This is a genomic window from Arthrobacter sp. TmtSoilC79 (genome assembly GCF_059739405.1).
The window spans coordinates 2,272,131-2,502,816 of record NZ_AP046051.1; the positions used below are offsets into that span (position 1 = coordinate 2,272,131).

The 230,686-nt window shown below is 62.7% G+C and carries 202 protein-coding genes (1 of these 202 running past the window's edge); 82 read left to right on the top strand and 120 right to left on the bottom strand.

Going from position 1 to position 230,686, the window contains the following annotated elements; genetic code table 11:
• Window positions 1–112: 112 nt before the first annotated feature.
• Genes AC6JA3_RS10550 through AC6JA3_RS10560 form a run of 3 tightly spaced genes read right to left on the bottom strand, consistent with a single transcriptional unit; the run spans window position 113 to window position 3,738 of the window.
• Window positions 113–1,039 carry a MaoC family dehydratase gene (locus AC6JA3_RS10550; protein ID WP_347783366.1) on the bottom strand — a complete coding sequence of 309 codons (927 nt, stop codon included), beginning with the start codon at window positions 1,037–1,039 and terminating at the stop codon, window positions 113–115.
• Window positions 1,036–2,376 carry a 3-oxoacyl-ACP reductase gene (locus AC6JA3_RS10555; protein ID WP_091551810.1) on the bottom strand — a complete coding sequence of 447 codons (1,341 nt, stop codon included), beginning with the start codon at window positions 2,374–2,376 and terminating at the stop codon, window positions 1,036–1,038. Before AC6JA3_RS10555 ends, AC6JA3_RS10550 begins: the two co-directional genes overlap by 4 nt.
• A 9-nt stretch (window positions 2,377–2,385) precedes the next feature.
• Entirely contained in the window at window positions 2,386–3,738 is a 1,353-nt protein-coding gene (locus AC6JA3_RS10560; protein ID WP_026546804.1) for an acetyl-CoA C-acetyltransferase, read from the bottom strand.
• Between AC6JA3_RS10560 and AC6JA3_RS10565 the strand changes: the two genes are divergently transcribed.
• Entirely contained in the window at window positions 3,737–4,492 is a 756-nt protein-coding gene (locus AC6JA3_RS10565) for a TetR/AcrR family transcriptional regulator (protein ID WP_026546803.1), read from the top strand. The genes AC6JA3_RS10560 and AC6JA3_RS10565 overlap by 2 nt on opposite strands.
• 46 nt (window positions 4,493–4,538) lie before the next feature.
• The gene (locus tag AC6JA3_RS10570; RefSeq protein ID WP_026540673.1) at window positions 4,539–6,641 is read left to right on the top strand and encodes an acyl-CoA dehydrogenase family protein; all 2,103 of its coding nucleotides are present in this window, start codon (window positions 4,539–4,541) and stop codon (window positions 6,639–6,641) included.
• Window positions 6,642–6,754: 113 nt separating this feature from the next.
• On the opposite strand, the gene glgA is transcribed toward AC6JA3_RS10570, so the two are convergent.
• Entirely contained in the window at window positions 6,755–7,951 is a 1,197-nt protein-coding gene (gene glgA / locus AC6JA3_RS10575; RefSeq protein WP_035760663.1) for a glycogen synthase, read from the bottom strand.
• Between the two features lie 93 nt (window positions 7,952–8,044).
• On the opposite strand from glgA, the gene glgC reads away from it, so the two are divergent.
• Entirely contained in the window at window positions 8,045–9,457 is a 1,413-nt protein-coding gene (glgC, locus tag AC6JA3_RS10580) for a glucose-1-phosphate adenylyltransferase (RefSeq protein ID WP_347783367.1), read from the top strand.
• A gap of 73 nt (window positions 9,458–9,530) precedes the next feature.
• On the top strand, window positions 9,531–10,982 hold the full coding sequence (locus AC6JA3_RS10585; RefSeq protein ID WP_026540670.1) for an SDR family NAD(P)-dependent oxidoreductase: 1,452 nt from the start codon (window positions 9,531–9,533) through the stop codon (window positions 10,980–10,982).
• Window positions 10,983–11,070: 88 nt separating this feature from the next.
• On the opposite strand, the gene AC6JA3_RS10590 is transcribed toward AC6JA3_RS10585, so the two are convergent.
• The 3 genes from AC6JA3_RS10590 to AC6JA3_RS10600 are packed head-to-tail and all read right to left on the bottom strand — an operon-like array spanning window position 11,071 to window position 14,457.
• Entirely contained in the window at window positions 11,071–11,922 is an 852-nt protein-coding gene (locus AC6JA3_RS10590; RefSeq protein WP_026540669.1) for a transglutaminase family protein, read from the bottom strand.
• Window positions 11,919–12,845, bottom strand: a complete 927-nt coding sequence (locus AC6JA3_RS10595) for an alpha-E domain-containing protein (RefSeq protein ID WP_026540668.1) — start codon at window positions 12,843–12,845, stop codon at window positions 11,919–11,921. The genes AC6JA3_RS10590 and AC6JA3_RS10595 overlap by 4 nt, the downstream gene beginning before the upstream one ends.
• A 55-nt stretch (window positions 12,846–12,900) precedes the next feature.
• Window positions 12,901–14,457, bottom strand: a complete 1,557-nt coding sequence (locus AC6JA3_RS10600) for a circularly permuted type 2 ATP-grasp protein (RefSeq protein WP_223943135.1) — start codon at window positions 14,455–14,457, stop codon at window positions 12,901–12,903.
• Window positions 14,458–14,568: 111 nt separating this feature from the next.
• On the opposite strand from AC6JA3_RS10600, the gene AC6JA3_RS10605 reads away from it, so the two are divergent.
• Together AC6JA3_RS10605 and pepN are read left to right on the top strand one after the other, a co-directional pair.
• Window positions 14,569–15,618: a YeiH family protein gene (locus tag AC6JA3_RS10605; protein WP_347783368.1), complete on the top strand. Its 1,050-nt coding sequence runs from the start codon at window positions 14,569–14,571 to the stop codon at window positions 15,616–15,618.
• A 4-nt stretch (window positions 15,619–15,622) separates the two neighbouring features.
• Entirely contained in the window at window positions 15,623–18,229 is a 2,607-nt protein-coding gene (gene pepN, locus AC6JA3_RS10610; protein WP_347783369.1) for an aminopeptidase N, read from the top strand.
• A gap of 12 nt (window positions 18,230–18,241) precedes the next feature.
• Here pepN and lplAB read toward each other — a convergent pair whose 3' ends face one another.
• The 5 genes from lplAB to AC6JA3_RS10635 form a co-directional block, all read right to left on the bottom strand.
• Window positions 18,242–19,351 (bottom strand): lipoate-protein ligase LplAB, encoded by a 1,110-nt coding sequence (lplAB, locus tag AC6JA3_RS10615; protein ID WP_026540664.1) that lies wholly within the window; start codon window positions 19,349–19,351, stop codon window positions 18,242–18,244.
• 78 nt (window positions 19,352–19,429) lie between these two features.
• A complete protein-coding gene (locus tag AC6JA3_RS10620; RefSeq protein ID WP_017200906.1) occupies window positions 19,430–19,687 on the bottom strand; it encodes a type B 50S ribosomal protein L31 in 258 nt (85 codons plus the stop codon).
• A 142-nt stretch (window positions 19,688–19,829) separates the two neighbouring features.
• Window positions 19,830–20,639 carry a TrmH family RNA methyltransferase gene (locus tag AC6JA3_RS10625; RefSeq protein ID WP_091551801.1) on the bottom strand — a complete coding sequence of 270 codons (810 nt, stop codon included), beginning with the start codon at window positions 20,637–20,639 and terminating at the stop codon, window positions 19,830–19,832.
• Window positions 20,640–20,646: 7 nt separating this feature from the next.
• On the bottom strand, window positions 20,647–21,432 hold the full coding sequence (locus tag AC6JA3_RS10630; protein ID WP_347783370.1) for a sulfite exporter TauE/SafE family protein: 786 nt from the start codon (window positions 21,430–21,432) through the stop codon (window positions 20,647–20,649).
• 6 nt (window positions 21,433–21,438) lie between these two features.
• A complete protein-coding gene (locus tag AC6JA3_RS10635) occupies window positions 21,439–22,236 on the bottom strand; it encodes an ABC transporter ATP-binding protein (protein ID WP_026540661.1) in 798 nt (265 codons plus the stop codon).
• A gap of 110 nt (window positions 22,237–22,346) precedes the next feature.
• Between AC6JA3_RS10635 and serB the strand changes: the two genes are divergently transcribed.
• Entirely contained in the window at window positions 22,347–23,240 is an 894-nt protein-coding gene (serB, locus tag AC6JA3_RS10640; RefSeq protein ID WP_026546795.1) for a phosphoserine phosphatase SerB, read from the top strand.
• Window positions 23,241–23,539: 299 nt separating this feature from the next.
• Window positions 23,540–24,136: a hypothetical protein gene (locus tag AC6JA3_RS10645; protein WP_245232860.1), complete on the top strand. Its 597-nt coding sequence runs from the start codon at window positions 23,540–23,542 to the stop codon at window positions 24,134–24,136.
• A gap of 73 nt (window positions 24,137–24,209) precedes the next feature.
• Here the strand turns inward: AC6JA3_RS10645 and AC6JA3_RS10650 are convergent, their stop codons facing one another.
• The 3 genes from AC6JA3_RS10650 to AC6JA3_RS10660 all read right to left on the bottom strand — a co-directional run bounded on the left by AC6JA3_RS10650 (window position 24,210) and on the right by AC6JA3_RS10660 (window position 27,575).
• Window positions 24,210–25,712 carry a sugar ABC transporter ATP-binding protein gene (locus AC6JA3_RS10650; protein WP_026540658.1) on the bottom strand — a complete coding sequence of 501 codons (1,503 nt, stop codon included), beginning with the start codon at window positions 25,710–25,712 and terminating at the stop codon, window positions 24,210–24,212.
• Between the two features lie 268 nt (window positions 25,713–25,980).
• Complete coding sequence (locus AC6JA3_RS10655) at window positions 25,981–26,733, bottom strand: SDR family oxidoreductase (protein WP_026540657.1); 753 nt, start codon at window positions 26,731–26,733, stop codon at window positions 25,981–25,983.
• 116 nt (window positions 26,734–26,849) lie between these two features.
• On the bottom strand, window positions 26,850–27,575 hold the full coding sequence (locus AC6JA3_RS10660) for a beta-ketoacyl-ACP reductase (RefSeq protein WP_026540656.1): 726 nt from the start codon (window positions 27,573–27,575) through the stop codon (window positions 26,850–26,852).
• Between the two features lie 153 nt (window positions 27,576–27,728).
• Between AC6JA3_RS10660 and AC6JA3_RS10665 the strand changes: the two genes are divergently transcribed.
• From AC6JA3_RS10665 to AC6JA3_RS10680, 4 genes are read left to right on the top strand one after another with little or no spacing between them, the layout of a single operon-like run.
• Complete coding sequence (locus AC6JA3_RS10665; protein WP_026546792.1) at window positions 27,729–28,226, top strand: DUF3099 domain-containing protein; 498 nt, start codon at window positions 27,729–27,731, stop codon at window positions 28,224–28,226.
• Window positions 28,223–28,498 carry a hypothetical protein gene (locus tag AC6JA3_RS10670; RefSeq protein WP_347783371.1) on the top strand — a complete coding sequence of 92 codons (276 nt, stop codon included), beginning with the start codon at window positions 28,223–28,225 and terminating at the stop codon, window positions 28,496–28,498. The genes AC6JA3_RS10665 and AC6JA3_RS10670 overlap by 4 nt, the downstream gene beginning before the upstream one ends.
• Window positions 28,499–29,365 carry an SURF1 family cytochrome oxidase biogenesis protein gene (locus AC6JA3_RS10675; RefSeq protein WP_026540653.1) on the top strand — a complete coding sequence of 289 codons (867 nt, stop codon included), beginning with the start codon at window positions 28,499–28,501 and terminating at the stop codon, window positions 29,363–29,365.
• Window positions 29,349–29,834 (top strand): YbaK/EbsC family protein, encoded by a 486-nt coding sequence (locus AC6JA3_RS10680; RefSeq protein WP_347783372.1) that lies wholly within the window; start codon window positions 29,349–29,351, stop codon window positions 29,832–29,834. Before AC6JA3_RS10675 ends, AC6JA3_RS10680 begins: the two co-directional genes overlap by 17 nt.
• Window positions 29,835–29,991: 157 nt before the next feature.
• On the opposite strand, the gene AC6JA3_RS10685 is transcribed toward AC6JA3_RS10680, so the two are convergent.
• A complete protein-coding gene (locus AC6JA3_RS10685) occupies window positions 29,992–31,590 on the bottom strand; it encodes an ABC-F family ATP-binding cassette domain-containing protein (protein WP_026540651.1) in 1,599 nt (532 codons plus the stop codon).
• A 277-nt stretch (window positions 31,591–31,867) separates the two neighbouring features.
• On the opposite strand from AC6JA3_RS10685, the gene AC6JA3_RS10690 reads away from it, so the two are divergent.
• Genes AC6JA3_RS10690 through AC6JA3_RS10700 form a run of 3 tightly spaced genes read left to right on the top strand, consistent with a single transcriptional unit; the run spans window position 31,868 to window position 33,860 of the window.
• The gene (locus AC6JA3_RS10690) at window positions 31,868–32,485 is read left to right on the top strand and encodes a biotin transporter BioY (protein WP_026540650.1); all 618 of its coding nucleotides are present in this window, start codon (window positions 31,868–31,870) and stop codon (window positions 32,483–32,485) included.
• 14 nt (window positions 32,486–32,499) lie between these two features.
• Window positions 32,500–33,237 carry an energy-coupling factor ABC transporter ATP-binding protein gene (locus AC6JA3_RS10695; protein WP_026540649.1) on the top strand — a complete coding sequence of 246 codons (738 nt, stop codon included), beginning with the start codon at window positions 32,500–32,502 and terminating at the stop codon, window positions 33,235–33,237.
• On the top strand, window positions 33,234–33,860 hold the full coding sequence (locus AC6JA3_RS10700) for an energy-coupling factor transporter transmembrane component T family protein (protein WP_223943128.1): 627 nt from the start codon (window positions 33,234–33,236) through the stop codon (window positions 33,858–33,860). Before AC6JA3_RS10695 ends, AC6JA3_RS10700 begins: the two co-directional genes overlap by 4 nt.
• A gap of 9 nt (window positions 33,861–33,869) precedes the next feature.
• Here the strand turns inward: AC6JA3_RS10700 and AC6JA3_RS10705 are convergent, their stop codons facing one another.
• Window positions 33,870–35,093, bottom strand: coding sequence for a thiolase family protein (locus AC6JA3_RS10705; protein ID WP_497920124.1), 1,224 nt, complete (start codon window positions 35,091–35,093; stop codon window positions 33,870–33,872).
• Window positions 35,065–36,456: a class I adenylate-forming enzyme family protein gene (locus AC6JA3_RS10710; RefSeq protein WP_091551796.1), complete on the bottom strand. Its 1,392-nt coding sequence runs from the start codon at window positions 36,454–36,456 to the stop codon at window positions 35,065–35,067. The genes AC6JA3_RS10705 and AC6JA3_RS10710 overlap by 29 nt, the downstream gene beginning before the upstream one ends.
• Before the next feature lie 61 nt (window positions 36,457–36,517).
• Between AC6JA3_RS10710 and ypfJ the strand changes: the two genes are divergently transcribed.
• Complete coding sequence (gene ypfJ / locus AC6JA3_RS10715) at window positions 36,518–37,423, top strand: KPN_02809 family neutral zinc metallopeptidase (protein WP_497920125.1); 906 nt, start codon at window positions 36,518–36,520, stop codon at window positions 37,421–37,423.
• A 105-nt stretch (window positions 37,424–37,528) separates the two neighbouring features.
• On the opposite strand, the gene AC6JA3_RS10720 is transcribed toward ypfJ, so the two are convergent.
• From AC6JA3_RS10720 to AC6JA3_RS10745, 6 genes are read right to left on the bottom strand one after another with little or no spacing between them, the layout of a single operon-like run.
• Window positions 37,529–37,861: a metal-sulfur cluster assembly factor gene (locus AC6JA3_RS10720; protein WP_011774796.1), complete on the bottom strand. Its 333-nt coding sequence runs from the start codon at window positions 37,859–37,861 to the stop codon at window positions 37,529–37,531.
• A 13-nt stretch (window positions 37,862–37,874) separates the two neighbouring features.
• Window positions 37,875–38,660 carry a Fe-S cluster assembly ATPase SufC gene (gene sufC / locus AC6JA3_RS10725; RefSeq protein ID WP_026540644.1) on the bottom strand — a complete coding sequence of 262 codons (786 nt, stop codon included), beginning with the start codon at window positions 38,658–38,660 and terminating at the stop codon, window positions 37,875–37,877.
• Between the two features lie 43 nt (window positions 38,661–38,703).
• Window positions 38,704–39,060, bottom strand: coding sequence for a non-heme iron oxygenase ferredoxin subunit (locus tag AC6JA3_RS10730; protein WP_497920126.1), 357 nt, complete (start codon window positions 39,058–39,060; stop codon window positions 38,704–38,706).
• Between the two features lie 21 nt (window positions 39,061–39,081).
• A complete protein-coding gene (gene sufD / locus AC6JA3_RS10735) occupies window positions 39,082–40,395 on the bottom strand; it encodes a Fe-S cluster assembly protein SufD (RefSeq protein ID WP_026540642.1) in 1,314 nt (437 codons plus the stop codon).
• A gap of 2 nt (window positions 40,396–40,397) precedes the next feature.
• Window positions 40,398–41,861 carry a Fe-S cluster assembly protein SufB gene (gene sufB / locus AC6JA3_RS10740; protein WP_026540641.1) on the bottom strand — a complete coding sequence of 488 codons (1,464 nt, stop codon included), beginning with the start codon at window positions 41,859–41,861 and terminating at the stop codon, window positions 40,398–40,400.
• Complete coding sequence (locus AC6JA3_RS10745; RefSeq protein WP_035760756.1) at window positions 41,861–42,682, bottom strand: helix-turn-helix transcriptional regulator; 822 nt, start codon at window positions 42,680–42,682, stop codon at window positions 41,861–41,863. The genes sufB and AC6JA3_RS10745 overlap by 1 nt, the downstream gene beginning before the upstream one ends.
• Before the next feature lie 109 nt (window positions 42,683–42,791).
• On the opposite strand from AC6JA3_RS10745, the gene AC6JA3_RS10750 reads away from it, so the two are divergent.
• Genes AC6JA3_RS10750 through AC6JA3_RS10760 form a run of 3 tightly spaced genes read left to right on the top strand, consistent with a single transcriptional unit; the run spans window position 42,792 to window position 45,522 of the window.
• A complete protein-coding gene (locus AC6JA3_RS10750; RefSeq protein ID WP_026540639.1) occupies window positions 42,792–43,757 on the top strand; it encodes an ABC transporter ATP-binding protein in 966 nt (321 codons plus the stop codon).
• The gene (locus tag AC6JA3_RS10755) at window positions 43,754–44,518 is read left to right on the top strand and encodes an ABC transporter permease (RefSeq protein ID WP_026546784.1); all 765 of its coding nucleotides are present in this window, start codon (window positions 43,754–43,756) and stop codon (window positions 44,516–44,518) included. Before AC6JA3_RS10750 ends, AC6JA3_RS10755 begins: the two co-directional genes overlap by 4 nt.
• A gap of 47 nt (window positions 44,519–44,565) precedes the next feature.
• On the top strand, window positions 44,566–45,522 hold the full coding sequence (locus AC6JA3_RS10760; protein WP_347783376.1) for a COX15/CtaA family protein: 957 nt from the start codon (window positions 44,566–44,568) through the stop codon (window positions 45,520–45,522).
• On the opposite strand, the gene AC6JA3_RS10765 is transcribed toward AC6JA3_RS10760, so the two are convergent.
• Genes AC6JA3_RS10765 through AC6JA3_RS10780 form a run of 4 tightly spaced genes read right to left on the bottom strand, consistent with a single transcriptional unit; the run spans window position 45,519 to window position 49,930 of the window.
• Complete coding sequence (locus AC6JA3_RS10765) at window positions 45,519–47,501, bottom strand: ATP-binding cassette domain-containing protein (protein ID WP_026546782.1); 1,983 nt, start codon at window positions 47,499–47,501, stop codon at window positions 45,519–45,521. The genes AC6JA3_RS10760 and AC6JA3_RS10765 overlap by 4 nt on opposite strands.
• Window positions 47,498–48,655 (bottom strand): efflux RND transporter periplasmic adaptor subunit, encoded by a 1,158-nt coding sequence (locus AC6JA3_RS10770; RefSeq protein WP_026540635.1) that lies wholly within the window; start codon window positions 48,653–48,655, stop codon window positions 47,498–47,500. The genes AC6JA3_RS10765 and AC6JA3_RS10770 overlap by 4 nt, the downstream gene beginning before the upstream one ends.
• Window positions 48,642–49,547 (bottom strand): hypothetical protein, encoded by a 906-nt coding sequence (locus AC6JA3_RS10775; protein WP_347783378.1) that lies wholly within the window; start codon window positions 49,545–49,547, stop codon window positions 48,642–48,644. The genes AC6JA3_RS10770 and AC6JA3_RS10775 overlap by 14 nt, the downstream gene beginning before the upstream one ends.
• 2 nt (window positions 49,548–49,549) lie before the next feature.
• On the bottom strand, window positions 49,550–49,930 hold the full coding sequence (locus tag AC6JA3_RS10780; protein ID WP_026540633.1) for a peptidase inhibitor family I36 protein: 381 nt from the start codon (window positions 49,928–49,930) through the stop codon (window positions 49,550–49,552).
• Between the two features lie 162 nt (window positions 49,931–50,092).
• On the opposite strand from AC6JA3_RS10780, the gene AC6JA3_RS10785 reads away from it, so the two are divergent.
• Window positions 50,093–50,695, top strand: coding sequence for a TOPRIM nucleotidyl transferase/hydrolase domain-containing protein (locus AC6JA3_RS10785; RefSeq protein ID WP_347783379.1), 603 nt, complete (start codon window positions 50,093–50,095; stop codon window positions 50,693–50,695).
• Between the two features lie 296 nt (window positions 50,696–50,991).
• Here the strand turns inward: AC6JA3_RS10785 and AC6JA3_RS10790 are convergent, their stop codons facing one another.
• The gene (locus AC6JA3_RS10790) at window positions 50,992–51,954 is read right to left on the bottom strand and encodes a heme o synthase (RefSeq protein WP_026540631.1); all 963 of its coding nucleotides are present in this window, start codon (window positions 51,952–51,954) and stop codon (window positions 50,992–50,994) included.
• 427 nt (window positions 51,955–52,381) lie between these two features.
• Between AC6JA3_RS10790 and tkt the strand changes: the two genes are divergently transcribed.
• Genes tkt through pgl form a run of 6 tightly spaced genes read left to right on the top strand, consistent with a single transcriptional unit; the run spans window position 52,382 to window position 60,614 of the window.
• On the top strand, window positions 52,382–54,508 hold the full coding sequence (tkt, locus tag AC6JA3_RS10795; protein WP_245232859.1) for a transketolase: 2,127 nt from the start codon (window positions 52,382–52,384) through the stop codon (window positions 54,506–54,508).
• A 31-nt stretch (window positions 54,509–54,539) separates the two neighbouring features.
• The gene (gene tal, locus AC6JA3_RS10800; RefSeq protein ID WP_026540629.1) at window positions 54,540–55,658 is read left to right on the top strand and encodes a transaldolase; all 1,119 of its coding nucleotides are present in this window, start codon (window positions 54,540–54,542) and stop codon (window positions 55,656–55,658) included.
• Window positions 55,659–55,664: 6 nt separating this feature from the next.
• On the top strand, window positions 55,665–57,296 hold the full coding sequence (locus tag AC6JA3_RS10805; protein ID WP_026540628.1) for a glucose-6-phosphate isomerase: 1,632 nt from the start codon (window positions 55,665–55,667) through the stop codon (window positions 57,294–57,296).
• Between the two features lie 15 nt (window positions 57,297–57,311).
• Window positions 57,312–58,868, top strand: a complete 1,557-nt coding sequence (zwf, locus tag AC6JA3_RS10810) for a glucose-6-phosphate dehydrogenase (RefSeq protein ID WP_026546777.1) — start codon at window positions 57,312–57,314, stop codon at window positions 58,866–58,868.
• Window positions 58,865–59,806 (top strand): glucose-6-phosphate dehydrogenase assembly protein OpcA, encoded by a 942-nt coding sequence (locus AC6JA3_RS10815; protein WP_026540626.1) that lies wholly within the window; start codon window positions 58,865–58,867, stop codon window positions 59,804–59,806. The genes zwf and AC6JA3_RS10815 overlap by 4 nt, the downstream gene beginning before the upstream one ends.
• A complete protein-coding gene (gene pgl / locus AC6JA3_RS10820) occupies window positions 59,796–60,614 on the top strand; it encodes a 6-phosphogluconolactonase (protein WP_043432177.1) in 819 nt (272 codons plus the stop codon). Before AC6JA3_RS10815 ends, pgl begins: the two co-directional genes overlap by 11 nt.
• Here the strand turns inward: pgl and AC6JA3_RS10825 are convergent.
• The 15 genes from AC6JA3_RS10825 to AC6JA3_RS10895 all read right to left on the bottom strand — a co-directional run bounded on the left by AC6JA3_RS10825 (window position 60,567) and on the right by AC6JA3_RS10895 (window position 76,599).
• Window positions 60,567–60,965: an RNA polymerase-binding protein RbpA gene (locus AC6JA3_RS10825; protein ID WP_347783380.1), complete on the bottom strand. Its 399-nt coding sequence runs from the start codon at window positions 60,963–60,965 to the stop codon at window positions 60,567–60,569. The genes pgl and AC6JA3_RS10825 overlap by 48 nt on opposite strands.
• 179 nt (window positions 60,966–61,144) lie before the next feature.
• Window positions 61,145–61,402 (bottom strand): preprotein translocase subunit SecG, encoded by a 258-nt coding sequence (gene secG, locus AC6JA3_RS10830; protein WP_017198454.1) that lies wholly within the window; start codon window positions 61,400–61,402, stop codon window positions 61,145–61,147.
• Between the two features lie 36 nt (window positions 61,403–61,438).
• Window positions 61,439–62,254 (bottom strand): triose-phosphate isomerase, encoded by an 816-nt coding sequence (tpiA, locus tag AC6JA3_RS10835; protein WP_347783381.1) that lies wholly within the window; start codon window positions 62,252–62,254, stop codon window positions 61,439–61,441.
• Window positions 62,255–62,327: 73 nt separating this feature from the next.
• On the bottom strand, window positions 62,328–63,554 hold the full coding sequence (locus AC6JA3_RS10840; RefSeq protein WP_347783382.1) for a phosphoglycerate kinase: 1,227 nt from the start codon (window positions 63,552–63,554) through the stop codon (window positions 62,328–62,330).
• A gap of 9 nt (window positions 63,555–63,563) precedes the next feature.
• Window positions 63,564–64,574 carry a type I glyceraldehyde-3-phosphate dehydrogenase gene (gap, locus tag AC6JA3_RS10845; protein ID WP_024821016.1) on the bottom strand — a complete coding sequence of 337 codons (1,011 nt, stop codon included), beginning with the start codon at window positions 64,572–64,574 and terminating at the stop codon, window positions 63,564–63,566.
• Window positions 64,575–64,845: 271 nt separating this feature from the next.
• Window positions 64,846–65,469 carry a superoxide dismutase gene (locus AC6JA3_RS10850; RefSeq protein WP_026540622.1) on the bottom strand — a complete coding sequence of 208 codons (624 nt, stop codon included), beginning with the start codon at window positions 65,467–65,469 and terminating at the stop codon, window positions 64,846–64,848.
• A 175-nt stretch (window positions 65,470–65,644) separates the two neighbouring features.
• The gene (whiA, locus tag AC6JA3_RS10855) at window positions 65,645–66,625 is read right to left on the bottom strand and encodes a DNA-binding protein WhiA (protein ID WP_018777554.1); all 981 of its coding nucleotides are present in this window, start codon (window positions 66,623–66,625) and stop codon (window positions 65,645–65,647) included.
• A 9-nt stretch (window positions 66,626–66,634) separates the two neighbouring features.
• Window positions 66,635–67,651, bottom strand: a complete 1,017-nt coding sequence (locus AC6JA3_RS10860; protein WP_026546773.1) for a gluconeogenesis factor YvcK family protein — start codon at window positions 67,649–67,651, stop codon at window positions 66,635–66,637.
• Entirely contained in the window at window positions 67,651–68,574 is a 924-nt protein-coding gene (gene rapZ, locus AC6JA3_RS10865) for an RNase adapter RapZ (RefSeq protein WP_026540620.1), read from the bottom strand. Before rapZ ends, AC6JA3_RS10860 begins: the two co-directional genes overlap by 1 nt.
• Window positions 68,575–68,695: 121 nt before the next feature.
• The gene (gene uvrC, locus AC6JA3_RS10870; RefSeq protein ID WP_347783383.1) at window positions 68,696–70,711 is read right to left on the bottom strand and encodes an excinuclease ABC subunit UvrC; all 2,016 of its coding nucleotides are present in this window, start codon (window positions 70,709–70,711) and stop codon (window positions 68,696–68,698) included.
• Between the two features lie 83 nt (window positions 70,712–70,794).
• Complete coding sequence (locus AC6JA3_RS10875; RefSeq protein ID WP_026546771.1) at window positions 70,795–71,463, bottom strand: lysophospholipid acyltransferase family protein; 669 nt, start codon at window positions 71,461–71,463, stop codon at window positions 70,795–70,797.
• On the bottom strand, window positions 71,450–72,166 hold the full coding sequence (locus AC6JA3_RS10880) for an HAD hydrolase-like protein (RefSeq protein WP_497920127.1): 717 nt from the start codon (window positions 72,164–72,166) through the stop codon (window positions 71,450–71,452). The genes AC6JA3_RS10875 and AC6JA3_RS10880 overlap by 14 nt, the downstream gene beginning before the upstream one ends.
• Before the next feature lie 68 nt (window positions 72,167–72,234).
• The gene (gene uvrA / locus AC6JA3_RS10885) at window positions 72,235–75,162 is read right to left on the bottom strand and encodes an excinuclease ABC subunit UvrA (protein ID WP_026546769.1); all 2,928 of its coding nucleotides are present in this window, start codon (window positions 75,160–75,162) and stop codon (window positions 72,235–72,237) included.
• A gap of 65 nt (window positions 75,163–75,227) precedes the next feature.
• Window positions 75,228–75,608 (bottom strand): GntR family transcriptional regulator, encoded by a 381-nt coding sequence (locus AC6JA3_RS10890; protein ID WP_026540615.1) that lies wholly within the window; start codon window positions 75,606–75,608, stop codon window positions 75,228–75,230.
• Window positions 75,609–75,819: 211 nt separating this feature from the next.
• Window positions 75,820–76,599, bottom strand: coding sequence for a trans-aconitate 2-methyltransferase (locus AC6JA3_RS10895; RefSeq protein ID WP_347783385.1), 780 nt, complete (start codon window positions 76,597–76,599; stop codon window positions 75,820–75,822).
• Between the two features lie 70 nt (window positions 76,600–76,669).
• Between AC6JA3_RS10895 and AC6JA3_RS10900 the strand changes: the two genes are divergently transcribed.
• From AC6JA3_RS10900 to AC6JA3_RS10915, 4 genes are read left to right on the top strand one after another with little or no spacing between them, the layout of a single operon-like run.
• Window positions 76,670–79,204: a DEAD/DEAH box helicase gene (locus AC6JA3_RS10900; RefSeq protein WP_347783386.1), complete on the top strand. Its 2,535-nt coding sequence runs from the start codon at window positions 76,670–76,672 to the stop codon at window positions 79,202–79,204.
• 10 nt (window positions 79,205–79,214) lie between these two features.
• On the top strand, window positions 79,215–80,585 hold the full coding sequence (locus AC6JA3_RS10905; RefSeq protein WP_347783387.1) for a CoA transferase: 1,371 nt from the start codon (window positions 79,215–79,217) through the stop codon (window positions 80,583–80,585).
• Window positions 80,586–80,633: 48 nt separating this feature from the next.
• Entirely contained in the window at window positions 80,634–81,146 is a 513-nt protein-coding gene (locus tag AC6JA3_RS10910) for a GNAT family N-acetyltransferase (RefSeq protein ID WP_026546765.1), read from the top strand.
• Between the two features lie 40 nt (window positions 81,147–81,186).
• Window positions 81,187–82,497 (top strand): alpha/beta fold hydrolase, encoded by a 1,311-nt coding sequence (locus tag AC6JA3_RS10915; RefSeq protein WP_347783657.1) that lies wholly within the window; start codon window positions 81,187–81,189, stop codon window positions 82,495–82,497.
• On the opposite strand, the gene AC6JA3_RS10920 is transcribed toward AC6JA3_RS10915, so the two are convergent.
• The 4 genes from AC6JA3_RS10920 to coaE all read right to left on the bottom strand — a co-directional run bounded on the left by AC6JA3_RS10920 (window position 82,494) and on the right by coaE (window position 88,425).
• Complete coding sequence (locus AC6JA3_RS10920) at window positions 82,494–83,831, bottom strand: MFS transporter (protein ID WP_347783388.1); 1,338 nt, start codon at window positions 83,829–83,831, stop codon at window positions 82,494–82,496. The genes AC6JA3_RS10915 and AC6JA3_RS10920 overlap by 4 nt on opposite strands.
• A 29-nt stretch (window positions 83,832–83,860) precedes the next feature.
• A complete protein-coding gene (locus AC6JA3_RS10925) occupies window positions 83,861–84,889 on the bottom strand; it encodes a TerC family protein (protein WP_026546762.1) in 1,029 nt (342 codons plus the stop codon).
• A gap of 168 nt (window positions 84,890–85,057) precedes the next feature.
• Complete coding sequence (gene uvrB / locus AC6JA3_RS10930) at window positions 85,058–87,157, bottom strand: excinuclease ABC subunit UvrB (protein WP_026540607.1); 2,100 nt, start codon at window positions 87,155–87,157, stop codon at window positions 85,058–85,060.
• Between the two features lie 29 nt (window positions 87,158–87,186).
• Window positions 87,187–88,425, bottom strand: a complete 1,239-nt coding sequence (gene coaE, locus AC6JA3_RS10935; RefSeq protein ID WP_223943109.1) for a dephospho-CoA kinase — start codon at window positions 88,423–88,425, stop codon at window positions 87,187–87,189.
• A 22-nt stretch (window positions 88,426–88,447) separates the two neighbouring features.
• On the opposite strand from coaE, the gene AC6JA3_RS10940 reads away from it, so the two are divergent.
• Window positions 88,448–89,137: an IMPACT family protein gene (locus tag AC6JA3_RS10940; protein WP_223943108.1), complete on the top strand. Its 690-nt coding sequence runs from the start codon at window positions 88,448–88,450 to the stop codon at window positions 89,135–89,137.
• A gap of 92 nt (window positions 89,138–89,229) precedes the next feature.
• Here the strand turns inward: AC6JA3_RS10940 and rpsA are convergent, their stop codons facing one another.
• The 4 genes from rpsA to polA all read right to left on the bottom strand — a co-directional run bounded on the left by rpsA (window position 89,230) and on the right by polA (window position 95,995).
• Complete coding sequence (gene rpsA / locus AC6JA3_RS10945; protein WP_026540604.1) at window positions 89,230–90,711, bottom strand: 30S ribosomal protein S1; 1,482 nt, start codon at window positions 90,709–90,711, stop codon at window positions 89,230–89,232.
• A 200-nt stretch (window positions 90,712–90,911) separates the two neighbouring features.
• Window positions 90,912–91,889: a polysaccharide deacetylase family protein gene (locus AC6JA3_RS10950; protein WP_347783389.1), complete on the bottom strand. Its 978-nt coding sequence runs from the start codon at window positions 91,887–91,889 to the stop codon at window positions 90,912–90,914.
• A 62-nt stretch (window positions 91,890–91,951) separates the two neighbouring features.
• The gene (locus tag AC6JA3_RS10955) at window positions 91,952–93,268 is read right to left on the bottom strand and encodes a GNAT family N-acetyltransferase (RefSeq protein ID WP_347783390.1); all 1,317 of its coding nucleotides are present in this window, start codon (window positions 93,266–93,268) and stop codon (window positions 91,952–91,954) included.
• Between the two features lie 84 nt (window positions 93,269–93,352).
• A complete protein-coding gene (polA, locus tag AC6JA3_RS10960; RefSeq protein WP_026540601.1) occupies window positions 93,353–95,995 on the bottom strand; it encodes a DNA polymerase I in 2,643 nt (880 codons plus the stop codon).
• Between the two features lie 160 nt (window positions 95,996–96,155).
• Here polA and AC6JA3_RS10965 point away from each other — a divergent pair, with 160 nt between their 5' ends.
• Window positions 96,156–96,620: a hotdog fold thioesterase gene (locus AC6JA3_RS10965; RefSeq protein ID WP_026540600.1), complete on the top strand. Its 465-nt coding sequence runs from the start codon at window positions 96,156–96,158 to the stop codon at window positions 96,618–96,620.
• Between the two features lie 4 nt (window positions 96,621–96,624).
• Here the strand turns inward: AC6JA3_RS10965 and AC6JA3_RS10970 are convergent, their stop codons facing one another.
• The 6 genes from AC6JA3_RS10970 to AC6JA3_RS10995 form a co-directional block, all read right to left on the bottom strand.
• Window positions 96,625–97,176: a dihydrofolate reductase family protein gene (locus AC6JA3_RS10970; protein WP_026540599.1), complete on the bottom strand. Its 552-nt coding sequence runs from the start codon at window positions 97,174–97,176 to the stop codon at window positions 96,625–96,627.
• Between the two features lie 13 nt (window positions 97,177–97,189).
• Entirely contained in the window at window positions 97,190–98,083 is an 894-nt protein-coding gene (locus AC6JA3_RS10975; RefSeq protein ID WP_238324871.1) for a hypothetical protein, read from the bottom strand.
• The gene (locus AC6JA3_RS10980; RefSeq protein WP_497920128.1) at window positions 98,080–98,859 is read right to left on the bottom strand and encodes a hypothetical protein; all 780 of its coding nucleotides are present in this window, start codon (window positions 98,857–98,859) and stop codon (window positions 98,080–98,082) included. Before AC6JA3_RS10980 ends, AC6JA3_RS10975 begins: the two co-directional genes overlap by 4 nt.
• Window positions 98,860–99,243: 384 nt before the next feature.
• Window positions 99,244–99,465, bottom strand: coding sequence for a hypothetical protein (locus AC6JA3_RS10985; protein ID WP_026540597.1), 222 nt, complete (start codon window positions 99,463–99,465; stop codon window positions 99,244–99,246).
• Window positions 99,462–100,667 (bottom strand): inorganic phosphate transporter, encoded by a 1,206-nt coding sequence (locus AC6JA3_RS10990; protein WP_026540596.1) that lies wholly within the window; start codon window positions 100,665–100,667, stop codon window positions 99,462–99,464. The genes AC6JA3_RS10985 and AC6JA3_RS10990 overlap by 4 nt, the downstream gene beginning before the upstream one ends.
• A 181-nt stretch (window positions 100,668–100,848) precedes the next feature.
• Window positions 100,849–101,367, bottom strand: coding sequence for an HAD domain-containing protein (locus AC6JA3_RS10995; protein ID WP_091551754.1), 519 nt, complete (start codon window positions 101,365–101,367; stop codon window positions 100,849–100,851).
• A 109-nt stretch (window positions 101,368–101,476) separates the two neighbouring features.
• On the opposite strand from AC6JA3_RS10995, the gene kynA reads away from it, so the two are divergent.
• From kynA to AC6JA3_RS11010, 3 genes are read left to right on the top strand one after another with little or no spacing between them, the layout of a single operon-like run.
• A complete protein-coding gene (gene kynA / locus AC6JA3_RS11000; protein WP_026546752.1) occupies window positions 101,477–102,346 on the top strand; it encodes a tryptophan 2,3-dioxygenase in 870 nt (289 codons plus the stop codon).
• Between the two features lie 56 nt (window positions 102,347–102,402).
• Window positions 102,403–103,641 (top strand): kynureninase, encoded by a 1,239-nt coding sequence (gene kynU / locus AC6JA3_RS11005; RefSeq protein ID WP_347783391.1) that lies wholly within the window; start codon window positions 102,403–102,405, stop codon window positions 103,639–103,641.
• 6 nt (window positions 103,642–103,647) lie between these two features.
• The gene (locus AC6JA3_RS11010) at window positions 103,648–104,505 is read left to right on the top strand and encodes a PaaX family transcriptional regulator (RefSeq protein ID WP_347783392.1); all 858 of its coding nucleotides are present in this window, start codon (window positions 103,648–103,650) and stop codon (window positions 104,503–104,505) included.
• A 95-nt stretch (window positions 104,506–104,600) separates the two neighbouring features.
• On the opposite strand, the gene AC6JA3_RS11015 is transcribed toward AC6JA3_RS11010, so the two are convergent.
• From AC6JA3_RS11015 to AC6JA3_RS11035, 5 genes are all read right to left on the bottom strand, one after another.
• The gene (locus AC6JA3_RS11015) at window positions 104,601–104,891 is read right to left on the bottom strand and encodes a Dabb family protein (RefSeq protein WP_347783393.1); all 291 of its coding nucleotides are present in this window, start codon (window positions 104,889–104,891) and stop codon (window positions 104,601–104,603) included.
• Window positions 104,888–106,558, bottom strand: coding sequence for a 4-oxocyclohexanecarboxylate 2-dehydrogenase (chcC1, locus tag AC6JA3_RS11020; protein ID WP_347783394.1), 1,671 nt, complete (start codon window positions 106,556–106,558; stop codon window positions 104,888–104,890). The genes AC6JA3_RS11015 and chcC1 overlap by 4 nt, the downstream gene beginning before the upstream one ends.
• 37 nt (window positions 106,559–106,595) lie before the next feature.
• Window positions 106,596–107,381, bottom strand: a complete 786-nt coding sequence (locus tag AC6JA3_RS11025) for an SDR family NAD(P)-dependent oxidoreductase (protein ID WP_091551749.1) — start codon at window positions 107,379–107,381, stop codon at window positions 106,596–106,598.
• A gap of 173 nt (window positions 107,382–107,554) precedes the next feature.
• Complete coding sequence (locus AC6JA3_RS11030; protein ID WP_091551748.1) at window positions 107,555–108,349, bottom strand: IclR family transcriptional regulator; 795 nt, start codon at window positions 108,347–108,349, stop codon at window positions 107,555–107,557.
• A 1-nt stretch (window position 108,350) separates the two neighbouring features.
• Entirely contained in the window at window positions 108,351–109,082 is a 732-nt protein-coding gene (locus AC6JA3_RS11035; protein WP_051420788.1) for a GntR family transcriptional regulator, read from the bottom strand.
• A gap of 94 nt (window positions 109,083–109,176) precedes the next feature.
• On the opposite strand from AC6JA3_RS11035, the gene AC6JA3_RS11040 reads away from it, so the two are divergent.
• From AC6JA3_RS11040 to AC6JA3_RS11060, 5 genes are all read left to right on the top strand, one after another.
• Entirely contained in the window at window positions 109,177–110,178 is a 1,002-nt protein-coding gene (locus AC6JA3_RS11040; protein WP_254779368.1) for an N-acetylglucosamine kinase, read from the top strand.
• Window positions 110,179–110,250: 72 nt separating this feature from the next.
• The gene (locus tag AC6JA3_RS11045) at window positions 110,251–111,339 is read left to right on the top strand and encodes a LolA family protein (protein WP_309803379.1); all 1,089 of its coding nucleotides are present in this window, start codon (window positions 110,251–110,253) and stop codon (window positions 111,337–111,339) included.
• The gene (locus AC6JA3_RS11050; RefSeq protein ID WP_347783395.1) at window positions 111,336–112,307 is read left to right on the top strand and encodes an ABC transporter ATP-binding protein; all 972 of its coding nucleotides are present in this window, start codon (window positions 111,336–111,338) and stop codon (window positions 112,305–112,307) included. The genes AC6JA3_RS11045 and AC6JA3_RS11050 overlap by 4 nt, the downstream gene beginning before the upstream one ends.
• A 103-nt stretch (window positions 112,308–112,410) precedes the next feature.
• Window positions 112,411–113,163 carry an ABC transporter permease gene (locus AC6JA3_RS11055; protein WP_431768481.1) on the top strand — a complete coding sequence of 251 codons (753 nt, stop codon included), beginning with the start codon at window positions 112,411–112,413 and terminating at the stop codon, window positions 113,161–113,163.
• A gap of 20 nt (window positions 113,164–113,183) precedes the next feature.
• Entirely contained in the window at window positions 113,184–113,804 is a 621-nt protein-coding gene (locus AC6JA3_RS11060; RefSeq protein WP_026540583.1) for an L-threonylcarbamoyladenylate synthase, read from the top strand.
• A 39-nt stretch (window positions 113,805–113,843) separates the two neighbouring features.
• Here the strand turns inward: AC6JA3_RS11060 and ligD (AC6JA3_RS11065) are convergent, their stop codons facing one another.
• The gene (ligD, locus tag AC6JA3_RS11065; RefSeq protein ID WP_347783397.1) at window positions 113,844–114,869 is read right to left on the bottom strand and encodes a non-homologous end-joining DNA ligase; all 1,026 of its coding nucleotides are present in this window, start codon (window positions 114,867–114,869) and stop codon (window positions 113,844–113,846) included.
• Window positions 114,870–114,945: 76 nt separating this feature from the next.
• On the opposite strand from ligD (AC6JA3_RS11065), the gene AC6JA3_RS11070 reads away from it, so the two are divergent.
• A complete protein-coding gene (locus AC6JA3_RS11070) occupies window positions 114,946–115,608 on the top strand; it encodes an alpha/beta hydrolase family protein (RefSeq protein ID WP_026540581.1) in 663 nt (220 codons plus the stop codon).
• A gap of 34 nt (window positions 115,609–115,642) precedes the next feature.
• On the opposite strand, the gene AC6JA3_RS11075 is transcribed toward AC6JA3_RS11070, so the two are convergent.
• The 3 genes from AC6JA3_RS11075 to AC6JA3_RS11085 form a co-directional block, all read right to left on the bottom strand.
• A complete protein-coding gene (locus AC6JA3_RS11075) occupies window positions 115,643–117,748 on the bottom strand; it encodes an elongation factor G-like protein EF-G2 (protein ID WP_347783398.1) in 2,106 nt (701 codons plus the stop codon).
• A gap of 169 nt (window positions 117,749–117,917) precedes the next feature.
• Complete coding sequence (locus tag AC6JA3_RS11080) at window positions 117,918–118,652, bottom strand: M50 family metallopeptidase (RefSeq protein WP_026540579.1); 735 nt, start codon at window positions 118,650–118,652, stop codon at window positions 117,918–117,920.
• Between the two features lie 31 nt (window positions 118,653–118,683).
• Complete coding sequence (locus AC6JA3_RS11085; protein WP_026540578.1) at window positions 118,684–119,301, bottom strand: TetR/AcrR family transcriptional regulator C-terminal domain-containing protein; 618 nt, start codon at window positions 119,299–119,301, stop codon at window positions 118,684–118,686.
• 157 nt (window positions 119,302–119,458) lie between these two features.
• Between AC6JA3_RS11085 and AC6JA3_RS11090 the strand changes: the two genes are divergently transcribed.
• Both AC6JA3_RS11090 and AC6JA3_RS11095 read left to right on the top strand, forming a co-directional pair.
• Window positions 119,459–120,916: an APC family permease gene (locus AC6JA3_RS11090; RefSeq protein ID WP_347783399.1), complete on the top strand. Its 1,458-nt coding sequence runs from the start codon at window positions 119,459–119,461 to the stop codon at window positions 120,914–120,916.
• Window positions 120,906–122,537 (top strand): amidohydrolase, encoded by a 1,632-nt coding sequence (locus AC6JA3_RS11095; RefSeq protein WP_347783400.1) that lies wholly within the window; start codon window positions 120,906–120,908, stop codon window positions 122,535–122,537. Before AC6JA3_RS11090 ends, AC6JA3_RS11095 begins: the two co-directional genes overlap by 11 nt.
• Here the strand turns inward: AC6JA3_RS11095 and hrpB are convergent.
• Window positions 122,534–125,221: an ATP-dependent helicase HrpB gene (gene hrpB, locus AC6JA3_RS11100; protein WP_347783401.1), complete on the bottom strand. Its 2,688-nt coding sequence runs from the start codon at window positions 125,219–125,221 to the stop codon at window positions 122,534–122,536. The genes AC6JA3_RS11095 and hrpB overlap by 4 nt on opposite strands.
• Window positions 125,222–125,338: 117 nt before the next feature.
• Complete coding sequence (locus AC6JA3_RS11105; RefSeq protein WP_347783402.1) at window positions 125,339–126,382, bottom strand: NAD(P)-dependent alcohol dehydrogenase; 1,044 nt, start codon at window positions 126,380–126,382, stop codon at window positions 125,339–125,341.
• A gap of 128 nt (window positions 126,383–126,510) precedes the next feature.
• Here AC6JA3_RS11105 and AC6JA3_RS11110 point away from each other — a divergent pair, with 128 nt between their 5' ends.
• On the top strand, window positions 126,511–127,401 hold the full coding sequence (locus tag AC6JA3_RS11110) for a helix-turn-helix transcriptional regulator (protein WP_347783403.1): 891 nt from the start codon (window positions 126,511–126,513) through the stop codon (window positions 127,399–127,401).
• Between the two features lie 156 nt (window positions 127,402–127,557).
• Entirely contained in the window at window positions 127,558–129,309 is a 1,752-nt protein-coding gene (locus AC6JA3_RS11115; protein ID WP_347783404.1) for an acyltransferase, read from the top strand.
• Between the two features lie 62 nt (window positions 129,310–129,371).
• Here AC6JA3_RS11115 and AC6JA3_RS11120 read toward each other — a convergent pair whose 3' ends face one another.
• Window positions 129,372–129,932 (bottom strand): Clp protease N-terminal domain-containing protein, encoded by a 561-nt coding sequence (locus AC6JA3_RS11120; protein ID WP_347783405.1) that lies wholly within the window; start codon window positions 129,930–129,932, stop codon window positions 129,372–129,374.
• 151 nt (window positions 129,933–130,083) lie between these two features.
• Window positions 130,084–131,034, bottom strand: coding sequence for a 5'-3' exonuclease (locus AC6JA3_RS11125; RefSeq protein ID WP_347783406.1), 951 nt, complete (start codon window positions 131,032–131,034; stop codon window positions 130,084–130,086).
• 169 nt (window positions 131,035–131,203) lie between these two features.
• Between AC6JA3_RS11125 and AC6JA3_RS11130 the strand changes: the two genes are divergently transcribed.
• Both AC6JA3_RS11130 and AC6JA3_RS11135 read left to right on the top strand, forming a co-directional pair.
• Window positions 131,204–133,114, top strand: a complete 1,911-nt coding sequence (locus AC6JA3_RS11130) for an FAD-binding monooxygenase (protein ID WP_223943085.1) — start codon at window positions 131,204–131,206, stop codon at window positions 133,112–133,114.
• A gap of 189 nt (window positions 133,115–133,303) precedes the next feature.
• Window positions 133,304–134,575, top strand: a complete 1,272-nt coding sequence (locus AC6JA3_RS11135; protein WP_347783658.1) for an MFS transporter — start codon at window positions 133,304–133,306, stop codon at window positions 134,573–134,575.
• 19 nt (window positions 134,576–134,594) lie between these two features.
• Here AC6JA3_RS11135 and AC6JA3_RS11140 read toward each other — a convergent pair whose 3' ends face one another.
• Window positions 134,595–135,551 (bottom strand): LysR family transcriptional regulator, encoded by a 957-nt coding sequence (locus tag AC6JA3_RS11140; protein WP_347783407.1) that lies wholly within the window; start codon window positions 135,549–135,551, stop codon window positions 134,595–134,597.
• Window positions 135,552–135,588: 37 nt separating this feature from the next.
• The gene (locus AC6JA3_RS11145) at window positions 135,589–136,806 is read right to left on the bottom strand and encodes an MFS transporter (RefSeq protein WP_347783408.1); all 1,218 of its coding nucleotides are present in this window, start codon (window positions 136,804–136,806) and stop codon (window positions 135,589–135,591) included.
• Window positions 136,807–137,075: 269 nt separating this feature from the next.
• Here AC6JA3_RS11145 and AC6JA3_RS11150 point away from each other — a divergent pair, with 269 nt between their 5' ends.
• From AC6JA3_RS11150 to AC6JA3_RS11180, 7 genes are all read left to right on the top strand, one after another.
• Window positions 137,076–138,095 carry a VOC family protein gene (locus tag AC6JA3_RS11150; RefSeq protein WP_026546732.1) on the top strand — a complete coding sequence of 340 codons (1,020 nt, stop codon included), beginning with the start codon at window positions 137,076–137,078 and terminating at the stop codon, window positions 138,093–138,095.
• Window positions 138,095–139,036, top strand: a complete 942-nt coding sequence (locus AC6JA3_RS11155; protein WP_347783409.1) for a fumarylacetoacetate hydrolase family protein — start codon at window positions 138,095–138,097, stop codon at window positions 139,034–139,036. The genes AC6JA3_RS11150 and AC6JA3_RS11155 overlap by 1 nt, the downstream gene beginning before the upstream one ends.
• A gap of 44 nt (window positions 139,037–139,080) precedes the next feature.
• Window positions 139,081–140,040 (top strand): cyclase family protein, encoded by a 960-nt coding sequence (locus tag AC6JA3_RS11160; RefSeq protein WP_347783659.1) that lies wholly within the window; start codon window positions 139,081–139,083, stop codon window positions 140,038–140,040.
• Window positions 140,041–140,105: 65 nt separating this feature from the next.
• On the top strand, window positions 140,106–141,230 hold the full coding sequence (locus AC6JA3_RS11165; protein WP_347783410.1) for an FAD-dependent monooxygenase: 1,125 nt from the start codon (window positions 140,106–140,108) through the stop codon (window positions 141,228–141,230).
• Window positions 141,227–142,303 carry an amidohydrolase family protein gene (locus tag AC6JA3_RS11170; RefSeq protein WP_347783411.1) on the top strand — a complete coding sequence of 359 codons (1,077 nt, stop codon included), beginning with the start codon at window positions 141,227–141,229 and terminating at the stop codon, window positions 142,301–142,303. The genes AC6JA3_RS11165 and AC6JA3_RS11170 overlap by 4 nt, the downstream gene beginning before the upstream one ends.
• Before the next feature lie 10 nt (window positions 142,304–142,313).
• The gene (locus AC6JA3_RS11175) at window positions 142,314–143,327 is read left to right on the top strand and encodes a fumarylacetoacetate hydrolase family protein (RefSeq protein ID WP_347783412.1); all 1,014 of its coding nucleotides are present in this window, start codon (window positions 142,314–142,316) and stop codon (window positions 143,325–143,327) included.
• A gap of 18 nt (window positions 143,328–143,345) precedes the next feature.
• Window positions 143,346–143,606: a hypothetical protein gene (locus AC6JA3_RS11180; RefSeq protein WP_026540560.1), complete on the top strand. Its 261-nt coding sequence runs from the start codon at window positions 143,346–143,348 to the stop codon at window positions 143,604–143,606.
• A 31-nt stretch (window positions 143,607–143,637) separates the two neighbouring features.
• Here the strand turns inward: AC6JA3_RS11180 and AC6JA3_RS11185 are convergent, their stop codons facing one another.
• The 5 genes from AC6JA3_RS11185 to AC6JA3_RS11205 all read right to left on the bottom strand — a co-directional run bounded on the left by AC6JA3_RS11185 (window position 143,638) and on the right by AC6JA3_RS11205 (window position 146,384).
• Complete coding sequence (locus AC6JA3_RS11185) at window positions 143,638–143,994, bottom strand: TraR/DksA family transcriptional regulator (protein WP_347783413.1); 357 nt, start codon at window positions 143,992–143,994, stop codon at window positions 143,638–143,640.
• A 3-nt stretch (window positions 143,995–143,997) separates the two neighbouring features.
• Window positions 143,998–144,480: a pyridoxamine 5'-phosphate oxidase family protein gene (locus AC6JA3_RS11190; RefSeq protein ID WP_026546725.1), complete on the bottom strand. Its 483-nt coding sequence runs from the start codon at window positions 144,478–144,480 to the stop codon at window positions 143,998–144,000.
• Between the two features lie 159 nt (window positions 144,481–144,639).
• Entirely contained in the window at window positions 144,640–145,284 is a 645-nt protein-coding gene (locus tag AC6JA3_RS11195) for an MBL fold metallo-hydrolase (protein ID WP_347783414.1), read from the bottom strand.
• Window positions 145,281–145,916 (bottom strand): dihydrofolate reductase family protein, encoded by a 636-nt coding sequence (locus tag AC6JA3_RS11200; RefSeq protein WP_347783415.1) that lies wholly within the window; start codon window positions 145,914–145,916, stop codon window positions 145,281–145,283. Before AC6JA3_RS11200 ends, AC6JA3_RS11195 begins: the two co-directional genes overlap by 4 nt.
• Window positions 145,917–145,988: 72 nt before the next feature.
• Window positions 145,989–146,384 carry a hypothetical protein gene (locus AC6JA3_RS11205; protein WP_347783416.1) on the bottom strand — a complete coding sequence of 132 codons (396 nt, stop codon included), beginning with the start codon at window positions 146,382–146,384 and terminating at the stop codon, window positions 145,989–145,991.
• A 158-nt stretch (window positions 146,385–146,542) separates the two neighbouring features.
• On the opposite strand from AC6JA3_RS11205, the gene arfB reads away from it, so the two are divergent.
• Both arfB and uvrA (AC6JA3_RS11215) read left to right on the top strand, forming a co-directional pair.
• Window positions 146,543–146,962: an alternative ribosome rescue aminoacyl-tRNA hydrolase ArfB gene (gene arfB, locus AC6JA3_RS11210; protein WP_347783417.1), complete on the top strand. Its 420-nt coding sequence runs from the start codon at window positions 146,543–146,545 to the stop codon at window positions 146,960–146,962.
• A 49-nt stretch (window positions 146,963–147,011) separates the two neighbouring features.
• Window positions 147,012–149,525: an excinuclease ABC subunit UvrA gene (uvrA, locus tag AC6JA3_RS11215; RefSeq protein WP_347783418.1), complete on the top strand. Its 2,514-nt coding sequence runs from the start codon at window positions 147,012–147,014 to the stop codon at window positions 149,523–149,525.
• Window position 149,526: 1 nt separating this feature from the next.
• Here uvrA (AC6JA3_RS11215) and AC6JA3_RS11220 read toward each other — a convergent pair whose 3' ends face one another.
• Together AC6JA3_RS11220 and AC6JA3_RS11225 are read right to left on the bottom strand one after the other, a co-directional pair.
• Window positions 149,527–151,275 (bottom strand): pyruvate dehydrogenase, encoded by a 1,749-nt coding sequence (locus AC6JA3_RS11220; RefSeq protein WP_347783419.1) that lies wholly within the window; start codon window positions 151,273–151,275, stop codon window positions 149,527–149,529.
• Window positions 151,276–151,356: 81 nt separating this feature from the next.
• The gene (locus AC6JA3_RS11225) at window positions 151,357–151,707 is read right to left on the bottom strand and encodes a DUF3846 domain-containing protein (RefSeq protein ID WP_347783420.1); all 351 of its coding nucleotides are present in this window, start codon (window positions 151,705–151,707) and stop codon (window positions 151,357–151,359) included.
• A 407-nt stretch (window positions 151,708–152,114) separates the two neighbouring features.
• Between AC6JA3_RS11225 and ligD (AC6JA3_RS11230) the strand changes: the two genes are divergently transcribed.
• From ligD (AC6JA3_RS11230) to AC6JA3_RS11240, 3 genes are all read left to right on the top strand, one after another.
• Entirely contained in the window at window positions 152,115–153,359 is a 1,245-nt protein-coding gene (ligD, locus tag AC6JA3_RS11230; protein ID WP_347783421.1) for a non-homologous end-joining DNA ligase, read from the top strand.
• A 1-nt stretch (window position 153,360) separates the two neighbouring features.
• Window positions 153,361–154,629, top strand: a complete 1,269-nt coding sequence (locus AC6JA3_RS11235) for a cation:proton antiporter (protein ID WP_347783422.1) — start codon at window positions 153,361–153,363, stop codon at window positions 154,627–154,629.
• A 139-nt stretch (window positions 154,630–154,768) separates the two neighbouring features.
• On the top strand, window positions 154,769–155,662 hold the full coding sequence (locus tag AC6JA3_RS11240) for a glucose 1-dehydrogenase (protein WP_347783423.1): 894 nt from the start codon (window positions 154,769–154,771) through the stop codon (window positions 155,660–155,662).
• A gap of 37 nt (window positions 155,663–155,699) precedes the next feature.
• Here the strand turns inward: AC6JA3_RS11240 and AC6JA3_RS11245 are convergent, their stop codons facing one another.
• The 7 genes from AC6JA3_RS11245 to AC6JA3_RS11275 form a co-directional block, all read right to left on the bottom strand.
• A complete protein-coding gene (locus tag AC6JA3_RS11245) occupies window positions 155,700–156,932 on the bottom strand; it encodes an NAD(P)/FAD-dependent oxidoreductase (protein ID WP_347783424.1) in 1,233 nt (410 codons plus the stop codon).
• A 3-nt stretch (window positions 156,933–156,935) separates the two neighbouring features.
• On the bottom strand, window positions 156,936–157,142 hold the full coding sequence (locus AC6JA3_RS11250) for a hypervirulence associated TUDOR domain-containing protein (protein ID WP_026540547.1): 207 nt from the start codon (window positions 157,140–157,142) through the stop codon (window positions 156,936–156,938).
• A 92-nt stretch (window positions 157,143–157,234) separates the two neighbouring features.
• On the bottom strand, window positions 157,235–158,851 hold the full coding sequence (locus tag AC6JA3_RS11255) for an ATP-binding cassette domain-containing protein (protein ID WP_497920130.1): 1,617 nt from the start codon (window positions 158,849–158,851) through the stop codon (window positions 157,235–157,237).
• The gene (locus AC6JA3_RS11260; protein WP_223945382.1) at window positions 158,844–159,689 is read right to left on the bottom strand and encodes an ABC transporter permease; all 846 of its coding nucleotides are present in this window, start codon (window positions 159,687–159,689) and stop codon (window positions 158,844–158,846) included. Before AC6JA3_RS11260 ends, AC6JA3_RS11255 begins: the two co-directional genes overlap by 8 nt.
• The gene (locus tag AC6JA3_RS11265; RefSeq protein WP_026540545.1) at window positions 159,673–160,614 is read right to left on the bottom strand and encodes an ABC transporter permease; all 942 of its coding nucleotides are present in this window, start codon (window positions 160,612–160,614) and stop codon (window positions 159,673–159,675) included. The genes AC6JA3_RS11260 and AC6JA3_RS11265 overlap by 17 nt, the downstream gene beginning before the upstream one ends.
• 27 nt (window positions 160,615–160,641) lie before the next feature.
• Window positions 160,642–162,231, bottom strand: coding sequence for an ABC transporter substrate-binding protein (locus tag AC6JA3_RS11270; protein ID WP_347783426.1), 1,590 nt, complete (start codon window positions 162,229–162,231; stop codon window positions 160,642–160,644).
• A 177-nt stretch (window positions 162,232–162,408) separates the two neighbouring features.
• Window positions 162,409–162,834, bottom strand: a complete 426-nt coding sequence (locus AC6JA3_RS11275; RefSeq protein ID WP_347783427.1) for a ChaB family protein — start codon at window positions 162,832–162,834, stop codon at window positions 162,409–162,411.
• A 180-nt stretch (window positions 162,835–163,014) separates the two neighbouring features.
• Between AC6JA3_RS11275 and AC6JA3_RS11280 the strand changes: the two genes are divergently transcribed.
• Window positions 163,015–163,794, top strand: coding sequence for a type 1 glutamine amidotransferase domain-containing protein (locus AC6JA3_RS11280; protein ID WP_026546712.1), 780 nt, complete (start codon window positions 163,015–163,017; stop codon window positions 163,792–163,794).
• Here the strand turns inward: AC6JA3_RS11280 and AC6JA3_RS11285 are convergent, their stop codons facing one another.
• Window positions 163,795–164,733: a LysR family transcriptional regulator gene (locus tag AC6JA3_RS11285; RefSeq protein WP_347783429.1), complete on the bottom strand. Its 939-nt coding sequence runs from the start codon at window positions 164,731–164,733 to the stop codon at window positions 163,795–163,797. It lies immediately after the preceding gene.
• A gap of 228 nt (window positions 164,734–164,961) precedes the next feature.
• Here AC6JA3_RS11285 and AC6JA3_RS11290 point away from each other — a divergent pair, with 228 nt between their 5' ends.
• Together AC6JA3_RS11290 and AC6JA3_RS11295 are read left to right on the top strand one after the other, a co-directional pair.
• Window positions 164,962–166,080 carry a PrpF domain-containing protein gene (locus AC6JA3_RS11290; RefSeq protein WP_347783430.1) on the top strand — a complete coding sequence of 373 codons (1,119 nt, stop codon included), beginning with the start codon at window positions 164,962–164,964 and terminating at the stop codon, window positions 166,078–166,080.
• Between the two features lie 12 nt (window positions 166,081–166,092).
• A complete protein-coding gene (locus AC6JA3_RS11295; protein ID WP_347783431.1) occupies window positions 166,093–167,538 on the top strand; it encodes an SLC13 family permease in 1,446 nt (481 codons plus the stop codon).
• 192 nt (window positions 167,539–167,730) lie between these two features.
• Here the strand turns inward: AC6JA3_RS11295 and AC6JA3_RS11300 are convergent, their stop codons facing one another.
• The 9 genes from AC6JA3_RS11300 to AC6JA3_RS11340 form a co-directional block, all read right to left on the bottom strand.
• Window positions 167,731–169,311: a glycoside hydrolase family 32 protein gene (locus AC6JA3_RS11300; RefSeq protein ID WP_431768466.1), complete on the bottom strand. Its 1,581-nt coding sequence runs from the start codon at window positions 169,309–169,311 to the stop codon at window positions 167,731–167,733.
• 5 nt (window positions 169,312–169,316) lie between these two features.
• Entirely contained in the window at window positions 169,317–170,867 is a 1,551-nt protein-coding gene (locus AC6JA3_RS11305; protein WP_497920131.1) for a glycoside hydrolase family 32 protein, read from the bottom strand.
• Window positions 170,864–171,958 (bottom strand): ABC transporter ATP-binding protein, encoded by a 1,095-nt coding sequence (locus tag AC6JA3_RS11310; protein WP_431768467.1) that lies wholly within the window; start codon window positions 171,956–171,958, stop codon window positions 170,864–170,866. Before AC6JA3_RS11310 ends, AC6JA3_RS11305 begins: the two co-directional genes overlap by 4 nt.
• Entirely contained in the window at window positions 171,955–172,917 is a 963-nt protein-coding gene (locus AC6JA3_RS11315) for an ABC transporter ATP-binding protein (protein WP_026540535.1), read from the bottom strand. Before AC6JA3_RS11315 ends, AC6JA3_RS11310 begins: the two co-directional genes overlap by 4 nt.
• On the bottom strand, window positions 172,914–173,852 hold the full coding sequence (locus AC6JA3_RS11320; RefSeq protein WP_223945375.1) for an ABC transporter permease: 939 nt from the start codon (window positions 173,850–173,852) through the stop codon (window positions 172,914–172,916). The genes AC6JA3_RS11315 and AC6JA3_RS11320 overlap by 4 nt, the downstream gene beginning before the upstream one ends.
• Window positions 173,853–173,862: 10 nt before the next feature.
• Window positions 173,863–174,840: an ABC transporter permease gene (locus AC6JA3_RS11325; RefSeq protein WP_026540533.1), complete on the bottom strand. Its 978-nt coding sequence runs from the start codon at window positions 174,838–174,840 to the stop codon at window positions 173,863–173,865.
• Window positions 174,841–175,082: 242 nt separating this feature from the next.
• Window positions 175,083–176,756: an ABC transporter substrate-binding protein gene (locus AC6JA3_RS11330; RefSeq protein ID WP_026540532.1), complete on the bottom strand. Its 1,674-nt coding sequence runs from the start codon at window positions 176,754–176,756 to the stop codon at window positions 175,083–175,085.
• A gap of 80 nt (window positions 176,757–176,836) precedes the next feature.
• Entirely contained in the window at window positions 176,837–177,907 is a 1,071-nt protein-coding gene (locus AC6JA3_RS11335; RefSeq protein ID WP_026540531.1) for a LacI family DNA-binding transcriptional regulator, read from the bottom strand.
• A gap of 166 nt (window positions 177,908–178,073) precedes the next feature.
• Complete coding sequence (locus AC6JA3_RS11340; RefSeq protein ID WP_263422089.1) at window positions 178,074–178,202, bottom strand: hypothetical protein; 129 nt, start codon at window positions 178,200–178,202, stop codon at window positions 178,074–178,076.
• Window positions 178,203–178,409: 207 nt separating this feature from the next.
• On the opposite strand from AC6JA3_RS11340, the gene AC6JA3_RS11345 reads away from it, so the two are divergent.
• Window positions 178,410–179,438, top strand: coding sequence for a DUF808 domain-containing protein (locus tag AC6JA3_RS11345; protein WP_026540530.1), 1,029 nt, complete (start codon window positions 178,410–178,412; stop codon window positions 179,436–179,438).
• Window positions 179,439–179,444: 6 nt separating this feature from the next.
• Here the strand turns inward: AC6JA3_RS11345 and AC6JA3_RS11350 are convergent, their stop codons facing one another.
• Both AC6JA3_RS11350 and AC6JA3_RS11355 read right to left on the bottom strand, forming a co-directional pair.
• Window positions 179,445–180,479, bottom strand: a complete 1,035-nt coding sequence (locus AC6JA3_RS11350; RefSeq protein WP_026540529.1) for an AAA family ATPase — start codon at window positions 180,477–180,479, stop codon at window positions 179,445–179,447.
• A 98-nt stretch (window positions 180,480–180,577) separates the two neighbouring features.
• The gene (locus tag AC6JA3_RS11355; protein WP_081733282.1) at window positions 180,578–181,354 is read right to left on the bottom strand and encodes an ANTAR domain-containing protein; all 777 of its coding nucleotides are present in this window, start codon (window positions 181,352–181,354) and stop codon (window positions 180,578–180,580) included.
• A gap of 286 nt (window positions 181,355–181,640) precedes the next feature.
• Between AC6JA3_RS11355 and AC6JA3_RS11360 the strand changes: the two genes are divergently transcribed.
• The 3 genes from AC6JA3_RS11360 to AC6JA3_RS11370 are packed head-to-tail and all read left to right on the top strand — an operon-like array spanning window position 181,641 to window position 185,522.
• Window positions 181,641–182,687: a homoserine dehydrogenase gene (locus AC6JA3_RS11360; RefSeq protein WP_026540527.1), complete on the top strand. Its 1,047-nt coding sequence runs from the start codon at window positions 181,641–181,643 to the stop codon at window positions 182,685–182,687.
• On the top strand, window positions 182,680–184,107 hold the full coding sequence (locus tag AC6JA3_RS11365) for an aldehyde dehydrogenase family protein (RefSeq protein ID WP_081733281.1): 1,428 nt from the start codon (window positions 182,680–182,682) through the stop codon (window positions 184,105–184,107). Before AC6JA3_RS11360 ends, AC6JA3_RS11365 begins: the two co-directional genes overlap by 8 nt.
• Before the next feature lie 38 nt (window positions 184,108–184,145).
• The gene (locus AC6JA3_RS11370) at window positions 184,146–185,522 is read left to right on the top strand and encodes an aspartate ammonia-lyase (protein ID WP_238324869.1); all 1,377 of its coding nucleotides are present in this window, start codon (window positions 184,146–184,148) and stop codon (window positions 185,520–185,522) included.
• Window positions 185,523–185,546: 24 nt separating this feature from the next.
• Here the strand turns inward: AC6JA3_RS11370 and AC6JA3_RS11375 are convergent, their stop codons facing one another.
• Both AC6JA3_RS11375 and AC6JA3_RS11380 read right to left on the bottom strand, forming a co-directional pair.
• Window positions 185,547–186,764 carry an MFS transporter gene (locus tag AC6JA3_RS11375; RefSeq protein ID WP_051421521.1) on the bottom strand — a complete coding sequence of 406 codons (1,218 nt, stop codon included), beginning with the start codon at window positions 186,762–186,764 and terminating at the stop codon, window positions 185,547–185,549.
• 60 nt (window positions 186,765–186,824) lie between these two features.
• On the bottom strand, window positions 186,825–187,712 hold the full coding sequence (locus tag AC6JA3_RS11380) for a dihydrodipicolinate synthase family protein (protein WP_026540524.1): 888 nt from the start codon (window positions 187,710–187,712) through the stop codon (window positions 186,825–186,827).
• 114 nt (window positions 187,713–187,826) lie between these two features.
• Here AC6JA3_RS11380 and pdxR point away from each other — a divergent pair, with 114 nt between their 5' ends.
• The 4 genes from pdxR (at window position 187,827) to AC6JA3_RS11400 (ending at window position 191,341) form a co-directional block, all read left to right on the top strand.
• Entirely contained in the window at window positions 187,827–189,236 is a 1,410-nt protein-coding gene (gene pdxR / locus AC6JA3_RS11385) for a MocR-like pyridoxine biosynthesis transcription factor PdxR (protein WP_026540523.1), read from the top strand.
• A gap of 66 nt (window positions 189,237–189,302) precedes the next feature.
• Complete coding sequence (locus AC6JA3_RS11390) at window positions 189,303–190,001, top strand: histidine phosphatase family protein (protein ID WP_026540522.1); 699 nt, start codon at window positions 189,303–189,305, stop codon at window positions 189,999–190,001.
• A gap of 18 nt (window positions 190,002–190,019) precedes the next feature.
• Window positions 190,020–190,574 (top strand): DUF3090 domain-containing protein, encoded by a 555-nt coding sequence (locus tag AC6JA3_RS11395; protein WP_026540521.1) that lies wholly within the window; start codon window positions 190,020–190,022, stop codon window positions 190,572–190,574.
• Window positions 190,574–191,341: an SCO1664 family protein gene (locus AC6JA3_RS11400; RefSeq protein WP_026540520.1), complete on the top strand. Its 768-nt coding sequence runs from the start codon at window positions 190,574–190,576 to the stop codon at window positions 191,339–191,341. Before AC6JA3_RS11395 ends, AC6JA3_RS11400 begins: the two co-directional genes overlap by 1 nt.
• Before the next feature lie 174 nt (window positions 191,342–191,515).
• Here the strand turns inward: AC6JA3_RS11400 and AC6JA3_RS11405 are convergent, their stop codons facing one another.
• Window positions 191,516–192,397 (bottom strand): helix-turn-helix transcriptional regulator, encoded by an 882-nt coding sequence (locus tag AC6JA3_RS11405; protein ID WP_026540519.1) that lies wholly within the window; start codon window positions 192,395–192,397, stop codon window positions 191,516–191,518.
• A 166-nt stretch (window positions 192,398–192,563) separates the two neighbouring features.
• On the opposite strand from AC6JA3_RS11405, the gene AC6JA3_RS11410 reads away from it, so the two are divergent.
• The 4 genes from AC6JA3_RS11410 to AC6JA3_RS11425 all read left to right on the top strand — a co-directional run bounded on the left by AC6JA3_RS11410 (window position 192,564) and on the right by AC6JA3_RS11425 (window position 199,686).
• A complete protein-coding gene (locus tag AC6JA3_RS11410) occupies window positions 192,564–193,448 on the top strand; it encodes an aldo/keto reductase (RefSeq protein WP_026540518.1) in 885 nt (294 codons plus the stop codon).
• Window positions 193,449–193,607: 159 nt separating this feature from the next.
• On the top strand, window positions 193,608–195,824 hold the full coding sequence (locus AC6JA3_RS11415) for a catalase (RefSeq protein ID WP_026540517.1): 2,217 nt from the start codon (window positions 193,608–193,610) through the stop codon (window positions 195,822–195,824).
• A gap of 601 nt (window positions 195,825–196,425) precedes the next feature.
• A complete protein-coding gene (locus tag AC6JA3_RS11420; RefSeq protein WP_026540516.1) occupies window positions 196,426–197,835 on the top strand; it encodes an MFS transporter in 1,410 nt (469 codons plus the stop codon).
• A gap of 453 nt (window positions 197,836–198,288) precedes the next feature.
• Entirely contained in the window at window positions 198,289–199,686 is a 1,398-nt protein-coding gene (locus tag AC6JA3_RS11425; protein ID WP_035760652.1) for a TrkH family potassium uptake protein, read from the top strand.
• A 50-nt stretch (window positions 199,687–199,736) separates the two neighbouring features.
• Here AC6JA3_RS11425 and AC6JA3_RS11430 read toward each other — a convergent pair whose 3' ends face one another.
• Window positions 199,737–201,008 (bottom strand): amidohydrolase family protein, encoded by a 1,272-nt coding sequence (locus AC6JA3_RS11430; protein WP_026540514.1) that lies wholly within the window; start codon window positions 201,006–201,008, stop codon window positions 199,737–199,739.
• Between the two features lie 106 nt (window positions 201,009–201,114).
• Here AC6JA3_RS11430 and AC6JA3_RS11435 point away from each other — a divergent pair, with 106 nt between their 5' ends.
• Window positions 201,115–201,603 carry a MarR family winged helix-turn-helix transcriptional regulator gene (locus tag AC6JA3_RS11435; protein ID WP_026540513.1) on the top strand — a complete coding sequence of 163 codons (489 nt, stop codon included), beginning with the start codon at window positions 201,115–201,117 and terminating at the stop codon, window positions 201,601–201,603.
• 494 nt (window positions 201,604–202,097) lie between these two features.
• Here AC6JA3_RS11435 and AC6JA3_RS11440 read toward each other — a convergent pair whose 3' ends face one another.
• From AC6JA3_RS11440 to AC6JA3_RS11455, 4 genes are all read right to left on the bottom strand, one after another.
• Complete coding sequence (locus AC6JA3_RS11440) at window positions 202,098–203,258, bottom strand: fatty acid desaturase family protein (RefSeq protein WP_026540512.1); 1,161 nt, start codon at window positions 203,256–203,258, stop codon at window positions 202,098–202,100.
• 13 nt (window positions 203,259–203,271) lie between these two features.
• Window positions 203,272–204,372, bottom strand: coding sequence for a ferredoxin reductase (locus tag AC6JA3_RS11445; protein ID WP_347783435.1), 1,101 nt, complete (start codon window positions 204,370–204,372; stop codon window positions 203,272–203,274).
• 399 nt (window positions 204,373–204,771) lie between these two features.
• A complete protein-coding gene (locus AC6JA3_RS11450; RefSeq protein WP_026540510.1) occupies window positions 204,772–205,635 on the bottom strand; it encodes a nucleoside hydrolase in 864 nt (287 codons plus the stop codon).
• Window positions 205,636–205,696: 61 nt separating this feature from the next.
• A complete protein-coding gene (locus AC6JA3_RS11455) occupies window positions 205,697–206,305 on the bottom strand; it encodes a TetR/AcrR family transcriptional regulator (protein ID WP_026540509.1) in 609 nt (202 codons plus the stop codon).
• Between the two features lie 188 nt (window positions 206,306–206,493).
• Between AC6JA3_RS11455 and AC6JA3_RS11460 the strand changes: the two genes are divergently transcribed.
• The 4 genes from AC6JA3_RS11460 to AC6JA3_RS11475 all read left to right on the top strand — a co-directional run bounded on the left by AC6JA3_RS11460 (window position 206,494) and on the right by AC6JA3_RS11475 (window position 212,601).
• A complete protein-coding gene (locus AC6JA3_RS11460; protein WP_026540508.1) occupies window positions 206,494–207,813 on the top strand; it encodes an MFS transporter in 1,320 nt (439 codons plus the stop codon).
• A 39-nt stretch (window positions 207,814–207,852) separates the two neighbouring features.
• The gene (locus tag AC6JA3_RS11465) at window positions 207,853–209,124 is read left to right on the top strand and encodes a glycoside hydrolase family 1 protein (RefSeq protein WP_026540507.1); all 1,272 of its coding nucleotides are present in this window, start codon (window positions 207,853–207,855) and stop codon (window positions 209,122–209,124) included.
• Window positions 209,125–209,171: 47 nt separating this feature from the next.
• Complete coding sequence (locus AC6JA3_RS11470) at window positions 209,172–211,451, top strand: family 78 glycoside hydrolase catalytic domain (RefSeq protein ID WP_026540506.1); 2,280 nt, start codon at window positions 209,172–209,174, stop codon at window positions 211,449–211,451.
• An 82-nt stretch (window positions 211,452–211,533) separates the two neighbouring features.
• A complete protein-coding gene (locus AC6JA3_RS11475) occupies window positions 211,534–212,601 on the top strand; it encodes a quercetin 2,3-dioxygenase (protein ID WP_026540505.1) in 1,068 nt (355 codons plus the stop codon).
• 62 nt (window positions 212,602–212,663) lie between these two features.
• On the opposite strand, the gene AC6JA3_RS11480 is transcribed toward AC6JA3_RS11475, so the two are convergent.
• The 10 genes from AC6JA3_RS11480 to AC6JA3_RS11525 form a co-directional block, all read right to left on the bottom strand.
• Complete coding sequence (locus AC6JA3_RS11480) at window positions 212,664–213,917, bottom strand: DUF3500 domain-containing protein (protein ID WP_026540504.1); 1,254 nt, start codon at window positions 213,915–213,917, stop codon at window positions 212,664–212,666.
• On the bottom strand, window positions 213,895–215,616 hold the full coding sequence (locus AC6JA3_RS11485; RefSeq protein ID WP_026540503.1) for an FAD-dependent monooxygenase: 1,722 nt from the start codon (window positions 215,614–215,616) through the stop codon (window positions 213,895–213,897). Before AC6JA3_RS11485 ends, AC6JA3_RS11480 begins: the two co-directional genes overlap by 23 nt.
• Window positions 215,616–216,473, bottom strand: a complete 858-nt coding sequence (locus AC6JA3_RS11490) for a fumarylacetoacetate hydrolase family protein (RefSeq protein ID WP_026540502.1) — start codon at window positions 216,471–216,473, stop codon at window positions 215,616–215,618. The genes AC6JA3_RS11485 and AC6JA3_RS11490 overlap by 1 nt, the downstream gene beginning before the upstream one ends.
• 99 nt (window positions 216,474–216,572) lie before the next feature.
• Complete coding sequence (locus AC6JA3_RS11495) at window positions 216,573–217,430, bottom strand: alpha/beta hydrolase (RefSeq protein ID WP_026540501.1); 858 nt, start codon at window positions 217,428–217,430, stop codon at window positions 216,573–216,575.
• Window positions 217,431–217,524: 94 nt separating this feature from the next.
• Window positions 217,525–218,532, bottom strand: a complete 1,008-nt coding sequence (locus tag AC6JA3_RS11500) for an alpha/beta hydrolase (protein WP_026540500.1) — start codon at window positions 218,530–218,532, stop codon at window positions 217,525–217,527.
• Window positions 218,529–219,407 carry an alpha/beta hydrolase gene (locus AC6JA3_RS11505; protein WP_238324868.1) on the bottom strand — a complete coding sequence of 293 codons (879 nt, stop codon included), beginning with the start codon at window positions 219,405–219,407 and terminating at the stop codon, window positions 218,529–218,531. Before AC6JA3_RS11505 ends, AC6JA3_RS11500 begins: the two co-directional genes overlap by 4 nt.
• Before the next feature lie 137 nt (window positions 219,408–219,544).
• Complete coding sequence (locus tag AC6JA3_RS11510) at window positions 219,545–220,552, bottom strand: oligopeptide/dipeptide ABC transporter ATP-binding protein (protein ID WP_051421503.1); 1,008 nt, start codon at window positions 220,550–220,552, stop codon at window positions 219,545–219,547.
• Entirely contained in the window at window positions 220,549–222,600 is a 2,052-nt protein-coding gene (locus tag AC6JA3_RS11515) for a dipeptide/oligopeptide/nickel ABC transporter permease/ATP-binding protein (RefSeq protein ID WP_026540497.1), read from the bottom strand. The genes AC6JA3_RS11510 and AC6JA3_RS11515 overlap by 4 nt, the downstream gene beginning before the upstream one ends.
• On the bottom strand, window positions 222,597–223,550 hold the full coding sequence (locus AC6JA3_RS11520) for an ABC transporter permease (RefSeq protein ID WP_026540496.1): 954 nt from the start codon (window positions 223,548–223,550) through the stop codon (window positions 222,597–222,599). The genes AC6JA3_RS11515 and AC6JA3_RS11520 overlap by 4 nt, the downstream gene beginning before the upstream one ends.
• Before the next feature lie 51 nt (window positions 223,551–223,601).
• Window positions 223,602–225,158 carry an ABC transporter substrate-binding protein gene (locus AC6JA3_RS11525; protein WP_026540495.1) on the bottom strand — a complete coding sequence of 519 codons (1,557 nt, stop codon included), beginning with the start codon at window positions 225,156–225,158 and terminating at the stop codon, window positions 223,602–223,604.
• A 230-nt stretch (window positions 225,159–225,388) separates the two neighbouring features.
• Here AC6JA3_RS11525 and AC6JA3_RS11530 point away from each other — a divergent pair, with 230 nt between their 5' ends.
• On the top strand, window positions 225,389–226,219 hold the full coding sequence (locus AC6JA3_RS11530) for an IclR family transcriptional regulator (protein WP_081733280.1): 831 nt from the start codon (window positions 225,389–225,391) through the stop codon (window positions 226,217–226,219).
• Here AC6JA3_RS11530 and AC6JA3_RS11535 read toward each other — a convergent pair.
• Window positions 226,216–226,863, bottom strand: coding sequence for a TetR/AcrR family transcriptional regulator (locus AC6JA3_RS11535; protein ID WP_051420777.1), 648 nt, complete (start codon window positions 226,861–226,863; stop codon window positions 226,216–226,218). The genes AC6JA3_RS11530 and AC6JA3_RS11535 overlap by 4 nt on opposite strands.
• Before the next feature lie 109 nt (window positions 226,864–226,972).
• Here AC6JA3_RS11535 and AC6JA3_RS11540 point away from each other — a divergent pair, with 109 nt between their 5' ends.
• Entirely contained in the window at window positions 226,973–229,366 is a 2,394-nt protein-coding gene (locus tag AC6JA3_RS11540; protein ID WP_347783436.1) for an alpha-L-rhamnosidase, read from the top strand.
• Between the two features lie 41 nt (window positions 229,367–229,407).
• On the opposite strand, the gene AC6JA3_RS11545 is transcribed toward AC6JA3_RS11540, so the two are convergent.
• Both AC6JA3_RS11545 and AC6JA3_RS11550 read right to left on the bottom strand, forming a co-directional pair.
• Window positions 229,408–230,037: a TetR/AcrR family transcriptional regulator gene (locus tag AC6JA3_RS11545; protein WP_081733531.1), complete on the bottom strand. Its 630-nt coding sequence runs from the start codon at window positions 230,035–230,037 to the stop codon at window positions 229,408–229,410.
• Between the two features lie 9 nt (window positions 230,038–230,046).
• Window positions 230,047–230,469 carry an FAD-dependent oxidoreductase gene (locus AC6JA3_RS11550; RefSeq protein WP_026540491.1) on the bottom strand — a complete coding sequence of 141 codons (423 nt, stop codon included), beginning with the start codon at window positions 230,467–230,469 and terminating at the stop codon, window positions 230,047–230,049.
• A 175-nt stretch (window positions 230,470–230,644) separates the two neighbouring features.
• Here AC6JA3_RS11550 and AC6JA3_RS11555 point away from each other — a divergent pair, with 175 nt between their 5' ends.
• A protein-coding gene (locus tag AC6JA3_RS11555; protein ID WP_035760651.1) for an ABC transporter ATP-binding protein crosses the window boundary here: on the top strand, window positions 230,645–230,686 show its 5' portion. The gene runs 858 nt beyond the window's last position; 42 of the gene's 900 nt are visible here — the first part of the coding sequence; it begins with the start codon at window positions 230,645–230,647; the stop codon falls past the right edge of the window.

The window sequence follows — 230,686 nt, forward strand, 5'->3', positions numbered from 1 at the left end:
GTCAGCCCGGATATTCACTGTCGAGGGCTTCAACTGAGGATTAACGACGACGGCGGTCACCGGATGGTGACCGCCGCCGTTCACTTCCACCAGGGTGGCGTTAGTATCCCGCTCAACCCAGGGCAGCAACAGCGCCGGTGAAGTGGCGACGACCGCTTCGGGCATTCCACGCTACATACTCCGATCGCTCCCAGCCTCCAGATTCGGACTGGACCGTTGAGATATCCACGGCTACCCGTGCAGGGAGGAACACTGGGGCTTCGAAGGCAACGTCCCAGGTAAAGGAATCGGCTTTCACGGACCCGACGTCGGCCAGGGCCCGGGAGGCAAGGTACATGCCGTGGGCAATCGACCCGCGCAGGCCCAGCGCTTTGGCGGAAAGGACACTGAGATGGATGGGGTTGAAGTCACCGGAGACCGTGGCGTAATTCCGCCCGGTATCGAGCCCGAGTTGCCATAGGGCGGTGGGATTCGGGGGCGAAAAGCCGGCGGCCGCTGATGCTCCGTTTGCGCTGCCGGGTTTGTCAATGCCCGGCAGGAATACTCCCTTGGCCAAATAAGTGGAGACGCCACGCCACAGCACTTCCTTGCTGGAAGCCGAACGGACTTCCGCCACAACATCTACCTTGGTTCCGGCTTTGTGGCCTGCGAGGTTCTCAGCCCAGGACCGGATGTCCAGAGCCTCGGCGAAGTTAATGGGAAACCGTTGCTCCACATGGTTTTGCAGATGGATCATTCCCAGGAGCGGCAACGGGAAATCATCCCGGTTCAGGACGCTTAAGGACACCGGGAAAGCCAGGGCGTGGACATATCCGGCCGGCAAGGTGTCACTGGCCGTCTCCCCCACCAGGTGTTGGTATGCGGTGAGGTTTCCTACATCCGCCTTGACGTTCCTGACTTCGTGGCTGACCGATGGCAGGGTGTGCTGGTGGGCCGCTGCCCCCAACACCCTGCGGCGGGCGGCGGTGGCTGCTGCGTTGACGTAGAGCTTGGACAGCGAGGGAAGCTCGCCAAGGACCACCGGCTGGGAATTGGTCATGCTCCCACCAGTTGTTGGCCACACACCCGGAGGACCTGGCCGGAGATTCCGCCGGCGGCGTCACTGGCCAGGAAAGAGATGGTCTCGGCAACGTCCTGGGGTTGCCCTCCCTGTTTGAGGGAGTTGAGCCTGCGGGCAGCCTCACGGATGGCAAAGGGCATCCGTGCGGTCATTTCGGTTTCAATGAACCCGGGCGCCACTGCGTTGATGGTTCCATCGAAGGATTCCATCAGCGGGGCCGTGGACCTCACCATGCCAATGACGCCGCCTTTGGAGGCGCCGTAATTGGTTTGTCCCCTGTTCCCGGCAATGCCACTGGTGGAAGCCACCGACACGATGCGGGGGGCGTCCTTAAAATGCTCGGACGCGAGAAGAACCGCATTGATGCTCAGTTGGGCCGCAATATTGACAGCGATGACAGACTGCCAGCGGCTCTCGTCCATATTGGCGAGCAGCCTGTCGCGGGTGATTCCTGCGTTGTGGACCACGATGTCGAGCCGGCCGTGGCGTTCCACTGCGTGTTCGATGATCCGGTGTCCGGCATCCTCGCGACTGATATCGAGTTGAAGCGCTGTGCCCCGCACCTCGTTGGCCACCGTTGCCAAGTGGTCGCCGGCAGCCGGGATGTCCACCGCAACGATTGTGGCGCCGTCGCGGTGCAGTGTCCGGGCGATGGCAGCTCCGATGCCCCGGGCGGCTCCGGTGACTACGGCAACCTTTCCGGCCAAGGGCTTGTCCGGGTCACCGGACATGGTCCCCGACGTCGAGCCGACGGTGAGGAACTGTCCGTCCACGTAGGCAGAACGGCCCGAGAGGAAGAACTTGAGCGCGCCCAAAGCGGAAGGGCTTGTGGTCGCGAGGTCGTTCTCCAGCAGTATTCCATTGGCGGTGGCCCCGGCGCGGAGTTCCTTGGCGAGGGATCGCACCAGCCCGTCAATTCCCTGGCGCGCAGCAGCCACGGCAGGTGTTTGGGCTGACTGCGGGGTCCGGGAGATGGTGACCACCCGTGCGTTGGTACCAAGGTCCCGCAGTGATGTGCCCGCGGTCAACACGGGTTTGGCAAGGTCTTCAGGGTGCTGCACGGCATCGAGGACCACGACTATTGCGCCCAGCTTCTCCTTGGGCAACGCATTCCGCCGGACATCAAGACCCCATCCGAGCAGCGCGGTGGCGATGTCGTCAGCACCGGCGCTGTCTCCGTTGACCAGGACCGGGCCAGTGACCAGGGGGCTGCCGGGCTGGTAGCGGCGAAGTTCCACTGGCTGGGGCAGTCCGAGTCGTTTGGCGACATCCTTGCCCAATCCGTGACTGACCAGTTGTGTGTATTTATCCGTCATTGGGCTCCCCTATGCTGCTTCCAGAAGGGCAACGACGCCCTGGCCACCTGCTGCGCACACCGATATCAAACCACGGGCCGGACGTCCATCCACGGAGCCCTTCTCATGGAGCATTTTGGCAAGGGAGGCCACAATCCTGCCGCCCGTAGCAGCGAAGGGGTGCCCGGCGGCAAGGGAGGATCCGTTGACGTTGAGTTTGGCCCGGTCCACCTTGCCGAGCGCTCCATCGAGTCCGAGCCGCGTGCGGCCGAAGTCCTCGTCCTCCCAGGCGGCCAATGTGCTCAGGACCGTGCCTGCGAATGCCTCGTGGATTTCAAAGAAATCAATGTCCTCGAACGTCAACCCGTGGCGGGCGAGCAGGCGCGGCACTGCGAAAACCGGTGCCATGAGGAGGCCGTCCTTGCCGTGCACAAAGTCCACGGCTGCGGCTTCACCGTCCAGGACCGTCGCCAGCTTGGGCAGGCCATGGGCGTCAGCCCATTCCTCCGTGCCGAGCAGGACTGTGGATGCACCGTCGGTGAGTGGTGTCGAGTTGCCCGCCGTCATGGTTGCTTCCGCGCCGAGGTTCCTGCCGAACACGGGCTTGAGCGATCCGAGCTTTTCGATCGAGGTATCGGCGCGCAAGTTGGAGTCGCGGTTCAGGCCGCGGTAGGGCGTGATGAGGTCATCGAAGAAACCACGGTCATAGGCCGCCGCCAGATTGCGGTGGCTGTTGAAGGCGAGCTCGTCCTGGGCCTCACGGGTGATCTTCCACTGGGCCGTGGTGAGTGCCTGGTGCTCCCCCATGGACAAGCCGGTGCGCGGCTCACCGGTATTCGGTGCATCCGGCGCCAGGTCTTTGGGGCGGATGCGGCCGATGATCTTCAGTTTCTGCACAGGGGTTTTGGCGCGGTTGAGGTCCAACAGGATCTCCCGCAATCCCTCGCTGACTGCAATGGGGGCATCCGATGCCGAGTCCACGCCGCCGGCAATGGCCGACTCGATCTGCCCGAGCTTGATCTTGTTGGACAAGCCGATCACGGTCTCCAGCCCGGTTGCGCAGGCCTGCTGCAGATCATAGGCGGGGGTTTCCGGTGACAGGGCTGAGCCAAGGACGGCTTCCCTTGTGAGGTTGAAGTCCCTTGAGTGCTTGAGGACCGCTCCGGCAGCTACCTCGCCGATGCGTTCGTCCTGCAATCCGAAGCGGGCGATCAGGCCTTCCAGTGCTGCGGTGAGCATGTCCTGGTTGGAGGACTTGACGTAGGCGCCTCCTGTGCGGGCAAACGGAATCCGGTTGCCGCCCACGATGACCGCCTTGCGGAGTGATTGGGGGGCGGAAGCGGATTCGCGTGTCCCGCCCGTGGTGACGTCTGCTGCAGCCATGCTGGTCTCCTTCGATCATTGCCAGTTACTGATACCCAGCGTACCTGATACGCTGGGTATCGTGAACAGTCGCCAGGAAGAATTCGCCAGTGCCGCAGCGGAGGCGCAAGGTGCCGCCGTCGATGGCCGCACAGCCCGTTGGCAGTCGCACCGCGAGGAGCGCCGTGGCGAACTCATCAGGCAAGCACGCAAGGCCGTTCATCGGCTCGGAAGCGACGCCTCCATGGAGGACATTGCAGGCGCTGCAGGCACGTCGAAGTCTGTCTTTTACCGCTATTTCGGTGATAAAGCCGGACTCCAGCAGGCTATGGGCGAGGTAGTGCTGGGCCAGATGCAGCGCCGCATGCAGGAGGCCGCCCAGTCCGCGCAAACTCCCCGCGAGGGGCTCTTCGCCATGGTCTCCGCCTACCTGCAGATGGCCGAATCGAGCCCCAATGTCTATGCGTTCATTACCCGGCTCACGCCAGGTGAAGCCTCAGCGCAGGACGCCATCGCCGCTTCCGGGGCGCTGGGCAACTTCTTCGAGCAAATCACGGACATGATCGCCACTCCCATGCGGGAATACCTGGGTGAAGAGAAGGAAGCGGTGATCGTGTATTGGCCCACCGCAGCCATAGGACTGGTCAGGAACGCCGGGGAGATGTGGCTGGGAAGCCCGGCCGGCAATGCCAAGCCGGACCAGGAAACCATGGCCGCGCAGATCACTGACTGGTTGTGCCTCGGCATCGCTCCAGCACTCAAGACATCCACCTGACACCAGCAATGACTCATCAGTTGTCGGAACCAAAGAAGGAAGCAACATGACTGAAGTAGTGGACCGGAACGCATCCGTCCAGCACACCGCGGGCAGCAAGGGTGCCGCCGCCGCTGGCCCTGAGCCCGTGGTGGACGTCGCCGCGCTTGGAGAACAGCTCCTTGGCAAGTGGGCGCATATCCGCCACGAGGCCCGCAAGGTTGCAGGCAATCCGGTGGTGCAGAAGATTGAAGGCCTGCACCACACCGAGCACCGCGCCCGTGTGTTCGAGCAACTGAAGTTCCTGGTGGACAACAACACCGTCCACCGTGCATTTCCCACGCGGTTGGGCGGTTCCGACGATCACGGTGGAAACATTGCCGGATTCGAAGAAATCGTTACCGCCGATCCCTCCCTCCAGATCAAGGCCGGGGTCCAGTGGGGCCTGTTCGGTTCTGCCGTGATGCACCTTGGAACTGTGGAGCACCAGGACAAGTGGCTCCCCGGCATCATGAGCCTTGAGATCCCGGGATGTTTCGCCATGACCGAAACCGGCCACGGCTCGGACGTCGCCAGCATCGCCACGACGGCTACTTACGACGACGCCAGCCAGGAATTCGTCATCAACACTCCGTTCCGTGCTGCTTGGAAGGACTACATCGGCAATGCAGCCAATGACGGCCTCGCCGCGGTGGTGTTTGCCCAGCTGATTACCAGGAACGTGAACCATGGCGTCCACGCGTTCTACGTCGAACTCAGGGACCCGGCCACCAAGGAATTCCTTCCGGGGATCGGCGGCGAGGATGACGGCATCAAGGGCGGACTTAACGGCATCGACAACGGCCGCCTGCATTTCACCAATGTCCGCATCCCCCGCACCAACCTGCTCAACCGCTACGGCGACGTAGCCGTGGACGGCACCTACTCCTCGCCCATCGAGAGCCCCGGCCGGCGCTTCTTCACCATGCTGGGCACCCTGGTCCAGGGGCGGGTTTCCCTGGACGGAGCAGCCGTAGCTGCCAGCAAGTTGGCCTTGAAGACCGCCATCCAGTACGCCACCGAGCGGCGACAGTTCAACGCTTCCTCGGCAACCGATGAGGAAGTCCTGCTGGACTACCAGCGTCACCAGCGCCGGTTGTTCTCCAGGCTGGCTACCACCTACGCGGCCAGCTTTGCCCATGAGCAACTTCTTCAGAAGTTCGACGACGTCTTCTCAGGCGCCCACGACACCGACGCCGACCGCCAGGACCTCGAAACGTTGGCCGCAGCCCTGAAGCCATTGAGCACCTGGCATGCCCTGGACACGCTGCAGGAATGCCGGGAAGCCTGCGGCGGCGCCGGTTTCCTGATCGAGAACCGCTTTGCTTCCCTGCGCGCGGACCTTGATGTCTATGTCACGTTCGAAGGTGACAACACCGTCCTGCTGCAGTTGGTGGCCAAGAGGCTCCTTGCCGATTACGCCAAGGAATTCCGCAGCGCCGATTTTGGTGTCCTTGCACGCTACGTGGTGGACCAGGCAGCCGGTGTGGCCCTTCACCGCACAGGCCTTCGCCAAGTGGCGCAGTTCGTGGCCGATACCGGTTCCGTGCAGAAGGCCGCTTTGGCGTTGCGGGACGAGGAAGGCCAGCGGACGCTGCTGGCGGACCGTGTGCAGTCCATGGTTGCCGAGGTAGGTGCAGCCCTGAAGGGCGCCAACAAGCTTCCCCAGCACCAGGCCGCGGCACTGTTCAACCAGCACCAGCACGAACTCATCGAAGCAGCCCAGGCACACGCCGAACTGCTGCAGTGGGAAGCCTTCACGGAGGGCCTGAACCAGGTCACGGACGAGGGAACCAAACGCGTGCTGACCTGGCTGCGCGATCTGTTCGGCCTGTCCCTGATTGAAAAGCATCTCTCCTGGTACCTGATGAATGGCCGGCTCTCCATGCAGCGCGGCCGGACCGTGGGCACGTACATCAACCGGCTCCTGGTCAAGATCCGCCCTCATGCCGTGGACCTTGTGGACGCCTTCGGCTATGGTCCCGAGCACTTGAGGGCCTCCATCGCAACCGGTGCAGAGGCTGAGCGGCAGGATGCTGCACGCAAGCACTTCCGTGAGCAGCGTGCCAGCGGCAGCGCTCCGGCTGATGAGAAGACGCTCCTGGCCCTCAAGGCCTCCAAAGCCCGTTAGCAGCAGCCTGTTGCCTTGCGGTGAACAGTTGCGGAACTGTTGAAAAACGACGACGGCGCCGTCCCCACCAAAGGGGGCGGCGCCGTCGTCGTTGGACTGCTGGAGCGGGAGGATCAGCGCAGCACGGAGCGGTAAACCTCCAGTGTTGTTTCCGTGATGGATTCCCAGGAGAAGTGTTCCTCCGCGCGGCGGCGACCGGCAATGCCCATTTCGCGGGCGCGTGCGGGATCAGCCACCACCTCATTCAAGGCCGCGGCGAAGTCGCTGACGAACTTCTCCGGATCCAACGGTGTGCCCGTTCCGTCGGTGACCTGCTCAAGTTCGACCAGGAGCCCGGTTTCCCCGTGCTGGACCACCTCGGGAATTCCGCCCGTGGCACTGGCCACCACGGCTGCGCCGCAGGCCATGGCTTCGAGGTTCACGATGCCCAGGGGTTCGTAAATGGACGGGCAGGCGAAAGCCGTGGCGTGGCTGAGCACCTGGATCAGTTCCTTGCGCGGGAGCATCCGCTCAATGAGGACCACACCCTGGCGCTTGGACTGAAGTTCCTCGATGAGGCGGGCAGTTTCGGCTGCAAGCTCGGGCGTGTCGGCCGCTCCGAGGCACAGGACCAGCTGGACGTCCTCCGGCAGGCTTGAGGCGGCACGAAGCAGATACGGCACACCCTTCTGCCGGGTGTTGCGTCCAACAAAGACCACGCTCGGCTTGGCGGGGTCGATGCCCAGCGCACGGATGGCGTCATCTTCTTCATCGCGTTCCCAGAGGGAAACATCGATCCCGTTATGGACCACGCGGACTTTATCGGGATCAACATCGGGGTAACTGCGCAGGATGTCCTGGCGCATGCCGTCTGAAACGGCAATGATCGCCGCTGCTGCCTCATAGGCTGTTTTCTCCACCCAGGAGGACAGGGCATAGCCTCCCCCAAGCTGCTCGGCCTTCCACGGCCGGAGAGGTTCAAGGCTGTGGGCGCTGAGCACGTGGGGAATTCCGTGCAGCAGCGAGGCGAGATGGCCGGCCATGTTCGCGTACCAGGTGTGCGAGTGGACCAGGTCCGCCCCCGCAATGTCCGGAACGATCCGCAGGTCCACGCCCAGGGTTTGGAGGGCGGCGTTGGCATCGCCGAGGTCTTCAGGGGTGGCATAGGATGCCACCGAAGCCCCATGGTAGTCGGCATCACGCGGCGCGCCGAAGGCCCGGACGTGAAGGTCGACGTGCTTTGCCAGCACCCGGCTGAGCTCGGCAACGTGGACACCGGCACCGCCATAAATTTCCGGAGGGAATTCTTTAGTCACAATGTCTATTCGCACGCTAACCAACGTAGTCGTTCCGGCGTATGTGTTCTAGTGTGAAAGAGTCCGGAAAATCGGACTTTTGGGGGATACGAAGACGTACGGGGAGCTGTGACCATGGCGTTGAAGAAAGTTCTGGCAATCGTATTGGCAGGCGGAGAAGGCAATCGACTGATGCCGCTGACGGCGGACCGGGCAAAACCCGCGGTTCCGTTCGCAGGCGGCTACCGGCTGATTGACTTTGCACTATCCAATCTCGTTAATTCGGGATATTTGAAAATCGTGGTGCTGACGCAGTACAAATCGCACAGCCTTGACCGGCACATCTCCGAAACCTGGAGGATGTCCACGCAATTGGGCCGGTATGTGGCTTCTGTTCCCGCGCAGCAGCGTGTGGGCAAGAGCTGGTTCCTTGGCAGTGCCAACGCAATTTACCAATCGCTGAACCTCATCCATGACGACGCCCCGGACATCGTGGTTGTGGTCGGCGCTGACCATGTGTACCGCATGGATTTCTCCCAAATGGTGGAGCAGCATATTGCCAGTGGTGCCAAAGCAACGGTTGCTGCCGTACGGCAGCCGCTGAACATGGCCAACCAATTCGGTGTGATCGAAGTAGACCAGAACGATCCCCAAAAGATTGCCGCATTCGTGGAGAAACCGGCCAGCACCCCCGGGCTGGCGGCAGATCCCACGCAGTTCCTGGCCTCCATGGGCAACTACGTCTTTAACGCAGACGCCTTGGTGGAAGCCTTGCATGTGGATGCGGAGAGACTCGATACCAAGCACGACATGGGCGGGGACATCATTCCCTACTTCGTGGACCAAGGTGAAGCAGGCGTGTACGACTTCACGCTCAATGACATCCCCGGTGCCACCGATCGGGACCGGACCTACTGGCGCGACGTCGGTACCATCGACTCGTTCTATGACGCGCACATGGACCTCATCTCCCCCGTGCCGATCTTCAACCTCTATAACTCCGAGTGGCCGATCTACACCCGCCAGAGCATCTCGCCGCCGGCAAAGTTTGTCCGTGGCGAGAACAACACCGTCGGTACTGCCCTGGACTCCATTGTTGCCAGCGGAGTGGTGGTTTCCGGTGGCATCGTTGAAGGGTCCGTAATTTCCAACGACGCCTATGTGGCGGCAGGCAGCCGTGTCCAGGACTCTGTACTGATGGACAAGGTCCGCGTTGGTGAAGGCGCGGTCATCAAGCGGGCAATCCTGGACAAGAACGTCAAGGTCCCTGCCGGTGCTGCCATCGGCCTGGACCCGGCCCTGGACAGGGCCCGGGGTTACAAGGTCACCGAATCCGGCATTACTGTGCTGGCGAAGGGCCAGGTTGTGCCCGAGCCCGGTGAAGCAGAGCTTGCCCTGTCTGCCCAACACCGCCGTGGGTTGCCCGAAGCCGTGAAGGCAGCTACCCATGATGATCCGGACATCCGCGATTCTGCCGAAAAGGTAGCCGCGGGAATCCAATCACGCGTCGCGGACGCTGCAGCGCAGGGCGCCTCGCACTAAGGTGCGGGCACTGCACTGATGTCGCCGGAACCCGAGGCAGGCCACAGGCTCCCAAGGCTGTAAAATCAGGTCAATGAGCTCCACCGATCTGACGCCTGAAGAGATCCAGGCCTGCCTCAAGGTTCTGACCACGATCCACGTCTATGACGAAGAGCACCCGGACTACGTTGCAGTCCGCCGTGCCACCGGCAAGATGTTCAAAGCCGTCAAACGGCACCGCAGGGTTACCAAGCGCGACTCCATCGCGGAGGCCGACCGCGCAGTCATCGCCTTGACGGCCACTGCCGCTCCGGACCGCATCGATGATGAGACCCGCGGCAACAAGCTGGAACCTTCTGCCACCGGTGAGATCGCCGGCCACCTCATCCGTTCGCGTCCCTGTTACATCTGCAAGAAGCACTACACGCAGGTTGATGCCTTCTATCACCAGCTCTGCCCGGAATGTGCTGCATTCAGCCACAGCAAGCGCGACGCCCGCACCGACCTCACAGGACGCAGGGCCCTGCTGACGGGTGGACGCGCCAAGATCGGCATGTACATCGCCCTTCGCCTGCTCCGCGATGGCGCCCACACCACCATCACTACCCGCTTCCCCAAGGACGCGGCCCGTCGCTTCGCTGCCATGGAAGACAGCGGTGAGTGGCTGCACCGTCTCCGGATTGTGGGCATCGACCTCCGTGACCCGGCTCAGGTCATGGCCCTGACAGACTCCCTCAACGAGGCCGGGCCGCTGGACATCATCATCAACAACGCAGCCCAGACAGTGCGGCGCTCCGGCAACGCCTACAAGCCCTTGGTCGATGCCGAGGACGAGCCATTGCCTGCCGCTTTGGAAGCCGCCAACGGTGGTCCGGAGCTGGTCACGTTCGGCCATGCCCATGACAAGCACCCCCTGGCCCTGGCCAGCAGCGTTACCGAGCACCCGGTCCTGGCAGGGGACGCGATCACCTCGTTGGCACTGTCCACAGGATCGGCTTCGCTGGAACGGATCGAGTCGGGAACAGCGATCGACGCCGGCGGACTGGTCCCGGACCTCGCCTCCATCAACAGCTGGACCCAGGTGGTGGACGAAGTGGACCCCCTGGAGATGCTCGAGGTCCAACTCTGCAATGTCACGGCCCCCTTCCTGCTGGTCAGCCGTCTGCGCGATGCCATGAAGCGGTCCACTGCGCACAGGAAATACATTGTCAACGTCTCGGCCATGGAGGGACAGTTCTCCCGCGCTTACAAGGGCCCCGGACACCCCCACACCAATATGGCCAAGGCCGCATTGAACATGATGACCCGCACCAGCGCCCAGGAAATGCTGGATTCCGACGGCATTCTGATGACTGCCGTGGACACCGGATGGATCACCGACGAGCGTCCGCACTACACGAAGGTCCGGCTTATGGAGGAAGGCTTCCATGCGCCGTTGGACCTGGTGGATGGAGCCGCGCGGGTCTACGACCCCATCGTGATGGGCGAAAAGGGCGAGGACCAGTACGGTGTCTTCCTGAAGGACTACAAGCCCTCACCCTGGTGACCGTTCCCCGAGCCTGATCACAGCGAAGGCCCTTAAGAGCAACTCTTAAGGGCCTTCGCTGTTTTCACGTTCCTGTGCGCTTCAACGCCTAGGCCAGGCGGGTGATCTCCACTGATACGGAGAGTCCCGAACCTCCACCTCCGGACAGGATGCCTTTCAACGGGGGAACATCGCGGTAGTCACGTCCGCGGGCCACAGTGACGTGATAGTCACCTGCGGGCTTGTGGTTGGTGGGGTCCCAGCTGCGCCATTCCCCATCCCACCATTCCAGCCACGCGTGCGACTGCCCTGCAACGGTTTCGCCGATGTCCGCCGAGGACCTGGGATGGATGTACCCGGAAACATAGCGGGCAGGGATGCCGCTGCAACGCAGGGCCCCGATAGCCAAATGCGCCAGGTCCTGGCATACGCCCTGGCGCTGGGACCATGCTTGCTCGGCGTTGGTGGTGACGCCGGTGGAACCCTTCATGTAGGTCATTTCCCCGGCCATCCAGGCGAACACGGCCAAGGCCGCCTCGTGGGGATTCTTTCCCTCGACAACGCCGGGGACAATGCCCAGGACTTCCTCTCCGGGCCCACTGAGCCTGGACTGGGGCAGCCAGTCGCTGAAGTCGTCCTGGACCTTGTCCGAGGCAATGACGTCCCACCCGACGATGTCGTCCTCCACTGCCACGCGTTCGGTGCGGTGAACTTCCACGGTGGCTGTGGCGAGGACTTCGAGGCTCTCGTGCGGCATCTGCATATCAAACGCCGTGACGCGGGTACCCCAGTAGTCACGGTACGTGCTGACGGACGCTTGGTTGGGCGAGACCTTCAAGGAGGACTCGAGGACCACTTGCTGGCCGTCGGTCAATGGGGTCATCCGGGCCTCGTTGTAGGACAACGTCACGCGGCGGTTGTACTTGTAGGCCGTCTTGTGGACGATGCTCAGCCGGGTCATGAAACTTCTCCCACCCAGGCGTGCTCATCAGCCTGATTGAAGTACTTACGGGAAATCGCATCGGACGCCTGCGTCACGGCCTTCTGCACACGTTCCATGTGTTCGGGCAGCTCCGACATGAGATCGTCTGTGCGGTGGAACTCAAGGAACGTGCGGGCCTGGCCAACGATTCGACGGGCATCATTGATGAAGCCCACACGCTGTGCTGATGGATCCAGCTTGGCAAGGCACTCATCGGCATCACGCAGCGCGTAGACGATGGACCGCGGGAACAACCGGTCCAGAAGGAGGAATTCAGCTGCGTGCTGGTCCCCGAATGCGGCCCTGCGGGTCCGGATGAAGGATTCGTAGGCCCCGGCGCACCGGAGCATGTTGACCCAGGACATTCCCGCGGACTGGACATCCCTCGTAGAGAGCATGCGGGCAGTCATGTCTGCCCGCTCCAGGGAACGGCCAAGGACCATGAACAACCAGCTCTCGTCGTGGCTGACGGTGGTGTCCGCAAGTCCCCGGACCATGGCCGTCCGCTCCAGGACCCAGTTGCAGAAACGGTAGGTTCCCACAACGTCCTTGCGGTGCTGGTTAAGGCCGTAATAGGTGGTGTTGAGGCTTTCCCACAGGGATTGCGAGACGGTTTCCCGTGCACGCCGCGCGTTCTCGCGTGCTGCACCGAGGGAGCCGGCTATGGAAGAAGCGCTCTGCTTGTCATAAGCCAGGGCATGAAGGAGTTCAGGAAGGCCAAAATCCTCACTTTGGGGCTTGGCGCCCATGACCGCGAGGAGTTCCCTGGCCACGCTCCGCTGCTCCTCAAGGGGCAGGTGGTTCAGCCGTTCGAGGTGGACGTCAAGGATCCGGGACGTACCGTCGGCACGTTCAACGTAGCGTCCGATCCAAAAGAGAGACTCAGCAATACGGCTCAGCATGGAACTGCCTCCTTCGAGGGGTGCAGGTCGAAGTTCAAGTGGTGGTGGAGCGGGGTCACTGTTGCTGCTCCGTTTGGCGGTCACGCCAGTTGCTTTCCACGGGCCACACGGATACTTGTTCGCGGAGCGTGACAGACTGGCGTGGGATGACCTCAGCGGGAAGTTTCGGCGAGTCGGCCAGGACCCAGGTGTCCTTGGAACCGCCGCCCTGGCTGGAGTTCACAATCAAGGAACCTTCCTTCAGGGCCACCCGGGTGAGGCCGCCGGGCAGGACCCAGACGTCGTCGCCGTCGTTGACCGCGAAGGGCCGCAGGTCCACGTGGCGGGGACCAAATTTGTCCCCGGAGAGCGTCGGCACGGTTGACAGCTGCAGGACCGGCTGGGCGATCCACCCGCGGGGATCAGCGATGACCCGTTTACGCAGGGCTTCAAGCTCGTCCTTGGTGGCATCGGGTCCAATGACCAAACCCTTGCCCCCTGAACCGTCAACAGGCTTGACCACCAGTTCATCAAGGCGGTCCAGCACGTGCTCCCTGGCTTCCTTTTCCTCAAGCCGGAAAGTGTCGACGTTGGCGATGATCGGCTCTTCATGAAGGTAGTACCGGATCAGGTCAGGGACGTAACTGTACACGAGCTTGTCATCAGCTACGCCGTTGCCTACAGCGTTGGCTATTGTCACTCCCCCGGCGCGTGCTGCATTGACCAGCCCGGGGCATCCGAGCATGGAGTCGGAACGGAACTGGAGGGGATCCAGGAAGTCGTCGTCGATGCGCTTGTAGATGACGTCCACTCGCTGTTCACCCGCGGTGGTCCGCATGTAGACACGGTTGCCGCGGCAAATGAGGTCACGGCCTTCCACCAGTTCAACGCCCATGAGACCGGCAAGGAGCGTGTGCTCAAAGTAGGCGCTGTTGAAAACGCCCGGCGTCAGGACCACCACTGTGGGATCGTCCACGCCCGCCGGTGCAGTCTTGCGAAGTGCTGAAAGAAGCCGCCGTGGATACTCTTCCACGGGGCGGATGTGCTGCTGGCCGAAAGCCTCGGGCAGGCCCTTGGCCATGGCCCTTCGGTTCTCCAGGACGTAGCTGACGCCGGAGGGAACCCGGACGTTGTCCTCGAGTACCCTGAAGGTCCCGGCAGCGTCACGGACGACGTCGATGCCTGATACATGGACGCGGACACCACCGGATGGTTCGAAACCGTGGACTGCCCGGTGGAAGTGGGCGCTGGTGGTGATCAGCTGCCGGGGTATCACCCCGTCTGTCACTACCGCCATCCGGCCATAGACGTCATTAAGGAACGCCTCCAGTGCCTTGACCCGCTGGGCCACACCGCGCTCCAGGACATTCCACTCATCGGCGGGAATGACCCGGGGCACAATGTCCAAGGGGAACGGGCGCTCCTCCCCCGCGTAGTCGAAGGTGACTCCGCGGTCCAGGAACGTCCGGGCCATGGAGTCTGCACGGGCCGTCACATCGGCCAGGGACAGCTCCCGCAAGGCGCCGGAAACCTGACCGTAGGATTTTCTGGCAACGTGGCCGGGGGCAAACATCTCGTCATAGGCGCCGCTGCGCGCAGCGGCCTCGGAGTAATCCTGGAATAGGTCAGACATGGGATTCAGGTAATCACCTTTTTGAGTCGAGCGCATTACGCACTGATTGTGTCGCGGTTTCCGGATGCTCCCGGTTCGCCTTTCCGTGCCCTCATCCGGCAGGGTTGAGGCATGCCCTTCAACAGTCCTGCGCCCCAGCTGTCCCAGCTGGGGCCCGGGTTGGTCCTGAGCGTCGCCGCTGCGGGTCTTGCCTTCGCAATCCACACGGTGGTTCCGGCGGTTCCCGCCATGACGCTCGCTGTTGCCTTGGGCCTGCTCTCAGCAAATATACCGGGCACGGCGGTCCTGACCGCGGGGCGCGCCCGGCCTGGACTGGACTTCGCGGGGAAACACCTCATGCGTGCAGGGATTGTCCTGCTGGGACTCAAAGTCAGCATGGGCGATGTCCTGGGACTGGGCTGGCTGGCGCTGCTGCTGATTGCAGGTGTGGTTCTGATGAGTTTCGCCGGCACGTATGGCCTTGCGCGTCTATTGCGTCTCCCTGGTGAGGCGGCGTTGTTGATCGCCACGGGTTTTTCCATCTGCGGTGCCTCGGCCATTGGTGCCATGGCGGCTGTCCGGCGGATCAGGCACCAGGACACCGTCCTGCCGGTAGCGCTGGTGACCCTCTGCGGCACGTTGGCCATTGGCGTGCTGCCGCTGCTGATGCACCCTCTTGGCCTGTCTCCTGAACAGTTTGGTGCCTGGACCGGTGCGTCCGTCCATGACGTTGGCCAGGTGGTGGCCACCGCCCAAACCGCGGGGACCTCCGCACTGGCGATCGCCGTCGTCGTGAAATTGACCAGGGTTGTCCTGCTGGCACCGATAACCGCCACGGCCGGGCTGCACCAACGGATACTCCACCTCCGTGAGCGCGCCAGCGGCGCCACGGACGGGTCGGGCAGCAAGGATGGCAGGTTTCCCCCGATCGTCCCCCTCTTCGTGGTGGGTTTCCTCGCCATGGTGGCTGTTCGATCCTTGGATTGGGCCCCGCCGGCTGTTTTGGAGAGCGCTGCGGCGGTGCAGGACATCCTTCTGGCAACAGCCCTCTTCGGATTGGGCTCGGCGGTCCGCATCAGGGCCCTGATCCATACCGGTGGTCGTGCCGTCCTGGTCGCTTTGGGCTCGTGGCTGCTCATCGCATCACTGGGCCTGGGGGCCGCTTTGATCATGATTAGATAGCTGTGTGTCGAATCACAATCTATCGCGCGATGAAGCCGCCACCCGTTCAGCCCTGATCACCACCCACAGCTACGACGTCACCCTCGATGTCCGCGACGCGGAAGATCCCGCCGTCCCCGGGTACCCGAGTACCAGCACCATCACCTTTTCAGCGATGCCGGGTTCGGCCACGTTCCTGGATTTTATCCACGGTGGCGTACAGTCCGTGATCCTTAACGGCCAACCCCTGGACGTTGGGTCCGTCGTGGACCGCCACAGGATAATCCTGGAAGGACTGGCGGCCGAGAACACCGTCACCGTCACCGGCACTGCCCTGTACAGCCGCTCCGGTGAAGGCATGCACCGCTTTGTCGATCCCGCTGATGGCCAGTGCTACCTCTACACGCAATACGAGCCCGCAGACAGCCGGCGGGTCTTCGCCAACTTCGAACAGCCGGACCTCAAGGCCGAATTCACTTTCCATGTGATCGCCCCGGCAGGCTGGGAAGTCGCGTCCAACGGGGTGGAGGAATCCCGCACCCCGGAGGGCGGAGACGCCCGCGCCGCCCGCTGGGACTTCGCCACCACGAAACGCATGTCCACGTACATCACCAGTGTGCTCGCCGGCCCCTACTTCAAAGCCACGGATCACTGGGGAGCAACGCTCGACGACGGCACCCGGCTTGAGGTGCCGCTGGCGCTTTTCTGCCGGGCCTCTTTGGCGGAGTCCTTCGACGCGGACGAACTGTTCCGGTTGACCAAGAGTGGGCTTGCCTTCTTCAACGATCTGTTCGACTACCCCTACCCGTGGGGAAAATACGATCAGGCTTTCGTGCCCGAGTACAACCTCGGAGCCATGGAGAACCCCGGCCTGGTGACCTTCACGGAAAAGTATGTCTACGCCTCCCGGGCCACTGACGCCCAGTACCAGGCCCGGGCCAACACGCTGATGCATGAGATGGCCCACATGTGGTTCGGCGACCTCGTGACCATGAACTGGTGGGACGATCTCTGGCTGAAGGAGTCGTTCGCCGACTACATGGGCACCCTTGGCGTGGACCGTGCCACCGATTGGGACACCGCATGGGTGAACTTCGCGAACAAGCGTAAAGCCTGGGCGTACGTCCAGGACCAGTTGCCCACGACGCACCCGATTGTGGCCGACATCCCGGACCTCGAAGCGGCAAAGCAGAATTTTGATGGAATTACCTACGCCAAGGGTGCTTCGGTCCTGAAGCAGCTGGTGGCCTACGTGGGCTTTGATGCTTTCATTGCCGGCTCCCGCCAGTATTTCCGGGATCATGAGTTCGGGAATACTTCCCTGCAGGATCTGCTCCTGGCCCTCAGCGCCGCGTCCGGCAGGGATCTCGGCCAGTGGGCCGGCCAATGGCTGCAGACCTCCGGTATCTCGACCATTTCGGCGGAGATCGTGGACGACAACGGCGTCCTTGGTGCCGTGACGCTCCGGCAGGATGCCATCGACCCCATCACGGGCCACCAAGTACTCCGTCCGCACCGGTTGCGGCTGGGCCTGTACGACGCTGATGCGTCAGGCCTGCTCGTGCGTTCCGAGAGCCTGGAGGTCGACGTAACCGGCCCCAGTACCCTGGTGCCCCAGTTGAACGGCAAACGCCGTCCTGCTTTGCTTTTGGTCAATGATGATGACTTGAGTTACGCCAAGGTCCGCCTCGATCCCGGTTCCGAACACACTGTCCGGGCCTCGCTTGGAAAAATCAGCGATCCCATGGCCCGCGCCCTCTGCTGGACTGCACTGTGGGATTCCGCGCGTGACGGGGTGACGCCTGCCGTGCGCTATGTAGCGGCTGTGGAGCAGTTTGCCTCTGATGAGACCGGCATCGGGGTCCTGTTGAACGTGCTGGGCAACGCTTCTGCCGCCATTGAACGCTACGTTCCTGCAGCCGGCCGGGAAGGTGTACGCAAGGATTTCCTCTCGGTGGCCGCTGACAGGATGAAGGCCGCAGATCCAGGCTCCGACCATCAGCTCGCCTGGGCAAGGACCTTGGCGGAGGTATCCCGGCACGGGGACAGCGAACTCCCCTTGCTCCGGGGAATCCTGGACGGCAGCGTCGTCATTGAAGGACTGGCTGTCGATGCAGAACTACGTTGGAGCTTCTGGCAGGCTTTGTCAGCCCACGGCCAGGCGTCCCGGGCCGAATTGGACCGGGAACTGCAGGCAGACAAGACGGCATCCGGAAGGGAGGGTCATGCCCTTGCTGCGGCATCCATTCCCGACGCCTCAACCAAGGCAGCCGCCTGGGATTCCACGGTCAACAGCACGGGGCTTTCCAACGAAATCCTGAGCGCAACGATCGGTGGCTTCATGACGGGACCGGCGTCCCTTCTGGAACCCTATGTGGAACCCTACTTCGAATGCCTTGAACGGGTGTGGGCCGAACGCAGCATCGAGATAGCCGGCAGGATTGTGCGCGGGCTGTTCCCGGGGGCACAGGACCTGGCGGAAAGCATGCAGCCTTCGGAGCACCCGGTCCTGGTACGCACGGACACATGGTTGACCGACCACAGTGACGCTCCCCGGGCATTGCGCCGTATCGTCATCGAGCAGAGAAGCCACTTGGCCCGGGCGCTCACGGCGCAAGCCGCCCCGGCTTAGGCCTGCCGGCAGCTACGGAACCCGGTTCAACCACTCTTCGGTTCCGAACTTCGCCTCCACGCGGTTCTTCGCCTCACCGAGCTCAGCCTCGGTGAGGCGGGACTCGAGGGCGCCATACCGTTCCATGAATACCTCCTGCATGGCTTCAAGGATGGCTGCCCGGGCAAGCCCCGTTTGGCGTCGTAACGGATCAACGCGCTTCTTGGCGCTGCGCGTGCCCTTGTCGGAGAGTTTTTCCTTGCCGATACGCAGGACTTCCACCATCTTGTCTGCATCGATGTCGTAGCTCATGGTGACGTGATGCAACATGCCCCCGTTCGCGAGGCGCTTTTGTGCAGCGCCCCCGATCTTTCCTTGATCGGTGGCGATGTCATTGAGGGGAACGTAGAAAGCGGCGATCCCTAATTTCTCCAGGGCCGCCATCACCCAAGCGTCCAGGAAAGCGTAGGAATCGGCAAAACTGATGCCGTCCACCAGTGTCTGTGGCAGGTAGAGCGAGTAGGTGATGCAGTTGCCGGCTTCCATGAACATGGCGCCACCGCCGCTGATGCGCCGGACCACGTTGATGCCGTACCGGGAAACCCCTTCAGGGTCCACCTCATTACGCACTGACTGGAAGCTGCCAATGACCACCGACGGCTCTTCCCAATCCCAGAAGCGCAGCGTGGGATTGCGCAGCCCCGCACCCACTTCCTCGGTGAGGACCTCATCCAGTGCGACGTTTACCTGGGTGGGCAGCACGGAGGGCGGGATGACTTCCCATTGGTGGTCTCCCCAGCTGGTGGCTTTGGACAGTGCCCGCCGGACGGTGATAGCCACGGCTTCTGCAGAAAAGCCGAACAGTACTGCGTCCCCGGGCAGCCCCGCAGTGACCGCTGCGGCAATGTCTGCGGCCGTCGAGCTGTCCGGAAGACCGGTCAGTGCCGTGTTGATGTCCTCCAATGCCTCGTCCGGTTCCAGGAAGAAGTCGCCGCTGAGGGAGACGTTGGTGAATTTCCCTTCGCTCACGTCCAGGTCAACCACCACCAGTTTGCCCCCGGGAACCTTGTATTCGCCGTGAAGGCGGGTGTCGGCGTCGTTGATGGCTGGGTGCTGATCAGGGCTGGGAGTCATGGTGTCCATCTTGCCGGAAAACGCAAAAGCCCGCATTGCCGAAGATTCCAGCAATGCGGGCTGTGAAAAGCCTTGGGGTGAAGTGGGTTACTTCTTGCCGCCGAAGCCCTTGAAGCGGGCGTTGAAGCGCTCGACGCGGCCAGCGGAGTCCATGATGCGCTGCTTGCCCGTGTAGAACGGGTGGGACTCCGACGAGATTTCGACGTCGATAACCGGGTAGGTGTTTCCGTCTTCCCACTCGATGGTCTTCGAGGAAGACACGGTGGACTTGGTCAGGAACTGCGTACCGGAAGCCAGGTCGTTGAAAACAACTGCTTCGTACTTCGGGTGGATATCAGACTTCATAATGGGACCTTTTGTTCACGCAGCTGGATTTTGCCAGCTGCCAGGTATGAATGGAGGTGGTCTGGTTGCTGCAATGCGGACATTCCAGCTGCCGGGCCAACAACCAATCATAGCGGAAACCGCACGGCCGGACGAACCGCTGTCAGTCGCGCGGACGGAGTTCCCAAAAAGCCACTGCCGAGGCGGCAGCAACGTTGAGTGAGTCGACGCCCGCGCGCATGGGAATTTTGACTGCCAGGTCTGCAGCATCCAGGGTGTCCTGGCTCATGCCGGGGCCCTCCGTGCCAAGCACCAAAGCCAGTTTGGAGTACTCCCTTGTGGCCAGGTCGTCCAGATCCAACGCACCTTCAGTCAGTTCCATTGCGGCAATGGTGAAGCCTTGCTCCTTGAGGCGGAACAGGTCATCCGGCCAGCTTTCCAGCCTGGCCCAGGGAACTTGGAAGACCGTGCCCATGCTGACCCTGACACTGCGCCTGTACAAGGGATCTCCGCACCGTGGGGACACCAGGACAGCGTCCACCCCCAGTGCTGCGGCGGACCGGAAAATTGCCCCCACATTGGTGTGGTCAACGATGTCTTCGAGGACAGCGACGCGCCGGGCGCTGGCCAGCAGTGTCTCCAGTGGAACAGGGGCCGGCCGGTGCATTGCTGCCATGGCACCACGGTGCAGGTGGAATCCGGTGATTTCTTCCAGCAGGGACGCCTTGCCGATGAACACCGGAACGTCCGGATATGCCTGGAAAACGTCCTCGAGGTCTTCCAGCCATTTCTCCGCCAGGAAAAAGGATCGGGGCTGGTGTCCGGCGGCCAGTGCCCTGCGTAAAACTCTCGAAGACTCGGCGATGTACATGCCTTCTTCAGGCTCACGAAGCTTCCGAAGGTGCACATCAGTAAGAGTGGTGTAGTCCGTCACGCGTGGATCATCCGCGGACTCAAGATAGTGGAAAGCCACCGGGCGGTTATTTCATCAGGTTGGCGATCATGAAGCCAAGGGCCACGATGCCAAGGGTGAAGATGACGGCCCGGAGGACGCGCGGGGACAACTTCCGGCCAACTTTTGAACCTACCAAACCGCCGATGGTGGAGCTCACGGCAATGAGGAGAACCACCAGCCACTCGATGCGGTCGAAAGCAAAGATCAGGTAGGAGATTGCTGCCACCATATTTACGCCGAGCACCAGGATGTTCTTCATGGCGTTGGCATTTTGCATTGTTCCGCTCAGGAACACGCCAAGGATGCCTACCAGCAAAATCCCTTGTGCCGCCACAAAGTAGCCACCGTAGACGCCGGCAAGATAGACGAGCACAACCAAGAGGATTCCATGGCTGCGATCCCGGATGGCATGTTCCGGGTTTTGCTCCCGGCGGCGGACCCAGGCCTGCAGTTTGGGCTGGAACAGCACCATCAACAGGGCCATGACCAACAGGACGGGAGCAACGTAGTGGAAGACCTTCTCCGGTAGGTGCAGCAGGAGCCACGCGCCGGTGATGCCGCCCAGCAGCGAGGCCGGCAGCAACTTCATCAGCTGCCGTCCCCTGCCGGCTAACTCGCGGCGGTAACCCCAGGCGCCCGCCGCTGTGCCGGCTACAAGGCCCATGGCATTGCTCATGGACGCCACCACGGGTGTGATGCCAATGGCAATGAGGACAGGAAAAGTCACCAGTGTGCCGGAACCGACCACCGCGTTGATGGTGCCGGCCCACAAGCCCGCGAAAAAGACCAGGATGCTGCTAAGGATTTCCATTGATGACTATCGGGTCGGCAAGCGGCGGGCAGTGGCGGTGTAGCGTCCCGCGTTTTCTGAAACGTCCAGCGGCAGGCCGAAGGTCTCGCTGAGGTGTTCGTCGGTGAGAACTTCCTTGATGGGACCAGCGGCCACCACGCCGCCTTCGCGGAGCAGCATGGCATGGGTGAATCCCGGGGGCACTTCCTCAAGGTGGTGGGTCACCAGGACCATTGCGGGAGCCGCCTCGTCGCTGGCCAGCTCACCAAGCTTGTGCACCAGTTCCTCCCGGCCGCCCAGATCCAGGCCCGCGGCCGGTTCATCCAAAAGCAGTAGTTCGGGGTCGGTCATGAGGGCGCGGGCAATCTGCACACGCTTTCGCTCGCCCTCGGACAAGGTGGCAAAGGTCCGGTTAAGCAGCGGGCCCATCCCCCAGTCGTTCAGCAAGCCAAAGGCGCGCCGCTCGTCGTCGCGCTCGTAACCCTCGCGCCAGCGTCCGGTCACGCCGTAGGCGGCGGTGACCACCACGTTGAGGACGTTCTCATGCTCGGGGATCTGGGTCGCAAGTGCTGCCGAAGACAACCCGATGCGGGGGCGCAGTTCGAAAACATCAACACGACCCAGGACCTCATCCAGGATCCCGGCTTTTCCGCTGCTCGGGTGGAGCCGGGCTGCGGCTATCTGGAGAAGCGTGGTCTTTCCGGCGCCATTCGGTCCCAGGATGACCCAGCGTTCCCCCTCGTTGACCTGCCAGTCAACCTTGTCCAGCAGGGTCTTCTTGCCTCGGACAACGCTGACGGAAGCCAATTCCAGAACATCACTCATAGCAGTAGACACTAGGACAAAAAACCATATGACTGATAACCGGTCGCCCTTCTGTGTTACCGGCCGAAACGAATTCGGGTGGTTGTGCTGTGCTCAGTAGGATTGAGGCCATGACTTCGAACTTGGCTGCGGTCAGCTATGGCGTGCATTTGTCCCCCGAATCCCTTGTGAACCTTCGGAAGGTACTTGCCGACGCCGGCGCCGCAGTGTCATCGGAATCACATAGCGGCGACCACCGCTTCAGTGTCGTAACGGCAGGCCTCGCTGCGGGCTCGGAGGCGTTGGTGGATCTTGCCGGCGTTCGCCGGAACGTTGCTGCGGCAGCCAGCGCCGGCATTGATACTGCGATTGTTCCTGAAGAACTGCGCCAGGCTTCCCGGAAGCTCCTGATCATGGATGTGGATTCGACGCTGATCCAGCAGGAAGTCATTGAACTGTTGGCTGCGCATGCCGGTAAACGGGAGGAAGTGGCCGCAGTGACCGAGGCCGCCATGCGCGGCGAGCTGGACTTTGCCCAGAGCCTCCACGCCCGCGTCGCCGTGCTCGCCGGGCTGCCCATGGACGTCGTCGAGTCCGTCCGCCAGGAGGTGCGCCTCAGCCTTGGCGCTGCAGAGCTCGTGGCTGCCTTCAAGGAAGCCGGGCACGTTGTGGCGGTGGTGTCCGGCGGATTCAACCAGATCCTTCGTCCCATTGCCGAGGAACTCGGGCTGGACCACTGGATCGCCAACGAGCTTGAAATCGTCGACGGCGTGTTGACCGGCAAGGTGCTTGGCGCCGTGATTGACCGGGCAGCCAAGGAGAAGTACCTGCGTGAGTGGGCAGCTGCCGAAGGAATCAGCCTCGAGCACACCATCGCAGTGGGTGACGGCGCCAATGACCTGGACATGCTCAGTGCGGCAGGGATCGGAATCGCTTTCAATGCCAAGCCTGCTGTTCGGGCAGTAGCGGACGCTGCCATCAACATGCCCTATCTCGACGCCGTCCGGCACATCGCCAACGTCTGACACCCGCTCTCACTGAGCCGGTTTGAATGCCGGCCAACCCGCTTACGGCCGCGGGTGTCTTTGGCGTGCCCACGGGTATCTGTCTTGTGTTCCTGATGCGAAACAACAATGCCTATTTCGTGACGCTATTATTCCGACTATTTATCAAATCGTCATTAAAAGTCCATTCATGGACGGAGCTCCTTCCGGAATTGAATAGTCATGCCATTTTTCGGGCAAATGCTGTGTAAAGTAAAAGCTCGACATGGAAATCCGTGAACATGCGGCAGTCCTGAATGACGGAAGAGCAGGGTCGGTAAGTGAACCGTTCGGAGCGTACGTGGAAATGGTGGAAACGCAGCGAGGAATTTGAATCCCTGCCAACACCCCTCCACGAGATCATCCGTGAGCGTCACCCTGATGCGGTGGCAACGGGAATGGCTCCTAACCAATGGGACTCCGGCCCTGCGATACCTCCTGGCCAGGAAATTCCGTCGGTTTATTTCATGGCCGCCAGTGATGGCACTACAGAACAGGAAGAACTGATTATGAGCTCACTTGACGAAGCTACCAAGCAACTGCTGTCCATCGAAGGTGCTACGGGTGCAGCCATTGTTGACTACACCAGTGGAATGGCGCTGGCGCAGGGCGGAAACCCGGGTTTCGACCTGGGAGTTGCCGCAGCCGGCAACTCGAACGTCGTCAGCTCCAAATTGCGGACCATGGCCGACCTCGGCCTGGACAGCAACATTGAGGACGTGCTGATCACCCTGGATACGCAATACCACTTGATCAACGTCCTGAATTCGGCGGGGTCCAAGGGACTTTTCGTTTATCTGGTGCTGGACCGGACCTATGCGAACCTGGCGCTGGCACGCCACAAGCTCAATAACATCGCCAAGGCTGTCGCCATCTGATCTCCAGGTGTTAACAGTGAGGGGCGGCCGCGATCATCGCGGCCGCCCTTCTTCGTCCAATTTGCCGGACTCCTCAGACTTTCACCCTTCGTGCCTCGCGGCCGCCTGATTCGAACTTGACGCCCAGCATGTGGTGCACCAGGACATCCTCGTTGGTGTTGGCGTTGGCCTCAATGGTGACAAGCTCCCCGTCCCGCATGACGCCAATCCGATGGCACCAGTTGACCATCTCGGACAGGTCCGAGGACAGGAGGATGATGGCAACCCCGGTTTGGCTGAGCTGGGTCAGCATCTTGTACACGATTTCCTTGGCACCGATGTCGATCCCGCGGCTGGGATGGCTGAGGATCAGGACATCGCAATCGGTGGAGATCCATCGGGCAAGCTCCACTTTCTGGCGGTCGCCTCCGGAAAGGGTGGTGAGGGCACCTTGGATGTTGGTGGTGTTGATGCGCATGCGGTGCACCACGTCAGCCACGCCCCGTAGGTGGGTGATTTCGTCCTGGAGACTTGCAGCACCCGGGGCTTTGCCCTGATACAGCCCATCGGCGATGCTGGTCCCTGAAGCGAAGGTGTCGGCCGTGTCCGGCGAATAGCCGATCTTCAGCCGCCGTGCATCTTGGAGCCCGCGGATCTGGACCTGGTTTCCCTTCACGTGGATCGTCCCCGAGGTGCAGGGGTGGATCCCGGCCAGTGCCTCCGTGAGTTGGTAGACGCCGGATCTGTGGGTTCCCACGAGGCCGAAAATTTCACCCTTGACCACGTTGAAGCTCACATCACGGACGTTTTCCCCCACGCCGAGGTTGGAGATCCGCAGGACCTCTTCCCCGGCGGCCGGACCTGTAGGCCGGGCAATCCGCTCGAGTTCCTGCTGCAATAGGAGGAAGGCAAGTTCGTCGACGTCGGTTTTGCTGGCTTCCACGATCTTGTGAACTCTGCCGTCGCGGAGGATCGCGATGCGATGGGCAATGGAGCGGACTTCGTCCAGGCGATGGGTGATGTAGATGATCGCCCGGCCCTGCCTTGTCAGCATTCTCAGAACCTGGTGCAGGACTGCGACGTCGTGGTCCGGAAGGGACGCGGCTGCCTCGTCCATGATGACCAGCTGGGCTTCCTCGGCAACCATGCGGAGGACTTCCACCAAGGCTTGCTCTGCCCGTATCAGTGTGCCGACCTTCGCATCAGGGTCCAGGGTGATCCCGATGTCCCGGATCAGCTTGGCGGCTTGGCCGCGGAGTTCCCCATGTGGCCGTCCTGACTGGAAGGTCCCGCGGAAAATGGCCTCCGTGATGGTCAGGTCCGGATCTATGTGGAAGTTTTGGGGAATAAGCCCTACTCCGCAGGCCTGTGCCTCTGCGATCGAATCCGGCGCGTACTTCTCTCCGGCAAGCGTGATCCGGCCCTGGTCATGTTTGAGGGATCCTGCCAGGACGCCCATGAGGGTGGTCTTACCTGCGCCGTTGGTTCCAATCAGCCCCAGGATCTCGCCGCGATGCACTGAAAGGCCAACACCTTTGAGGATGCGGCGTTGATCGTACGACGCGTGAATATCATCAGCATGTAACAACAGATCCAAAGAAGCTCCTAATGCATGCACAAACCCGCCCATTGTGGATTATGCAATGTGCTGACAACTACGTGCGAGGCTGCCTTGGAGAGTCAACCAGAAGGATTCCCTTAATGCAAAGTCGAATTTGCAAAACAGTTAAGCCCAATTCGTGACGCGAAAATTCGAACAATTTATCAAACTGGCACTTTACGAGCGTGGGCACCTTCGCCGTTTTGATGGTTAAACAGCTGTGGCCCTGGACGAAGGTCCGGGGCCACAGCAGGTCAGATAGTCGCTATTCGGCCGTCTTGCCGAAGTAGTCTGCACCACCAACATATTCGGTGTGCCCGGATTCGACGTCCGCAGTGACCATCTTGGCAACTTCGGCTGCGAACTCCTCCACGGAGTACAGCTTGCCGGCTTCGGCCCGGCGCGCTTCGATGGCTCCCGGATTGGAGCGGTCCAGCAGGGTCGCCGTTACGGTGCCTTCGATCATGTCACCGGAAACGACCACCAACGAGATGCCCTTGTCCGCAAGGTGGGGAATCAAATCCCGCAGTGCGTCTTCCCCGGCGCGCTTGCTCTTTGCGACCGGCTCGTACTCAGGCATGGTGGGAACAGTCTCCACGAAGTGCGCCTGGTGGCTGGTAACGAAGACGACGCGCGAGCCCTCAGGCATGAGCGGTACCGCTGCATTAAGCATGTTGACCTGGGCATCGCGGTTGAGCTTGAGGGCATAACCCTCCTCCATGCCTGATTCCATGCCACCTGAAGCGTTCAGCACCAGGACATCGAGGGAACCAAACTCCTCCATGGCTTTGCTCGCCAGGGCGTGCACGCCTTCATCGGTGGTGAGGTCGGCGCCCACGGCAGCTGCACGGCCACCCGCTTCCTGGATGCCGGCCACCACCTTGTTGGCGCGCGGCGCCTTTTGACGGTAGTTAACAACGACGGCGGCGCCCTCGCCTGCCAGGATCTTGGCAACTTCGGCACCAATTCCACGGGAAGACCCCGTGACGATGGCGGTCTTGTTATCCAGCGTTCCCATTCATGCTCCTTTTGTTCAGATCATCCAAATTCCGTGGCCTCACCTTCCATCATGCCAGCGGCAAGGTTGAATCAGGTTGTGGGCCCCGGACAAAAACTGCGGTTGAGGCTAGTGTCCTAGTGACCCATACCCAGGCCACCGTCAACCGGGATAACGGCTCCGGAGATGTAGGCGGCTTCATCGCTGGCAACCCAGCGAACTACATCAGCAACTTCGGAGGCCTCCGCAAAACGGCCCGCGGGAACATTGGCCAGGTAGGACTTCTGGGTGTCCTCAGGCAGTTCTGCGGTCATGTCGGTATTGATAAAGCCCGGTGCCACGACGTTGGCGGTAATTCCCCTGCTGCCAAGTTCGCGCGTGAGGGAGCGTGCGATTCCCACCATGCCTGCCTTTGACGCAGAGTAGTTGATCTGGCCGGGTGCACCATAGAGGCCGGAGACCGAAGAAATGAGGACCACGCGGCCTTTGCGGAGACGGATCATTCCCTTGGATGCCCGCTTGATAACCCGGAAGGCGCCCGTGAGGTTGGTGTCCAGGACCGACGTGAAGTCATCTTCGCTCATGCGCAGCAGCAGCGTGTCCTTGGTGATGCCTGCATTGGCAACCAGTACTTCAACGGGTCCGTGGGCATCTTCGACGATTTTGAACGCGGCGTCGATGGAAGCCTCGTCCGTTACATCGGCCTGGACACCCAGGATGCCCTCAGGCAACTCTGTTTGACTTCGGTAGGTCACGGCTACCTTGTCGCCGTTGGCGAGGAACGATTCCGCAATGGCCAGGCCAATGCCACGGTTGCCGCCGGTTATCAGGACGCTGCGGCCGGTTGTGACTGCTTCAGACATGCTTTGGCTCCAGGTTCCGCGGCAACAACATGCCGCATTGAAGGGGGATTTTCCTGTGTCGATCTTATCCGCCGGCCATCGCAACCCATGGCTTACCCCCAACCTGCGCGGTTTGGGTCGTCACGGCCTTGGTGAGAGAATTGGGAGAGGCCTTTGGAGCGTGATGATTCAGTTGTGACACGAGAAAACAGTCCCCTGCAGCAAGTGCCCGGGGAACCGGACGCTTTTTCCGGCGAGCCCGAAGTCCACAGCATCACAGATGCCGCCGCTGCCCACTCCGAGGACATGCGTGAGCGCATGATCAAGTATGCAGTGGCCATGGGTATCCGCATGGTCTGCATCATCCTGATTTTCGTGGTGGATGGCTGGTTCAAGATCATTGCGATCGCGGGCGCTGTTTTCCTTCCTTGGATTGCCGTTGTCATCGCCAACGGCAATGACAAGGCCGAGGACCATAGCGAATCATTGCTGGACTACGTGGCAGTCCCTGAAATCGAGCGTTCCTCCCCCTCGGAAGAACCGGCGGCAGAGGGACCTGAGGTTCTCCAAGGCGAGTTGGTCGATGACGAACCATCATGGCAACAAGACGGCCCCCCAACGGGCCCTGCAAGCGAGGCCGGACACACCGGCGATGAACGGGCGGCTTCATGAACATCTTCAATCTTGGCGGCCCGGGTGCAGCCACCGGGGAATCCGGGCGGGCTTTGGCGCCTGAGGTGTGCTCCCGCAAAGGGTGCCGTGTGGTGGCCCAGTGGCAGCTCTTGTGGAACAACCCGCGGATCCACACACCGGATCGGCGCAAGGTTTGGCTTTCCTGCACAGACCACCGCGAGTGGCTGGAGGAGTATCTGACCACCCGGGGCCTGTGGAAAGAGACCCTTCCGTTTTCGGCCGGCCAAGCAGTTTTGAACGAGGCCGACTGAATGTACCGCTTTCTCTTCTCCAGCAAGTGGCTGGGGTACTTCGTTCTGGCTGTCGTCTTTGCCACGGCCTGCGTTTTCCTGGGCCGCTGGCAGATGGACCGCAGGGCCGAGACCCTGGCCGAGATCAATCGCGTGGTCAGCAACTACTCGGCCACCCCAATCCCCTACACGGAAATCAAGGGCCAGTTCAACGCCTTGGATCCTGAGCGTGAATGGACCCAGGTTCAGTTGCGGGGCAGCTACGACCTCGAAGGCCAGCGCGTTGTCAGGAACCGTCCGCTGAACGGCCAGCCAGGTTACGACGTCGTGGTCCCCTTCCGGCTCACAACCGGCGAAGCAGTCGTCATTGACCGTGGATGGCTGCCCATTGGGAACAACACCCCCGGCCGCCCCGACGTCATTCCGGCACCGCCAACGGGCGAGGTCACCGTGATAGCCCGGCTGAAACCGGCCGAACCCAAGTTGGACCGTGGAGCTGTGGACGGGCAGCTGGCATCCATTGACCTGGCAAGTTTTGCCGGGGAACTCCCCTACCCCATTGCCACGGGAGCCTACGGGCAGCTGGCCAGCGAAGATCCCGCGGTGCAGCCAATGCCCACTCCGTTCCCCAAGCCGGCCACCGAAGAGGGGACACACCTCTCCTATTCCCTGCAATGGTTCGCCTTTGGCGTCCTGATGTTCATCGGTTTCGGGTATGCAGCGCGGCAACAAGCCCGCAACGCGGCCATCGACGCCGAAGAGGAAGAGGACGAGCAGATTATTGCCGCAGGGGGAACGCCCAAGAAGCGCGCGCCCGCCCTGCGGAAAAATAAGCGTGCTACGTCCGAAGAAGAGGAAGACGCAATCCTGGATGCCCAAGGCTACTGAAATTTCTCTTGATCCTGTCCGGAACGTCCGGTCTGCCCTGACCGACGCCGGAGCTCCTGACACAGTCCGCACTTTCGAGGACAAGGTCCCGACGGCGGCCGCCGCTGCCGCTGTCCTGGGCTGTGAGGTCGCGGCAATCACCAACAGCCTGGTCTTTGAGCTGGACGGCCAACCATTGCTGATCCTGGCCAGCGGTGCGGCCAAGGTTGATACGGCATTGGTTGCAGCCCAGTTGGGCACAGGCAAGATCCGCTGCGCCACACCGGATTTCGTGCTGGTACATACCGGTCAGGAAGTAGGCGGAGTAGCGCCAGTGGGCCACCCAAGGAAACTGCGCACCATCCTGGACATCTCACTCCAAGAACACCCTGTCCTCTGGGCCGGAGCCGGAGACCACAATTCAATGTTCTCCATCAGCTACGAAGAACTGGCACGCATCACCGCCGCCGAACCCCTGCAGGTCCGATAACTCGCATGAGGTGACCTGCCCGCGAGCGAAGCGTCGCGTTTGATGTGCGCAGCGTGCGTCCAAGCGAGGAACGAGCGAGCACGCGGCACATCAAGCGCGCCGCGCAGCGGACGCAAGAAGTGGACGCAACAACGCCGCGCAGCGGGCGCAAGCAGGCTTACGCCAGCGTGATCAAGTCCAGGTAGTCTTCGTTCCAGTGGTCCTCTACGCCGTCCGGCAGCAACACAACGCGCTCCGGGTTCAGTGCGGACACAGCACCTTCGTCGTGGCTGACCATGACGACGGCGCCGCTGTAGTTTTTGAGTGCGCCCAGGATTTCCGCACGGCTGGCGGGGTCCAGGTTGTTGGTGGGCTCATCGAGGAGGAGGACGTTGGCGCTGGATGCCACGATGGTGGCGAGGGCCAGACGGGTTTTTTCACCACCGGAAAGAACGCCGGCAGGCTTGTCGACGTCGTCGCCCGAGAACAGGAATGAACCCAGGATGCCTCGTACTTCGGCATCCTTCATGTCCGGCGCTGAAGAGCGCATGTTTTCCAGGACGGTGCGGTCGACGTCGAGCGTTTCATGTTCCTGGGCGTAGTAGCCCACCTTAAGGCCATGCCCGGGGATGATGTCGCCCGTGTCCGGTTTATCGACGCCGGCCAGCATGCGCAGCAGGGTGGTCTTGCCGGCACCGTTGAGGCCCAGGATGACTACCTTGGAACCGCGGTCGATGGCCAGGTCCACGTCGGTGAAGATTTCCAGTGAACCGTAGGACTTGCTCAAACCCTCCGCGGTCAGCGGGGTCTTGCCGCAGGGAGAGGGGTCTGGGAAACGCAGTGCGGCCACGCGGTCGTTTTCGCGAACAGCTTCCAGTCCGCTGAGGAGCCGCTCAGCACGCTTGGCCATGTTTTGGGCGGCGACGGCCTTGGTGGCCTTGGCGCGCATCTTGTTGGCCTGGTCAATCAGGACCTGGGCCTTCTTCTCGGCGTTGGCGCGTTCACGCTTGCGGGCGCGCTCGTCCGTTTCGCGCTGGAGCAAGTAACGCTTCCAGTCCATGTTGTAGTAGTCGATCTGGGCGCGGTTGGCGTCCAAAAGGTAGACCTTGTTCACTGTGGCTTCGAGCAGTTCGGTGTCGTGGCTGATCACGATCAAGCCGCCCTGGTGGTTCTTCAGGAAGTCACGCAGCCACGTGATGGAGTCGGCATCAAGGTGGTTGGTGGGCTCATCGAGGAGCAAGGTCTCGGCATCCGAGTAAAGGATGCGTGCCAATTCGACACGGCGGCGCTGGCCACCGGAAAGGGTCTTCAACGGCTGGTTGAGCAGCCGGTCAGGCAGCGCGAGGTTGGAGGAGATCGCCGCGGCTTCGGCCTCGGCAGCATAGCCGCCACCGGCCAGGAATTCAGCTTCCAGGCGGTCATAGCGGTTCATCGCTTTACGCTGAACGGCAGCGTCGTCGCTGGCCATGTCATCGTGGGCTTTTTTGAGCTTTCCCACTACCACGTCCAAGCCGCGCGCTGACAGGATGCGGTCGCGGGCAAGCTGCTCCATGTCCGGGGTCCTGGGATCCTGGGGAAGGTAGCCGATCTCACCGGATCGGGTGACTTTGCCGCCTGCGGGAAGGCCTTCGCCGGCGAGGACCCGGGTAAGGGTGGTCTTGCCGGCTCCGTTGCGTCCGACGAGACCGATCTTGTCCCCTTTGTCCACCCTGAAGTTGACCTGGTCCATGAGCAGGCGGGCGCCGGCGCGGAGTTCGAGGTCCTGGACGGTAATCAATTCGGGTGATGCCTTTCAATGGGGAACGCTCGCGGGGACCGGCGGGTCCGTTAAGTGCGGCGGGATGCGGCTGTGAGAACAGCCTGTTCAAGTCTACCGGCACCCGGGGCGCAGGCTGACATCGGCTCCTGCAGGGGAAACTGTGTCCAGCGCCAAACAATTCCTGGCCGGCTTTGTGGAAAGGCTCCAAAAACCCGGCTCCGCTGCGTCCGTATTGTCAAGGACAGGGGAAAAGCAACACCGTCATCGCCTCGCACCACACCCGATTGGACCCACAATGAGCCAGACCAACACTGCCCCAGCGCAGAAGAAACCCATGTCCCGGAAACGCTGGACCGCTACTGACCTGGGCCTCATCGCCGTCTTCGCAGCCTTGGTGGCGGCGTCCGCGATCGTTCCAGGCATCCCGGTAGGTGCCCTCGGCGTACCCATCACTTTAGTGACCCTGACAGTGATGCTCAGCGGCCTGGTGCTCGGCGCCGGGCGCGGTTTCGCCGCCGTCGGGCTTTATGTCCTTTTGGGATTGGCAGGCCTGCCGATCTTCAGTGGCGGCCGCAGCGGCCTCGGTATCCTGGCAACTCCCTCAGCCGGCTACATCATTGCCTTCCCGCTGGCCGCAGCCGCAACCGGCTACCTCGCGGCGATCGTCATCCGGCGAACGGTCAAATTCCGGGCTCTCTGGCTTTTCGGCGCCACCATGGTCAGCAGCATCGTGGTCATCCACGCACTGGGCGTCCTGGGCATGATGGTCAATGCCAAGCTGGACTTCACCAAAGCCTTCCTCGCCGACATCCCCTTTGTCCCCGGCGATATCCTTAAGAATGTCCTGGCCGTCATTATCGCCATGGCTATTCACAAGGCCTTCCCGGATGTCCTGGTTCGCCGGGTCAAGTAATCGGAACAATCTCCATGGATTCCATCAGTTTCACCGGGGTTTCGGTACGTGTCGCTGTCGATGGCAGCGACACGCCCAAGACCCTGCTGCACGAATTTTCCCTTGATCTGACCGAACGCCGGATCGGAGTGATCGGTGCCAACGGATCCGGGAAGTCCACCCTGCTGCGGCTGGTCAATGGCCTGGTTGGGCCGACCGAGGGCAACGTCAAGGTCCACGGTAACGACACGGCCGCCGATGTCCGTCGGGTCAGGGGCAATGTGGGCTTCGTCTTTACCGATCCCCTGTCCCAGTTGGTGATGCCCACCGGGAGGGAAGATGTTGAACTTTCCCTCCGCCGTTCCATCAGGAACTCCAAGGAGCGGGCAGCCCGGGCCGAAGCAGTCCTGAACCGCTTCGGCTTGCTGCACCTGGCCGATCAGAGCATCTATGAACTGTCCGGTGGTGAAAGGCAGTTGCTGGCCTTGGCGGCAGTCCTTGCCGTCGATCCCGCCGTCCTGGTCCTCGACGAGCCATCCACCCTCCTGGACCTCAGGAACCGCGAACTCCTGCGGCGTACGGTGTCCGGCCTGGACCAACAGGTCATCATGTCCACTCACGATCTCGACCTGGCGTTGGACATGGACCGGGTACTGGTGGTGGAATCCGGGCGCATCGTTTTCGACGGCGATGCCGCCGGCGGCGTCGCCTTCTACCGGGCGCTGTGTGCAACTCCCCTGCCCGGAGCGCGGCTGGGTGACGTTTCCAGATGAGGGGCCATGGCTTCCTGATCGCGAACTATGTCCGCGGCAACTCCATCATCCACAGAACTCCGCTCTGGCTGAAGTTCCTGGTGGTGGCAGGGTGCGGAGCGGCGTCCTTCCTCATAGTGGATTGGGCGGTGTCGCTGGTGATTTTCGCCGTGATGTGCGCTCTTTTCCTTCTCAGCGGAGCGGGCCTGCGGCGTCTCCTGCGGGCCATCTGGTTGGTGATGCCCATCCTTCTGGTCATCGGCCTTTTCCAGTGGTGGCAACTTGGGGGTCCCACAGCGGCCCGCATCGTGCTGAACGTGCTGGTGTGCGTCGTGGCAGCTTCGGTGCTGACTGCCACAACCCCCGTCCAGGACCTGTTGGATGGCGTGGTTGCTGTGGCAAAGCCGTTCCGGCGGTTCGGCGCCGACCCCGAACGGTTCGCTTTGACGATTGCCGTGATGCTCAGGAGCATCCCCTTCATTGCCGGCGCTTTCTCGGACGTGCGGGATTCGGCAAGGGCCCGTGGACTGGAACGCAACCCCCGCGCCTTGGTTCTCCCGGTCTTCATCACCACCGTGGCGTACGCCCGGCAAACCGGCGACGCCTTGGCCGCCCGGGGACTGGGCGAACCCGAAAGCGGCTGACGGGCGGGGCTACAGCCGGGAGTATTGCATGAGCGCGGCAGTGCCCAAACCGCCTGCACCGCTGATCATGGCCAGTGTCAGTGGGCTTTGCCCGTGGCAGGCAAACCCTCTCCGTACTTGGGCCAGCAACCGGGTTACCAGGACTGCACCGGAAGCGCCGTAGCCGTGACCGAGTGCCAGCGCACCGCCGTCGAGGTTTGCCCTGGCAGGATCAATACCCAGGTGATTCAAGCAAGCGATGGTTTGTGATGCGAACGCTTCGTTGAACTCGATCAGGTCAACGTCGGCAGTGGCTGCGTCGTGGCGGGCCAAAAGTCGTTCGGCAGCGTAAGCGGCCCCGATGCCAAGGACTTGCGGATCAACTCCGGTAGTGTCGCAGCCCAGCACCAGCAGTCCGTCCCGCGCTCCCAGTGCGCGGGCACGTTTAAGTGAAGTGATGACGACGCCGGATGCTGCGTCCGCGTCGAAGCAGGAGTTTGCTGCGGTGACGGTCCCTCCTGGGACGAATGCCGCAGGAAACCTGCCCATCAGGGACGCCCGCAAGGAAGCCCGTGGACCGTCGTCGGAATCCACCACAGTTCCGTTGGCCCCCAGCGGAACTATCTCGCCACGAAACCTGTCTTCGTTGGCCGCTGTTACGGCACGTTGATGGCTGCGGAGCGCGTAGTCATCCTGTTGCTCCCTTGTCACCGCGTACTCGCGGGCAACATTTTCTGCAGCGACACCCATGTCCGGGTCGCCAAACTGTGGTGGCACAAAGCTGGCCCTGGAGTAGAAGTCGAGTCCGCCGTCGTGGTTTCTGTTGGCCCTGGCCGGGGCAGTGCTGATGCTTTCGACCCCTCCGGCCAAGTACAGCGGATCACCGCCGGCCGCGACCAACCGGGATGCCAGCGCAATCGCATCCAGGCCCGATCCGCATTGCCGGTCAATGGTGATGCCGGGAACGTCTACGGGCAGACCGGCCTGGAGGGCAGCGAACCTGGCCACATTTCCGCCGCCGCCCACGGCGTTGCCCATGATGACATCGTCCACGTCCGCCGGGTCCACACCTGCTGTTTCCACCAAGGAAGCAAGCACCGGTGCCAGGAGGTCCGGTGCACGGAGATCCCTCAGCTGACCGTTGGCCCGGCAAATCGGAGACCGAAGCGCCGCGATGATGACGGGCTGACGGGACTCCCCGGCTTGCCAGGATGGACCGCCGGCGCTATCCAAGAAGCTGAGCCCGCGGGTCATGATTCTTGACCCAGTCCAGGAAGACTTTCCTGCTTACTTTGCCCCGGTCGGTCAGCGGCAACTCCGCCAACAAGTAATACTGAAGGGGCCATTTGTCCCGTGCCAACATGCCATCCAGGCCTGTGCGGAGCTGGGTTGCGGTGACCGGACCGCAAGCGGGAACGACGCCGGCGACGACGCGTTGGCCGCGGATATCGTCAGGTGCCCCGGCGGCAACCGCACCGTCCACACCGGGAACGGATGCCACTGCCAGCTCCACCTCGTGAGGGTAGACATTCTTCCCCGACGTAATGATCATGTCCGAACGGCGGCCAAGGATGTGCAGGATGCCCTGCTCCAGGAACCCCTGGTCCCCTACGGTGTACCAGCCATCGAGGCACCTTAGTGCCTGACCGTCGTCTCCCCACAGGTAACCGTTGCTCACCATTCCGCTGCGGACGCTGATGTTGCCGTGCGACCCCTCCGGAAGATGCTTGCCGGCGTCGTCCAAAATCGCCAGTTCAACCCCCGGAAAAGGCAAACCGATGCCTGTCCCGCCGGCATCCAAAGGTTCCCCGGCTGCCAGGCGGGTACCGGAGACGAAACTCAGTTCGGAAGCGCCGTAGTACTCATGGATGGCCGCCCGGGGTGCCCACCGCCTGGCAGCTTCCAAGGTCCGGGCATCCAGCTTGGATCCAGCGCAGATGATGCTGCGGATACCGGACGCATCAACGTCCCCGGCAATTCCCCGTTCACTGAGCAACCTCAAGGCCGTCGGGGCCAGGACAAGGCGGGTGATGCCGTCGTGGCTGATGGCAGCGTGGGCATCACCGACGTCGAAGGACTCCAGCGTGTGGAAGGCTGCGCCGGCGTAAAGGCACTCCGAAAGGGCGTAAAGGTTAAGGCTGGCTGAAAGGGGTCCCGGCGCAAGGGTCCGATCATCCTGCGAAAGGCCGAAAAACTCGATGGATGCCTCAAACGAAACCTGCCACGATCGGCGGGACCTGGTGAAGGCCTTTGGAACCGAAGTGGTCCCGGACGTCAGGCCGATCAGGAAGGTGCTGGACGGATCGCCATCCAGCAGTTCCGCCACAACCGGTGTGGTGGTTCCTGGTATGCGTGCGGAAACGTCATCGATCATCGGCGCCGGCCATTCGGGGTCCAGCACAGCACAGCACCGCTCCCCCGCGACGGCAGCTGCGTAGCGCTCCACAAAGCGCACAGAGTTGGGTTCGGCGAGAACAGTAGCGGAGGTCGCGGCGCGCAGAAGCGCTGCTGCGGCGTCCCGGAGGTCCGCCCATGTGAGCCGGTCGTTGCCCACCACCACGGCGGTGTCGTGGGGGCGCTCATCGGCCCAGTGCTGAAGTTTGTCCAGGAAAGGCATCCACACGATTTTACGGCAGTGTCGGGCACCGGGCACCAATAGTGACGTCTATTCTGACTGTATGAGTTTCAATGACGGCGCACAGCTTGACCCCTCCCAAGTGGAGGACCGACGCGGCAGTGGAATGGGCCGCGGGACCAAGATCGGCGGTGGTATTGGCGGCGGAATCGTGGTGCTTCTCCTGGCGCTCTTCGGTATCAATCCCAGTATCCTTGGCGATCTGACGGGAAGCGGAACCCAGCCTCCCGCCGTCGATGGCGGCAGCCCGGGAGCCGGCGGCATACAGGAATGCCAGTCCGGTGCCGACGCGGACAAGCGGCTCGACTGCCGGATCACCGGTACGGTGAACAGCCTCAATGCTTTTTGGCCTGGCTACCTGTCGGACTACAACGTCCAGTACCCACGGCCGAAGACTGTGATCTTCAGCGAGGCCACCAACACAGGCTGTGGTGCAGCTACCAGTGCAGTTGGCCCCTTCTACTGCCCGGCGGACACTACCGCCTACTTTGATCCGGGATTCTTCGATGAACTGGTGACCCGCTTTGGCTCCTCCGGAGGGCCACTGGCGCAGGAGTACGTAGTAGCCCACGAGTTCGGACACCACATCCAGAACATCCTCGGAAACCTGGACCAGGCCCAGCAGGATCCCCAGGGTCCGCAATCGGGAGCGGTCCGTGTTGAACTCCAGGCAGACTGCTACGCGGGCTTGTGGGTCCGGCATGCCACCACGCAGACCGATGCCAGCGGCAAGCCCTTCCTTGATCCGTTGACCGAACAAGACCTGCAGGATGCCTTGTCCGCCGCCTCCGCGGTAGGCGATGACCGGATCCAGGAGGCCGCCACCGGCCGGGTATCTCCTGAATCTTGGACGCACGGCTCCAGTGAGCAGCGCCAGAAGTGGTTCTATCAGGGGTACACCACTGGCGACATCAACAAGTGCGACACGTTTGGTGTGGCCGCACCTTAGCGGTGAGGCGGTTCAGGGAAAAGTTGAAAGACTAAAAAGAAGGGTTCCGGGCTGTTGGCCCGGAACCCTTCCTTATGCCCGCCGTTGGCGGGTGAATATTGGTGATCAGATGTTGAAGCCGAGGGCCCGCATCTGGTCCTTGCCGTCGTCGGTGATCCGCTCGGGACCCCATGGCGGCATCCACACCCAGTTCAGGCGCCAGTCGTCAACGACGCCATCAAGGGATTTGCCCACCTGCTCTTCAAGAACGTCCGTCAGCGGGCAGGCCGCCGTCGTCAGTGTCATGTCGATCAGGAGCGCGCCGTCCTCGTCGGAGTATTTGAGGCCATAAAGGAGGCCCAGGTCCACCACGTTGACGCCGAGCTCGGGGTCAATGACGTCCTTGAGCGCTTCCTCGACGTCCTCGAGGCTGGTCCGCGCCGTGTTGATTTCGGTCATGGAACGATCCTAACTAGGCCTGCACAGCAGGGGCAACGGCTACGCCGGCGCCCGGGGCGTAACGGTCGTAGCCCTCATCTTCGAGACGGTCAGCGAGCTCGGGGCCGCCCTCTTCGACAACCTTGCCGTCAACAAACACGTGAACGAAGTCCGGCTTGATGTAGCGCAGGATGCGCGTGTAGTGGGTGATGAGCAGAGTACCCATGTTGCCCTCTTCGTGAGCGCGGTTGACGCCCTCGGAGACAACCTTCAACGCGTCAACGTCCAGGCCGGAGTCGGTTTCGTCAAGGATGGCGAACTTCGGCTTGAAGAGTTCGAGCTGAAGGATCTCAACACGCTTCTTCTCACCACCGGAGAAGCCTTCGTTGACATTGCGCTGTGCGAAGTCGGCGTCGATGCGCAGCTGCTGCATGGCAGCCTTGACGTCCTTGGTCCAGGTACGCAGTGCCGGTGCTTCGCCGTCGATTGCCGTCTTGGCGGTGCGCAGGAAGTTGGTCATGGTAACGCCGGGAACCTCTACCGGGTACTGCATGGCCAGGAAGACGCCTGCACGGGCGCGCTCGTCGACGCTCATCTCAAGTACGTCTTCGCCGTCCAGGGTGATGGTGCCGCTGGTAACGGTGTAACGCGGGTGTCCGGCAATGGTGGAGGCCAGGGTGGACTTGCCCGAGCCGTTGGGGCCCATGATGGCGTGGGTTTCACCGGTCTTGATGGTGAGGCTGACGCCCTTCAGGATCTCCTTGGTACCCTGCTCCGTCTCGATGCTGACGTGCAGGTCCTTGATTTCAAGAGTTGACATGCTCTTCTTTCTTTCCGTTCGTAAGTCTGGCGGTACTGGGCGCTCAGTAGTGGTCTACCGAAGCACCGTTCACAACGTTGGTCACGTCCACATAAACGTCGTCTCCGTCGATGGTGACGGCGAAAACGGGGACGGGGTCATAAGCAGGCAGCTGAAGGGGCTGTCCGCTGCGGAGGTCAAACTGGGAACCGTGTCCCCAGCACTCGATCGCGCAGCCTTCAACCTCACCTTCGGACAACGAGATGTCCGCGTGCGAGCAAGTATCGGCGATGGCGTGGATCTCGCCCATGGAATCCTTCACGATGGCTACGGGGTAGTCATCGATCAGGACGCGCAGCGCTTGCTCGACCTGGATGTCATTGGCGCTGCATACCAGTTCGCCTTTGGTTTCTTCACTCATTGTTGCTCTGCCTGGCCTGTCTTAGTTGTCGGTCGCGGCGAGTTCGCGCTCAACAGCTGCGGTCAGGCGATCTTCAATTGCCGGAACCTTGATCTGCTGGATGATCTCGTTGAGGAAGCCTCGGACCACCAGGCGGCGGGCGACCTTCTCAGGGATGCCGCGGGCCATGAGGTAGAACAGGTGCTCGTCATCGAAACGGCCGGTGGCGCTGGCATGGCCCGCGCCCTCGATCAGACCGGTTTCGATTTCGAGGTTGGGTACGGAGTCTGCGCGGGCGCCGTCGGTGAGGACCAGGTTGCGGTTGGCCTCGTAGGTGTCCGTGCCTTCTGCTTCCTTGCGGATCAGGACGTCGCCAACCCAGACGCTGTGGGCATTGCGGCCCTGCAGCGCACCCTTGTAGAGGACACGCGACTTGCAGTTGGCCACTGCGTGGTCAACGAACAGGCGCTGCTCAAGGTGCTGTCCGGCGTCGGCGAAGTACAGGCCGAACATTTCGACGTCGGCGCCCGGCGCGGTAAAGCGCGTGGACGGCGTGACGCGAACAAGGTCGCCACCAAGGCTGACCACGATGTGCTTGAACTTGGCATCGCGGCCGATCTTGGCCTGCTGCGATGATGCGTGGACGGCGTTGTCTGCCCATTCCTGCAACGAGACAACAGTCAGTTCAGCGCCATCTTCAACGATGATTTCCACATTCTCGGAAACAACCGCGGAACCCTGGTGGTCCAGGACGACGACGGACTTGGAGAACCGCTCTGCCACAATCACGATGTGCTGGGCGGCCGGAGCCTCTCCTGCACCGGTGATCAGGACGGAAACTTCACTCTCGGCCTGCAGCTCGGCAGGAACGGTGACAACCGTGGCCTCGGCGAAGTTCTCCCAGGCATTGGCGGACACGAGGTCCTCCGGGATGGCTGCCTGGCCGATGCGCTGGTCATCGCGGCCAACCGTTTCAACAACGACGCCGGCCGGGGCGGTAACGCTCACAGCCGGAGCTGCGCCGTTGAGGACGTCGGTGTGAAGGCCGCGCAGGCGCTTCAGCGGCGTGAAGCGCCAGTCTTCCTCAAGGCCGTTCAGCGGCTTGAAGTCTGCAAGCTTGTAGGACGTGAGACGCCCTGCACGCGAGCTGTCCGGAATGCCAACGCCACCGCCGTGGGAGTGGCTCTTGGCCGAAGCGCCGCCGAGCGGACCAGCGGAAGGCTGCTCCGACGTCGTGCTGGTGTTTGTTCCGGTGTTCACGGGCGAAAGGTTCTCGCCTTCCTCGGTGAAGCCGTTGATAAACGGCTGGGCCGAGGGCGCGCCGATGCGCGCCTTTTCAGTAGTGATATCAGTCATTGTTAACCGACGGACCCTTCCATCTGCAGTTCAATCAGGCGGTTCAGCTCAAGAGCGTATTCCATGGGCAATTCCCGGGCGATCGGCTCAATGAAGCCGCGCACGATCATGGCCATGGCCTCGTCTTCAGGCATGCCGCGGGACATCAGATAGAAGAGCTGCTCTTCGCTGACGCGGGAAACGGTGGCCTCGTGGCCCATGACAACGTCATCCTCGCGGATGTCGATGTACGGGTACGTGTCCGAACGGGAAATGGTGTCCACCAGGAGGGCGTCGCAACGGACCGTGTTGGCCGAGTGCTTGGCACCCTCGCGGACCTGGACCAGGCCGCGGTAAGCTGCACGTCCGCCGCCGCGGGCTACGGACTTGGAAATGATGGAGCTCTTGGTGTTCGGTGCGATGTGCACCATTTTGGAGCCGGTGTCCTGGTGCTGGCCTTCGCCGGCGAATGCGATGGACAGCGTCTCACCCTTGGCGTGCTCGCCCACGAGGTAGACGGCCGGGTACTTCATGGTCACCTTGGAGCCGATGTTGCCATCGATCCATTCCATGGTGGCGCCCTCTTCGCAGATGGCACGCTTGGTGACGAGGTTGTACACGTTGGTGGACCAGTTCTGGATGGTCGTGTAGCGGACGCGGGCGCCCTTCTTCACGATGATCTCCACAACGGCGGAGTGCAGTGAGTCCGAGGTGTAGATCGGAGCCGTGCAGCCTTCGATGTAGTGAACGTAGGAGTCCTCGTCGGCGATGATCAGCGTGCGCTCGAACTGGCCCATGTTTTCGGTGTTGATGCGGAAGTAGGCCTGCAGCGGGATATCCACGTGGACGCCCTTGGGCACGTACACGAAGGAACCGCCGGACCATACGGCCGTGTTGAGCGAGGCAAACTTGTTATCGCCCACCGGGATGATGGTGCCGAAGTACTCCTGGAAGATCTCCGGGTGCTCGCGCAGTGCGGTGTCCGTGTCCAGGAAGATGACGCCCTGGGCTTCCAGGTCCTCACGGATCTGGTGGTAGACAACCTCGGACTCGTACTGTGCGGCGACACCGGAAACGAGGCGGCTGCGCTCAGCTTCGGGGATGCCCAGTTTCTCGTAGGTGTTCCGGATGTCTTCGGGAAGGTCTTCCCACGTTGCCGCCTGCTTTTCGGTGGAACGCACAAAGTACTTGATGTTGTCGAAGTCAATGCCGGAGAGGTCTGCACCCCAGGTGGGCATGGGCTTGCGATCGAAGTACTTCAGGCCCTTGAGGCGCAGGTCGAGCATCCATTCGGGCTCGTTCTTCTTCGAGGAGATGTCGCGGACAACCTCCTCGCTGAGGCCACGACGGGCATTGGCGCCTACGTCGTTCTTGTCGGCCCAGCCGTACTCGTAGTTTCCGATACCGTGCAGTTCGGGATTCTTCTCCAGAATCTCCGAGATCACAGTGCCGTCAGCTACCGCTTTCTCTGCTATTTGGTCCGTCATCACGGCCTTTCTTGCTGGTTGTTTGATTCCTGGTACGGGTTCCCGGACTGCTCTGCGACATCCAGGGATGCCGTGGCAGCCGGGCGCCCGGTAGGTATGTGGGTGGTGCAAACGTGTCCGCCCTGCGCCAATGTTGAGAGGCGCCGGACGTCAACGCCCACCAAACGCGAGAAGACCTTGGTCTCGGTGTCGCAAAACACCGGGAACTCCGCGGCGAGCCGCTGGATGGGGCAGTGGCCCTGGCAGAGCTGGACGCTGGACAATGCAGCCGGCAACGGAGCCTTGGCCTCAATGGAGTGCGCAGAAGCAACGAAGCGATCCCGGGTCAGTGCCTTGGACAATGCCATGGCACGCGCGGTGATGTCATCTCCAGCGGCCTCTACCTCGGGGGCGTAGCGCCGTTCCATGTCCGAGAAGCGTTCCTCGGCATATTCACGGACGGCCTCTTCGCCGGCGAGTTCCTGGAGGCGCCGGAGCGCGGAGCTGGCAATATTCAGGTAATCGTCGCCAAGGGTGGACTGCCCTTGGGAGCTAAGGACGTAACGGCGTGCGGGACGTCCCGCGCCGGAACCGGCCTTGGCAACGCGCTTGACCTCAATGACGCCGCTGCGCTCCAGGTGGTCAAGGTGGCGGCGGACGGCCGCGGGCGTGAAGCCGAGAAGATCTCCGAGCTCCGCTGCGCTGACCGGGCCGTTCTCCAGAACGGCGCTCAGCACGCGGTCCCGGGTCCGGTCATCCGCGTCCGGCAGCGTCGGCGGGGCAACATAGGCCCCTGCCGCTGCAGCATGCCGCTTTGAGGGCATGGAAGTTGGACTGCTCATGGAATACACAACACAATCATGTCGTAATTTGTTTCATGCATCCAGTAAGGCAAGACTGACCTCAGCTGCCCGCCAAGTGTGACCGTACTACTTCACGTAGAATACTCTGGTGCGCTCACCCGAATCCCCTGTCCTCACCATAGACGGACTCATTAAGGATGTAGGCCCGTTGGCCTCCCTTGACGGAAAAATGCTCCGGGTGGTCAGCGGAGTGTCCCTGGTCGCCGAGCGCGGCCAAGTGACCGCACTCCTCGGTGCCAATGGGGCAGGCAAGACCACCACCCTCGAATGTGCCCAGGGGCTCCAGAAGCGAACCGGCGGATCTATTTCGCTCCTGGGTTCGGACCCTGATAAAGCCGGCGCCGGGTTGCGGTCCCGCGTAGGCGTGATGCTCCAGGACGGCGGGCTGCCGCCGTCGGCCCGTCCCATACCGCTGCTGCGGCACATCGCCGGCATGTACCAAAACCACATGGACCTGGACGCGCTCGTGGAACGGTTGGGAATCAACCAATTCAGCAGAACCAGCGTGCGCAGGCTCTCCGGCGGCCAAAAGCAACGCCTGGCCCTGGCCGCTGCCTTGGTGGGCAACCCGGAAATCCTCTTCCTTGATGAACCCAGCGCCGGGCTGGATCCGCAATCGCGCCAAATGGTCTTCGAGCTGATCGCCGAACTTCGCGATGCCGGCATGGGAATTGTCCTCACCACACACCTCATGGACGACGCCGAGCGCCTCGCCGACTACGTCTACATCATCGACGCCGGCCACAACGTGGTGGAGGGAACCGTCGCCGAATTGCTCAGCCACGGTCCTGCCTCGGATTCTGCCGTTACGGACCGGACGCTCTACTTCGATGTGCCCGGCGGCCTCGACTTCACGGGCGTCTTGGGGGCCGGCCTCCAGCTGACCGAAACCCGCTCCGGAAGCTACTCCATTACTGGTGCGATCACACCAAAGGACCTTGCGGCTCTGACTGCCTGGTGGGCGGAACGGAACATCATGCCGGCCTCGCTCCGGTTGGAAGCCCGCAGCCTCGAAGACGTGTTCCTTGATATCTCCGGAAGGGACCTCCGATGAGCAAGCTCCTCTCCCCCAACGCGGGGCCCGCATCGCTGCCGCGCCGCATCATGCAGCAGGGCCGCTACGAAACCATTGCCATGCTTCGGAACGGCGAACAGCTGATCCTCGCGATCGTCCTGCCCTTGATGGCTTTGGTCGGACTGGTAGTGACTCCGCTGCTGGATGGGCTCGGGGGATCGCGTGTGGACATTGCCACGCCGGGCATCCTTGCTCTCTGCGCGATGTCCACGGCCTTTACCGGCCAAGGCATTGCAACCGGCTTTGACAGACGCTACGGAGTGCTCCGGTTCCTGTCCACCACCCCACTGGGCAAGGGGGGCCTGATCGCCGGCAAGATCCTCGCCGTACTGGTGGTCCTTTGTCTGCAGGTACTGGTGGTTGGCGCCATTGCCGGCGTCCTCGGGTGGCAACCCAGGCCAGAGGGCTGGCTCCCAGGACTCGGATTGCTGGTTCTGGGCGCTGCCGCCTTTACCGCGCTGGGACTATTGGTCGCCGGTACTGCGCGCCCGGAAGCTACCCTGGCCATCACCAACCTCCTGTGGATCCTGCTCGGAGCTTTAGGCGGCATAGTGGTGCCGTCCGAACGATTGCCCGCATTGCTTCAAGGCATAGTTCACTTCCTTCCTTCGGGGGCCTTGGGTCAGGCACTGCGTGACGCTCTCCTTGCAGGCACTGTGCCCTTCCCCGCCGTCCTCGTTCTTTTGCTGTGGACGGTACTTGCCGGCGCCGCAGCCATCCGCTGGTTCAAGTGGAACTAATCCAACCGGGCACCACCAACAATGCAGAACTGAGAAGTGAGAAAACTGTGAGCACGGCATCGCGCCTCCCAAAAACCATTCAGCGGTTCACGTCCAAATTGCCTACCGAAGTCAACAAGGCAGTACGCCGCCTGGCCTTGCTGTCACTCATCGGGCAGACAATCCTGGTGGTGACCGGTGGTGCCGTGCGCCTGACCGCTTCAGGGTTGGGATGCCCCACCTGGCCGCGATGCACCAACGACTCGCTGGTCAATACACCGGAAATGGGCATCCACGGATTCATCGAATTCGGCAACCGCCTGCTGACATTTGCCCTCGCGGCCGTCGCAGCGCTCATGTTGGTGTACTTGTGGAACCTCCGTAAAGAGCGGCGCGACCTCTTTCTTCTGGCCCTGGGCCTCCTGGCGAGCATCCCGGCCCAGGCCATCATCGGCGGCATCACCGTTTTGTCCGGGCTCAACCCGTGGGTTGTGGGCCTGCACTTCCTGGTATCCATGGCTCTGGTGGTGTTCTCCACCTTGCTTGTTAACCGGGCCTACGGCCGAACCGGTGGCTTCATGAACCGGACCCTCCCGGGCCTGCCCTCCGTCGCACGTCCCGTGATGCTGGCTGTCGCCGTCTTCTCCACACTCTCAGTGATGCTGGGCGTCGTAGTCACTGGCGCCGGTCCTCATGCCGGCGACGCTGATGCCCCCCGCAACGATCTCGACTGGGACCTCTTCTCGCACATCCACGCCGTTCCGGCTTACCTCATCACCGCCGGCACACTGTTCGCTGTGTTCCTGGTGATCCGCGGCAAGATCGGCGGCCCGTTCCGAACGGCGGCCTACCTTCTGCTGGGCGTAACACTGTTGCAGGCAGTCATCGGCTTTACCCAGTACTACAACGGAATCCCGGCGCTGCTGGTTGGTGCGCATATGTTCGGTGCCGCAGTGCTGATGAGCGCGGCCACCAACGCCGCCGACCTCGCCAAGCACAGCCCGGTCCGTCAGCAGATCTCCTAACTCCGGATCAGTTGCGCCGGGTTGGAACGCATGGCCAGCACTGCCGGATACACAGCCGACAAGGTGCCACTCGCCAATCCCGCCCCTATGCCCCACAGCGACGCGTACCAAGGGACCACAGCCGCCCAACCTTCACTGGACGCGTAGGCCAGCACAGCACCCATCCCAACGGCTGCGCCTCCAGCCCCGCCGAGTACTCCCACCACGGCGCCTTCGGTAAGGAACATTAAGGCGAGCACTCTTCGACGCATACCCAAGGCGAGTCGAAGCGCTATTTCGCTGGATCGCGCCAACACCCCCAGATACATGGTGGTTCCGGCGCTCAGGCAAGCCATGGCGAGCAGGATGATGGACACAACGGCAACCAGTCTGCCAAGGTCCGTATTAATCCCCTGTTTGAGTTCCCGAAGATCGGCCACTGTTTGAACCTCTACGTCGCCGGGTTCAGCAGGGTTGAGCGCTTTTGGGAGCGCCTCGGCAATGGCCGCCGGCATCCCTGGATCAGTCCGAAGGACCAGGCTTGCCGCCACATTGCCGGTCAAATGGTAGGACCCGATCCCCACCATGATTCCTGACGGCAGAATCGGGTCACGGCCGGGGTCCCCAATAACGCCCACCACCGGGACTGGCTGGCCATACAGCCACACCACGACGCCGGGACCTGGCTTTGCGACTCCCAGTTCCTTGGCAGCGTTCTGACCCAGGATTGCGACGGGACCACCGAACGATTGGTCGAGCAGGGCAGCGTCACCGTAGGACAGGGTCGCGCCTTGGAGCCGAAGGTAAGCAGAGTCGATGATCCGGACTGCGCCGTTGAAAGCCGGTTGTTCAGGAAAGGACGCGGGCCGAAAGGTGGATGGCTGCACCACTGACGATGAGAGTTCGGCGATGACACCGGCCTCATGCACTCCCGAGAGCCTTCTGGATGCATTGAGGTCGCTGCTGATGGTTTCCCACGATGGATAACCGGCCGAACGCGTCACCCTGACTTCGTCGCTAGCGGCTGCATCGATGCGCGTGGACACCTTGACTGAGGCACTCTCGCTTAGTCCGATGGCCGCAACCAACCCTGCGCTGCCAAGGAGAAACGCCATGATCAGCAGTAGGGCTTTGGCTGGGCGAACGGTCAACCCGGAGAGCGCGTCGGCAACGGCATCTGCTGCCTCATGGCGCAGGCTCCGACCGAAGGCACGTTTGCTTTCGGGGCCTTCTGTTGTGGGTGTTGGAATGCCGTCTGTTGTTGGTGCTGGAATGCTGTCCCTGTTGTGGCCGGTGTCCATGATGATGGCTCCGTCGCGCATGGTGATGATGCGGTCCGCGGCTGACGCAACGTCGGGATCGTGGGTCACCAAGGCCACAGTGGTACCGGCATCACTAAGCTCCCGGAGATGCTGAATGACGATCTGGCCGTTCCCGGTGTCCAGGCTGCCTGTGGGTTCGTCTGCGAGGACAACCTTTGGCGCTCCGATCACTGCCCGTGCGATAGCCAGACGTTGGCGCTCTCCCCCGGACAACAACGACGCCGGTGTTGCTGCCCTGTCTGCGAGGCCGAACTTCTTCAGAGCGGGCATGACCAGTTGTTTCTGGACCTTCATCCCTATGCCCCGCACACGCAGTCCCAACACGGCGTTGCGGGCCGTGGCATCCCGGCCCACCATATGTGATTCCTGGAAGACGAAGCCGAAAACATCGGCCCGTAGAGCCGCCTTCTGCCTCTCGCTGAGATCTGCGACGTTTAGGTTCCTGATCCGATAGCAACCCCCCGAGGGTGTGTCCAGGAGGCCGAGGACGTTGAGCAGTGTGGACTTTCCCGAACCGGATGGGCCCACAATGGCCACGAATTCCCCCTCGTGGATGTCGAGGTCCACTTCCTTCAGCGCTTTCGCGCCGGGGAAACTGCGGTCAACACCGCGCAGGCTGAGGATTGGCACGCGCTTCGCATGCAAGGACGTTTCCCGGGCTGGCAGAAGCGCATTCATTGGAGTTTCACCTGATCCCCAACAACCAGGCCGTCCACGTCAGCGATCGCCGCCCACCCATCCACCTGCGCGGTAACCCTGACGACTACGCGGCGGGGCTCGCTGTTCCCTTCAACCAGGAGATACGGTATCCCGCCGTCCTGGCGAATGGCGATGAGGGGAACGGCGAGGGACTCTGCAGCCGCACCACCAGCGGCAATGGTGACTGATTGGCCGGCAGCGAATCCCTGCGTCCCCGGCGGCAACGCTACGGTGACATCTTTTCCAGGGATCTCATTCTTGCTTTGGTCACCCTCCAGGAACTCGCTGACATGAACCACTGTGGTGTCCAGAACTGTTGAACCGGCCCTGACCGTTACGGGCGTACCCGCCACGAAGCTCTCGGCCTGGACAACGTCTGCGCGGGCAACAAAGGAGTCGTCAGCGATCCTGATCCGGGCCACGACCCCGTCCTCGGCCAAGATGGAACCGGGTCCGGCGATGGAAGCTACAGTGCCAGTATCACCGGGGACCTGGACAAATTCCCGCCAGCGAAACATGACATCCGACGGGTTCTTCGATGCCGCATCACCAGCTTCCTCCTGCGGGAGCGAAACGGGGGCTCTAAACCCTGCGGCTTGGTACCACGATGCCAGTGCCTGCTGAGTAGCCCGGTCAAAGGTTCCCGTTGTGGCGCACGCATAACCGAAGCCCGCCAAAACCCCTTGTAGTGCCTTGACATCGGGGCCTGAGTCGTTTGGATTGATGTCCCGATACAACGGCACGCTGCTGGGTAGTATCAATAGCGGCCTCCCTGAGACGACCGCCAGTAATTCACCGGAAACCACGGGGCTCCCGGCCTCTTTTGCCACGTCGGTCACCACCAGTCTGTCGACGCCGGCTGCGGGACTGGCCTGAAGGTTTGTCTCGGCTCCTGGAACGACTTTCCCCGAAAGAACAACCTGTTTGGCCACCACACGGCGTTCTACCGCAGCCGAAACCGGAACCACCGATGCAGGGATCGGTGTGGACTTCGCCCCTGCTGTGGTCGATGTTCCTGCCCAGTAAGCGCCGCCCAAACCTGCCAGCACCACCAGTGATGCAACGAGGATCAGCCACGACCGCGGGACCCGCCTCAGTCCGCGTCCAATCAGCTGCAACTCATAGTCTTGCATCAGCAACGCCGTGATCCCGCAAAATCTGTTTGGCACGCACCACGGCGCCCGTCTTCTCTTCTGCCAAGGCGTTGAGTTCGGCCTGATGATCCATCATCTGTGCGGCCTGGTATTCAGCAAGGATGTCGTAGGGTTTCCTGGCCCCGCCACTGGCGTCCTTGCAGTCCAAATCCAAGAGGGCAACCCGTATCCCATCCTCCCTTGATCCGCTGGATTGCAAGCTCCACGAACCCTGTTCCGAAAGTTTGATGCCTTTGGTGGCCAGGCATTCCTCCCAGCTCTTCCGGTAAGCCAAGTACTCCGAATCGAGCTCTGTCAGTGCCACGGCGTTCCGAGTGATTTGATTCTGCAAGGAGGCATCACCAGCCAGGCCGTCCAGGAGTTCGGGTAGTCCGGCCCTCCCCACCGAATTACTGCACTTTGTTTCCGCCGCCTGATGGTCGGCGCTGAGTGCGGGGCGCTCGGGTTGTTCGTCCATTACACCTGGAATTTCGCGGATCTCCGGCATGGCACCGTTTCTGGCGGCCAACGGGCGGGACCACTGTCCATACCTACCGTCCTGGAGGGCCCTGCCACCGCCTCCCCACGGAGCCACCGTGAACCCGGCATCTTCCACGCAATCGTAAATGAGGAATGCCACCGCCGTATTGACCAGGACGTTCTCACGGCCTGAGTACCAGTAAGCACTCATGGGAAGGACAACTTCGCCGGTGCTTTCCTTGAGGTCGGCCTTGGCTCCTGCTCCGGCCGCGCGATCCACTGCAGGCAGGCTGACCGTCGTCGTTGCGGTGGGAGACGGTGCCGGCGGGCCCGAACAGGCCACGCCGGCGAGCACGACTACAGCCAGTGTCGCCGCGACCGCCGAAACTGAATGAAAAGTGGGAGATCGCACGGCTAACCCCAGATGCTGGAGATTTCGTCATCCCAGTTCACGCCGGCATACATTGACACGCCCCGAAGGTCGTTGACGGCGTTGCCACCCCGGAAGATGACCGAATGCCCTGAGTAGTTAAGATCCCGATACAGATACACGTAGGGCGATTGAATGTTCGCAGGCGGGCCTATGACTATTGAGCTGGCTTTATCGTTTGCCGCGTCACCCACATACGATGCGACCCAGTTATAGGTTCGCTGAGTTCCGGTGAACCAGTAGTTGTCGTAGAGACATACGCGGGCCGTGGAGCAAGCCGGTGCGGCTTGCGCGGCGGTGACTCCGGTTAAGACCGAAGCCGAAGCAACCGTCAGAATGCCGGCTGTACGCAGGAATGCTTTCACTTGTGTCCCCAATGCTTGTGCGCCATGGAACAGCTCTGTTCCACCACGAACACTAGGTTGCGCACGTCACCACCTAGACGGCTTTTGCTCAAACTAGGTGGCGTTCCGGCAAGAATTAGGTGCCGAACAGCCCCAAACTAGGTGCTGCGTTGGGGCCTCTAGGTGCTGGCCATCAGCGACCCGAGGCCAGACATCCTCATCAGCCATACTGGTCATGTGCAGATGACGACAGTGTTCGTGGAAGGCGAGAGCGACCGTCTGGCCGTGAACGCGTTGGCCCACCGCCTTGGTCATGACCTGCAAAAGCAACACGTCTGCATCGTCCCAATGGGTGGGGCCACGAACATTGTCCACTTCCTCGACCGCTACGGACCGCAAGGGGAAAACCATCGACTGCTGGGTCTCTGCGATTCCGGAGAATCCCGGGGCATCACCCGCGCCTTCAGCAGGGCCGGTTTCGGGGCCGCTTCCTTGAACGACCTGGGGTTCCAGGTCTGTGAGGCTGATTTGGAGGATGAACTTATTCGTTGCCTGGGCGTCGATGAGGTGCTCAACGTGATCGCCAGTGAAGGTGAGCTTGGCTCGTTCGAACTTCTCCGGCGACAACCCTCCTTGCGGGGCCGGCCCATTGAGGCTCAACTGCGGAGGTTTTTAGGTGGGCGCAGCGGCAATAAAATCCGGTACGCGCCCCTCTTGGTGTCTGCGCTGCCTTCCGGCAAGGCACCACCCCCGTTGGCTCGCTTGGTGGCATCTTTTGATATGTGAGAGACCGTGGGGCTCAAGCCGGTGGGATGTGAGCGACCGTTGGGCTTGTGGCCGTGGGATGTGAGAGACCGTGGGGCTCAAGCCGGTGGGATGTGAGAGACCGTTGGGCTCAAGCCGGTCGGATGTGAGAGACCGTTGGGCTCAAGCCGGTCGGATGTGAGAGACCGTTGGGCTCAAGCCCGTGGGATGTGAGAGACCGTTGAGCTTGTGGCCGGAAACGGCGACGCCGGCACCGGCCACTAAAGCAAGTGGCGGGTACCGGCGTCGAACTTTCTTGTCACAAAAGTCTGCGGAACCTAGCCGCCGACGATCGCTGAGCCGATGAACGGGTCTACCGCCAGGGCGATGAAGAGCAACGTCAGGTAGCTGATGGAGCCATGAAAGACCTTCATGGCGCCCTTGTTGGAGACGTCGCCGCCCTGTGCACGCTTGTACAACGCGTGGCTCTCGTACAGGAACCAAGCGCCCGCAGCAACGGCCACGATCGTGTAGACCCAGCCGGCGCCGCCAACGGGCACCATCAACAGGGAGCACGCAACCATGGCCCAGGCGTAGAGCACAACCTGGACAGAGACCACCTTGGCGCCGGCAATGGCGCCGAGCATCGGCACGTTGGCATTGCGGTAGTCCTCGCCGTACCGCATGGACAGCGGCCAGTAATGGGGAGGCGTCCAGAGGAAGATGACCATGAAGAGCACGATTGCGGGCCACTCCACAGTGTTGGTCACTGCAGCCCAGGCGATCAGGACAGGGAAGCAACCGGCTGCGCCACCCCACACGATGTTCTGGGCTGTGCGGCGCTTCAGGATCATGGTGTAAATCACCACGTAGAAGACGATGGCCCCAAGTCCAAGCCAGGCGGACAGCGGATTGGCGCCGAACCACAGGATGGCAATCGAGGCTGCCCCGAGAATCCAGGCAAAGACCAACGCTTCACGCGGGGTCACCTCACCGGTGACAAGGGGCCGCTTCTCGGTCCGGTGCATCAGCTTGTCGATGTCACGGTCGATATAGCAGTTGAAGACGCCGGCACTGCCGGCCGCAAACGCTCCACCTACAAGGGTGGCAAGGATCAGGCCGATGGAAGGGAAACCCCGCTGCGCGAAGATCATGGTGGGCAAAGTGCTGACCAGGAGGAGTTCGATGACCCTGGGTTTGGTGAGTGCCAGATACGCCTTGAACTTACGGGAAATTCCGATGCTTCCCCGGGCCGGGGACGCGTTAAGGGGCGTATCAGTTGTGCTCACGGCGGCAGTCACTCTGTTCTATGCTCTGGGGTTCTCGCAGCGGCTGCCGTCCCGGTCCTCGAAGCTGACACGGGCGCATGTTCCGCTGGTGGCCTCCAAATATCATACCGTGGCCGGAAGTGGACCAATGTCCCCAAAAGTCGTCAATGTTTCCGAAACTTCACCCGCCTTCCGGGCCATCGTGATTCATATAAGGGAATTTCTGTCCAGTTAGTGGGATTCCCTGAGTTCCCTGACACGTTTAGGGCTAAGCTGTTGAGCAGATCAGCACACGTTGACGATCCGGGAAACCGTATTCTCGGATATCCGTGCGTCTGGATGAGAGATCAACGTTTCAATGGTGAACGGCTGGTAGACACATTGCAGCGGGCGCCATCCTGTGCTTCCTGCGTGCCGTGTCCTTACACCTGCCGTCAGCACAGAGAGGGGCTCGGTTTTCGTGCCACATTTGGAAGAGCAAGAACTGTCATGGACCGATCTGGACAAGAAGGCAGTTGACACCGTTCGCGTGTTGGCCGCTGACGCCGTGGAGAAGGTCGGAAACGGCCACCCCGGTACTGCGATGAGCTTGGCTCCGGCAGCGTACCTGCTGTTCCAGAAGCTGATGCGCCACGATCCCAAGAACCCGGATTGGTTGGGCCGCGACCGTTTCGTGCTGTCCCCCGGCCACACCTCGCTGACCCTTTACATCCAGTTGTTCCTCTCCGGATACGGGCTGGAACTGAAGGATCTTGAGGCGCTGCGCACGTGGGGTTCGCTGACCCCCGGCCACCCCGAGTACAAGCACACCGCCGGTGTCGAAATCACCACCGGCCCGCTGGGCCAGGGCCTGGCATCTGCCGTAGGTTTCGCCTACTCGCAGCGTCGCCAGCGTGGCCTGTTCGACGCCGATGCTCCCGCCGGCGAATCGCCGTTCGACCACACTATTTGGGTTATCGCCTCCGACGGCGACCTCCAGGAAGGTGTCACCTCCGAGGCGTCCTCGCTCGCGGGCCACCAGGAACTGGGCAACCTCGTAGTGATCTACGACGAGAACCACATCTCCATCGAAGACGATACCGACGTTGCTTTCACCGAGGACGTCCTCAAGCGTTACGAAGCGTACGGCTGGCACACCCAGCGCGTTGACTGGACCAAGACCGGCGATTACGTCGAAGACGTCCAGGAACTCTACTCGGCGCTGCTCGCTGCGAAGGCAGAGACCAACAAGCCCTCCATCATCTCCCTGCGCACCATCATCGGTTACCCGGCACCGAAGAAGCAGAACACCGGCAAGATCCACGGCTCCGCACTGGGCGCCGAAGAAGTCGCTGCGCTGAAGAGCGTCCTCGGCTTCGATCCGGCCAAGTCCTTCGACGTTGACGAAGAAGTCCTGGCGCACGCCCGCAAGGTCCTGGACCGCGGTGCGGAGTCCCGCGCTGCATGGCAGAAGAGCTTTGAGGCCTGGCAGTCCGCCAACCCTGACGCTGCTGCCTTGCTGGAACGTGTGGAAGCCAAGAAGCTGCCCGTGGGCATCGACGCCGCGCTTCCGGTGTTCGAAGCCGGCAAGGATGTTTCCACCCGCGCCGCTTCGGGCAAGGTACTGAACGCCATCGGCCCGGTTCTTCCTGAGCTCTGGGGCGGTTCGGCCGACCTCGCCGAGTCCAACAACACCACCATTGAAGGCTCGCCGTCGTTCATTCCGACGTCCCGTTCCACGGACGCCTGGAAGGGCAACCCCTACGGACGCGTACTGCACTTCGGTATCCGTGAGCACGCTGCAGCCTCGATCGTGAACGGCATCTCCCTGCATGGCCGTACCCGTGCCTTCTCCGGTACGTTCCTGATCTTCAGCGACTACCAGCGCCCGGCCATCCGCCTCGGCGCACTGATGGGTGTCCCGTCCCTGTATGTCTGGACGCACGACTCCATCGGTCTGGGCGAAGACGGCCCCACCCACCAGCCTGTGGAGCAGCTGGCCTCGCTGCGCGCCATTCCCGGCCTGGACGTTGTCCGTCCCGGCGATGCGAACGAAGTCTCCGCCGCATGGAAGGCCATGCTGGAGAACCACGAGAACCCGGCCGGCATTGTCCTGACACGTCAGAACATCCCCACTTACGCCCGCGGTGAAGGCGAAGCAAGCGGCGACACGTTCGGTTCAACCGCAGGTGTTGCCAAGGGCGGCTATGTGCTGGCCGAGGCATCCAAGGATGGCGAAACCGTTGACGCGCAGGTCATCCTGATCGGCACCGGCTCCGAAGTCCAGCTCGCCGTGCAGGCCCGCGAAGCATTGCAGGCTGAAGGCATCGCTGCGCGTGTGGTCTCCATGCCGTGTGTTGAGTGGTTCAACAAGCAGGACGAGGCTTACCGCGAGTCCGTGCTCCCGGCATCGGTGAAGGCACGTGTCTCGGTTGAAGCCGGCCTGGCCCTGGGCTGGCGTGAATTCGTCGGTGACGCCGGCCGCTCCATCTCCCTGGAACACTTCGGCGCCTCCGCTGACTACAAGCGGCTTTTCAACGAATTCGGCATCACCGCCGAAGCCGTCGCCGCTGCCGCCAAGGACTCGCTCGCAGACGCCAACGCGTAACAGCCTGATACCTCACAACAGGAGAAATCACATGTCTACAACTCCCACACAGCAGCTTTCCGACGCCGGCGTTTCGATCTGGCTCGATGACCTCTCACGCACCCGCCTCGAAACGGGCACGCTGCAGAAGCTCATCGATGAGAAGAACGTGGTTGGTGTAACAACCAACCCGTCCATCTTCCACGCCGCGATCACCGCCGGTACCGACTACGACGCCACCATCGCAGCCAAGGCCGCATCCGGTGCCAGCGTCGAAGAGACCATCTTCGAAATCACCACCACGGACGTGGCCGACGCCTGCGATCTCTTCGCACCGATCGCCGCTGCAACCAACGGTGTTGACGGCCGCGTCTCCATCGAGGTCGATCCCCGCCTTGCCTGGGACACCGAGGGCACCATCGCCGAGGCCAAGAACCTCTACGCGAAGGTCAACAAGGACAACGTCCACATCAAGATCCCGGCAACATTGGAAGGCCTGGAAGCCATCACGGCTACCCTGGCCGAGGGCATCAGCGTCAACGTGACCCTGATCTTCTCCCTGGAGCGCTACCGCGCGGTCATCAACGCTTTCCAGACCGGCCTTGAGCAGGCCAAGGAAAACGGCCACGACCTCTCCAAGATCCACTCCGTGGCCTCGTTCTTTGTCTCACGCGTTGACTCCGAGATCGACAAGCGCCTCGACGCCATCGGTACCGAGGAAGCCAAGGCACTCAAGGGCAAGGCCGGCGTTGCCAACGCCCGCCTGGCCTACCAGGTCTACGAGGAGCTCTTCTCCACCGAGCGCTGGGCCGTCCTGGCTGAGGCCGGTGCGCTCCCCCAGCGTCCGCTGTGGGCCTCTACCGGCGTGAAGGACCCGGCCTACCCGGACACGCTGTACGTGACCGAGCTCGTCGCAGCAGGAGTGGTCAACACCATGCCGGAGAAGACGCTGGATGCCACGTTCGACCACGGCGTAGTCACCGGTGACACCATCACCGGCACCTACGACGAAGCGAATGAGACCCTCAACGCCCTCGAAGCCCTCGGCGTCTCCTACAACGACGTCGTCACCCTCCTGGAGACCGAAGGCCTCGAGAAGTTCGTGGGCTCCTGGAAGGAACTCCTGGCCGACGTCGAAGGCGCCCTCGCCACCGCACGGAAGGCTTCCTAACACCTCATGAGCACAATCAGCTACGACGCCAGCGGTGCCGCGCAGCAGGCCATCGCCCAACACATTGACAGCCTGGTCGAAGACCGGATCGCGACGAGGATTTTCGCCAAGGACCACACCCTGTGGGGTCCGGATGCAGAATCCGAATCCGCTATCCGTCTTGGCTGGGTAGAGGCTGCCACAGTGTCCCAGGCCTTGGTTGGCGACATCCTGGAACTCCGCGATGCCCTCCGCGCCGAAGGAGTGACACGTATTGTCCTCTGTGGCATGGGTGGGTCTTCCTTGGCTCCCGAGGTCATCGCCGGCACCGCCGGCGTCGAGCTGACTGTGCTGGACAGCACGGACCCCGAACAGGTCAGTGCTGCCCTTGAGGAGCGGTTGGCCGAAACGGCAATCGTGGTGTCGTCCAAGTCCGGCTCCACCGTGGAAACCGACTCCCAGCGGCGGGTTTTCGAAAAGGCATTCAACGACGCCGGCATCGATGCCAAGAGCCGGATCATCATCGTCACGGATCCGGGTTCGCCCTTGGACAAGGCCTCGCGTGAAGCGGGCTACCGTGCGGTGTTCAATGCCGACCCCAACGTCGGCGGACGCTTCTCGGCACTTACTGCATTTGGGTTGGTCCCTTGTGGCCTGGCCGGTGTGGACATCCAGGCATTCCTGGATGAGGCGGAGGAAGCTGCAGAGATCCTCAATGAGGACTCCACCGACAACATCGGACTGGCCCTGGGCATTGCCTTGGGCGGCACCAGTCCCTTGCGCAACAAAATCGTCATCGCTGAAGACGGTTCCGGCATTGTTGGTTTTGCCGATTGGGCCGAGCAGCTCATTGCCGAATCCACCGGCAAGCTGGGCACCGGCGTCCTTCCAGTCGTGGCCGGACCGGATTCTCCGGAAGCCCTGAACGGTGCCCCCGACGTACTGGTGGTCCGGCTGGTTGGTGCGGAGGCCGACGTCGAGCTTCGTGGAAACGAGGTCGCAATTGCCGGCGGCCTGGCTTCGCAGATGTTCACCTGGGAGTTTGCGACGGCTGTGGCCGGTCGCCTGCTGGGGATCAACCCCTTTGACCAGCCTGACGTCGAAGCGGCCAAGGTGGCCGCCCGTGGCTTGCTGGATGCCCGACCCGAGCCTACTCCTGCGGCATTCACCGATGGTGCAGTGGAAGTCCGCGGTGGCAGCTGGCTTGGTTCGGCTTCCACTGTGTCGGAGGCTGTTCAGGCTCTCCTGGGCCAGCTTGGCACCGACGGGTACTTGAGCGTCCAGGCGTACCTTGACCGTATTTCCCACGCGCCCCTGGAAGGTATCCGCGATGAACTCGCAGCCATCAGTGGGCGTCCGGTGACGTTCGGTTGGGGTCCGAGGTTCCTCCACTCCACCGGGCAGTTCCACAAGGGCGGACCGGCAATCGGGGTTTTCCTGCAGGTTACTGCAGCGTCCTCCACCGATCTGGAAATTCCGGACCGGCCGTTCACCTTTGGCCAGCTTATTGCTGCCCAGGCCTCGGGCGATGCCCAGGTGCTGGAAGGCCATGGCCGCCCGGTTTTGCGCCTGCACCTCACAGAGCGTGCCGCCGGCGTAAGCCAACTCCAGGAAGTCGTCGCTGCGTTGGCCGGCCAGGCCAGCGCACTCGAAAGCTAAGGCACAGAACCAAACATGCCAGAAACTGAAAACGGCAGGAAAAACGCCGGTCTGCGGAATCCTTTGCGGGATCCGCGGGACCGGCGCCTGAACCGCATTGCCGGGCCGTCGTCGTTGGTGTTCTTCGGAGTCACCGGCGACCTTGCCCGTAAGAAGCTCATGCCGGCGGTCTATGACCTCGCCAATCGTGGTCTTTTGCCGCCGAGCTTTGCCTTGGTTGGCTTCGGGCGCCGCGACTGGGACAACGCTGAATTCGCCGCTGAGGTGAAGGAAAACGTTAAGGCTCACGCCAGGACGAAGTTCGATGAAGCGGTGTGGGAGCAGTTGGCTTCGGGTATCCGTTTTGTTCAGGGCGAGTTCGACGACGACGATGCTTTCGAGCGTCTCGGCGATGTCCTCGATGAGCTGGATGAGACCCGTGGCACCCGTGGGAATCATGGCTTCTATTTGTCGATCCCGCCGAAGGCGTTCGAGCAGGTCTGCCGCCAGCTCTCCAAGCACGGCCTGGCACAGGCGAAGCCGGGGCAATGGCGTCGTGTGGTGATCGAGAAGCCGTTCGGTCACGACCTGGAGTCTGCCCGTCAGCTGAACGACATCGTCGAATCGGTGTTCCCGGCTGATGCGGTGTTCAGGATCGATCACTACCTGGGCAAGGAGACGGTGCAGAACATCCTGGCGCTGCGTTTCGCGAACCAGTTGTTCGAGCCGCTCTGGAACGCCAATTACGTAGACCATGTCCAGATCACCATGGCCGAGGACATCGGGACGGGCGGGCGTGCAGGCTATTACGACGGCGTGGGTGCTGCCCGTGACGTCCTGCAGAACCACTTGCTGCAGTTGCTGGCGTTGACGGCCATGGAAGAACCGATCTCGTTCAATGCCGATGATTTGCGGGCGGAAAAGGAAAAGGTCCTCGCTGCGGTCAAGCTGCCTGATGACCTGTCCACGCATTCAGCCCGTGGCCAGTTCACCGGTGGGTGGCAGGGCGGTGAGGAAGTCCTCGGGTATTTGGACGAGGACGGCATTCCTGCTGATTCGAAGACTGAGACGTTTGCTGCGATCCGGGTGGATATCAATACCCGCCGCTGGAATGGTGTGCCGTTCTACCTGCGCGCCGGTAAGCGGTTGGGCCGCCGCGTGACTGAAATCGCGGTGGTGTTCAAACGGGCACCGAATCTATTGTTCCGTGACCATGGCGAGGACGACTTCGGCCAGAATGCCGTGGTGATCCGTGTCCAGCCCGACGAGGGTGCCACGATCCGTTTGGGTTCAAAGGTTCCGGGGACGCAGATGGAAGTCCGCGATGTCACCATGGACTTCGGCTACGGACACTCCTTTACCGAATCCAGCCCCGAAGCCTACGAACGCCTCATCCTGGACGTGCTCCTGGGCGAACCGCCGCTGTTCCCGCGCCACCAGGAAGTCGAGTTGTCCTGGAAGATCCTTGACCCGTTCGAGGAATACTGGGCCGGACTGGATGAACAACCGCAACCCTACGCGCCCGGCAGTTGGGGTCCGGCTTCAGCCGATGCCCTGCTGGCCCGCGACGGACGAACCTGGAGAAGGCCATGATTGTAGATCTTCCCGATACCACTACTTCAAAGATCTCCAAGAAGATCATGTCCCTGCGCGAGCAAGGCGGCGTGATCGCCTTGGGCCGTGTGCTGACGCTGGTGGTGGTGACCAAGTCCGGGCAGGAAGAAGAGGCCATCGAGGCGGCCAACGAAGCCAGCCGGGAACACCCCTGCCGGATCATCGTCCTTGCTGACGCCGGCGTTGAGGGACCGGATCGCCTGGATGCCCAGATCCGTGTTGGCGGCGACGCCGGCGCGTCCGAGGTCATCGTGCTCCGGGGTCACGGGCACATGGCCCATGAGAGCGAATCACTGGTGGCAGCCCTGTTGCTGCCGGACGCCCCGATCGTGGCTTGGTGGCCGCACGGAGCACCGGAAAGCGCCTGCGAGACCTCCATTGGCCGGATCGCCCACCGACGCATCACCGATTCGGCCAACGAACCTGACCCCCGCCTGGCTCTGGAGAACATCCGGGCAACGTACAAGGCAGGCGACACCGACCTCGCGTGGACCCGCCTGACCAACTGGCGCATGCAACTCGCCGCTGTCTTCGACCAGGTGGACAGTGACCCCGTCTCCGCGGTTGCCGTTGAGGGTGCCTCCGACTCCCCCAGCACGCTGCTGCTGGCCGCCTGGCTCAGCCTGGCGCTGGAGGCTCCTGTGACGATCGTGGCGGACCCTGCCGGGACCGGCATCCGTCGAGTCCGGCTCACCCGCGCCAGCGGTGACGTCCAACTCTTCCGTCCCGGCCTGTCGGTGGCGGAGTTGACGCAGCCCGGGCAGCCGGCGCAACGTATCACCCTCCCGCGGCGAAGCCTGAAGGATTGCCTTGCTGAAGAGCTTCGCCGACTTGACCCGGACGAAGTCTTCGGAGAAGTGATTACGATGGGACTGCCACTTACCAGCCAGAGGAGAGTCCAGACCAGTGCACGCTGAGCCAAGAGTTAGCATCCATCCCGACTCCAAGGTGTTGATGGCCGCCATCGCGGCCCGCCTTATTACCAAGCTCGTGGACGTCCAGGACAAACACGGCGAGGCTACGGTTGTCCTGACCGGCGGTACAGTCGGCATTGGAACGCTGAAAGCGGTGGCCGATTCGGCCGCAGCGCCGGCAGTCGACTGGTCAAAGGTTAACTTCTGGTGGGGGGACGAACGTTTCGTTGCAGCGGACAGCGAGGACAGGAATACCCGTCAGGCACACCAGGCCCTCCTGGCACACCTTGCGGTGGATCCTGCGCGTATCCACGAGCCGGGTTCGACCGATCACTTCGCAACTGCTGACGAAGCGGCCTCAGCCTATGCCGAGGAGCTGAAGGCGGCAGCCGAGGCCGAGCATGCGGCTGACATGTCAGATGACCGTTCTGAAGAGCCTGGCGTCCTGCCGCGCTTCGATGTCCTGCTTCTTGGAGTGGGTCCGGACGCGCACGTCGCGTCGCTGTTTCCCGAACAGGCCGGCATCCGTGAGAAGAAGCGCACGGTGGTGGGGGTGGAAAACTCACCCAAGCCGCCGTCGTCGCGTATTTCCCTGACGCTGCCCGCCATTAACACTGCCCAGGAAATCTGGATGGTTGTTGCCGGTGAGGACAAAGCCGGCGCTGTCGGTTTGGCGTTGGCCGGAGCCAATCCCGTCCAGGTACCGGCTGCAGGTCCTGTTGGTCGTTCGCGGACCTTGTGGCTTATCGACGAAAACGCGGCATCACGGGTCCCCCAGCAATTGGTCCGGAAGGACCCCGCGGGAGCGTAGGCGCTCCAACGCTCCGGCCAGGACAACTTCGGCTTCCTGGCTGGAGCGTCTTTCTTTAACGTAATCCAGATGGGATTTATAGAGGTCATCCACCGGCGCGGCCGCGGCCGGATGACCGGGATCACGCGAAGAAGGAAGACCACATTTGGGACAATCCCAGGTCCTTGGGATCTGGTCATCCGGGAGCTTCAGGAAAACAAGCTGTGTTTCGTGTCCTTTTGCGCACCAATAGTGGACCCGCATACGGGGCAATTGCGTCCCGCCCCCGCCGTGGTCGCTGTGATTTCTCGGTGGTGAGCCTTGGGCTACACCTACGCGGGTACCCCGGTATCCTGGCGTGCCATGAACCATATCGAACCCCTAGCGACTCGGTGGTCGGCCGTCACGGCCCGCAGGCCTTACGGCCAACAAGGCCAGTCTAATGCGGGAGTCCCTGCAAAGGCAGTAGAAATGGCCGGCTCACAACAAAGGGAGCGGTTCCGTTCTGGAACCGCTCCCTTTGTTCTCGGCCGGCTGGTGCCGGTTGGCGACTAGGAGTCGCCGCCCGAGGTGAAGCGCATGATCAGGCCAAGGCCGATGATGACAACGCCCCACGTGATACCGAGAATGATGGTGAAGCGGTTCAGGTTGCGCTCGGCTACGCCGGACGAACTCAATCCGGAGCTCATTCCGCCACCGAACATGTCGGACAAACCGCCCCCACGTCCTTTGTGCAGGAGGATGAGCAGCGTCAGCAGAAGGCTGGTGATTCCCAGCAGGATCTGCAGAATGACTTGAAGAACGTCCACGACGGCCTTTCGAAGAAGCGGAAAACGGGAGCCGGACTAGTCCGTGACGAGGTGGCTCTCGAACCTGACAATGTTAGCAAACTCAGCGGGGTCCAGGCTCGCGCCACCCACAAGCAATCCGTCAACATCTTTTTCGGCCATGATGGCCGCTGCGTTGTTTGCCTTGACGGAACCTCCATAGAGAAGGCGGGTCTTCTCCGCGACGGTCTCGTCGAAGAATTCGGCAAGCTCAGCACGGATGGCCGCACACATTTCCTGTGCATCTTCCGGTCCGGCTACTTCGCCGGTACCGATGGCCCAGACGGGCTCGTAGGCAACGACGAGGTCTGCGGCCTGCTCGGCGGTGAGTCCCTCCACGCCCGCGCGCAACTGGGCGAGGGTGTACTCCACATGCGTTCCTGCCTGGCGGACCTCGAGGCCTTCGCCAACACAGAGGACGGGGGTTACGCCGTGGCGGAACGCAGCTTTGACCTTGGCGTTCAGTACTTCGTCGGACTCGTTGTGGATGGTGCGGCGCTCACTGTGGCCCACCAGGACGTAGGCGCAACCCAACTTGCTGAGGAACTGGCCTGAGATGTCACCGGTGTAGGCTCCGGAGTCAAACTGCGAGAGGTCCTGGCCACCGTAGACGACCTCGAGGTCGTCGCCCTGTACCAGCGTCTGAACGCCTCGGAGGTCCGTAAAGGGCGGGAAGACAGCGACTTCGGCACGGTTGTAGTCGTGCTTGGCGTCGGAGAGCGTCCAGGCAAGCTTCTGCAGCAGGGTGATGCCCTGGACATGGTCCATGTTCATCTTCCAGTTGCCGGCGATGAAGGGCTTACGGACAAATTTGCCATTGGCAGAGGTAGTCACATGAACTCCAAAGAATGCGTCGAAATATGGAACGGCCGGCAGGACGCAAAGCGTCCTGCCGGCCGTCTGGTACTTAGCGGTCGAGGACGCTCAGTCCCGGAAGTTCCTTGCCTTCAAGGTATTCCAGGCTTGCGCCACCGCCGGTGGAGATGTGTCCGAACTGTGAGTCTTCGAAACCCAGGGTCCGGACAGCCGCGGCTGAATCGCCCCCGCCTACGACGGTGAACGCCACGGTATCGGTCAGCGCCTGGGCAATTGCCCGCGTACCGCTGGAGAAGGCTTCGAATTCGAAGACACCCATGGGGCCGTTCCAGAAGACGGTCTTTGCCCCCTCGACGTGGGCTGCGAATGCGGAAGCAGACTCGGGTCCGATGTCCAGGCCAATGCCGGAAGCGCCGAAAGCGCTGCCCTCTATGGCGTCGGCCTTGACGACCTCGTGTTCGGCGTCAGCGGCAAAGCGGCTCGCCACTACGACGTCGGTGGGGATCACGAACGACGTTCCCGCTGCTGAGGCCCGCTGGAGGTAGTCCTGGACCACGGGGATCTGGTCTTCCTCCAGGAGGCTTCCGGCAACCTTGTGGCCTGCTGCGGCAAGGAATGTGAAGAGCATGCCGCCGCCAACGAGGATGGTGTCCGCTTTGCCCAGGAGGTTCTCGATCACTGCCAGCTTGTCCGAGACCTTGGAACCGCCCAGAACCACGACGTATGGACGCTGTGTATCCGTGGTGAGCTTCCGAAGAACTTCGACTTCGGTGTGCACGAGGTCGCCGAGGTACGACGGCAACCGGGTGGCTACGTCATAGACGCTGGCATGTTTGCGGTGGACCGCGCCGAAGGCGTCGTCCACGTAAGCGCCGTTACTGCCCGTCAGTGCAACCAGCTCATCAGCGAAGGCGCCGCGCTCGGCGTCGTCCTTGCTGGTTTCGCGGGCATCGAAGCGGACGTTCTCGAGGACGAGGACGTCACCGTCCTGGAGTCCGGCTGCGAGCTCCTTGGCGGAGTCACCAACCGTGTCTGCTGCGAGTTGCACCCGGAAGTCCGCAAGTTCCGTGAGACGGTCTGCAGCAGGCTTCAGGGAGTACTTCTCGTCAGGTGCGCCCTTGGGGCGTCCCAGGTGGGCGGTTACGAGCACGCGGGCACCGGCGTCCGAGAGCTTCTTGAGGACCGGGAGCGAGGCCTTGATGCGGCCGTCATCGGTCACCTTAGAGCCGTCGAGCGGCACATTCAGGTCACTTCTGACCAGAATGTACCGCCCGCGGACACCTTCAGCGATGAGTTCGTTGAGGGTGTGAGATGTCATGTGTCTACCCTAGCCCAGCTTGGATGCGACGAGCTCCGTGAGGTCAACGAGGCGGTTGGAGTAACCCCACTCATTGTCATACCAGGAAACAACCTTGACCTGGTTGCCGATGACCTTGGTAAGGCCGGAGTCGAAGATCGACGAAGCAGGGTCTCCAACGATGTCCGAGGACACGATGGGGGCATCCGTGTAGGAGAGGATGCCGGCCCACTGCTCGGACTCAGCTGCGGCCTTGACGGCTGCGTTGACTTCCTCGACCGTGACTTCGCGGGAAACCGTGACCGTGAGGTCGGTAGCGGAACCGGTGGGCACCGGAACGCGGATGGCGTAGCCATCCAGCTTGCCCTTGAGCTCCGGGAGGACCAGGCCAATTGCCTTGGCCGCGCCGGTGGACGTGGGAACCATGTTGATCGCAGCAGCACGGGCGCGGCGGAGATCACCGTGGGGGCCGTCCTGGAGGTTCTGGTCCGCCGTGTAGGCGTGGACCGTGGTCATGAGGCCACGCTCGATGCCGAAGGCGTCGTTCACTACCTTGGCCAGCGGGCCGAGGCAGTTGGTGGTGCAGGAAGCGTTGGAGATGATGTTGTGCGCTGCGGGATCGTAGAGCTCGTGGTTGACACCCATGACGATGGTGATGTCTTCGTCGCTGGCAGGTGCCGAGATGAGGACCTTCTTGGCTCCGGCATCAATGTGCTTCTGCGCGGCAGCAGCCTTGGTGAAGAAACCGGTGGACTCGATCACGATGTCAACGCCCAGTTCGCCCCACGGAAGGTTGGCGGGATCGCGCTCTGCAAGGACCTTGATGGACTTGCCGTCGACTACCAGGTTTCCATCGACAACTTCCACGGTCTGGGCGAGGCGTCCACCGACGGAGTCGTACTTCAGGAGGTGGGCGAGCGTCTCGGGGCTGGTGAGGTCGTTGACTGCGACGATCTCAAGGTCTGCGCCCTGGGCCAGTGCTGCGCGGAAGTAGTTGCGGCCGATGCGGCCGAAGCCATTGATACCAATACGGGTGGTCACTATGTGTCAATCTCCTTGGTGCTCTTGCAAGCACGCCTAGTGAGTCGGATAAATAATTTCCAACTAACAGACCCCGCACGTCTTTGGGCAGAGGTGATTATCAGATCGGAGGGCGACCAGCCACGTTGCTGAAGGCTAACCGCCTTCCGTGATCCATCTTACGTTTAACTAAGCCTGCCCCCGCAACTGCGGAGGCAGGCTTTCCAGCATTTGGCCCGAATTCACGCTAAAAGTGACTTTTGTTACATCGGCGTGAACCGGAGCTCACCAACTAGAGGACGATGAGGCCCGTGGCGTTGGTGCGTGCGGCTTCGAAGCGCTTGGCGACGTCGGCCCAGTTGGCAATGTTCCAGAAGGCCTTGACGTAGTCAGCCTTGACGTTGACGTAGTCCAGGTAGAAGGCGTGCTCCCACATGTCCAGCATCAGCAGCGGAGTGGTTCCCACTGCAACGTTGCCCTGCTGATCGTAAAGCTGCTCGATGAGGAGGTTGCCGCCGATGGGCTCGTATGCCAGGAAAGCCCAGCCGGAACCCTGCAAACCGAGAGCCGCGGCGCTGAACTGCGCACGGAAGGCGTCGAACGAACCGAAAGCATCATCGATCGCAGCAGCGAGCTCGCCTTCGGGCTTGTCGCCGCCGTCCGGGGAGATGTTGTTCCAGAAAACGGAGTGGTTGATGTGTCCGCCGGTGTGGAACGCGAGGTCCTTGGAGAGACGGTTGATGTTGGCGTAGTCACCCTTCTCGCGGGCATCTGCCAGCTGGGAAAGGGCATTGTTGGCGCCTGCAACGTAAGCAGCATGGTGCTTGCTGTGGTGCAGCTCCATGATCTTTGCCGAAATGTGCGGCTCGAGTGCTGCATAGTCGTAGCCGAGCTCGGGCAGAACGTACTCTGTCACGAAATCCTCCAATGTAGTGGACTGACGTCCGGGTTGGTAACTCTCGTTATGTCATCCGGCCAGCGGACCGGCCGGAAATCCTTGGCGAAGAAGCTTCGCTCTTGCCTCCACCGGGAACAACCCTGGGTGGCCTCGCAGTATTTCCTCTTCGCATTTTCGATTCTATGGGTGCGGACTACTCGTCCATCATTTCCGGAGTCACATTTGCCTCAGTGCCCGGGATGCCAAGGTCAAGGGCGCGTTTGTCCGCCATGGCCAGGAGCCGGCGGATACGGCCCGCGATGGCGTCCTTGGTCATCGGTGGATCGGCCAGGCGTCCGAGTTCATCCAAGCTGGCTTGCTTGTGGGCTACACGGAGTTCGCCTGCGTACTTGAGGTGGTCCGGAACGTCGTCGCCAAGAATCTCCAAGGCCCGGTCCACCCGGGCGCCGGCGGCTACGGCGGCTTGTGCCGAGCGACGCAGGTTGGCGTCGTCAAAGTTTGCCAGCCTGTTGGCAGTGGCCCGGACTTCCTTGCGCATGCGCCGCTCCTCCCAGACCATGAGGGCGTCATGTGCCCCCATCCGGGTGAGGAGGGCTGCAATGGTGTCTCCGTCCCGGATCACCACACGGTCGACTCCGCGCACCTCCCGGGCCTTGGCCTGGATGCCCAGGCGGCGGGCAGCTCCCACAAGCGCCAGTGCGGACTCGGGTCCGGGGCAGGTCACTTCCAGCGAAGAGGAACGCCCTGGCTCCGTCAGCGATCCATGTGCGAGGAAGGCTCCCCGCCATACAGCCTCGGCATCGGCAGCCGAGCCGTTGACCACTACTGATGGCAGTCCACGGACCGGGCGTCCCCGCCCATCCAGCAGTCCGGTCTGCCGGGCGAGGGCCTCGCCGTCGCGGACCACGCGGACAACGTAGCGGCTTCCGCGGCGGAGGCCGCCGCCGGAGACGACGATGATTTCGCTCTGGTGGCCGTAGACCTCGGCTATTGCGGCACGGAGGCGACGCGCCGTCGAGGCAAGATCAACCTCGGCTTCAATAACGATCCTGCCCGAAATGATGTGCAAGCCGCCGGCGAAGCGCAGCATTGCCGAAACCTCTGCCTTGCGGACCGAAGATTTCTTGATGTCCAGCCGGGACAGTTCGTCCTTGACCGACGCAGTAAGTGCCATCGCGTATTCCTAACTGTTCCCGAAAATATCGTGGTACGCCGCTGCCAGCAGCAATGGATCGTGGACGGGGCGGCGCCTCGACGCCCCTACTCTACCCAACACCACTTCGGCGCCGATCATCCCGGCGGCCTTCTCAAATGCCTTAAGGTCCTGGATCGCGGCGGGATCGGCGAGGACAACATCGACGCTGAACTCCGGGGCATAGCGGCGCAGGACGTCCAGGTGGTCCGCGGCTGTCATGCCCGAGGTTTCCTTGGTTTCGACATCCAGGTTCATGGTCAGGCAGCGTTTGGCAGCGGTGTCGCCGAGTGCTTGGCGGAGCTCGGGCAACAGCAAATGCGGCAGCACCGAGGTGTACCAGGAGCCGGGTCCCAAAATAACCCAGTCAGCCAGCTCGATGGCCGTCAGGGCTTCGGTGCAGGCAGGTGCGTCCTCCGGCAACAGCCTGACCTCTTCGAGCTTGCCGGCAACAGCGCATTTTGCCTGGCCCCGGACAGTCCTGAGTTCCTGCCCGCCTCCGGGAAGCCCGACGTGTGCCTTTCCCTCGATGGTGAGGGGAACACTGGACATGGGGAGGACCTGGCCCCTGGCTCCGAGCAATGCTCCAGCCCATTTCAGGCCGGCCACTGTGTCTCCCAAAAGCTCCCAGAGGGTCACGATCAGCAGGTTGCCCATGGCGTGGTGGTCCAGGGAGCCACCTTTGGCGGATCCGGCATTGAAGCGGTGCTGCATGACGTCACGCCATGTACGTCCCCAGTCGGTGTCGTCGCACAATGCGCTGAGCGCCATCCGCAGGTCACCGGGCGGGAGGACACCGTACTCTTCGCGAAGCCGCCCGGAAGAGCCGCCGTCGTCCGCTACCGTAACGATTGCCGTGAGCTCCGAGGTGAGCAAGCGCAATGCCGAGAGCGACGCCGCCAGCCCGTGGCCGCCACCAAGGGCAACCACTGAGGGGCTCTTCTTTTGCTGGCTGCCGGGGACACCCTTGGGCGGAATAAGGGGAAGCGGCCCGGTAAGGACCCCCACTATTCGCGTCCCAGGTCGCGGTGGGTGGTGGTGACTGTCACGCGTGGATACTGCGCCAAACGCTTTGAAAGCTCGACGGCGACTGCCACCGAACGGTGCTTGCCTCCGGTGCAGCCAACAGCCAGGGTGGCGTAGTGCTTGTTCTCCTGGCGGTAGCCGTCCAGCACCGGCTCCAAAGCCCGGACGTACCTGTCCACGAATTCGTGCACGCCATCGGCACCGAGGACGTAGTTGCTGACGTCCTCATCCAAGCCGGTGTGGGGCCGAAGTTTCGGAACCCAATGCGGATTGGGAATGAAACGGGCGTCGGCTACGAAGTTGGCATCCACTGGGAGGCCGTACTTGAATCCAAAGCTCATGACGTTCAATCGGAGGGTAACCGGGCCGGTGTCACTGAAGAGCTCGGTGATGGCTGTTGCCAGGCCGTGGACGTTGAAATCGGACGTATCCAGCACGACGTCGGCATGCTCCCGCAGTTCCCTCAGGACCTCGCGCTCGATCCCTATGCCGTCCAGGATCCGGCCGCCACCCTGCAGGGGGTGCGGACGCCTGCCTTGCTCGAAACGGCGGACCAGGACTTCGTCGTTGGCGTCGAGGAACAGCACCCGGAAGGTGATGCCGCTGGCACTGAGTGCACCCAGCGCTGTCTGGATGTCGGTGAAGAGGTCCTTGCTGCGGACATCCACCACCACGGCCAGCTTGGGAATGGATTTGGGGGCGTGGGAGACAATTTCGGCCAAGGTGCCGAGCATCTGCGGCGGGAGGTTGTCCACCACGTACCAGCCGTGGTCTTCCAGGGCGTCCGAGGCCGTACTGCGGCCTGCCCCGGACATGCCGGTGACAACCAGCAGTTCCGCCTCCGGGGGCTTGACGGGCGTGAGGCCGTCATGCTCCGTTCCGGCCCCCGGTGTTGCCTCATCCATCAGTTGTCCCCGTTTCCTCGGAAGTGGTCCGTGCCGTGCGCATCGTGGAACTGCGCGCACGTTCGACGTGTTCAAGCACCGGTGACCGCTGATGCGGCCATCGGCCAGGTTCTAACCCTAGCTAAGATTCAAGGATTTCGCCGGTGGTCATGTTGATCGCCGGTGCTGTGGTTCCTGAGTCCTCGGTGGAACCCAGATGCTGGACCACGGCAGCTGCCAGCGCAGGGCCGATTCCCTTGGCAGAGGTAAGTTCCTCGACCGAGGCCGCTTTGATCTTTTTCAGCGAGCCGAAGTGCGCCACCAGGGCCTTGCGCTTGGCTTCACCCAGGCCCGGCACGCCGTCCAGGACGGACACCGTCATGGCCTTCCCTCGCTTCTGCCGATGGAAGGTGATGGCGAAGCGGTGTGCTTCGTCACGGATCCGTTGAAGCAGGTACAAGCCCTGCGAAGTCCTCGGCAGGATCACCGGGAAGTCGCTGTCCGGAAGCCATACTTCCTCCAGCCTCTTGGCCAGGCCCACCACGTAGACGTCGTCGATTCCCAGTTCATCCAGCGCACGCTTGGCGGCGTTGACCTGCGGCTGGCCGCCGTCCACCACTACCAGGTTGGGCGGATAGGCGAACTTGGCCTTGGGGGCAGGCATGGTGGGGTCCGACGGCGGCCCGTCGGCGCCGCTCTTGGCCCCGGCACGTGTGGGGTTGACGATTTCGCCCGAGACCACGGGCACCTGGGCAGCTTTGTCCGTCAGGTAGTGCCTGAACCGACGGGTCAGGACGTCGTGCATGGCCGCGGTATCGTCCGCTGCTGCCGCTCCCGTAATGGAGAACTTCCGGTAGTCGGCCTTTTTGGGCAGCCCGTCCTCCACTACCACCATGGAGGCCACAACATTGGTGCCCTGGACATGGGAGATATCGAAACATTCAATGCGCAGCAAGGGAACAGGGATCTCCAAGGCTTCCTGCAGCTCCTGGAGTGCCACTGACCGTACGGTGATGTCGCCTGCCCTGCGGGTTTTGTGCAGCTTGAGGGCCTGCTCCGCATTTTCGCGCACGGTGGACATCAAGGCGGCCTTGTCACCGCGCTGGGGCACGCGGATGTCCACTTTGGCCCCGCGCAGTCCGCCAAGCCACTGGGTAAGTTCGGCATGGTTGCTGGGCGTTTCCGGGACCAGGACTTCCCGGGGGATCCGGCCTTGGACCTCGCTGTCCTCGCCGTAGACCTGCTGCAGCAAGTGCTCGATCAACTCCGGAGTGGTGGCGTCCTCGACCTTTTCGACAACCCACCCGCGCTGCCCCCGGACCCGGCCGCCGCGGACGTGGAACACCTGTACGGAAGCCTCCAGTTCGTCGTCGTGGAGGGCGAAGACGTCAGCGTCGGTGTCTTCGGCAAGAACCACGGCGTTTCGCTCGAAGACTTTCCTGAGCGCGATGATGTCGTCCCTGAGGCCGGCAGCGCGCTCGTAGTCGAGCTCGGCGACGGCCGCTGCCATGTCCTTCTCCAAGCGGCCGATGAAGCGTTTCGCTTCACCGCCCATGAACGAACAGAAGTCTTCAGCAAGGTCCCGGTGTTCTTCGGCACTCACACGGCCAACGCAAGGGGCCGAGCATTTGTCGATGTAGCCGAGCAGGCATGGGCGCCCGCTGGATTCGGCACGCTTGAAGACACCCGCACTGCAGCTGCGCACGGGAAAGACCCTCAGCAAGGTGTCCATTGTTTCGCGGATGGCTCCGGCGGTGTACGGCCCAAAGTACCTGGTGCCCTTGCGCCGCTCGCCACGCATGACCTGCACCCGGGGGTACTTCTCCCCCATGGTGACCGCGAGGTAAGGGTAGGTTTTGTCGTCCCGGAAAACCACGTTGAAGCGCGGCTTGAATTCCTTGATCCAGGTGTACTCCAGCTGCAGCGATTCGAGCTCGCTGCCCACCATTGTCCATTCAACGCTGCTGGCAGCATGGACCATGGCATGGGTCTTGGGAAGAAGCCCTGCCGGATTGGCGAAGTACGAATTGAGCCTTGACCGCAGGTTCTTTGCTTTGCCCACGTAAATGACCCGGCCATGGGGGTCGCGGAACCGATAGACGCCTGGGGTGGTGGGAATCTCACCCGTTTGGGGCCGGTAACTTGCTGGATCTGCCACGTTTCCAGTCTAGTGAACCGAACGGACAGCCACGGCCACTTCACCGTCGCGGGCGCTCCTGCCTCCCCCGGCGGGCGCTCCTGCTAGTCGACGGATTTGCTCTGGTTGTAGCTTGCAGACCGGTCCTGGCCGCTGAGCAGGGCGATGGCATCCATGATTTTGTCGGTTACTTCACGTCGCGCCGGAAGCGAGTGGTCCGGACCCGTCTTATCAAAATAGAGTGGCTCGCCCACCTTCATGGTGAAGTGCTGCGGGCGCACCGCGTTCTTGTCCGCCGGTTGCAGTTTTTCCGTTCCGATTAGCCCCACGGGGATAACGGGAGCGCCGGTGGTCAGGGCAAGCCACCCCACGCCCGTGCGGCCGCGGTAGAGGATGCCGTCCCGGGACCGCGTGCCCTCGGGGTAAATTCCGATCCCCTTTCCCGACTCCAGGATGTCCAGCAGTGTCTTGAGCGCTTGCACGCTGGCCGCTTGCTCGCCGCGTTCAACCGGAATGGAACCCACGGCCTCGAAGAATGACTTCATGACGGCGCCTTTGACGCCTTTGGTGGTGAAGTACTCGGCCTTGGCAAAGAAAGCGACCGGACGTGGCATCAGGGCCTGGACAATAACGCTGTCAAGGAATGACAGATGATTGGGAGCCACAATAAAGGGACCGTCCTGGGGAACGTTTTCCAACCCAATGACAGTAGGCCGGCACGTGGAGGAGATCAGTCCACGGGTAGTCCACCGGATCGCATCAAAGACTGCCATCGTTTTGTACCTCGCTCAGGGCCGTCGCACGGACAGCGTCAAGTTCTTCAATTTTGGTCCGCAATTCAACTGCGGTGTGCACAACAGCCACGGCGCCGGCTTCTTCGAGTTCTCCGTCCGGAGCGAATCCCCAGGAAACCCCGATGCAGTCCAGGCCGTTCGCCATGGCTCCTGCAACGTCCTGGTGCCTGTCGCCGACCATCACCGCAGGTTGGGAGTCCAGGTCCGACAAGGCTGCGCCAACAATTTCGATTTTGCCCGATGCCGTATTTGCTTCCAGGGACTCGTTGTCCGCTGCCCCACGGATGGAGACGAAGAAATCGGCAATGTGATGGTGCTCGAGGACAAGCCGGGCAATGGACTGCGGCTTCTGCGTAGCAACGGCCACAGCGCGGCCGGACGCAGCGAAGTATTGGAGGAGTTCGTAAATACCGGGGTAAAGCTTGCTCTGCCCAATACCGGTTTCCCTGTAATGGCGCCGGTACCGCTCAATGGTCTCGTTGACCAGCGCTTCGGGAACGTGTGCCAAATGCAGCAAGGAGTCGCTGAGCTTGGGACCCACCATGGAATTGAGCACGGCCTGCTCCGGAACAGGAAGGTCCATTTCACGGAGGGCCGCAGAGATTCCTCCCGTGATACCGCCTGCGGGATCGACAAGGGTGCCGTCCAGATCGAATATTACGGGCACCGTTGTTTGAGTCACCGGGTTAGTTTCTCACGAGTAGCGGCATGCCTGAAACTCGCATGCCGCTACCGGAATACTTCTGGCGGCTAACCGAGAATTTCGGCCAGGAATGTCGCCGTGTGGCTGTCCTTGGATTTCGCAACCTGTTCGGGCGTTCCAGTGGCCACAATCTTTCCGCCGCCGGAACCACCGTTGGGCCCAAGGTCCACAATCCAGTCGGCCGACTTGATGACGTCCAGGTTGTGCTCGATGGTAATCACCGTGTTGCCTTTGTCCACCAGGCCCTGGAGCACCATGAGCAGCTTCCTGATGTCCTCAAAATGCAAACCCGTGGTGGGTTCGTCAAGGACATAGATGCTGCGACCGTTCGAGCGCTTCTGCAATTCAGCAGCAAGCTTCACCCGCTGGGCCTCGCCACCGGAAAGCGTGGTGGCCGGCTGTCCCAAACGCACATAGCCCAGTCCCACGTCCACCAAGGTCTTCAAATGGCGCGCAATCGGCGTGAAGGCCGCGAAGAACTCCGCACCCTCCTCAATGGGCATATTGAGGACATCGGCGATGGTCTTGCCCTTGTAATGGACTTCAAGGGTTTCCCGGTTATAGCGGGCTCCATGGCAGACCTCACAAGGAACGTAGACGTCCGGAAGGAAGTTCATCTCGATCTTCAACGTGCCGTCGCCTGAACAGGCCTCGCAGCGACCGCCCTTGACATTGAACGAGAAGCGGCCGGGCTGATACCCGCGCACCTTGGCTTCGGTGGTCTCGGCGAAGAGCTTGCGGATGTTGTCAAACACCCCCGTGTACGTTGCCGGGTTGGAACGGGGCGTGCGGCCAATGGGACTTTGATCAACGTGGACCACCTTGTCCAGATGTTCCAGTCCCGCCACGGTCCGGTGCCGCCCGGCCACTTGCTTGGCCCCGTTGAGCTTGTTGGCGAGGACCTTGTAGAGGATCTCGTTGACCAGCGTGGACTTGCCGGAGCCGCTGACGCCGGTTACCGCTGTAAAGAGCCCCAGCGGGAACGTGGCATCAACGTTGTCGAGGTTGTTCTCACGGGCACCAACAACTTTCAGCTCCCGCTTTTTGTCGTACTTTCGGCGCTTGGCGGGAACATCGATCTTCCGACGCCCCGAAAGGTAATCACCCGTGAGGGAATCGGTGTTCTCCAGCAGTTCCTTGTAGGTGCCCGAATGCACCACCTGGCCGCCGTGCTCACCGGCACCCGGTCCAATGTCCACCACCCAGTCAGCCTCGTGGATGGTGTCTTCGTCGTGCTCCACCACAATGAGGGTGTTGCCGAGGTCCCGGAGACGGGTGAGTGTCTCGATGAGTCGTCGGTTGTCGCGCTGGTGAAGGCCGATGGAGGGCTCGTCAAGAACATAGAGGACACCCACCAGGCCTGAGCCGATCTGTGTTGCCAGCCGGATGCGCTGGGCCTCTCCACCGGACAAGGTTCCCGAGGGACGTTCGAGGTTGAGGTATTCCAGTCCCACATCCAGGAGGAAGGTCAGGCGGGCCTGGATCTCCTTCAGCACCTGGTTGGCGATCTGTGCTTCCCTGTTGGTGAGGGTCAAGCTGCCCAGGAACTCAGCGCACTCCCGCATGGGCAAAGCCGCAACTGCGGCAATGGACTTGCCATTGATCAGCACTGACAAGGACGCCGGGTTCAAGCGCGCACCGTTGCACTCAGGGCAGGGGATCTGGCGCATGTACTCTTCGTACCGGTCACGGGCCCAATCGGAATCGGTTTCGCCGTGCTTGCGGTGGACGTACTGAATTGCACCCTCAAAGCCCGTGCTGTATTTGCGCTCACGGCCAAAGCGGTTCTTGTACTGGACAACAACTTTGTGGTCCTTGCCGTGCAATACGGTGTTCCGGACTTCCTTGGACAGCTTTTCCCAAGGAGTCTTCATGGAGAATCCGAGCTCGTGGGCCAAGCCCTCAAGCAGCCGGTTCCAGTATTCGGTAGTTGCCGTGCCAAGGGACCATGGGGCAATGGCGCCCTCACCCAAGGACAGCTCAGGGTTGGGGACGATGAGTTCCTCGTCCACCTCCAGCTTGGTGCCTATGCCGCTGCACGCCGAGCAAGCACCGAAGGGGTTGTTGAAGGAGAAGGAGCGCGGCTCGATCTCGTCGATCGCCAAAGGGTGCTCGTTGGGGCACGCCAGATTTTCGGAGAAAGCGCGAATGCGGCCGGGATCCCCGGCCTCGAGATCCACGAATTCAACAAGGACGCGGCCTTCAGCCAGGCCAAGAGCGGTTTCCACGGAGTCAGTGAGACGCTGGCTGATGTCGTCCTTGACCACCAGGCGGTCAACCACCACCTCAATGGTGTGCTTGAACTGCTTGCCCAGCTTGGGTGGATCGCTCAATTGAACGAGGTCGCCGTCCACGCGGGCACGCGAATACCCCTTGGCGGTCAACTCCTTGAAGAGATCAACGAACTCGCCCTTGCGTCCACGGACCACGGGAGCGAGGACCTGGAAGCGCGTGCCCGTCTCAAGCTCCAGGAGCTGGTCCACGATCTGCTGGGGCGTCTGCCGTGCGATGGGTTCCCCGCAAACAGGGCAGTGAGGGCGGCCCACGCGGGCCCAGAGCAACCGCATGTAGTCATAGATCTCCGTGATGGTGCCCACCGTGGAGCGCGGGTTCTTGCTGGTGGACTTCTGGTCGATGGAGACCGCAGGCGACAGGCCTTCGATGAAGTCGACATCAGGCTTGTCAACCTGGCCAAGGAACTGGCGGGCGTACGCCGAGAGTGATTCGACGTAGCGTCGCTGCCCTTCGGCAAAGATGGTGTCAAAGGCCAGTGAGGACTTCCCGGAGCCTGAGAGCCCTGTGAAGACGATCATGGCATCACGGGGAAGGTCGAGGTCCACGTTGCGCAGATTGTGTTCCCGGGCACCCTTGACCACGAGCCGCGAAAGGTCGGGCCTCGCGGGTTTGGTATCAGGAACGACGGGAACGCTGTTGGCGGATTCGATGGCGGTATCTTCAGCTAAGGCTTTGGGCACTCACCAATGCTAATCGAAAACTTCTTCGAATTTCCATGTCGTGCCTCACATGCTACTGATCGGTATCAATCAGCGTCGTATGCTGCGGCTAAAAGCTGGACGGCCTCGGCGAACGAAGCGCCCTGGGCTTTGGCAGCAGCGGCGTACTGCCCCGCTACCTCGGCCAGGGCTCCCCAGCGATCGTCCCGGGCGCAGACCACCGTGCCGTTACGGCCCCGGGTTGCCACGACGCCCGCGGCCTCGAGTTCTTTATAGGCCCGCGCCACGGTGTGCGGCGCGACATCCAGCACACCGGCCAGGTTGCGCACAGGTGGCAGCTTGGCCCCCACCGCAAGGACACCCGAGTCTGCAAGTTCAATGATCCGCAGCCGCAACTGTTCAAAGAGGGCGACGGCGCTGGTGGTGTTGGGGCGCCAGCTGCCGGGAAATTCGCCTGAGGGAGTCACGAGGAGCTCCGCCCGGGTGCCGGAAGGAGGCGGGGCATCTGTTCTTCGAAGCGTCCTTGGTCCATGCCGAGAATTAGACCAGCGACGACGACACTGGACAAGCCATGACGTAAGCCATGACTAAAGCTGCAACCGTATCCGCGCCGTGGCAGGCTGCCCAGGCAGTGGCCCGGGAAGATCGCACCCTTCCGGCGCGGGGCGTGCAACGCCATCACGGGTTCTTCCGTGCCACGGCAAAAATGCGCCGGAACGGATAGACGGTTCCGTGGCGTGTGGCTGGATAGGCCTCGCGCAGCATCGCGGCGTACTCCGTCTCGAAGACGGCGGCTTCTTCGCCGGATAATGCCGCCAGCACGGGCCGGAGCCCGGTCCCGCGGACCCACTCCAAGACCGGGTCTGCGCCGGGCAGCACTTGCTGGTAGGTGGTCTCCCAGGCGTCAGCCGAGCATCCGGCGTCGAGCATTCTTTCCAAGTAGTCCGCAGGGCTGCCTACGGCGCCCTCATGCCGGAGGACTCCGCCGAGCTTGTCTGCCCACCGGGGTGTTTCAGCCAGTTGCCGCATCAACGTGTGGGAGGGGGACGTGAAATTTCCCGGAACCTGCAAGGCAAACCATGCCCCTGGCTTCAACGCATCCAGCCAGCCGGCCAGCATGTCCATATGGCCCGGCACCCACTGCAAGGCTGCATTGGTGACAACCACATCCGTATCAGCTTCGGGTTGCCACTGGGCGATGTCGCCCTGCATGAATTCCAGGTTGTTGAACCGTTGCCTCAGTTGGCGCGCTTTGCCGAGCATCTCCGCCGAAGAGTCGACGCCCACAACATGGGCGTCCGGCCAGCGTTCGGTGAGCGTGGCCGTCAGGTTCCCAGGCCCGCAGCCCAGGTCCACCACCCTCTGCGGCGCAGAGGACTGGACCCTCGCGACGAGGTCGTGGAACGGACGGTCCCGATGGTTTCCAAACTCCACATACTTGGACGGATCCCACTTCATCAAAGCCTCCTCGCATCTGCCACCTCTGCTGGGGCGAGCCTAAACCGTCCGGGCACTAAGCTGGAAACCAATGAAACTTCTTGAGCAGCTTCCCGGTTCCAGCGCAGACGGTCCCCTGGACCCGGACGAAATCTACACACGGTTCGTGGAGTGGACCGGGAGCCGCGGCCTGGAGCTGTACCCCGCCCAGGACGAAGCGATCATGGAGCTTGCCTCCGGAGCGAACGTCATCCTGGCCACCCCCACTGGTTCGGGAAAGTCGCTGGTTGCCATTGCAGCGCATTTCGAAGCAATGGCACGGGGCCAGCGGAGCTACTACACGGCCCCGATCAAGGCGCTGGTGTCCGAGAAGTTCTTCGCCCTCTGTGACATTTTTGGTGCGGAAAACGTGGGGATGATTACCGGTGATTCCGGTGTCAACCAAGACGCCCCCATCATCTGCTGCACCGCTGAAATCCTCGCCAACATCGCCCTGCGTGAAGGCTCAATGGCGGAGCTTGGCTCGGTGGTGATGGACGAGTTCCACTTTTACTCGGACCCGCAGCGCGGCTGGGCATGGCAGGTTCCCTTGCTGGAACTCCCCCAGGCGCAATTCCTCTTGATGTCCGCGACACTGGGCGACGTCACGCGTTTCGAAACCGGCCTGACGGAGCTGACCGGCCGGCCCACCACCACGGTGAGCTCTGCGGAACGACCCATTCCGCTGCACTACTACTACCACCTGACACCGGTCCACGAGAGCCTGGAAGAACTGCTGTCCACTAAACAGGTCCCGGTGTACGTGGTTCATTTCAGCCAGGCCGAGGCCATTGAGCGGGCCCAGAACCTTATGAGCATCAACATGTGCAGCCGTGCTGAAAAGGACCGGATTGCTGAGCTCATTGCTGGTTTCCGGTTCGCCGCAGGCTTCGGAAAGACCCTCAACAGGCTGGTCCGCCACGGCATCGGGGTGCACCACGCAGGCATGCTCCCCAAATACCGGCGCTTGGTGGAACAACTGGCCCAGGCCGGGCTGCTGAAAGTCATTTGCGGTACGGACACCTTGGGAGTGGGCATCAACGTGCCCATCCGGACAGTGCTGTTGACTGCTTTGAGCAAGTACGACGGCGTACGCACCAGGTCGCTTAACTCACGTGAGTTCCACCAGATTGCCGGACGGGCCGGACGTGCCGGATACGACACCGCCGGAACAGTGGTGGTGCAGGCTCCTGAGCATGTGGTGGAAAACACGAAGGCCATGGCCAAGGCGACGGCAAAGTTTGGTGATGACCAGAAGAAATTGCGCCAGGTGGTGAAGAAGAAGCCTCCGGAGGGATTCGTTTCCTGGGGCGAGCCTACGTTCAAGCGGCTGGTGGAATCCGTTCCCGAGCCACTGACCTCCAGTTTCACGGTGACGCATGCGATGCTCCTGAACCTCATGGAACGCCCTGGTGATCCGTTCCAGGCAACCCGCCGATTGCTCAGCGAGAACCACGAGAGCCGTCCGGCCCAGCTCAAGCTCATGAAGAAGGCCCTGGGCATTTACCGTGAGCTGCTGGCCGCGGGAGTGGTTGAACGTATCCCGGAGGAGGAGCAGGAAGCCGAGGGCCGTTCCGTGCGCCTCACGGTGCACCTCCAGGCGAATTTCGCCCTGAATCAGCCGCTCTCCCCCTTCGCCTTGGCCGCCTTGGAGTTGCTGGATCCCGAGTCGCCGTCCTACGCGCTGGACGTGGTATCCGTCATCGAGTCAACGCTGGAAAAGCCCCGCCAGATCCTTTCAGCGCAGCAGAAGAAGGCGCGCGGCGAGGCGGTTGCAGCGATGAAAGCCGACGGAATTGAGTACGACCAGCGGATGGCCATGCTCGATGAAGTCACCTACCCCATGCCCTTGGCGGAGATTCTGGGCGAGGCCTTTGAGGTCTACCGCAAAGCTGCCCCGTGGGTTGGCGACTTCGAACTGGCTCCGAAATCGATCATCCGGGACATGTATGAACGTGCCATGAACTTTGGTGAGTTCGTGCAGTTCTATGGCTTGGCCCGCTCGGAGGGTATCGTCCTGCGTTACCTGGCGGACGGGTTCCGCGCACTGCGCCAGACGGTTCCCCAGGATTTGCTGCGTGATGACCTGGAAGACCTGATTGCCTGGCTGGGCGAACTGGTCCGCCAGGTCGATTCCAGCCTGCTGGATGAGTGGGAAGAGCTGACCTCGGGGCTCGCCCCCACACCCCATGACGCTCCCCCGCCACCGCCGCCGCTCCTGACCTCCAACATCCGTGCCTTCCGGGTGATGGTCCGGAACGAAATGTTCCGAAGGGTTGAGCTTTTCGCGGACGAGGACTCCGCGGCGTTGGGGGAACTCGACGGTGACGCAGGTTGGGAAGCCGGGCGCTGGGAAGAGGCCCTTGATGACTACTTCGACGAACACGACGACATTGGCACTGGCCCGGACGCCCGTGGACCAGGACTGCTCATCATCACCGAAGAACCGGGCACCTGGAAGGTCCGGCAAATCTTCGGCGATCCCGCCGGGAACCATGATTGGGGAATCTCCGCCGAGGTGGACTTGGCGGCTTCTGACGAGACCGGTACCGCAGTGGTCCGGGTGACAAACGTCAACAGGCTGTAGGTTTGCCGCCGTGGAACCTGTTCCGGACCTGACCGCCAGCCTTCGGCACCTGGAATCCTTCAGCGCGGCAGAACCTGCTGCCGTCCCCGGTCCGCGCCGATGGTGGGGCGGCAGCCTGGACGTCGAAGGGCTGGCTATGGGGTCGGTCCAGGCCGCAGCCGCGGCGCTGGAATCATTGACGGGTTCCCCCGGCCGGTACTCGATGTCAGCAAAGCTGACGGCCGCTTCGTTTGATTCATTGGGGTACCTTCGGATCTCGGGCCGGAAGGCGCAGGGATTTGTCCCGATGTCCGGATTCCGGCCCACCGGGGACGGCTGGATCCGCCTGCACGCCAACTACCCCCATCACGCGGAGCGTTTGATGAAGGCACTGAGGGCCGCTACGCCTGATGACCTGGACAGGGTCCTGCTTTCCATGTCGGCCCTGGAGGCAGAGGAGGCTGTCACCTCGGCGGAAGGTGTGGCTGCAGCCGTCCGCTCAAGGGCAGAGTGGAAAGCCACGGCCATGCACCCGGCGGCAAGCTTCGGTCCTTGGATCCGGTTCAGCCGTCCATCGGCGTCGGGCGAAAGTCCACGGCCGTCGTCGTGGATTCCCTCAAAGCAAGCAACCCGGCCTCTGGCCGGACTCAGAGTGCTTGACCTGACGCGTGTTATAGCCGGCCCCACGGCCACCCGTTTGCTGGGCGCCCTGGGTGCCGATGTCCTGCGGATCGATCCGCCCCACCTTCCTGAGCTCACGGATGCCTTTGTTGACTCCGGCTTTGATAAGCGCAGCGCCGTAGCTGACCTCAAAGATCCAGCGGTCCTGGAGCGGGTCCGCGGCTTGCTCGCCACCGCCGACGTCGTGGTGACCGGCTACCGCCAGGGCGGGCTGGATGGGTCCGGTTTCAGCCCTGAGGGGATGCTGGCGGCCAAGCCCGATCTCGTGGCAGTGACATTGAGCGCCTGGGGCACCACGGGACCGTGGAGCGGGCGGCGGGGCTTCGACAGTCTGGTCCAGGCCGCCTGCGGGATCGCGGAGCAGTCCGGAAGCGACGACGGCGGGTGGAGGCCAGGAGCGCTGCCTGTCCAAGCGCTGGATCACGCGACGGGATATGGAATCGTCGCCGCTGTGCTGGCTCTTCTGTCGGAACGCCTCCGCACCGGATTGGGAGGAGCTGCGCATCTTTCCCTGGCCCGCACCGCGGAGGAACTCTTCCGTCTGCCGCCGCCCGGCTCCGAAATCCCTGCCCGTTCACTTGCCGTCCCTGACCTGCACGTGGCGGAAAGCCCCTATGGTCCGCTGCACTTTGCAGGACCGCCCTTGACCGTTGACGGCGTGCCACTTCAGTACAGGAGAACTCCGGTGCAGTACGGAACTTCGGCGCTGGCCTGGCAGTAGCTGAAACCTTGCAGCGGCCGGCAGGGCTCCCCTAGTAAGCTCAAAGCCATGAGTGAAATCCGCCCAGCCACTGTTGACGACGTCCCTGCCATCCTCCGGATGATCCATGACCTTGCGATCTACGAGAAGGAACCGGACGCCGTTAAGAACACCCCGGCCATGCTCACCGAAGTACTCTTCGGCGAGAACCCCCGCGTTTTTGCCACCATCGCAGAAAACAGCGCCGGTACAGTCCAGGGCTTCGCCCTCTGGTTCCTGAACTATTCCACCTGGGAAGGCGTTCACGGCATCTACCTCGAAGACCTCTACGTGGTTCCCGACGCCCGTGGCGAGGGCCACGGCAAGGCATTGCTGCAGTATCTGGCGGCCACCGCCGTCGAACGTGGCTATGCCCGCGTGGAATGGAGTGTCCTTGACTGGAACGAACCCTCCATTAACTTCTACAAGAACCTGGGCGCTTTCCCGATGGATGAATGGTCCACCTTCCGACTGACCGGGGAGGCACTCGAGGCCTTCGGCACGAAAACCGGCCAGGCCGACGGGGCACTTGCCCGTGGCTGAGCAGATCGACGTCAGGCAGGCGCACGGGCAGGCTGTCGGGATGCACAGGGTTTCCGCCCGTCATGAGTTCCGTGGCCTGCGGACCACCGAGCATTACTTCACTGTTCCCCTGGTGCACGTACCCGGGGAACCGGCCAACGCGGGCGAGACCATCACAGTCTTTGCCAGGGAGTACTCATCCACCGGGCACACGGCTGCGGAAGCCGAAAAATTGCCGTGGTTGCTGTTTCTTCAAGGAGGTCCGGGCGGCCGTGGCAACAGGGTCACCTCGTTGTCGGGCTGGATGAAGGCGGCCGCGAAGGACTTCCGGATCCTGATGCTCGACCAACGGGGCACGGGATTGTCCACGCCCGTCGAACACAAGTCACTTGAACTCCGTGGCGACGCCGCGGCGCAAGCCGAATATTTGACGCACTTCCGCGCCGATTCGATCATCGCTGACTGCGAACTGATCAGGGGCGTACTGGGCTCCGGCCCGTGGTCAGTACTGGGCCAGAGTTTTGGTGGATTCTGCGCGCTGACCTATTTGTCTTTCGCTCCGGAGGGGCTTCGCGAGGTCCTCATCACGGGCGGCCTGGCTCCCCTGCACGGTCCTGCGGACCGGGTGTACCACGCCACGTTCGGCCGTGTTGCTGCGCGCAATGCCGAGTACTTCTCCTGGTACCCGGAAGACCGGGACATGGTCACCCGGATCGCCCGGCACCTGGACAGCCAGGACGAGTTCCTCGCCAGCGGCGAAAAGCTCACGGCCGCCCGGTTCCAGATGGTCGGGTCATTCCTCGGCGGCAACACCCGCGTGGATGCCCTCCACTACCTCCTGGAGGACGCCTTCATAGACACTCCGTCCGGGCCACGCCTGTCCGAAGCATTCCTTGAACAAGTGCGCGGCCTCGTCAGCCGCGCCGCCAATCCGCTCTACGCCGTACTGCATGAGTCCATCTACGCGCAGGGCCAGGCCACCAACTGGGCCGCGTGGCGGGTGCTGGAGGACCATCCGGGCTTCAAGCCCGACGCCACTGAGCCGTTGCTCACCGGTGAAATGGTCTACCCGTGGTATTTCGACCAGGATCCTGCCTTGGTGCCGCTGCGGGAAGTGGCCGAACAGTTGGCCGCCAAGATGGACTGGAAGCCCTTGTACGACCCCGAGCGGCTGGCTGCAAACACTGTGCCCGTGGCGGCCGCTGTGTACAAGGATGATATTTACGTCGACCACGATCTGTCGCTTGAAACGGCAGCTGCAGTCCGCGGACTCCAACCGTGGGTTACCGCGGACTTCCATCACGACGGCATCGGCGAAGACGGCGAGGGAATCTTTGCCCGTCTCCTGGGGATGGTCCGGGCTGTCCGCTAGGCCGACGGCTGAATGTCCGGCCCGGCTGAAGCCGGTGTCTTCCGTGCGGTCATAACCAGCGTCAAGGCAAGCACCAGTGCCGCCAGGATGCTGGAGGCAAGGTTCAACCCCTGGTAGCCGATCCACGCGAGCAGTAGACCGGAGGTGGCGCCGCCGATTGCACCGGCGCCACCCATGAGGGTGTCCGAGACACCCTGGACGGTCACGCGGGAATCGGGAGCCACGCTTTCAGCCAGCAATGTTGAACCCGCGATGGTTGCCGCAGACCAGCCCAGGCCAAGCAGGACCAGCCCGGCAGTGACGAGTCCGGGCTCGTCCTGGCCAAACCCGGCAATGAACACAGCAACCAGCAGCAAACCATGGCCCATGGCGATGGTCTGCAGGCGGCCGGCTTTGTCGGTCAGCCAGCCCCACAGGGGCGAGAGGGCGAACATCCCCGCGATGTGGAGCGAAATCGTGAGCCCGATGACCACCAAGGCATCGGCGCTCCCGGTTGCTCCGCCATGGTGGCCCGCGTGGGAACCGCCCACCAGCTGCTGAAGATGCAGCGGTGTCATGGACATGACGGCCACCATGACCCCGTGCGCCGCCACTACGGCCGCCAAAGACAGCATTGCCAACGGAGATTGCCGCACGGCCCGCAGGCCCGAACGGATGGTACCCCTCACGGCAGGACCTCCCGTTCCGGTGTTGCCGGCTGCCAGCTTCCGGGACAACAACAGCGGATCAGGGCGCAGTCCCACGAACAGCAAGATGGAAGCCAGGAGCAGGCCGGCGGCTGAAAACAGGAACGGACCGGCAATCGGCGGCAGGCCAAGGGCCGCCCCAACCACTGCCCCGGGCTGGATCAGGTTGGGCCCGGCGACAGCGCCGATGGTGATCGCCCAGACCACAGTGGACAGCGACCGCCCACGGTGCTCGGGTTCAGCGAGGTCGACGGCGGCGAATCTCGCCTGCAGGTTCGCGGCCGTGCCGAGGCCCAGGAACGCTGCACCCAGCAGAAGCAACAAGAAGGACTGGGCCACCACGGAAGCAATGATCAGCAGCGCCCCCATCATCGCTGCCATCAATCCGGTCACCAGGCCTGTGCGGCGTCCGCGGGTTTCCGCCAGCCGCGCAAGGGGCAAGGCCGCGATCGCAGCAGCCAACGTCAGCACTGTGGTGATGGAACCCGCCCACGCTTCTGAACCTGACAGGTCAACTGCCAGCAGGGAACCGATGGAAAGCGTGGCTCCGTTGCCGACCCCACTAAGAAGCTGTGCAGAACTGAGCAGGAAAACAGTACGGCGCTGGACCCTTTGTGGGTCCAGCGCCGTAGTTGAAGTGGTAGTCACTTCACGAGACTACAACTTTCCGGGGAGAGTTAGTCTGCCTCGCTCATGCTCTTTTTGGCATCCTCTTCCAGCCGGGCATCCAACTTGGCCTGCCGTGCCTGTGGGCTCAGGAGGCTGGCCACAACGGCCACGATGATGGTGCCCACAATGACCGCCAGAGAGACGTAGGTGGGAATCTCGGGAGCCCACTCGATGTGGTGGCCACCGTTGATGAACGGAAGCTCGTTGACGTGCATGGCGTGCAGGACCAGCTTGACGCCGATGAAGGCCAGGATCACGGACAGGGCGTGCTTCAGGTAGACCAGGCGTGTCATGAGTCCACCGAGGAGGAAGTACAGCTGGCGGAGGCCCATGAGCGCGAAGATGTTCGCTGTGAAGACGATAAATGCGCTCTGGGTCAGGCCGAAGATCGCGGGGATGGAGTCCACTGCGAACAGGAGGTCAGTCAGGCCGATGGTCACGAAGACGATCAGCATGGGGGTGAAGACCTTCTTGCCGTCAACCACGGTGCGCAACTTGCCGCCGTCGAACTTGTCGGACATCGGAAGGACCTTGCGAAGGCGGGCGATCAGGGGGTTCTCAGCGCCCTCTTCTTCGTCTTCGCCGGAATCCTTGGCTTGCTTCCAGGCGGTCCACAGAAGGAAAGCGCCAAAGATGTAGAAGACCCAGCTGAACTGTTCGATGACCACAGCGCCGAGGGCGATGAAGATACCGCGAAGGATCAGGGCGATGATGATGCCAACCATCAGCACTTCCTGCTGGTACTTACGGGGCACCGAGAAGCGGGCCATGATGATGATGAAGACAAAGAGGTTGTCGATGCTCAGGCTGTACTCAGTGACCCAGCCGGCGACGAATTGTCCGCCGTACTCCGGGCCGGCAAAGAAGAACATGGCCACGGCGAACAGCAGGGCCAGGCCGACGTAGAAGCCGACCCACAGGCCGGCTTCCTTCATGGAAGGTTCGTGGGGACGCTTGACGACCAACAGGAGGTCAATCAGCAAAATGATTCCGAGAACGACAAAGGAGCCGATCTCAAACCAGACGGGAAGCTGCATTAAAGGTGCCTTTCGCAGGGTACGGGAAAGCGGTGTAAGTCTCTCCGGCCTGCCAGGGTGCGGTGAATGCAGAAATTGGCGGCCCGCTAGGTCCGGCGAGGCATCTGTGCCTTGCGTGCTGACGGACATAGCGCTTGGGATACTCCCCTACGTGACCACAACTTTACCTTAGGCGTGCCCTGCGGACTGCATCTGGCGTAATTCGCGCTTCAACTCCTTGACTTCGTCACGGATGCGGGCCGCCACTTCGAACTGCAATTCAGCTGCCGCCCCGTGCATTTGTTCTGTCAGTTGCTCAATAAGTCCCACCAGGTCCTCCGCGGGAGCCGCGGCCAGGCCGTCCTGTCGAACAGTGGCAGCACCCTTGGCAGCGGACTTGCCGCGTTTGCCGCCCTTGGCCAGCCGGTTGTTGTTCAGCAGCTCCTGGGTGTCTGCGTCTTCCTTGGCCAGCTGGTCCGTAATGTCGGCGATCTTCTTGCGCAGTGGCTGGGGATCAATGCCGTGGTCTGTGTTGTATTGCACCTGGATGGCACGGCGCCTGTTGGTTTCCTCAATGGCATGGGCCATCGAGTCGGTAATCCGGTCAGCGTACATGTGGACCTGGCCGGAGACGTTGCGTGCTGCGCGGCCAATGGTCTGGATCAGGGACGTGGAGGACCGCAGGAAGCCTTCCTTGTCGGCGTCGAGGATACTGACGAGGGAAACCTCAGGGAGGTCCAGGCCTTCACGGAGAAGGTTGATACCAACCAGGACATCAAAGACACCCATTCTCAGTTCACGGAGCAACTCCACGCGCCGGAGGGTGTCGACATCGGAGTGGAGGTACTCCACCTTGACGCCGTGGCCCACCAGGTAGTCGGTGAGGTCTTCGGCCATGCGCTTGGTCAGGGTGGTCACCAGGACGCGCTCATTCTTTTCCGTGCGCGTCCTGATCTCGCCCAGGAGGTCGTCAATCTGGCCTTTGGTGGGCTTGACCACCACTTCGGGGTCGATCAGGCCGGTGGGGCGGATGATCTGCTGCACGTAGCCATCGGCCTTGCCCAGCTCGTATTTACCCGGTGTTGCCGAGAGGTAGACGGTTTGGCCGATGCGTTCCAGGAACTCATCCCACTTCAGCGGCCGGTTGTCCATCGCCGACGGTAGGCGGAAGCCAAAGTCCACGAGATTCCGCTTGCGGGACATATCGCCTTCGTACATCGCGCCGATTTGCGGGATGGTGACATGCGATTCATCGACTACCAGCAGGAAATCGTCCGGGAAGTAGTCAATCAGGCAGTGCGGTGCTGTCCCGGGGTTCCGCCCGTCGATGTGGACGGAGTAGTTCTCGATGCCGTTGCAGAAGCCCATCTGCTGCATCATTTCGAGATCGTAGGTGGTCCGCATCCGCAGGCGCTGCGCCTCCACCAATTTGTTCTGGCTTTCCAGCACCTTCAAGCGGTCTGCCAGTTCGTCTTCAATGCGCTTGATGGCACGGGCCATGCGCTCGGGACCGGCAACGTAGTGCGACGCCGGGAAAACGTACATTTCCTCTTCGTCACGGAGGACTTCGCCGGTGAGGGGGTGGAGGGTCTGGATGTTCTCGATTTCATCACCGAAGAATTCGATCCTGATGGCCAGTTCCTCATACATGGGAATGATCTCCACGGTGTCGCCGCGGACCCGGAACGTTCCCCGGTGGAAGTCCATGTCGTTGCGGGCGTACTGCATGGAGACGAACTTCCGCAGGAGGTGGTCGCGGTTCATCTCCGCGCCCTTGCGGAGCGTCACCATGCCGGCAATGTACTCTTCCGGCGTACCCAAGCCGTAAATGCAGGAGACCGTGGCCACCACAATGACGTCGCGGCGGGTCAACAACGCGTTGGTGGCTGAGTGCCGGAGCCGCTCGACTTCCTCGTTGATGGAGGAATCCTTCTCAATGAAGGTATCTGTCTGCGCTACGTATGCCTCTGGCTGGTAGTAGTCGTAGTACGAGACGAAGTACTCCACCGCATTGTTGGGCAGAAGCTCACGGAATTCGTTGGCAAGCTGCGCGGCAAGGGTCTTGTTCTGAACCATCACCAGGGTGGGTCGCTGGACCTGCTCGATCAGCCACGCAGTGGTGGCGCTCTTACCCGTACCAGTGGCACCGAGGAGGACGACGTCCTTTTCCCCGTTGTTGATCCGTTCAGTCAGCTCTGCAATGGCAGTAGGCTGATCGCCGGCAGGCTTGAACTCGCTGATGACTTCGAACGGCGCGACGACACGATTGATCTCCTGGGCAAGGCTCATACATCAAATCTACCCCCGGTCCCGGTCAGCTACTGTCCGCGTTTGCCGTCAGCAGAAGACTGGTACGACGGCGGCTGCCACCCCGTGCGGGCGGCCCACTGATCCATGAGCGGCCAGGCCACTTGGGTGAACCACGGCTCCTTGGCCTCGGCATAGCCCTCAGTGTGCCCATCCCCCGCATGTGCTTCCGCAATTTCGAGTTTATGCGCCTCATACATTGCCAGGGCGGTGGGCTCGGACCTCAGCCAGTCGCGGAAAAGCAAGGCATAACGCCATCCGGCTGAGCCGGCCACCCGTACATGCAGGTTTACTGGCCGGCCCGGATCAGCGTTGGCGTGGAAACGCTTCTGCCACTCCGCGGGATCGGGGTTTCCGGGCTTGGGAGTGTCCTGGTTGACTCCCGGCACCGACGGAAAGCCGGCCGTCGCCAGCTGGGCCGCTATGTCATCGGCTGTTTCGAGGTCAGCCACAGCAACCTGAAGGTCAATCACATCCTTGGCCGCAAGCCCGGGCACGGAAGTGGAACCGACATGGTCCACGGCCAGGATCCGTGCAGGAGCGGCCGCTGCGATACGGGCTGCGAGTACCCCGGCCTGGCGGGTCCAGTCCGGATTGGCTGGCGACAGGACTGGCCCGGTATGCCGTCCTGCCCGTTGACCCTGACCCAGATTTTCGGCAAAGGGCACCAACCTGCCCGTCCACAAAGCGTCAACCTGGGCAAGCAGTTCTTCGCGGTCGCCGGCATTGGCCAAAACAACGTCTGCGGCGGCGTTACGTTCAGAAGTGGTAGCTTGGGCAGCCATGCGCGCCTGTGCATCCTCGGTGGTCATTGCCCGGAAATCCACCATGCGCTGCAGACGCACCTCTTCGGGTGCGTCCACCACCACCACCAAGTGGAAGTTGCTGCCTTGGCCAGTCTCCACAAGCAGCGGAATATCCTGCACCACGATGTCGGTGGGACCGGCGCCGGCCATCATGGCTGCTGCTTTTTCCCGCACCAACGGATGGACAATGCTGTTTAGGACCTCCCGTTGTGCCGGGTCCTGGAACACGACGGACCCGAGCTTTGGTCGGTCGAGCCGGCCTTCGGCGTCGAGAATGTCAGAGCCGAAGGCAGCTGTGATGCGGTCCAAGCCGGCTGTGCCGGGTTCAACCACCTGCCTGGCGATGAGGTCTGCATCAATGAGCAGTGCACCCAATTTCTGCAACCTGGCAGCAACCAATGATTTACCCGAGGCAATGCCGCCCGTCAGTCCGATCTTCAACACCCCTCAACACTAGACTGAAGCGGTGGAAATTGAGGATCAGAGCCGGGCAACAACGTACACAACCCTGGCTGCCGGCGAGGATTTCCGCCACGAGCTTGAGATCCGTCGTTCGCGGTTCATTACCGTTCTCCGCCGATCCCCCGATGAAGGCACTGCCCGCGCGCTTGTGGCCGATCTGAGGCGCGAATTCCATGATGCGCGGCACCATTGCTCCGCGTTCGTCATTGGCCCGGATCGGGAGGTCCAGCGTTCCAACGACGACGGCGAACCCTCCGGCACTGCGGGCATCCCCATGTTGGAGGCTCTCATCAAGCGTGAGACAGCGCCAGGGGTGACGGACCTCAGCGACGTAAGTGTCGTCGTCGTGCGTTATTTCGGGGGTATCCTGCTGGGCGCCGGCGGCTTGGTCCGCGCATATTCTGAATCGGTCTCTGCTGCGCTGGATCCGGCTCCGCTGGTTCGGCGCCAAAGGCTGCGTTTGTGCGCCGTCGACGTTCTCCATGAAGAGGCCGGTCGGCTGGAAAACGAACTTCGCAGTTCCGGGTATGTCATGGCCGGTTCGTCCTATGGACCCCGGCACACAACCCTCAACGTTGCCCTGGCAGATGATGCGGCAACCATCTCCGACGCCCGTTCCAAGCTGGCGTCCCTGACCGCCGGCCGGGCAGAACTCAAACCCCTCGGCACGGAATGGATCGACGTACCGCGCTGATCAATCTGTTTGCGGCCTAAGACAGAAGGACCCCTGCCCGGAGGCAGGGGTCCTTCTTTGGCTATTCAGCACATCCCGTGAGGGAGGCGGAATTAGTTGCCGGTCAGCTTCTCACGCAGTGCAGCGAGTGCTTCGTCGGACGCCAGGGTACCGCCGCCGGTGTTGGACTCAGCAGCAGCCGGCTCCGAGGAGTAGCTCGTGGTGCCGGAATCGCTCTCACCGGACGTTGCAGCAGCAGCGTCGTCAGCAGCGTGCTGGGCAACCTGCTTCTTGTGGGCTTCCCAACGGGTCTGGGCGTCAGCGTACTGCTGCTCCCAAGCTGCGCGCTGGGTCTCGTAGCCTTCGAGCCATTCGTTCGACTCGGGGTCGAAGCCCTCGGGGTACTTGTAGTTGCCCTCTTCGTCGTACTCAGCGGCCATGCCGTACAGAGCGGGATCGAACTCGGTGCTGTCAGCGTCAACGCCCTCGTTAGCCTGCTTGAGGGAGAGGGAGATGCGGCGACGCTCGAGGTCGATGTCGATGACCTTGACGAACAGTTCGTCGCCAACGGAGACAACCTGCTCGGCGAGCTCAACGTGGCGGACAGCCAGCTCGGAGATGTGCACGAGGCCTTCGATGCCGTCTTCGACGCGAACGAACGCACCGAACGGAACCAGCTTGGTGACCTTACCCGGAACAACCTGGCCGAGGGCGTGGGTGCGGGCGAAGGTCTGCCACGGATCTTCCTGCGTAGCCTTGAGCGACAGGGAGACACGCTCGCGGTCCAGATCCACTTCGAGGACCTCGACGGTGACTTCCTGGCCAACCTCGACAACCTCGGACGGGTGGTCGATGTGCTTCCAGGACAGCTCGGAAACGTGGACGAGGCCGTCTACGCCGCCCAGGTCCACGAAGGCACCGAAGTTGACGATGGAGGAAACAACGCCCGGACGAACCTGGCCCTTTTCCAGCTTGTTGAGGAACGTGGAGCGAACCTCGGACTGGGTCTGCTCGAGCCATGCACGGCGGGAGAGCACAACGTTGTTGCGGTTCTTGTCCAGCTCGATGATCTTGGCTTCGATCTGCTGACCGATGTACGGAGCGAGGTCGCGGACGCGGCGCATTTCGACGAGGGATGCGGGCAGGAAGCCACGCAGGCCGATGTCCAGGATGAGGCCACCCTTGACAACCTCGATGACGGTACCGGTAACGACGCCGTCTTCTTCCTTGACCTTCTCGATGTCGCCCCAGGCGCGCTCGTACTGAGCACGCTTCTTGGAGAGGATCAGACGGCCTTCTTTGTCTTCCTTGGTGAGAACCAAAGCTTCGACCTGATCGCCAACGGCGACGACGTCACCGGGATCAACATCGTGCTTGATGGAAAGCTCGCGGGAAGGGATGACACCTTCGGTCTTGTAACCGATGTCGAGCAGAACTTCGTCGCGGTCGACCTTGACGACGGTACCTTCGACGAGGTCACCGTCGTTGAAGTACTTGATGGTGGCGTCGACAGCTGCGAGGAAGTCCTCAGCGGTACCGATGTCGTTAATGGCGACTACGGGGGTACCGGGCTTCTCGGTGGAGGTGATGGTCATGTAGTAGGGGCTCCGTTGTGGATAGTGAGTCGGTCAGGCAAACCGCTGCCGTCCGGTTCCGGACGGCAGAACACGGCAAAGCGCCGGGTCATCCTGATTTGTGGATTAATACAAAATGGATTTAATACAAAATGGATGCATGCACGTAGTACACGCCCGTTTATTCTAGTCGCATTGGCAAAGCAGGGTCAAAAGGAGTCTCACAAGGTCAGGACATCTCCCAGCCGTGCAAACGTGACTCCCCTGTCCAGCATTCCCGGCAAGGCCCGGCCATAGCCTTCAGCCGTGCCCGCCGCGGGCCTGTTGAAGTGCGATATGACGATGTCGCCGGCCCTTGCCCGCCCTAACTCGCCGGCCACGGTCGATGCAGGATAAGTCGCGCCACCATCGCCGTTGATGGTGAAGTTGACCGGCAGCAGCCCCAGCCTTCTGGTCATCTCCACAGCGACGTCGTCGTAGAAAGCCGTTCCGGGACGGAAGAAGCCGGGCGGAGTACCGATCAGTTCCTGCATCAACGCCTGGTTTCCCATCAGTTCATCGTAGGCGGCAGCGGTGTTGGCAGTGCCGGCGATCCCGTAGGCGGCCCTTCCGGTGACCGACAACGGTTGGTGCAGCGTTCCGTGATTGGCCAGTTCGAACAACGGTTCCGCGGCCAGTTCGGCGGCGAGTGACGGGTTGGCCTGGAGCCAGCGGCTGTTGATGAAGAGCGTGGCCGGGACATGGAGCCGGCGCAGCGTCTTCAGCAGCGCGTGGTCGCATCCAGTGCCTCCCGGGCCACCGCATGCGTCGAAGGTCAGCGCCACGTGCTTCGAGGCGGAATCGTTCACCACTCCCGTGACTTGCAGACCCCATTCTTTGGGCCGCCGCCCGGCGAATTCGGCCATGATCTGCTGTTTGTCCGGAAGCACGGTTGCTGTGGCCTTGGCCGCAGGCGCAAGGGCAGCAGCGGCCTGTTCGCTGGATCTGGCAGCGATCGACGGCGGTGGCGTCGCCGGGCCTGTCGGCGGCGCCACCAGAGGCGCCACGGACGGCGCCACCAGAGGCGACACTGAAGGCGCTGCCGCATTTTTTGGTCGTTCAACCGACGAGCAGGCAGCCAGGGCAGCGGACGCGAGGCCCGCCATTCCAAGCAGCACTGATCGCCGGCCGGCCACAGGCCGCCGCTTGGAATCCCCCATGGATGTCCTTAATTTCAGTATGGAATCGCGTGTGGTCAGGTGTTGCGCATTAGTGGTGGAGCCTAGAAATGAGTCAGGCAGTGAGCCGGACGTTCCACCGCGAACAGTTGCTGGGCGAGGAACGCTGCACCCGCCGACTTCTCCCGGATGCGTCCCGCCGCGGCCAACGTCACCGGCGACACTGCACCAAGATAGATGGAGGCAAGATCGGAAATGTCCATGCTCAAGTCGGCCGCCTCTCCCGCGGCTTCAGAAACGACGGCGGCAGCACCGCCGTCGGACTCCAGAACCCAAGTGCCGCCGGCCAGGGACAGGGAGTCCTCCACCTCCAGCACCAGGCGTCCCGCTGAGGGGTAGTGCCGGGCTTGCAGGGCTGCCCCGATGTCCAGGATCCGGAGCCACAGCATGTCGCGGACATCGGAGGCATCCACGCACCTTGGGTCCTCAAGGGCCCACACCAGGGGATCGTCCACAGGCGCCTCAGCCCACACGACTTCTTCAATGAGGTCGATGCTGCCCATGAAGCGCCACAAATCGAGGTAGGCGGCCTGGGTGGCGGCAACGAAATCCACGATTTCCATGGCGTACGGCTTGTGGTCCCACCCCTTGAAGCGGTAGGAAACGTAGCCGTCCAACGCCCCGGTGAGGTCATAGTGAAGAGCACAGCGGACGCTGGTGTCAGGCTTGCCGTCTTGACCGATGGAACCTGACGCGAGCAGTCGGTAGTACTCCTGACGGTCCACCGAGCCAGGCGAAAGCCGCTGGAGCCGGTCGAATACGCGGGGTGCCAACTCCAGTAGCACGGAAGGATCGGCGGCTTCAACATTTCCCACCGGCTCACCCTTCAACCTGAAGCGTGGGCCGGTGTCTACCTTGATACTGCGTTCAAAGGTAGCCACGCCGAAACCGAAGCGACCATAAATGGTTCCTTCCGAAGCCGTCAGTGCCGCAATGGCCAGGCCGTCGTCCTTGGCGCTTTCGAGGTCGGCAGTGATCATGCCGCGAAGTATGCCATTTCGCCGGTGCGTGCCACGGACCGTCACGGCGGTGACCAGGTTGGCTTCGAGCTGCCGGCCAAAGCCAACGTTCAACGCTTTGCGCATGGTGGCGTACGTCGCCACCGGAACGTCGGCGCCCAGCGAATGCTCAGGGACACTGCCGTTGATGTAGACGCCCGTCAGCTCGCGCTGATCGGCACTGTAGGCGCTGAGGGTCCTGGCGATGTACTCGTCATCGCGCTTTTGTTGGTGGAATCCATGAGATACAGCCTGCACCCAAGTGGCACAACGGCTGTAGGCATCGGAGTCTTCTTTGTCTGCAACAGCAGGGAAACGGCGGACAGAGTACTTTTGCGGGTTTGGTTCATTGGGATCGGCCACGTTCCCGAGCCTAGCCAGACGCCGCAGGGCGCGCCACCATCACAGCGGCGCGCCCTGCGGCGTTACGTGGAATTCCCGGCTGGATCAGTGTCCAGCCTCGTACCAGCTGGAACCGACGCCGATCTGGACATCAAGGGGAACTGAGAGGCGGGCAGCTGAACCCATCTGTTCGATTACCAGTTTCTCCACGGTTTCGCGCTCACCTGGAGCAACTTCGAGGACCAGTTCATCGTGGACCTGCAGCAGCATCCGGGACTTCAGGCCCTGGCCCGCGAGCTCGGCCGAGACTCCCAGCATGGCCCGTTTGATGAGGTCCGCGGCGGAGCCCTGGATGGGCGAGTTCAAGGCAATGCGTTCGGCTGCTTCCCGCGCCTGGCGGTTGGTGCTCGTCAGGTCCGGCAGGTAACGGCGGCGGCCTTCGATGGTGGCCGTGTAGCCGTCCGTCCTGGCTTGGTCGACAACGCCGCGGAGGTAGTCGCGTACGCCGCCGAAGCGATCGAAGTAGTCCTTCATGAGCGTGCGTGCCTCATCCACGGAAATCTCCAGCTGCTTGGACAAGCCGAAGGAGGTCAGGCCATAAGCCAAACCGTAGGACATCGCCTTCACCTTGGAACGCATGGCGCTGGTGACTTCGGCCGGCTCAACGTTGAAGATCCGGGAACCCACAAAACGGTGCAGGTCTTCTCCGTCGCGGTAGGCCTGGATCAGGGCTTCGTCGCCGGAAAGGTGCGCCATGATACGCATTTCGATCTGTGAGTAGTCCGCCGACAACAAGCATTCGTACCCTTCGCTGACCACGAAGATGCCCCGAACCCGACGACCCTCTTCACTGCGCACAGGGATGTTCTGCAGGTTGGGGTTGTTGGAGGAGATGCGGCCTGTGGCGGCGATGTTCTGCGCATACGTGGTGTGGATGCGCTCGTCCTCAGCCACGGATTTCTTGAGGGTTTCCACCATCTGGGCCAGCTTGGAAGACTCTCGGTGCGCCATTAGCTGGACCAGGAATTCGTGCCCGGTCTTCTCCAGCAATCCCTTCAGGGACGCGGCATCGGTGGTGTAGCCGGACTTGATTTTCTTGGTCTTGGGCAGTCCCAGTTCCTCGAACAGGACGGTCTGGAGTTGCTTGGGGGAACCCAGGTTGACCTCATGCCCAATAGCCGCGAAAGCCTGTTCCTGGGCACTTTCGATCACCTTCGTGAGATCGGCCAGTTGCTCGTCCATGCGGTCGGTGGAGACGAAAATTCCGGTCAGTTCCATCTGGGCAAGCACACGTGCCACCGGCAGTTCCAGCGTGGTCAGGAGGGCATCGGCCTTAATGGCGGCGAGTTCAGTTTCGAAGTGCTTGCTGAGGGCGTGCACGACGGCGGCCTGCTGGACGAGCGCTGCTGCGGCAGCTTGGTCCGTTTCGCCGGAGAGGTCAAGCTCCAGCTGCCCGGATGCGGCAACAGCGGTGGTGAGTGAGATCTTCAGATGGACCTGTGCGAGCTCGGCGAGGTCGTAACTGCGTCGGTCCGGCTGGATCAGGTAACCCGAGATGGAGGTGTCATCCACTACGCCTTCCAAGCCCAGGCCACGGTGGTGCAGGGCCTTGAGCGCGGACTTGAACTCATGCAGGACTTTGGCTTCCTCGGGGTCCTGCAGCCATGCGGCCAGGACGGACTCCGCTTCAGCGTCCAGGGCCGTGAGCTCGATGTAGGCGGCGCCGTTGTTCCTCACCACAGCCAGGGCATTGGCGTCCTCACCGATCCGTCCAGGAAGCAGGTGGACAGCCAGGGCGGAACGGACCCCCGCTCCAGCAGAGAAGAAGTCCCGCAGTCCCGAGGCATCCGTGAGCGTGGCAAACTCCGGGGCTTCAATCGTGTCAGGCGCCTCACCGGCGGTGTCATCACCGTAAAGATCGAACAACCGGGTACGCAGGGTACGGAACTCAAGTTCCTCAAAAAGTTCCTCGATGGCCTGGCGGTCCGGGCGTGGCTCGTGGAGGTCCTCCAGGGTAAGGGGCAGCTCCAGGTCGGTCAGGAGCTGGTTGAGCCGGCGGTTGCGCTTGACGTTCTCCAGGTTCTCCTTCAGGGCACCGCCCACCTTGCCCCCGATGGAGTCAAGGTTTTCCAGGATTCCTTCGAGGCCGCCGTAAAGGTTGATCCATTTGGCGGCTGTCTTGGGACCCACTCCGGGGACGCCGGGAAGGTTGTCGGCCGTTTCGCCGACAAGTGCAGCGAGGTCCGAGTACAGGCCGGGCTTGACGAAGTACTTTTCCTCGATGGCTGCAGCGTCCATCCTGGGGATGTTGCTCACGCCCTGCTTGGGGTAGAGCACAAAAACGTTGTCGTTGATCAGCTGGAAGGCATCCCTGTCACCGGAGACAAGGAGGACTTCAAAACCGGCGGCGTCGCCCTGGGCGGCCAGGGTAGCCAGGACGTCGTCTGCCTCGTATCCAGGCATGGCAATGGTCTTGATGCCCCATGCCTCCATCACCTTGGCGATGAGGCCGATCTGGCCGGCGAATTCTGCGGGCGTGGCATTGCGCCCACCCTTGTATTCGCTGTACTCGGCTTTCCGGAAGGTGGTGTCGTCGGAGACGTCAAAAGCCACGGCGACGTGCGTGGGCTTCTGGTCCTTGATCAGGTTGATCAACATGGAGGTGAACCCATGGACTGCGTTGGTGTACTGCCCCCGGGCTGTGGAGAAGTTCTCCGCGGGAAGGGCATAAAAAGCCCGGAACGCCATGGAGTGGCCGTCCAGGACCAGCAGCCTGGGCCGGCCCTCCCCCGTGGTTCCGGCCGATGCTGTGGCAGAGGGGGTGGGTGCTGTCGCGATGGCAGCAGCTTGGGCCGTTGGAACCTGGTCCGGTTTGGTTGTTTCACTCACAGGTGCCAGCCTAGTTGGCATGATGGACAATTTCACGCCGAACCCCTTTGTCGACGAACTCAACGAGGCAGGGGTGCCCGAACAATTCCACGATTGGCTTTCGGCGCACGGCGTCGGAGCGCTGGTGGTAAAACTCGGTATCCGTTTCACTGAGATGAGCGCAGAGAGAATGGTCGCCACCATGCCTGTGGAAGGAAACACCCAAGTGGCGGGCATCCTTCACGGTGGCGCCCACGTTGTCCTTGCAGAGACGCTGGGCTCCTTTGCAGCATCCCTCCATGCAGGGAGGGGCCGCCATGCCGTAGGCATCGAGGTTGGCGCAACCCATCACCGTTCAGTAGCCGCGGGCTTGGTAACGGGCACCTGCACGGCCATTCATCTGGGTGGCACGCTGGCCACCCATGAGATCGTCATCACCGACGACAAGGGCCGCAGGCTTTCGACCGCGAGGATCACCAACATGATCCGGGACAACCGCCACTGACTCCCTAAGCCCGGCCCGTCGGCAGCCGGTAGTGCAGCTCGGCCGCTGCCCCGCCAATGATCTTGTGCGAAACCAGCTCAAGTGGCGCCGTCGGGCCTTGGAGCGGCAACAGCCGCTTTCCCGCTCCCAGCACCACCGGCACAATCGTGACGATCATCTCGTCCAGGAGGCCGGCATTGGCGAATTGGGCCACCAGGTCCCCACCGCCAACCAGCCAGACATTCTTGTCGCCGGCATCCTTGAGCAGGTCCGGAGCAAACTCCCTGACGTCTCCGCGGACAAAAGTGATGTTGGCTCCGGCCGGAGCAGAATACTCGTGGTGGGTAAAAACCCAACTGGGAAGGTCCGGATAGGGCCATGCGCCGGGCTCGTGCTCCAGGAGCCATCGGTAGGTGTCCCCGCCCATGGCAATACACCCAACGCCGGCCATGAAGGACTCGATGCCCTCGTTGACGCCTTCGACCTGATCGAACTGCAGGAGCCAGCCAAGGTCGTCGTCCGCCGAGGCAATGAAGCCATCGATGGTGGAAGCCACGTAATACTGGAAGGTCGCCATGGAGCCAGCCTAGTCAGTCGGAGGCAGGGTTCCCATACTCGACCCGGACACTGCCGTCGTCCTGCAGCACCACCACGCGCCCCCGCTCAAGCGACCAGCCGTCATTGAGCAGGAAGATCCGTCCGCCGCTGACCACCAGCAACCTCAGCCCCGTGTACCGGTAGAGCGGGGCCCCCTCGGAGCCGGCCGATTCCTCGCGGACATTTGGAGCACCAACGGCAAGGCGGTCTTTGCTGTAGACCACCGCTGTTGGCAACAGGCTCGAGCGGGCCTGGTAATCCAGGGCCGCTCCCCTGCCCAGCGCCTGGGCGTAGTCGGACGTACCCCAAAAGAGCAACAGGGTGACGAGGACGAACACCAATGACCTCTCAAGGGCCCTTGGTGCCTGCAGAGTCCGCGGTGGGGGCTCTGTACGGTCATCGGCCCTGCGCCTGAGGTTCATGCCCCATGCCCCCACCACCAGTCCCCCTGCGATCAGGAAAGGCACGTACAGCAGGATCTGCTCGGGGCGGGCGGAAACGGCAAGCCACATGGCCGCAGCGTAGGCAAAGCCGAGCAGCATCACCACAGTGCCGGCCAGGCGGACCGCCTTCCTGTAGCGCCCTGCCTCGAGAAGCCGCGACACAGCACGGTCCAGCATGAGCCACAGCAGGCCAATGACCACCAGCCATGCCAGCGGCTGGAACAGCGACTGGATGCTCCGCAGGATGAAGTCCTGCACCGTGTAGCCGAACAGGCTGACGTCAAGGCCCATGGCTTTGGCTTGGGCATCCGTACGCGCCCACCCGAAGTAGACCAGCAATGCTGTTGCCACGGTCAAGGGGGGCCCGATGACCTGGAGGACCTGAAGGGTCCGCTGCCAACGGGTGTTGTTGATTTGCTCTTCGGTATCCGGTGCGTCGCTCACGGTGCGGCCGTGGGGCTGGCACCGCTGGCACGCGGCGTTGCCGGCGGCTGCGTTGCGGACGGCTGCCCGGACTCCTGCCCACCCGGCTCCTGCCCGCTTGACGGTGGCGCAGTGGCAGGTGGAGTGGCAGGTGCAGTGGGGGTAGGGCCATTGCCGGGTGGTGGATTCCCGGTGCCCGGGGACTGGGCGGAACCGCCGGAGTCGTCATAGAAGAAGGTCACCGTTCCGGCAACGTCCACTGTGTCCGTAATGGAGATACGGATGGAGTCCCGCCCGCCTGAAGGCGGCATCCGCAAATAGACGGGCTTGTAGTCGTCCCTGGCGGCGACGAATTCAGCGTCCGCCGGGACGCCGTCGAACAGGACATCGCCTACGCGGACGTAGTAGCCGTCCAGGCGGACAATCGTTCCGCCGGTACTGGGCCCGGACGCCCGCGCCAGTCCGTGGACGGGCCTGAGTTCTTCGTCCACCACCGTCAGGCCAACGAGCTGCCGCGGGCAGGCTTCGCCCTGCCCTGGTTCTACGGTGAAGACTGCATTGGGGTTGCTCCGGTGCTGCGCCAGCAGGGACGCAGCGGTGGCAGCCACCCTGAACTCCAGGCATTGGGTTTGCGGAATCCGCGGCGTGGCAGCAACGGCGATGGAGGCGCGCTGCCAGTCCTGCTGGGCCCCGCTTTGAAGCGCCTTGCAAACCGCTGCGCCGGCCAGCCATACAGCGGCATCGTCCGCCCCCTGCACGCTGTCCACCAAGGCATCGCACTGGAATTGCTGAAGCAAGAGGTACCGCTGTCCGGAGGTGGGATCATTCGGCCCGACCGGTCCTATGGGGACCCAACGAACCACTGGAGCCTCTGCCTTCGGCGCCCCGGGCCCTGCGGGACCCGCCGGCTGGGTGGCCGTAGGGACCACGTTGTTTGAACTTGGCTGGGCGGGCGCAGGCGCCGTGGAGGAACCGGGAGAGGGTGATTCTCCCTGGGGAGCCTGCGGAAGGCAGGCACAAAGCGCCAGCGTCAAGACCGGAACCAGGGCCAGTCCAAGGGATTGGCTTCGGGATGGGCATTTCATGACAGCCCCGCATCTACCGGATCACAACCACGCAGTTATGTGCATAACTACATTGCTGATTATTCTCCCGAATGCCGCGGACGGCCAGAGATGCCGCTACTTTCCGAAGTAGGGAACTATCAAGTAGATTCCGAACAATACGGCCACGCCGCAGACGCCGAAACAAACGAACGCCAGGGAGCGAACGAGTCCGGGTGATTTTTGCTGGGCGTCACCGGCGATGGCGGTGAGCCGCACTCCCAAGGAGTACAGGACCACCAGCGTCACGGCTGCCACCAGGGTCACGCCGGCAACCTGCAGCAATTCCAACCATTTCATCGCTGCGCATCCTCGTTTTTGCTGGTCTTTTGATTCTTCTTTTTCTTGCGGAACCGCACCGCGTGGTGGGCCTCTTCAACCTCGACAGCGTTGTGGTGGCCCACGTGCGATTTGCGTGACGCGACAAACATGAACAGCACTGCTGCCGTTCCCACCACCGCGGCAATAATGACACCCACGACGCCGATGCCCACCAGCAGCGCTGTCAGCGCACCGACAATTGCGGACGCTGGAAGGGTGAAGAGCCATCCCAAAGCTATCTTTCCCGCGGTACCCCAGCGAACGGAGGTGCCCTTGCGGCCCAGGCCCGAGCCGATGACTGAGCCCGAAGCGACCTGCGTGGTGGACAAGGCAAAGCCGAGGTGGGATGAGGCGAGAATGGCCGACGCGGTGCTGGTTTCAGCGGAGAAACCCTGGGCCGGTTTGACCTCGGTCAGCCCGGAGCCCATGGTGCGGATGATGCGCCACCCGCCGGCATAGGTGCCGATGGCGATGGCGAAGGCACATGCTGCGATGACCCAGAACTGCGGACCGCTGCCCGGTTCCTGGGTGCCGGCGGCAATAAGAACCAGGGTGATGATGCCCATGGTCTTCTGGGCGTCGTTGGTGCCGTGTGCCAGCGCTACGAGGCTGGAGGTAAAAATCTGACCGGTGCGGAAGCCGCCACGTTTCTGCGTGAGTTTGTCGCCGGTCTCGGGATCGTGCCGTGAGGTCAGTGCGTAGGCCAGGCGGGTACAGATGTACGCCACCAGTCCCGCGATCAGGGGCGCGAAGACGGCGGGCAGGATCACTTTCTGCAGCACGGTCTCAAAATTGATGGAGTGGAATCCGATGCCCACAACGGCTGCGCCGATCAGTCCGCCGAACAAAGCGTGCGACGAACTCGAAGGCAGGCCCTTAAGCCAGGTGATCATGTTCCACAGGACAGCACCCATCAGTCCGGCAAAAATAATATCGGGAGTGATGTGGATGCCATCGGATCCCTCCCGGATCAGCCCGCCGGAAATGGTCTTGGCTACTTCCGTGGAGAGGAAGGCGCCCACGAGGTTCAGCACGGCGGCCAGGGCAACGGCCGTTTTGGGCTTGATCGCCCCCGTAGCGATGGGCGTAGCCATCGCATTTGCTGTGTCGTGAAATCCGTTGGTGAAGTCAAAGAATAGGGCCAACGCTATTACCAGCGCGACCATGAAGGTGATATCCACCTGTTGCCCAATCTGCAGAGTCGACGACGTTCAGCAGTTTCACTTCCCCATACCTGCCATCCACAGCATAGTTCAGCAACTGTTCAACTGACTCTGCTTGCGGCATTCACTCTGGCGGGCTTGAAACCTTAAGAATCCTACGTGGCATCCTGTGAGCGGACAAACGTATCTTCCCTGGGCTTCAGCCCAGATACTCCCGAACAGCGGCAAGGTCGCCCGGCGACAGTCCCTTACGGGGATCGGGTGAGATACAAAGCACATGGTCCTGCTGGTATTCGGCCCAGGAAAGGGCATCGGATTCCCTGTTGAGCTGGTCATCGAGCCATACGATCCGCTGGCTTCCCGAGGACGCCAGATCCTTCTGGAGGGCTACAAACTTCCACCACTCGGGCCCCTGGTCCCAGCCTTGGCTGGACAGGACGGGCCACTCCTGACCGTTGAGGCCAATGGCAGGGCAGAGAAACTCGGGGGCAAGGCGCTCCCACGTGGTCAGCCAAACGAAACGCGCAGCAGGGTGGGCAGCGAGGTCATTGAGTCCGGCAACCAATTCCGGCGCGAAAGCCACCTCCAGGATGCCGGCGTCGGCAGTTGCCCATTCGCCGCCCCAGTCGGTGGTCCCCATAGGGCTGAAGGGGTTTACCACGCCATCGACATCCAAGTAGATGGACACGGGCACGGCGGCGCTGCCGGCATATTCCATGGCCACTCCCCCTTCCCCAATGGTTGGCCTTCAGCCTACGGGACTCCGGGCTCAACCAGATCACAAATCAATCCCTTGACGTGCGTCATGGAAGTGATAATCTCAAGTCATGGAAAAGCCCACAGTCCATTCCGCCCAGAGCGTCCGGGATATCGAGGACACAGTCCGCACTGATTTCCGGCACGCCATGTCCTACGGCGGATATCTGGACCTTGACCACCTGCTCAGCTCGCAGCACCCCCTTAGCCAACCGGAACACCATGATGAACTTTTGTTCATCATCCAGCACCAGACCAGCGAGCTCTGGCTCAAACTGGTCCTTCATGAACTCCTCGAAGCACGCCGGCTTTTTGATGCCGACAACCTGGGCAAAGCCCTGAAGTGCATCGCCCGCGTGAAGGCTATCCAGCGCACGATGACCGAACAGTGGTCCGTCCTGGGAACCCTCACCCCGCGCGAATATTCGCAGTTCCGTGGATTCCTGGGAAGTTCATCGGGCTTCCAGTCCTACCAGTACCGTGCTGTCGAATTCCTGCTGGGCAACAAGAACCGCGGGATGCTGCGGGTGTTCGAAAGCGAGCCCGAAGCGCATGCGCTGCTTGGCAAACTCCTGGAGGAACCCACGCTGTACGACGCTTTCCTTGCTGTCCTTTCACGCGCCGGATACGGGATCCCCACTGACATCCTCGAGCGCGACACCAGCGAGCCGTGGACCTTCCGCCAGGACCTCGTGCCCATTTTCCAGAAGATCTATGAATCGGACGACACTCCGTGGGGCCTGTATGAGGCTTGCGAGGACCTGGTGGACATCGAGGACAACTTCCAGGCCTGGCGGTTCCGCCACCTGCGGACGGTCCAGCGGACCATCGGTTTCAAGGTGGGCACTGGAGGATCCTCCGGGGTTGACTTCCTCAAGCGCGCCCTGGACCTTACCTTCTTCCCCGAGCTTTACGCCGTCCGTACCGAAATCGGTAACTAAGCATCCAGGCCACCACCGGGCCATTGCCCGGCCACACATTTTCCCCAGGAGGAACCATGACCACAGCACAGCAGACCCAGCGGCCAACGGCGGCCGAACTGGACGCCGCTGATCCCCTTGCCGCCCAGCGCGATGCTTTCTACGCGCCCGACGCCGACCAGCTTGCCTCATACCTGGACGGCAATTCGCTGGGACGCCCACTAAAGGTCACGGCTGCGAACCTGGATGCCTTTGTGCACAAGTCCTGGGGCAGCCGCCTCATCCGGGGTTGGGATGAGCAGTGGATGGATGAGCCGATCACGGTGGGAGACCGTATCGGTGAGGTGACTCTGGGCGCGGCCGCAGGGCAGACCACCGTGGGCGACTCCACGTCCGTGATGCTCTACAAGATGATCCGTGCGGCGGTGGACGCCCAACCGGGCCGGGATGAAATCATCATTGACCGCGACAACTTTCCCACGGACCGCTTCATCATCGAAGGCATTGCCGCGGAACGTGGTGCGAGCATCAAATGGATCGCCGCAAACCCTTCCAGCGGCGTGCGCGGGGAGGACCTGGACGGACTGTTGGGTGATAGGACAGCGGTAGTGGTCCTGAGCCACATTGCGTATCGCTCCGGGTTCCTGGCCGACGCCGAGGGAATCACCGCGAAAGTGCACGAGGCCGGCGCACTGATGCTGTGGGACCTTTGCCACTCGGTAGGTTCGGTGCCCCTTGAGCTGGACAAATGGGGCGTGGACATCGCCGTAGGTTGTACTTACAAGTACCTCAACGGTGGCCCGGGTTCGCCGGCGTTCGCTTATGTCAACTCCTCGATGCAGGACCGCCTCCAGCAACCCATCTGGGGTTGGATGGGAGCTGAGAACCCGTTTGGCATGACGGACAGCTACCGCCCTGCCCAAGGAATGCGCAGGTTCATCACAGGAACTCCTCCCGTGCTGGCCATGCAGCCCATGAAGGACATGCTGGAGCTGATCGCCTCTGTTGGCATGGACGCAGTCCGCGCCAAATCCATCCAGCTCACCGAATACGCGATCGCCCTTTCCGAAGAACTCCTGGTTCCGCTGGGCGCTGAAATCGTCAGCCCCCGTGACGTCGCCGAGCGCGGATCCCACATCACTGTGGACCACCCCCTCTTCTCGGATGTCACCGCAAAGCTCTGGGAAAAGGGTGTCATCCCCGACTTCCGCCCTCCGCACGGCCTTCGCATTGGCTTGTCGCCGTTGAGCACAAGCTTTGCCGAAGTCGAACTGGGAGTGACAGCAATCCGCGACGCGCTCTCTGAACTGCAGTAACCCGGAATGAGCGCCGTCCTTGACGACATGGACTCCCGTCCAGGGAGTACCACGTCGTTGCTGCGAACCGTTATTGGCCTGTACTTGCGTGACGCCGGCGGATGGATGTCCGCCAAAGACATTGTTGTGCTCATGGAGGCCTTGGGAACGTCCGGAACAGTAACCCGCACTGCCCTGGGCCGGTTGCGGAAGAAGGACGTGGTGCTCCAGGAGACGCGCGCCGGGATTCCCGGGTTCACCCTCACCGACGGCGCTGCAACCATGCTGGCACGTGGTGACCGCCGCATCTATAACCCCCGCAGCATGTCGTTGGAGGACCCCTGGTGTCTGATTTCCTTCTCCATTCCCGAAACGGAACGCGAAAAGAGGCACCAGTTGCGGCGCCGGCTCCACTGGATCGGCTGTGGGACGGTGGCGGCGGGTTTGTGGATCTGCCCTGATACATTGCGCGAAGAAGTTGAGGAGATCCTCACTGACCTGTCGATCCGTGACATGGCCACAATCTTTGTGACGGGAACTCCCCTGGTTGGCGGCAGCCTCCGGGAGGCAGCCGCCAAGTGGTGGGACCTGGACGCAGTGGCCGCGCTCCATAGGGACTTCATCCGTGAACACGGTTCGGCAAGAGCTCAGGGTTCCGATGCTTCAAAGCCCCAGAGCACAACGGTGCAACCGTCCGCGGATGCCTTCTCCATTTACGTGCAGTGCATTGACCGATGGCGGATCATCCCTTACCTCGACCCCGGGCTGCCACCGGAATTCCTGCCGGAGGACTGGCCCGGGGCCGAAGGTGCGGAGCTGTTTGGCCGGATTGTTGCTGCCTACGCGGAGCCCGGCGCAGAGTTTGTCCGCCGGACCCTGAAGTAAACATCGGGAATTAACCCCGCTGTCCCCTGATCCAGCGCTGAGGGAGTGCTGACGTGCCCTGGCCGCACTGTGCCCAACCTCCGAGGGAACTACAGCTAGAGCACAAAATCCACGGCAATAATCTGTTCGCTGTTGGGAAGTGAGTACATTTTGAGAGGCTCGTGCAGCGGATGCGTGTCGTATACCTCGAGGTCTTCGGCGGCGTTGAAGTCAGCAACAATCGCGTAGTCGAAGGAGCGGCCATGCCGGAGGACATCTGCCCCGTGCGTGAACTTCAGGAGGCCTGGAATGTTGCCCTCCAGCCGGTCCAGTCCTTTCCGCCAGGCCATCATGTCCGCAGCAGGGAATTCAGCCTTGAACTTGAACAGCACCGCGTGGCGGATCACGCCTGGGCTCCTGCTGCATCCGCCAACTCTGCCGGCTTGTATTCCGCTGGTTCGCCCACGATGGTGCGGCCCGCCAGGTAGCCCATGGTCATGATGGGTCCCAGGGTGGCGCCTGCTCCCGGGTAGCCTGCAGCGTAGGCATTTTCCGTGGTGTTTCCCGCGGCGAAAAGGCCGGGGATGGGATCGCCGTCCACGTCCAGAACCCGGGCAAGGCCGTCAGTGGCTACACCTCCGTTGCTGCCAAAAGCTCCATTGACCACCTCCATTGCATAGAACGGTCCGGTCTGCAGCGGACCCAGGGACGGGTTGGGCCACGGGCAGTCGTCGTCGCCCCAGTATTTGTCATACGCACTTTCGCCACGGCCGAAGTCGGGGTCCTCGCCCTTGACAGCATGGAGGTTGAAGCGATCAACGGTGGCCTCCAGGTTCCCGGCGGGGACACCGATCCTGGCGGCCAGTTCCGCCAACGTGGCACCCTCCACCAGGTAGTCCGGCGTCGGCTGGCCTGCCCGGTGTGCCAGGACGCCGTAGCGCTCCAGGTAGCTGTGGTCGAACACCACATGTGCGGGTGTGTTCAGTGTCTGGTTGTTGGGCGAATCCCATGACTGCAGGCAGCGGGCGAGGTCGTTGTAATTCTGGGACTCGTTGGCAAACCGCCGGCCATGGCGGTTGACCATAAGGGAGCCCGGCCCTTGCCGCTCAAAACGGAGCAGGGTCCCCACGGGCGCTCCATCGCGGGTGTCGCCTGTGATGGACATTGGCGCCCACCAGGCTTCGCGGGTTCCCCGGATTTGGGCACCTGCCCGCTGGGCCATCTTCAGGCCATCGCCGGTATTCGACGGCGGAGAACACATGATGTAGAGCCGTGAAGCCAACAATGAGTCCGCAAGTGCCTTGTCCCATTCGAAACCGCCCGTGGCGAGGACGACGCCGTCGTTGGCGTGGAACATCTCCCCTGACTCGAGCTGTACACCCACTACCCTGCCGCCGTCGTTCAACAGCTTCTGCCCGCGGGCACCAACCACCAGCGCGGCGCTGTCCCTGACCAAACTGGCCAACAGCATGGACACCAGGGCCTGGCCTTTGGCCACGAGCCCCTGCTCCTGCCGTTGGTTCAGTTTTTCCCAGGGGAACTTGGTGAATGCACCCCAGGCCTCGTACTCCTGCATGGTGAAGGGCGCCCTTCCGTCGGAGCGGACGTGGGCTGCGAGCCCGCCGAGAGCCTCGCGAATATTGTAAAGCCCGGGTTCAACAGTCCTTCCGCCTTCCACGGAACCGGGCAGGTCCTGGCGATAGTCGGGAAAGTTGTCCAGGAAAATGAACTGCAGGCCGCATTCGTCTTCGGTAAAACGGAGCATGGTGTCACCGTAGGTGAGTGCCGCATCCAGCAGTTCTTCGCGGCTCCGTCCGCGGGCAACGGCGCGGACATACCGGGCCGCCGCTTCCTTGGAATCGGACAGCCCCGCTTCGCGGGCATGATGGTTGTCCGCAATCCACAGCATGCCTCCGGATACTGCGGACGTGCCGCCCAGCAATTCGGTCTTTTCCAGTACGACGACGGACTTGCCGGCACGTGCGGCCGTGGCGGCTGCGGTCAGGGCTCCGGCGCCGGAACCGACAACGACGACGTCATAGGTATCGGCAGGGGTGCCGTTCAGGTATTTCATGGTGGTACCTCTCGTAGGGCGTGAAAAGTTCTGGTGGTCAGACAGCCGTGTAGCCGCCGTCGATGACCAATTCGGATCCGGTGGTAAACCGGGATTCGTCCGAGGCCAGGTAGAGGACTCCGTAGGCGATTTCCTCAGGCTCGCCTTGGCGAGGGAGAGGATTTCCGCCTACCAGTTGCTGGTAGTACGCCTCCGCCCCAATGTCCGACTGTTCTGCTGAGTGCCGGCTCATCCGGGTGTTCATGGAGCCGGGATGGATGGAATTCACCCGGACCCCATATGCCCCGTATGCCGCTGCGTCCGACTTGCTCAAGAGCCGGACTGCTCCCTTGGTGGCGTGGTACAGCGGGACATTGCGCCCGCCGGTCAGCCCGTGGATGGAGGAGAAGTTGATGATGCTGCCGGACTCTTTGGCGATCATCGCCGGAACCACGTGCTTGGTCATCAGCCACACCCCTTTGACGTTGACGTCGAAAATGAGGTTGAACTGGTCCATGCTGGCAGTGTGGCTGGCACCTGCCGGACCGATGATTCCTGCTGCGTTGACCAGGATGTCCGGCTGGCCAAGGTCGCCGCTCAGTTGCTTCACAGCCTGGGCGACGCTGTGTTCATTGGTGACGTCGACGTCGTACTCGGTGATGCCGGGATGGGCGTCCGTTGCAGTTGTTCCTGACTGGTCCAAGCTGGCCACGATCGCACCGTGCCGGGCAAGGAGGCGGGCTGTGGCGCCGCCCAGGTCCCCCCTGCCGCCGGTGACGATTGCGACCTTTCCTTCCACCCGCCTGCCTCCGGACTCCGGGCTCGGCTGCGTTGCAGTTTCCATGACCAATTCCTCCTGCCGCGGCGTTGCCGCTTCTCAAACCCGGGTACGGCAGGGCAGCACAACAGAGGCCCCCATGAGGCCGTGGTGTGGTGGGTTTCGGGCGGGTGCCCTGCTGGATTCAACTCTGCCAGTGGATGTGTGAGTGGAACCACAGGGTTACCGATGAACGGGAATCAGATGCTTCCGTTGCTTTGCCGGACGGCGCCCTTGAGTTCTCCCCGCCAACCAAGCGCGCGGGAAATTCCGCGTGCCGCAGTCATCAGGACCGGCACCCGCGCCGCAGCGTTTTCTTCGTTTCTGGGCACCACTACGCTGAGGGCTGCAACCACGGTACTGCTGCGGCCAAAGACAGGGACTGCGATTCCACTGGATTCGGGCACGATGATCCCGGGCATGGAGGCGAAGCCCCGTTGCCGGATGTTGGCCAGGTGCCGCCTCAACTCGTCAGGATCGGTCAGCGTGGCATCGGTGAACTTTTCCAGCGTTCGCGCCAGGAACAGGTCTTGGTAAGCCGGTGGTGAGTAAGCCAGCAACACCAACCCGGATGAGGTTCCGTGGACCGGGAGGCGGCCGGCAACTTTCGTGATGTCAACCAATGAATCCCGGAAGCCAATCCGTTCGATATACAACACCTCTTCAGAATCCAGGATTCCCAAAGTGGTGGAGTGCTGGACCACCGACTGAACGTCTTCCATGAAGGGCAGCGCCGCTTCACGCAGGCCCACCATGCGCGAACTCCTGGAGACCAACTCCCACAGCCTGGTTCCGATCCGGACCTCGCCGCTGGTTTCGCGCTCCAGCAGCCCTTCATGGAGGAGTTCATCCACCAGGCGGTAGGTGGTGGTCACCGGCAGCCCCGAGCGCCTGGCCAGGTTGGCGACGCTCATGGTGAGGTGTGCGTCGTCGAACGCTCCAACCAGCCGCACGAAACGCCGGATTATCGACTCCCCTGAGGACGAATTGGCCATCTCAGTCTCCTGCCTTCACCCGGGATACGAACCGGAATCTGTCCCCGCGGAACGCACTGCGGGTCCACTCCACCGGGGTCCCCGCAGCGTCGCGGGCCAGCCGGTGCACCACCAACAAAGGCGCTCCCATCTCGATCCCCAGCAGCCTGACATCCTCCGGCCCGGCCAGGGCCGTCTCCACGGTGTCCTCGACGTCGGCCACGCGCCGGCCGTAGGCATCGGCCAGGACGGCATAGAGCGAACCTGCCTTGGCAAGCTGGGACTTCAAGCCTGGAAGCTTGCCGGGAAGCCAGGCAACCTCATGTGCCAGCGGTTCCCCGTCAATAAGCCGGATGCGTTCGAGGCGGGTCACGGGATCGCCTGGATCAAGGCCCAAACAGGCGGCTACTGCTGCCTCTGAGGTGACGACTCCCAAGGCAAGCGTCGTGGAATCGGGCCGCAATCCCTGGTTGCGGGCGTCATCGGAGAAGGAGGTCAACTGCCTGACATGGGTCACCTTGGGAGGCGCCACAAAGGTTCCGTGCCCCTGGATGCGGCCCAGCTTTCCCTCGGCCACGAGTTCGCTGATGGCTTGCCTGACTGTGGTGCGGGACGTGGTGTATTTCTCGGCCAGTGCGCGCTCGGTGGGGATCAGGGTGCCGGGTTTAAGGCCCGCGATAAGTCCAAGAACCTCGGTCTTGAGGAGGTAGTACTTGGGTGTACCTGGGACGGCGTCTGGTGGCATATTGGACATCCTACTTGTAGACAACATTATTGGTCTATGCCAATCTGAAGTGAGCCGCTGTGGACCACGCTGGTCTGACACGCCGGAAAACGAAGGGACATCAGTGGAGGAAGTACAGCAGTTCCCCGAAAACGGCGGAGGAAGCCCCAGCGTCGAGAGCGCTGCAGCGGGTGCCTCTGCGTTGAAGGCAGATGCCACTGGGCCTTCGGAAACCACTCCGGCGGTCCTTGGCCTGCACATCGGCGGCTCCAAGACCCACGCTGTCCGGTGGGATGCCACCCACGCAAACGGTGAGGGCATGGAAATCACAGAAGCGAGCGCCAACCTCTCCTCCGTGGGCCACCAAGGAGCCGACGCAGTCCTGCGCAGAATCGCCGCTAGTGTGGGAAGCGGAATCGAGGCCGTGTGCGCAGGAGCTGCGGGCGCGGACACCCCGGCCAGCCGGGCAGTTCTGTCCGCCCTGCTGACCGAACACTTCCCTGGTGCCCGCATAGAGGTGGTCCATGACACCCGCATCGTTCTCGCTGCAGCAGGCCTGGACGCCGGCGTTGTCCTGGTTGCAGGTACCGGTTCGGTAGCCTGGGGCCGGAACGGGGACGGAATTCAAGCCCGCAGTGGAGGCTACGGCTACTTGCTGGGCGACGAGGGCGGCGGATACTCCGTGGTGCGGGACGCGGTTCGAGAAGCCCTGCGGGAGTACTACGCCGGACTGGAACCTGGCACCATGGTCCGCGCGCTCATGGCAGCCACAGCGAACGTGGACGCCTTGCAATTGATGGACTCCTTCTACGCGAAGCCGGAACCTGACCACTGGGCAACCCTGGCTCCCCTGGTTCTCGAGCTGGCGGCTGAGGGCGATCACGCCGCGGTCCGGATCCAGGCTGAAGCCGCACATCACCTTGCGGCGTTGGCTCGACAGGTCCTTGGCGAACTCGGCCTGGACCTGCCCCTGGTCATGGCGGGCAGCCTGCTGGTGAACCACAGCGAACTCGCCGGCGCCGTTGCCAGGAAAGTCTCCTTGGAGGATCCCTCATCAATCCGGATCCTCGCCCAAACACCGGTCCACGGGGCGGTTGAACTGGCACGGCAACTGATTAAAGCCTGACGCGCGAACAGGTGATAGGCACAGGTAACCGGAGTAGTCTGGAGCCATGCCTTTCACGATCGGTGGCTGGTGATGGTGACGCGATCCAAGCAGCGGTGGCTGCCTGCCGTGGTGGTTTCGGTTGTTGCCGCGATGACTGTGGCGTTCGGCTCCATCCAAGCCGGTGCCGCTGCGTCCTTGCCTGACAAGACCGCCGAAGAAATCCTGGCAATGGTGGCACACAGCGAGGTCCGCGATTTCTCCGGCACCCTGGAACAATCCGCGGCGTTGGGATTGCCGGAAATGCCGGCTGCCGGCCCCGGAACCACCCCAGGTGCAGTCCCGGCCATGGAATTGTTGACCGGGACCCACACGGCCCGCGTCTATGTGGACGGCCCGTCCAAGGCCCGTTTCCAGGTCATGGACCGCATGGCCGAGCGTGACGTGGTTGTCAATGGACGGGGCGTATGGTTCTACAATTCGACGGATAACAGCGCCGTCCACTTCACGGCACCGATGCCCACCGGAGCAGTAGACATGGCTCCCCGGGACTTGCCCACGCCCGGGTCCATGGCAAACCGTTTGCTGGCAGGCATTGAAGCCAGCACAGAGGTCTCGGTTGACGAGTCTTCTACGGTTGCCGGCCGGAGTGCTTACCGGCTCAGCCTGCGCCCCCGTGCCGCCTCCACCCTGGTTGACTCCGTGGCAATCGACGTCGATGCTGAAACAGGCCTGACGCTGGGTGTGGAAGTCAGGGCCAAGGGTCAGGAGGACCCCGCGTATTCGCTGGCATTTACGGAGCTGAGCCTGACTGTCCCCGAGGCTGCCCTGTTCGAGTTCACCCCGCCCCCAGGGTCCACCGTGACGGAGAAGGTCCTGCCCGCCAGGCCCGCACCTGCCATGGCGGCACCCACGGCGCCCACGCCCCAGGACAGCCAGAAACCCGACAGACCCCGACCCACCGTGATTGGTCAGGGCTGGGACGCAGTCATTGCCCTGCCGGCAGGCGCTGCGCCGGCAGCGTTCACGGCCAATCCGCAACTGGCCCAGGCACTGCAACCAGTTTCCGGCGGCCGGGCGTTGACGACGTCACTGCTCAGCGTCCTGATTCTCGACGACGGCCGCGTCTTTGCCGGCATGGTGCCTCTGGAACGGCTTCAGTCAGCGGCTGCCGCCCTGTGAGCGAAGCCGCCCCCAGAGACTTTGCCATAGAAACGCACGGCCTCATCAAGCGCTTTGGTCACCGCTCCGCCGTCAAGGGAATCGACCTTGCGGTTCCGCGCGGCTCTGTCTACGGCTTCCTTGGTCCCAACGGTTCAGGTAAGACCACCACTATCCGGGTGCTGCTGGGACTGGCTTCGGCAAGCAGCGGCGAGATCCGCGTGCTCGGCCAGGACATGCCGAAGTCGCTCGCCGTGGTCCTGCCTGAAGTCGGCGCCCTGGTGGAGGGCCCCGGTTTCTATCCGTTCCTCTCGGGACGGGGCAACCTGATGCGCTTGGATTCGGCCGACCGCCATGCTTCATCCTCCACCAGGCGCCAACGGGTCAATGACGCACTGGAGCGTGTGGGGCTCGGCCACGCTGCGGCCAAGAAGGTCCGCACCTATTCTTTGGGCATGAAGCAGCGGCTTGGCCTTGCCAATGCAATGCTCCGGCCGCGGGAACTGCTGGTCCTTGACGAACCAACCAATGGACTGGATCCCCAGGGCACGCGTGAAGTGAGGAGCTTGGTTCGTTCCCTGGCCGCGGGCGGGACCACAGTGTTCGTTTCCAGCCACTTGCTCGCTGAGGTGGAACAAATGTGCACGGACGTTGGGGTGATGAGCGCCGGGCGTTTGGTGGCCCAAGGTCCCTTGGAGGAGCTGCGCTCGGCCGGGCAGGCCCGCGTTGTGGTTCAGACGCCCGACGCCGAACGTGCTTCCAGCGTCCTGGCCCGCCTCGGGTTGGTCCCTGGCGACGCTCCCGGCACCGTGAGCCGCCCGGGAACCACAGCCCTGCTGGGCACGGGGCTTAGTGGCTTGGCACCTGAAGCGATTGTGGCCGCACTGGTTGAAGGGGGCGTCAGGGTCCGTGGCTTCGCTGTGGAAAATGCGAGCCTGGAAGAACGCTTTGTGTCTTTGACCGGGGAGGGGTTCGACGTTGTCGGCTGAATCTTCCGGGCAACGGCCCCCGGCGTACGTCCGGCCGGCAGCCGGTTGGGCACTGCTGGGCTCCGAGTTGTCAGTGCTGTTCCACAGGCTCCGCACGTGGGCCATGCTGATCGCCCTTGCTGCCGTTCCCCTCCTGATTGCCGTGGCCGTCAAATTGTCGTCCCGACCCACCACACCCGGACGGGGACCACTCTTTCTGGATCGCATCACCCAGAACGGCCTCTTCGTTGCCGTGACTGCTTTGGTGGTGTGCGTTCCTCTGTTCCTGCCGCTGACTGTTGGAGTGGTGGCCGGTGACACCATCGCCGGAGAGGCGAACGTTGGAACCCTCCGATACCTCCTGTTGGCTCCAGCGGGGCGGATCCGCCTGTTGTTGGTCAAATATGCCGGAGCCGTCGTCTTCTGTTGCGCCGCCACTGCTGCCGTGGCAGCGTCCGGCGCCTTGGCCGGCGTCGTACTTTTTCCAGTAGGGCCGGTGACGCTGCTGTCCGGTGACACGATCAGCGTAGGCGAGGCCGGCGTGAGGACCCTGCTGATTGCTGCCTACATCACGGTCTCGCTCCTGGGGTTGTCGGCAATCGGCCTGCTGATTTCGACCTTCACGGACGTGCCTGTCGGAGCAATGGCCGCCACCATCGTCCTTTCAGTCGTTTCACAGGTATTGGACAACCTCCCCCAGCTTGAGTGGCTGCACCCGTGGCTTTTCAGCCATCATTGGCTGGGATTCGCCGATGTGCTGCGGCAGCCGATCTCCTGGGCATCCTTTGCCGCGAACGCCGTCCTCCAGGCCGGTTACATCGCCGTCTGCGGCGCGCTGGCCTATGCAAAATTCTCCACCAAGGACGTGTTGTCATAGCTTTGTCGTAGGCTCTTGTCATGGCCAGATTCTTTGACGTTCACCCTGAAGATCCACAACCACGCGCCATCGGCCAAGTGGTGAATATGCTCCAAGGCGGCGGCCTGATCGCCTACCCCACCGACTCCTGCTACGCGCTGGGGGCGCAGATCGGCAACCGGGAAGCCCTGGACCGCATCAGGACCATCCGGCACCTGGACGACAAACACCACTTCACCCTGGTGTGCAAGGACTTCGCCCAGATGGGGCAATTCGTCATGCTGGACAACGACATCTTCAGGAGCATCAAGGCCGTCACCCCCGGCAGTTACACCTTTATCCTCCCTGCCACCCGCGAAGTGCCAAAACGCCTGCTGCATCCCAAGAAGAAAACCGTGGGCGTCCGCATTCCCGACCACAAGGTAGTCCAGGCACTGTTGGCCGAACTTGGTGAGCCTTTGCTCTCCAGCACACTCCTGTTGCCGGATGAGGAAGAGCCGCTGACCCAGGGCTGGGAAATCAAGGAGCGCCTGGACAACCAGGTTGATGGTGTCATTGACGCGGGCGACACCGGCTCGGAACCCACCACCGTGATCGACTTCTCCAGCGGAGTCGCAGAGGTGGTGCGGCGCGGCATGGGCGATACTTCGCGTTTCGAGTAACCCCAGCCGGCGGCTGGTTCCGGCACTCAGCCTCCCGGCTTACTCCTCCGGCTTGCGTGCCCGGCTCGGCTGAACACGCATCGGCTCGCCCGGCATTTTGGGGAATTCCGGCGGGAAGGGCATCTCACCCTGGCCGTTTCCGACGTCCCGCTCCCACCAGGACAGCAGCACGTCGATATCGCCCGGGTGATCGTGCATGGACGACCACGGGTCGCCGGTCTTCGCCAGTCGGTCCGGAACCGTGGCGATGGTGTACATAGCGGGATCGGCACTCTCCAACTCATCCCAGGTCAGCGGGCAAGAGACCTGGGCCGTGGGAACGGCGCGCGGGCTGTAGGCCCCCGCTATGGTCCGGTCCCGGTTGGCCTGGTTGAAGTCCACAAAGATCCGCGTCCCGCGTTCCTCTTTCCACCACGCGGTGGTGACCTTGTCCGGCATACGCCGCTCCAACTCACGGCCAGCGGCGATCACCGCATGGCGCACGTCAAGGAATTCGTGCTTGGGGTGGATCGGCGCGTAGACGTGCAGTCCGCGGTTGCCCGAGGTCTTGATGAATGCTGTCAGGCCGGCTTCTTCCAGCACTGACCGGAGCTCCAGGGCGGCCGGGATGGCGTCGTCGAAATCGGTTCCCGGCTGGGGATCAAGGTCAATCCGCAACTGGTCCGGATTATCGGGGTCATCAGCCCGGGAGGCCCAGGGGTGGAAGACCACAGTGTTCATTTGCGCCGCCCATACCGCTGCAGCAGGCTCATCGATCACCAGCTGCGGATGGGACCGGGCGCTGGGATAGGTCACGGGGACGGAACGGACATAATCCGGAGCACCCTTGGGCGGATTCTTCGAGAAGAACATCTCGCCCTCGATGTTGCCCGAATAGCGTTGAAGACTGATAGGCCGATTCCCGTTGGCGGCGACGAACGCCTCTCCGACGTCGATGAGATAGTTGGCGAGGTCCAGCTTGGTCAATCCCGCCGCGGGCCACATCACCCGGCTTGGACTGGAAATCCTGACCTCCCGGGGGCCGTGGGGACCGGGCACTGTAACGGTGGTTGCTTCGCTGGCCATGGCCACAAGCTACCCCGTTAATGGCCCACACGTCAGCACCCACGGTATTTTCGGTGTGGTGGGCAATGATGGAGATATGGCAAGCACCGAAACACCCCTCACCATCGCTGTCGGAGAATCAAACATCTCCGCCATCCACCTCCGGCCGGAGAACCCTTTCGCCACCTTGGCGGTGGCCCACGGCGCCGGCGCAGGAATGGAACATCCCTTCCTCCAGGGTTTCGCCGAAGCCCTGGCTCATGAGGGCGTAGCTACCCTGCGCTTCAACTTTCCCTACCGCGAAGCGGGACGCCGGTTCCCTGACCGTCCGCCGCTGTCCATCTCCACTTGGCGCGAGGTGATGGCTGTGGCCGCTGGGCTTGGTGACGGCGGCCCTGTCTGGGCGGGAGGAAAATCCTTCGGAGGGCGCATGGCATCCATGGCTGTGGGTGAGGGTATGCCTGCCCGCGGACTGGTGTACCTCGGCTACCCTTTGCACGCCCCGGGCAAACCGGAAAAGCTGCGCGATGAACACCTCTACGGCATCAAGGTGCCCATGCTGTTCCTCCAAGGGACGCGCGATACGTTTGCCACGCCGGAATTGTTGGAGGCCGTGGTGGAAAAGATAGGCCCGACGGCGACACTCCAGTGGAGCGACGGGGGTGACCATTCGTTCGCGGTGAAGGGCCTTAAACGCGGGGCGGCCGAGACCGGGGCATCGCTGGCACCGGCGGTGGCTGCCTTCATGCGCGCAAACTGACCTGGCAGGCAAAACCCTGCTCCGAGGCCCCGGACTACTTTGGCACGGGCTCGTGGCGAAGGTAGGCCCGCCGGAAACGACCCGTGCCGGCGGTGAGTGCACGCAGTTCGATGGCGTAGCGCAGGAGTTCCTGATCCGGCACTTCAGCACTGATCTCCGCTCCCTCGCCAACAGCTGCGTCAGTGCCGGTGACCCGGCCGCGCCGCCCGGAAAGATCACTCATCACCGCCCCCACGTACTCATCAGGGACGCTGACAACAACTGAGGACACAGGTTCCAGCAGCTGCATTTTGGCAGCTGCCGCTGCTTCGCGAAGGGCAAGTGCGCCGGCTGCCTGGAAGGCCGCGTCCGAGGAGTCAACGCTGTGGGTCTTCCCGCCAACCAACGTCACCTTGATATCCACCACCGGGAACCCGGCGGACACGCCCTTGAGCATTTGGGAACGGACACCTTTCTCAACACTGGCAACGAATGTTGCGGGGATCGCTCCGCCCACGATCTTGTCGGTGAACGCGAAACCCTCACCCCGGGCAAGGGGCTCCACCTCGATGTCGCAGATCGCAAACTGCCCGTGTCCCCCTGATTGTTTGACGTGCCGCCCGTGTCCCACGGCTTTGGTGACAAATGTCTCCCTGAGTGGCGTGATGACGTCCACGGTCTGCAGCTTGACGCCCTGGCCGCGCAGCCTGTCCAGGACCACCTCGGCATGGGCTTCACCCATGCACCACAGGATGAGTTGGTGGGTGTCGGGGTTGCGTTCCAAGCGAAGCGTTGGGTCCGCGGCGGCTACTTTTCCGATGCTCTTCGCCAGCACGTCCTCGTCGCTCCTTGACGCGCCTTTTATCGCAATGGGCATCAACGGCTCGGGCATATTCCACGTCTCGATCAGCAGCGGCGCTTCCCTGCCCGAGACGGTATCCCCGGTCTCGGCGCCCGCAAGTTTGCTGATGGCACAAATGTCCCCCGCGACACATTGCGGAACGGCCTTCAGGCCGGAGCCCACCGGCGCGTAGAGGTGGGTGACGCGTTCGTCAGCATCATGGTCCTCGTGGCCCCTGTCCGCGAGTCCCCTGCCACCAATATGGATCGAGGAATCTTCCCGAAGGGTCCCGGAGAAGACACGCACCAAGCAAACACGGCCCAGGAACGGATCCACGGTGGTCCGCACCACCTCGGCGGCCAATGGCCCTGAAGGATCGCAGGCCAGCGGCTTGATGGACTTTCCGTCCAATGCCATCACGGCAGGGGCGGTGCGTTCCATGGGTGAAGGCAAAGCATCAACCAGCAGGTCCATCAGCTCGGAAAGGCCCACACCGGTCTCTGCCGAGGTGGGGATCACGGGGAAGAAGCTCCCCCGGGCTACAGCTGTCTCCAGGTCCTGGATGAGGTCCGCCAACGGCAACTCCTCCCCGCCCAGGTACCGGTCCATGAGGGTTTCGTCCTCGCTCTCGGCGATGATCCCTTCGATTAATGGCCCACGAGCCTCATCAACAGAGGTCACTGGTGCCTGATCCCCATCGGAGGGGGCACCAAGGATTGCCACAAGACCGGCATTGCCCACCGCAGGAAGGTACAACGGCAGGACTGCTTCCCCAAAGGCCTCCCGGCACCGCACGACGGCGGCACTGAAGTCGCCGCGCGGATGGTCCAGTTTGCTGATGACCACGGCCCGTGGCATGCCTACTTTCCCGCATTCGCCCCACAGGGCCACGGTCGCGGCATCGATGCCCTCCACTGCCGACACAACAAAAAGGGCCGCATCGGCAGCCCTCAAACCAGCCCGCAGTTCACCGGTGAAATCGGTGTAGCCGGGAGTGTCGATCAAATTGACCTTGACACCGCCCACCGCAATTGGGGCCACTGACATGCTCACGGACCGTTGCTGGTGGATCGCGGAAGGGTCGGAATCGCCGACTGTGGTCCCTTCGCTGATGGATCCCATCCTGGTGATGGCCCCCGTCGCGGCGAGCAACGATTCCACCAGCATGGTCTTACCGGCTCCCGAATGGCCTACGAGGGCGACGTTCCGTATTCGGGCCGGTTCACTTGCTGCCAGGGCCGCTCCAGTGTCACTCCTTCGGGCCTCCGGCATTCCGGTTGCGCTTGCCTTTGGCGTTTCCCGTGCGCTCCTCGCGGACATGGGCACCTCCTGGTGCTGATTCCCGGCAGGAGTCCGAACACGTACGGTTCGAACCCTTTACAGGATTGGACACCCTGGGCGGCCACAAGGCAAGGGCTCGCGGGGGCAGTACCTGCCGCTGGCCGGCGGCCCGTTGTTGAAGAGCGCGGAGCGCAGTGTGTGCTGCACACTAAACGGCCAGTATCCCCCACAACAACCACGCAGAAGCTGCAGCGCATCCGAGGATCACCACGGTGAAGCCGGCCAACCATACGAAGGCCGGAATGCCCGTGGTTCGGCCCAGAATGAAGGCGTCCGATGCCGCCAGCCTGTCCCGGCGGCGGGTGTGTACCCCGGCCAGTTTAAGGAGGTCGCGGACGCCCCCCACCGAGAGGGCAACGCCAAGTGCCAGGACGACGTAGTTCACTGCGGCAGGAGTAGCGAACAGGATCAGCAGTTGGGCAGTTGCCGCGCTCACCACAGCCACCAAAATGCCGGTGGCGTTTCTGAGGAAGATCAGCGAGACCAGCAGGATCAAAGCCCCTACGGACATCGCCGCCCCGGAACGGCCCGCCGCGAATGCGGCGATCAGTCCAAAGCCAACCACGGCAGGCGCCGGGTAACCCCAAAACCCCGACCAAGCCGCACCGAACGCACTGCGTCCACTGCTGACCAGCCGCCCGGAATGGTCAAGACCGATCCGGAGTCCGTGGACAAATCGCCCGGTCATAAGTGCTGCGTAGGCGTGGCCAAGCTCGTGCACGAAGGTGACGTACAAGCCGAACCAGCGCCAAGTGATGCGCGGAATGCTCAGTACCACCGCACATGCCAGGATCCCCAGCAGGGCCGGTAGCGGGACCGCTGTGGTCTGGACGTCCGTGAATCCGCGGACCACCGCCTCCCACCATGTATTAAGGATGGTCATGGGGCTTTCCGGATCCCCGGCACCATCAACGTCACAGCACAGTTGACTGCAGGCGCGAATGCAAACCGGCGACGAGGATCTCGAGGCCGAAATCGAAGGCTGCCTCGCCGCGTTCACCAGCCGGTCCTGCGAAAGCCAAGGCATTGGTGAGGGCAGGGTACCCCTGTGCCGGTGGCGCCCAGACGACCTCCGGCGCTGCGAGGTCCAAGGCAAAACCCAGGGCGAAACTGTCAATGGTGGAAATCGCCGACATCACGTCCCTGCCGCGGAACCCGGCGGCTTCCAAAGCAACAGCCAGGTCCTCGTAGAGTCCCATCACCTTGTCATCCTGCACTGTTTGGAGCACCAACAGTGGCGCGAGTTTTGGATGGCGTGCGAAGGCGTCGCGGTAACTGCGCACAATCGTGCGAAGCGAAGCTTCCCAGTCGTGCCCGTCCTCCAGCGCATAGGGGCTTTCGGCGATGATCCGGCCACGCATCAACTCAAGGATTTCTTCGCGTCCGCTGACGTGGTTGTAAATGGAGGACTGGCTCACGCCGATCCGCTTGGCCAGTTTGGGCAGGCTGAAGTCCCCTGCCTCGTCCACCAACTCAAGGGCGGCGGTGACGAGTGCATCGATGGATATCAGCGGGACCAGCGGGCGTGCCATACGGGTATCTCCATTCATGTTGTTGTTACGACTCTAGCCAGAACTTTTCCTCCAGGTATTGTGCTCCGGATCACAAGGCCCTAATCTAAACGAAAGCCTTTCGCTTAATGATCGGCAATTCCCGAACAGCTTCTTCCCCCAGCCCCAGAGGATCCCCATGTCTGACCTCGAAACCCGCCCGCCGGCAGCAGATGCCGGCAACGGGCTCAAACGCAATGCGATCGGTACCGGCGGCATCGCCTTCTTGGTAATCTCCGCCGCGGCACCCCTGACAGTGATGGCCGGCGTAGCCCCTGTGGCCATAGGCATCGGGGGCATCGGCGCCCCTATGGGCTACGTCATTGCCGGAGCAGTCCTGCTGGTCTTCGCCTTCTCCTTCATGGCCATGACCAAGCACGTCAAAGCAGCCGGTGGTTTCTACACCTACATCAGCCTCGCCATGGGAAGGACCGTGGGTTTGGCCGCGGCCATCCTGGCTATCGTGTCCTACAACTGCCTCCAGATCGGCGTCTACGGTCTGTTCGCCGTCCAAACACAAGCCATGCTCCGTACTCTCTTTGGCCTCGACGTGCCTTGGCCCGTGGTCGCCTTGGCAGCCATAGCCGCAGTCTGGCTGCTCGGATACCGCGGCATTGACGTCGGCGCGAAGGTCCTTGGCGTCCTCCTCATCGCAGAAACTGCCATTTTGGGCGTCATGGGCATCGCGATACTGGCCCAAGGCGGAGCTTCCGGCATCAGTTTTGCCTCTTTCACCCCCGAACACGCCTTCACCCCCGGCGTCCTGGCCATTCTGGCGATCTGTTTCGCGGCCTTCATGGGCTTCGAATCCACCGTGCTGTATCGGCGCGAGGCCCGCAACCCGGACAGGTCAGTCCCCCGCGCAACCTACATCGCCGTCGGATTCATGTCCGTGTTCTATGCCTTCATCGTCTGGACCGTCATCCAGGCCTTCGGGGACGGAAATGTTGTTGCCGCTGCCGGTGAGCTGGCCGACGGAATGTTCTTCGCCACCATCAACCAGTACGTCGGCCCGTGGGCCGAGGTGATCATGTACGTGCTGATCGTCACCAGCGTCTACGCCTCACAGCTGGCCTTCCACAACGCCATCAACCGCTATGTCTACATGCTCGCCAAGGACGGCGTCCTCCCCGCCTTCCTCGGCAGGACCCATCCCAAATACAAGTCCCCGCATCGTGCCGGTCAGATCCAGACCGTGCTGGCCGCCGTCGTCATCATCATATGCGCCATCGCCGGCGCCGACCCGTACAAGCAGCTGCTGATCTGGGTGAATACTCCAGGCATCGTGGGGATTGTTGCCCTGCAAGGCCTGGTTTCGGTAGCGGCGATCATCTACCTGCGCCGGAATCCTGATGCCGTGACCCACCGGCTTCTGGTGCCGGTCAGCGTAGCCTCTGCCATCCTGCTATTCGGAGTGGTGGCCCTGATCGCGATCAACATCGAACTCCTTACGTTTGCCGATGCCCTGACCAACGCCCTCCTCCTGCTGGTGACGCCCCTTGTTTTCCTTGCAGGCTTGCTGATCGCCCGGCGCCTGCGTACCACCCGACCTGACGTTTTTGCACGGATTGGAAGCTTCGAAAAACATGACTCCTGACCTCATAGTCCTCGCCGGCACCATCCACACCATGGACGGCCGTGGCACTGATTCCCTCCAGGCAGTTGCCGTCCGCGACGGCGTGGTCACCGCCGTCGGAAGCCGGAGTGACGCCCAGGACTGGGCACACGAGGGCACCCGGGTGGTGGACCTTGGCAACGCAACACTGACCCCGGGGCTGGTGGACTGCCATATCCACCCTGTATTTGGCCTGGACCTGACCATAGGCGTTGATTTATCAGGCGCCGCCACACTGGATGAGGTGCGCGCGCTGCTTCAGTCCCAAGCACAGCACGACGGCGGCTGGTTGCGTGGTTGGGGCCTGAACCCGAACGCGTTTGGCAACGTCCCGTTGCACCGCAGTGTCCTGGACCGGGTCAGCGGAGAAAAACCCGCGATGATCCGCTTGTTCGATGGCCATTCAGCCCTGGCCAACAGCCAGGCATTGGAGTTGGCAGGCATCCATGGCAGGTACGAATTCGAGCAGGCATCGGAGGTGGTCTGCGATGCAGACGGCGTCCCCACCGGCCTCCTCCTCGAAGCAGCCGCCATGGAACTGGTCCAGCGGCACATCCCCAAGGAGTCCTTCGGCGAACGGAAGGCCAGGCTCGCAGCCCTCCTGCAGGACTTCGCCAAGTCGGGACTGACCGGCGGGCACATCATGGACCACAGCGAAGAATCCGCACGTCTTTTACAGGCTTTGGAGGCCGACGACGGGCTGCCTTTGCGGCTGCGCAGCGCTCCTTGGTGCATGCCGGGCAGCAATGAGTCCGATTGGAAGGAACTTGCCCGCTCTGTGGGAACCGGTGGCCGGCGGTGGTCGGTGGAGGCCATCAAGCTGTTCGTCGATGGAACTGTGGACAACGGAACCGCATGGCTTTACGAACCCGATATCTACGGACAATCGACTGCTCCGTTCTGGCCGCGACCTGAAGAGTACTCGGCCGCTGTCAGCTACTTCGCCTCCCGCGGCATCCCTACGGCCACGCATGCGATCGGAGATGCCGGGGTGGAGCATGTCCTGGATGCGTTGGAATCGTTGCAGGGAACCGTTCCGGCAGATGTCCTCCGCCGGACGGTCCACCGCATTGAACACATCGAGACAGTTCCGGACAGACTTGTGGAGCGTTTCAGGGGTGCGGGAGTGGTGGCCAGTATGCAACCAACACACTGCACCCACTACTCAGCAGCGGACCACAGCGATAATTGGTCCACCCGCTTGGGCGCCGAACGTGCCGGCCGGGGTTGGCGCTGCAGGGACCTGCGCGATGCCGGGGTGACTTTGGGCATCGGCTCGGACTGGCCAATCGCACCTTTTGCACCGCTTCCCATCATCGCGGATGCACAGTTGAGGCGGCGATCCGGACATCCCGAGCTGGAACCCATAGCGCCGGCCCAAGGGCTCACCGCGATGCAGGCCCTGGAGGGTTATACCTCGCACGCGGCAAAAGCTGCCGGCCTGTGGGATGTTTCAGGCTCCATTACAGTGGGCAAGCGGGCAGACTTCACAGCCTTCGAAGCTGACCCCCTGACCACCGACCCCGACGAGCTCGCCGCCAGTGTGGTCCTTGGAACGTTCGTGGACGGGGAGATCCAGTTCATGCTGGAGCGACTGGCCTAGCGGGACGGCCCTGACTGCATCCTGTTCTTGGTCCTGGCGGTGGCCGTCGCAGTCCAAGGGTCTTCGGGCCAGGGATGCTTGGGGTAGCGCCCGCGCATCTCGGCCCGGACCTGGGAGTACGGGCCGGACCAGAAAGAAGCGAGGTCGTCAGTGACCGCCAGCGGCCTGCCGGCCGGGGACAGAAGGTGGAACAGCACAGGTACCCGGCCATCGACCAGCCGTGGCGTGCGGTCCCAGCCGAAGCATTCCTGAAGCTTGACCGCCACCACCGGCCTCCCGGCGTCGTGCTCGTCCCTGCCGGCGTCCGGTACCTCGGGATAATCGATCCGGATATGCGAACCGCTGGGAACCTCCAGGCGCTCGGGAGCAAGGGTATCCAGGCGGGCGGCTTCGGGCCAAGGCAACAGCCTGCGCAGGGGCTCGGCCAGGTTGATCGACTTGACCGGGCTCCCAGTGGCGATCTTTTCAAGTTCCGGGGCCAACCAGTCATCCAGCCTGGCCAGGAGGCCGGCTTCGCTGACATCGGGCCACGGCGCGCCGAGCTCTCGATGCAGCAGCGCCAACCGCCGCCGCAGGGCATCGGCCCCGGTTGACCAACCAATCATTGCCAATCCGGTTTGCGCCAATGCCTCCCCCACGGCCTTGCGCCCGGTTTCAGCGCTGGGGCGGACCGGCGTTGAGGACAAAACAATGGCGCCCAACCTGCGTTCGAGCCGTGCGGTCACTTTCCCCTGGTCAAACTTCGCCCGCACTTCATCGACCCTGGAATTCGGGGCTGCCGCTTCAGCAAGGTCCGCTGACAGGAGTGCGGCTGAGCGGATGACGGCGCCCGTTCCCGCAGCGTCACGGCCTTGGGCGCGGGAGACTTCGGCCACAGCCAACCACTCGTGCCCGGTCAACGGGCTTCCGGCTGGCAGGCCTGCCCGGGTCCCGGAGGCCAACAGGTAGGTGGTGGAGCCATCCCCGGGAACGCGACGCGCCACCCGGTCGGGGAAGGCAAGGGCCACCACGAATCCTGCCGCCTCCCTCGCTGTGACCTCCGTCCCGGGACGTGAAGGCACGACGACGGCCCCCTCCTGCCGGGCAATGGACTCCATGCGGCCGACTTCTTGGGCGAAACGGCGTGCGGCGGGGTCCGAACCCGATTTCAATGACCTGAGCAATGCCGTAAGGTCAGCGCCAGGCGGACGCTGGTCTCCAGCAACCAGGGCCACCGTTTCCGCCGCCGGACGCATGCCTACCACTGGCGAGCCGTCCAACAGGGCACGGGCAAGGCGGGGGTCGGCGGGGACGCGGGCCAGTGTCTTGCCGATTGCCGTGGCGGTTCCGTCATGGGCAACGGCGCCGAGTCCCTGCAGCACCTCGACGGCCTCTGACATGGCGCCGGGTGGGGGCGGATCAGGCAGCCGCAGGCCTTGACCTCCGGGGGCGCCCCAGCATGCAAGGACCAGCGCGGCTGAAGTAAGGTCTGCTACTGAAATCCCAGGCGTTTGGTGCGCCGGCGCAGCTGCAAAGGCCTGCTGGTCGTAGCAGCGCACTACTGTGCCCGGTCCTTGCCTCGCGGCACGGCCGGCCCGTTGATCAGCGGACGCACGCGAGCAGGAGACAGTCACCAATCCGGACATTCCACGGCCCGCATCCCTCCGGGGTTCCCTTGACAGCCCCGAATCAATGACCAACCGCACCCCGGGAACGGTGAGGGAGGATTCAGCCAGGGATGTCGAGACAATGATCCGCGGTGGCCCACCTGGTTCGCGGCCTGAAACGGCACGGTCCTGGGCGTCGGGGCCGATCTGGCCGTGCAACTCAAGTACCTCCACGCCCGGCGCAACCTGGGCCCGAAGGCGTCCGGCGACGTCGGACACTTCACGGGCTCCCGGCAGGAAGACCAGTGCGTCCACCCCAGGGTTCGCTGCCATGGCTTCGGTATGGGCGGTGGCAGCCGTTCGGGCTACGTGATCCAGGAAGGTGCGGGCCACACCCCGATCATTAAGTCTGTGCTCGCGCGCTGGAGCCCACCGGACCTCCAGGGGGAACAGTGCTGAAGGCGAGTCGATAACGGGAGCCGGTCCGCCGTCGTCGTGCCCTGTGCTGCCCTGTACCAACAGGGCGGCAAAGCGCTCCGTGTCCAGGGTGGCAGACATTGCGATCACGACGAGGTCGTCCCGAAGCTCCCGGACCTCGGCAAGCATGCCCACCAGCAGGTCTGTGTCGAGCCCCCGCTCGTGAACCTCATCCAGGACCACGGCGTGGACATCCTCCAGGCCGGGATCATTGAGGAGGCGACGCAGGAGGATGCCTGGGGTGACGAATTCCACCACGGTCTCCTGGGTGGTCTTGCTCTCGCCCCGTACGGTGTATCCCACCCTGCCGCCGACACGGCTTCCGTCCAGTGCAGCGAGCCGACGTGCGGCTGAACGTGCAGCCACACGCCGTGGCTGGGTAACCACGACACGCGGGGGTGCGCTTTGCTGCTGACCGGAAAGCCGCGGTTCGGCGCGGGAGGCCCACTGTGAGAGCATGTTAGCCACCAGCGGCGGCACCAACGTGGTCTTGCCGGTCCCGGGAGGTGCCTGAACCACTGCTGCGCCACCTTGGCCCTGACGTTCCAGCGCCGCAGTCAGTTTTGCCAGCGACCCGGCAAAGACCAGCCCCTTGCCGATGGTGTCCAGTCTGAAAGTCACCACACCATTGTCCCTGTTGCCCGGCACAGGAAAGGCCACGCCGGGGTGGACCTGGCGCGGCCTTTCCTGTGGGTTGCGGGTTCTTCTGCTGTGTTTTGCAGGTTTTGCGGGCGTTTCCTAGCCGATGGTGGAAGCGTCGATGACAAAGCGGTAGCGGACGTCAGAGGCCAGTACGCGTTCGTACGCCTCATTGATCTTGCTTGCCGGGATGACTTCGATCTCGGCACCGAGGCCGTGTTCGGCGCAGAAGTTGAGCATTTCCTGGGTTTCGCGGATGCCACCGATGGCTGAACCGGCGAAGCGGCGGCGACCCGTAATCAAGGAGAAGACGTTGACGGGAAGGGGCTCAGCCGGGGCTCCAACGTTGACCAGGCTTCCGTCGAGCGTCAGCAGTTGGAGATAGGCGCTGATGTCGATCGAGGCACTGACGGTGTTGATGATGAGATCGAAAGTGCCGCCGAGCTGTTCGAACGTGGCGGGCTCACTGGTGGCGTAGTAGTGGTCCGCGCCGAGCTTGAGACCGTCCTCCATCTTCTTCAGGGACTGCGAGAGGACCGTGACCTCGGCACCCATGGCGTGGGCGATCTTGACGGCCATATGGCCGAGCCCGCCGAGTCCCACCACGGCAACCTTTTTGCCAGGTCCCGCTCCCCAGTGGTGCAGGGGTGAGTACGTGGTGATGCCGGCGCAGAGGAGCGGCGCTGCGACGTCGAGTTCCAGGCCTTCCGGGATAGTGACAACGAAGTCCTCGTTCACCACTACATGGCTGGAGTAGCCGCCCTGGGTGATGGTGCCGTCGCGGTCAACGGAACCGTACGTGCCGACGTTTCCCTTGAGGCAGTACTGCTCTTCTCCGGCAAGGCAGTTCCGGCACTCCTTGCAGGAATTGACCATGCAGCCGACGCCCACGCGGTCGCCCACCTTGTGCTTGGTGACACCGGAGCCAACTTCGGTGACGATTCCGGCAATTTCGTGGCCGGGGGCGAGCGGATACTGCTGCGGACCCCAATCGCCGCGGACGGTGTGGATATCGGAGTGGCAGATACCGGCGAACTTGATATCAATGCTGACGTCGTTGGTGCCGACTTCCCGACGCTCGATGGTGGTCAGGGTCAGGTCGCCCGTAGCCGAGGGGGCAGCGTAAGCGTTAGCGGTAGGCATGTTTCTCCTGCGTTGTGAACGTGTTGGTATTTCCATCTAACCCTGTTTTCCTGAACGCAAGGAGTTACTGCTGTAAGGGGTAATGGCAGGGACTCCCTTAGCCGGACAAAAGAATTACCGTAGGAGCTATGGACAACCGGACCGAGACCCGCGACTTCCTTTCCACCAGGAGGGCGAAGCTGACTCCGGAGCAGGCTGGACTTGCCGTCTATGGCGGCAACCGCCGCGTTCCGGGACTTCGCCGGGGCGAAGTGGCCATGCTGGCTGGTGTGAGCGTGGAGTATTACACCCGCCTTGAACGCGGAAACCTGGCCGGGGCCTCGGAGAGCGTCCTGGAATCGCTCGCCGGCGCCCTGCAGCTCGACGACGCCGAGCGCGCCCATCTCTTCGACCTCGCCCGTGCAGCCAGCGACGGCGGCAAATCCCGGCGTCGTCCGGTCCGGAAGCAATCGATCAGGCAGGGCGTACAACTAACCTTGGATGCGATTACCGGTGCCCCTGCCTTTGTGCACAACGGCCGCTTGGACATCCTCGCGGCCAATGCAATGGGCCGGGCGTTGTACTCCGATATCTTCGACAGTCCGGCCGGTCCCCCAAACCTTGCCCGCTTCCTGTTCCTGGACCCCCGCAGCCACGATTTCTATGCGGACTGGGAACGCGCCGCCAACGACACCGTGGCCATGCTGAGGACTGAAGCCGGCCGCGATCCCTATGACCGGGGATTGAGTGACCTGGTTGGTGAGCTGTCCACGCGCAACGAGGCTTTTCGAGTCCGGTGGGCATCCCACAACGTCCGGCTCCACTTCAGCGGCAAGAAGCAGTTCCGGCACCGGCTGGTAGGCGACCTTCACGTGGTGTACGAAGCACTGGGGCTGTCCGCGGACTCTGGCCTGACATTGACCGTATACAACGCCGAGCCCGGTACAGGCACCGCGGACGCCTTTCAGCTCCTGGCAAGCTGGGCAGCGACGACCCCGGCACAATCAGGGGACTCCGAGCCACTCAGTCACTACCAGTAGGCCTCCTTCAAAAGAATCAGGCATGTTTCATCAATGGGGAGTACGGCTGTCCGGAGTGTTCGGGACTGATCGTTTACCTATGGTGCATTGACCGCTCCGTAAGCTCCACCAATAATTGTGGGAAGCGCTTTCCCCAATCCCTCAGCACGGAGCGACGTGAATCCCGAGCATCACCTCAACTACGACTACTCCCCCTGGACTTTCTGGACTTCCGCCTCGCAGTCCGAACGGGAGGCGCAGCACGCCTACCACAAGGATTTCATCCAACGGACTGGAGCCACTATCGGTGAGGGAGCATTCCTCTCGCCCAAGGCAAGCATCGACCCTGATTCCCTCTGCATCGGCGAGCGATCCTTCATTGCCGCCCATGCCTACGTCACAGGCACCATCACCATGGGCAACGACTGCACCGTCAACGCCTTCACCGTAGTGCGGGGAAATATCACCATGGGCGACGGAGTGAGAATCGGTGCACACACGTCCATTCTGGGCTTCAACCACTCCATGGATCCGGCCGAACCTGTCTTCAGGCAGCCCTTGACCAGCAAAGGAATCCGGATCGGAGACGACGTCTGGATTGGCTCCAACGTGGTGGTCCTTGATGGAGTCCGCGTGGGCTCCCATGCCGTCTTGGCTGCGGGAGCGGTGGTCACCAAGGACGTACCTGATTGGTCCATTGTGGGCGGCAATCCGGCACGTCGGATCCGGGACCGTCGGGATCCCGCTGCCGCCCCCACTCCCGATCTCCCCGAGACGGACGCGGATGCCGGCAAAGGGCTGCCAGCCGCGCTGGCCTCGTTCGCCGATGCGGCCCGCACCGATGCTCCGCTGATTCTTTCCCGGAACTGGACCGACTCTGGCGGTGGCCGCTACGTGGACGGTCCGCAAAAGGCGCCCACCGTCAGGGCGCACTGTGATGCCATCGAGATCGCGGACCTCCTGCTGGGTACCGTCCCTGCGCAGCTCTCTCGGGAGGAACACATCGAACGTTTGCAGTCCCTCCAGGATCCAGGCACAGGGTTGCTGCCGGAGCTTGGGTCCAACCATTTCAGCTCCGATGCTCCGCTGGTCTTCGGAGAGGGGCCGGCAACCTATCACGTCCTCTCAGCCGGTTATGCGCTGAATCTCCTGGGCAGCCGGTTCCGGCATCCAGTGCACTCCGTGTCAACCATGGATCCGGCAACATTGCTCTCTTCCTTGGATGCGCTGCCCTGGCATGAGGAAGCGTGGGGATCAGGGGCATGGGTAGATGCATGGGGCACTGCAGCTTACTGGAACCTTGAACAGGAACATCCGAACTCCGTTGGTTCGTTGGAGGCCCTGTTCGGTTGGTTGATGACTCACGTCAACCCCTTGGCAGGAACGTGGGGTACGCCTACTGCCAGCACGCGGCTCAAAGTAGTCAATGGGTACTACCGCCTTACCCGCGGCACTTTCGCCCAATATGGCGTCCCTGTGCCCCATGTTGAGCGCTTGGTGGACACTGTGCTCGCGCACTCCGGCGACGAACGGTATTTCGCTCCCGGAAAGCAGAATGCCTGCAATGTCCTGGACGTCGTCCACCCCTTCTGGCTTGCATCCAAGCAGACTTCCCATCGTCGGGCGGAGATGAACAGTTGGGCCCACGTTCAGCTGGAGGAAGCGCTCGGCTGGTGGCATCCAGGCCAAGGAATGGCCTTCAGCGCCGACCCTGGGAGTGGACCGGACCACCTGCCGACTCTTCAGGGAACTGAGATGTGGCTGTCCATTACCTGGTACCTCGCTGACCTCCTGGGCCACGCCGGGGCATTGGGATACCGTCCACGTGGCGTACATCGTCCCGAACCTGCGTGGAAGCTGCCGGGCTTTTCTCCCGGTAACCAGCGGGGGAACAAGGATTCCCCCGGGGCCGCCCGGAGGAATCCTTGAATCACCCCGACAGCGGGTCAACCCGCTGGCGAGTCAGCCTGTCAACGGTTTAACCGCCAGCCTTAGCGGCCGCCTCCCCCGATGACGCCGGCTTCAACGGCCTTGGCCACGGCATCGGCTTCTGCCTGTGTGAGCTTGCCGTCAGTGACTGCCTTGTCCAGCCGCGTTTTCAGTGCAGCGGACCGCTCCGCAGTGGCGTCAGCCCGGATCTCCTCCAAGGCTGTGGTGACCTTCGCTTCATCCACGCCCAACGCTTCGGCCAGGGACTTTGCAAGGGCGGCGTCCTGGGCCGTCCGGTCCGGCTTGGCGCCTTCGGTTCCTTCGGCCGGCGGGGTTGTGGGCTTGTTTGCCTCCCGGAAGGCCTTCAGGGCCTCGGTGACCTTTGACTCCTCGACGCCCAGCTTGCTGGCCAACTGAGTGGCAATCTGGCCGCCGTCGCGTCCGTGGCCGTGGCCTCCGCCCGGACGCCCACCCACGTCAGAAGGCTTGCCCGCATCCGCGGAAGAAGTAGCCGCCGGCGATGGTGTGGTGGCTGCGGTCGCGATGCTGGTTACTCCAAGGCCTGCGCCCAATGCCAGGGCTCCGGCCGCAACGCCCAGCGTAATTCTCTTGGTTTTCGACATGTACCTCTCCTCGATGAGCCGTTGGTACGGCTGGTGTCTGAGGGACGGGCGTGAGCGCCGTCCTCTTTCAACAATGAGAGGACAACCCCAGCCCACGCTGTCGCGAACCTGTCATTCGCCTGTGAAAATGAACGTCAGGCTGTGAGGGCCCTCAGTGGATCCTGTCGAGGGCGTCCATGAGCCGCTTGGCCGAGCCTCCCAGATTCCACTCGGTGGCAAGTTTTTCGAGCTCCTCGCGTGCAGCCCCGGCAACGGGACGCAGTTCAGCGCCCGCGTCCTCAAGTGTGGGTACTTTGAGGTCCCGCACTACGTTGACGACGGCGGGGGCTACTTTAAGGTAGTCCGCCGCTGCCGAGAGTTTGGCCCGTATGGAAGCGGATAACCCGCTGTCGGGGTCTTCAGCCGCTTCGAGCAGGCCTTCCAACGAGCCGTGCACGCCCAGCAGGGACGCTGCCGTCTTCTCCCCGATTCCCGCCACACCTGGCAGTCCGTCGGAAGCATCTCCGCGGAGGGTGGCGAAATCAGCGTATTGGGCGGGCAGGACACGGTACTTTCCCACGACGACGACGTCGGTGAGAACTTCCAGGTTTTTCATCCCGCGGGCTGTGTAAATGACGCGGACCGCGCGTTCGTCGTCGACCAGTTGGAAAAGGTCGCGGTCGCCGGTGACCACATCCGTGGGAAAGGTTGCCCGGCTCGCATAGGTCCCAATGACGTCATCGGCCTCGTGCTCGTCAACGCCCACAACGGCGATTCCGGCCAGGTCCAGTACCCGGCGGATCATGGGAATCTGGGCTTCCAAGGGGTCCGGGACCACTTCGACGTCAGGGCCGTGCTCGATGATCTCCGCAACCCTGTGCGATTTGTAGCTGGGAATCAAGTCCACGCGCCATTGCGGCCGCCAGTCATTGTCCCAACAGGCGACCACGTGGGTCGCTTCGTAGTCAGTGGTGAGGCGGGCGATCATGTCCATCAGCCCCCGAACAGCATTAACGGGGGTCCCGTCCGGGCGGCGTATGGAATCGGGAATGCCATAAAAGGCTCGGAAGTACAGCGAAGCGGTGTCCAGCAGCATCAGTCGGGGCATACCTGATCCTGACATGCCGAAGGTCCTTTGGGCAGGAACCTCACGGGCATCGAACAGAAGGGGGCGCAAAAGACTTGAACGCCACTGTGAGCCGCATTACGATTGACTGAGCGATAATTGAACACGTTGTTCTATTATCGAACACCACCAGCCGCTATGGCCCACGAAGAAGTGAGGAAAGCCCGTGCAGTTTCACCACCACGGTTATGTATCCGGTGACCCGCGAGTCGAGCCCGCAGCCGGCGTCGGAATTAACCGCCCAGCCGAGCTTCCTGACGAAGTAGACGTCCTCATTGTCGGTACCGGCCCCGCCGGAATGCTCACCGCTGCGCAACTGTCCCAGTTTCCGGAGGTGACAACCCGCATTGTGGAACGTCGCCCTGGTCGCTTGGCCATTGGCCAGGCCGATGGCATCCAGGCCCGGAGTGTCGAGACTTTCCAGGCGTTCGGTTTCGCCGAGCGGATCATCGCAGAGGCCTACCGCATCACGGAGATGGCCTTCTGGAAGCCGGATCCGGCCGACCACTCACGCATTGTGCGGGCCGCCCGGGCCGTGGATGATCCTGCCGGCATCAGCGAGTTCCCGCACCTGATCGTGAACCAAGCCCGTGTGCTGGACTATTTCGCAGAATTCATGGCCAACTCCCCCGCCCGCATGACTCCCGATTATGGCTACGAATTCCAAGGCCTCAAGGTCACCGGCGACGGGGATTACCCGGTCGCCGTGACCTTGGCCCACACATCCGGGCCCCATGAAGGCCAGGAACGGATCATCCGGGCAAAGTACGTCGTGGGTGCAGACGGCGCCCGCAGCAAGGTCCGCGAGTCCATCGGCTGCCACCTTGCCGGGGACCAGGCCAACCATGCGTGGGGTGTCATGGACGTCCTCGCTGTCACCGACTTCCCGGATATCCGTACCAAATGCGCCATCCAGTCCGGCAGTGGCGGCAGTATCCTGCTGATCCCACGCGAAGGCGGCCACCTGTTCCGCATGTACGTGGACCTGGGGGAAGTGGACCCCAATGACAAAGGGGCCGTGCGCAAGACCTCCATCGAACAGATCATCCAAAAGGCCAACGACATCCTCCACCCTTACACGCTGGATGTGCGCAACGTTGCGTGGCACAGCGTCTACGAGGTAGGCCACCGGCTCACGGACAGGTTCGACGACGTCCTGCCGGAGGAGCGCGGCACGCGTACCCCGAGGGTGTTCATCACCGGCGATGCCTGCCACACCCACAGCGCCAAGGCCGGCCAGGGCATGAACGTTTCCATGCAGGATGGTTTCAACATCGGCTGGAAGCTTGGACATGTCCTTGAGGGACGCAGCCCCGAAAGCCTCCTGGACACCTACTCGGCCGAGCGGCAGGTTGTAGCCAAGAACCTGATCGACTTCGACAAGCAGTGGTCCACCCTGATGGCCAAGAAGCCCGAAGAATTCGAAGACCCTGCAGAGCTGGAAACTTTCTACACCAGCACCGCCGAGTTCCCTGCAGGTTTCATGACCCAGTACGACCCTTCCCTGGTCATCGCCGAGGCAAAGCATCAGGGCCTTGCCACCGGCTTCCCGGTTGGCAAGCGCTTCAAATCTGCCCCGGTACTGCGGGTCTGCGACACCAATCCCATGCACTTGGGGCACCACGCCAAGGCGGACGGCCGCTGGCGGATCTATGTCTTCGCCGACGCCGCCTTGGCAGGCGCCCCGGGCCCTGTGGCGGACTTTGCCGAGTGGATCGCGAACTCGCCTGACTCGCCGTTGGCTGCTACGCCGTCGGATGCTGACCGCGACGCATGGTTCGATCTGAAGGTGATCTACCAGCAGGACCATACCAAGGTGGACATCAACGCCGTACCGGCTGCCTTCAAACCCACAGTCGGACCATTCAAGCTGACCTACCTTGAAAAAGTCTTTGGCACCGATGCCAACGCGGACATCTTCGACCTGCGTGGCATCAGCCGCGACGGAGCCGTAGTGGTGGTCCGCCCCGACCAGTACGTCGCCAACATCCTGCCCCTGTCCGGCACGGCTGAGCTCGGCGGGTTCTTTGCCCCCTTGCTGGCTTCCCGGCCGGGAGCGGGACTCCTTCGCGCATAAAGAGCACGCATCCCCTTTGGCGGGATGATAACTGCCGGCAGGCCGCAAAGCCTGCCGGCAGTTGCGTTTAAGGACCCGGACGGAAGGTCGGCTGTAACGAACATTGTTGCCCAGAGCGCTCTGGCAACGCCCTGAAGCGGGGACGACAATGAGGTGGTGGTCCCTCACAGCAACGTGGGCGGCGACACGATGCCCCCGGCCGCCCGCAAGATCCAGCGCGTCTACCTCACCCTGACGCTGGGCAACACCATCGCGGCCTCTTTCATCTGGGGCATCAATACGCTTTTCCTGCTGGACGCCGGGCTGAGCAACCTGGAGGCGTTCGCCGCCAATGCTTTCTTCACCGTGGGAATGGTGCTGTTCGAGATCCCCACCGGCGTCATTGCTGACGGTTGGGGCCGGAGGGTTTCCTTCCTGCTGGGCACCGTCACCCTCGCCGCATCCACCTACCTCTACTTTGCTCTGTGGCAGGTCCAGGCGCCCTTCTGGATGTGGGCTGTGGTGTCGGTCCTGCTGGGCTTGGGCTTCACCTTCTTCTCCGGCGCCGTGGAAGCCTGGTTGGTGGATGCGCTGCGGTTCTCCGGCTACGAGGGCGGACTGGAATCAGTCCTGGGCCGGGGGCAGATGGTGCAGGGCGTTGCCATGTTGGCAGGCTCGATCGCCGGAGGCGCCATTGCCCAAGCAACCAACCTGGGGGTGCCTTTCCTCCTGCGTGTTGTTGTCCTGGTTGCCATGTTCGCCGTGGCCTTCACCTTGATGCACGACGTCGGATTCTCGCCTGAGCGTTCGACGCATCCCCTTCGGGCCACCCGGGCAGTGCTGTCCGCATCCATTGATAATGGCCTGAAGAATCCGCCGGTCCGCTACGTGATGTTGGCAGCCCCCTTCAGCGCCGGCGTCGGCATTTATGTCTTCTACGCACTGCAGCCTTATCTTCTGGACCTCTTTGGCGATCCTCGCGCCTACTCCATTGCCGGGCTGGCCGCAGCAATCGTAGCGGGCTCGCAGATCCTGGGCGGCTGGCTTGCTCCCCATGCCCGGCGGCTCTTCCACAAACGCACGTCCGTCCTGGTATTCGGCGGCATCATGGGGGCGGCCAATCTTGTGGTCCTTGGCTTCACGAACAATTTCTGGGTCGCGCTGGCGTTGCTGGTGCTCTGGGGGGTGGTGGGTTCCGCGGCCACGCCGGTCCGTCAGGCCTATGTCAATGACATGATCCCTTCCAAACAACGGGCAACTGTCCTCAGCTTCGATTCGCTCATGGGATCAAGCGGCGGGGTCGTCATCCAGCCACTCCTGGGCCGTACAGCCGACCTCTATGGTTACCCGCTGTCCCTGGCCACGGCCGGCGTGATCGAACTCATTGCCGTGCCGTTCCTGCTGGCCAGCCGAAAGCAAGGATCTGCTGCAGACCGGGGCAGCACGACGGGCGGCACTGCAGGAGAACAAGCCGCGTCCTGAGCTGGAGGATGGCAGCCGGCTAGCTTCCCGCGCGCTCAGAAACAAGGACCGGATGCGCGGTCACAGGGAAAATCAGGTGCAGCTGCGAACAGGCTCTCTGGACTACAGAGCGGAGCCAGGCATTGGCGGGATCCTCGGTCTGGGAGGGATGCCAGTACATGGCCTCAACCAGCGCCGCTTCCAGCTTTTGCTCGAAGTCCAGCACTTCGATACTGGCCCCCCGCCGGGCCCTGGATGCCAGCATCCGCGGGACCAGGGCCACCAGGTCCGTACCCTCAACCAGCAGGGGCAGGGACAGGAAGCCGGCCACCGTTGCTGCCACCCGGCGTCGAACGCTCCGCGACTCAAAGAGTTTGTCAGCGGGAGTGCTGATTCCCTCACCGAAGTACCCCACGGCATGTGGCAGCTCCACCAGGTCTGCGAGTGTCACTTCCGGCCTCTGCAGCAGCGGATTGCCGGCGTCGACCACTGCTACAAAGCTGTCGCGGAACAACTGTTTGGATTCGCCCTGCATCTTGTATCCGGTTGGCCCCACCAGCAAGTCCATTTTGGAGTACTCTGCCATCGTCCCGGCAAGGCCCGAGGTCGGAACGAAATCCACCAGGACCCCGGGCGCTTCCTGTTGCAGGATGCCCCGCAACGGCCCAACAATCAAGGCCGCCGCGTAGTCCGAAGCGGCAATGACAAACTCCCGGGAACTCGTGGCGGCATCAAAACCCGAACGGACGCGGGTGGCCCGCTGGACGTGGAGCATGGCTTCATCGACCAACGGAACCAAAGACTGCGCAAACGGAGTGAGATCGTAGGTGCGGCCATGGCGGACCAGCAGTTCGTCGTCGAAATGCCTCCTCAGCCTGGCCATGGCCGCGCTGGTGGCCGGCTGGCTGAGCTGGAGTCGCTCGGCGGCCCGGGACACATTCCGCAGTTCCAGCAGCACCTGGAGTTGGGGCAGCAGGTTCAGGTCCAGGTTCTTCATCCCCCTAGGTTATCCAGCCTCCGGCCTCCTCAGTGGCTCAACGGCACAAGGCGGGGCCCCGGACCAGGACCAGCAATAGTGCCAGGGCACAAGCAATGCCCAACGCCCCGAGGGCCAGTGCCAGGTTGCCCAGCGCTGCAGCGGTTGCCCCCAGCACGATGGGCGTCAGGAATTGGCCAATGAACAGGGCTCCGGTCCAGATGCCGGTGCCCCGTCCGCGCTGGGAGAAATCAAGTCCACTGACTGCCCAGGTCAACAACGTTGGCAACAACACACCCGTCCCGGCACTGGCGATGACTGCGCCAAGGATTGCCAGCGGAACACTGCCTGCCACGGAGACAACGCAAAGCCCGACGGCGGCAAGGCCGAAGGCGCCTGCCAACAGTTTTCGGGTTCCCAACGTGGCAAGGAAGCGGAAGGAAATTGCCCCCGCTGCCGTGGCCAATGAAGCGATCGCGGCGGCTCCGCCGATGAGGGCAGCATCCTGGACGCCCAACCCTGCCATGACGTACGGCAGGTGGACGATCAGCGCGTAGAAGACAATGCCCCCGAACAGCGTCACGGCAGCAGGCGCTCCTATCCGGCGCCAGGGCACCGGCTGTTTTACTGCTGACCCGCCCGGGACGTTTACTGCACCCTGGTTTCTGGCCGGCTCCCAAAGCTTGAAGACCATGGGGACCACCAGCACAGCGCCGGCGGCGTAAAGCCAGAACGGCGTCCGCCAACTGATGCTGCCCAAGGCCCCGCCCAAGGCAAAGAAGGCCGTTGCGGCAAGCGCGCTGACCATGGTTTGGAGGCCCAGGTATTTGTTCCTTTGCAGCCCCGCGTAGTAGTCGGTGATCAGGGTGGTGCAGCAGGTCATGATGGCGGCTTCGGCTATACCGACGCCGATCCTTGAGACGGCAATGGATTCAAGGGTGTCCAACCACAGTGGAGCCGTACCAAAGAGTGAATAGGCCAGCATGGCGAAGATCAGCAGCTGCTTTCGTCCGATCCTGTCGGCGACGTAGCCTGCCAAGGGTGAAAAGAGTGCCACGAACAGTGCTGGAAGGGTCAGGACCAGCGGCACCAGAATTGCGACACCAGCGGTATCCGCGAAAATCTGGTTCAAGGTAGGCAGGACCGGTGCCAGCAGGACCGCGCCCAATACCGGCATGCAACTTCCGGCCACAAGGAGTGCGGCCTGGACTTTGCCGGCCTCCCTGACGGAGGCCGGGCGCCGCGATCCAAGCGCAGTGGGATCAATGGTGGTCATGGGGGTGTTCCTTCGCCGTTGAAGAGTCCCCGCTACGGCCGGAGCGCCGAGGGGATGTTGATCACTGTGACAAAGCCCACGCGTGCGGTGAATACCCATTTGGGTATAGCAGGTATTCGTGCCAGTGATAGGTGCCGGTCCTGAACTATTTGTCGGGCGGATAGCTCCTATCAGATAGCTGCTCTTCTCCAAATACGTGATGTGTCTCATGGTGGTTACAGGACCTGCAGAGAACTGTCCGAGACATCAGCACTTAGAAGGAATTCATCGTGGAAACTCCCCTCTCCCATCTTGCCCACCTCGAGATCACCGCACCGGACGTCGAAGCCTCGGCACGGTTCTACGAGGAAAAGTTCGGCATGCGCATCATCGACCGCGTGGATGGCAACGTCTACCTGCGCTGCTGGGGCGACTACTACCGCTACAGCCTGGTCATCACCGAAGGCCCGGAAGCATCGCTGGGACGCATGGCATGGCGCACCAACACCCAGGCCGCACTGGAAGCAGCCGCTGCCCGTGTTGAAGCAACCGGCGTGCAGGGTACCTGGACTGCCGGTGGCCACGGCTTCGGCAAGGCCTACGAATTCACCGGTCCCTACGGACACCACATGCGCCTGTTCTATGACGTAGAGAAGTTCGTCGCCGAGCCCGGTTTCGAATCCACCTACCCTGACCGCCCCGAGCGCCGCAGCAGCCACGCAGCCGCACCGCGTTTCCTGGACCACGTCACTGTGGCTGCCTCCGATGTCCGCGGATTCGCCCAGTGGTACAACGAGGCTTTGGGATTCCGCGTCATGGCATTCGTGGACCTGGATGAAGCGCCGATCACCGTATTCTCCGTCCTGACCACCAACGAGAAGTCCCACGACCTCGGAGTGGTCCTGGACACCTCCCAGCGTGCCGGCCGCGTCAACCACATCGCTTTCTGGGTCGATGCCACCGAGGACCTGCTCCGCACGGCCGATGTGATGATGGAAAACGGCACCCCCATGGAATACGGACCATCCATCCACGGCGTGGGCGAGCAGAACTTCCTGTACTTCCGCGATCCCTCGGGCCTGCGGGTGGAGCTTAACTCCGGCGGCTACCGCAACTACGTACCGGACTGGGATGCCAACACCTGGAAGCCGTCGGAAGGTTCGAACAACTTCTACAAGAACGGTGCCATGCCGCACTCCATGACCGAATCCTTCCCGCCCGCTGAAGGCTTCACCGCCACGGAAGAGGGAGCATCGGCGGAGATGAAGGAAGCCCTCCTGAACCCCTACGCAAAGCAGGGCCGGGGCTAATGACACAGGCAAGTTATGCACTGATCCGCTTTCAGGAGCCAGGCGATACCAAGCCCAAAGCCGGCCTGGTGGTCGGAGAACGTGTCCTGCCCCTGGACGGAGACATCAATTCGATCATCCAGCACTGGGACGCAACCGAATCCGAGCTGGACGCACTGGCCGCCTCCGCGGATGCCGATGCCGGCCTGGAACTCTCCGGCGTTGAAGTCCTTGCCCCTGTGGAACCTGCACAGGTGCTGCAAACAGGTGCCAACTACCGCAAGCACGTGATCGACCTCGCCGTGGCACACCGCGATGCCGGCCAGGATGCCGAGGAGGTTCGCGCCAAGACTGCTGCCATGATGGACAAGCGTGCCGGCCAGGGCACACCGTATTTCTTCATTGGCCTTCCGACAGCCATCGCATCAGCCACCGACGACCTCACCCTCCCCGCCTACAGCAAGTCCCATGACTGGGAATTGGAACTGGCGGCCGTGATCGGCAAGGAGGCGTTCCGGATTAGCCCGGAAGAAGCCCTCGAGTACGTCTTCGGCTACACCATGGTCAATGACATCACCACCCGGGAGTACGTCTTCCGCAAGGACATGCCGGCCATCGGGTCGGACTGGTACCGGGCCAAGAATGCCCCGGGCTTCCTGCCCACCGGACCGCTTTTGGTGCCGGCCAAGTTCTTCGGGGACCCCCAGGACGTCCAGGTCACCCTGAAGCTCAACGGCAAAGCAATGCAGGATGAATCCACGCAGGACATGATCTTTGGGGTAGCCAAACTGGTCAGCGAAGCTTCCCAGACGATGCCCTTGAAGCCGGGCGACCTGGTGCTGACCGGCAGCCCTGCCGGCAACGGACAACACTGGGGCCGGCTCCTGCAGGACGGCGACGTCATGGAAGGCACCATTACCGGCCTGGGCACCCAGCTGATCCACTGCAAGGACGAGCAGTGACCACCGACGCCGTGAACGCTTCCCTGATCCAGCGGGACGATCCGATGGCCAGTATTGCCGCCGCCGCAAAGCGGTACAACAACTGGGACCGTTGGGGCGAAGGGGACGTGCTCGGGACACTGAACTTCATCGACGCCGCCAAGCGCGTGGAAGCGGCGCAGCTGGTGAGGTCCGGCGAGGCGTTCTCCTTGTCCCAGCCCTTTGATACCAACGGCCCCCAGAAGGGATGGCGCCGGCGGACAAACCCCGTCCACACCATGACAGACACCGGCGTCGACGCCGAGCGGGGAAACCAAGGATTCCCGCACGGCTTCGGCGGGGCCGATGACGTCATTGCCATGCCGCTGCAGTGCTCCACCCAATGGGACGGGCTGGGACACATCTTCGATCGCGGCAAAGCATGGAACGGCCGTGCAGCCGGGGATGTTGTCACCTCCGAGGGCGACCTCGTCACAGGAATCGAAACAGCTGCGGCAAAGATCGTGACCCGCGGTGTGCTGCTCGATGTTGGCCGGGCACTGGGTCCTGACCTGGGACGGACCGATGGCGAACTGCCGGACGGCTTTGCCATCACCCCGGAACATCTGGAACTGACCATTGAACGCCAGGGTTCCAGCGCTGAGGTTCGCCGTGGCGATATCGTGGTGATCCGGACGGGCCAGTACACCCGGGTCCGCCGAGATGGCTGGGGAGACTACGCAGGCGGGTCCGCGCCGGGGCTGTCCTTCAGCACCGCCGAATGGCTCCACGGTTCGGAAATTGCCGGAATCGCCACGGACACCTGGGGCTTCGAGGTCCGTCCCAACGAATTTGAGGGCGCATTCCAGCCGTTGCACCAGATCGCGATTCCCAACCTCGGTTTGTTCCTGGGAGAGATGTGGGATCCGGATGCGTTGGCCCATGCGTGCGCCGCGGATGGCAGGTACGACTTCATGCTGACTGCGGCCCCGCTTCCCATAACCGGAGCCGTGGGTTCGCCGGTGAATCCCATCGCAGTCCGCTGACACGCAGCCGGCCACTACAGGCAGCACAATAGGCAGTAAAGCCGTCACCACAAAGGAGTTTTCAGATGGCAGCAGTACAGAGGGTTGGAATCGTTGGAGCGGGGGCTGCGGGCCTCACTGCTGCCATCCTCCTGGCCGGGTCAGGTATCGAGGTGGAGGTTTTGGAGAAAGCGGCGGAGCCGCAAACCCTGGGCTCCGGCATTACGCTCCAGGGCAACGCCCTGCGGATCCTCCGGGACCTGGGCGTTTGGGAACAGGTACAGGGGAAAGGCTACGCGTTCAGCACCCTTGGCCTGCGGGCTCCCGATCCCGCCGGCACTGTGGTGGCGGTACTGGAGGATATCCGCACCGGCGGTGACGACCTTCCCGCAACGCTTGGGATGTACCGGCCGGACCTGACCGAAATCCTCCGCGTCCGGGCCGAAGAAGCCGGAGCCCGGATCAGTTACGGCAAGACAGTCACCGAAATAGCAGACGACGGCGCCACCGTCACTGTCCGCACTCCCGATGGCGGAAGCGCTGCCTACGACCTCCTCATAGGTGCCGACGGGCTTCATTCCTCCGTACGGTCAGCGATCGGGATCGAAGAGGGACCCAAGCCCACCGGCATGGGCATCTGGCGGGCTTTCGTTGAGCGGCCCGAAGACGTCGTCCGGACGGACCTGACCTATGGCGGCCCATGCTTCATTGCCGGCTATTGCCCCACCGGACCGGACACCATCTACGCCTACCTTGTGGAAAAGGCCCAGGAACGCAGGCATGAAGACGGCCCCAGGGTCATGTCCGAACTAGCGGCGGCCTACGGCGGTCCGTGGAACGAAATCCGCGCAAACCTGGACCACAGTGCCCGCATCAACTACACCTGGTTCACCTCGCATCTGGTCGACGGACCCTGGAACCGTGGCCGCACGGTGATCATCGGCGATGCCGCACACAGCTGCCCGCCGACCGTCGCCCAAGGTGCAGCCATGGCTTTGGAGGATGCCGCGGTCCTCGCCGAACTCCTGATCTCAGCCGACCACCTCACCGAGACACTCTGGAAAGAATTCACGGACCGTCGCTTGGACAGGGCCGCCGCCGTAGTGCGGGCCTCCGTCCAGTTGGGCCAATGGATGCTGGACGGCGTCCGGGACGCAGATGTGCCCGGCCTCATGAACTCACTTTCGACCATGCTGAAGGAACCCGCGTGAACACCGCCGCAACCAATCACCAACCCATCCTCGACGTCCACGCCCACGTCCTCATCCCAGCCCTCCAACAAACCGTGGCGAACGCGGACCCCGAGGGTTTCGCAGCCCTGCAGGCACTGGAAGTGCGGAGGAACGGACCTGAGTCCATGGCGAACTCGGGCGTCATGATCAAGGAGAGGTGGCCCCAGCTCACCGACCTCGACACGCGCCTGGCAGATATGGATGCCCAGGGGGTGGACGTCCAGCTCGTCTCTCCCTCGCCATCGCATTTCTACTACTTTGCCGGGGCCGGGCTTGCGCTGACGCTGGCCAAGCAGGCCAACGAGGCAGTACGCGGGCTGGTACAAGGGGCTCCGGACCGGTTGAACGGCTTGGGACTGGTGCCGTTGCAGCATCCGGACCTCATGGTTGAGGCCTTGGAACATGCAGTCATCGAATGCGGCCTGCAGGGCGTTGAAATTGGATCGTTTGCCGGTACGCCCGGCGATCCGGAGCACACCACCGTTGAGCTCTCCGATCCACGGCTGGAAGCCTTCTGGAGCCGGGCCGAGGAACTCGGCGCCCTCGTTTTCCTGCACCCGTTCGGCTGTTCCCTGGACGAGCGCCTGGACCGGTTCTACCTGGCCAACACCGTTTCCCAGCCTGCCGAGAACGCCGTGGCCCTTTCCCACCTCATTTTCAGCGGAGTACTGGACCGTTACCCGGGGCTTTTGATCCTTGCTGCCCACGGTGGGGGTTACCTTCCCACCACGATCGGCCGTTCCGACCATGCGTGGAGGGTACGTCCGGAGGCGCGGAAGTGCGCCGAACCGCCGTCGTCATATCTTCAGCGGATCTTCTTCGATTCCCTGGTTCACAATCCGCGCGAACTCGCCGCGCTCGTCCAGGCCGCAGGGCCCGGCCAGGTGATGCTCGGTTCCGACTACCCCTTTGACATGGGTTCGGATGACCCTGTTGGCGAGGTCCATGAGGCAGGTCTTTCCGAAGCAGATGTCGCAGGAATCCTTGCCGGGAACGCAGCCCGGCTCGGCCTGACCGCCGCCGCTGCCCTCACCGCCCGCCCCACCGCCTAAGGAAGCCGCCATGGTAAAGATCGCCCGCTGGAACTACGACGGCGGTACTCACGAAGGATTCATCGAGGACGGCAACTGCTTTGCAATGCCCGCGGGACGGACCGTTCAGCACCTGCTGCAGGCGGGCCTGGAGGAGGCATTGTCAATTGCCGCGGCAACCAGCCGGGATGTACCTCCGGTTGCCTTGCAGAAAGTCCAGTTGCTGGCCCCGCTGCTCCCTGGGACAATCCGGGATTTTGTGGCCTTCGAGGAACATGTTGAAGGGGTGCGCAAGAGCATTGATGGTGTGGCCGGCGTAGTCGACGAATGGTACGAAGCCCCTACGTTCTATTTCACCAATCCGCACACAGTGACCGGGACGGGCGAGGTCATCGGCATTCCGGCAGGTTGCAGCGAGCTGGATTTTGAGACAGAAGTTGCGGCCGTCATTGGGTACGTACCGGGCAGTGAAGGGAAGAACCTGTCCGCAGCCGACGCGCACCGGCACATCTTCGGCTACACGATCCTCAATGATTGGTCGGCGCGAGATCTCCAGAGGCGGGAGATGAAGGTCAGCCTGGGGCCGTGCAAAGGGAAGGACTTCGCCAACACCCTCGGCCCGTGGATCGTGACGGCAGATGAATTCGAGCATTTGCACGACGAGGAGGGGTTCCTGCCCCTTGCCATGTCCGTTGAGGTCAACGGCGACGCCATTGGCCAGGACCTGCTCTCCAACATGGGGTGGCCCTTCGCTGAGCTCGTGGCCTATGCGTCCCAGGACTCCGTGGTCCGGCCAGGGGACGTCCTGGGCTCGGGAACCTGTGGCAGCGGCTGCCTGGCTGAGCTTTGGGGACGGAACGGCAGCAGGACTCCGACGCCGTTGAAGACCGGGGACAGCGTAAGAATGACCGTGGACGGAATCGGCTCCATCATCAACACTGTGGGTGAGCGCCGCGAGGCCGTGACCAGGGTACCGGCCCGTTCTCGGCCCGGAACAAAAGCACGCACCGGCCAGGAAATGCGGGAGACTGTCACCAACCACTAAAAGAAAGCGCGGTCTACTTTGATTTCCCTGCAGCAGGACACTGAAGGCTTCGTCCGGATGAAAAGACACTTCCCGGGCGGCGCCTCGGTATCCATACTCTTCACCGACGGAAGCCGGGAAGTCTTTACCGGCCAACGGCTTAACGAGATCTACGATGAGGCGCTGGCTGCGTATCGGGCCGGCAACCATCTGGACGCCAAAGGATTCAACCGCGGCCCCCGCAAGAAGGTCCAGGAAACCATCGAGTTCATCCCGGTGTCCCCTGGCATGTCTGCCTAGCTAACTGCTGCCTGGCTAACTGCTGACCGGCTCACCGGCGCCGCCCGGTGGCATGCTGGACACAGAAGGGTGTCCACGGACGTGCCTCGAGCCGGGCCTCCGGTATGGCTGCCCCGCACACCTGGCAAGTGCCGTAGCTCCCCGTGGCTATCCGCTCGAGGGCGGCCTCTATCTGATCCAGACCGGCGCGGCTTTGGTCAAGGAGGGCTTCCGCCTGGGAAAGCTCGAACGCTATGGTGCTGCCCTCGGGATCGTGTTCGTCGTCCACATTGGAGTCCTGACGGGCAAGGCTTACCGACGTGATGTCGCTGCGCAGCGCCTCAACGAGCTTGAACTTGCGGTTCCGCTCCTCCTCCAGGAGGAGCCGGAACCGCTGGACGTCAACCACGGCTCAGAGGTCCACCGTTCCGCTTTCGCCCACGCTGAAGCGGGAGTTCGTAACCTTGGACTTCACCCACTGGAGCACCGTAGCGGCTGTCCCGCCGGGGCTGGTCCAGTACTCTGCCGAATCTGAGTCAACGTGCAGCAGGCAGACCTCCGGGGTTTCAGGCCCGTCCGGATACCAGGCTTCGACCACCTGGTTCCACATCTCGCGGATTTTCCGGCGGTCCGTCACAACTTCGGCGGTACCGGCCACGGAAACCCACTCCGTGTTCTTCCCAAAGGAAACATTGACGCGGGGATCCTGCCGCACGTGCGCAACCTGCGAGGTATCCAGTCCTGTGAAGAACCACATGTCGCCGTCGTCCTTGACATCCTGAACAGCGAGCGGCCGGCTGACCAGCGCGCCTTCTTCGTTGATGGTGGTCAGCATTCCGATCCTGGAGTCGTTGATAATCTCCGTCACCTTGGCAATGCCTTGCTCTTCAGTCATGTTTCCCTCAATTCTCCATGCCAGGGGACTTTCCCCAGCGGCCAGCCTAATAGTAAGTCTACTGATTTACTAGGAAGCCATGGAATCCAGCGCGGAAGCCGGAAAACAAGAGCCGGGGCACAGGTATGCTGCACCTCCCTCCGCATCGTCGTGTTGACGCTACGATCCGGCTGCAGACCCACTCAGCAATGCACGAAGCAGGGAACCCGGATCCTGGAGTTCTCCACCATGGGAAAAAACCAACCTGTCGGCAGACATGGTGGCGATCTTCCACAGGGAACGTTCGGCCTCCGCCGGATCAGCAGTGAAGGGTGCAGGCGGGCGCACCATGGTTCCGTCCATGGCGCCCACAGCGTCGCCCACGAACATCAGTCCCTCGTTTTCCAACAACAGGCTGATGTGCCCTTGGGTGTGACCGGGCGTTGAAACGACCCTCAAGCCGCGGATGAGCTGACCATCGGAAGCTCGCTGGATCTCTCCGCCAACACCCATGGCAGCGGCTTCACCATCGCCCGCCCACACTGTAACTCCTGCTGTCCTGGACAGGACATCTTCCAAACCGCCGACGTGATCCGGATGCGAATGCGTGAGCACGACGTCCGAAACGTCGCTCCAGCCCGCACCCACGTTCTCCAAACCGCGTGCGATGTCCTCCACATTTCCAGCCAAGCCGGTATCGATGAGGACAATTCCGTCAGTGGCAGGAAGAACGAAAGACCTGACATCGAAGCTGATCTCTCCAGGACCGGCCATTCCCGCAGGTAAGTGCACTTGCTGGACGACGACTTCCAGCGCCTGGCTCATGATTGCCGCTTTGCCGGCGGGCCGTCAATGACCCGCGGGATGTACTCCAGCAGCTGCGACCGGCCATCGAAGGTCCGGCTGTCCACGAGCTCCAACGCTACGTCCGGATAGCCATCGAAGATGCGCTCGCTGCCGGTCCTTCCGGTGATCACGGGAAAGACAACCAGGCGGTATCTGTCCACCAGTCCGGCGGTCAGCAGGGAGCGGCACAGGCTTATGCTGCCAAGGGTGCTCAGAATGCCTGTTCGAGTCCGCTTCAGTTCCCGTACCGCTTCCACCGCATCACCGGTAATGAGTTCGGTGTTGGCCCACGCCAAAGGTTCTTTCAAGGTGGAGGAGAAGACTATTTTGGGCAGGGCCGCCATGCCGCTCAAACTGGCGCCCTCGTCCTGCGAAAAGCCCGAATCCTCCGCACTGGTTTCCTGGGACAAGCTGGACATCACCCGGTATGTGGTGGCCCCCATCAAGGTGGTGAAGTCCTTCTTGCCTTCCTCGTCCAGCCAAGCCAGGTACTCAGGACCCTCCAGCCCCCACCACCCGGGCCAGCCCTCAGCAGATGCATAGCCATCCAAGGAAATAATCAGGTCCACCACCAGGGTTGCCGTTGACTCGCTTGCCGTTGACTCGCTCATGCGCTGCCTCCTCGGATCTACCGTGCGGGACATGCTAGCCCCGGAGCAAAGAGCCATTCAAGGGGTTGATGGTTAGAGGACCAGAAGGGCGAAGCCTCCCAGCGTACTGAGGATGCCGACGCCGGTGAGTATCCAGCCGAGGATCAACACAGTACGGTCATACCGCGGCGGCTGAAGCGAGCATCGGGAAGGATGGCAGAGGTCATAGTGGACCACCACCGCTCCCGGCTGGAAGCTGCCATCGCCGGAAGGGACATCCAACAGGATCTTGCGTTCCTCATTGGCCTGGTCAACCCAGTGCAGGCCCACGAAACCACCGGCAGCGAACCGTTCACCGTCGGCGGTCACCCAAACGCACCGGCGCCTGGCAATGATCCACGCAGTGATCAGCAACGGGACACCCGGGACGAACCCCACCCAGGTCATCATTTCCAGGATGGGGCCAAGAACGTCCACGCTACCGGCCATATGGTTGATCCTATGCGCTTGACGCCGGAGTCAGGCAAGGTCACGCAGCATAAGGCCAGGTGTCTTCGTGCCACTGGCCACTGCGTCCTGCCGGCGTGGGTGCACCGGACAGACCCACCTGAGGCGCCGGATGGTTGCGGACATGAAAGGCTTGACCCATGGACCTGGAAATTACGCCCACAGTGACAGTTCCCGCCTCGGAATTGACCTGGCGGTTTTCCCGTTCCTCAGGGCCGGGCGGACAACATGTCAACACCACCGACAGCCGGGCAGAGCTGCGATGGAACATCGCCGGAACGACAGCACTCACGGACGGGCAGCGCTACCTGTTGCTCAGACGGCTCGAGCGAAAGCTCCTTGATGGGGTCATCACCGTGACAGCCTCAGAGGAACGGTCCCAACTGCGCAACCGCGAGATCGCCTTGGCGAAACTCGCGGCAATCATCCGTTCCGGCCTTGCCCCCGAAGCCATTCGCCGCCCCTCAAAGCCCACCCGCGGCTCCGCCCGCAGGCACCGGGCCGCCAAGGAATTGAGGTCCGCCACCAAGCAACAACGACGCCGTCCTCCGGCTGAGTAGGCCGCCGAACCGTCCGGACACCCTCACGAACGCCGATAGAGTCATAGGAATGGACAGTAAACTGACAATCCCCGAGCGACCCGTTTCCGATGTTCCGGCAGCACAATTCATCGATCCTGAAGATGGCTTTGTCAAAGTCCGGGGAGCACGCGAAAACAACCTCCGCTCCGTGGACGTCAATGTCCCAAGAGATGCCATCGTCGCCTTCACGGGTGTCTCAGGGTCGGGAAAATCCTCCCTCGCCTTTGGCACCATCTACGCCGAGGCCCAGCGCCGCTACTTCGAATCCGTAGCCCCCTACGCCCGCCGCCTCATCCAACAGGGACACAATCCCAAGGTTGAAGCCATCACGGGGCTCCCGCCCGCCGTCGCGCTTCAACAACGCCGCGGCACGGCTACCGCACGGTCCAGCGTCGGCACAGTGACAACACTGTCCAACTCCCTGCGCATGCTCTTCTCCCGTGCCGGACGGTACCCGGAAGGCACCAGCCAACTGGACTCCGACGCCTTCTCCCCCAACACCACCGCCGGAGCATGCCCCGAATGCCACGGCCTGGGTGTTGCGCACACGGTCAGCGAGTCATCCCTGGTGCCGGATCCCTCGCTGAGCATCCGCGACGGAGCCATAGCCGCGTGGCCTGGCGCATGGCAGGGCAAGAACCTGCGCGACATCCTCACCCACCTGGGCTACGACGTGGACGTACCGTGGAGCAAACTGGCAAAGAAGGACCGGGACTGGATCCTGTTCACCGAAGAGCAGCCCGTGGTGGAAGTGACTCCCCAGAGGGACCGCGTCGCCAAGCCCTACAAAGGCCGCTTCTGGAGCGCCAAAAGCTACGTCCTCCACACCCTTGCAGACTCCAAGAGCACCGCCATGCGGGACCGGGTCCTGCGCTTCATGACAACCGGCCGCTGCCCACGGTGCGACGGCAGCGGACTCAGGCCCGAAGCGCTCGCCGTCACGTTCGCCGGAAAGACGATTGCCGAGTTCAACGCCCTGCCGCTGACCCGGTTGGCGGAGATCATCAGGCCCACCACCGAGCTCACCACGGCCGGGACTGCCTCCCGCACCCAGAGGTCCGGCGAAGGCAACGAGGTAGCCGTGGCCATCACCCGTGACCTGCTCGCCAGGGTTACCGTGCTCCTGGAACTCGGCCTCGGCTACCTGGCGCTGGGACGGGCAACCCCCACCCTCTCCCCCGGCGAAATGCAAAGGCTCAGGATCGCCACGCAACTGCGCTCCGGCCTGTTCGGCGTCATCTACGTCTTGGATGAACCCTCCGCAGGGCTCCACCCCGCTGACGCCGAACCCCTGCTTGAAGTGCTGAACCAGCTCAAGAAGTCCGGGAACTCCGTCTTCGTTGTTGAGCACAACATGAAGTTCGTCCAGGCGGCTGACTGGTTGGTCGACGTCGGACCCCTCGCCGGCGAGGGCGGCGGCCAGGTCCTCTACAGCGGCCCCGTGGACGGTCTGGAACACGTGCACGATTCCGTGACCCGCCCCTTCCTTTTTCCTGAGGAGGACAGATCGGGTGCCGGTGTTCCCCGTCCCTGGGATCGGTCACTCAAGCTTCGAGGCGCAACCCGCCATAACCTCCGCGGACTCGAGGTGGAGTTTCCTTTGGGCGTCCTGACCGCTGTGACCGGCGTTTCCGGTTCGGGCAAGTCCACCCTGGTCAGCCAGGTCCTGGCCGAGGTTGTCAACGCCCGGCTCCATCCGGAATCGGCGGACCACCCTGAATCCACGGAAACTGCAGCCGTGTCCGGGCTCCACCACCTTGACCGCCTGGTCAAGGTGGATCAGAAACCCATCGGCCGCACACCACGATCCAACCTGGCCACCTACACGGGTCTTTTCGATGGGGTCCGGAAGGAATTCGCAGCAACCGACGACGCCCGCGCCCGTGGCTTCGGTGCCGGAAGGTTCTCGTTCAACGTCGCCGGAGGCCGCTGCGAAACCTGCCAGGGAGAAGGGTTTGTGGCCGTTGAATTGCTGTTCCTTCCCGGTAGCTACGGTCCCTGCCCCGAGTGTGAGGGCACCCGCTTCAACCCGGACACCCTGGAAGTGACGTACCGTGGCCGCAACATCGCCGAGGTCCTAGGCATGACCGTAGCTGCGGCGTCCGGGTTCCTTTCGGACCTGCCCTCCGTCTCGCGAAGCCTGCAGACCCTTCAGGACGTCGGGCTGGGTTACCTCAGGCTCGGGCAGCCTGCCACGGAGCTTTCCGGCGGAGAAGCCCAACGCATCAAACTCGCCACGGAGTTGCAGCGCACCCAGCGCGGCCACACCCTGTACCTGCTGGACGAACCCACCACCGGCCTGCACCCGGCCGATGTCCAGCTGCTCATGAAGCAGCTCCACGGACTTGTTGACGCCGGCAACACCGTGATCGTGGTGGAACACGGCATGGACGTTGTGGCGGCCGCTGATTGGGTGATCGACCTGGGGCCAGGTGGAGGCGACGCCGGTGGCGAGGTGATCGCTACCGGGCCGCCCGCCGTCGTCGCCCGTTCCACCAAAAGCCGTACAGCCCCCTACCTTGCGGCCGCCCTCGCGCAGTAAGTCAGCGCCGCGGAATGTTCCGGAGGTTGCTGCGCGCCATGCTCACGGCCTCGCCTGCTCCCCGGTTCAGGACCACCTTGGACATCGCCGTAGCGAACCCAATGACCTGGGATCCGGAGATTTTCGGTGGAATGGACAGCGCGTTCGGGTCTGTAATGAGTTCCACCAGTGACGGCCCGGGATGCGCAAATGCCTCCCGGTAAGCAGACTCTATGTCCGCCGGGTCCGTAATGCGCACTGCATGGAACCCCAACGCCTTGGCTACCCCGGCGTAGTTGGCATCCGGGACGTCCACGCCAAAATCAGGAAGGCCGTCCACCAGCATCTCCAGTTTCACCATGCCCAGCGTGGAGTTATTGAACACCACCACGTTCACGGGCAACTTGTGCGCGGCAACGGTGATGAGCTCACCAAGCAACATGGACAGGCCACCATCCCCGGATACGGACACGACTTGCCGGCCGGGATAGGCCACCTGCGCACCGATTGCGTGCGGGAGGGCGTTGGCCATGGAACCGTGAAGGAAGGAACCAATCAGCCGCCGCGTGCCCAGCGGGTTGATGTACCGCGCGGTCCAGACGTTGCACATACCGGTATCCGCGGTGAAGATTGCATCCTCTGCTGCAACCTGGTCAAGCAAGGACGCGGCATATTCGGGGTGGATCGGCTGCTTTTTCTCCACCTTCCGCGTGTAGGCCCCCACGGCCTTGTTCATCAGGCGGTCGTGTTTCTTGAGCATCTGATCCAGGAACCGGCGGTTCTTCTTCGCCTGGACCAACGGCAGCAGTGCTGTGAGCGTCGGCAGGACATCGCCGTGTACTGCGATGTCCACGTCTGTCCGCCTACCCAGCCGCTGGGCAGCCCTGTCCACTTGGGCCGTCCGGGTATCGGGCAGGAACTGGTCATACGGGAAGTCGGTGCCCAACAGGATCAGCAGCTCGGCATCTTCAATTCCCTCTGCCGCTGCGCCATAGCCCAGGAGCCCGGTCATGCCAATGTCGAATGGATTCCGGTACTGGACAAAGTCCTTTCCCCGGAGCGAGTGGCCAATGGGGGCATTGATGAGTTCGGCCAGCGCCATGAGTTCGCTGTGGGCGCCTTCGACGCCGGCACCGGCGAAGATGGCCACCTTGCCGGCGTCGTTGATCGCCTGGGCGAGGTCCTGCACGCTGGCCGGATCGGGCACCACGGTGGCGGGCCGGAACGTGGCAGGTGCCGGAGTGGGCACGACGGCTTCGAGGCCGGCGATGTCGCCCGGAAGGGTCACCACTGAGACTCCCCTGAGGGCGATCGCGTTCTGGATGGCGCTGTGCATGACCCGGGGCGCCTGCTCCGCCGTGCTGATCAGTTCCGAATACACCGAGCATTCGGTGAACAACCGGTCAGGATGCGTTTCCTGGAAGAAGCCGCTTCCGATCTGCTTGCTGGGGATATGCGAGGCGATCGCCAACACCGGCGCCCCGGTTCGGTTGGCGTCGTACAGTCCGTTGATCAAGTGCAGGTTTCCCGGTCCGCAGGAACCTGCGCACACGGCAAGCCTGCCGGTCAGTTGCGCCTCGGCAGCGGCGGCGAAGGCGGCCGCCTCCTCATGGCGGACGTGGATCCAGTCAATGCCTCCTTTGGCCGAACCCCCGGTTTGTCGCACAGCGTCCACTATCGGATTGAGGCTGTCACCGACAATTCCGTAGATGCGCTGCACCCCGGCAGCCTGGAGTTGTTCGATGAGCTGGGTGGCAAGTTCCTTGGCCATTGTGTGCAGGCTCCCTGTGTGTGGTGGCGGGCTGACATGGCCAAATATAGTCTGCCTGCCTCTGCGGCTGCTCAATGGCCGCTATGCCGCCAACGGGGTCCCGAAGAGGCGTTCGGCCTTGATCAACAGGTGTCCGGGAACCGAAGCATCGTCTCCGTCGCTTCCGTGGCCGAGGAACACGGCATCACCATTGATGGTGTCCTCCACGGGGATGCCGGCCTCCCGGATCAACACTTCAGCACGGGGGTTCAGCGGCAGGGGGATAAATTTTGCCTCGTCATTCAGGAAAACATGCCACCCCCGGCCGGTAATTGTCTCGACATTCCCCCGCACGAGTTCCTGCCGCAAATCCAGCCCCTGTCCGATATGAACCAATTTAATGGGCAAGGAAATCCCGGCCGGCACAATAAGTGCTGCAATGTTTTGTTTCAAGACTGCACTCTCATTACTCAAAGAGGATGACGTCCGCCGTCATCCTGGACCACCGAAGTCAGGGCGCTGCTGTGGGCAGGGCCTGACGCCTACCCGCAGCAGCATGGCGACCCGGTGGCTACCGCTGGTTTTTTCGCGGCTTGGAAAATATGTTGTCGCTACCGGCTGCTTTAGCCCTCTTTTCGGCCCGCTTCTCCAGGATGGTTTTTCCGGACTTTTTCGCCTTGGCGCTGTTGGGGGATTTTCCCGACAATCCAATCACTCCATTCGTAGGTGCTCTACCATCACCATACCCACTTTAAATATAAATGCCAGTTCTGGAATTGTCGCTCCCACCGCAAAGAACGCGAACCAGTTTTTCTTCAGCTCCTCTGGTTGGGACAGCCGTTCATTGCTAGCGTGACCGCATGAGCCCCTCCACGACCCCGGCGGAGATCCTCGACATTGACGGTGCAGAGGTTCGCGTCTCGAATCCCCACAAGGTAGTTTTTCCCCTACCCGGCGTGACCAAACTCGACCTGGTCAACTACTACCTGGCGGTGGCCGATGGTGCGCTTCGGGGAGCCGCCGGCCGGCCCATGGTACTCAAGCGCTTTCCCAAAGGCATTGACGCCGAGCCGTTCTTCCAGAAGCGCGTTCCGGAAAACCACCCACCGTTCATCGACACGGCCACGCTCCACTACTCCTCGGGAACCTCAGCAGAAGAGACCGTTATCCGGGATGCCGCGGGACTGGCCTGGGTGGTGAACCTCGGCTGCCTCGACCTCAATCCGCATCCTGTCCGTGCTGAGGACCTGGACCACCCTGACGAGCTTCGAGTGGACCTTGACCCCATGCCTGGTGTGGATTGGTCACAGATCGTCGATACCGCATATGTCGCCCAGGACGTCCTCGACGACGTCGGGCTGGTGGGGTGGCCGAAGACGAGCGGGTCCCGGGGGCTCCACATCCTGGTGCGGATTGCTCCCAACTGGTCCTACCGCGAAGTGCGGCTCGCGGCCGAAACCCTCGCCCGGGAAGTAGAAAACCGTGCGCCCGGGCTTGCCACCGCCAGATGGTGGAAGGAGGAGCGGGGTGAAAGTGTGTTCGTGGACTTCAACCAGAACGCCAAGGACCGCACTGTGGCTTCGGCCTACTCCGTCCGCTCACTTCCCGATGCCCGCGTCTCGACACCTCTGACCTGGGCTGAAGTACGCTCCATCCGACCGGAGGAGTTCACCGTGCTCACTGTCCCGGACCGCTATGCCGGGATGGGTGATCCGCACGCCGGCATCGACCACGCCGTGGGCTCCCTGGACGCACTGCTGGCGTTGGCTGCTGAACTGGGGCCGGCCGAGAAAGCTCCCCGGGCAGGAGACGGATCCGGCCGCCGGATGTCCGCCATGCCGCTCATCGAGGTGGCTCGCACCAAGACCAAACCCGAGGCCATCGCTGCGTTTGAGGAGTGGAAAGGACGGCATCCCGGCGTCGTCTCCGCGTTGCACCCTGCCGATGTCCTGATTGACGGCATGAGGGGGTCCAGTTCGCTCTGGTACCGGGTTCGGGTGAACCTGCAGCATGTTCCGGAAAATGAGCGGCCACCGCAAGAGGAACTCCTCGCCGACAACGATCCGTGGGCGGGCAAGGAATGGCCGGGACGGCACGGATCCTGACATGCAAGACCTGTCCGGGTCCCTGGTGCTCATTGCAGCGTTGGCAGTTGCGGCCCCCATTGCCGTCCGACTGCTTGATCCCGTGGTCAAGGTGCCGATCGTGGTGTTCGAAATTGTCCTGGGGATCCTCTTGGGCCCGAGCTTGCTTGGATGGATCGACTCCACGACCTTCACCGACACCTTGGCCGATTTCGGGCTGGCCATGCTGTTTTTCGTCGCGGGAAATGAAATCGACTTCACGGCCATCCGCGGACGTCCCATCAGGCGCGCTTCGGCAGGCTGGCTGATCTCTTTGGCTGCCGGAATCGGCGCAGGCTTTGTTCTGGCTCCGGCCCCGGAGTCGGCTGTCATCATCGGAGTCGCCTTGTGCTCCACAGCGTTGGGAACCCTGCTGCCCATCATCCGTGATGCCGGTGAATCCACGTCACCCACAGGCACGGCCGTTGCTGCCCTGGGCGCTGTCGGGGAGTTCGGTCCGCTCATCGCGATTTCGCTTTTCTTCACCGGGAAGCAGGTGGGAACGGCATCTGCGGTGTTGCTGGGGTTCGTGCTCCTGACCTGCGTGGCCATTTTCTTCGCTTCCAAGGCGCAGCACACTGTCCTGCACGCGCAAATTACCCGAACCCTCCACACCAGCAGCCAATTCGCCATGCGCTCCATCATGCTGGTCCTTAGCTCGCTGGTTGTGCTGAGCATGGTCCTGGGGCTGGACATGCTGTTGGGCGCTTTCGCCGCCGGCGTTCTTTGGCAGGTGACCATCGCGCGGGCTCCCGAAGAGGATCGAAAAGTCATTGAAACGAAAATCGACGCGGTCGCCTTCGGTTTCCTGGTGCCTGTTTTCTTCATCGATACCGGGATCGATTTTGATCTCGGCGCCTTGACGTCCAGCCCCGGCACGCTGGTCCTGGTTCCGCTGTTCCTGGTCCTCCTGCTGGTCATTCGCGGGCTCCCGTCCCTGCTCGCTGCTCCCCGCGGCTCCATCAGGGCGGCCAAACGGGCACTCCTCCTGTTTGGGGCGACGGGCCTGCCGATCATCGTGGCCGTGACCACTATTGGCCGTGAGCACGGGTTCATTACCAGCGGCTTCTCCTCCGCCCTGGTGGGCGCCGGGATGCTTTCGGTCCTGCTGTTCCCGTTGCTGGCTTTGCGGGAACTCCAACGCAAGGGCGCGACTTCCACGCCAGCCGTTGGGCCCGAGGACAAAGATCCGGCACCAACGCGACAGACGCACGACGGCGACCTCCCGCCGTCGGGCGCTTCCGGCCAGTGACCGTAGCGGCTGGCTGCCGGTATCCATTGCAGGCTTTGCGCACAGGGGTCGTCATGCTTAGGGTTGATTCATAAGCTTCCTTAGCTTTATTGACGCTGTATCAACTACACGCCATCCGTCGGACATCAGGAGGACCACCATGACTGACCAGTACACGTTCCGGAACCCTGTCACCGCCTATGAGCAGATTTCCCCGCCCAAACAGCACCAGCCCGAGCCGGGCCTGGATGCAGAGCTGACACCGAAAGCGGACCTTGGCGAAGAAACCTACCGTGGAACAGGGCGGCTGGAGGGCCGCAAGGCAATCGTCACGGGAGCGGACTCAGGCATCGGCGCGGCGACGGCCATTGCCTTCGCGAGGGAGGGTGCAGACGTGGTGCTCTCCTACCTGCCCGAAGAAGAAGAGGACGCAAGCAGGATCGCCGGCATTATCGAAGCCGCGGGCAGCAAGGCCGTCAAGGTCCCCGGCGACCTGAAGGATTCCGCCACATGCCAGGAAGTAGTCGATACCGCCGTGGCCGTCCTGGGCGGGGTGGACATCCTGGTGAACAACGCCGGAAAGCAAGTGGCGCAGGAAGAGCTCGCCGACATTACCGACGAACAGTTCGACCACACCCAGAAGACCAACGTGTATGCAATGTTCTGGCTGACCAAGGCCGCACTTCCCCACCTGCCGGCCGGTTCCACCATCATCAACACCACCTCGATCCAGGCCTACAACCCCTCGCCCACCCTGGTGGACTATGCCACCACCAAGGCAAGCATCAATAACTTCACCAAAGGCCTGGCCCAGCAGCTTGCCCCCAAGGGCATCCGCGTCAACGCTGTGGCCCCGGGTCCCATTTGGACACCGCTTCAGGTCAGCAGCGGCCAGCCCAAGGAAGCCTTGCCGGAGTTCGGCCAGTCCACTCCCCTGGGCCGCGCCGGCCAGCCGGCAGAGCTCGCACCGGCCTATGTGTTCCTGGCCTCGCCCGAATCAAGTTATGTGGTGGGCGAGACTTTGAACGTCAACGGTGGAAGTCCGACGCCGTAGCCCTAAACTACGCGGTGCCGTGGTGGGAACGGACTCCTCAGGCCCGGCCTTTGAGGATCATGTGCCAGTAGACCTTGGGGAACATGATGCGGTCCACCCACCACGACAACCGGCTTTCCTTCCACGTGGGCACCCGGGGAATGGTGGGCATCGGGCGGTACCGGTGATCGAACTCGGCGAAGACCACCGTGGTGCGGGAGACGGTGAAGGGGCACACTGAATAGCCGTTGTATTTCATCACCGGCGGTTTTCCACGGCGCGCGGCAACCAGGTTCCTGGCCAGCACCTTGGTCTGCTTCCGCAGCGCGCCGCCGGCCTTGGAATTGGTGGTGGCTGCGGCGTCGCCGAGGGACCAAATATTAGCGAAGCGGACGTGGCGCAACGTCTCGGTATCGACTTCGACAAATCCGTCCTGCCGGCCGAATCCATCCTGCCGGTTCAGTCCGTCCTGGCGGCCAGGGGCCGGCAGGTCCGTTGCCGCGAGCCAGTCCGGCGCCGACTGGGGCGGCACGGCATTTAGGACGTCGTAGGCCAGGTCCTCTGTTGTGCCGGTGACGATGTTGCGGAGGGTTGCCTGCCTCCCTACGGGATCCACAGCCACCAATTCGCTGTTTGTCCGCAGTTCAATGCCGTACCCGGCGATGATCCGTTCAAGCTCCCTGTCTACCTCGGGCACGCCGAACACTGTGGGATAGGGCTGCACCATCACTACCCGGATATTGTCCAGAACGCCCTGTTCACGCCAGTAGTCACAGGCCAGGTACATCGGCTTCTGACTGGCACCCCCACATTTGATGGGCCCTGATGGCATGGTGAAAATTACGGTGCCGGACCGCACGCTGCGCAGAAGGGACCAGGCTTTCGGAGCGAGCTCGAACTCATAATGCGACGCGCCGTACGGGGAATGGACAGCCTCCGCCAGGCCTGGCACAGCATCCCACTGGTACTGAAGCCCTGGACAGACAACCAGGTGCTGGTAGCTTACGGTTCTGCCCGTTGCCAGCAACACTGCGTTGGCGGTGGTGTCTACATCCACAGCTTTGTCCTTGATCCAGGCAACTCCCTTGGGCGTCACGGATGACTGGCTGCGGATGGCCTCCTTGACCTCAGCCCTGCCACCGGCAATATGGGAGAACAGCGGCTGATAGAGGTGATGGTCCTTGGGCTCAATGAGGGCGATATCCTTGACCCCGTAGCGCCTTAGGCGTGCCGCCAGCGATACCCCAGCATTACCTCCGCCGATGATGACTACATCATGGTGGTTGGACATGGCCTACTTCTTCTCGGTAAGCGCTGAGCCTTTGTGCGCCGCCCGTGCACCCGTTTTTTCGGATTCAACCACGTACTGCGGATCTTCTTCGGAGGCCCGATGGGTATTGCCGTCAAGCTCGAAGTCGCTGGTCTTCTTTTCCAGGATCTTTCCGTGCGTCTTTCCTTGGGAGGTATTCCACTCCACGTGGGTTCCCTTGCTCAGTGCCATGTCCGCTCCAATGTGTGCTCTGCAGCTCTGACATCACGCGCCGCCCCACAATAGTAAGCATGATGATCTTTTTGCGGAACCCAGGCATCCGTTCACGCGGTGTTTGAGTTGGCGCTTGCTCCCTGCCCGTGCAGGGCTGTCCTCATCTTTTTCAGATGCAATCCCCTGCAGGGAATCGCTGCCGAGACCAAGTCTTTGCTGTGCTGGTGCTGGGGGTCAGTGAAGAACTTGTCTGTGTCCGTCAGCTCCACCAACCGCCCTTGGTAGAGGACGGCTACGCGTTGGCACATGTGGCGGACCACGTCCATGTCGTGGGTGATCATCATCAGGGAGAGTCCCCGTTCGCGGTGCAGGCGTTGCAGCAGATCAAGGATGGTTCTCTGTGTCAGGGCATCCAGGGCAGAGGTTGCTTCGTCGCAAATGAGCACCTCGGGCTCCAGCAGGAGTGCCCTGGCGATGGTGACCCGCTGCAACTGGCCTCCGGAGCATTGGCCGGGGCGCCTGTCCAGCAGCGCGGGGTCCAATTCCACCTCGGTCATGGCATCGTTCAGCCGCTGCGTTTTCAAGCCCGCTGAAAGTTCCCGCGGTAAAGGTGCTTCCAAGCTGGCGCGGAGCGTCATACGTGGGTCGAAGGCGTCGTGAGGTTCCTGGAACACCAGTTGGACGGCAGTGTTATCCGTAAGGCGGCCTGCCGACAGAGCCCGGGTGATGCTGCCGCTGCTGATTCCTTCAAGACCGACGATGGCCCGGGCGAGGGTGCTTTTCCCCGATCCCGACTGGCCGAGCACCCCGAGGATCTCGCCCTTGTTCAGTTCAAGGGAAACAGCATCCAGCGCTGGAGCGCGGCCCCGCCTGCTTCGTCCGAAGTTCTTCACCACGCCGTTCAGGGTGAGGACAGCGGGCCCCGGCTTCGGCTGCTTCACAGTCCCTGACGGCAGGAGGTTCGAGGCTTCGAGGAGCCTCTGCGTGTAGGGAGTCTTCGGACTTCCCAACACTTCTTCGGTAGTGCCGGACTCAACGATCTTCCCTGCGTCCATCACCAACACACGGTCTGCGAAGGCCGCAACGGAAGCAAGGTTGTGGGTGATGTAGAGGATTCCCAGTCCGCGCTGGCTCCGTTCGCGGTCCAGCAGCTGCAGGATCTGGCGTTCCAGGACCTTGTCCAGCGCGGACGTCGGCTCGTCGGCAAGCAGGATCCCAGGCTGGCCCGCCAAGGCCATGGCTGTCATTGCACGCTGGGCCATGCCACCGGAAAGTTGATGCGGGTAGGACCTGGCGCCCCACTGCGGATTCTCGAATCCCACTTCACCCAACAGTTCCAGCACCTTGGCGTCCGCAGCTTTACCGCGCAGGCCTGAATGGAGACGGAGTGGTTCCCTGAGATGGGCGCGGATGGTCTTATTGGGGTTGAACATCTTCTTGGGCTGTTGGAACAGCATCCCCAGCCGGCCACCCCGGATGCGGTTCAGTTCACCTTCAGGGGCACAGGTCACGTCGACGGAGCCCACATGGATGGACCCCGAAGCAATCCGCAACTGCTCCGGCAGCAACTGCAGGACGGACCGGGCAGTCATGGTCTTGCCCGACCCCGAACCGCCCACGAGCGCTACAAACTCGCCGGGGTGTACTGCAAGGCTGACATCGGAAAGAACAGGCCGCCCGCCGCCTGCTCCCACCACCGTCAGGTCCTTGATCACCAGTTCAGGCATGTTGACCCTCCACCACCAGGACATCCACCGGATCGGCTGCCCGCCGTGATGTCCGCTGACCGATCAGCGTGACACAAAGGGCAACCAGGAAGATGGTGAGTCCCGGAGCAACAATCCCCCACGGCGCCCGCTCCGCGTATGGCTGGGCCGCTGCCACCATGGAACCCCAGTCCGATTGCGGCGGCTGAACGCCCAGGCCGAGGTAGGACAGGGCTCCCACGCTGATCAGGAGCTGCCCGAAACGCAGTGTCGCCTGCCCCAGCATGGGGGCGGCGAGGTGCGGGATGATGTGGCGGAACACAATGAACGACGGCGAACAGCCCACCACACGCGCTGCTTCGACGAAGCCGCGCGCAGAGACGTCGTAGGCCAATGTCCGCGCCAGGCGGGCAAAGGGCGTCCACCCTGTCACCGTCAACGCGACCAGCAGCGACGTAAATCCGGTGCCCATGGCAGCAACGATGAACAATGCCACCACCATCTCCGGCAGCGCCAACAAAACGTCATTGGTACGGGTGAACAGTTCATCTACCCAACCCTTCCGCCGGGCGCTGAGCACACCGATCCCCAACCCGATGATCCCCGTCAGGAGGGTAGCCAGTGCCGCCACCACCAGGGAGAACCGACCGCCGTCGAGCAAGCGGCTCAGCGTATCCCGCCCGAGGTGGTCTGTCCCCAGCCAGTGTGTGGCACTGGGCGGCGCAAGCCGCACAGCGAGGTTCTGGTCCTCCGGAGGAAAAGGCGCCAACCACGGCGCAGCCGCCACGGCGGCGACTATCAGGACAAGAATAACGACGGCGGCGCCGTCGAGCACTGACCGTTTACGCAAGGGCGCCACTCACCTTTGGACTCAGAATCCGGTGCAGGAAGTCCGCCAGAGTGGTGATGGCAACGGCCAACGCCACCACAACCACCACGCCTCCCTGCGCCAGGGGGATGTCACTATTGACCACGGCGTCGTAGAGGAGCCGTCCCATGCCAGGGATTGCGAAGATTACCTCCACAATCACCGACCCTCCCAGCAGCCCCGCGAACCACACCGCGAACAAAGTGGACAAGGGAACCAGTCCGTTGGGAATCACATGCTGCAGGACCGTCTGCACGTGGCTGAGCCCCCGGGCCCGGGCCGCCTGGATGTGTTCGGCTTCCAGGGCATCGATCATGCCCGAGCGGACTGCTGACGTGAAGAAGCTGATAGGGCGCAGGGCCAGCGTCGCGGCGGGCAGGACGATGGAGGACGCCGTGTTCCACCCTGCCGAAGGGAGCCAGGCAAGCCTCAGTGCAAAGACCAGCACCAGCAGGGGTGCCAGCCAGTATTCCGGCATGGCAATGAAAGACTGCGTGACCGTAGTGATGAGTTTGTCGGTTTTGCTGCCTTGCTTCAGAGCCGCCACGATCCCCAACGGCAGGGACACCACTAAAGCTGCGCCCAAGGCCACCAGGACAAGGCTGACGGTGATCCCCAAAGCAGGCATCACTTGATCGATCACCGGTGTCCGGCTGATGTGGGACAACCCCATGTCACCGGTGAAGAAATCACCCAGCCACCGGAGATATTGGGCGGGAAGGGGATCGTTCAATCCCAGGCTGTCCGCCAGTGCATGGACCGTTGCCTCATCAACGACATCTCCTGCCACCCTGGAACGGATGATTTTCCTGACAGGATCGCCCGGAGTCACATACGGAATCAGGAAGACGGCGAAAGACGACAGCAGGACGGCGACCACCAGGGTCGCCGTCCGCCTCGCAAGGAAGGTGATCATACGCTTCTAGCTTGTCCCGGCCCGTTGCTAGGAGCCGGCCTTGGCCGTCTGCGCAGTCAGGACATACCGGGACAGCGGATCCTGGGCGTAGGACAGGACGTTGCTGCGGACAGCGTCCGTGGCTTGTTCATTGACGAGCCAGAGGTTCACGGCTTGGTCGTTAAGGAGTTGACCGGCTTTGGCATACAGCTTGTACCGTTCCTCGGTGTTGGAGGTCTTGGCTGCTTCGGCGATGATGGCGTCGTAGTCCTCGTTGCAGAAGTGGCTCAGGTTGTACGTCCCCTTGCAGGTGTAATCGGCCGTAAGGAAGCCAATGGGATCTGCGATGTCGATGAGCCGGTTGCGCTGGCTCAGGATCATGTCATAGTTACCGGCCAGGACGTCCGGTTCGGCCGAGGCGTATTCCTTGGCCTGGATGGTCACCGGTACACCGATGTCCTTGAGGTTGTCCTGGATCACTGTTGCTACGTCGGCGAACTCTGCCCGCTCCACAATGGCGATGATCTCCAGCGGTTTGTCCGCGGTGTAACCGGCATCGGCCAGGAGTTTCTTCGCTTCGTCCAGGTTCTGCTTGGGCGCCTTGGCTTCGCTGGACGCCCAGGGCTCGGAGGGCGCGAAAGGACCGGTGGCAGGCAGCGCCGCGCCTTCGTAGACGCTGGCTGCCAAAGCTTCCAGGTCCAATGCGGACCGGAGTGCCTTGCGGAAATCGACGTTGTTGAAAGGTGCCCGGCCGTTGTTCATGTACAAGGTGGCCGTGCGGGGCGAATCTGCCTTCAGGACCGAAACATCAGGTGCGCTTTCAAGGGTGGACAGCGCAGAGGCCGGGATGGATAGGGAAATGTCCGCTTCGCCGGTCTGTACTTGGGCCGCACGGGTAGCTCCGTTGGTGATGAAGCGGACCTCGGCGCCCGCCAATTGCACCTTTCCGCCCCAGTAGTTCTCGTTGCGGTCAAGCGTCAAGGACTGCTTTGCCTTTTCCGATACCGGCGTGAACGGGCCGGTGCAGTGACCGAAGGGATCAATCGTGCCACCTGCGTAGGCGGCAGGGGCGAGAATGCCGGTGTTGACGCTCGCCAGGCGGAACGGCACCAGTGGGTTCTCCGCCGGGGTGGTCACGCGAACGGTTTTGGCGTCCGTGGCCTGGACGGCAGTGACAATGGCCGGGCTGAACGCCCGGGCAGGGACTTTGGCCTTCAGGACGGAGTTCAGCGAGGCGGCGACCGCCTCCGCCGTGAGATCGGTGCCGTCCTGGAACTTCACGCCTTCGCGGATGGTGAAGTCCCACTCCAGGGGTGAGACCTGCTTCCACTCAGTGGCAAGGAACGGGACCACTTTGCCCTGGGCGGAGTCGTACTTGGTCAAGGTTTCCAGGCAGCCGGACAGCGAGAGGATGTACGCGGCGTCGGACTCCAACGCCCAGTTGGCCACTGGCGCGCGGAAGTTGTCCACGACGATGCGCTGGTTGGTATCGGCAACCTTTTCGGTGGTAGCTGTCTGTCCACCGCTGAGACCACAACCGGTCAGGGCGAGAAGTGCAGCGACCCCAAGGGCTGCTGTGGAAAGGCTGAGTGTGCGCAAAGGAACCGCCTGCGATGTATGCCCGGAACGGGAGGGCATGGGGAAGTAGAGACTATTTAGGTTAGCCTTACCTCCCACGCAACACCAAAAACGGCCGGCTTCGCAGGCGCGTCATAATGTGCCCGACATCACCCGCCAGTTTCATCAGGTCAGTTCGTCAAGTCAGTTGGAACAAGCCGGACCATCATCAGGGCGCCATGGCGTGGGCACTCCGGATCAGCCTTCCCGGGCTTTTCGGGTAGCGGCGTCATTGGCCTTCTGCAGTGCGTGGATCAGCTCATCCTTATCCATGGTTGAGCGCCCCTTGATGTCCAGTTCGCGGGCCCGCCGGTAGAGGTGCTCCTTGGAAGCATTGGCGTCCACTCCGCCGGCAGTGGGCTTGTCAGAGCTGACCCCTTCCGCCGCATGGTCATCGGAAGGTCCACGTTCTTCCTTGGGTTCCCAATGGTCGCCAACCTTCTCGTAGCTGTGCTTCAGCGATGCGAAGGCCGTGCGGGCGGCCCTGCTCTCATCGCCGTCGTAGGATTCCATCGCGGAGTCGTAGGTCTTGGTGAACGTGTCCTGGGCTTTCTGGTCCGAGCGCTGAAGGGTTGAGGGCAACTCGTTCTTTCGGGCGTGATCGTTCTTGCCGGTCTTGGGCATGTCACTCACTCTCCTGGTCCAGGGAATACCTCAAGCATGCGACAACACCAGGGCCGACCTCAAGATGCCCTCACGAGGCCCCGGCGCCTGCCAAAGCCGGCCAGAGTCTGAAGCCAAGGGCCCAAGAAAGGGCCGAAAAGCGGTGGGCGTAGGGTGGAAGGTGGACGAAAGGAGCACTTCATGAAGAAAATCCTCATGGTAGTAACCAGCGTTTCCGAGCTCGGCGACACGGGAGAGAAAACCGGCTACAACGTGGCCGAAGCCGCCCACCCCTGGAAGGTCTTCAAAGATTCGGGCCACTTCGTCGATTTTGCGTCCATCAAAGGAGGCCAGCCTCCACGCGATGAAGTGGACGAAGAGGATCCCATCCAGGTTGCCTTCACCCAGGACGAGACAACGCGCGCAGGGCTGTACAACACCGCCCGCGTCGACGTCGTCGATCCCGCCCAATACGATGCCATCTACCTCGTGGGTGGCCACGGCACCATGTGGGACTTCCCCGACAGCGAAGGCCTGCAGAATCTGGTGGCCGGCATTTACAACGCCGGCGGCCTGGTGGGTGCCGTATGCCACGGGCCGGCCGGACTGGTGAACGTAGAACTGGACAACGGATTCCGGCTGGTCGAGGGCCGCGACGTGGCAGCGTTTACCAATGACGAAGAAGTGGCTGCAGGCAAAGACAAGGTCATTCCCTTCTTCCTTGCAGACCGGCTTGAGGAACAGGGGGCGCGCCACGTCTCCGCGGGGGTCTTTGAGGAGAAGGTGGCGGTTGACGGCCGCCTTGTCACAGGCCAGAACCCTGCCTCGGCGGCCGGCGTGGCCAAAGAAATGGAAAAACTCTTTGCCGAAGTCATCCACCAGGAAAAGGCCGAAGAGCAGCACGAGGCAGATGCAGTGCGTGCTGGGAAGGACGCCGAAAAGTCCGCCAGGAAGCAGGCCGGTTCTGACACCGGCCACTGACTAGAGGTAGTCATGCCCCCGCGCCCGCGCTATTTCCACGAGCGTCGAGTGGAAAGCCACTTCCGCGGGGGCATACACCTTGTCCTGGCGCTGGGCAAGGAGTACCCGACGCAAGGGCGCATCGGGGCCAAGGCTGAGGACGCGGACATCGGGGTGCTGCAAGGCCACCGCCGTTTTGGGCACCATCGCCACCCCCATACCCACGCTGACCATGGCCTGCGCCTCCTGGTAATCGTTCGCCAAAAAGCCGATGTTCGGCTCAAAGCCGGCAACATGTGCTGAACGTTGAAGCACTTCAACCACCGGATGTGCTTCCGCGCGGACTATCCATGACTCCTTCCGGAGTTCTCCCATCTCCACTTGCTCCTGGTCGGCCAAGGGGTGTCCCTTTGCCACCAAAATCACTGTGCTCTCCTGGAAGACCTCGGTGATGCGGATGGATTCATCGTTGAACCGGTTCCAGGGGTAGTCCCACAGCAAACACAATCCCGTCACTCCTGACTGAAGGTCCGAGACCAACTCGTCAAAGCGTGCGCTGCGCACGGAGAGGCCAATGGCCGGGTACCGCTTCTTGAATGCCCTGATGACCAGGGGCAGAAACGATCCCGCGAGTGTGGGAAAGGTACCAATGGTCAGCGAACCGCGGTTCAAGCCTGCGATTTGGTCCAGGTCGGAACGGGCCGCCCGCATCTGACCCACAATTTTCCGGGCATGCCCTGCGAGTATCTGGCCTGCCTCGGTGGGAACAACGCCGCGCGAACGTCGGTTCAGCAACGGCTGGCCGACCTCTTGCTCAAGCTTGCGCAGCTGCTGTGAAACGGCCGAGGGAGTGTAGAGCATGGTATCGGCTGCAGCAGTAATGGATCCCTGCTCGACGACTTCCACCAGCAGCGCGAGCCTTCTGATGTCGAATAATTCCGGGGTGTCGTCGTTAAGCATGCCTTCACACTCCTGTTTTAACCGTTCATTCACTGCATTTACTCGGCATAGAGCTGCCATTCAGCGGACCGCGTCGTCCAGACACGGGCACACTTTCCTCCGCTAGACACTTTAGCCTCAATGAATGAAGCAAGGCTACAGCCCCCTCTAGAAATCCAACATTGTCTTCATTTGTGATCCGGATCATCCTCGTAGCAGGAACAACATCAACGAGATGCAGGGAACACCATGAAGATAGAAGCGGAATGGATGCGCGGAGGTACCAGCAAGTGCTGGGTCTTTGAAACTGCGCATCTGGAAGAAACCGGCACCGACGTCAACGAGCTGCTTCCCAGGCTCTTCGGAAGCCCGGACTCCCGCCAGATCGACGGCGTTGGTGGGGCCACTTCCACCACCAGCAAAGCGATGATCCTCAGCCGGCCCGAGGACGAAGACGTGGATGTCGAATTCACCTTCGCGCAGGTAGGCATCGAAGAGGCAGCCGTGGACTGGGGCAGCAACTGTGGCAACTGCTCCGCAGTTGTGGGCCTGTACGCCATCGAAAAGGGCTGGGTGTCGCCCGACGGCGATTCCACCCGCATCGTCACCCGCAACACCAACACGGGCCAGATCATCATCCAGCGGGTTTCCACCCCCAATGGCGCCCTGCCGATCGTTCCGGACGCGGAAATGCCCGGCGTCGTTTTTCCCGGTTACAGGGTGGGCCTCGGCTTCTTTGATCCGGCAGGAAAAACCACCGGGAAGCTCCTTCCTACCGGCGCGCCGACGGACGTCATCCTCGCAGGAGGCACGCGGTGGACCGTATCAATGGTCGACGCCGGTGCGCCAGTTGTCATGGTCCGCGCAGAAGAGTTGGGACTGGACACTTCGCGCTATGACACCTGGGGCGCAGGGGTGGAACTGCAACTGGACACCTTGGACGTTATCCGACGCCAGGCGGCGGTCCGTATGGGTTTGGCAACGAGCCCCTCCCAGGCGGCGCGGGCCGTTCCCAAGCTTGCGATCGTGGCCGCACCCAGCAGCAACGACCCCGTAGGTGACGTCAACGTCATGATGCTTTCCATGGGCAAGCCACATCCGGCACTGGCCATCACGGGCAGCATCGCTTTGACATTGGCCGCCCGCACCCCAGGAACGGTGCTGAACGGGATCACGGGCACCGTTTCTTACCCCACCCTGAAACTCCGGACGCCGGCCGGCGTGATCGAGACCTGGACCGAGCAACGCGACGGTTCACTCCTGGTGGGCGTCGACCGGACTGCCCGCACCATCGCCACCAGCATCATTCACCTCCCGGAGACTCTCGGCAGTGCCGTCGAAGCCTCGCTTGCATCAGCCACTCAATGAGGAGAAACCATCATGGCTAAGACTACGTACCAACCAGCTCCCAAAGCCGAGAGCGAAATCCGGGACCGGAGTTCCAGCAGTCCCAACCGCCGCCGCCGTATCCTGCTTCTAACGGTTGCCGCTTCCGTGATCCTGGGCTTGGTCGCCATCCTGTTCGGGGGCGCCATCTTCAACCCGGCGGCTACCCCGGAATCGGAGCCGACCATGACTGCCACCCAGATCATCCCTCTGGTCATCCTGGTGGTGATGTTCGTCGTCGCCACCAAGTGGCCGCTGAACATTGGCGTGATGGGGCTGGTCGCCTCCTTCGGTGTCGGCTACTTCATGCTGGGCATGACCGATAAAGAGATCCTGGCCGATTTCCCGTCAAACATCGTCATCACCATCATTGGCGTCACGTACTTCTTCAGCATGGCCCAGAGGAACGGGACCATCGACATCATCGTCCAGAACTGCGTCCGCGCGGTTCGAGGCAAAACGTTGCTTTTGCCATGGGTATTCTTCCTGCTGGCAGCATCACTGACCGCGCTGGGCACGTTCTCCCCCGCAGCCGTCGCCCTGCTGGCGCCTGCAGCCATTGGACTGGCCTACGAATCACGGATCCACCCAGTCCTGATGGGCGCCTTCATCATCAATGGGGCCCATGCCGGAGGGTTCTCCCCCTTGTCCGTGGCAGGCGTACTGGTCCATGACATTGCCGTGAAGAACGGCTTCCCGATCTCCCAAGGTGCCCTTTTCGGCGCGAGCTTCGCGCTGAACCTCATCCTCTCGGTCCTCACCGTGGTGCTGTTCGCCCTCCTGGGCAAACTTCGCGACGGCGCCGCGGGCCAGCATGCCGACCTCGAGGCACGCAGCACCCGGCCCCACGGGCAGCAGATCCTCACCCTGGGCCTGATCGCGGCAATGCTTGTGTGCGCCTTGGGCTTCCATATGCCCATCGGCTTCGTCGCCCTCTCTGCCGGACTTCTCCTGGCCCTGGTCAACATCAAGGAGCACCAGACGTTCATCGGCGGAGTTTCATGGTCAACGGTCCTGCTGGTCGCCGGCATGATCACCTACGTGTCCTTGCTGCAGCACGTCGGCGTCATCGACACGCTGGCCGAGCAAGCCCTGGCGCTCGGAGCCCCGCTGCTCATTGCCCTTGTTCTCTGCTACGTAATTGGAGTCGGCTCGGCCTTCGCCTCCTCAACTGCCCTGCTGACCGCATTTATCCCGCTGGCCGGGCCGTTGCTTGCGACCAGTTCACTCAGCGCGTCAGGCACCGTGGCTGCCCTGGCCATCGCCGCAACCGTCGTTGACGTCTCTCCCTTCTCCACCGACGGAGCGTTGGTTGTGGCCAATGCCCGCGAAGACGATCGCCAGCGCGTGTATAAGCAATTGATGATGTACGCCGGCGGCGTAGTCCTGGTTGCACCCGCCCTGGCTTGGACCCTGCTGGTTCCCACCGGAATCATGTAGCCCAGGACCTCATGGACTGCCGAAGAAGAGTTCGGCATGCGTAGGGGACGGCACCTGCACACCATCGCAACAGGAAGCCCGAACCGCGGGCGCAGGAAACGCACCCTACGCAGCAAAGGGCAGGGCCACCAGGAAGGTGGTCCTGCCCTTTGTCGTTGGACGCTGCCCAGCCGTCACCGGCTCACCATCGGTTTATGGGGTGACCTTGAGCTCCCGGAGGGTCAGGTTCCGGAACGTGGCCGATCCTTCATGGGCATAAAGGCGGATACCGTCATCGCCTTCAAGGGGAAATACCCGATGTGAATGGACCACGCGCCCGTCACCGACGAACATTTCCACGCTGGTGCGATCCACCAGGATGCGCAGCGCAAGACTGCCCGCGGCAGGGTCCACCGGGGTTTGGGTTTCGCCGGCCGTGGGGTTGATCGTGGGGCGGCGGTTGACGTAGGCGAAGGGACCACCCAGGAAGGCGCCCGCGGCGACGTGCCTGCCGCCACGTGGTGCCCTGCATACTTCGAATCCAAGGTTGGCAGGCGGCGCGGCCGGGTCCCACACCACCTCACAGCTGAGGTCGACGGCCAGGGACCGGACCTCCAGGTCGTGGGTGCCGGCCACCACCACGTCACCGAGTCGATGCTCGCGCGTGACATGGTCACCCACGGCAGAGGTCGGCGCGGAGGCGAGGTAGTAGGCGTTGCCTCCACGCTTGAGCCGGATGTCGCGGACGATCATGTCATCGCCGTTGTAGCCATCGGTGGCAAGAGTTGGCGTGTTGTGGGGGTAGTCCCAGAAATTTGCCCAGCCGATCGCCCTGCGCAGGGTTGGATCCTCCGCGCCCGAGGAATCGTGGTGTGGGTAGGTAACCACGCCATAGAAGTCGAAACCATAGTCGAGCCATTCCGGTTCGGACCGGTCCGGGGTGAACGAACTGCCGTCAAAAGCTCCGGTCCAATAGGCGTACGTTGCGGGCAGTCCGCGGCCCTTGCCGTTCGCGCTGGTGCCAAGAACCCAATGGGAGGTGCCGTCGTCGGCCGTCATCCTGAAAATGTCCGGGCACTCAAGCAACCCCAGGTCCTCACGCGCAAATTCGCCAACGCGTGTCCAGGACCGCAGGTCCTTTGATGCGTAAAAGCCGAGTTTCCGGCCCTCGGCGTTCGCCATGAACCATCGGCCCCGGTCCCCGTCCCAGATCACTTTGGGATCACGGAAATCATGTACGCCGGGGTTGGGCAATACCGGCGCTTGACCTCCCGGGGTGAAAGAGCGGCCCCTGTCCGTGGAGTACCAAAGATACTGCGCTTGCCGTCCTTCCGGTGCCTGGGTAACCAGGGCTATGACAGCACCCGCCCCGTAACCGGCAGTGTTCTTCTCATCCACCACGAGGCAACCGGACCAGCAGTCACCATTGCCGTTGCTGAACTTCGGTATCGCTACACCCTGGTCCCGGAATGAGACGTGGTCCGTGGTGGTTGCCCGGCGCCAGGACGTACCCCCACCGCCGTTGATGTAATCGGCGTTGTACAGGTAGTAGTAGTGGTACTCGCCGTCCAGGTAGATGGGCCGCTGGGGATCGTTCTTCCAGTTGTCCGGCACGCTGAAATGATAGGCGGGACGCATTCGCGATCTTCCTTTCGACGGCGGGACATCTGCCGATCCAGGTCCGCCGGGCCCGGCCTGCGCGGTGGAAACCGACAATGCAATTGAACCGCCCAATGCGGCCGCGCCGGCTCCTGTGAGAAGTCCGCGGCGGGAGAGGCTCGAGGATTTTTCCATGGATGTCACTTCCCTTCCGGCAAAAGGCTGCGGGTGCCTTCGAAGATCCCGGCCATGGACCAGGCATCAAAGGAAATCAGCCGCACCGAACCTTCGCTGGCAGCCAGGCTCACCTTCCCGCCACCGAGGGTGGGGTAGATCCGGGCAGTGAGCGGCTTGCCGTTGGCGAAAATTTCGACGGCGGACCGGTCCACCAGCACGCGCAGGCGGACACGGCCTTCCGCCATGGGCAGGGGTCCGGACTTGTCCTCCACATCCACCAAGGGGTCCAGGCTGCTACGGGTGCGGTCAAGGCGGAGGGTGCCGTCCAGGGTTTCATCAGCCGGACGGTCCAGCACGATCACCGTCTCCTCGGCGCCGTCCGGGGACGCGAGGATTCCCAGCCTCAGCTCCCCTCCTGGCGCGAGTTGCAGCTCCAGTTCAAGGTCCAGTTGGTTCCCTGACACACCCGTATCCAACGGCGTTCCATGCCCCACCAGCACCTGGGCCGGCACGCTGGCGTGGTTATTGCGCAGCTTGTCGATTTCGGGGACCGGCGCGAACTCCAGGGTTCCGTCCTGTCCCACGGTGGTGACCCGGGGCAGGCTCATCACTCCGGACCAGCCGGCCTCAACCATGGCTGCGTCGCTTCGCCCTTCCTGCATCCAGCCGAACATGATCCGCCGGCCCGCCTCATCCTGGAATGACTGGGGCGCGTAGAAGAACCGCCCTCCGTAGTCCAGCCGGTGCAGCGCCTCGGGCTCGAAGGCATCCCCGGCGTAGCGGCCGGTCCAGTACAGCGGGTGGCGGGTTTCGCCGTCGTCCCAGGCTGAAAAGACCAGCACATCGGGCGAGTTGCCGGCGGGTGCCGAACCCAGCGATCCCGTCCCTGCACGGAAGAGGTCTACGCATTCCCACATGGTCCCGGTCCAGTCCGTGTCCGATGGATCACCTTGGGAAGCATCGCCGATGACCAACGGTCCCACATAGTTCCAGGACCGGAGATCCTCTGATTCATACAAAAACGCCGTGCCGCCGCGGTGCCGGATTCCCGAACCCACCAGTTGCCGCCACACAGAGCCCTCCCGCCACACACAGTGATCGCGGTAGGCGGTGATGTCCACGCCAACGGGCGGTGCGGCAATGACGGGGTTTTGGGGATCTTTGGTCCAGCTCATCAGGTCCGCGGAACCTACAGCGACGCAGGGCAGCTCCCTGTCGTTGGACCGTCCGGAGTACACCAGGGTGGGCGTACCGCCGTCGTTGACCAACACCCCGGACCAGCAACCTTCAGCGTCCGGTCCCGCGGAGGGCTCCAAGGCAACAGGTTGGTCCTCCCAGCTGACCAGGTCGGTGCTGGTGGCATGCCCCCACTGGATCCGGTGGTGGAAGGCACCCTCAGGGTTGTACTGGTAAAAGAGGTGGTAGGTGCCGTCCCACTGGCTGACGCCATTGGGATCGTTAAGCCAACCGGCCGGGGAGACAAAGTGGAATCGCGGCCTGAGGGGATCGGCTTCAGCGCGGGCCACCAGTTCTTCCTGCGGAACGGTGGCGAACGGGTGGGTCAATTCAGTCATGCTGAGGCCTCTTCTTGAATGGTCGACGTCGGGTGGCTGGGTTGGGCCGGTTCACCCGCCAGTGCATGGCCACCGGCAGCTGCCCACGGGCGGTAGAGGTGGCAGCGCACCCAGTGCTGGTTTTCGGGGTCCCCCACTTGATGGCGGACGGGCTTGTTGGCGGAGCAGGCCTGGTTCGGGTCACCATCGAAGGCGCAATGGGTCGAGGCCATGACCGCCTGCCGCAGGGCGGCCCTGCGGACGGGATCGTACGAGCCTGCCCGCGCCGGGTCCGGAACGGCTGAAACCAGCAGCTGCGTGTATGGATGCGCAGGGTTTGCCAGCAGGTCCAGCGATTCGCCTTCCTCCACCAGTTCACCGGCGAACATGACTGCTGTCCGGTCAGCCAGGTAGCGGGCCGATGCCAGGTCATGGGTGATGTAGAGCATGGAGATGCCTTGCTCGTCCCGGAGCTTGCGCATGAGGTTGAGCACGCCGATCCTGACGGAAACATCGAGCATTGAGGTGGGCTCGTCGGCCAGGATGACCTGAGGTTCAACGGCCAGTGCCCGGGCAATTGCCACACGTTGGCGCTGACCACCGGAGAGCTCGTGCGGGTAGGAGTTCAACATGTCCGCCTCGAGGCCAACAGTCGTCATGAGTCCCTCAAGCCGCCGCCGGGCCTCGTCACCGGATTTACCGGCCTTGCCGTGGATCGCCAGCGAACGCTGCAGGAAGTGCTCGATCCTGTGGGCAGGGTTCAAGGAACCGAAAGGGTCCTGGAAGACCATCTGGAGCTGGGACCGAAACGCCCGTGACGCCTGGAACCTGTCCCGCTTCAGGACATCGACGCCGTCGATGAGGATTTCGCCGGAGGTTGGCTTCTCGAGCCTTGCCACACAGCGGGCCAAAGTGCTCTTGCCCGAACCTGACTCCCCCACCAGTGCCACGATTTCACCGCGGCCAAGAGTCAAGTCGACGCCGTGCAAAGCGCGTACAGAGTCGCGGGAAAACAGGCCGCCCACCGGGAACGACTTTCCCAGGCCGCGGATTTCCAAGGCAGGGCTGCCGGTCAGGGTCTCCGGCCGCGGGGTCATGACAGAGTGGCTCACAGCGCGACTCCTTCCAGGTTGGCGGGTTCGATCACTGGCGTGCCGGCACCGAAGGGGGCCACAAAATGGCCGGGGGCGGCCTCGGTGAGGTCCGGGATGTTGCGGAACTTCACGCCGTCGGGCAGTCCGGTCAGTGGAACACGTGGTCCGGTGAGCGGCGGGAACGCACCCATCAGGGCTTGTGTGTAGGGGTGGCGGGGATTGGCGTAGACATCCTGGGCCTTGGCGGTCTCCACGATCCTGCCGCCATACATGACGGCCATGCGGTGAGAGAGTTCCACCATGAGGGACATATCGTGCGTGATGAACAGGACGGAGAAACCCAGCTCCCGCTGCAGTTCCTTGATTTGAGCCATGATCTCCTGCTGGACCACCACGTCGAGTGCTGTGGTGGGTTCATCCAGGATCAACAGCGAAGGTTTGAGCGCAACCGCCATGGCAATGACGGCACGTTGGCGCATGCCACCGGAGAGCTGGTGCGGATAGGACTTGAGCCGCGCGGGGTCGATCCTGACCAACTCCAGCAACCCGGCGGCACGCCGCATCGATTCCTTCCGCGAGTAGCCGGCGTGGGTGGTGAAAATGTCCACGATCTGTTCGCCGATGGTCAGGACCGGGTTGAGCGAGTTCATGGCCGATTGGAAGACCATGGCCACGTCCTGCCAGCGGAAGCGCCGCAGCTCCTCCTGGCTCATGGCCAGGACGTCCTTGCCACCGAAGGAAATGCTGCCGCCGGCAATCTTGGCCGGGTCCTTCAAGAGCCTCATGATCGAGTTGGCGATGGTGGACTTTCCGCACCCTGATTCTCCGGCGAGGCCGAATACCTCACCGGTGCCGATGCTGAAGGAAACACGGTCGACGGCGGTGGTGGACCTGGTATCGCCGATGTACTTGACCGTGAGGTCCTTGACCTCAAGGACGGGTTCGTGGGAGCCGAAGGAAACCTGGGAAATGGTCACTTGGCGGCGCTCCTTTCGGCGGTGCCGGCTGACGTCTTGGGGGTCTTGATCTTTCGCAGGCGCGGGTTGGTAACCTCATCGACGGCGTAGTTGATGAGGGCGAGGGCGAAGGCAACCAGGGCAATGCACACGCCGGAGGGTACAAAGACCCACCAACTGCCGGTGAGCAGCGCGCCTTCATTGCCGGCCCAGAAAAGGTTGTTGCCCCACGAGACCGTGCTGACATCGCCCAGGCCCAGGAATTCCAGGCCCGCTTGGGCTCCGATTCCGTAGATGACGCATGCCAGCAGGGTGCCCATGACGATCGAGGCCATGTTGGGCAGGATTTCGCGGAACATGATCCGGCCTGCCCGTTCGCCGGAGACTACGGCTGCGGCCACGAAGTCCTTGGATCGGATGGAGAGGGCCTGGGAGCGCAGGACGCGTGCCGAACCGGCCCATCCGGTGACCACCAGAACCAGAATCACGGTGCCCAGGCCCGGCGGAAGGAACGCGGCCAGGATGACCAGCAGCGGCAGGCCGGGCAGGAGCAGGAAGACGTTGGTCACCAGGGACAGTGCCTCGTCGATGAATTTGCCGAAGTAAGCCGAGGCAAGTCCGACCAGGATGCCGATGAAGGTCGATGCCAGGCCCACGGTCAGTCCCACGAACAGGGAACTGCGGGAACCGTGGACGGTCAGCGCGAGCACGTCCTGTCCCTTGGCGGTGGTCCCCAGCCAGTGCTCGGCCGATGGTTCCAGTGATGCCATCGCGGTGATCCTCGAGGGGTCTCCCGGGAACAGCACCGGCGCCAGCAAGGCCAAGGCTATGAAGATAAGCATCACGGCCATGCCTGTCAGTGCTTTCTTGTTGCTGATGAGGCCGTGGATGAAGCTGCGGTTGGGCTTGCGGACAGCCGGTGTGGTGGTTGGCTGCTTCAAAAGTGCGGTTGTCATGGTCAGTCCTCTAGTTGCTGCGCACGCGCGGGTCGAGGCGGACGTAGAGGATGTCCACCAGGAAGTTGGCAAGCAGCACAGCGGCGGTGATGGTCAGGAACAAGCCCTGCATGAGCGGATAGTCAAGGCCCTGGACGGCGTTGAGCAGCTGGTAGCCGACACCGGGGTAGGCGAAAACCACCTCTGTGAGCAGCGCACCACCCACCACAAACCCCAGCCCCATGCCGAAGCTGGTCACTGAAGGCAGCATGGCGTTGCGTGCTGCGTAGCGGAGCATGATTCGTCCCGGACGGAGTCCCTTGGCCTCGGCCATGGTGATGTAGTCCTCGGAGTTCGTGGCAATCATGGTGTTCCGCATGCCCAGCATCCAGCCGCCAATGGAAACCAGCACGATCGTCAACGCCGGCAGCACAAGGTGGGCACCGACGTCGCCAATGAACTCCCAAGTGAAAGCAGGTTCCAAACCGTCAGTGAAGGCATGACGGATCGGGAACCACCCCAGCACCACCCCGAACAGGTACAGCGCACCCATGGCCAGCCAGAAATACGGGAAGGAGCCGATGAAAACCAGCAATGGAGGAAGCGCCGAGTCGATCGCGCCGCCGCGCCGCCAAGCAGCGAGGATCCCCAACAGGTTGCCCACGACGGCGGCAATCACCAGCGCGGTGCCGCCCAGCAACAGCGTCCATCCGATCTGCGAGGAGATGACCTCGGTAACCGGCGTGGGGAAACGGGAAATGGAAACACCCATCTGCCCGGTGAAGATGTTCTGCATGTAGTTGATGTATTGCTCCCAAATGGGCCGGTCATCAACACCCAGCAGCTTTCGCAGGGCCTCGATTTGTTCGGGCTGCATTCGGTCCTGGGAGCGGGCAAACATGCGGGACACGGGGTCTCCGGGCATGAACCGCGGAAGCAGGAAATTCAGGGTGATGGATGCCCAGAAGGCGATCAGGTAGAAACCCAGGCGGCGCAGGATGAAGCGCACGGTTTCCCTCCATTCGGGAATTGCGGAAAGTGCGGAAAGAAAGGGGGCACGCCCGGCGGGTTGGCCGGTTAGCGGCCAACCCGCCGGGCGTGCAATGCCAGGCCGTAGATGACCCGGTGGCAGGGGCCCACGCCGCCCGGGTTCCCTGGCCGAAGCGCAGCGAGGTGAGGGCGGCGGTGGATGGGCCCACGCCGCCCGGGTTCCCTGGCCGAAGCGCAGCGAGGTGAGGGCGGCGGTGGGGACTACTTGCGCGGTTCCAGCGTGGTCAAAACCAGGACCGTGGTGGGCGACTTCACTGAGAGGGTGGCGTAGGGGTTCTCTTCGGTGGGCCATCCGGTGAAGCGGGTGTCGTTGAAGGCGCCCCATTCAGGGCCGGAGAACAGCGGCACCAGCGGTGCGACGTCGTTGTACTCTTCCTGCAGCTTGTTGGCGAGGTCCTTTTGCTTGGACTCGTCGGCCTCTGCGGCGAAGTCGGCAAGGAGGACGTCGGCCTTGGGATCGCCAAAGCGGTGGTAGTTATCGAACGTCTTGGTGCCTACCGGCTTCACACTGGCGGTGCCCATGGAAGTGTTGAAGTACTTGTACGGGCTGGGGTCGTTCGCGCTCCAGACAATGCCCGAGTCGAAGTCTCCTGTCTCATAGCCGGCAACCACTGCCGCCCAGTCCGGGGATTCCACCTTGGCCGTCACGCCAACTTCGGCCAGGTTCTGTGCGATGACATTGGCTACGGAGAGCCAGTCCGAGGACGTTGCGCCCACGGAGATCTTGAATTCGAACGGCTTGCCGTCCTTCAGAGTGCGCTTCCCGTCAGCACCCTTGGGGTAACCCGCTTTGTCCAGGAGCTCGTTGGCCTTCTGGACGTCATGGTTGGTCCACGTGCAGCTGTCCTTGACTGCGGGGTTCTTCCACTTCTCATAGTTGCCGGAGAGTCCGGTGCAGTCCGCCGGCTTGGCGTAGCCACTCATGCCGATCTTGGTGACCTGGTCACGGTCCACGGCCATGCTCAGTGCTTTGCGGACATCAACGTCGTTGAACGGAGCTTTGGTGGTGTTCAGCTGCCAGTTGATCATGGCGCCGGTAGCCGGGAACCAGTACTGGCGGTGTTCCTTGTCCTTGGAAACGAAGGTCTTTTCTATGTTCGGGATGTACTGCGGAGCCCAGTCCACATCTCCGTTGGCAGCGGCGAGGTTGGCGCCGTCGTTGCCTGCGAAAGCAAGCATCTTGATGCCTGCGATCTTCTGCTTTTCCGGCTGCCAGTAGTGGGGGTTCTTCGTCAGCACGAAGGACTGGGCCTGGAAGCTGTCAATCTCGGTGTAAGGTCCCGTGCCTACCGGCTTGGCGTTCGCGTCCTTTTCGGGGTCCGGCAACGCGGACCAGATGTGCTTGGGCAAGATGGTGAGCTGACCGACGTCGTACAGGGCAGGCGACCATGGCTTGTTGAAGTTGAAGGTGACCTTGTTGCCTTCAGCCGTGACAGTGTCCAGATAGTCGAAGCCGCCCTTGATCTTCTTCTGGAGTTCGAAGGTATAGGCAACATCGTCGGCCACGAAAGGCTGGCCGTCGGACCACTTCACGCCGTCCCGGAGTGTAAAGGTGATGGACTTGCCGTCCTCTGCTGCGGCCCATTCAGTGGCGAGCCACGGCACTGTATCGCCCTTGGCCGGGTTGAAAACCAGGAGGGATTCGTAAATGGACTGCTGAACCATGGGATTCACGGTGGGAGCGAACGGGTTGAAGTTCTGCACGAACGTGCCCATGTCCTCCCGCGGAATGGTGAGGAAGGCACTGGCGTTCGCTCCGGCGTCGGAGGTGCTGGTCTTGGTGACGTTGGCGGTGCAGCCGGTGAGCAGCATTGCGCCCACGGCAAGGCTTGCCGCCGTCATCCGGGCAGCCCGGAAGTATCGGGGTTGTGTCATGATGGTTATCTCTTTCCTGTCTTCATCGTCCAAGGTGAAGGGGTGGGTGAGGGGTTGGCTCTTCGGCGTTGATTTCGCGGTCAGACCGAAGAGCGTTCTAGCAGCGGACAGTCGACCAATTGCTGGTCGGCGTTGATCGGCTGTCCTGCTGTAAGAGCGGCGAGCGTCTGGACACCCAGGGCGCCCATTTTTTCGAAGGGCAACGCAACCGTGGTCAATTTCGGCCTCAGGTAGGCCGCAATAAGTTCCTGGTTGTCGAAGCCGATCACGGCGATGTCCCCGGGGATGGTCAGGCCCCGTTCCTTGATGGCGTCATAAGCACCCATCGCCATACGGTCGTTCAAGCAGAACAGCGCCGTAGGCCTGTCCTGTGGCGGATAGTGGTCAAGGATTTGGCAGGCGGCGTCATAGCCACCGTCCGCCGTTGCATAGCCGGACACCACCAACTCGGGGTCCAACTCCAGTCCGGCGGTGGCGAGTGCTTCGCGTGCACCCTCCAAACGCCCAACTGCCGCGGGAATCACGGGGTCAAGATTGATGACCCCGATCTTCTCGTGACCAGCTTGCAGCAAACGTTCTACGGCCGCCCGGCCACCCCCGCGCTCGTCCGGGACGATTGAGGGCAGCTTTCCGTCGGCGTCGAAACAGTTGATCAGTACGGTTGGTACTTCATTGGCGCTCTCCGGAACATGGACGCCCCGGTGGAAAGTGGCTGCGTACAGAAGCCCCTCCACTCTTTGTTCCAACAGCTTCTCAGTGGCGGCATCTTCCAAGCCCTGGTTGGGTCCTACGGCATCGGCCTGGTCGGAGGGCGCGATGAGCAGGAACCGGCGGTCAAGCCAGGCTTGGTCCTGGGCACCTTTGATGATGTCGACGGCGAAGGGCGCGGTGACGATCTCCGTCACGATTCCGTACCAGTCACTGCGCTGTGATGCCAGCGCCCGGGCACCGGCATTGGGGCGGTAGCCCAACTCCTGCACGGCGTGGTTGATGCGGTTGCGTGTTTCCTCGGAGATGCTGGCGTTTTCGCGGTTGCTCAGCACAAAGGAAACAGCAGTTCTGGAAACGCCGGCATGGTTGGCGACGTCCTTCATGGTGACCCCACGCTGCCGTATGGCTGCGGGGTCGCCAGGGGTGGTGCTTTTCGCCATCGAATGCTCCGGTGTCTTCGCTGATCTGGATGTTCGCCCCGGACCTTCGTTGTCTGGGAAGCCTGGCGTAAAGCGTCGTTGGTAACGCGCGTTACTTGCCGGGCATGTGACTTAGGTTACCCGCGTTACTTCGAGTCTGTCAACACCCCTTTAGGGCTTCGGTGCGTCAGCTTCCGCGGGGCTTGTCCTTGGCTGCTTTGCTTGCCTCTTTGTCCGCGGTGTCGTGCACCTTTTTAGGCATCTTGCCCTCAACGTCAGCGGGTACGGGCGGGTCTTTTTCTTCATCGGAAGTCATGGGGACAGCATAGGCGGACTCGGTTAGTGACGTCCGTCATGAACAAACCGTGCCAGAGTTGATTTTGGATTCCGATCTGCAGGCCAAGGCGCGTCACGGCCACTCCCCGATCCGCCGGCCACCGTATACTCCGAGCATGCCTTTCATGCTCCTCGTACCAGTTGTCCACACCCAGCCATCCGTTCCTGACCTGGACGGAGCAGCCCTGTGAGCGGCGGTCTCGTCGCCCTGCTCGATGACGTAGCTGCCTTGGCCCGCATTGCGGCCGCCTCCGTGGACGACATCGCAGCCGGAGCAGCCAAGGCCGGAGCCAAAGCCGCCGGTGTCGTCATCGACGACGCCGCAGTTACCCCGCAGTACGTGTCCGGGGCGGATCCGTCCCGCGAACTTCCCATGATCAAAAAGATCTTCTGGGGCTCACTGCGCAACAAACTGGTCATCATCCTGCCGGCCCTGCTACTGGTAAGTGCGTTTATCCCCGGAATCATTCCGTTCATCCTCATGCTGGGTGGCACCTACCTCTGCTACGAGGGCGCCGAAAAGGTCTGGCACAAACTCCGCGGGCATGCTGACGCCGAAAAGGCGCCTGCTGTGCAGCGGGGCCCTGAAGCCGAGGCGAAGGTGACCAAGGGGGCCATTACCACCGACTTCATCCTGTCCTGCGAAATCATGGTGATCGCCATGAACGAGGTCGCCACGGAATCACTCTGGGTCCGGGCGTTCATCCTGGTGGTGGTCGCTATCGCCATCACAGTCCTTGTCTATGGCGCAGTGGGACTCATCGTCAAGATGGACGACATCGGACTGCACCTGACCACCAAAAACTCCCAGGGCTCCCAGCGTTTCGGCCGGCTTCTGGTCAAGGGGATGCCCGCTGTCCTGGCCACGATCACCTTGGTGGGAACCATCGCCATGCTGTGGGTCGGCGGCCACATTATGTTGCAGGGTGCCCACGACCTCGGCTGGCATGGACCGTACGACCTCGTCCATGTCCTCGAATCGCCCTTCACCGGAATCCCTGTTGTGGGCGGCTTCCTTGCCTGGCTGGTAAACACGGTGTGCTCGGCTGTCTTGGGCGCGATCTGGGGTCTGCTCGTCATGGTGATCGTGCACCCGCTGCTCAAGGTTCTTCCGCTGGGGAAAAAGGGCAAGGAAGAGCACGAGGAAGGCGATCTGCGCGCCGCGATCTCCGGACATCAGCCCGCACAAGACCACGCCCAGGAGGAGCGGGCCTGATTCCGGTCAGGCCAGCCAGCGCCACCAGCGCGATTGCGGCGGTTGCGGCGGAATTTCGGGCTCCGGCTCTTGACCCAGGGCCAGCGCTGCCTCGACGACGTCGTCCCCGGTAAGGGTCACCACCGCCTCGCGATCGAGGGCGTCGAGGCTTTGCCCTTCATCCAGGGAGAGCCTCAGCGCCTGGCGATTGAGCGCTTGCTCAAACAAGGTGCGTGCAAACCGGGCGTTGCCGGAGTCTTCGCCTGCGTGGAGGCCCGCGAGGATACGGCGCAGCACCTGATCTCCTCCAGGTTCCAGCGTGTATTGGTGCTGGGCCAGCATTTGGTGGAATATCGTCTCGAGTTCGTCCACGGAGTAGTCCGGAAAGGTGATTTCGCGGGCGAACCTGGAGCGCAAGCCGGGATTGGAGAGCAGGAAGGATTCCATCAGCCGGGGGTACCCGGCCACGATCACCACCAAGCGGTGGCGGTGGTCCTCCATCCGCTTAAGCAGGACTTCAATGGCTTCGGGCCCGAAGTCCATCCGGCCGTCCTCCGGGGCCAGCGCGTAGGCCTCATCGATGAACAGGACGCCGTCCAGCGCACGCCGGATCACCCTGTCCGTCTTGATGGCAGTGGCCCCGACATACTGGCCCACAAGGCCCGAGCGGTCCACCTCGACCAAGTGGCCCTTCTGCAGCAAGCCCACCGCGCGGTACATCTCCGCCAGCAGCCGCGCCACGGTGGTCTTCCCGGTGCCCGGGTTTCCAAGGAAGACAAGATGCTGGGACGTGGCAACTTCCGGCAGGCCGTGCGCCTTGCGACGGGCCTGGACCTGGAGCAGTGCCACCAGCGCCCTGACCTGTTCTTTCACGGACTCAAGTCCCACCAAAGCGTCGAGCTCGGCCTGGACTTCGGACAACGGTCGGGCCGGACCGGAGCGCGCACCGACCAGATCGCCCATCAGGTCATCGACGCGTTCTGAACCCGTCAGCTTGAGTTGATTGGCCAGATGGCCGATGGTTTCCCTCAGCTCATCCAACGGATTGCGGCTAGCAGCCATGCATCCACTGTAATACCGGATCCACCCCAAGGACCTGGGTTGCATGGACAGGAAAATGCTGATGTCCACCGGCGGCGAAATGGTCAGCGCGCAGTGCCCTAGTCCTCGAAGTGGGCAGCGACATTCTGTTCGCCGGATATCGAGGCAACAATGACCGCCGCAACGTCATGGATTTTGATGTTCCGGTGACTGGAGGTTTCAGCGATGACCCTGAATGCCGATTCCCGGCTGCAGTGGTTCTGTGCCATGACGATTCCCACGGCGTTGTCAATGGCCGTCCGGTACTGCATGGCCGAGGCCAGGTCATCGCGGGCGTGCTTGAGATGGGCGATCCTCAAAGCCAGCCTCAGCGAAACAGCCCCGTGTTCGGCGAAAGCTCCAGCAGCCAGGATCCGGGGCTCGGAAAATCCCTCGGTGGCATCACAGTAAAGGTTCATTACGGCTTCAGCTTCACCGGCGAGTTCCAGGGCAACAGCCAAGATGGATCCCGTGCCTTCCTCCCTCACTGCCTCCATGTACTGGGGCCAGCGGGTCTCGGCGCTGGTGTCAGGGACGTACATGACAGTTCTCTCCCGCAGCGCAGTCAGGCATGGCCCGTCCCCAAAACTGTTCTGAAGTGTGTCCAAGCGATTGGCCCGTTCATCGCTGCTGGCCGCGACAACCCCTCTTTTCCGCCTGACCACGGTAACGCCGCACCTGACCTTGGTTGCAGGGGTTGAAAACCTGGACGCTGCCAGGGCGGAAAAATTGCAAAGAAACTCCCCCACGTCTGGGCTGTCCAACACCATGTCCTGCAGGGTGCAACCAAGATCAGGGCCCCGCTCAGGAATGACGGTGGTGACGTTTTGGGCCTTCGTCTGCTGAAGTTTGCTCATAGCTCTGGAACCCTCCGGCTGATTGCAATGACACTATTGTGGCCGCTTTTCGCCGGTTCCCGAAGGGGTGGCTGGTTTCCTTCTTTCCGGGGCGGGGGGTGACTCCACTTCTACGCCGGCAACTGGCGGTCGCTGGCACTTTTGTGGAGTCAATACATGGAAACTGACCGGAATGTCGCCGATTGGGCATATCGGCATCCTTGACGGGCAATTCGGACATAGGTAACTGACGCCGTCCGGACGGAGGCTTGGAGGACAGCATCACCGCCCTACAAAGGAGATCGAAGTGACTACTTACAACCTGGCCCTGATCGGTTTCGGAGGCGTCAACCGCGCCCTGGCTGAACTGATCCGCGACGAACCGCGCCGCTTCGCTTCCCTCGGGTTCGAGCTCCGGGTCGTAGCCATCACTGACCTTGCCTTTGGCTCCCTCGTCCAAGGCGATGGCATCGACCTTGCCGCCGTTCTGGCCATGCCCCGTGGAGCTTCCTTTGACGGGCTCCCCGGCGGCAGCTCCGACCCCCGCAACGAGGAAGTCATCAAGAACAGCCCTGCCGACATCATCGTGGAGGCCACCTTCACCAGCCCGGTCGACGGCGAACCGGCAGTTTCGCATGTGAAGTGGGCCATCGAGTCCGGCAAACACGTCGTCACCACCAACAAGGGACCTGTGGCACTCCGAGGCCCTGAGCTGAGCAGGCTTGCTGCAAGCAACGGTGTCCGCTTCGAGTATGAAGGCGCGGTCATGAGCGGCACGCCCGTGATCCGGCTGGCACACAAGATGCTCGAAGGCCTTGAGGTGACTGCAGTCCAGGGAATCCTGAACGGTACCAGCAACTACGTGTTGGGCCGCATGGAGGCCGGCTTGGGACTGGACGAGGCCATCGCCGAAGCCCAGGACCTCGGCTACGCCGAAGCGGACCCGACCGCTGACATTGGCGGCTCGGACGTCAGGCTCAAGGTAGCCATCCTGGCCAACGAACTTCTCGGCGCCACCATTTTGCCCGGCGATGTGGACACCACCGGCATCCAGGATGTCAGCAGCGAGGACGTCGCCCACGCCCTGGCCAGCGGCCTCCGTTGGAAACTGATCGGCGAAGCCCGCCGCGGGAGCGATGGCAGCCTCACTGCTTCCGTCCGGCCCATCGCCCTCCCGGCAGATCACCCGCTGGCCGGCATTTCAGGTGCCACCAATGCCGTCTCGTTCACCACCGACCTCCTCGGTGCTGTCACCGTTTCCGGCCCAGGTGCCGGTCGCGTCGAAACTGCCTACGCCCTCATCTCGGACATCATCGCCGTCGACGAATTCACCAAAGGAGCCGTCCGTGCCTGAAACAGCAGTCGCCGAAACAACGAACGAAGCCACCACCGCTGTGACAACCCGGGAACTGGTGGTGCACAACAAGTTTGACGGCACCGTCCTGGCCACCTTGGACCAGTGCTCCGACGCTGACGTCCGCGTAGAACTTATCCGCGCGGCTGCGGCCGCTCCGGCAGCAGCCGCCATGCCCCGGCATGAGCGCGGCAGGATCCTGGACACCGCCGCCGATCTCCTGCAGGAGCGATCCCAAAAAGTCGCGGAACTGATCGTCGCCGAAGCCGGTAAGACCATCAAGCAGGCCCGCAAAGAAGTCTCCCGCGCAGTGAACACGCTCAAACTCTCAGCGGCGGAAACCCGCCGCAATGTCGGAGAAGTAGTCCCGTTTGACTCCTTCGCCGGTTCTGAAAACCGGCAGGGATGGTTCACCCGCGAACCACTGGGACTCATCGCCGCGATCACGCCGTACAACGACGCCTTGAACCTGGTAGCGCACAAGCTCGGACCGGCGATTGCCGGCGGCAACACCGTCATCCTCAAGCCCTCGCAACTGACACCCTTGACGGCCATCCTCCTGGTGGACCTGCTCCGCGAGGCCGGCCTGCCCGCAGAGTTCGTGACCGTGGTTCTGGGCGATCGCACGATGGCCCAAACCATCATCTCCTCCAAACTGGTCCGCATGGTCTCCTTCACCGGCGGCTTCGCCACCGGGCACGCCATTGCGGCGAACGCCGGCCTCAAGCGCCTGTCCATGGAGCTTGGCGGCAACGCACCCGTCATCGTCTTCGACGACGCCGACCTTCCTGCCGCCGTCGAATCCTGCGTTTCGGGTTCCTTCTGGGCTGCAGGGCAAAACTGCATCGGCGCCCAGCGGCTCCTTGTCCAACGCCCCGTATTTGATGCCTTCGTGCAGGACTTCGTCGCCCAAACCGCGGCGCTGAAGACCGGCGATCCCCGCAACGAACTCACCGACGTAGGACCCATGATCAGCAAAGCCTCCGCCGCCGAAGCCAAACGCAAGATCGAAGACGCCGTGGCCGCCGGGGCCCAGCTGCTGACCGGAGGCGATCTGGCCGGAGCTGTATTGACGCCTGCCGTACTGACCGGGGTGCCCCGCAGCTGTGAGGCGTGGAGCGAGGAACTGTTCGCACCGGTGGTTTTGGTGGAGCCCTTCGATACCGCCGAGGAAGCCATCGAGCTGGCCAACGACAGCGAATACGCCCTGCAAGCCGGGGTCTTCACCCAGGATCTGAGCCGGGCCCTGGCCACCGCCAAGGCGATCGACGCAGGTGGCGTGATGATCAACGACTCCTCCGACTACCGCCACGACGCCATGCCGTTCGGTGGTTCCAAGTACGGCAGCATGGGCCGCGAAGGCGTTCACTTCGCTTACGAGGAAATGACCCAACCCAAAGTCATCGCGATCGCCTCATGAACGTCGGGATAAGAATCGAACACGACAGCCTCGGTTCCATGGCTGTCCCGGAATCGGCGTTATGGGGAATCCACACCGAACGCGCCATCCTCAACTTCCCCATCAGCGGCATCCAACTCGGGACCCACCGGCACCTCATCCGGGCCCTGGCGCTTGTGAAAAAGGCTGCTGCGCTGACCAACACCGAGCTCGGCTTGATCCCGACGGACATCGGGGAGGCAATCGTTGCAGTCTGCGACACGGTTGCCTCGGGCGAGGTCGACCACGCTTTCCCCGTGGACGTCATCCAAGGCGGTGCCGGAACATCCACCAACATGAATGCCAACGAGGTCATCGCCAACCTCGCCTTGGAAGCCCTGGGCCATCCACGTGGCTCCTACGAGCTGGTGGACCCGATCGGGCATGTCAACAAGTGCCAGTCCACCAATGACGTCTATCCGACGGCGGTCCGCTTGGCCCTGGTGTTCGGGCTGGAGGACTTGTTGGAACGTCTTGACCTGCTTTCGGCAGCGTTTGCCGAACGGGGCCAGGCCTTCGCCGCCATCCCGAAGGTGGGTCGCACGCAACTCCAGGATGCGGTGCCGATGACCCTTGGCCAGGAGTTCACCGCCTTCTCCGTCACGCTGGAGGAAGACCAAAAGCGCCTCCGGGAAGCGGCTGGACTCCTGCTCGAGTGCAGCCTGGGGGCCACTGCCATAGGGACCGGAATCACTGCTGATCCGCTGTATGTTGAGCGCGTCATCGACCAGCTCTCGGCGGTGAGTGGAGTGCAGTTGGTCCGGGCCCATGACTTCGTCGAAGCAACGTGGGACACCGGCGCCTTCATGACGTTCTCCGGAACGCTCAAACGCACCGCCATCAAACTCTCCAAAATCTGCAGCGACCTGCGTCTGCTTTCCAGCGGACCGCAAACGGGCTTGGGCGAAATCCGGTTGCCCCCACGCCAGGCAGGTTCCTCGATCATGCCCGGCAAGGTCAACCCGGTGATCCCGGAGGTGGTCAACCAGATTGCCTTCTTCGTGGCCGGGGCCGACCTCACCGTCACCATGGCTGCCGACAACGGGCAGCTTCAGCTCAACGCCTTCGAACCTGTCATCGCCCACGCCCTGCTGCAATCACTAAGTTGGCTGACCAACGGCACAGACGTACTGCGGGACCTCTGCGTCGAGGGCATTGAGGCAAACGAGGCTCTGCTGCGCTCCCGGTCAAGGGCCTCCACGGCACAGGCCACAGCACTGCTCCCGCTGCTGGGCTACGCCGTGGCAGCGGCGATCTCCCATAAGGCCCTCGCTTCAGGGCAAAGTGTTCTGGACATCGCCGTCAGCGAAGGCCTGCTCCTGCCTGAACAAGTCGAGGCGCTGGTGGGACCCCAAAGCGGCGACACAGGGCAGCCCACCCCAGGCACCCCAGGATAGGGCCCCCCGGGCTGGAGGGGGATGTCAGGCTGCAGAACGCTCCCGGCCCCGGTCCAGGAGCGAGGTCACCACGGCAAGGATGACAACACCGGACGCCAGATACAAAGGAAGCGTGGCTGCAGGGGCGATGAGTGCTCCAGCCAAGGCCGTGCCGGCTGATCCGGCAGTGATCTTCAGGGCGCCGATCCAGACGAATACCTGACCGCGGACGGCCGGTGGCGCGTACTCGCTGCGCGCCGCCAAAGTGGCTGCGAAAAAGTACGAGTTCAGTACGCCGGCGCAGGCAAAGGCTGCAACCGCCGTCGGAAATGTCCCTGCCAGGGCTGCACCGCACAAGGCAATCCCTACTGCCGCAGCCAACCACGTCATCAAGGGATCCGCATCGGTTCTCAGCGGCCGGATCATGACCCCGGCTGATCCCAGGAGTGCACCAAGTCCGTAGGCAGCAGTCAGCAGGCCTGCCGCCGCCGGAACGACGCCCAGCCCGCCGGTGGAAGCAACCGCGGTGATCGGCAGGGCCGCCACTGACATGGCCACCACCACTGTCATGTAGAGGGTGCGTCGGAGGGGTCCGCTGGAGATCATCATCAGCAAAGTCCGGCCGGGCCGGGGAACCTCGGAAGCAACAGCAGCCGGAGGCGAAGAGGGCAACAGCTTGACGACGGCAGCCGCCACGAAGGTAAAGCCGGCGAGAATCAACGCTGCAGTTGCCGGATTGGCCCAAGCCGAGACTGCCGCAACCAGCGACGGCCCGATCGTTCCACTGATGCCGTACGTGGCTACATCCCAGCCTTGGGCACGCCGCTGGCTGGTCCTTCCGGGGCCGGCGATGGCTGCCAACCTGCTGCTGATGCCTCCTGTCAGTAGGGGACCCACCAAGCCGGAGGCAATGAGCAGCATCGCCGGGATGAGGGGCGGAGTCAGCGGGAAAAGGAGGACAGCTGCAGCCAGTGTCACGCCATGGATGACACACGCCCAGGCGATCACTGCCCTGCCATCCCTGGCGGTATCGAGGACCCGGGCTATCAGCGGGCCGAAAAGATGTGGCGCAGTAATGCATCCGCCCAATATTCCAGCCAGCCACCCTGGTGAACCGCTGGTGGTTGCCAGCAGGACGATTGCTACAACAGCTCCACCATCGGAACTGCGTGCAAGGGTGGCGGCGAGGACATAACGGGCAAGGCCACCCGGGGAGCCTGGGCGCTCCGTCCCGGCGTGCCGGGTTCTCCCGGCCAGGGTCACTCCGGCACTCCCCCCGTTGCTGCCCGTCTTTTCCTGGGAAGACTCGTTCCGGACCAACTCCTAGGCCTCCAAGCCGCATTCACGGATGGCATCCGCCACCTTGTTCCGCCCCTCGGCGTCCAACCCCCGGAGGGGCAGCGGCAAAGTGGAGGACGGCACCACACCAAGATCCTCGGCGAGGGCTGCAACCACGCGAAGGCTTCCATAGGTGCGGAAGAGGGACCACAGGGGTTCGAGATCCGCGGAGGCGCGCATGGCCGCCTCACGCCTGCCCGCGAGAGCATGATCGGCGAGGGTCCGTGCTTGGTGCGGCAACACCCCGGCGATCACCGAGTACCAAACATTGCATCCGGCCAGCAGGGCTTCCGCAGCGATCCAGTCGCCGCTGATACCCACTGATGTTTGGTCCGGCAAGCCGGCCTTGAGCCTGGAAACTGTGGACGCAACGTCACCGGTCGCCGGCGGCGGGATCTTGATGGAGGCAATCCCCGGAAGTTTGGCAATCTCACTGTGCAAGGCAGCGCTGAAGGTGAATCCGGTGGTGCCGGGGTTCTCGTAGACAACAACGGGAAGATCGGACTGTGCCGCCACGGTTTGGAAGAGTCCGAATACCTCTGCATCGGACAGCCTCTGATAGGACACAGGGGCCAGCAGCAATGCGGACGCTCCGGCGGCCTGGGCATCACCGGCCAGCATCAGTACGTCCCTGGTGCGAACAGCACCGATTCCGGCAAGGACCGGAACGCCGTTGGAAGCTTCCACTGCGACTTCCAGGACTTCCCTGCGTTCGTCTCGGGAGAGGTAGGCATAATTCCCCGTTGAACCGAGAACCCCCAGCGAATCAACTCCGGCTTGCGCGGCACGGTTCACCAGTTTGTCGAGGGCATTGAGGTCCACGCTTTCGCCGTCCATGGGAGTGAGCGGAAAAGCGCTGAGGCCGTTGAACACTGCTTCCTGCTTTCGTCGTGCTGCAAGAACGCAGCGCTTGGGGTATCACTGTCCATGCTGCCAAGGGTCTTGGTCCTACACTAGGTCCAAGAATGTAAGAGTCTGGAGGTCCAAATGAGTGAAGCCGAAATACCCATCGAGCTGGACAGGAACAGCGTCACGTCCCTTGCGGCCCAAGTGGCCAGCCAACTACGGGCCGCTATACTCGATGGCGTCCTGCAGCCGGAAGATACGCTTCCTGCCACTCGAAGGCTCGCGACGGAGCTCGGTATCTCGCGCGGAGTGGTGGTACGAGCCTTCGAACAACTCTCCGGCGAGGGGTTCCTGGTCAGCAATGGCGCAGGCGGGACCAAAGTAGCCATCCGTCCGGATATCAACACCCGCCCCTTGGAAGGGAATCGGCCGTCCACTCCCCCACCCCGAAGCGAGGTCATTGACCTGACGCCCGGCCGACCCTCCGGATCACCTTTCCAGGACCGCCAATGGCGCAGCGCATGGAAGGCGGCCGTAACGGAGCAGGTGAAGGTCCAGCTCCCACCGGCACAAGGAACACCGGAGCTCCGTGTTGCGGTTGCTGACCACCTGGCCGTCTCCAGGGGCCTTGTTGTCGATCCCGACGATGTCATCATCACCGGCGGCACCAGCGATGCGCTGCACCTGGTGGTTGCCATGCTCCGGCACGGAGGCCTGCGGCCACGTGTGCTGGTTGAGGACCCCGGCTACCCCACTGCGCGCCGGGTCATGGAGGCTTCAGGCGCGGAGCTGGTAACACTTCCCGTGGACGAAGACGGCCTGAAAGGCTCACAGCTGGAGGCCTTGGAGCACATACCGGACGCAGTCCTGGTAACTCCCAGCCACCAATACCCCTTGGGCGGCAGGATGGCTGTCCAGGAGAGAATAGAGTTGCTCGCGTGGGCCGGCCGGCACGGTGTGCTTGTGCTCGAAGACGACTACGACAGCGAATTCCGGCACAGTCGCATGCCCCTCCCCGCTGTTGCCTCCCTCCCGAGCACTGCCGACGTCGTCCTGTTGGGAACGTTTTCCAAGAACCTCAGTCCGTGGTTGCGCTGCGGCTATTTGGTGGTTCGGGGCGATGCCGGCAGACGGCTGAAAGCAACCCGCCAAGCCCTGGACACCCCGGTGGCCGGAGTGCTGCAGTCAGCAATTGCCCACTACATCAAAGGGGGAGGCCTTTCCCGTCACATCACACGGGCAAGACGTGAATACGCGCACCGCAGGGCCCTCATCATCGAGCGGCTGGGCAACCGGAAGGACCTTGAGATCTCAGCTTTGGATGGCGGACTGCATGCAGTGGTGCGGTTCCAGGAACCCGAGGCGACAGAAGTTGCCGCCACGGCCCTGGCACGGGGAATCCTGGTGGTCCCCCTGGCCGGATATTATGCCGACCGCAGGCCCGGGAATGGCCTGGTCCTTGGTTACGGTGCCGTCACCGACCTCCAGCTTTCCAAAGCCCTGGCGATTTTGTCGAGCCTCATCGGAGGACAGGAAGAGCCAATGCACTGATGTGGGTGGCTTGGCGGGGATTGGGGTTGGTCAGAACACCACCTTCGGGATGACTAGGCTGGGTGCATGGCCACAGTTATCCTCGTGCGGCACGGCCGCACCACAGCCAATGCCACCGGACTGCTGGCAGGCAGGGCCGCGGGCATCAGGCTGGACAAAACCGGGCTCGAACAGGCTGCCGTGACAGCAGGCAGGCTCGCAGCCGTACCGTTGGTGGGAGTGATTTCGAGCCCGCTGGAGCGCTGCCAGGAGACCGCCCAACTCATCCTTGACCACCAGGCCGGTTCGCCTCACGCGCCCCTCGAAGCCGACCTCACCGAGTGCGATTACGGCCAGTGGCAGGGCCGCTCGCTCAGTGACCTCGCAACCGAGGACCTGTGGCCCGTGGTGCAAACGCAACCATCCGCCGTCGTGTTTCCCGGTGGTGAATCCATGGCCGGGATGCAGGCCAGGGCGGTGGCCGCGGTTCGACGCCACGACGCTGCCTTCGAAGCTGAGCACGGCCCGGGAGCCGTGTGGGTTGCGGTGAGTCACGGTGACGTCATAAAGTCGGTCCTCGCCGATGCCCTCGGCATGCACCTGGACCTTTTCCAGCGCATCAATGTTGGCCCCGCCTCCGTGTCGATTGTCCGTTACGGCCGTGACCGGCCTAGCGTCCACGCGACCAACACCGACGCCGGCGACCTCTCATGGCTGTCCAACGGCATCCATTCCGGCGATGCTCCGGTGGGAGGCGGAGCAGGGCAGAACGCGGAGCGAACCTGATGTGCCTAAAATACTGACATGCCTACACGTGTTCACGAGTTTGCCTGGCCTGACCGGGTTGTAGTTGGCACCATTGGCCTCCCAGGGTCCCGGACGTTCTACCTGCAGGTACGTGCGGGAAAACAGATCGTCAGTATTGCCATGGAGAAGCAGCAGTCGGCCCAGCTCGCAGAGAAAATCGACGAAATACTCGACCAGCTCATTACAGTTCAAGGCAACCCGTTCAGCGTGCCGACAGGGACCCCCATCGAGCTCGTGGACAACGACCCCCTTGAAGCCGTTGAAGAGCAGTTCCGTGCCGGAGCCATGAGCCTGGGCTGGGATCCCACCACCGCACAGGTTGTCGTTGAGGCCTACCCCATCGCCGATCTCGATGCCGAGGACAATGAAGAAGCCTTTGACGAGGACGGCGCGAACGAATCCGAGATGCTGCTGGTACGCATGCCGGTAGGCACAGCCCGCGCCTTCGCCAAGCGGACCCGTGAGATTGTGGGAGCCGGGCGCCCCACTTGCCCACTGTGCGGTTACCCCATGGACGCCGAAGGGCACAGCTGCACCCTCCCCGAGGCCTGATGCCGGCGCCGGACCTGGACACCGCCGAGCTGACGCTCACTGGCCGGATCACCACGGCTTCGAACGCCACTTTCCTGGGCAGCATCGGCGAGGTCGCCGTGGTCTATAAGCCGGTGGCAGGCGAAAGTCCCTTGTGGGATTTCCCGCATGGAAGCCTGGCGCAACGGGAAGTGGCAGCCTACCTGGTTTCGGAGGTGCTGGGTTGGAACATCGTGCCACGCACCTGGCTGCGCGATGGGCCGTTGGGCGAGGGCATGGTCCAACTCTGGCAGGAGCAAGACCCTGCCCAACAGGCAGTCGACCTCGTGGCGACTGAACAAGCACCTGAGACTGGGTGGAAACACGTTCTCGAAGGGCAGGATGAGAACGGGCGGATGGTCTCCCTCATCCATGAGGACTCTCCCGCGCTGAGGCGCATGGCGGTCTTTGACATGCTGGTCAACAACGCCGACCGCAAGGGCGACCACATTCTGGCCATGGCGGACGGTCATCGGCATGGGGTGGATCACGGGCTGACCTTCCACCAGGAGCACAAGCTGCGCACCGTGCTGTGGGGCTGGTTGGGAGAGCCGCTTAACACCGGGGAAATCGACGGCGTTGATCGCCTCACCGAAGCACTGGATGGCGGGCTGGGCCGTGACCTTGCGGAGTTGATCACCGCTGAAGAAATCGCCTCTCTGACCGCCCGCTGCGTTCGGCTGCGCTCAACCGCCCGGTTCCCTGCGCCGAGCGGCGGCATGCCTGCGGTACCGTGGCCCCTTTTCTAAGGTGCAGCCTGGGGCCACGGACAGCGCAAACCGCGCCCGCCGGCGTCGTGCTTTAAGTGACGCACGACGCCGGTCCCCGGCTTGGGCGGGCAGGCTCGGCAACCCGATCAGAACTTCGCTCCTCAAGGGTGTCCCTTGGCCCACGGGATAACGGCGCCGTCTACTGCGCAGGACTCACTTCGCTTGCTTCACGGCAGCGCCCGTGGTGCTCTGCCTGGTCGCGGCCCAACTGGCGAGGACTTTCAATGCGTCTTCTGATGGCGTGCCGGGATCTGCCGTGTAGATGTTGATGCGCAGCCCCGGATCCGCTGCCAGCTCGAGCGCTTCGAAAGTCAGGTCCAAGTCCCCCACGATCGAATGATGGAGCCGCTTCCGACCGGTTCGGTGGTACTTGACGTCATGCCGGGCCCAACGGGTCCGGAATTCCCCGCTCCGGGTGGAAAGTTCACCGATCAGGTCCGTGAGGTCCTTGTCATAAGGGTTTTTCCCTGCCGTGGACCGCAGGACAGCCACTATGTCATCTGCCGCACGTTCCCAGTCGGCGAAGAACTCCCGTGCCTTCGGGTTCAGGAACGTGAAACGGGCACTGTTGGGCGGCGTGGTTTCTTCAGCCATCAACTCCATATACAGCGCACTGCCAAGATCATTGGCGGCCAAAACGTCACCACGGTCGTTCCGCACCCAGGCAGGTGCGGCCGTGATGGCATCGAGGACTCGTTGGACACTTGGACGAACAGCCTGGGGACTGCGCCTGCGCCGAACACGGGGTACAGCACCGGAAGCCCGGGCGAGATCGAAAAGGTGCGCCAATTCGGCGTCGTCCAGCTTTAACGCCCGTCCCAGCGCTTCCAGAACGCTGTCGGAAGCACCGGAGAGGTTTCCGCGTTCAAGGCGGATGTAGTAGTCGATGCTCATCCCGGCGAGCATCGCCACCTCCTCGCGACGCAGGCCACTGACGCGCCGGTTCCCACCATAGGCCGGCAGGCCGGCTTCCTCAGGGGTGATCCTTGAACGGCGCGACGTCAGGAATTTCCGCACATCCTCGCTAAGTGTCATGGACTCAACGCTACGCCCGGCCGCTGGGCCCAGGGAGGCACTGGCAATACCCGTGAGGACCGGAGCACGTAGCTTGTTCAAGGGGGTACTGACGTGCACTCCCTGGGAATCGGGCCCTGGTGTTCACTGGGAACTGATGCACAAGCCACAAAGGAGAGGGATCCCCATGGATGTCACGCTCAACAACGGAATCACCATGCCGGCCATAGGGCTCGGCGTCTTCCAAAGCGCCCCTGCGGACACGACGGCGGCCGTCGAGTCCGCACTGGCCACTGGCTACCGCCATATCGACACCGCCGCCGCCTACGGAAATGAACGGGAAGTCGGGGAAGGCATACGCAATTCAGGCCTGAACCGTTCGGAGGTCTTCATCGAGACCAAGGTGTGGGTCAGCGACTATGGCTACGACCAGACCCTGCATGCCTGGGACAAGGCAGTCGGCAAACTCGGTGTGGACTATCTGGACCTCTTCATCCTTCACCAGCCCGCTCCGGACCGGTTCGAGAAGACAATCTCCGCTTACAAGGCGCTTGAGCACTTGCTCGCTGACGGACGCGTCAGGGCGATCGGTGTCAGCAACTTCATGCCACACCACCTGAGTCAACTTCTCGCCGCTGCCGAGGTGGTCCCCGCTGTCAACCAGATTGAACTGCACCCCTACTTCACCCAACCGGACGTCCAGGAAGCCGATGAAGAGCAAGGGATCCTCACGCAGGCGTGGTCGCCCATCGGTGGAATCACCTTCTACCCGGGCTGGGGCGGCGAGGACCGCAGGAACGTCATGCAGGATCCCGCAGTTGCCGGCATCGGCCAGGCCCATGGAAAGACCCCGGCCCAAGTGATGCTTCGCTGGCACTTGCAGCAGGGCCGGTCAGCCATCCCAAAGTCCACCAACCCGGGCCGGATCGCCGAGAACTTCGATGTCTTCGGTTTCGAGCTTTCAGAACCGGAACTAGGCATCATCGACGCGCTCGACAGCGGTATGCGGAGCGGCCCCGACCCGGACGAAGCCCGCGAAGAACGCTTTGCCATGGTCATTCCCGAAGCGTGAAGGCCCAAGCCGCCGACCTGCCGGATGTCTCCGGAACGTACCCAAGTAACTTGCAGTCTTGGAAAACGTTCCCTAGGGTACAGAACATGCTAAGCATGCTTAGTAAGTTGCGGATCAGCCGAGGCCCGCTGGTTTCGCCCACCCTGAGGAGAGAGACTCATGCCAGAAAAGCACAGCATCCAGATCCCCGGCGCCCCGGCAAGCGAACCTGCCAGCGTGGAAGAACCTACAACCCCCAGGGAGCCCCTTCCGCCCAAGCCGGATCAGCGCGGACCTGAGGCGGTCTCCCCCACTGGAAGCCCCACCGGGGCGCCGGCCACCGCACGCGCCCAGTCCGGCCAGTACCTCACAACGGCCCAGGGGCTTCGCCTTCAAGATACCGACCATTCCCTGAAGGCCGGCCCGCGCGGGCCCATCCTGCTGCAGGATCACCACCTGCGGGAAAAGATCACCCACTTTGACCACGAACGCATCCCGGAGCGGGTAGTCCATGCCCGTGGCGCCGGCGCCCACGGTGTTTTCCGTTCCTACGGCACTGCAGCCAACATCACACGCGCAGGCTTCCTGGCCAAAGATGCTGAGACTCCGGTGTTCGTTCGGTTTTCCACCGTCCTGGGATCCCGGGGTTCTGCCGATACCGTGCGCGATACCCGCGGGTTCTCTACAAAGTTCTATACCGACGAGGGCACTTATGACCTGGTAGGCAACAACATTCCCGTCTTCTTTGTTCAGGACGGCATCAAGTTCCCTGACATCGTGCATGCGGCCAAGCCCCATCCGGATCGTGAGATTCCGCAGGCACAGAGTGCGCACGACACATTCTGGGACTTTGTCTCGCTCCACACCGAGGCCCAGGCGCACACCATGTGGAACATGTCCGACCGCGGAATCCCCCGTTCCTTCCGGACGATGGAAGGTTTTGGCGTACACACGTTCCGGTTCGTCAACGCCGAAGGCGCCACCACTTTGGTGAAGTTCCACTGGAAGCCAAAGCAGGGCGTGCATTCACTGGTATGGGAAGAAGCCCAGATCATCAATGGCATGGATCCGGACTTCCACCGCAGGGACCTTGCCGACGCCATCGAGGCCGGCGCCTACCCGGAGTGGGAGCTCGGCGTCCAGACGTTCCCGGACACCGAAGACCAGATGTTTGAAGGCATTGACTTGCTGGACCCCACCAAGTTCGTACCGGAGGAACTCGCGCCGGTACAGCCCATCGGCCTCATGACGCTCAATGCAAACCCCACCAACTACTTCGCCGAAACCGAACAAGTGGCTTTCCACCCCGGCCATCTGGTTCCCGGGATCGATGTCACCAATGATCCCCTGCTGCAGGTACGCCTGTTCTCCTACCTGGACACCCAGATTTCGCGGCTCGGCGGCCCCAACTTCGGGCAGATCCCCATCAACCGGCCGCAGGCGCCTGTCAACGACATGTTGCGGGACGGCATGCACCAGCAAGCCGTCCACGCCGGGGTTGCTCCCTACCACCCGAACTCGCTCGACGGCGGCTGCCCTTTCCTCGCCGGACAGGATATGGGCGCATTCATCGACGTCCCCGAAGAACTGGCCGCCTCCATCAAGGAGCGCAGAAACCCGGTTTCCTTCGATGACCACTACAGCCAGGTGGGGCTCTTCTTCCGCAGCCTGACCCCCGTGGAACAAGACCACGTCATCCAGGCCTACACGTTCGAACTGGGCAAGTGCTACGAGACGTCCGTCCGCGAACGGCAGCTCGCAGCCTTGGCCAACGTGGATGCGCGGCTGTGCGCGGCTGTGGCCAAGGGCCTTGGCCTGCCGGCCCCCTCGCCGAGCGAACAGGTCCAGGAGTCCAAGCCCAGCCCTTCCCTGTCCCAGGTTGGCAAGAAGTGGCCTGTTGCCGGTCGGATCGTGGGGATCCTTGCCGACGAGGGAAGCGATCTTGTCGCCGTCGAGGCTGCACGGCAGGCGTTGGACGCCGAGGGCATCGTCCCGCTGGTCATCGCTCCGGCGGGTGGCTTCCTTGGATCGGGGAACGACGGCGGGGTCCCCGTTCAGCGTACTTATCTCACCGCACGTTCAACTGAGTTTGATGCAGTGCTGGTCGCCACGCCCGGCACTGTGGCGCCTGATGCCGCCCCGGGGCTGGACGCCAAGGCCGCCGCTCCCGGGGATGCGTTGGATCCGCGGGCGGTGTTGCTGCTGACGGAGGCGTTCCGCCACGCAAAAGCAATTGCGACCCTGGACAGCAATTCAGCTGCATTGAAGGCCGCAGGCATCCCCGCGGATGCTCCGGGCATCGTCTCCGGCAAGAAGGTAGAGGGTGTCATCCAGGAGTTGACGGGCCTGCTCTCCGCCCACCGCGTATGGGAACGGTTCCCCGCAGTGTCAGCCTGAGGGTAGGCCGGCCCGGCAGCCGCCTAGCTGCCTAACCCTCCCCATGAGCCAGCCGACCAGTGTCCTTCTGCCGCATCTTGCAGCGGAGGGCCCCTGGTCGGCTGTGTTTAAAGGCGCACGAAGCGGCGGTCGCTCTGCGTCCAGATCATGCCCGGCAGCACGAGTGGAACGACGCCGTGGGGTTGGCTTTGCTTCCGAACGCAGCGGGCACAGCGCGGCACTTCCCTCGATTCATCAGCCGCTTACAGCTGCCGCGCCCCGGCAGCCTTTCGTTGTTAAGCCCTTGACCGAGAGGGAACCTACGCTTAGAGTTCTGATATATGAGTCATATGTCACATCCGGGCGACCAAATTGTGGTTGCTTGGATGGGTCGGCACGAGGGTGCCGGATCCAAGGTCTTGCGGGTCCGTACTGGAGATCAGTGATACATGACGACGCCGAGATCGTTTCGCGGGTCCTGCGCGGCCAGTTGGCATCAAGCCAGCCGGCATCGTCCAGCGCTCCCAAGAGGGCTCCGGCTGTCCGACCATCCGTCCGTCCAGGGAACAGCACTCTGGTGCCGTCAGTGGTTTCCACTGAAGCCAGAAGGGAATAGATCTCAATGATTCATCCAACCAGGACGACGGATCCCGTCGACACCTCCACGCCGGAGACCAGCTCCAAGTTCAAGCGCCGCTTTATGGTGCGGCTTGTGGCTGTTTTCATCGGCGGAATGTTCCTTGACGGCTACATCCTCGGAATCATTGGACCCGTCACCGGGCCCATGCGGTCAGAGCTTCAGCTGGACGCACTGTCTTTGGGCATGATCGCCGCAGGACCACTGGTTGGTATCTTCGTCGGCTCCCCGCTGGCCGGCTGGGCTACTGACAAATTCGGGCGCAAGCCCATGTTCCTCTTGGACATGGGCCTGTTCCTGGTTGCTTCAGGAGCCCAGTTCTTCGTAACCTCCGGAGACGGGGCTGTAATCCAGTTGGCTGCCATCCGGTTCCTTATGGGCGTCGCAATCGGCGGCGAGTACTCAATTGGCGGCCCATTGCTCTCAGAGTTCTCGCCGCCAAAACTCCGTGGGCGCTTGCTCGGACTGACCCTGATCGCCTGGTACGTCGGTTTCATGATGGCATTCATCATTGGCACGCTCCTGCACGATGCAGGCATCCCATGGCGCCTGGTCATCGGCACGAGCACGATACTGGCACTCGTTTTGTTCATCGCCCGCTTGGGGCTGCCCGAATCGCCGAGTTGGCTCATTACCAAAGGGCGGCGTGAAGAAGCACTCGCTATCGCCCGCCGATATGTTGAATCCCCTGAGATGCATGACAGCATCACCGAGGAGATCAACTTGAGGATGGTCCAGGAGGCCCAGGCCGCGAAGAGCAGGACCAAAATCAAGGGCGCCTCCATCGGAATGCTGTTCTCGAAGCAGTACTGGCGAACCACCCTCTTCACTGCAGGTTTTTGGTTCTGCGCGGTCACCCCGTACTTCGCGATCGCGACCTTCGCCGACGACGTGCTCAATGAATTCGGCTTCGGAGGCGGCTGGACGGGTGGAGTCGGGCTCTCCGCACTTGCTGCCGCGGGTGTCGTCACCACCGTGCTCCTGATTGACAAGCTCGGACGCCGAATCCTGACTGTGCCAGGGCAATGGCTCTGCGCAGGCATATTGCTGGTCATTGGACTCTGGGCGGACGCACCTGCGATCCTGGTGCTCGTATTGTTCCTCGCCTTCTCCTTCTTCAATGCCGGCTACACCACCATGACCCAGGTGTATCCCGCCGAGGTATTCCCCGGCCACCTGCGTGGCATAGGCATGGGCTTCTCTGCCGCCTTCAGCCGCATCGGAGCCGCGCTTGGTACCTTCGCCCTGCCTTGGGCGATCAGCAACATCGGGATGGGACCAAGCATGGTGGTAGCCGCGGCCGTCGCGTTGCTCGGCGCACTGCTTTCCCAGTGGCTCGCTCCCGAAACAAAGGGTCGCACCCTCGCCGAGATCTCAGCAGATTTCTCCCACTAAACCGGTAGGAAACTGCTCCCCGGCCATAGCAGGCCCGGTCAACTGCCCTCCTCAGCCTCAGCCTTCACATCAGCAGCAAACTGCTCAAAGCCGGCCCTCAGGTTGCCAAGCGCGCCCAGGGGCCACCCGGGCGACCATGTCAGTCTGATCGGAGCTGAGGTGGCAGACGGCTTCGGCGCCTGTGCCCCGGCAACTGGCCCCGCACCGCCGTCGTGCGACGTATGTGAATGACGTGCACCGCGGCGTTAAGGATTCGTCAAGGTATTCGCCTTTTCCGCCCGTGGCGGCGCGTTCGCTGCTAGATTTCGCACGGAAAGAAGTGCGGATGTGCCGTGCGGAAAGGTACACGGTGACGACGTTGACGAGGTCGCTCGCGGCTCCGGCCGATGCAGAGCCTGGAAAGGGTTCAGGGAACACCGCGACGCTCCTTGGCCCCAGCCAGGACGGACCGGCATGACAGAGCGCTCCACCACCCAGCTCAGCCCTGTGTTGCGGGTTCTGGCCAACGAAGGAGAACGTCTCAAGGCTTCCCTTCTGCACCCGGTCCGTTCAGTGCCAATGGCGTTCCTGGCAGTGATCGTCCTCGGCGCTGGAATCCTGATGCTGCCCATCTCGCGGACAGGGGAGGCCGAAGACATCATTACCACCGCGTTCTTCACCGCGGTTTCAGCTGTTTGCGTCACTGGACTCATCACCGTTGATACAGCAACTTTCTGGACCCCATTCGGCCACGTGGTGATCCTGGCACTGATTCAGGTGGGAGGCTTCGGGATCATGTCCCTGGCAACCCTTCTGGCGTTGTTCGTGCGCAAGACCATCGGGCTTCGAGGCCAGCTCGTGGCCCAATCGGAAACCCACACCCTGAACTTCGGTGACGTCAAGACCGTGCTGTTCAGGGTGCTGAAGATCATGGCCTACTTTGAAGCCCTCACAGCCATCGTCCTGACGGTACGCTTTTGGATCGCCTATGACGACAACCCTGGCGCAGCAGTGTGGCACGGCGTTTTCCACGCCGTCTCCGCATTTAATAACGCAGGCTTTGCCCTCTATAGCGATAACCTCATCGGGTTCGCAGAAGATCCGTGGATCATAGTCCCGATTTGCGCAGCCATCGTTGCCGGCGGGCTGGGCTTCCCTGTGATCATCCAACTGGGCAGGGACCGTCTGAGGTTCAAGAACTGGACCATCCACCTTCGCCTGACCGTTTACGGATCATTGTTGCTTCTGGCAGTGGGTATCGCATTGTTCGCGGCCTTTGAATGGAACCGACCCGAGACTTTGGGGTCGATGGGTTTCGGCGGAAAAGTCCTGGGCTCGTTGGCGGGTGGAGTGTTTCCCAGGACAGCGGGTTTCAACAGCATCGATTACGGGGCCGCAACCCCGGAAACACTCATGGTCACCAACGTCCTCATGTTCATTGGCGGCGGCAGCGCAGGAACCGCCGGCGGTATCAAGATCACTACGTTCCTGGTTCTGGCTTTTGCAATTTGGAACGAGATCCGTGGACGCGAGCAAGTAACCATTGCGCACCGGTCCATAAGCTCCTCCACGCAACGCCAGGCTCTCACTGTCGCCCTGCTCGGCGTAGGAGCGGTGATTTTAGGGACCATGCTGCTCCTCATGACCACCGACTACAGCTTGGAGAAAGTGCTTTTTGAATCCATCTCCGCGTTCGGAACTGTTGGCCTGAGCACTGGAATAACCTACAACCTGCCTCCAACCGCGGAGTGGGTGCTGATGGCCCTGATGTTTACTGGGCGCATCGGCACCATCACCGTGGCTTCAGCCATTGCCCTCGCTTCCCGGCCAAGGCATTTCATGCTTCCCGAAGAACGGCCAATTATCGGCTGATCCGGGAATGGACAGTGCGCGAAACCCCCTGCAACTGCATTTCCGGTTGTTCAGGACAATGGGAGACCCTCGTTTACGGAGACCAAGTGCTCTGCGCGCGTACCTCGTCGCCAGACGTCGCGGACATTGAGGGTGTCGCTGATTGTGGAAGTGGGGTCGCCGTCGACAAGGAGGAGGTCTGCGCGCTGGCCAACCTCGATACTTCCCCGATCAGTGAGGCCAAAACGTCGTGCGGTGACTGCCGTCGCAGCGCTGAGCGCTTTGATTGGGGTTAGTCCGGCGTCAACAAAATGTTGAAGCTCCTGATGAACGCTGGCGCCGTGGGCCAGGCCTCCGAGGAACGGCAGAGGTTGGGAGACATCTGTTCCGATGAGCAGGTCAACTCCGGCTTCATCCAGCGCGCGCACAGTGTTCAGGACGTCTTGGAGACGGCCTTGGGGGAAATGGTTGAAGCTGCTCCTTAGAGTTTCGTCCCATTCCTTTGAGAGCTTCGAGGAGACCCTTGGGTCATCTGCAAGGGCGGCCCCGGTGATCCCCATCATGGAGGCATTCAACACCACGCACGCGACCACGAATGTGTCGGACTGAGCGATCGCATCGACGATCTCCGGAGTGTGCGGGCGGTCCATGAACAAATGCGCCAGGCCATCAATCCCGGCCTCAATACTCATCCGTGTTGCGTCAAGGGTGAGCGCATGGGCAATGGTGGTCATGCCCAGTCGGCGCGCTTCGGCTACACCGGCATTCAGTGTGGCTTGATCGAGCATTGGCAAGCCCGGGTGGCCTTCGACGGTTCCGTCGTCAACCATGAATTTGATGTAGTCGGAACCGGCTCCGGCCAGCTTTTGGACCACGGAAACAGCTTCCTGCGGCGAGGTGACCTTCGCCCGCACAATGGGATCAACGCGCACCCGCGCACCGGGACCGCCAGGACCCTTGCCGCGCTGTGGATTGAAGTCTTTGGGGAACAATTCCTCCGGGTGTCCACCGGGCGGCGTGAGGCCGAAGCCGGCGGAACGGACATCGGCAAGGGAGTCGTCCTGCATAATATGGTCGCGGTCGCGGGCAGTATTGACGCCCTGCATTTCCAACTCCGTGGTCACACCGAATTGCAGCGCCATCCGCAGTCCGCTGACGTCAGTATGGACGTGTGCGTCGATCAACCCGGGCAGAAGTGTCGTTCCCGGAGCTTCAACGATTCCGACACCCTCCGGGACCCGATCCGTGACGGCGTCGATAAGGCCGTCGGCGATAACAACTACCTTTCGCCCAAGGTTCTTTGTACCGTCAAATACGCGATCGGCCACAATTGCAGTACGCATAGGATTAGTCCCCGTTTCAATGTCGTCGAGAATCAGTCGATGACCCCGTCCATGTATGTGCATAGTATCATCTAGGTGACAATATGCACGTACTTTAGGAGTTGCCATGAATGACCGCACCACAGAGTCGGGGGCCGGCCCGGATGATGAAGCTCTTCTCGAGACGATCGGCACGGCCTTCTCCAAGCTGCGGCGGCGGACGTCGAGCGTTCCGCTGGACCCGCCCATCGTGCGCACGGACATTCAACGTGATCTTCTGCTGGCAGTAGTAGAGGAATCGGACGGACTCTTGAGCGTCAACGCCGTTGCCGCCGCCCTGAGCATGGACCGCACCGCAGTGAGCCGCCTCGTAGCCCGTTGTGTGGGCGAGGGGCTGTTGGAGCGGGTCGCTTCCCAAACGGACGGGCGAAGCATCACCCTGCGACTAACCGCCGCAGGTCACGAGGCGTTGGCATACTCCCGCCGCCAACAACGTCAAGCATTCGACTACATCACCCAAGATTGGGACCACGACGAGCGGATCCAATTCGCCAGGTTGCTGCATAAGTACGTGAGGGCAACGGCGTCACTCCCCCGGCCCTCACTGGAGGACTAACGGTAGACAGGCCAGCTAATGCCCAACGCGCCGGCTCCGGCAAAGGACAAGTCCGAGTTAGGGACCTCTGCCTCTCGGAATCGCCTTACCAGCCGTGGGAGGAGTCTGGGAGGCGGCCCACTGCAAGACCTGCCACCCAGGATGTCCATGCTTCCGCCCGGACGCTATTAAAAATGGTGGCGCAACCTCAAGAATTGCTCAGTAAGACCTCAAGATTGACTCAAGATCCAAGTTGGCGCTGGGTCATGTGCGCCGACGTCCCAGCCACCTTGCGAAGAGCCGGGACTGGCTGGCGCCTCGCCCACGGAACCAAAAGGACCAGCCAACTACAGGCTTAGATGGATCCGTGGCTGTGGGCAGGCTATTTTCTTTAGTCACGAGTCGGATAGTGACAAGCCGCGCCGCCGCAGTGTCAATAGGTAGCGTTTTCAGCGAGGTTCGTACTGTCCCCCAGGAATTCGATAGCTCCGGGGCTGCCGGGAACGCCGTGCTGCCTATTTTTTGGGAGGCAGGGCGAGTTTGAAGACCTTAGCCCACGCGGAGCCGACCTGCTTGGGCAGCGGTCCCGTGGTGTACTTCAAGCCGTAACGTTCGCAGATGTCGCGGACCTTGGGTGCGATCTCGGCGTACCGGTTGGAGGGAAGGTCGGGGAAGAGGTGGTGTTCGATCTGGTGGGATAAGTTTCCTGTCATGAGGTGCATGAACCGTGGGCCGGAGATGTTGGCAGAGCCGATCATCTGGCGGACGTACCAGTCGCCGCGGGTTTCGCCTTCCACCATTTCCTCGGTGAACGTGTCCGTTCCTTCAGGGAAGTGTCCGCAAAAAATAACCGCATGGGCCCAGACATTGCGGATGGCATTGGCAGCGAGCGTGCCGTAGAGGGCTTGTTTCCCTGAACCCGACAGCATGGCCAAGGCCGGGGTGGCTGCATAGTCCTTGGCGAACTGTTTGATCGCCTTCCGCCCCAGCGCCTTGAGGTCCTTATTCATGGCCTCCTTCGACTTCAGGCCTTCCTTGTACTCGGGAATCTCCAGATCGTAGATGGCTATGCCCCATTCGAACACTGGCGCGAGCAAGGCGTTGTACAGCGGATTGCCCAGGTTGAACGGCTTCCACTCCTGGTCGGGGTCCATGCGCAAAAGGTTATAGCCGACGTCGCGGTCCTTGCCCACCACGTTGGTCCAGCGGTGGTGGAGGTCGTTGTGCGTGTGTTGCCACGACCGCGACGGGGTGACGAAGTCCCATTCCCAGGTGGTGGAGTGAATGTCCGGGTCACGCATCCAGTCCCACTGGCCGTGGAGGATGTTGTGGCCAAGTTCCATGTTCTCCAGGATTTTGGCCACGCTGAGCAGTGTTGTGCCGGTGAACCAGGCCACCCTGTTCTTGCCTGCCAGCAGCGCGGCCCGACCGGAGATCTCCAACCCGCGTTGGATCTTGATCATGCGCCTGATGTACTCAGCGTCGCTTGAACCTCGTTTGGCGAGGATTTCGTCGCGAAGCGCGTCGAGTTCACGGCCCAGTTCAGCTACTTGCTCGTCGCTGAGGTGTGCGGCCGCCGGAGGTCGCACGGTGGGCCTGCCCTCATCGGCAAGGGCACCAGGACGTGTCTTGGGTTCGACGACGGCGGCGGACCTTTTGGTTGAAACTACTGACATGCGGTTGTGCTCCTCAGATTTCGAGGTTGACTGGCCCGGCGGCTGCCGAGACGCAGGTTTGGATGAGTTCCCCGGGCGCTCCATGGACTTCACCGGTACGCAGGTCGCGGACTCTTCCGGCGAGCAGCGGAGTCAGACAGCTGTGACAAATACCCATGCGGCAGCCGCTGGGCATCAGCACCCCCGCGTCCTCCCCGACGTCGAGAATGGGGACCCCGCCGTCGGCCATGACCTCGCGGTCAGAAGCTTCGAAGGTGACCACGCCACCTTCACTGCCGTCCCCTCCCAAGAGTTCGGTGCTGAATCGTTCGATAGTGAGCGAGCCGTGCCCGCTTCCACCATCGGATTCCTTCACTGCTGTGGCGGCTGCAGGCAACGCAGCCCGGTTCCACATATCTTCGGCATCGTTCAGGAACGATTCAGGGCCACACGCATATGCTGCCCTGTTCCGCCAGTCCGGGCAGACCTCTTCCAGTGCGGCCGTGGACGTAAAGTTCAGGCGGCCGCGACCGCCCGTGTGCCACTGCACCAATCGGAAGTTGGGGAACTGATCAGCGAGTTCAGCCAGTTCTTCACGAAAGATAGTGTCGCCCTCCTCGCGGGAGGAGTGGATCAGGACAACATCTGCGTCGGGGCGGCTTGGGACCAGTGTCCGAATCATTGACATGACGGGGGTGATGCCGCTTCCCGCAGTGAGCATCAGAAGTGACCGTGGATGCTCAGGGAGGACAAAGTCGCCCTGGGGTGGCGCCAGGAAGAGGACGTCACCCACTTTCGTGTTACGGACCAAGGTCCCGGACACGGATCCAACGTCAGTGACCGTGATGGCCGGATCCTTACCTGCCTTCGCGCTCAGCGAATAGGACCGCCATTGGCGCACCCCGTTCAGTTCCACCCCTATTCGCGCCCATTGGCCGGCGAGGTGGGCATGCCAGCCGCGGCCGGGCCGGAAGAAAATAGTGGCTGATTGGGCTGTTTCCTGGACTACCTTAGTGACGACTCCACGCAGCTGACGAGACGAATAGACCGGATTGAAGAGCGCCAGCACATCCTCCGGCGCAAGCGGGCTCGTCAAAACTGAAGCTATACGGGCCAAGGGCCGAAAGCTGACCATGGGGGTACTCCTCACAACGACGGAGAACGAGAACCCCGGCTGGGTCCATCGGGACATCCACACTACCAACTGCAGTAAGCATGCTTACGATTTGCCTCATGCTGACGCCTAATTGGCTTCCATGCATAGGGAAAGCCCCTCGGGAGGGGCTTTCAACGGGAATGGGACGTGATGCTTGGATTGGTCAGCGGTGATGCGCTCCTCCTCTCCGGGCTTCGGTGGCCCATGCCGGTTTCAGTAGGAAGAGGTTAATACGTCTACTGGATTCCACGCAAACCCTGGCAACCTTCTTGCTCTCCCTCGATGAACAACCTCAGACTTATCCAGGGCTCAGCGACGACGGCAGCCACGTCCGCGCGCACGTGGAAGCTTACCGACGGGCTGGCTCAATTGGACTCGTCAACGGGCAGCCGACGTGGAGTGACGTGCGGCCTGCAGCCGCAGACTGGCCAGAAAGTCAGCAACAACCAGCCGCCCATCAACCCGTTGGCACATGCGCCTCTGCGGAGTTGTGCTCGTAGTCTCGAATGTACTGGTCACTTCGCCGAGCCCGGTGACAACCAAGGGGGCGCTGTCACCCAGGCACCACAAGGGCCCAAACTTGATGAAGTCCGGGACTTCCAAGCCATGAAAGTGATCCCATAACCACCTACCTACGCGGCCGCCGGCCCTCAGTGCCTCATCAAGCTCCGCCACGGAAATAACAACTGGTCGGTACGCCTCCGCAGGAAACTGGTCAATGTCCAGCTGCTGGTTGGCAAAGACGAACTTCGCAGCCATGGGGTCGGTGAAGTAGTTGTATTCATCGTCAACCAACCCCTGGGAAGATCCACCAACCCAGGCCAGCTTGAACCGTGATGCGATCTCCGGCTCCTGAAGAAGGGCATCCGCCACATTGGTCAGCGGCCCTGCACACACCAGTGTCAAGGGCAGCTCGTCCTCTTCACGCACGGCGTCAATGATCGATTGGGCCGCCGGGTTCATTCGGGACCGCCCTGTAAAAGTTGAATCCAGTCCTGCCTGGACGGTTGCGGGGTTCCGCTGCTCCAGAGTGTCCAGCAAGTCCTGTGCGAGTTGTACTCCAGCCTGCGCCTGGCCGGCGGGAGGCCCAAACATGGGGTTGGTCAGTGAACTCGTGATGGCGGTGATCCGATTGGCCGGCGCCATGGCATGGTGGGCCAGTGCGACGAGTCCGTCGGGATCACCGGCCCAGTCGTTATCCAGGACCACTCTGCTGGTTGCTGCGATGTTGATCATTGGCATGTAAATGCGAGCCTCTCCTGACACGGTACTGCGAAGTGGTTGTCCCGATGCAGTCCTCGACCTAGCCCTTGATGAGGTCCATGAATGCCTGAAGGTGTTCGGCCATGTCCACCGACTCGTCATAGAGCCAGGCGAGTTGGATTCCGTCCACAAGGGCGGTGATCTGGCGGGCCACTATGTGGGGCTGGATGCCTTCCCGCAGACGCCCGGCCTCACGCTCACGCTCCAGCTCAGCTAAGACTGAGTCAACAAAGTCCTGGTTGCGTCTCAGCAGGAAGTCGTGGGCCGGATGGTCGGGGCTGATGGCCTCCGCACGCAGCGTGGCATCGAGTTGGATCACTCCCCGGATACCGGCATTGTGCCTCATCACGGCGGGGACAGTTTCCAGGAGGCCCTGTTCGCTGATCAGCTCCTGCCTCCATGGCCCTTCCCGTTCTTCACGGAGTACCAGCACGGCTTCAAGCAGCGCTTCTTTGCTGCCGAAATGATGGAGAAGCGCGGTATGGCTGGTGCCCACGGCCTCCGCTATCTGCCGGATGGACAATCCCAAATAGCCTTTCTCGGCGAAGACCTGGAACGCCGCCTCCACCAGCTCGGCTCGTTTCCTGGCCCCGTTGGCGTAGGGGGCGCGCTTGCCCGTGCGGGCCGGCCCGCGGGTTTCCTGCTCCATGGATAGACCTCCTCTCAGACGAGGCTACCAAGTTTCTTTTCCACTTTGGTAAAGAAATCTCCACTAAAGTATTCCAATGTGGTCCAGGTTTGGTTACCGTTGCATGAAAGGCCCGGCCGTTACTGCCCGAGGCCTTCATCACCGGTCACAGAGAGCCAAAGGTGGTTCTGATCCAAAGGAGGATTTTTATGGGTGACCCCACAGCTCAGGCACAGGTCATGGAACCTGCCAATGCCGCACCTGGCTCATCAGCAGAAGCCGCCAAGCCGGCGTCGAACGTTTCGCCTCAGACGCCGCCGTCCAGTAAAAAGACCATGGCCCTGGTCCTCATCGCAGCCCTGGGCATGTACATCATGAGCCTGACCCTGGGCACGGCGCTCTCCCTGCGCTTGGCAGTAGTTGATCCGGCGGCCAAAGAGGCAAGCTACGGCACGGCCGTCTCCATCAGCTCACTTCTCCTGCTCGTCACCATCCCGCTCACCGGTGCCCTGTCCGATCGCACCGCCGGCCGGTTCGGCCGCCGTCGGCCTTGGATCATCGGCGGGCTGGTACCTGCTTTGCTCGCCGCAGCCGTGATCGGTACCGTGCCGTCCACGCCCGTGATCATCGCCGCGTACGTCGTAGCCCTGGTCTCTGCGCAAGCGGCGTTCAACGCCTACGCGGTGATTCCCATCGAGGCCCTTCCAGACAACAAACGGGCGCGTGTCATGGGTGCCATGGGCATGGCCGGCGCACTGGCAATGTCCGCGGGCTCCTACCTTGCCGCCTGGCTGGTGGACGCCCCGCTGCTCATGATGTGCGTGCCGGTCCTGCTGGCCCTCGTCTGCAGCATCCCGCTCCTGGTCCTCTACAAGGATCCAGCGAAGACACGTGCCGAACTCCCGCCGCTTGACCTCAAGGGACTCGCGAAGTCCTTCCTGGTCGACCCGCGAAAGCACCCCAACTTTGCCTGGGCCTGGGTTTCACGATTCCTGGCCGGCATCGCCATGACGGCACTCTTCGCCTACTTCATCTTCTTCCTGATGGACGGCCTGGGCATGCCGATCGCCGAGGCCGGAAAGAGCGCCGGCTTGCTGACCTTGATTTCGGCTCCCGTCAGCATCCTGTTCTTTACGGCCTCCGGTTGGCTCTCAGACAAGATCGGTCGCCGCAAGCCGTTCGTGATCGCGGCGGCGCTCCTCATGGCCACGGCCTTGGTGCTCGGCGCCACGGCAACGTCCTTTGAACAGTTCGTCGTTGCATGGATCGTCTTCGCGATGGGCCAGGCCATGTACCTCACCGTGGATCTGGCATTGTGCGCCGCCGTCCTCCCGGACGCCCGGGACACCGGCAAGGACATGGCCGTCTTCAGCCTCGCCCTCAGCATCCCCAACATCATTGTTCCCGCCGCCGCCCCGGCGATCCTGGCCATCGGCAGCGGACACAACTATGGCTTCCTCTGGTTCGCAGCAGCAGCACTGTGCGCCCTGGGCGGCATCACCGTCACGTTCATCAAGGGTGTTCGCTAAGCAGCGGACAACCAACTTCACGCCTCGAAAAGGAAAACCATGACAAGCACAGCATCGTTCCCCAACAACTTCCTCTGGGGAGTCGCCACCGCCGCACACCAAGTCGAAGGAAACAACGTCAACAGCGACACCTGGTTCCTGGAACAACTGCCCGGCACCATCTTCGCCGAGCCCTCCGGCGACGCAATCGACCACTACCACTGCTACCGTGAGGACATCGCCCTCATTGCGAGCCTCGGGTTCACCACCTACAGGTTCTCCTTGGAGTGGGCTCGGATCGAACCGGAGGACGGACAATATTCGACGGCGGCACTCAACCACTACCGTCGCGTCCTGGAGGCGTGCCACGAGCACGGACTGACCCCGGTGGTCACCTTCCACCACTTCACCTCCCCGCTCTGGCTGCTGGCCGCCGGCGGTTGGGAGGACGCGGCCACTCCGGAGCGTTTCGGGCGCTACTGCGCCCGCGTTACCGAGCACCTCGGTGACCTGATCGGCGTCGCTTGCACGCTGAATGAACCCAACCTCCCGTGGTTGCTCAAGGAACTCGGCATTGGTGGCGGCCCCGCCGAGACCCGAGGCCAGGTGCCCGTCTGGGCTGCTGCGGCCGAGCGCCTCAACATCGAAGCGGCAAGAGTGGCCCCGTTCCAGTTCACCGTCTCCGATGCAGGCTTCGACGTAAAACTTGCAGCGCACCACGCCGGCCGTGACGCCATCAAAGCCCGCTACCCTGAGCTCATGGTGGGCTGGACCCTGGCCAACACGGACATCCACGCCGCACCGGGCGGGGAAGCCAACGCGGACCGGATACGCCGCCAGGTCAATGAACGCTTCCTGGAAGCCTCCCGCGGAGACGACTTTGTGGGAATCCAGACCTACGGACGCACGGTGTTCGGAGCCGAGGGACTTGTCCACGCCGAGGACGGCGTTCCCACCAACCAGATGGGCGAAGAAATCTACCCTGAGGGCTTGGAGGCGACCATCCGCGAGGCTGCCCGCATTGCACAGATCCCCGTCATCGTCACTGAGAACGGGCTGGCAACCGAGGACGACACCCAGCGCCTGGATTACCTGCGCACCGCTGTTGCAGGCGTTGCCTCCTGCCTGGCAGACGGCATCGACGTTCGTGGCTATATCGCCTGGACCGCATTCGACAACTTCGAGTGGGTGTTCGGATACGTTCCCAAGTTCGGCCTTATCGCGGTGGACCGGGCAACGCAGGAGCGCACTCCCAAACCCAGCGCGCACTGGCTGGGCAGCGTGGCGCAGAGCAAGGGCGCCTCGCTGGAGCCCGCAAGCCAACCCGCCTGATCCTGACCGCACCACCTGCAAATCCCTAAAACCTGGAGGCTACCCTGATGACTACCTGGCACGCCCGCATGATTGCTGCGGACAAAGAGCACGACGGCGCACCGCTGTTTCGCGGCGAGTTCGAGCTCGCCGAAGGCCACGGCGATGTGGAGTCCGCCACTCTCTTCCTGTCCGCACTTGGCGTGGTGGACGCGTGGGTCAACGGCCAGCGTGCTTCCCAGGACCTGCTGACGCCGGGCTGGTCCAGCTACGAGTGGCGGGTCCGGTACAGCGAACTGGACGTCACCGCGCTGATCAGCACGACGACGGTCATCGGACTCGCGCTGGGAAACGGCTGGTACAGGGGCCGGCTGGCTTGGTCGGGGGGTTCGAAGTACTACGGCCAGGAGCTGGGTGCGTTTGCCGAGTTGAGGGTTCGGTTCGCCGACGGCCACCAGCAAGTGATCGGCACGGACGGCTCGTGGACCGCCGGGCCTTCGGCCACCACGGCCAATGACCTTTATGACGGGCAGTCAATAGACGCCCGACGATTCGACGACGCCTGGCTCGCCCCCGGGTTCAGCTCAGGACAGTGGACCCCGGTGCGCATTCTGGACGATAACCTCAGCCGTCTTGAGCCCTACATCGGTCCGCCCGTACGCCGTCAAATGGAGCTGCAGCCGACGAAAGTATGGACGTCGCCCGCCGGCAAGGTCCTGGTGGACTTTGGCCAGAACCTGGTGGGATGGGTCCGGGCGTCTGTGACTGGTACTGCCGGTGACGTGGTCACCGTCCGTCACGCAGAAGTGCTGGAGCATGACGAGTTGGGCACCCGGCCCTTACGCTCGGCTGAGGCGACTGACCGGTTCACGCTTTCGGGCGGGACAGACGTCTTCGAACCGACCCTCACGTTCCACGGCTTCCGGTACGTGGAGGTTCAGGGCTGGCCAGGAGGTGTCGACGCCCTGCTCGACGGCGGCCTGACCGCCGTCGTGATCAGTTCGGACATGAAGCGGATCGGCACTTTCCAAACGTCGAATCCCCTGCTGAACCGCCTCCATGAAAATGCGGTGTGGGGCATGCGGGGAAACTTCGTGGACGTCCCCACTGACTGCCCGCAGCGGGATGAACGGCTCGGCTGGACAGGTGACCTCTCAGCGTTCGCACCGAGCGCTGCCTTCCTGTTCAACAGCCGTGACTTCCTGCGGGATTGGCTGCGTGACCTGGCCTTGGAACAGAGCCACGACGAGGACCTGGTGCCTTTCGTGGTGCCCAACGTCCTGAAGTACATTGAGCAGCCTGCGGAGTTCGGCGCACCGGACACGGCTGCGGTGTGGAGCGACGCTGCCGTGTGGGTCCCTTGGGCACTGTGGGAGGCCTATGGTGATCGACGAGTACTCGAGGAGCAGTTCGCTTCCATGACCGGGCACGCCCGGCGGCTGCGCAGCAAGCTCTCGCCCAACGGGTTGTGGGACACCGGTTTCCAGTTTGGTGACTGGCTCGATCCCGATGCCTCGCCGGACCAGCCGTGGGCGGCGAAAGCTGACAAGCACGTGGTGGCGACGTTGTGCGCTTACCGCACAGCGTCATTGGTGGCTGAAGCTGCCAAAGTTCTCGGGGACAAGGGGGCCATGGCCGAGTTTGAGGCCATGGCGGCGGACCTGCGGACGGCCTTCAAGGCGCACTATGTGTCCGCAGAAGGCGTCATCACCAGCGATTGCACCACTGTTTATGCGTTGGCCATTGTCTTCGGAATTCTCGGGGAGCCGGATCGTAGGTTCTCAGGCGGTCGGCTGGCCGAGCTGGTGGAAAAGTCGGGCTTCCGTATCTCCACAGGTTTCGCGGGCACACCCTTTGTGACCGATGCCCTGACGGTCACCGGCCACTTGGACGCGGCGTACCGGCTCCTGCTCCAAACCGAAAACCCCTCGTGGCTCTACTCCGTCACCATGGGCGCCACCACCATCTGGGAACGGTGGGACTCCATGCTTCCGGACGGCAGCATCAACCCGGGCGAAATGACCAGCTTCAACCACTATGCCCTGGGCGCAGTGGTGGACTGGATGCACCGCACCATCGGCGGACTATCGCCGTTGGACCCCGGCTACAGCCGCATCCTCATTGCCCCGCAGCCCGGCGGTGGACTCACCTGGGCAGAAACCACCCTGGAGACGCCCCACGGCATTGCCTCGGTCCGATGGGACCTGGTTGATGGCCGGCTCGAGGTCTCCGCGACGATTCCGGAGGGCACCGAGGCAGTCCTGCGGCTCCCGGGCGAGGACGACCATACAGTCGGCCCGGGCCGGCACACCATCAGCGCACACCCCGCCGAGCTCACCTTCCAATGATTGAAAATCCAGCATCGGGCCACCGGCGTGGTGCGCGAAGCTAAAAGCAGACACACAGCCTGACGAAGGAAAGAAGGAACACATGTCCCTCAGCGTCGAGGAAATCAACAAAACACTCCCCCTGGCCAACACGCTCCCGGGCGAAGCTGTCCCCTACTACATGGCCTCCGGCGAAGGCGCCCGCTACGAGATCAACGGCCAACTCATCACCGTGATCGCCCGGGCGGCAGACACGGGCGGCATCTTCAGTGCCGCCTACGTTTCCGGTGGCCTGGGTGCTGAGTCGCCCTTTGTCAGCCACGCGATCGAACATAAAACGCTGTACGTCTTCGACGGCATCCTGCACGTGTGGCTGCCGGGCGAAAGCCGCATCCTGACACCCGGAGATTCAGTAGTCATTCCGCCGGGTACTCCCCACGCCTACCGCATGGCCAGCCACTACACCCGCTTCCTCAACTGGATGACACCCGGCGGGGCGGAGGCCTACTACGAGCGTGTGGGCACTCCCATCGACTCACACGTTCCGCCCGCCCGCGCCGGCCACACGCTGACCAGCCGGGAACAAGCAGAGGTCGGTGCCGAATTCGGGATCACTTTCCCGGATGTGGAACGCGTCCAGCCGGGACTGCAACAAAACGCCGGCCTGCCCGCAACGCTGAGCCCTTACTTCCTCAGCGCGGGCGAAGGCGAGCGCCTGGTCAGCTACCAGACCATGTTCTCCTACCTTTCACGGCCGCAGAATACCGGGGATAACTATTTTGCCGTCCACACCAAGGGCGCCAAATCTCCGTATATCCCCTTGCACTTCCACTCCGAGCACACGGAGAACTTCCTGTGCACGGAGGGCCGGATGTGGCTCTATGCGAACGGCCGGGAGATGCTGCTGACCAAGGGCGACTTTGTCCACGCCCCTGCAGGAACCATCCATTCCTTCGCTTTCGATGCCCACAACACCCAGATGGTGGGCTTCCTGACGCCATCGGTCTTCAATGGTTTCTTCGAGTACTTCAACGAGCCCACAGAGGACTACATCTATACCGAGGGCGGTGCGCCGTACATGGACATGGAGGGTTTTGGCCGGGCGCAGGCAGAGATGGACCTGACCGTCGTCGGCCCTCCGCCGCAGCGGCGCGTGGGCCTGGACTTCTAGGCTGAACAACAAAAGGTCCGGACTCTTCAGGGAGTCCGGACCTTTTGTTGTTGTTGGGCTTCTCAGGCGAGCAAAGCCCGTCCGTAGTCGTTGCCGTTGGGAGTGCGGACCACCGTGTGCATGTGGAAGGGCGCGGGGGTGTCGTTGTTCAGGAAAACGCCGGTGTGATGGTCCAATTCCAGAATGACCACCGGGCTCTGGATGCGGAAGTAGAAGGCTTCGGAGCCTTGCCAGCCGCCAATCCAGGAGAACCAGGTTTCGTCGTAGTGTCCCTGGATTTCCCGGATGCGGGCAGCCCGCGGGCCGGCCGGCAGGTAGGAGATCCACTCCTCCACAATCCTGTCCAGGAGTGCTGTCGCGGTGGCCGGCATTGATGAGACCGGAATGCCTTCATAGGGAATGACCCGGTTGTCCTGGAAGCAACCCGCCAGGTGCCGTTCATCCCCTGCATGCAGGCGTCCTTCCGGCATGGATGGGTCCTGCATCTGCTGGTAGACGGTTGCTTCGGCACGGAGCCCAGGTGTCAGGGCCTCCATGAGTTCCCGCGCCCACTGGATGCGTTCTTTGAAGACCCGTTCCTTGGAAACCCGTTCTTCAATACGCCCAGCGCCGTGGTGGGCGCCGTCGTCGATGGTGTCTGGTTCGGCGCCCAGGAAGACTGGTGAGATGACCATTTGGCTGCCCGCTGCCAGGCAGTTGAGTGCCACGTGGTGGCCGAAGAGCTGCCAGCCCCAAGGCTCCGATCCTGAAGGAGCACCGTACAACGCGAAGTTGTAGCTGTACTCGTTCATGAGCAGCGGCAGGTCCACGAGGTCGCCCAGGAAGCCGTTGATGCGCATGAGGTTTCGTGTCAGCGCAAAACCCTCGGGGCTGAGGCTCGCTTCAACCACGGTCAAGGCGGCATCCCGGACTGCTGGTTCGCATTCGTCCAGGCGAAGCCCGGTGTCATACTGCATGAATTCCGGGTTGGCCCAGCTCTGCCATTCAGGGGCATCCACGTCGTAGCACAGGCGGTTCTGCAATTCTTGAGGCAGCAGCGCCAGCAGCTTTTCAGCTGCTGCCAGCATGTCCGACGTCGGTGCTTCCTCGCCTGGCAACGCTTCAGTGAGCGTGTACAGCCCTTCGCGCACCACGCCGTCGTTGGTCACACCGACGAAGGGTTGGGGATACAGCTTCTTCCATCCCTCGATCATGGGGCCGGCAAACGGATCGTCTTTGGCGGCTTCGGCGTATGCCCGGGCGTCCAGGCCGCGGAGTTTCGCTACACGTGGATGATCCGGCGTGTAGAGGTAGTCACGAAATGACGGCGTCGACATGGGAGGCGTCCTCTGCTTCATGCGTTTCGGTGTGGGACCACCCCGCGGCAATGCGGAGGGCATGTGCTGCCGGTTCGGCGGTGCTGCCCCGCCAGGCAACGTGTTGATCGGGGCGGACCAGGACGGCGTCGGCTGCCCACAGGTCCGCCATCCGCGTTCCCTTACTGTCAGGTCCTACTGCCACCGTGGCCACGGGAACGCCGAGCTCCGCGGCGGCCAACAGGACCGGCGCGTACACTTCTCCGACGTCGCCACCTGCCAGGGATTCGACGTCCACCAGCAACGTGAACCCTGCGCCCAAATGGTCGTAGAGGGATGTTGAGTCCGCCAGCCAGGCGTGCGGAAGCAGCGCTCCCGGACTGGCTGTGGGCACGTAAAGGATGGGATCTTCCGCAGGCACGGGTGCACCGTCCGGGACAACCAGCGGCGATGCTGCGTAGTTGTACCCCAACACCAGGCCCAGGGAATCGAACTCGCTTTGCTTCACGCCCAGTGCTGCATGGGCGCGTGCCCTGGCAGCCGCTCCGTCCTCGCCTTCACGTTCCAAAGCCGGGTCCGCGAAGTGGTACGCGAGCGCCTTGCCATTGGCTGCGGCGTCGTTGATGGTTCGCTCGGCAACGGGGCGCCGTTCCAAGGCGTAGCTGTTCAGTAAGTCCGGCCCGGCCCAACCATCCAAAGCGGCGGCGATCTTCCATGCCAGGTTGGCGGCGTCTCCGATGCAGGTGTTGAAGCCGTGGCCGCCCCAGGGCGGATTCTGATGAGCGGCGTCGCCCACCAGGAACACGCCGTCGCTTCCGTAGGACGGTGCAAGGAGCATACGCGCGGTCCAGGGATCGGTCGCGATAACGTCAACCTCGACGTCGGCACCCACCAGGGATCGGACCATCGCTGCCGGATCCAGGTCAATCCCCTCGGCAGTGGCGTCGACACCTTGAATAATCGCCCACCACGTTTGGCCAAGGTTCATCCGGCCAACCATCCCGGCTGTTCCCGGGCCGAGGACCCAATACTGGACGGCAGCATCCAGGCTGATCGTTTCGGCGAGGTCACTGGAACGGAAGAGGATGCTGATGTTGGACAGGGCTGCAGATCCGCCTTCGAAACGGATTCCCAGCCCACGGCGCACGGTGGAGGAACCGCCGTCGGCCCCGGCCAGGAAGCTGCACCCAACGGTACGGCTGCCTGCACCCTCGGTCACGGTGACCGACTGACCGCCCCCTGCCCTTGCGGTGAAGTCCTCCACCCTCAACCCGGTCAGGAGTGTGGCATGTGCTGAGGATGCCACGGCCTCACGGAGCACGGTTTCCAGCACCGGCTGCGGTACCTGCTGCCCGCATTCCGGTTGCGGCCCATAACGGCCTGCTTCAAGCTGGAAGGCATTCGGGAACCGCCGGATCTCGCGTCCGGTCAGGGACGAACAAAAGATGACGTCCTGGGCGAAGTCCACAGGCAGCGGCGCTGCCTCCCGCAACTGTGCAGCGAGTCCGAGCCGGCGCAGGTGGGTCATGGTTCGCGCATTCGTGGTCTTGGCACGCGGCCGGTCCTGGTCTATGGCCGTTCGCGGCTCAATGACCACGCTGCGGATCCCCCGGTGGGCAAGGTCCAAAGCCAGGAACAACCCGCTCGGGCCACCACCTGAGATCAGTACAGGGACCTCGGGTGGCAAATCCGCCACGAGCGCCGGGCTGATAACAGCCATCAGGCCCTCGCCCGGAGCGACAGTCCACCAACGGGAGTCACCAAAGTGCCGAGCTTCTCGATCTCGACCTCTACGACGTCGCCGGCCTGCAACAACCACTGCGGCGTGCGGGCATAGCCGACTCCCTCAGGCGTGCCGGAAGCGATCACATCTCCAGGGTGCAGGGTAAAGGTTTCACTGATCAGCGAGACGATGGCCGGGACGGAAAAGATCATGTCCCGGGTGTTGCCGTTCTGAACTTCCGTGCCGTTGACCCGGGTGCGGACCTGGAGGCCATCGCGGAGGTCGCCCACGTCATCGCGGCTGACCAGTGGGCCCATGGGACCGGTGAAGTCGCCGTTCTTGCCCAGTGTCCACTGGGACGTGAGCTTTTGGGCACGCCGTGCGGTGATGTCGTTGAAGGTGGAGTAACCAAATATGGCGTCCTCGGCTGCAGCCTCGTCGCCAGACTCCACCCGTTTACCGATGTAGGCAGCTACCTCGCCCTCCCAGTCCAGGCCCGTCTCGCTCCCCGGAACCGGTACCGGTACGTTGCCCACGGACAAGGAGGCAGTCCACCGGCCAAACAGTGTGGGATAAGGCGGGAGCTCCTGGTCCTTATAGCTGCCTTCGGCGGCGTGGGCCTTGTAGTTCAGGCCCACGCAAATCACCCGCGCGGACGCTGGAACCAGTGGAACCTCAATAACAGCCGCTCGATCGAGGCCGGCAGCAATGTCGGTGATGAGCGCCGGTGCTTTCTCCTGCCACCTCGCTGCATCGGCCCAAAAGTCCGTCACGGACGCCAGCGGGAAAACGCGCTCGCCGCTCAGGGCCGCGACCCAGGGGCCGCCGTCGTGGTTGATACCTATGTACTGCATGATGGGCCTTTCAGGTTCGCCCGAAGGCGGTTGTCGGAAGGTAGAGGGCACGGCAAAGTCGGGCCTGAAGGCCGGGCCGCAGCCAGTAGTACGGAAAAGTTATGGATGGCCGGACTGGTGGCGGAAGAAGGAGACTGTGGCCGCGAGGGCCTTCTCGGCAGCGGCCGGACTTCCGTCCTCCAGCCGCCACATGTGGTCGGCGTCCTCGATGAGGAGGAGTTCGACGTCGGCGCCGGCCTTCTGCAGTTCGGCGGCCAAGGACTCCGATTGGGCGGCGGGAACAAACCTGTCTGCCGTGCCGTGGACCAACAGGAAGGGCGGAGCGTCAGGATGGACAAAGCTGATGGGGCTCGCTGCCGCGGCTCTCTCCGGATTTTCGGCCAGTACCGCGCCCACCAGCAACTCTTCCCTGGAGCCAGGATCGCTGGCACGCGCGACAGCGTTGGGCAGCGCTTGCTCCCCCATGTGAACCAGATCGGTGGGCGGGTACCACGCCGCGACCGCAGCGACCTTGCTCTCGCCTGCCCCGGTGAGGGCAACAAGACTGGCCAGGTGCCCGCCTGCGGAGTCGCCCCAGGCATAAATACGTTGGGGATCAACGCCGTAGTGCTCAGCATGCTCCCGGAGCCATTGAACTGCGGCCAAGGCATCGTGGAGCTGAGCTGGAAACTGCGCCTCGGCGCTCAGCCTGTAATCTGCCGACGCCACGACGAATCCGGCTTCGGTAAGAACATGAAAGGGCCTCAGGCCGAAGCCATCGCACACCGGCCCCAGGGAGGAACGCTCCCCTACGCGCCAGCCGCCACCGTGGAAATGAACGACGGCGGGACGCAGCTTGTGGTGGCCGGCGGACCCGGGCGCGGATTCCGGCAGGTAAAGATCGAGCAACAGCGGCCGCGAGCCGTCGTCGCCGGTGCGGGCAAACTCAATCCCGGTGAGTATGCGGCCCTCCGTCATCGTTGACTCCCTCTGCGTCTTTCGCCGGATCCTAGATGTTCCGGGCGTTCCCTCCAAGGATGTCGAAGACGCTCCCCGGCGTGAACAGTCGATTTCAATCATTGGAACCGTCAGCACTGGCCAGCTCAGAAGCCAGGAACGCCAACCCGCGTTGGACTATGTCCAATGCCGCGGAGTGGTTGAGGTAACCGTGAGTGGCTCCCTCCTCGAGTCTGAACGCTACCTCGACCCCGGCACCGCGAAGGCTTTGTGCATACATTTCTGCCGAGGGACGGAGGTCGTCGTATTCGCAGGCCACTACGGCAGCAGGAGGCAACCCTGTGGGATCTCCATGCCCGGGCACGGCATAGGAGGATGCCGAGCTCGCCGGCCCGCCGAGGTAATTTTCCAACATGGCCGTGCAGTCCTCGGCCGAAAACCGCAAAAAAGGTGGCAGTGAGGACATCACCGCGGACGGCACCGTCACTGGCGGCACCGTCGAGTGGAGGAACGGATAGGCCAGAAGCATCTTCGCCGGCAGCGGCGAGCCGATATCTTTAAGGTACATGGCGGCCCCACATGCCAGGTTGGCTCCCGCGCTCGCCCCACCAAGGCAAAGCCTGCCCGGATCGATTCCCAGGCCACTGGCCTGTTCAACGGCCCAGAACCATGCCGCGATGACGTCTTCGTGCGGGACGGGAAAATGCACCCCGCCCCTGGCCAACCGGTAGTCAACGGAAATGACCACTCCGCCGGTCCTGGCCACGAGTTCACGGGCCAGCTGGTCGGCTTCGCGCATCTCCAGGTCGCCGCCGGCAAACCCGCCACCATGCAACCAGACCAAACCGGGACCACCGCCGTCGTCCGCTTTGCCCCGCAGCGGGCCATCCACGCGCAGCGGGCCATCCTCGCCCAGAGGACCGTACACGCGCAACGGGACCAGGCCGTTGGGACCTAGTGCCTGCGCCTCCATGACGTGGACCCGGGGAGGCGAATACGGGAGGCCCGCCCCGCCGAACGCCTCCAGCCTGTTCATCCCTGATGGATTGGCAAGCAACTCAGCGAAGGACGCCTCCCCGGCCACTGGCTCCATCAGTGCACGGAGCCCGGCGTCCAGGCTCATTGCTGCCCGAATTCACGCCGGAAGAAGTCGATGGACGTCTCCAGGATCCAATCCACCTGCTCTTCGGCAAAAAAGAAGCAGTGGTCCGCGCCCTCGATGGTGATGAGTTTATTCTGTACGCCTGCCCGTTCCAGGGCATCGGCGAGAAGTTCGCTTTGGGAGTGCGGCACCAGGCCATCCTTGTTGCCATGAATCAGCAGGAACGGAGGTGCTCCGGCTGTGACATATCCAAGGGGGCTGGCTGCGTGCAGCAGTGCCGGTTCCGGTGAGCCTCCCACGAGCATCGTTCCGGGATCAAGCGAAGCTCCTCGCGGGACGGCCGCGGTCAGTGGACCGTTCAGGAAGGACTCCACTCCTTGCCGTCTTGAAACATCGTTGAGCGAAGAAATGCCGTAGAAGTCCACCACCGCGTTGACTGCGCTGGACTGGCCCTGCACGCCGAGCCCGCCTTCGAGGTCGTCCCGGGAACCGGTGAGCCCCAGAAGTGCAGCGAGGTGGCCTCCTGCCGATTCGCCCCACGCCCCGATCCTGTCCGGATCGATTCCCAACTCATCAGCGTGGTGCCGGAGGTAGCGGACCGCTGCTTTGATGTCGTGCAGCTGGGCGGGGAAAGGGGCCTCGAGGGAGTGCCGGTAGTCCACCGTTGCGCACGCGATCCCAGCCTCGTTCAACAGCCGGAACACAGAGTCCGGGGCGAAGGTCGGCGGGAGCTCCCTCCGGTCGCCCAACTGGAACGCTCCCCCATGGATCCACACGACCACCGGGACGGCGGCTTCGGAAGTCTTCCGGGGCAGCCATACGTCCATGGAAAGGCGGCGGAAACCGACCGTGATGGCGTAACTGAGTTCCCGGTGCAGCAGCGATTCCTCCGACACCTCTTCAGGTTTGACTGGCGCATGAAAGGCGGGAAACGGCGGCGGGGTGGGTACCCGGTGTGAATCAGGGCTGATATCGGCAGTCTTTGCTGGTGTTTGAAGGGTCACTGGTTGCTCCTGGAGTCTTGGGCGGAAAATCAGGCGTAGTGGCAGGCGACGTCAGCTTCGCCGACGCGCCGCAAGGCGGGCCGTTCGGAGGCGCATAGTTCCGTGGCCAGCGGGCAGCGCTGACGGAAAGGACATCCGCCGGCGGTCGTTGAGACAGCGGCGGCAGTCCTGACTCCCATGGATTCACGGACAGCCCGGCGCTGCGCTTGTTCGGCCGGGCGTGGCACCGGTGATGCCGCAACGAGGGCTTGGGTAAAGGGATGCTTCGGCGATTCCGTGACCGCTGCGGCAGGGCCGGCCTCCATGACCTGCCCCCGGTACAGGACCACCACCCGTTGGGCCAGGAACTGGACCACGGAGATGTCGTGGGCAATGAACAGGTAGCTCAGGCCGCGCTCGTCCCGCAGATCGGCCAGGAGGTTCAAAACCTGCGCCTGCGTTGACAGGTCCAAGGCGCTGACAGCTTCGTCGCAGACTACAAGCTGTGGTTCGCAAATGAGCGCGCGTGCCACCGAAATGCGCTGCCGTTGCCCGCCGGAGAACTGGCTCGGGTACCGGTCCACGGCTTCCCGCGGCAGTCCCACCCGTTCCAGCATGTCCTCTGCTTTGGTGCGGGCCTCGCCGCCGGCAATACCGCGGACGCGTAAGGGTTCTGCCAGTGAGGCGCCGATTGTCTTCCTGGGATTCAGCGAAGAGTTGGGGTCCTGGAACACAGCCCGGAGCTCACTGCCAATGGCGCGGCGCTTGCCCGAGCCCGCATGCGTGATGTCCTCACCCTTGAATTCCACGGAACCGCCGGACACCTTCTGCAGGCCGAGGATCGCTTTGCCAATGGTCGACTTGCCCGAGCCGGACTCCCCCACCAGACCCACCGTTTCACCGGGCTGGATGGTGAAGCTGACACCGTCGACGGCTGGCGGTGCCGCAGAGGCCTTCCGACCCGTGCCGTAGCGGACCACCAGGTCCTTGACGTCGAGCATGGGCCCGGGCCTGACGGCCATGGCCGCGGAGCTCAACAGCGGGGTTTCGATGCTCATGCCAGGTCCTTTTCTACGATGTCCAGTCTGTGCCGGGCGGGTACGTCCGCCGGAACCGCGTGTTCTGAAGGGAGCTCAGTGGGCACCCACGACAACCCTTCAATGGCCAGTTCATCGGCCTTGACGCAACGCACCAGGCCGGACCCCGTTCCCGAAGGCAGGAGGGGCACAGGTACCAGGCAGGCAGATCCTGCGAACTGGCAGCGGGCGGCAAACCGGCAGCCTGCCGGCCAGTCCTTGGGCTGCGGCACCTGGCCCTGGATGGTGGCCAGGCGTTCGGGCATATCGTCTGCCGTATTCGCGTGGGGATCGGCCGCAAGCAGTGCCAGGGTGTAAGGATGCCGTGGGTTGTCCAGGATGCCGGCTGTGCGGCCGTTCTCCACCACTTGGCCGGCGTACATGACCGCAACGTGGTCGCAGATGTCGGCCACTACTCCGAGGTCGTGCGTCACCATGACTACAGACATGCCCGTGTCCTTCACGAGCGTTCGGAGGAGGGACAGGATCTCTGCCTGGACGGTAACGTCCAAGGCGGTGGTCGGTTCGTCGGCAACCAACAGGCGTGGATTACCGGACAACGCCAGGGCAATGGCTACGCGCTGTGCCATGCCGCCCGAGATCTGGTGCGGGTAGGTCTTGAGGATGCGCTTCGCGTCAACGATCCCCACCTTCTCCAGCAGGCCCAACGCATCGGCGTTCGCTGCCGTCTTTCCCACCGAACGGAGTCGGCGGATGGCAGAAGTCAGCTGGTAGCCCACGGTGAACATCGGATCCAGTGCCCGCATTGGCTCCTGGGAGATGAGGGCGATGTCGCGCCCCCGGATGCCTTCCAAGTCCTTGTCCGTGGCAGCGGCCAGGTTCCTGCCGTTCCAGAGAATCTGCCCGCCGGTGATGGCGACGCCGGAAGGCAGCAACCCCATCAGCGACAACGCGGTCATGGTCTTGCCGCAGCCGGACTCGCCAACCAGCCCAAGGACCGTTCCCGGCTCGACGTCGAAGGAGACGTCCGTGACCAGTGGAGTGCCGCCGTCGACCCCTACGGAGACTCCGCGGACGCTCAGTTTGCCGGCCCCAGGTGCGTCGCGCACCGCAGGGGCGGCCGCGGCTGCGGCGGCAGCCTGAGCGGCCCGCTTTCGCCGGATGGCGGCGGAGGGAAGGTGCGAAGCTGTGGCGTTGGGGGCCTTGCCCAGGGCGTTGCCGATCGCGTTGGCCGACAGAACCGTCAGGGCCAACACAACGCCGGTGGGAACCATAAGCCATGGGGCGTCGTAGACATGCTGTGAGGCACTCTGGATCATGCCGCCCCAGCTGGGCTGGGGCAGCGGTGGACCGAAGCCGATGAACGCGAGGCCGGCCTGGATCAGGAGGCCCACTGCGAAGATCAGCGCCGATTGCACCACGATGGTGGTCGCCAGCCCGGGCAGTACGTGGCGGGCGCTGATGGCAACAGGGCCCAGGCCGTCCACCTTGGCCGCATCCACGTAGAGCTGGTTTTGCAAGGACTTTGCCTGGCCGAGCATCACCCGGTAAATGCCGGCTGAGATCAGAACGCCCAGGATGGCCATGATCAGGGGGATGTTGGTGCCCACGGCGCCAATGACGGCCAGGATAATGACCGTTCCGGGCAACGACATCATGATCTCGGTGACCCGGCTGATGACGCCTTCGGCCCGCAGGCTGTTGGCCGCGGCCAGTGCCATCAGGGTCCCAAGCCCGACGCCGACCAACACCGTGATGAACGAGGTCCCCAGTGTCTCGGCTGCTGAGGCGAAGATCCGGCTGAGGATGTCCCGGCCCAGTTCATCCGTGCCAAGCCAGTGCGCGGCGGTCGGTCCGGAGAGGACGGCGGTGAAGTCCTGGTCTTCGGTTTTGAAGGGCAACCACCAGGGCGCCGTCAGGGATGCGATGATCATCGCCGCCAGCCAGAGGGTGCCGGCCATCCCCGCTGGGGAGGTGAGCAGTCGGTGCCCTGAAAGCCTGGCCAGGGCTGTCCTGCGTGGGGATGCCGGGGGTGTTGCCGGCGTTGTTGCTGGAAGGGTGGGAATCATGAGGCACGCAACTTCGGGTCAAGGAATTTGGTAGCGATTTCGAGCACCAGGTTCACAGCGACCACAACCACCGTGGCGATCACCACTACGCCTTGGACTGCCGGGGCGTCGTGGGTGCTGACGGAGGTTTGGACGGCTTGGCCAAGGCCCGGCATGGCGAATAGTTGCTCGGCAATGACGGAACCGCCGAAAAGGCCGATGAACTGCAGCGCGATGCCTGCCACGATCGGCAAGCTCGCATAGCGCAGGGCGTGGATATAGAGGATCTTCCATGTGGGAGTAGCTGTGGCGCGGAGCGTCCGGATGTGTTCCTGCTGCAACGCCTCGAGCATGGAAGCCCTGGTCTGCCGGGCAATAAACGCTGCGCCGCCAACGGCGAGCGTGATCACGGGAAGGGCCAGGGACATCGCCCAATCCTGCGGGGAGACGTCGAACGGGACATAGCCGGTGGCCGGGAAAACGGACGATTGGACGGCGAAGAGGTAAACGAAGATGACGCCGATCCAGAACGCAGGCAGCGCGACGAGGAGCCCGACGAATCCTCCAATGAGCTGATCCAGGAGGCCACCGCGAACAGCTGCTGTGACGCCGAGGACGATGCCGAAGACTGCGCTGAGGACGGTGGCGCCGGCGGCGAGGGAAGCGGTGACCGGAAGCCTGTTGGCCAGGTCTGCACTAACGGACCGGCCGTCAATGAGGGAGTTTCCGAGGTTGCCTTGGACGGCATCACCGAGCCAGCGGAAGAACTGGCCCACCAGCGGATCGTTCCAGCCGAGCGATTGGTTCAACTGGTCGATGGCCTCCTGCGAAGCGCCTGCTCCCAGCGACACCGCACCTGGGCTGCCTGGCATGGCGTGGACCAGCAGGAACGCCAGTACCGCCACCACCAGCACGGTGGTGAGCGCCATCAGCAGGCGTTTGGTGACGAACATTGCCATGGTGACCTCCATTGGTCGGGCAGGGCGCCGGTTCCTGGGAACCGACGCCCTGTCATCGGTGGATCAGTTGGTGGGTGCGTACGAGGACAGCAGCGGGTACACGTTGCTTCCGGCGAACTTCACCTGCTGGACCTTCTTGGTGTTGTAGCCCTGGTTGGTGAGGGATTCATAGAGCGGGATCATCCAACCGGACTCCACCAGGCGGGTGTTGAGCTTGGTCAGGGCGGTCTTCCTGGAAGCATCGTCCTTCGCCGCCGCAGCCTCGGCCGTCGCAGCATTCAGCTGATCATCCGTAGCTTTCTGGACATTGGTGAAGCCGCTGAGGACGGCTCCGTACATCAGTCCAACCGGGTTGTCCCAGCCCAAGGGGGCGTAACCCAGCGGGGTTGTAGCCACGGCTGCGAAGGCTTCATCCGTGGAGGCCGCCAGCTTGACGTTCATGGTGATTCCAACGGCTGCCAGGTCCTTTTGTACTGCCTGCAGGTCCGTTTGCGTCTGGGGGCCGGCAATGATGGTGAACTCGAAGCCGCTGCCGTACCCGGCTTCCTCCAAGAGGCTCTTGGCCTTGGCGGGATCATAGGCGTAGGTCTTGTTCAGTTCTTCCGAGAATCCCGCAGAGTCCTTGGGCAGTGCGTTCCATGCAGGAATGTCGCCCTTGTGGAGCGCGTCCACCAAAGCTTGGCGGTTGATGGCGTACTGGAAGGCCTGGCGCACCTTTTCGCTGGCGAATGCAGGTGCGGTCTTGCCGATCTTGTCGAAGGAGATCATGGTCTGGACGGTGCCGCCGATCTGGGATACGCCCACTCCCTTGGACTTGGCGAAGTCGACCGTGGGAGAGGTCAGCGAGGCGACGTCCGCCTGGCCGGAAACCAGCGCGTTGGCACGGGCCTGGGGGTCCATGATCACGCTGAAGGTGATCTTGTTGTACGGGTATTTGGAGGCGTCAGCGTTCTTGTCGTTCTTGGTGAAGACGTACTTGTTGCCCTTCACAGTTGTGGCGCTGTCCAGGGTGTAGGGCCCGGAGCCGTCCGGGGTGGTGGCCAGGCTGGCTGTGTCCGTAACGGCTTTCTTGCCTACGATCATGCCCAAGGTGGAGGTGAGGTTCTTTTCGAATCCCGGCTGGGCTTTTGCGAACGTTATGGCCACTTGGGTGGGGCTGACAACATCCACGGAGGCAATTTCCTGTGCACCGCCCTTCGCTATGGCCGAGTACGCGCTGAGGGCGGTGTCGGTGCGACGGTCAAGGTTGGCCTTGACCAAGGCTGCGTCCAAGGTGGACCCGTCAGTGAAAGTCACGCCTTCCTTGAGGGTCAACGTGAGGACGGTGTTGTCCGCGTTGTAGCTGAATTCCTTGGCAAGGCCGGGACCAACGCTGCCATCTGGTTGAAGGGTCATGAGGTTCTCGTAGAGGCCTTCGAAGAACTGGCGCTGGGCGTCCGAAACCCGCAGGGGGTCATAGCCGAACGATGCACTGTCGCTGTCTGTTGCGATGGTCAGCGTGCTCTTGTCCACGTTGGATGTGGCAGCTGAACCGCCACCGCAGGCTGTGAGTGACCCAAGGAGGAGCGCCCCGGCCAGGACGGCCGCGCTCCGACGTGCAGGTGAGGTGAGGAGATTCATGTGCTGCGCCTTCGCATTCGTGATGGAATCGTGTGTCGAGATGTGGGACCGGCGGCCTGGACATGGTCGGCTGTGACCTGTCCGGGCCGATCCGACGGCGCCCTCTCGTCAGATGGCTTCCGGTAACCGGCTTCTTCAAGAGTCCTTTGAGGGCAGCCCTTCGCCCCATGTGTATTTCATTGGTTGAAACAGTATTGTGGTGGAGATCACTCGGGGCGTTGAAAGGATTCATGTTGACGCAGGCCAACGATGGGAACGGCATCGAAAAACCGCAGCGCGGCAAGCGGCCCAAGCAGGGCGAACCCGTGATCGACCGCGCCCTGAGCCTTCTCGCCGTCTTCAGCGACCGGCGTCGTGCGTTGACGTTGTCGGACATGGCGAGGTTGGCTGATATGCCGGCTCCCACTGCCCTGCGCTTGATCGGGCGCCTTGTTGCGTGGGGAGCCTTGGAGCGTTTGGAGGACGGGCGTTACGTTGTTGGCGTCAGGTTGTGGGAGGTAGCATCGCTGTCACCCCGCGGGCACGGCGTCCGGGAGATCGCACTGCCCTACCTTGAGGACCTCTTCGCAGTGACGCGCCATCATGTGCTGCTTGCCGTGCGGGACAAAAATGAGGCCGTGCTGATCGAGCGGTTGTCATCCAAGGAGGCCACGGAGGTCGCCTATCGCGTCGGCGGGCGGGCGCCGTTGAGGTCGACGGCGGTGGGCCTGGTCCTGCTGTCCGGTGCCGATGCAGACTTCCAGGAGTCAGTGATCACTCAGCCACCCGACGCCGAGGTGGGAGTGGATTCCATGCCGGAAGGTCAACTGAGGCGCACGCTCTCCGATGTCCGCAGGACGGGCCTGGCCATGATCCGGCGATCTGCACCCTCAAAAACCGTATCGGTGGCCTCACCCATATACGGCGCGGAAGGGTCCGTGGTGGCGGCGCTGTCCATTGTGGTTCCTGATGGCGCTACGCCTCCGAATGTCCTGGCGCCGGCTGTTCAGGCGACTGCCCGGGCGGTATCGCGAAACCTGGGCTTCAACCCGGGACCCAGCGAGAGTGTGCGGATGCGCTAGATCGCTTCAGCGGCGTCCAGATATTCGGGGGCAAGGAGCGACCTGGCCAGGCGCCGCGCGTAGTCCCGGACACCCTCCACCAGGTCCAGGGTTCCCCCGGACAGCACATATTGCAACTGAAGGCCGTCGCTGACGGCGATGATTTCCCGGGCGCATGCTGCCGGGTTGGTGTCCGACCGGAGATAGCCACGCTCAACGCCCTCGGCGAGCCGCCCGGCCGTCTCACGCACGGCCCGTTCGTACCATGAGGCATACAGCTGGTGCGCGGGCGTGGTGGTGTCCGCGGCCTCGGCGGAGATCAGCACGAAAAGCTCAATAAGGCCCGGCTCCCCCACCAGCTCACGCGTGGAGTCCACCATGTTGTGGAACAGCGTAACCGGCTCCTTGGCATTGCCTTCCTGGCGCGAACCCCACCACGTTGCCGTTCGTTCCAACCGCTGCTCCGCAACACCGAGCAGGAGGTGCTTCTTGGAACGGAAGTGATGCATGAGGCCGCTTTCACTGAGGCCGACGTCCGCTGCCACTTGGGACAGGGGAACCTTGTGATAGCCGGAGGCTGCGAAAAGCCTGGTTGCGGCATCCAGGATTTCGGCGCGCTTGGCACGCCCAACTTCATAGCTTCCTGTTTTCCGACGTGTTCGCACCTTCCCAGCGTAGACAAAGCTGTAGTGAATAAAAACAGTGCACACGTTGTTTTTATGTTCTACCATTGGCGAAAGCGGTGACGATGCCGGCTTTCCCAGAGGAGTTCCCTTGACTGACCACCGATCTTCCCTGTCGCCGCAGGCGGCACTTAACGCCGCCACGTGGATCTCTCCAGCAGAAGATCAACCGGCTGAACCCGGCAAGCGGCCTGCGTACTGGATACGCAGCCACTTCACGTGGAGCCCGGACGACGGCGAGACGACAGCACATGCCACGGCCCACGGCGTCTACGAACTGTTCGTCAACGGCACCCGCGTCGGTGATGAGGAACTGACTCCGGGCTTCACCGCCTACCGCCAACGGCTGCAGGTCCAGTCCTGGGATATCACCCACCACCTGGTCAGTGGCGGGAACGTCATCACCGCATTGCTCTCGGATGGCTGGTTCCGCGGCAGGCACGGCTTTGAACGCCGGGCCGATGGCTTCGGCACGGCCACAGCTTTCCTCGCATCCGTCACGTCCGCCCGAGCACCCCTTGCCGCTACAAGCCATCACTGGGAATGCCGCGAAAGCCACATCACCCGCGCCGACCTCATGGACGGCCAAACGGTCGACTTCCGGCTTTTGAGCCCAGCAGCGGAAAGCACGACGGCGGATGGCTGGCTTCCCGTGGTTGCCCGGCGGGGCGGGTTGTACGACAACCGGGAGCGGCTCGTCCGATCCATCGCCCCACCCGTGCGGCGCATTGAGGAGCTGGCTCCCGTCACTGTGGCTGTTCCTGCGTCAGGCATCACCGTGGTTGACTTCGGCCAGAACATCAACGGCTGGGTTCGCCTGCGGGCGCTGGGGCCCTGCGGAACACGCATCACACTCAGGCACGGCGAAATACTGGGCGACGCCGGCCTGGTATCCACCGAAAACATCCGGGCCTTCGACTTCGCCAGCAAAACTCCCCTGCCCGCCGGCCAAATCGACGAGGTCATCTCAGCGGGCCGCGCAGGGGACGTTTTTGAACCGCGGCACACGACCCACGGCTTCCGATACGTCCAACTTGAAGGCAACGTTGACGCCATAGCGCCCGAGGACGTCACCGCCGTCGTGGTCCATTCCGATCTCCAGCGCACCGGCACCTTCGAAAGCAGCAACAACCGTCTCAATGCCCTGCACGACGCCATCCTTTGGAGTTTCCGCAGCAATGCGTGCGACGTGCCGACTGACTGCCCGCAACGGGAACGGTCCGGCTTCACCGGCGACTGGCAGGTCTTTGTGGATACGGCCGCCCTCATGTTCGATGTCTCGGGATTCAGCGCAAAGTGGCTCCGGGATCTGTCGGCGGACCAGTGGCCCGACGGCCGTGTGCCCACTGTGGTTCCGAATCCGGCCGGCGACGGACCCTCCGGCAACTTCTTCGAAGATCTGGCAACGGGGTCCGCAGGATGGGGTGACGCAGCCGTCTTCGTCCCGTGGTCCTTGTGGCGTGCCTATGGAGACCGACAGTCGTTGCGGGAAGCGTTCCCCTCCATGCGCTCCTGGGTTGACTACGCATCCAGAGCCGCGGCCAGCGGACGCCACCCTGAACGGGCTGCAGCACGGCCCGCTCCCCTGCCCCACGAGCAGTACCTATGGGACACCGGCTTCCACTTTGGCGAATGGCTGGAACCGGACACACCACCAAATCCGGACCCCGCGCGGGATCATGGCATCGTTGCTACGGCCTACCTCTACCGGTCTGCTGACCTGCTGGCGAAAGCGGCCGGCGTACTCGGTGATTCCACGACCGCTGACCATTACTGCACACTGGCCGCCGAAATCCTCTCGGCCTGGCGCGAAGAGTACCTTGACGACTCCGGCTTGTTGTTGGAAGAGTCCCAGGGACACTACGTCCGAGCCCTGGCCTTCGGCCTCGTACCGCCCCACCTTGCGCCCCTCGCTGCCGCCAGGCTCGTTGAACTCATCGGCCTCAACGGAAACCGGCTGGGCACCGGCTTCCTCGCCACAGGCCTCCTGCTGCCAACGCTCGCTGACCACGGTTATCCCGACGTTGCCTACGAGCTCCTGCTTTCCACCGGCTCACCCTCCTGGCTGGGGATGCTCGACGCCGGGGCCACCACCATGTGGGAATGGTGGGATGGAGTGACAACCAGTGGTGCCCGTGGGTCCCTCAACCACTACAGCAAAGGCGCAGTGGGATCGTTCCTCTACACACACGTGGCTGGTATCCGCCTTCCGGAGTATCCAGACGAGGCACACACCGGTTATCGCACGGTGACCATAGCCCCGCAGCCGGGGGGCGACATCGCCTGGGCGAGTGCCGCCGTCGATACCGTCCACGGCCGGATCAGCAGCGCCTGGAGCATCGAGCATGGAAAGTTCACGCTCCACGTGGAAATCCCGATGTCCGTGAATGCGACGGTGAAGATGCCGGACGGCTCAACGCATACTGCAGGGGGTGGCTCGCATGAGTTCACCAGCGGACATCACGATCCCCTTCCTCGTTATTAACGACGTCGCGGACCCAGCTGTTGGACGCTGTGGTCGCCCCATCAGCCCCGGCCCGGGCCCGGGCCAGCGACGATGGTTCTCGCAAGTCCTGTGACGCGCTGGTGGAAAACTTCGATGCTCTCTTCTTCGACCATGAGGAACCGGGCTCCGTACATGAGCCGAAGCAGGCACTCGGCATACACCGCGCGAACAGCTGTGGCTCCTACCGTAAAGTCGGCCGGAATTACCTGGGCAAGGCGGCGTACGAATTCCTGGGAGGCCAAGGCACCTCTCTCGAGAAGCTCCTCGTCCCGCGCGCTGCGGTCGGTGAGGGCCCGCAGGGCGCCTGCGTGCCTTTCAAAGACTCCCATGACCACCTGCGCTGCGCCGCCGGCACCTTCAGAGGGCGACGCATCGACTCGTAGGAATTGGGTAATGAGCTCACCTTCGGTGCGGGCGATGCGCTCCAGCCAACGTTCGTGAACAGCGAGAAACAGCCCGGCTTTCCCATCGACGCGCGCGTAGAGCGAAGGGGCTGAGATCTTGGCCCGGCGGCAGACCTCGGTGATGGTCAACCCGTCCCAGCCATGTTCTTCAAAGAGTTCCATCCCTACGTGGAGCGCGCGCTCCCAGCTTTGCCTGCTTCGATCCTGTTGGGGTGCGCGCTCGGTGGGAGCATGTCCTTGCTTCATTGACTCAGGCTATCTGGCCGCACGGACCAGCCCTTCTCCCATTTCCTTCAGCTGTGCGACGATCTCACTGGGACTCTTCTCGCCGACCTGCCTTTGCAGGATCGAAGTGTGGTCGAGGACGAAATCCCGAAGAGGTCGCAGGAAGGCGGGCGCGTGATGGAACACCTTGCCCAAAATGTAGGCTTGCTGAACCTGGGAGTTCGTGTGTGCGATGCGGCGCGAGTCGTAACTCCGAAGCGCTGCGGTAACTGATTCCGTGTCTGCGAGATCGACGCCCGTCAGGCATTGGGCCAGTGTGTAGCCGTCGCCGATCGACATGCCGGCACCATAGGCCGCGTAAGGGGAGGTAGCGTGGGCCGCGTCGCCAGCGAGAGTAATACGCCCCTTCGACCAGGCCCAAAACGTGGCGGCTCCCGAAGAACGACCCATCATCGGTTGAAGAACCTCAAGTCAATGGCAGAGTTGCCACAGCCACTTCCCCCGCTGATTGGGCGGACGTAGGCTGTGATTCGGAGAGCCGGGAAGCCTGGTCGGCCCGCTGGGCATCGTGCCCGCGGAACGACTCCGGCAACCGCCTGGGTCGTTGGACCGAGGGACGGGATCCACCATGACATCAGCATCAGAACCAGTCATCGAGACCAAACAGCTT

Bases quoted from the DNA above. Each gene is read 5' to 3' on its own strand.
- polA (WP_026540601.1), bottom strand. From the start codon at position 95,995: ATGGCGTTCCGGGCTTTTTATGCCCTTCCCGCGGAGAACTTCTCCACA.
- rapZ (WP_026540620.1), bottom strand. From the start codon at position 68,574: ATGGATGAGGCAACACCGGGGGCCGGAACGGAGCATGACGGCCTCACG.
- AC6JA3_RS11205 (WP_347783416.1), bottom strand. From the start codon at position 146,384: ATGGCCGGTAGCGTGGACGTTCTTGGCCCCATCCTGGAAATGATGACC.
- AC6JA3_RS10895 (WP_347783385.1), bottom strand. From the start codon at position 76,599: ATGAAGTGGGATCCGTCCAAGTATGTGGAGTTTGGAAACCATCGGGAC.
- AC6JA3_RS11270 (WP_347783426.1), bottom strand. From the start codon at position 162,231: ATGCCCTCCCGTTCCGGGCATACATCGCAGGCGGTTCCTTTGCGCACA.
- AC6JA3_RS11480 (WP_026540504.1), bottom strand. From the start codon at position 213,917: ATGTCGACGCCGTCATTTCGTGACTACCTCTACACGCCGGATCATCCA.
- AC6JA3_RS11455 (WP_026540509.1), bottom strand. From the start codon at position 206,305: ATGGAGCAGGAAACCCGCGGGCCGGCCCGCACGGGCAAGCGCGCCCCC.
- arfB (WP_347783417.1), top strand. From the start codon at position 146,543: ATGGACCTGGAAATTACGCCCACAGTGACAGTTCCCGCCTCGGAATTG.
- AC6JA3_RS11280 (WP_026546712.1), top strand. From the start codon at position 163,015: ATGAAGAAAATCCTCATGGTAGTAACCAGCGTTTCCGAGCTCGGCGAC.
- AC6JA3_RS11490 (WP_026540502.1), bottom strand. From the start codon at position 216,473: ATGCAGTACATAGGTATCAACCACGACGGCGGCCCCTGGGTCGCGGCC.
- chcC1 (WP_347783394.1), bottom strand. From the start codon at position 106,558: ATGAAATACCTGAACGGCACCCCTGCCGATACCTATGACGTCGTCGTT.
- rpsA (WP_026540604.1), bottom strand. From the start codon at position 90,711: ATGACCATCACCTCCACCGAGAAGCCCGGTACCCCCGTAGTCGCCATT.
- AC6JA3_RS11435 (WP_026540513.1), top strand. From the start codon at position 201,115: ATGAATGACCGCACCACAGAGTCGGGGGCCGGCCCGGATGATGAAGCT.
- AC6JA3_RS11290 (WP_347783430.1), top strand. From the start codon at position 164,962: ATGAAGATAGAAGCGGAATGGATGCGCGGAGGTACCAGCAAGTGCTGG.
- AC6JA3_RS11090 (WP_347783399.1), top strand. From the start codon at position 119,459: ATGTCTGACCTCGAAACCCGCCCGCCGGCAGCAGATGCCGGCAACGGG.
- uvrB (WP_026540607.1), bottom strand. From the start codon at position 87,157: ATGAGCCTTGCCCAGGAGATCAATCGTGTCGTCGCGCCGTTCGAAGTC.
- AC6JA3_RS11530 (WP_081733280.1), top strand. From the start codon at position 225,389: ATGTTGACGCAGGCCAACGATGGGAACGGCATCGAAAAACCGCAGCGC.
- AC6JA3_RS11110 (WP_347783403.1), top strand. From the start codon at position 126,511: ATGGACAACCGGACCGAGACCCGCGACTTCCTTTCCACCAGGAGGGCG.
- zwf (WP_026546777.1), top strand. From the start codon at position 57,312: ATGCCAGAAACTGAAAACGGCAGGAAAAACGCCGGTCTGCGGAATCCT.
- AC6JA3_RS11120 (WP_347783405.1), bottom strand. From the start codon at position 129,932: ATGTCGAAAACCAAGAGAATTACGCTGGGCGTTGCGGCCGGAGCCCTG.
- AC6JA3_RS11285 (WP_347783429.1), bottom strand. From the start codon at position 164,733: ATGCTTAACGACGACACCCCGGAATTATTCGACATCAGAAGGCTCGCG.
- AC6JA3_RS11460 (WP_026540508.1), top strand. From the start codon at position 206,494: ATGGGTGACCCCACAGCTCAGGCACAGGTCATGGAACCTGCCAATGCC.
- AC6JA3_RS11300 (WP_431768466.1), bottom strand. From the start codon at position 169,311: ATGGAAAAATCCTCGAGCCTCTCCCGCCGCGGACTTCTCACAGGAGCC.
- AC6JA3_RS11500 (WP_026540500.1), bottom strand. From the start codon at position 218,532: ATGAGCCTGGACGCCGGGCTCCGTGCACTGATGGAGCCAGTGGCCGGG.
- kynU (WP_347783391.1), top strand. From the start codon at position 102,403: ATGACCACAGCACAGCAGACCCAGCGGCCAACGGCGGCCGAACTGGAC.
- AC6JA3_RS11200 (WP_347783415.1), bottom strand. From the start codon at position 145,916: ATGAGCGAGTCAACGGCAAGCGAGTCAACGGCAACCCTGGTGGTGGAC.
- AC6JA3_RS11370 (WP_238324869.1), top strand. From the start codon at position 184,146: ATGGCTGTCCCGGAATCGGCGTTATGGGGAATCCACACCGAACGCGCC.
- tal (WP_026540629.1), top strand. From the start codon at position 54,540: ATGTCTACAACTCCCACACAGCAGCTTTCCGACGCCGGCGTTTCGATC.
- AC6JA3_RS11155 (WP_347783409.1), top strand. From the start codon at position 138,095: ATGACACAGGCAAGTTATGCACTGATCCGCTTTCAGGAGCCAGGCGAT.
- AC6JA3_RS11255 (WP_497920130.1), bottom strand. From the start codon at position 158,851: ATGCCTGAACTGGTGATCAAGGACCTGACGGTGGTGGGAGCAGGCGGC.
- AC6JA3_RS10875 (WP_026546771.1), bottom strand. From the start codon at position 71,463: ATGGCAGTCTTTGATGCGATCCGGTGGACTACCCGTGGACTGATCTCC.
- AC6JA3_RS10695 (WP_026540649.1), top strand. From the start codon at position 32,500: ATGGATTCCATCAGTTTCACCGGGGTTTCGGTACGTGTCGCTGTCGAT.
- AC6JA3_RS11010 (WP_347783392.1), top strand. From the start codon at position 103,648: ATGAGCGCCGTCCTTGACGACATGGACTCCCGTCCAGGGAGTACCACG.
- AC6JA3_RS11335 (WP_026540531.1), bottom strand. From the start codon at position 177,907: ATGGCGAAAAGCACCACCCCTGGCGACCCCGCAGCCATACGGCAGCGT.
- AC6JA3_RS11135 (WP_347783658.1), top strand. From the start codon at position 133,304: ATGCCCCCGGCCGCCCGCAAGATCCAGCGCGTCTACCTCACCCTGACG.
- AC6JA3_RS11165 (WP_347783410.1), top strand. From the start codon at position 140,106: ATGGCAGCAGTACAGAGGGTTGGAATCGTTGGAGCGGGGGCTGCGGGC.
- AC6JA3_RS11025 (WP_091551749.1), bottom strand. From the start codon at position 107,381: ATGGAAACTGCAACGCAGCCGAGCCCGGAGTCCGGAGGCAGGCGGGTG.
- serB (WP_026546795.1), top strand. From the start codon at position 22,347: ATGACTTCGAACTTGGCTGCGGTCAGCTATGGCGTGCATTTGTCCCCC.
- AC6JA3_RS11265 (WP_026540545.1), bottom strand. From the start codon at position 160,614: ATGATCACCTTCCTTGCGAGGCGGACGGCGACCCTGGTGGTCGCCGTC.
- AC6JA3_RS10965 (WP_026540600.1), top strand. From the start codon at position 96,156: ATGATGGACAATTTCACGCCGAACCCCTTTGTCGACGAACTCAACGAG.
- AC6JA3_RS11305 (WP_497920131.1), bottom strand. From the start codon at position 170,867: ATGACTGAATTGACCCACCCGTTCGCCACCGTTCCGCAGGAAGAACTG.
- AC6JA3_RS11055 (WP_431768481.1), top strand. From the start codon at position 112,411: ATGCTGATCGCCCTTGCTGCCGTTCCCCTCCTGATTGCCGTGGCCGTC.
- AC6JA3_RS11320 (WP_223945375.1), bottom strand. From the start codon at position 173,852: ATGACAACCGCACTTTTGAAGCAGCCAACCACCACACCGGCTGTCCGC.
- AC6JA3_RS11510 (WP_051421503.1), bottom strand. From the start codon at position 220,552: ATGAGCATCGAAACCCCGCTGTTGAGCTCCGCGGCCATGGCCGTCAGG.
- AC6JA3_RS10985 (WP_026540597.1), bottom strand. From the start codon at position 99,465: ATGAAATGGTTGGAATTGCTGCAGGTTGCCGGCGTGACCCTGGTGGCA.
- AC6JA3_RS11475 (WP_026540505.1), top strand. From the start codon at position 211,534: ATGTCCCTCAGCGTCGAGGAAATCAACAAAACACTCCCCCTGGCCAAC.
- AC6JA3_RS10970 (WP_026540599.1), bottom strand. From the start codon at position 97,176: ATGGCGACCTTCCAGTATTACGTGGCTTCCACCATCGATGGCTTCATT.
- AC6JA3_RS11175 (WP_347783412.1), top strand. From the start codon at position 142,314: ATGGTAAAGATCGCCCGCTGGAACTACGACGGCGGTACTCACGAAGGA.
- AC6JA3_RS11400 (WP_026540520.1), top strand. From the start codon at position 190,574: ATGCCGGCGCCGGACCTGGACACCGCCGAGCTGACGCTCACTGGCCGG.
- uvrA (WP_347783418.1), top strand. From the start codon at position 147,012: ATGGACAGTAAACTGACAATCCCCGAGCGACCCGTTTCCGATGTTCCG.
- AC6JA3_RS10565 (WP_026546803.1), top strand. From the start codon at position 3,737: ATGCTGGTCTCCTTCGATCATTGCCAGTTACTGATACCCAGCGTACCT.
- AC6JA3_RS11465 (WP_026540507.1), top strand. From the start codon at position 207,853: ATGACAAGCACAGCATCGTTCCCCAACAACTTCCTCTGGGGAGTCGCC.
- AC6JA3_RS10730 (WP_497920126.1), bottom strand. From the start codon at position 39,060: ATGAGTGAAGAAACCAAAGGCGAACTGGTATGCAGCGCCAATGACATC.
- AC6JA3_RS11245 (WP_347783424.1), bottom strand. From the start codon at position 156,932: ATGTCCAACCACCATGATGTAGTCATCATCGGCGGAGGTAATGCTGGG.
- AC6JA3_RS11195 (WP_347783414.1), bottom strand. From the start codon at position 145,284: ATGAGCCAGGCGCTGGAAGTCGTCGTCCAGCAAGTGCACTTACCTGCG.
- AC6JA3_RS10595 (WP_026540668.1), bottom strand. From the start codon at position 12,845: ATGCTGAGCCGTATTGCTGAGTCTCTCTTTTGGATCGGACGCTACGTT.
- AC6JA3_RS11440 (WP_026540512.1), bottom strand. From the start codon at position 203,258: ATGTCAGTAGTTTCAACCAAAAGGTCCGCCGCCGTCGTCGAACCCAAG.
- AC6JA3_RS10635 (WP_026540661.1), bottom strand. From the start codon at position 22,236: ATGAGTGATGTTCTGGAATTGGCTTCCGTCAGCGTTGTCCGAGGCAAG.
- AC6JA3_RS11355 (WP_081733282.1), bottom strand. From the start codon at position 181,354: ATGAGCAAACTTCAGCAGACGAAGGCCCAAAACGTCACCACCGTCATT.
- AC6JA3_RS11445 (WP_347783435.1), bottom strand. From the start codon at position 204,372: ATGGTCAGCTTTCGGCCCTTGGCCCGTATAGCTTCAGTTTTGACGAGC.
- AC6JA3_RS10840 (WP_347783382.1), bottom strand. From the start codon at position 63,554: ATGACATCTCACACCCTCAACGAACTCATCGCTGAAGGTGTCCGCGGG.
- AC6JA3_RS11250 (WP_026540547.1), bottom strand. From the start codon at position 157,142: ATGGCACTGAGCAAGGGAACCCACGTGGAGTGGAATACCTCCCAAGGA.
- AC6JA3_RS11075 (WP_347783398.1), bottom strand. From the start codon at position 117,748: ATGTCCGCGAGGAGCGCACGGGAAACGCCAAAGGCAAGCGCAACCGGA.
- AC6JA3_RS11410 (WP_026540518.1), top strand. From the start codon at position 192,564: ATGGATGTCACGCTCAACAACGGAATCACCATGCCGGCCATAGGGCTC.
- AC6JA3_RS10620 (WP_017200906.1), bottom strand. From the start codon at position 19,687: ATGAAGTCTGATATCCACCCGAAGTACGAAGCAGTTGTTTTCAACGAC.
- AC6JA3_RS10915 (WP_347783657.1), top strand. From the start codon at position 81,187: ATGCACAGGGTTTCCGCCCGTCATGAGTTCCGTGGCCTGCGGACCACC.
- AC6JA3_RS10600 (WP_223943135.1), bottom strand. From the start codon at position 14,457: ATGTCTGACCTATTCCAGGATTACTCCGAGGCCGCTGCGCGCAGCGGC.
- AC6JA3_RS11240 (WP_347783423.1), top strand. From the start codon at position 154,769: ATGACTGACCAGTACACGTTCCGGAACCCTGTCACCGCCTATGAGCAG.
- pdxR (WP_026540523.1), top strand. From the start codon at position 187,827: ATGAGTGAAGCCGAAATACCCATCGAGCTGGACAGGAACAGCGTCACG.
- AC6JA3_RS10805 (WP_026540628.1), top strand. From the start codon at position 55,665: ATGAGCACAATCAGCTACGACGCCAGCGGTGCCGCGCAGCAGGCCATC.
- AC6JA3_RS11080 (WP_026540579.1), bottom strand. From the start codon at position 118,652: ATGACCATCCTTAATACATGGTGGGAGGCGGTGGTCCGCGGATTCACG.
- AC6JA3_RS11060 (WP_026540583.1), top strand. From the start codon at position 113,184: ATGGCCAGATTCTTTGACGTTCACCCTGAAGATCCACAACCACGCGCC.
- AC6JA3_RS11095 (WP_347783400.1), top strand. From the start codon at position 120,906: ATGACTCCTGACCTCATAGTCCTCGCCGGCACCATCCACACCATGGAC.
- AC6JA3_RS11330 (WP_026540532.1), bottom strand. From the start codon at position 176,756: ATGACACAACCCCGATACTTCCGGGCTGCCCGGATGACGGCGGCAAGC.
- AC6JA3_RS11140 (WP_347783407.1), bottom strand. From the start codon at position 135,551: ATGAAGAACCTGGACCTGAACCTGCTGCCCCAACTCCAGGTGCTGCTG.
- AC6JA3_RS11415 (WP_026540517.1), top strand. From the start codon at position 193,608: ATGCCAGAAAAGCACAGCATCCAGATCCCCGGCGCCCCGGCAAGCGAA.
- AC6JA3_RS10710 (WP_091551796.1), bottom strand. From the start codon at position 36,456: ATGCCTTTCCTGGACAAACTTCAGCACTGGGCCGATGAGCGCCCCCAC.
- AC6JA3_RS11125 (WP_347783406.1), bottom strand. From the start codon at position 131,034: ATGTCAGGATCAGGTATGCCCCGACTGATGCTGCTGGACACCGCTTCG.
- AC6JA3_RS11070 (WP_026540581.1), top strand. From the start codon at position 114,946: ATGGCAAGCACCGAAACACCCCTCACCATCGCTGTCGGAGAATCAAAC.
- AC6JA3_RS11190 (WP_026546725.1), bottom strand. From the start codon at position 144,480: ATGACTGAAGAGCAAGGCATTGCCAAGGTGACGGAGATTATCAACGAC.
- sufB (WP_026540641.1), bottom strand. From the start codon at position 41,861: ATGACGGACCAAATAGCAGAGAAAGCGGTAGCTGACGGCACTGTGATC.
- AC6JA3_RS11495 (WP_026540501.1), bottom strand. From the start codon at position 217,430: ATGACGGAGGGCCGCATACTCACCGGGATTGAGTTTGCCCGCACCGGC.
- AC6JA3_RS11105 (WP_347783402.1), bottom strand. From the start codon at position 126,382: ATGCCTACCGCTAACGCTTACGCTGCCCCCTCGGCTACGGGCGACCTG.
- AC6JA3_RS10720 (WP_011774796.1), bottom strand. From the start codon at position 37,861: ATGACCGAAATCAACACGGCGCGGACCAGCCTCGAGGACGTCGAGGAA.
- AC6JA3_RS10995 (WP_091551754.1), bottom strand. From the start codon at position 101,367: ATGGAATATGCCGGCAGCGCCGCCGTGCCCGTGTCCATCTACTTGGAT.
- AC6JA3_RS10660 (WP_026540656.1), bottom strand. From the start codon at position 27,575: ATGTCTGAAGCAGTCACAACCGGCCGCAGCGTCCTGATAACCGGCGGC.
- AC6JA3_RS10675 (WP_026540653.1), top strand. From the start codon at position 28,499: ATGTACCGCTTTCTCTTCTCCAGCAAGTGGCTGGGGTACTTCGTTCTG.
- AC6JA3_RS11340 (WP_263422089.1), bottom strand. From the start codon at position 178,202: ATGACTTCCGATGAAGAAAAAGACCCGCCCGTACCCGCTGACGTTGAG.
- AC6JA3_RS11420 (WP_026540516.1), top strand. From the start codon at position 196,426: ATGATTCATCCAACCAGGACGACGGATCCCGTCGACACCTCCACGCCG.
- AC6JA3_RS11425 (WP_035760652.1), top strand. From the start codon at position 198,289: ATGACAGAGCGCTCCACCACCCAGCTCAGCCCTGTGTTGCGGGTTCTG.
- AC6JA3_RS10585 (WP_026540670.1), top strand. From the start codon at position 9,531: ATGAGCTCCACCGATCTGACGCCTGAAGAGATCCAGGCCTGCCTCAAG.
- AC6JA3_RS11550 (WP_026540491.1), bottom strand. From the start codon at position 230,469: ATGATGGGTCGTTCTTCGGGAGCCGCCACGTTTTGGGCCTGGTCGAAG.
- AC6JA3_RS10950 (WP_347783389.1), bottom strand. From the start codon at position 91,889: ATGGGGGATTCCAAGCGGCGGCCTGTGGCCGGCCGGCGATCAGTGCTG.
- AC6JA3_RS10670 (WP_347783371.1), top strand. From the start codon at position 28,223: ATGAACATCTTCAATCTTGGCGGCCCGGGTGCAGCCACCGGGGAATCC.
- AC6JA3_RS10700 (WP_223943128.1), top strand. From the start codon at position 33,234: ATGAGGGGCCATGGCTTCCTGATCGCGAACTATGTCCGCGGCAACTCC.
- ligD (WP_347783397.1), bottom strand. From the start codon at position 114,869: ATGGCCAGCGAAGCAACCACCGTTACAGTGCCCGGTCCCCACGGCCCC.
- AC6JA3_RS10630 (WP_347783370.1), bottom strand. From the start codon at position 21,432: ATGGAAATCCTTAGCAGCATCCTGGTCTTTTTCGCGGGCTTGTGGGCC.
- sufC (WP_026540644.1), bottom strand. From the start codon at position 38,660: ATGTCAACTCTTGAAATCAAGGACCTGCACGTCAGCATCGAGACGGAG.
- AC6JA3_RS11220 (WP_347783419.1), bottom strand. From the start codon at position 151,275: ATGGCCAAGGAACTTGCCACCCAGCTCATCGAACAACTCCAGGCTGCC.
- AC6JA3_RS11450 (WP_026540510.1), bottom strand. From the start codon at position 205,635: ATGCCAATGATCAACATCGCAGCAACCAGCAGAGTGGTCCTGGATAAC.
- AC6JA3_RS11390 (WP_026540522.1), top strand. From the start codon at position 189,303: ATGGCCACAGTTATCCTCGTGCGGCACGGCCGCACCACAGCCAATGCC.
- ypfJ (WP_497920125.1), top strand. From the start codon at position 36,518: ATGAGTTTCAATGACGGCGCACAGCTTGACCCCTCCCAAGTGGAGGAC.
- AC6JA3_RS10570 (WP_026540673.1), top strand. From the start codon at position 4,539: ATGACTGAAGTAGTGGACCGGAACGCATCCGTCCAGCACACCGCGGGC.
- AC6JA3_RS10690 (WP_026540650.1), top strand. From the start codon at position 31,868: ATGAGCCAGACCAACACTGCCCCAGCGCAGAAGAAACCCATGTCCCGG.
- AC6JA3_RS11515 (WP_026540497.1), bottom strand. From the start codon at position 222,600: ATGATTCCCACCCTTCCAGCAACAACGCCGGCAACACCCCCGGCATCC.
- AC6JA3_RS11525 (WP_026540495.1), bottom strand. From the start codon at position 225,158: ATGAATCTCCTCACCTCACCTGCACGTCGGAGCGCGGCCGTCCTGGCC.
- AC6JA3_RS11235 (WP_347783422.1), top strand. From the start codon at position 153,361: ATGCAAGACCTGTCCGGGTCCCTGGTGCTCATTGCAGCGTTGGCAGTT.
- AC6JA3_RS11520 (WP_026540496.1), bottom strand. From the start codon at position 223,550: ATGGAGGTCACCATGGCAATGTTCGTCACCAAACGCCTGCTGATGGCG.
- AC6JA3_RS11430 (WP_026540514.1), bottom strand. From the start codon at position 201,008: ATGCGTACTGCAATTGTGGCCGATCGCGTATTTGACGGTACAAAGAAC.
- AC6JA3_RS11485 (WP_026540503.1), bottom strand. From the start codon at position 215,616: ATGGCTGTTATCAGCCCGGCGCTCGTGGCGGATTTGCCACCCGAGGTC.
- AC6JA3_RS10900 (WP_347783386.1), top strand. From the start codon at position 76,670: ATGAAACTTCTTGAGCAGCTTCCCGGTTCCAGCGCAGACGGTCCCCTG.
- AC6JA3_RS10755 (WP_026546784.1), top strand. From the start codon at position 43,754: ATGAGCAAGCTCCTCTCCCCCAACGCGGGGCCCGCATCGCTGCCGCGC.
- AC6JA3_RS10815 (WP_026540626.1), top strand. From the start codon at position 58,865: ATGATTGTAGATCTTCCCGATACCACTACTTCAAAGATCTCCAAGAAG.
- AC6JA3_RS10745 (WP_035760756.1), bottom strand. From the start codon at position 42,682: ATGAGCAGTCCAACTTCCATGCCCTCAAAGCGGCATGCTGCAGCGGCA.
- AC6JA3_RS10770 (WP_026540635.1), bottom strand. From the start codon at position 48,655: ATGCAAGACTATGAGTTGCAGCTGATTGGACGCGGACTGAGGCGGGTC.
- AC6JA3_RS11145 (WP_347783408.1), bottom strand. From the start codon at position 136,806: ATGACCACCATTGATCCCACTGCGCTTGGATCGCGGCGCCCGGCCTCC.
- AC6JA3_RS11545 (WP_081733531.1), bottom strand. From the start codon at position 230,037: ATGAAGCAAGGACATGCTCCCACCGAGCGCGCACCCCAACAGGATCGA.
- AC6JA3_RS11470 (WP_026540506.1), top strand. From the start codon at position 209,172: ATGACTACCTGGCACGCCCGCATGATTGCTGCGGACAAAGAGCACGAC.
- AC6JA3_RS10555 (WP_091551810.1), bottom strand. From the start codon at position 2,376: ATGACGGATAAATACACACAACTGGTCAGTCACGGATTGGGCAAGGAT.
- AC6JA3_RS10705 (WP_497920124.1), bottom strand. From the start codon at position 35,093: ATGACCCGCGGGCTCAGCTTCTTGGATAGCGCCGGCGGTCCATCCTGG.
- AC6JA3_RS10605 (WP_347783368.1), top strand. From the start codon at position 14,569: ATGCCCTTCAACAGTCCTGCGCCCCAGCTGTCCCAGCTGGGGCCCGGG.
- AC6JA3_RS11035 (WP_051420788.1), bottom strand. From the start codon at position 109,082: ATGTCCAATATGCCACCAGACGCCGTCCCAGGTACACCCAAGTACTAC.
- lplAB (WP_026540664.1), bottom strand. From the start codon at position 19,351: ATGGACACCATGACTCCCAGCCCTGATCAGCACCCAGCCATCAACGAC.
- AC6JA3_RS10655 (WP_026540657.1), bottom strand. From the start codon at position 26,733: ATGGGAACGCTGGATAACAAGACCGCCATCGTCACGGGGTCTTCCCGT.
- AC6JA3_RS10910 (WP_026546765.1), top strand. From the start codon at position 80,634: ATGAGTGAAATCCGCCCAGCCACTGTTGACGACGTCCCTGCCATCCTC.
- AC6JA3_RS11350 (WP_026540529.1), bottom strand. From the start codon at position 180,479: ATGGCTGCTAGCCGCAATCCGTTGGATGAGCTGAGGGAAACCATCGGC.
- AC6JA3_RS11045 (WP_309803379.1), top strand. From the start codon at position 110,251: ATGGTGACGCGATCCAAGCAGCGGTGGCTGCCTGCCGTGGTGGTTTCG.
- AC6JA3_RS11030 (WP_091551748.1), bottom strand. From the start codon at position 108,349: ATGGCCAATTCGTCCTCAGGGGAGTCGATAATCCGGCGTTTCGTGCGG.
- ligD (WP_347783421.1), top strand. From the start codon at position 152,115: ATGAGCCCCTCCACGACCCCGGCGGAGATCCTCGACATTGACGGTGCA.
- sufD (WP_026540642.1), bottom strand. From the start codon at position 40,395: ATGACTGATATCACTACTGAAAAGGCGCGCATCGGCGCGCCCTCGGCC.
- AC6JA3_RS11275 (WP_347783427.1), bottom strand. From the start codon at position 162,834: ATGCCCAAGACCGGCAAGAACGATCACGCCCGAAAGAACGAGTTGCCC.
- AC6JA3_RS10825 (WP_347783380.1), bottom strand. From the start codon at position 60,965: ATGGTTCATGGCACGCCAGGATACCGGGGTACCCGCGTAGGTGTAGCC.
- AC6JA3_RS10590 (WP_026540669.1), bottom strand. From the start codon at position 11,922: ATGACCCGGCTGAGCATCGTCCACAAGACGGCCTACAAGTACAACCGC.
- kynA (WP_026546752.1), top strand. From the start codon at position 101,477: ATGGAAAAGCCCACAGTCCATTCCGCCCAGAGCGTCCGGGATATCGAG.
- AC6JA3_RS11405 (WP_026540519.1), bottom strand. From the start codon at position 192,397: ATGACACTTAGCGAGGATGTGCGGAAATTCCTGACGTCGCGCCGTTCA.
- AC6JA3_RS11295 (WP_347783431.1), top strand. From the start codon at position 166,093: ATGGCTAAGACTACGTACCAACCAGCTCCCAAAGCCGAGAGCGAAATC.
- AC6JA3_RS11160 (WP_347783659.1), top strand. From the start codon at position 139,081: ATGGCCAGTATTGCCGCCGCCGCAAAGCGGTACAACAACTGGGACCGT.
- AC6JA3_RS11085 (WP_026540578.1), bottom strand. From the start codon at position 119,301: ATGGCACGCCCGCTGGTCCCGCTGATATCCATCGATGCACTCGTCACC.
- AC6JA3_RS10765 (WP_026546782.1), bottom strand. From the start codon at position 47,501: ATGAATGCGCTTCTGCCAGCCCGGGAAACGTCCTTGCATGCGAAGCGC.
- AC6JA3_RS11395 (WP_026540521.1), top strand. From the start codon at position 190,020: ATGCCTACACGTGTTCACGAGTTTGCCTGGCCTGACCGGGTTGTAGTT.
- AC6JA3_RS10550 (WP_347783366.1), bottom strand. From the start codon at position 1,039: ATGACCAATTCCCAGCCGGTGGTCCTTGGCGAGCTTCCCTCGCTGTCC.
- AC6JA3_RS10560 (WP_026546804.1), bottom strand. From the start codon at position 3,738: ATGGCTGCAGCAGACGTCACCACGGGCGGGACACGCGAATCCGCTTCC.
- whiA (WP_018777554.1), bottom strand. From the start codon at position 66,625: ATGGCACTTACTGCGTCGGTCAAGGACGAACTGTCCCGGCTGGACATC.
- AC6JA3_RS10680 (WP_347783372.1), top strand. From the start codon at position 29,349: ATGCCCAAGGCTACTGAAATTTCTCTTGATCCTGTCCGGAACGTCCGG.
- AC6JA3_RS10925 (WP_026546762.1), bottom strand. From the start codon at position 84,889: ATGCAGCTTCCCGTCTGGTTTGAGATCGGCTCCTTTGTCGTTCTCGGA.